The sequence below is a fragment of the Archangium minus genome (assembly GCF_044360475.1).
Taxonomy (GTDB): domain Bacteria; phylum Myxococcota; class Myxococcia; order Myxococcales; family Myxococcaceae; genus Archangium; species Archangium minus.
This window is the reverse complement of sequence record NZ_CP043494.1, coordinates 11,186,266-11,416,951: the sequence shown is the minus strand read 5'-3', so window position 1 is coordinate 11,416,951 and position 230,686 is coordinate 11,186,266. Positions and strand designations below refer to the sequence as shown.

Sequence of the window (230,686 nt, the reverse complement as noted above, 5' to 3'; positions counted from 1 at the left end):
TGGAACGGCAGCGTGAGGTGCTGGACTCGCTCTTCCAGGAGGAGCTGGCCTGCGTGGTGGTGACCAAGGGTCTGGCGCCGCCCCCCGCGCTGGTGGAGGCGTGCGAGAAGGCGGGGCTGGCCCTGATGCGCTCCCCGTTGCTCTCCAGCACCTTCATCCAGCAGGTGCAGGCCTTCATGGAGGATGCCCTGACCGAGTCCAGCAGCCTGCACGGCGTGCTCATGGACGTGTTCGGCGTGGGCGTCCTGCTGCTGGGCAAGAGCGGCATCGGCAAGAGCGAGATCGCCCTGGACATGGTGATGCGCGGCCACCGGTTGGTGGCGGACGACATCGTGGATGTGACGCGGCGGCGGCCCGGCGTGGTGTATGGCACGGGCAACCCCGTCATCCGCCACCACATGGAGATTCGCGGCCTGGGCATCATCAACATCAAGGATCTGTTCGGCGTGGCCTCGGTGCGCGAGCGCAAGAAGATCGAAATGGTCATCGAGCTGCACGAGTGGGATCCGCAGCAGGAGTATGATCGGCTGGGTGTGGAGGACCGGTTCATGAACATCGTGGGCGTGGACATCCCGCTCTCGGTGGTGCCGGTGCGCCCGGGGCGTAACATGACCACGATTATCGAGGTGGCCGCGCGCAACCAGCTTCTCAAGCAGCAGGGCCACCACTCGGCGAGGGAGTTCGCCGAGCGGCTCAACCGTGCCATCGCCGAGGGGGCGATGCGCCGTTCCATGGGTGAGGAAGTCGAGTGAGCAACGCCCCGGCCAAGCACATTGTTGTCATCACGGGCATGTCCGGCTCGGGCAAGTCCACCGCCATCCGCGCCTTGGAGGATGTCGGCTTCTTCTGCATCGACAACCTGCCGGTGTTGCTGCTGCCCAAGCTGACGGAGTTGGCGGGAGGCGGGCAGTTCTCGCACCTGGCGCTGGTGGTGGACGCGCGCGAGGGCATCTTCCTGAAGGAGGCGCCGCGGGTGCTGGACGAGGTGCGCCGAGCGGGGCACCAGGTGGAGGTGCTCTTCCTGGACGCGAGCGATGAGAGCCTCATCCGCCGCTTCAGCGAGACGCGCCGCCGCCACCCCCTGGCGCCCACGGGCAGCGTGGCCGAGGGGCTTCGTGCCGAGCGCGAGGCGCTCAAGGACCTGCGGGAGATGGCTGATCAGGTCATCGACTCGTCGGTGCTCAACGTGCATGACCTGAAGCGCATGGTGCAGGCGCGCTTCAGCCCGGAGCCGGCGAGCGGGCCGTCACTGTCCGTCATGTCCTTCGGCTTCCGGCACGGGGTGCCTCCGCAAGCGGACCTGGTCTTCGACGTGCGCTTCCTGCCCAACCCGTACTTCGTCCCGGAGCTCAAGGGGCTGACGGGGAAGGACCCGAAGGTGGCGGCGTACGTGCTGGACCGCGAGGAGACGCAGCAGTTCGTGGAGAAGGTGGTGGACCTGTGCCGCTTCCTCTTCCCTCGCTACCAGAAGGAGGGGAAGGCGTACCTGACGGTGGCGCTGGGGTGCACGGGTGGCAAGCACCGCTCGGTGGCCATCGCAGAGGAGCTGCGCAAGCGTCTCATCAGCGACCACCCGCGCGTGCAGCTCTGGGACCGCGACGTCGAGAAGGAGTAGGCCGACGCGAGGGCCCGTGAGGCGGTCTGCCCTTCGGACCGGAGGATGAGCCCTCGACGGGTGCAATGAAATGGGATCGTATCCGGGGCGCACGCGTGTTCCTTGGCCCCGAAATGCAATCCCTCCTCGCGCCTCCCCTGCTCGCCTCCCTGCTCCTCGTGGGACTCACCGCCCGGGCCCAGGCCCCCGCCGAGCGCGGCGAGCGACGGATGGAGGCCATCCGAGTGGAGCAGGGCCCCCGGGTGGATGGTGTGCTCGACGACGACGTCTGGCGGCGCATCCCCTTCACCAGCGACTTCATGCAGAAGGAGCCGGATCAGGGCAAGCCCGCCTCGCTGCGCACCGAGGTGGCGATTGTCTATGACGCGGAGGCCCTCTACGTGGGCGCGCGCATGGCCAGTGACAAGCCCGAGGACATCGAGACAGTGATGACCCGGCGCGACGAGAGCGGCTCTGCCGAGCGCTTCATCCTCTCACTGGATACGTACCGGGACCGGCGCACCGCCTATTCCTTCGCCGTCACCGCGGCGGGGGTGCGCGTGGACTGGTACCACCCGCAGGACGACGAGTACACCCGCGACTCCTCCTACAGCCCCGTCTGGCAGGCTCGCACCACGCAGACCGCCGAGGGCTGGGTGGCCGAGTTCCGCATCCCCTTCTCGCAGCTGCGCTTCAGCAAAGCCGCCGAGCAGGTGTGGGGCGTCAACTTCAACCGCTACATCCCCCGCCGCAACGAGGACGACTTCTGGGTGGTAGTGCCGCGCGATGTCACCGGCTGGTCCTCCCACTTTGGCGAGCTCACCGGCATCCGGGGCGTGGCTCCCTCGCGCCGTGTTGAGCTGGTGCCCTACGTGTCCGGGGACCTTCAGGCGAACTCGGGCGCCAACCCCCGCGCGGGCACGCCCTTCGAGAGCCGGCGTCCGTACTCGGGCCGCGCGGGCCTGGACGCCAAGGTGGGCCTGGGGCCCAACCTCACCCTGGACGCCACGGTGAATCCGGACTTCGGGCAGCTCGACGCGGACCCGGCCCAGGTGAACCTCACCGCCTTCGAGACCTTCCTCGAGGAGCGCCGTCCCTTCTTCTCCGAGGGCAGCCAGCTCTTCAGCAACGACGAGTACGGGCCCGTCTGGTTCTACTCGCGCCGCATCGGGGGGCCGCCGCGCCTCTCCGCGGAGGCGGACTTCGTCGAGTCCCCCCGGGCCAGCACCATCTGGGGCGCGGCGAAGCTGACGGGGCGCCTGTCCTCGGGGTTGTCGCTGGGGGCGCTGGGCGCCTTCACGGGTGACGCGTTCGCGGACACCTACGACTTCGCCACCGGGACGCAGGACCGAGTGAAGCTGGATTCGCGCACCGGCTTCGGCGTGCTGCGCGCGCAGCAGGAACTGGGCGATGGGGGCTCGGTGGTGGGCGCCACCCTCACCACGATGCAGCGGGGCATCGGCGAGGCTCGGCTCCTCACGCGAGAGCTGGCGCGCGAGGCGTACTCGGGGGGCGCGGACTTCCGGCTGCGCCTGCTCGGCGGCGAGTACTTCCTCTCCGGTTTCGCGGGCGGCAGCCTGGTGCGGGGAGACCCCGCCGCCATCCTCCGCCTCCAGGAGTCCAGCGCCCGCTACTTCCAGCGGCCGGACCAGCGGTACGTGCGCGTGAGTCCGGAGGCCACCGCGCTGTCCGGCTACACGCTGGGCGCGAAGATGGAGCGGGTGAGTGGTGAGCACTGGCTGTGGAGCATCAGCGCCGGCGCTGTCTCCCCCGGCTTCGAGCTCAACGACATGGGCCGGCTCAACACCGCGGACGACATCGACGTCGACGTGGGGCTGACCTACCGGGAGACGGACCCGGGCCGCTTCCTGCGCAACTGGGAGCTGACCCTGTCCGCCTTCACCAACTGGAACTATGGGCTCACGCGCCAGTCCAGCAGCCTGTCGCTGAATGGCTCCGTCACCTTCCCCAACTTCTGGGCGGGCGAATTCCGAGCGACCTACATGCCGCGCGCCCTCTCGGACTCGCTCACCCGGGGCGGGCCGCTGATGCAGTCAGCGCAGGGCCTGGATACGGAGTTCACCCTCACCAACAGCTACTCCGACACCACGCGCTGGACTGTGGGCGGAGGGGCGTGGACGTACGAGAGTGGCAGCCGTGGTGGCTTCGTGACGGCCTCTCTCACCCTGCAGCCGCACCGGCGCCTGCGCCTGGGCATCGAACCCAACGCCTCGCTCTACACCGATGGCATGCAGTACGTGGACACGCTGGAGGGCGGCCGCGCGGAGACGTACGGCCACCGCTACATCTTCGGCTCCGTGCAGCGTCGCGAGGTGGCCTTGCGGCTGCGCGCCAACCTCTTCCTCACCCCGGACCTGAGCCTCGAGGCCTACGCCGAGCCCTTCGCCTCCAGTGGCACCTTCGGAAGCTTCGGCGAGCTGGAGCGGGCGGGAGGCCGTTCCCTGCGCCGGTATGGCTCCTTCACGCGCCTGGCCGACGGGGGGCTGGAGGTGGCGGATGGTGACTCCTCCTTCCAGCTGTACGACCCGGACTTCAACATCCGCTCCTTCCGCAGCAACGTGGTGCTGCGCTGGGAGTGGCGGCCGGGCAGCACGCTCTTCCTCGTGTGGCAGCAGGACCGCTACATGGGCCTGGCCCGGGGCAACCCGCTCGCGCCGCGCTCCCTGGGCGATGCGCTGAGCTCTCCCGGTGGACACACCTTCGCCCTCAAGCTGAACTGGTGGTTCCCCGCAGGCTGAACACCTCCGCTTTTCAGGGCTTGAGTGAGGACTGTGCGCCTGCGTGCTCACATCCTCATCCCCTCTGCTCCTTCCCTGAAGAGTGGCAAGATGTCCTCGACCGCCGGGTCGACGCTTCCTCGTCTGGCAGCCGACAGCCCATTGTCCGTTCGTAGGTGAAATTTCGAGCGGAGAGCCCGGACCTGCCTTACCTTCCTTCAGGAAGGGAAGGTGGGCGAGGGTAGGGAGCGAGCTTGGGTGCCAGCGGAAACTTTCGGCGGGGGTTGCGCATCGCACCATTCAGGCGTAGTCAGGCAGCCCTGGGGGGCTGGTGAGAGGTGAGATCATGGTCGGCCTCGTAGTGGCATCGCACGGACGTCTGGCGGACGAGCTGGTGGCGACCGCCGAGCAGATCGTAGGCAAGCTGCCCGCGGTGGCGACCTGCAACATCGAGCCTGGGACCTCGGTGGAGGATCTCCGGGCGAAGATGCGGCAGGCGGTGACCGGCGTGGATCAGGGCGAGGGGGTCATCGTCATGGCCGACCTCTTCGGTGGAACTCCGTGTAAGGAGTCGCTGATGATGTGTTCGGAGCGCTGCGAGTCGGGCAAGTTGGAGGTGCTCGCAGGCGTGAACCTTCCCATGCTCTTGAAGGCGAACTCCCTGCGTTCCGAGGAGATGCCGCTTTCGGAGATGGCCAGCCAGTTGGCGTCCTATGGTCAGCGCAACATCACCTGTGCTTCAGCCCTGTTGCGCGAGGCCCAGCAGCGTCAGCAGGCCGTGCCGCGAACTTGACGGCCCCCCGAGGGTGGGCGATTCGAGACTGCCGTGATCACTCTGGTCCGCGTCGACAACCGCCTCATTCATGGACAGGTCGTCGAGGCCTGGCTGCCGCATCTGAAGGTCTCGCGCGTCGTCGTCGCTGACGATGAAGCCGCCTCGAGCCCGCTGGTGCGTGCCGCCATGGCCCTGGCGGTGCAGAGCGCCATTGAGGTGCAGATCCTCCCTCTGGCGCAGGTGGACTTCGCGGCCATCTCCAAGGACCCCGTGAAGACGCTGGTGCTGCTGCGGGACGTGGCGGCGGTGCCCTTCGCCCAGGCGCACGGGCTGAAGGTGGATCAGCTCAACCTGGGCAACGTGCACTTCGGGACGGGCCGGCGGCAGGTGTCGCCGTCCGTCTTCCTGGCCGAGTCGGAGCTGCAGGCGTTGCAGCGGCTGGCGGCCGAGGGCGGGCGGGTAGAGGCGCGAGCGGTCCCGTCGGAGAAGCCGGTGGAGCTGACGGAGCTGCAAGAGCGCTGGGGAAAGGCGGGGTGAGCCCGTGAGCGTGGGCTGGACCCAGGTGGCTCTTGCTGGCGTCTGGGGTGGCCTCGTCGCGGTGGAGCGCAAGGCCTTCCTCCAGGCCATGTTCTCCCGGCCGCTGGTGGCCGCCACGGCCATGGGGATGCTGCTCAACGACGTGCCCTCGGGGCTCTTCGTGGGCATGTTGCTGGAGCTCTTCCACCTGGGGACGGCCAACCTCGGCGCCTCGCTGCCGGATAACGATACGCTGTCGGCCACCGGCACCTCGGCGGCGGCGGCCACCATGGCGGCAGCCACTGGCGCGGGCTCCACACCGGCCCTCTGGTCACTGGCCGTGCTCCTCTTCGTGGGACTGGGCCGGGTGGGGCAGTTGGTGGACCGGGCGCTGGAGCGCTACTCGGCGCGGCTGGCTCGCAAGGCCATGAGCTCGGCCGAGTCAGGTCAGCTCACCCGAGCGATGCGGCAGAACCTGTGGGGCATGTGGCCGCACTTCGTCCTCTTCGGGACGATTACGTCCGCGTGCGCGCTGGCGGGCTTCTTCATCGGGCCGCTGTTGGAGCAGCTGCCGCTGCCGATGCTGCGGGGACTGGCCTGGGCCTACCCGGCCATGGCCTCGGTGGCAGCCTCCATCGCCGCGCGGGGCAGCCATGCCCGGCGCGCCCCCTTCTTCGCGGGCCTGGGGGCCGTGGCCGTCAGCCTGGCCGTGGTGCTGTTCACGTTGAAGGAGCGGCTGTGAGCCTCGCCACCCCGCCCCTCACCCGCGGAGTGCTGCTGCGCGTCTTCCTGCGCTCGCTCTTCCTGCAGGCCTCGTGGAATCCGCAGGGCATGCAGAACCTGGGGCTGGCCTACGCCATCTACCCGGCGCTGGAGAAGCTCTACCCAGAGAAGCAGGCGCTGGAGGAGGCGGTACGCCGGCACCTCGTCTTCTTCAACACCCACCCCTACGTAGCGGCGGCCATTGTGGGCGGCGTGCTCTACCACGAGCAGCGCGTGGCCCGGGGCGAGGAGCCGCCGGACAGGGTGGTGGCCTTCAAGGCTGCTCTCATGGGCCCCCTGGCGGCGCTGGGCGACGGCTTCTTCTGGCTGTCGCTCAAGCCGGCCACGGGCGCGGTGTGCGCGGCGCTGGTGCCCGTACTGGCCGCGTGGGCGGCGGTGCTCTTTCTTGTCCTCTACAACCTCGTCCACCTGACGCTCCGGGCCCGGCTGTACTTGCTGGGCCTGTCGTTGGGCGACAGGCTGGTGGAGGCAGTGGCGCGAGCCAACCTCCCCACTCGGGGAGCGAAGTTGCGGTCGGTGGCGGCGGCGTGTGCGGGCGGACTGGCGGCCTGGTTGGCCGCCACCTTCGGGTCCAACGCGGGGGGTCGGTATGCGCCCCTGTTGTCCCTGGGCTGTTTGGCCCTGGGGGTGGTGTCCTACCTCTTGGTCGCCCGTCGGGTTCCTAACTACGTGGTGCTCTATCTCGCCGCGGGACTGGCCTGTGCGGCGGGGGCCTTCTTGTAGAAGAAGAGGGGAGAACAGGGACTGGCAATGTCGAGCATGGCCGAAGGGACATTCGAGATCATCAACGCGCTCGGGCTGCATGCCCGGGCAGCGGCACAGCTGGTCCAGGTGGCCAATCGCTACAAGAGCGAGGTGTCGCTCATGTGCGAGGGCCAGAAGGCCAACGCCAAATCCATCATGGGTGTGCTGATGCTGGCGGCGGCGCAGGGCATGCAGGTGACGGTGACGTGCAAGGGCGAGGACGCCGAGGCGTGCCTCCAGGACATCCAGAAGCTCATCGCCAATAGGTTTGGCGAGTCGAAGTGAAGCCAAGCGCGCGGCGAGAGGCCGCGGAAGAAGAAGGAACCGTGAGCAGCCAGGCCACCCCCACGTTGAACCTCAAGGGCATCGGCGCCTCCCCCGGCGTGGCGGTGGGTCACGCCTACATCCTGGACCGCAAGCGGGTGCGGACTCCCAAGCTGCGGCTGGCGGAGGCCGAGGTCGATCCCGAGCGCATGCGGATGAAGACGGCGTTGGACCTGTCCGACCGCCAGCTCTCCGACCTGAAGGATCAGATTTCGAAGACGGAGGGCCCCGAGCACGCCCTCATCCTCGAGGCGCACCGGTTGATGCTCCACGACCCGATGTTCGTGGACGAGGTGAACCGGCTCATCGTGGAGGACCGCATCAACGCGGAGTGGGCGGTGCGGCGGGTGGCGCGCAAGCTCAAGCACCTCTTCGACAACATTCCGGACGAGTACTTCCGCGAGCGGCGCTCGGACGTGGAGTACGTGGCGGACCGGGTGGTGCGCAACCTGATGGGGCAGGTGGTGGACGAGGAGGTGGTGCTGCCGGACCACGCGGTGGTGGTGTCGCACGACCTGTCGCCGGCGGACGCGGCGCTGATGGCGCGCAGCGGGCGGGTGGCGGGCTTCGTCACGGACCTGGGAGGCCAGACGAGCCACACCGCCATTGTCGCACGCGCTCGCTCCACGCCGGCGGTGGTGGGGGCGGGGCGCGCCAGCGAGCAGATTTCTCCGGGAGACCTGGTGGCCCTGGACGGGACGCGGGGTCTTATCCTGGTGAACCCGACGGAGGACCAGCTGGCGCTCTTCCACGAGACGATGCGCCGGCACCAGGAGTTCGAGGCGAAGGCGCTGGAAGCCAAGGACCTGCCCGCGCAGAGCACGGACGGCTTCCGCATCCGCCTGGTGGGAAACATCGAGTTCCCGGAGGAGATTCAGTCGCTGCTGTCGCACGGAGCGGAGGGCATTGGCCTGTACCGCACCGAGTTCATGTTCCTGGACCGCAAGAGCCCGCCGGGTGAGGAGGAGCAGTACCGGGCGTACCGGCAGGTGCTGGAGGCCATGGGCAACCGGCCCGTGACCATCCGCACGCTGGACCTGGGCGGGGACAAGGTGCCGGGGAAGGGCAAGCACGAGAAGGAGCCCAACCCAGCGATGGGGCTGCGGGCCATCCGCTACTGCCTGGCCAACCGGGAGCTGTTCCGGGTGCAGCTGCGAGCGCTGCTGCGGGCGAGCGTGCACGGCAACATGCGGATGATGTTCCCGCTCATCTGCGGCATGAGCGAGCTGCGCGAGGCCCGGAGCGAGCTGGAGGCATGCCGCACGGAGCTGGGGCGCGCGGGCGTTCCGCTCGGCAAGCGCTTCCAAGTGGGCATCATGGTGGAGACGCCGAGCGCAGCCCTCATTGCCGACCGACTGGCACAGGAGGCCGACTTCTTCTCGGTGGGGACGAACGACCTCATCCAATACTCGCTGGCGATCGACCGGCAGAACCGGGACGTGGCGTACCTGTACAAGCCCCTCCACTTGTCGGTGCTGCGCTCGTTGAAGAACATCGTGACGGCGGCGAAGGAGGCGGGGATTCCCGTCGCCATGTGCGGAGAGATGGCGGGAGATCCCGTCTACGCGCTGGTGTTGTTGGCGTTGGGCTTCGACGAGCTGTCGATGACGGCGGGGCAGATTCCGACGGTGAAGAGCATCATCCGGCAATCGAGCCGGGAGGATGCGCAGCGGATGCTCGATGCGGCGATGGACCTGACGACGGCGGAGGAGATCGAGCGCTACATCCGCACGGAGATGGACCGGCGCCTCTCGGACCTGGCGTGAGCATCCACCCCTCTCCCTCTGGGAGAGGGACGGGGTGAGGGTCTACCTATTTCCGAGGCTTCTCCGCGTCCTCACTGTTCTCCGAGTGCCCCCGTGTGGAGAGGTCCCTATCTGGGACGACGCCATGTTGCTTGCGGTAGCGGCGGATGCCGTGCTCGAGCAGACGCAGTCCAGCGAGCGCCACCAGGGCGAGTCCCGTGGCAGCAGCGGCGAGCAGGGGAAAACCAATGCCGACGGCAAGGCCCACCGAGGCGGTGAGCCAGAGGTTGGCGGCAGTCGTAAGCCCCTTCACGGAGGCGCCGTGGCGGAGGATGGCGCCGCCGCCGAGGAAGCCAATGCCGACGACGACCTGGCTGGCGATGCGGGTGACGTCGGCGCGGACCTCCTGATGGTGCAGGTTGGCCTCGAGCGGCTGCTCGACGAGGAGGCTGCACAGCGTGAAGAGACAGGAGCCGAGGCAGACGAGGATATGGGTGCGCAGACCGGCATCCTGCCCTCGTAGCTCGCGCTCGAAGCCGAGTGCGAACCCCAGCCCGAAGGCGATGATGAGCCGGACGAGGGCAGTGCTCTGGTCCAACATGCGAGCCTACTCCCCGAGCTCGATCTTCTCCTCGACCTCGGCGTCATTGAGCGTCGGACGGGGGAGGGTGTCGAGGGTGGCGCTCAGCAGACGGAAGGAGGGCGCGACGTAGGGAGTGACCTCGGGGCCGAGCTCACTGGTGTACTGGACGTTGAGCTCCTTGTAGCGCTCGTCCTCGGAGGGCCAGCTGCCGGCGGACTCCGCGGCCCAGACTTCCTGACCATCGCGGCAGCGCAGCAGCTGGGCCTTCACGGAGGCCTCCACACCCTTGCCAGTGCGCTTCACATCGGGGGAGAGCCAGAGGACGCCCTCGAAGTTATCGACGCACAGGCCCTTGAAGGAGGTGTCCTCGGGGTTGCCGTCGATGGCGACGTTGGACCTGGCGATGAAGTCGCGGTTCTGGTTGACGTAGCGGCGGGCGATGAGACTCCACAGCTCGCCGACTTCCTTCTTGCCGTCGGGGAGGGGCTGGGTGACCACGACGAGCCGTTTGACCTGGGTCTTGTCCACGGTCTCGTAGTCAGGGCGGACGCGGCTGTGCTTCACAGCGGAGCAGCCGGCGAGCAGCACGAGTCCCAGGACGAGCGCGAGTCGATTCATGGTCGGGTTTCCTCTCCGGCCCTGCACCCGGCACGGGACAGGGGCGCCCGTTTCTACACCACGCGAGGGGGTGGAGCGCACTCCCTCGCGAGGACTGCTCACCCGACGGCCATCACCACCAGCTTGGACAGCCCGTAGACAAGCACCGCCATGAGCGCCGAGGCGGGGATGGTGAACACCCACGCCCAGATGATGCGGCCGGCCACGCCCCACTTCACCGCGCGCCAGCCCTTCGTGGAGCCCACGCCCACGATGGCGCCCGTGATGGTGTGCGTGGTGGACACGGGGATGCCCAGCTTCGCCAGCGCGATGATGGTGACACCTCCACCCGTCTCCGCCGCGAAGCCACCAATAGGCGCCAGCTTCGTGAGGCTGTGGCCCATCGTCTTCACGATGCGCCAGCCGCCGAAGAAGGTGCCCAGCGCGATGGCCGCGTGGCACGAGATGATCACCCACCAGTCGATGTGGAAGGGCCGGTCCCTCCAGATGGTGCCGAAGAGCACCACCGCGATGATGCCCATCACCTTCTGCGCATCATTGGTTCCGTGGCTGTAGGAGAAGATGGCGGACGACACGAGCTGCAGGCGCCGGAACCACGTGTCCACCTTCAGGGGCGTCTGCTTGTGCACCGTCCAGGTGCTCGCCAGCATCAACAACGTGCCGAACACCATGCCGATGAACGGCGAGAGCACGATGAAGGCGGCGATCTTCGCGATGCCCGAGCCCACCAGCCCCGCGAACCCAAGCACCGGCAGCGTGGCGCCAATCATTCCCCCGGCCAGCGCGTGCGAGGACGAGGAGGGCAGACCCCACCACCACGTCAGCAGGTTCCAGGCGATGGCGCCCATCAAGGCGGCGAAGATGACCATCAACACGGCCTGCGGACCCTCGGCCCGCAGCATCTCGAAGTCGATGATGCCCTTGCCCATGGTGTTGGCCACCTTCACCCCGCCCCCGAACGCGGCGACGAAGTTGAAGAAGGCGGCCCACGCGACGGCCAGGTTCGGCGACAGCACGCGCGTTCCCACCACCGTGGCGATGGAGTTGGCCGCATCGTGGAAGCCGTTGATGAAGTCAAAGACGAGCGCGACGGCGACAATCAGGATGACAGCGGCGAGCAGCATCAGGAGTGCTCCAGAACCACGCCTTCGATGACGTTCGCCACGTCCTGGCACTTGTCCGTGGCCGTCTCGATGAAGTCGTAGATCTCCTTCCACTTGATGATGGTCAGCGGATCCGCTCCGCTCTTGAAGAGCCGGCCCAGCCCCGAGCGCAGCGCCTCGTCCGCCTGCGACTCCAGCTTCTTGATGTCCTTGCAGCCGGCGAGGATCTGCTCGGGCTTCTTGATGAGCCGCAGCGCCGCCACCACCTCGCGCACCTTCTCGGTGCAGAGCACCAGCAGCCGCGCCAGCTCGGTGGCGTCCGGCAGGCTCTCCTGGATTTCGTAGTAGTGCAGCCGGGCCGCCGCGGCGTTGGTCAGGTCCAGCACGTCGTCGATGCGCGACAGCAGCGAGTGGATCTGCGCCCGGTCAAACGGGGTGATGAACTGCTTGTGCAGCCGGTTGAAGGCGGTGTGCGTCACCTCGTCGCCCTTGTGCTCCACCTCCTTGAGGGCCTGCACCTTGGTGGCCACGTCCCGGTAGTCACTCAGCAGGGCGTGCAGCATGCGCGCGCCCTCCACGGTGACGGCACACTGGGCATCAAAGTCGTCGAAGAACTCGTCCGACTTGGGCATCAGCTTCTCGAGCATCGTGCTTCTCCTGGCGGACGTGACACCGCCGTGACCCGTCCGTTTCCGGGGCGTGACTACAACACCTGGGGATAAGTGCCAGCACGAAAGATGGCCTGCTCGGGGGGGACAGCAGGGACCTGGACCAGGGCGCTTACCCTCGCGACCACTTCTTGTACCTTGAAAGGTTTGAGGAGGATCTCCACCCCACTGACCCGACTGTGGGCATCCGGACGGGCTGAGAGCACCAGGATGCGCAGGTGGCTCGTGGCCGGGTCCGCCCGGAGCTGACGGTACAGGTCGGCCCCATCGATGTCGGGCAACATCAGGTCGAGCAGGATGAGGTCTGGAGCGGAGGTGCGCACCCGCGCGAGGGCCTCCTCCCCAGTGTATGCCAGGGTGATGGCGAAGCCGGCCCTCCCGAGGTTGTATGCCAGTAGTTCCGCGAGGTCCGGTTCGTCGTCAACGATCAGGATGTGCGGCATGCGGCGCGGACTGTATGGCGCTTGTCGGGCGGGCTTGTGACACTTTCGTGACAAGCCCGCCCCGGATACGTCAGACCTTATAGAGCAGGTCCATGTACTTTTTGAGCAGGTCGCTGATCAGCCCCCGGAAGGGAACCGTGCCCGCCATACCGTAGACGGGTGCCATGGTGCCCTTCTCGCTCGGGTTGGCGCGTACGTGCTCGACGGCGGCCTTCAGGTCCTCGAGGAAGCGCTCGGCCACGCCGGGCTGCGTGTGACGCTGGGTGACGCACAGGTGCACCGCGGCGGGCTTGTGCAGACCGTTGAGGCTCCAGCCCTTCGCGCCCATCCGCTCCATGACCTTGTAGATGTCCACGTCGCTCGAGCCGAAGGCGATGACGAAGAGCGGGTCGCCGAGCACGTGCATGCCGGGAATGGAGCGGATGCCGCGCTTGATGGTGTCGGCCGCCTCCAGGATGCGGCGGGTGGCATCCAGGTAACCCTCCTCGCCGATGGAGACCAGCGACGCCCAGGCCGCGGCGATGAGGGCGCCGGGCCGGCTGCCGGAGAAGGTGGGCGAGAAGTAGATGCCGCCGGGCCACTCGGTGGCGGTGAAGTACTGGTGCGAGCGCAGCTCCGTGCCTCGGTACAGCACCACGGACGTGCCCTTGGCGGCATAGCCGAACTTGTGCGTGTCCGCGGACATGGACGTGACTCCGGGCAGCCGGAAGTCGAAGTCCGGCACCGAGTAGCCCAGCTTGCGCGCCCAGGGCAGCACGAAGCCACCCAGACACGCGTCGGTGTGGAAGCCGATGCCCCGCTTGCGCGCCAGCTCCGACAGCTCCGCGATGGGATCGATGACGCCGTGGGGGAACCCCGGCGCCGAGCCGATGAGCACAATGGTGTTGCGGTTGATGGCCTTGCGCGTGGCCTTCACGTCGGCGCGGTAGTCCGGCCCCACGGGCACGCGGACCATCTTGACGCCGAAGTAGTGCGCGGCCTTGTCAAAGGCGGGGTGCGCGCTGGAGGGCGCCACCATCTCCGGCCGGGTGATGCCCTTCGTCTCGCGCGCCCAATCCCGGTACGTCTTGATGGCGAGCATGATGCTCTCGGTGCCACCCGACGAGAGGGAGCCGCAGATGTGCTCGTCCGGGGCGCGGCCCGCGTTGGCCTCGGCGGCGCCGAGCATGTTCGCCGTCATGGCCACCACCTCGGCTTCGAACTTGGTGGCGCTCGGCCAGAGGTCCGCGTGCAGCGGGTTGCTCTGCGAGTTGATGGCATACACGCGGTTGAGGAAGTCGATGTGCTCGTCGGCACCGTGGTATACGGCCCCCGACACGAGGCCGTCCTTCCACCGGTCCTCTTCCTTGTCCTTCATCTGGTTCATCTCGCGCAGCACCTCCTCGCGCGAGAGCCCCTTGGCCGGCAGATGGTCGAAGGTGCGGGTCTGGCCCCGGTAGGGCTTCAGGTCACCCTCCAGCTCGGCCAGCATCGAATCCGTTTCCTTCTCCAGCCGGTTGCGCAGCAGGGGGATGTTCTTGAGGTAGCGCTCCGCCGTCGAGAGCAGCCGGGGCGGTACGCGGTTGAGGAGGCTCGTTCCGAGCTCGGGCAGGTCCATGGTGTTCTTTCGCTCCTGAGGCTGTCCTGGCGCATTCATTTCGTTCTTCATGTCAGGCGCTCCGGGCGCGGTTGAGCCGCGCGAAAATGGCCTTGTTGCACTTGTAGAGGTTCACGAACTCACGGAAGAGCTCGTCGTAGAGACCGCGGTTCTTCGGGTTGGGCTCAAAGGTGTTGGCGATGGGGACGAGCGAGGGAATCTCGTCCACGGTGAGGTGTCCGAGCGCCACCGCCGCCTGGAACGCCGCGCCTCGCGCGTTGGCCAGCACGGGCTCGTCCACCTGGAGGATGCGCCGGTCCAGCACGTCCGCCACGGTCTGGCACCACAGCTTCGAGCGGGCGCCTCCACCGATGATGCGGATGGAGTCCAGCCTGCGGCCGACGAACTTCTCCACGTAGGTGAAGAGCCAGCGCGAGTTGTAGGCCACGCCCTCCAGCACGGCGCGCACCATGTGTCCGCGCGTCGTCTTGAGGGACTGGTTGAAGAAGCCGCCGCGCAGCCGCTGGTCGTCCACCGGGCTGCGCTCGCCGTTGAGCCAGGGCATGAAGATGAGCCGGTCGCTCCCGGGGGGCACGCGCTCAGCCTCCTTCTCGAGGACCTTGTAGAGGTCCACCGACTCCTGGTCGGTGCTGTTGTTTGAGAGCTCCTCGTGGCCGAAGAGGATGTTGTCCTTGAGGAAGGACAGGCAGATGCCAGCGGACTCCTGCTCGTTGCTGAGCAGGTAGCGGCCTGGCAGCGCCGAGGGCAGGGTGCCCATCTGGTGCAGGACGTCCGTTTTCTTGTAGGGCACATGGCAGCTCAGCCAGGAGGACGTGCCGATGCACAGGTGGGGCTCGTGGTCGCGCACCGCGCCCGAGCCCACGGCGGCCGCGAGGATGTCCGGGGCGCCGGTGATGACCTGGACCTTGTCGCTCAACCCCAGAGCGCGGGCCGCCTCGGGTTGCAGGGGGCCGAGCACGGTCGCCGCGGGCACCAGGTCCGGCAGCTTCTCGCGCGGCATGCCCGTCATCTGCAGCAGGCGCTCGTCATAGGTGATGCGCTTGAGGTCCCGGTTGTCGGTGACCCAGTGCAGGGTGATGGAGTCGTAGGAGGACGCGAAGCGGCCACTGAGCCGCAGGTTGAGAAAGTCCTTGGGCTCGAGGAACTTGTAGGTGTTGCGGTAGATCTCGGGGTGCTCGCTCTGGAGGTAGAGGATGTGGCCGAGCGGGTCCTTCCCCGAGAGGGTGGGCGCCCCGCCGGTCAGCCGCACCCAGGTGAGCAGGCGGGCGAGGCCGTAGCCCTCGATGGGGATGAGGCCGTTGGCGACGCGCCGGACGTGGGGCGCCCCGCGCGAGTCCATCCAGATGATGGCAGGCCGCAGAGGCTTGCCGCGCTCGTCGACGGCGACGGTGCCGGACCACTGGGAGCTGACGTTGATGCCGATGATGTCCTCGGCGGAGATGACTCCCTTGTCCAGCATGCGGCGGGTGCCACGGATGATGGCGGTCCACCAGGATTCGGGATCCTGCTCGGCGCCGCCGTCGGGCAGCAGCTCGAGCTCAATGGGTTCGACATCGCCGCCGAGGATCTTCCCCCGAAGGGTGACGACCGCCAGCTTGACGGCCGAGGTTCCGAGATCGATCGCCAGGATGGACGCGTTGGCTGAAGTGGGCACCCCAGTACTGTAACGAGCCGGAGCCAGGAGTGGGCCAGTAGTGCGAGCCCACGAGCGTTGCCTATCGGAAGATGGCATCCATTCCACGTGTGCGGCAGTCTTGTGTTCCCATGATGATTCTTGGCGAGCACGGACAGCCCCTTGGAGTGGTTCGGGCCCACCGCGCAGGGGACGCGCGGCTCGCCTTCGAGCGCGTGGGTCCTCGCACCGTGGTGCGCACTGCGCGCGCGCACAGCCCGTTGAGGCTGCTGACGCCGCGCAACCACGGGCACGCCGCCTGGGTCTACACCAGCTCGCTCGGAGGGGGACTGGTGGATGGCGACCACCTCACCGTGGACATCGAGGTGGCCCCAGGCGCCACCGCGCTCCTGTCGAGTCAGGGCTCCACCCGGGTCTACCGCTCACCTCGTGGCTGTCGCAGCGAGCTGTCTGCTCGAGTGGAGGAGGGCGCGCTGCTCGTGCTCGCGCCAGACCCCACCATGTGCTTCACGGGCGCCCGGTTCGCGCAGCGCCAGGACGTCCAGCTCGCCCCAGGCGCCTCGCTCGTGCTCATGGACCTGGTCACCGCCGGCCGCAGCGCCAACGGCGAGCGGTGGGCCTTCACGCATTACACCTCCACGCTCCGCGTCCACCGCGAGGGCCGGGCCCTGCTCGATGAGCGCTGGCTGCTCGATCCCTCCCACGGGGCGCTCCCCGAGCGGCTGGGCCGCTTCGATGCGCTCGGCACCGTGCTCCTGGTGGGGCCCGCGCTGGATGCCGCCCGCGAGGCGCTCGCCGCGCACGTGGGGGCCCTGCCTGTCACCCCTCGGGCCGGGCTCGTCTGCTCCGCCAGCCCGCTCGGGCCGGATGGGCTGGTGCTCCGGGCCGCGGCCTCCTCCGCCGAGGCCCTCGTGCGCACCGCCCGCGAATGGCTGTCCTTCCTCCCCGGCCTGCTCGGGGATGACCCCTGGACCCGCAGGGGGTGAAGTCTGGCAGTTCTGGCAGTGGATGACGCATCGCGCTAGGGTGGTTCGAACCGCCCGGCTCCGGCTTGGACGGGGATCACCCGGAGGGTGCATGCATCTGTCGCCGCGGGATATCGACAAGCTGCTGCTTCACGGCGCGGGCTTCCTGGCCCAGAAGCGCCTGGCGAGGGGGTTGAGGCTCAACTACCCCGAGGCAGTGGCCCTCATCGCTACCCAACTGCTCGAGCTCATTCGCGACGGCCGGAGCGTGGCCGAGCTGATGGACCTGGGACGGAAGTTCCTGGGGCGCGCGCAGGTCATGGAAGGCGTGCCGGAGATGGTGGCGGAGGTGCAGGTGGAGGGCACCTTTCCGGACGGCTCGAAGCTGGTGACGGTGCATCACCCCATCGAGGCCGAGCACGGCGACCTGTCGCTGGCGCTCTACGGCAGCTTCCTCCCCGTGCCGCCGCTGGAGCGCTTCTCGCGGACCCCTCAACAAGAGGCGGTACGGCCGGGCGAGGTGCTCGTGCAGCCGGGCGAGCTGGTGCTCAACGAGGGCCGCGACGCCGTCACCGTGGAGGTCACCAACCGGGGAGACCGTCCGGTGCAGGTGGGCAGCCACTATCCCTTTTTCGAGACGAACCGCGCGCTCGTCTTCGACCGGGCCAAGGCGTACGGGCGGCGGCTGAACATCCCGGCGGGCACGGCGGTGCGCTTCGAGCCCGGGGAGAAGAAGACGGTGTCGCTGGTGGCCATCGCCGGGGCTCGGGTGGTTCAGGGCGGTAACGCATTGGGCTCCGGGCCGGTGTCTCCAGAGAACCAGCAACGTGCCCTGGCCCAGGCGGCCGCGCGGGGCTTCGGACACGAGGAGGGCGCATGAGCCGGAAGATGGATCGCCGTCACTACGCGGACATGTTCGGTCCCACCACGGGCGACCGCGTCCGGCTGGGGGACACGGGGCTGCTGGCCGAGGTGGAGAAGGACCTCACCGTCTACGGAGACGAGTGCAAGTTCGGCGGCGGCAAGGTGCTGCGCGAGGGCATGGGCCAGAAGGCCGGAGTGGGTGACGCCGAGGCCTTGGACTGCGTCATCACCAACGCGCTCATCGTCGACTGGACGGGCATCTACAAGGCGGACATCGGCATCAAGGGCGGGCGCATCGCCGGCATCGGCAAGGCGGGCAACCCGGACGTGATGGCGGGTGTGACGCCGGGCATGGTGGTGGGCGTCACCACCGAGGCCATCGCGGGCGAGGGGCTCATCGTCACGGCGGGCGGCATCGACTCGCACATCCACTTCATCTGCCCGCAGCAGGCGGACGAGGCGATCGCCAGCGGCATCACCAGCTGGGTGGGTGGAGGCACGGGGCCGGCCACGGGCACCAACGCCACCACCTGCACGCCGGGCGCGTGGAACATCCGGCGCATGCTGGAGGCCACGGACTCGCTGCCGCTCAACATCGGCCTCACCGGCAAGGGCAACACCTCGCGTCCCGAGGGCCTGCTGGAGCAGATCGCCGCGGGGGCCATCGGCCTGAAGCTGCACGAGGACTGGGGCACCACGCCGGCCGCCATCGACACCTGCTTGTCAGTGGCCGAGGGCGAGGACGTGCAGGTCACCATCCACACGGACACGCTGAACGAGTCCGGCTTCGTGGATGACTCCATGGCCGCCTTCAAGGGCCGCACCATCCACACCTACCACTCGGAGGGCGCAGGCGGTGGACATGCCCCGGACATCATCCGGGTGTGCGGCCAGCCCAACGTGCTGCCCAGCTCGACGAACCCCACGCGTCCGTACACGGTGAACACGCTGGATGAGCACCTGGACATGCTCATGGTGTGTCACCACCTGGACCGGGAGATTCCCGAGGACGTGGCCTTCGCCGAGAGCCGCATCCGCGGAAGCACCATTGCCGCGGAGGACATCCTGCACGACCTGGGCGCCATCAGCATGATGTCCTCGGACAGCCAGGCGATGGGTCGGGTGGGCGAGGTCATCACCCGCACGTGGCAGACGGCGCACAAGATGCGCGAGCAGCGCGGCCGGCTGCGCGAGGAGCGCGGGGACAACGACAACCTGCGCATCCGCCGCTACGTGGCCAAGTACACCATCAACCCGGCCATCGCCCACGGCCTGGTGCACGAGGTGGGCTCGGTGGAGGTGGGGAAGCTGGCGGACCTGGTGCTGTGGCGGCCCGCCTTCTTCGGCCTGCGTCCGGAGTTGGTGCTCAAGGGCGGCTTCATCGCCTGGGGACAGATGGGAGACCCGGGAGCGTCCATCCCCACGCCGCAGCCCTATTACATGCGGCCGATGTTCGGGGCGCGGGGGCGGGCGCTGGGTGCCACGAGCATCGCCTTCGTATCGGGGCGGGCGCTGGCGGATGGGATGGTGCGGAGCCTGGGGTTGTCCAAGCAGCTCTCCGGGGTGCGCCGGTGCCGGGGACTCGGCAAGCGCGACATGAAGCTCAACGACGCACTGCCCGCCCTCACGGTGGATCCCGAGACGTACGAGGTGCGCGCGGATGGCGAGCTGCTCGTCTGCGAGCCCGCCGTCCGGCTGCCGTTGGCGCAGCGCTACTCGCTGTTCTGAGGAACGGGCCCATGGGCTACCCGTGGAGGGTGCTGCAACTGGCCGATTCTGGCTTCCCCACCGGGGGCTTCGCGCACTCGGGGGGGTTGGAGGCGGCGGTGCAGCAGGGCGAGGTGCGTGGCCGCGAGGGGCTGGAGCGCTTCGTCCGGGAGCTGCTCTGGCAGGCGGGGCACGGCGCGCTGCCGCTGCTGAGCGAGGCCTGGCGCGAGCCCTCCTCGCTGGAGACGCTGGATGCTCGCGCGGAGGCGTTCCTCACCAACCACGTGGCCAACCGGGCGAGCCGCACTCAGGGGCGGGCCTTCCTGGACACGTGCGCGCGCATCTTCCCCGAGCCCGTGGGGCCGCTGCGGCAGTCCGCTCGGGCGGCGGGGTTGCGCTACCACCATTCACCGCTCTTCGGCGCGGTGCTGCGCGCGCTGGACGTGGGGCTGTCCGATGCGCAGCAGCTCCACCTGTCCCTCACCTTGAGGGGCGCGCTGTCCGCGGCGGTGCGGATGGGCATCGTGGGCACGCACGAGTCCCACCAGCTCCAGCACCAGTGTGCTCCGTTGCTGGACGAGGTGTTCGAGGCCTGCGCCGGGCTGGGCGTGGAGTCGCTGGCCCAGACATCACCGTTGATGGATCTGCTCGGCTCCACGCACGACCGGCTCTACTCGCGACTCTTTCTCTCTTGAGGTGAACCATGCACGACGACCACCGCGGCCACGGCCACGATGAAGACCACGACCACACGCATGAGGAGTGGGACCACCCGGGGCACTTCCACGAGCGTGAGGAGCCCAAGCGCCGCGACTTCAAGGAGCGCTCCTTCACCATCGGCATCGGCGGGCCCGTGGGGAGTGGGAAGACGGCGCTGGTGCTAGCGCTGTGCCGGGCGCTGAGGGACAACTACCGGCTGGGCGTGGTGACCAACGACATCTTCACCAAGGAGGACGCCGAGTTCCTGGTGCGCAACAAGGCGCTCTCGCCCGAGCGCATCAAGGCGGTGGAGACAGGCGGGTGCCCGCATGCGGCCATCCGCGAGGACATCAGCCACAACCTGGTGGCGCTCGAGGAGCTGATGGAGGAGCTCAAGCCGCAGCTGCTCATCGTGGAGAGCGGGGGCGACAACCTGGCGGCGCAGTACAGTCGCGAGCTGGCGGACTACACCGTCTACGTCATCGACGTGGCGGGTGGGGACAAGGTGCCGCGCAAGGGTGGGCCGGGCATCACCCAGTCGGACCTGCTGGTCATCAACAAGACGGACCTGGCGCCGCACGTGGGCGCGGACCTGTCGGTGATGGAGCGCGACGCGCGGAAGATGCGCGGCGACGGGCCCTTCGTCTTCACCCAGGTGACGAAGGGCGTGGGGTTGCAGGAGGTCGTCGACCACCTGCTCGGAGCCTGGCGCAAGGCCACGGGCTCGGCCTGACACACCGTCTCGAGGCGTGTCAGGCCGTTGTTGTTCAGGCCGCCTCGGACTTGGACTTGTCGGAGGGCTGCTGGGCAGGCGTGTGCACCACGCCGCTCTTCAGCTTGCTCGGCAGTCGGTCCCACATCACCTGCATCACCGCGGCGAGCACCGTGAAGGACACCACCAGCGTGGTGATGAGTCCGATGCACGCCATGATGCCCATGGACTTCAGGCCGTTGTGGCTGGCCACCAGCAGGGCGGCGAAGCCCGCGGCCGTCGTCAGCGTGGACGAGGCCACCGCGGCGCCCACGCTGCGCAGCGCCACCACGGGCGAGGTGCCCTCCAGGAAGCGGTGTAGCAGGTAGAGGCCGTGGCTCACCCCGAAGCCCAGCAGGATGGGCAGGATGATGATGTTCATGAAGTTCAGGTGCAGGTCCGACAGCGTCATGATGCCCAGCATCATCGCCAGACCCACCGTGAGCGGGATGACGGAGGCCAGCGCCAGCTTCACGTTGCGGAAGTCCAGGTAGTGCATCACCAGGATCCACAGCGTCACCAGGAGCACCGTCAGCTGACCATCGGAGAGCACGATGCGCGCCAGCCGCGCGAACAGGGGCGCGGCGCCAGCGGCCCGCCGCTCCATCGCGGGGGAGAGCACCTTGCCCGTGGCGTCCTTCACCTCGGGGGTGGGGATGCGGCTCGTCTGGTCCACGAAGGTGAGCATCTTCTTGCCGTCCCACAGGTCCACGGCCGGGTAGATGAACGTCAGGAAGCCGTGGTTCTCCGGCTTTGTCTCCGGCAGGTGGCGGAACTGCGAGGCGTAGATGTCCGGCACGCCGTGCACGTCGAAGGGCTTCGCCTCCAGCATCTTCATGAAGAGGGCCGCCTTGTCCTGGGCCTCCGGAGGCAGCGCCGCCACGTCGATGTCCTTCAGCTCTTCCTTCCAGTCGGCGAGGATCTTCGCGTTGGCCGTGGCCGTCTCCGCCGGTGGGACGAAGGTGTAGATGCTCACCACCTGGTCGATGGCGGAGTACTTCTCCTTGTTCTTCGGGTCGGTGAGCTCGTCGTAGACGGCCTTCGCCTCTTCCAGCGTCTTCGTGTAGACGGCGATGGGATCGCTGGAGATGTCGAAGCGCTCGGTGATCTCATCCTGCAGCTTCACCGACGGCTGGCCCTCGGGGATGAGGGCGCGGCTGTTGTAGTTGAAGCGGATGCCGGCCTTGATGCGCTCCGCCAGGGTCGCGGGGCGGTCCGTGGGCACGTCCACGTCGCTCCAGGGAATGGCGAAGGCGCACATGAAGCCCACGATGACGGTGCTCACCGCGAGCATCAGGCCGGGCCGCGGGATGCGCAGCTCCTTGCCCGTGTTGACGTTCTGCGTGGCGGGCGGCTTCATCTCGCCGATGAGCTTCTTGGGCAGCTCGGGGTTGATGCGGCCCAGCAGCGCCAGCAGCGCCGGGCTCCAGGCGAAGAGCAGCACGCCGATGATGAAGGTGCCGCAGCCGGCCAGGAAGCCGAACTGGCTGAACCCGCGGAACTCGCTGATCATCAGCACGAAGAACGAGCCCGACGTCACCACCGCGGACACCAGCGCCGGCCGGCCCGCGTTCACCACCGCGTCCTGGATGGCCTGGTCATAGGGCTTGCCCTGGCCCAGCTCCAGCCGCGTGCGGAAGATGAAGTGGATGCCGTAGTCGATGCCGAAGCCCAGCAGCAGGCCGCCGAGGATGCTGGTGATCATGTTGAGCTCGCCCACGGTGACGTAGGTGAAGCCCATGGTGACGACGGTGCCGATGACCGTGCCGATGGACACGATGATGGTGGGCACCCACTTACGGAAGGCCAGGATGGTGATGAAGAAGATGGCCGCGAAGGCGAGCAGGGACACCGGCTGGAGCGACTCCTCGATGGCGTACGAGTCATCCACCGCCGTCTTGTAGGAGCCGGTGAAGCCGTAGGCCACGAGCTTGTCGTTGCCCATCTTCTCGTAGTCCTCCACCACCTCCACGCCGCCGGACTGCTCGCTCTTGGAGTAGGCCGCGAGCTCCTTGCGCAGGTGCTCCACGAAGTCCTTCGTCTTGCCGAGCTGGTTGGAGTCCCACATCGGCTTGATGAGGATGAGCATCATCTTGCGGTCCTGGGAGATGTAGTAGTCGTCCCGGATGCTCTTCTTGCCGACGCTGCTGTACTTGTTGATGAGGTCCGTCAGCTCGAGCTTCACCGGCTCGGTCTTCTGAATCTCAATGAAGAAGGGATTGTTGCGGCGCAGCTGATCCTTGAGCCACGCCATGATGCGGGTCTTGCCCTCGAGCAGGTCCTCCGTCTTGATGAAGAGGGCCATGTTCTGCTGCACGAACTCGACCGGCACCTTGTAGGTGATGAAGCGGACGTGCTCCTTGTCCGCCAGCAGCTTCGCCGCGATGTCGTCGGCGACCTTCTTGAGCGTGGGCTCGCTGTCGGCGCGCAGCGCCAGCATGAGGTAGCCGCTGCCACCGACCATGTCGATGACGCGCTTGACCTCCTTCACCTCGGGCAGCTCCTGCGAGATGAGGTCGAGCTGGTTGGAGTTGATGGTCAGCTTCGTGGTTCCCCACAGCGACACGCCGAACAGCGCGAGCAGCGCGAGGAGGACAAGCCCGGGTCGGCGGACCAGCAGGCTGGCATAGGCGAGAGCAAGGCGCGGCGGCTTGTGGGTCGAGTCACTCATTCGGCGCGGACCCTATCGGAGAACCGCGCTCGCCTGAAGCGTGGCGCGAGCCCCCGCCTGCCCGGCTGCCCTGAGTTTCAGCCAGGTTGGATCCGACGCCTCACTCCCGAGGTGGGAGCAGGAAGGCGCGGGGCTCCCTCACGAACCGGGCGGCCATCAGTCGAATCAGGCGCACTGCGTCAGTCAGGGGCACGTCCCGGGCGCGCAGGGCCACCCCGAGGGCCAGGGAGAAGGACACCCCGAAGTTGATGGCCAGGGTGATGCCGATGCCTGCCAGCGCCGCGAGGAAGTCCGGGCGCAGCAGGGCCTCGGGGCCCAGCGCGTACCCAGCCAGGCACAGCTGCCCGAAGGACAGGGTCACGTGGCGCACGTCCAGCGGCAGCCCGAAGAAGGCCCCTACCAGGGGAGGCAGCGCCAGCAGCACGCCGATGCTCACGTTGCCCCCCAGGCCGGCGATGTGGTTCGCGAAGATGTCCGACAACTTCTTCGCCCCGGAGTCGCCCAGCACGCGACGCAGCGCCCGGTGATGGGCAAGCGCTTCGGGGATGCGACGGTAGACCGCCCAGTTCTCCAGCCACCCCGCCACCAGGCTGGACATCCACAGCAGCACGCCCGTCAGCGCGGCGTAGAAGACGGTGCCGCTGTGCCAGGGGTGCAGCGCGTCCACCACGTAGTGGGCCTGGGCCTGGTTGAGCAGGGGGCGTCCCTTCCACCAGGCGAAGGCCATGGAGAGCCCCACTGCCGCTGGAAGCACAGTGCCCATGTTCCCGAGCGCCGTGGCGAGCTGCGAGCGGGTGAGGCGGGGAATGAGCTCCAGGAGGCGTGAGAGCCGCCCGGCTGTGCCGCCCTGGCCGATGGCGCTCCCGAGCGTGGCCGCCGTCATGGAGGGCTGCTTGGTGGCCAGCGTGGAGCCCGTCACCTGCATCATCAGGAAGCTGACCACGTAGTTTCCCGCCAGTGCCAGCCCGTAGAAGAAGGGCGCCAGCGCGAGCGTGACCACGTACAGCTTGAGAATGGCGGTGAAGGCGATGATGAGCCCGCCTCCCGCCGCCGAGTGCACCAGGTGGTGGTACTCGGCTCGCGTGGTGGAGATGTAGTGCTCGCCCGAGTGGCCCGCGCGCTCGATGACCTTGCGCGCCAGCAGCCGCGCATTTCTCGCCACCAGCGCCCGTATCGATTGGTCTGCGTGGGTTTGGCGCACCAGATCCGCCACGAGCGCGACGCCCTCCCTCCAACACGCCTCGCCCGGTGTTGCGCCCAGCACCCGCGCGATAGCCTCCATACGCTCCAGGCTCCGGCGGATGCGCTCCAGCCGGTACACCAGGTCCACGCTCACTCCGTACTGCTCGAGGTGGCTGGAGACGATGGCCACCACCTGCCGGCACTCCTCCACCACGTCGCCCAGCTCCCGCAGCGAGTCCGGTGAGGCATCGCGGGCCTGCACGCCCTCGCACACCCGGCGCAGCTTCAGGAAGGGTGAGGCGCGGAAGGACACTTCCGGACATCGCTCCCGGATGTCCTCGGCGAGTCCCAGGGCCGCCGTCTGCACGGAGAGCTGGCCCAGGGCGTCCACCAGGTCGGTGCGCACCACCACCTCTGGCGCTCGCGTGGCGGGGGAGTCACTTCCCTCTATGAGCGCGGAGAGCCGGGCGAGCTGCTCCGGCGGCAGCGTCTCCAACCAGGCTGCGTCTCCGGGCTCGGGAAAGAGACGCAGCAATAGCTCCGAGAGCTGGTGGTTCTCAGGCGGCGAGGGCAGCAAGTGGCGGGCAAGCCGGTCCGATACCTCGCTGAAGAAGCCCTGTCTGGCGGGTAGGCCCACCTGGGAGAAGAGCCTCAACCCGCTCGTACCGGACATCACCTCGCGCACCAGCGCGGCCACGGGCTCACGGGCCGAGGCCCGGGCCTCTAGCACGCGTACCAACAGGGCCAGACGTGTGACGGAGGCGGGAGCCTCGGGTTCGACCGGCTCCACCAACCCCAACGCGGGCTTGGGATCGCGCAGCCAGGCGACACATCGCTCCACCCACTCCAGCCGGGCTTCGAGGCCCTCTTCGGGCACGTCGGCCAGGAGCCGCTGTAAATCCCTGACGGCGGGGTGGCCTGGGGCCCTCGGGGCGAACTCGACGCAGAAGGCGTCCACCTCTCGGGAGGAGCGCCCTTCTCGCAGGGGGGCTGACTGCAGGAGGGAGGCGGACATCGGTCGCAGTCTCCACCGATGTCCGCGCGTGTCCAACCGTCTTCGCCTGCCGACGCCTGGCCGCCTGCTTTCGGAGCCCGCTCCTCGGTTACTTCTTGGACAGCTCGGCGTCCTTCTGGCGCATCAGCGTCAGCAGGTGCTCCCAGCCACCCTGCTTCATGATGGGCCGGACCTGGTCATCGCGGATGCCGGTGAGCATCGAGTCGCCGAGCACCGCCACATCCAGCACCTTCCAGGCGCCCTGCGCCTTCACCAGGGAGTACAGGAGCTTCATCTCCTGCTTCTTCATCGGGTGCTCGATGACGATGACGGACTTCACCTTCGCCGTGTCACCCTCCACCACCGGATCCTCGTAGGTGATGGACGCGAGGTTCTTGAAGTTCTCGCGCACCTTCGGGAAGGCAATCTTCGCGAAGAGGCTGTTGAAGAGCTTGGTGAACTCCTTGCGCTGGGCCTCGGTGCCCTTCTCCCAGTCCTCGCCGAGGAGGAAGCGACCCTGCTCCTCGTTGGCCAGTTGCTTGAGGGCCAGGTCATCCTTGCTGTAGCGCACGGACTGGACGACGGTCTTCACCGGCTTGGCTACCGTTTCGTTGGGCGCGGCAAACGCCGGCAGGGCGAGCGCGAGGGTGGCCAGCAGAGCAAGAGGACGGAGGCGGGCGTTCATTCAAATCCTTCCTTGGGGAGAGGGCTGTTTCTGTAGCCCAGAGGAACGGACGGAGGCGCGTGAAATTCACGAGGTACCCAATGGGGAGCGCAGGGGGCGGGCTGCCTGCCAGGTGGGGCCCGGTGCAATTTTCTGGGGTACTTCCGGGTTTGACTCCTTTAGAGCCCAGCGTCTAGTGTGCCTGCGTTTCTAGCCACTGTGGTGCAAGTCACCCACACCCAAGAAGACATGCCGACCGACTACCTGTTCACCTCTGAATCCGTCACTGAAGGGCACCCGGACAAGATCGCCGATCAGATCTCCGACGGCGTGCTGGACGCCATCCTCGCCAAGGATCCCCAGGGCCGCGTGGCCGTGGAGACCCTGGTGAAGACGGGTCTGGCCATTGTCGCCGGCGAGGTGACCACCAACTGTTACGTCGACATCCCGAAGATCGTGCGCAGCACCATCTGCCGCATCGGGTACACCGACAGCTCCATGGGCTATGACGGCAACACCTGCGGCGTCATGGTGGCCATCGAGGGCCAGAGCCAGGACATCGCTCGTGGCGTGGACAACAAGAAGGAGCAGGGCGCCGGCGACCAGGGCATGATGTTCGGCTTCGCCTGCGACGAGACGCCGGAGTTCATGCCGGCCCCCATCCACTACGCCCACGCGCTCACCAAGCGCCTGGCGGACGTGCGCCGCAAGACGCACGACTGGCTGCGCCCGGACGGCAAGAGCCAGGTCACCGTCGAGTACCGCAACGGCCGCCCGGTCCGCATCGACGCGGTCGTCGTGTCCACGCAGCACTCGGACGAGGTGACCAACAAGAAGATCCACGAGGCGATCCGCGAGGACGTCATCGCCAAGGCGCTGCCCAAGAAGCTCATCGACGCCAAGACGAAGATCTACATCAACCCCACCGGCCGCTTCGTCATCGGTGGCCCTATGGGCGACTCGGGCGTCACGGGCCGGAAGATCATCGTGGACACCTACGGCGGCATGGGCCGTCACGGTGGCGGCGCCTTCTCGGGTAAGGACCCGTCCAAGGTGGACCGCTCGGCCGCGTACATGGGCCGGTACATCGCCAAGAACGTGGTGGCCGCCGGCCTCGCGCGTCGCTGCGAGGTGCAGGTGTCCTACGCCATCGGCGTGGCTGAGCCCGTGAGCGTGCTGGTGGAGACCTTCGGCACGGCCACCGTGCCCGAGGAGAAGATCGTCCAGGCCATCAAGCACACGTTCGGCCTCAAGCCGCGTGAGATCACCGAGCACCTGGACCTGCTGCGGCCCATCTACCAGAAGACCGCCGCGTACGGTCACTTCGGCCGCGCTGAGAAGGAGTTCACCTGGGAGCGCACCGACAAGAAGGACCTCCTGCGCGAGGCGGCGTCTGGCCCGGCCGGCTCCTCCCGGCTGAAGGCCGTCTGAGTCTGAGTTAGTTCCTGGTGTCGAAACGCGCGTGAGCCCCTGAAAGGCTCGCGCGCGTTTTCTTTTTCCACGCGCTCAACGGGCGGGAGGCGTCCTGACCTTGTCCATGGCGTCGTAGGTGGCCGTCTTATAGGCCTCGGAGAGGGTGGGGTAGTTGAAGCACGTCTCCACGAAGATGCGTGCGTTGGCGCCCGTCATCAGCGCCATCAGCCCCACGTGCACCAGCTCCGAGGCCTGCTCGCCCAGCACGTGTACGCCTAACAGTCGCAGATCCTCGCGGCGGAAGAGCAGCTTCAGCAGCCCGTGGGCCTCGCCGATGATCTGCCCGCGCGGGTTGGTGGAGAAGGCGGCGCGGCCCACCACGTAGGGGATGTCTCTGGCCCGGAGCGACTCCTCCGTCTCGCCCGCCATGGACACCTCGGGGATGGTGTAGATGCCGTAGGGCAGCACCGGCGCTATCCGGTTGGGCGCCCCGAGCTGGAAGGCATGCATCACCGCGATGCGCGCCTGCTCCATGGACGTGGACGCCAGCGCGGGGAACCCGATCACGTCTCCCACTGCGTAGATGCCGGGCACCGCCGTTTGATACTCGGGCCCCACCTCCACCTGTCCGCGAGTGCCCAGCTTCACGCCCACGGCCTCCAGGCCCAGCCCCGTCGTGTTCGCCGAGCGCCCCGAGGCGACCAACACCTGGTCCGTCTCCAGCCGCTCTCCATCCTTCAGTGTCAGCCGGATGGGCGCTCGTGGCTCCGGCGGAACCTCCACTGCCTCCACCGTCCGCCCCAGCCTCATCCGCACGCCGAGCTTCTCCATGCGCTGTTGGAGCAGCGCGGAGATCTCATCGTCCAGGAAGGACAGCAGCTCCGGCTTGGGCTCCACCAGCGTCACCTGAATGCCCAGCGCGGCGAACATGCACGCGTACTCGCAGCCGATGACGCCCGCGCCCACCACTACCAGCGTGTTGGGCAGCTCGGTGAGCTCCAGCAGCTCGTCCGAGTCGTGCACCCGCGGGTCCCCGAAGGGGTACATCGGCGGACGAAAGGGCGAGGAGCCGGTGGCCACCAGGATGACGTCCGCCGTCAGCCGCCGCTCCGGCTCGCCCTCGCGGCGCACCACCACCGTGCGCGCGTCCTCCAGCGCGCCCTTGCCGTACACCAACTCCACTCCGTGGCGCTTCAGGTCCTCGAGGATCCGCTGGCGCTCCATCCCCTTCACCCGGCGCTCGCGGTAGAGGAAGTCGGAGACGGTGGCCTCGCGGCGCAGCGTCGTCTCCACGCCGAACAGGCCTCGCTGGCGAAAGCCCGAGAGGTACAGCGCTGTCTCTCTCAAAGTCTTGGAAGGCAGGGTGCCTGTGTTGGCCGCCGTGCCTCCGGGCACCGGTTCACGCTCCACCACCGCCACCCGCTTGCCGTGCAGGGCCGCATGCAGCGCACCCTTCTCGCCCGCGGGGCCCGAGCCAATCACCACCAGGTCGAAGTCCGCCATATCGCGACGGTATGCGAGCCGTCCGGTGGGGTGGAAGAGGCCCTGGGTCTCAGCGCGGGCCCGATCACCTCGCTCCTTCTTGAAACCGTTGCTTGAAAGGGTCTCGTTTCCTGGGGCAAACGGGGCTCCCCCCCAACCCAGAGGTACCTATGAAGCGTCTTGTTCCTGTTCTCGCCGCGCTGGCCCTCATGCTCGGCTTCGCCGCTCCCGCTCAGGCCGTGGAGTTGGTGCAGGTTCCGCTCAGCTCGCAGCTCTCCTCCACGGTCTCCACCCTCCAGCCCCAGTGCTCCTACTGCACCGTGCTGTCGGTGACGGCCTTCAACGTCAGGTCCTCCGGTTTCATCTCCCAGAATGACGCCGCTCTGGCCGCCTTCGACTGGCTTGATGCTCAGTCGTACCATCATCTCTACGGAGATGCGGGTCAGACCATCACCCAGGCCCAGTTCAAGTTCGCTTTGGAGGGCAAGAACTACGAGGAGCTCAAGGGCGCCATCCAGAGCTACATCGGCGCCTACGGCAACGACTACACGGTCAGCGTGTCCTCGTGGAACTACATGAGCGCGCCCGACTACTACAACTTCGGTGACTTCTACACGCTCGTGTTCCACACGGCGCGCAAGGTCGTCACCGTCGAGGTTCTCTTCGAGCACGAGTACTAGGCCTCGCCGCCCCTCTCCGTAGGGGCGTGTGTCTTTGGCCGTGGGCCTGCTCCGCTTGCGTGGGGCAGGCCCGGTTTCACTCGACTCAAGGGGAGATCGGCGTGCAGAGCTCCACGAGCACTCCGTCGAGGTCCCTCACGTATGCCACCGTCTGCCCCCAGGGCTTCTGCTTGGGAGGCTGCGCGGCCCGGGCGCCCGACTTCACCGCGCGCTCGTAGGCCGCCTCGACGTCCGGCGTAACGAGCGCCACCTCCACCGCCGCCGCGTCCTCCTTCGGCCGGTTGAAGCGCACGGTGAGGCCATTGTCCTTCGCCATCTCCTCCGCGGCGAAGGCCAGCGCCGTCGCGCCTGTCTCCATCTCCGCGTACTGGCCACTCTCGTGAAGGAAGCGGCGTTGCAGGCCAAAGGCCTTCTCGTAGAAGTCGACGGTGGCGGGCACGTTCGCGACGTAGAGAATGACGTAGCCGAGCTTCATGGCGGAGGACTCCGGTTCAGAGGTGGAACAGCGTAGGGCGGTATTGGCATAGCGCGCCCCGGTCTGTCTTGAAGGAATCGGACAGGGCTCATCCCCCGAACTGGAGCGCCGTGGGCGTGAGGCCCGCCAGGTCCCGTACCTCTCGCGAGAGATGTGCCTGGTCGGCGTAACCGCACGCGAGTGCCACGGCGCTCAGGTCCTCCCCTCCGCCGCCGGAGCGCAGCAGTGCCACGGCTCGTTGGAAGCGCAGCACCCGGGCCAGCAGCTTCGGTGGCACCCCCGCCTCGTCCAGCACGTCCCGGTGCAGCGTGCGCTCGCTCACCCCCAGCGTCCGTGCCAGCGAGGACATGCGCACCTGACCTCCTGTGGACTGGAGCCAGCGCAGGGCCTGGGTGGCTCGGGGCCGCGGTGCCTGTTGGAAGGACGCCAGCCGCCGGGTGACGCTCTCCTGGAGGCGGGCCTGGGCCTCAGCGGGTGAGCGACAGTCCTCGAGTTGTCGCTGGAGCTGGGCGAGGGCTGGCGAGCAGTCCGCGACGGGGACACTGAGTCCCCGGAGCTCGCGGGGACTCACGCCGAGCAGTGGAATCGCCCACCCGGGCTTGAACCGGATGCCCAGGCTCACCGAGCCGGGCTCGATGGAGACGAGGGCGAAGCGCTCCATGGGGCCGACCACCACCAGGGCTGGGTCCGCCATCCACACCGGGCCTCTCGTGGCTCGGAACTGGAAGATGAGGTCGGTGCAGCCATCCGGCAGTATCCGGTGGAGCTCGGGCCCGGTTCCGGCGTCATGCGGTGGCGCGGAGTAGCGCCAGAACGCGTCCACCGCATCCGCCATGCTGGCGGGCGGCTTCTGCTCCTCATAGCCCTTCATCTCCGCGCCGGCTGTCATTGCGCACCTGTCTCCGGACCCAGGGGGCTTAGCAGGCCTTGCGCCTGGAGTTCGTCCACCGCCGCGTGGAGCGCAACAGGGCCCTCGAGGTGCTCCCCTGTCACCAGGCTCGCGAAGACGTACTCGCCCCGCGGCGAGCGCACGTGGCCCACCAGCCAGCTCACGTCTCCGTCCTCCTTCGTGCTCGTGGAGCCTGTCTTCCCGCTCACCACCGCCCCGGACGGCCACGGCCCTGCCAGCCGCTTCATCCGCTCCGGTGCCGTGTCTGGTGATTGCACCAGGGTTCGTTTCACCGTCTCGCGCGAGCGCTCGCTCACGGGCAGCTCTCCCCGGTACAGGCGGGCGAGGAAGCGCACCTGCTCCTCGGGAGAGATGCGCAGCGGGCCTCCGAGCCAGAAGCCCGTGAGCTCCCCGGACGTGTCCTCGTTGCCGTAGTTGAAGCGGTGCACCCACTCCTTCATTCGCTCACGGCCTATTTGCTTCGCCGTGCCTTGGAAGAACCACACCGCTGAGGCGGTGATGGCCGACTCCAACGAGTGGTCCCGATTCCAATCCGCTACGCTTCGTTTCTTTCCGTCCCACTTGCGCGTCGCCGCCGGGTCCGTCACCACGCCCGTTTCGAGCGCGATGAGCGCGTGCGGTATTTTGAAGGTCGACGCCGGTGGCAGCCGCTTCGCGCAGCGCTCGGGATCGTTGCGCTTCTGCTCCCCTGTTTTCAGGTCCAGCAGCACGAAGCAGCCAGGGTGTTTCTTGGCGGGTGCAGGGGGAGGGGGTGTTTGGGCTTGGGGGCTCGTCGGCAGGAGTGCGAGGGCTACGAGCAGTGTGAGCAGGGGCGTACGGTGAATAGGGGTGGGACGTGCGTGGATCATGTCGGCTCCTCGAGGGGTGGAACTCGGGCTCCCTGGAGCAAGGTGTGGGCCACGGGGTGGACATACCCTCACCCCGTCCCTCTCCCAGAGGGAGAGGGGTGGAGGCGCGGCTTCGAAACCGCATGACAGTGGTTTGTCGCCCTCACGGGGGGCAGGTGACTGCACTCAGGCGGTGACGCTACAACATGCAAATGCCCGTCTTTGGACTTTCCGCCTTGAGCGCACTCTGGCTCTCGGCGGTGGATGCTCCCGTCACCTCTGTCACTGTCTACAGCGACCGGGCCCGCGTGGTGCGCACGGCTCGGGTGGCCCTCTCCGGCTCCCAACGTGTCGAGCTCCCTCTGCTGTATGGCTCGGTGGACCCCTCCAGCATCCGTGTGGAAGCCCAGGGCGCCGAGGTGACCCGGGTGGACATCCGTCCCGTGCAGTCCGACGTCCTGCCCCCCACCGAGGCCCGTCGCCTTATCACCGAGCTGGAGCGGCTCGATGTGCAGATCGCCCAGGTCCGTGCCGAGCGCGAGGCCTATACCGCTCAGCTCTCCGCGCTCGACCAGGTGCGGCCTGCCGTCTCTCTGGAGGGGGAGGGTTCGGCTCCCCTTCCCGTGAAGGTCTCTCGGCAGGACTCTTCCCGGCTCGATGCCTCCGGCTGGCGTGCCGCCACCGACTTCGTGGTGGAGACCACCGCCCGTCTCCAGGCGAAGCTGCGCGAGGTGAATCAGCGTGAAGAGGCGCTCGATCGTGAGCTCACGCGGCGTGTCCAGGAAGCGAAGCAGCTTGGAGGGGAGCCGTCGCGCTCGGGCCTGGTGGTCGTCCCCACCCTCTCGGGCCAGGGCTCCGCGACGCTCACGCTCACCTACGTCACCACGGGCGCTCGCTGGTACCCCGCCTATGAGCTGCGGCTCGAGCCCGAGTCCAACCGTGTGCAGGTGGCCTTCTCCGGGCGCGTCAGCCAGCAGACCGGAGAGGACTGGGAGGACACGGCGCTCACGCTCAGTACCGCCCATCCCTCCACCGCCACCACTGTGCCCGAGCTCCCCACCTGGAAGATCGGCCAGCGCGAGCGCTTCATCCCCACGCCCGCTCCGGTCGCCGACTCCTGGCACCCTCCGCCTTCTGCTCCTCCTCCGCCACCCCAGGAACCGAGCGAGGACGCGCGGCTTCGCTCCCGTCTTCTCTCCCTCATCGGGGCGGCTCCCTCCGCGTCGGCTCAGCAGGCCCTGGCGGCCCCCCAGAGGACCAGCGTCATCATCGGCTCTGTTGTGAGCGCGGCGGACAATGCGCCCATCGCGGACGTGACCGTCACGGCGACCTCTCCCAATCTCTCCAATGAACAGGTCGTGGTGACGGACGCCAAGGGCGAGTACCGCTTCTCCCAGCTTCCGCCGGGCGTCTACATGCTGCGGTTCGACAAGGAGTCGTTCAAGCCGTTCACGCGCACCGACATCCAGCTGTTTCCGGAGCGCGTCATCCGCGTGAACCTGGAGCTGGTTCCCGATTCCTTCTCGGAGTTGAGCGAAATAGAGGTCGCGCCCCCCGCCATCGATGTCGGTTCGACCAGCGCGGGCGTCAGCGTGGATCAGGAATACATCAAGCGCATCGAGGTGAAGCGTCCCGGTGGGAGGGGGGGTGCATCGCGGTCCTTCTCGTCTGGGGTGTCGCTGTCCTCGGCGCCGCCGCCTCCGATCGATGTCCCCGTGGGCCTCGCGCCGCCGGAGGGTTGGCGGCCTCCGGTGCTGGACTCGGATCTGCCGGCCTCGCGCGCGGGCGGCTATGCCCTGGCCTTCCCCGCGCAGCGCCGCGAGACGGTGCGCAGCGGCAGGGCCGAACGGCGCGTGCCTCTCTTCACCGAGTCGTGGCCCGTGCAGGTGGAGCGCAAGCTGTATCCCGCCCTCACTCCCAATGCCTTCCTCGTGGCGGAGCTGCGCAGCCCGTCCAAGCAGGTGCTGCCCGGCGGTGAGGCACAGCTCTTCGTCGGGGCGGATCCGGCGGGCCAGGCCCAGCTCTCCCTGGTGTCCCCGGGTGAGCCCTTCACCCTGCCGCTCGGCATCGACTCCGCGGTGCGCCCAGTGCGCAACGTGAAGCTCATGACGTCCGAGAAGGGCCTCATCGGCAAGGACGAGCTCACCGAGTACCTCGTCACCATCGAGGTGGCCAACCCGTACCCCTTCGCCCTCCCGGTGCGCATCCACGACCAGTGGCCGCTGTCGCGCAGCCAGGATGTGGAGGTGAAGCTCGTGCGCACCGAGCCCTTCGCCGAACAAGACCTGGCCCAGGGCACGCTGATGTGGCGTCTGTCCGTGCCGCCCTCGGAGAAGAAGGTCGTGTCCTTCCTGTATACCGTCCGCCACCCCAAGGGCTGGCGTCTGCTGCAGAGCCAGTAACGAGGAGCTGCCATGCACACCCTGCCCTTGATGATGCTGGCGCTCGTCGCCCCCGCGAAGGTGTCCTCCGTCGTCGTCTATCCCGACCGTGCCCTGGTGACGCGGGTGGAGACGGTGGCGTGTTCCGGTCGCGCGCTCGCCGTCTTCGAGTCCGTGCCGCCCGCCGCGGAGCCGTCCAGCTTCCGCGCCCGCTCCGAGGACGCCACGGTGGAGAGCCTCGTGTCCGAGGAGCGTCCCCTGCGGAGTGAGTTTGCCCCCGAGCTCGAGGCGCTCCGAGGGAAGCGCGAGGCCCTGGATCGTGAAATCGCGGAGCTGGTGGACGCCCGCACGCGAGGCCAGACGCTGCAGCAGCTCGGTGAGAGCCTCTCCACCGTGGCCGTGGAGCGGGTGAAGCGCGAGCTCACGGAGCCCAAGCCGGACACCCGGGCGTGGGCCCAGGCTCTCGACGCTGCGTTGGATACGCGGTTGCGCGCCGCCGCCACCTTGTCGGACCAGACGGCCCGCCTGCGTGAGGCCCAGCGTGAGCTGGATGCACTGCAAGCGAAGCAGTCGTTCCTCACCTTCTCGGCCGAGCGCATGGAGCGGCGCGTGGAGGTGCGGCTGGCCTGTCCTTCCGAAGGCCGTGCCCGTGTGGAGCTGCAATACGTGGTGGGCGGCGCGGGCTGGGCTCCTGTCTACGAGGCGCGCGCCGACGAGGCCGCCGGCCAGGTGGAGCTCTCCACCTTTGCCACCGTGCGCCAGAGCACCGGCGAGGACTGGAGTGGGGTGCGGCTGGTGCTCTCCACCGCTCGGCCACGCGCCAACGCGACACCGCCGGAGCTTCGGCCCCTGGCGCTGGGGGCCCAGGAGCGGCGTGCCGAGCGCAAGGTGCTCGTCCGGCGCGACGAGCAGCAGCAGCATGCCCAGGCGGGAGGGCAGACGCCGGGAGAGACAGAGGGCTCGCTGCGCACGGCCTCGCAGGGCCTCTCCGTGCAGCTCCTGGTGCCCGAGCTGGCGCAGGTGCCCGGGGATGGCTCGGCCGTGCGGCTGCGCGTGGCGCGCACGAAGCTGAAGTCCTCCTTTGTCTGGCGCACCGTGCCCAAGCTGCACCCCGTGGTGTTCCGCGTGGCCCGGCTCGTCAACGGCGCACCCTTCCCGCTGCTGCCCGGCCCCGTGGACATGTTCCGCGCCTCGGGCTTCATCGGTCGTCAGTCGTTGGAGCAGGTGCCCCAGGGCGGCGCCTTCCAGCTCACCTTTGGCATCGAGGAGTCGCTGCGCGTGGAGCGCGTGGTGGTGCAGGAGATCGCCCGTGACGAGGGCCTCTTTGGCGGCCGGCGCCGCTTCCACTACGCCTACCGCTTCAACCTGGGCAACTACCGCGCGCGCCCCGAGACGGTGGAGGTGGCCGAGCACATCCCCGTCTCCGAGCTCGACGACGTGAAGGTGGAGCTGGACAACGAGAAGACCACCGGCGGCTATGCGCTCGAGGCGATGGATGGCATCGCCACCTGGAAGCTGACGCTCGCTCCTTCTGAACAGCGCTCCGTGGACCTCTCCTTCCACGTGGACGTGCCCTCCAGCTACGACATGGGCGGGCTGTAGGGCGGAGGCCGACACCCGGGAAAATGCAGGTGAAAATCCGTGTCCGCGGATTTTCGCCCGCGTGTCTTCTGGCTGTAGCCCATGACATCCGCTTCCCAGGCCGACATCTCCACGCTCTACCGGCGCCATGTGGCGCTGGTGCGCAACTGCGCGCTGCGCATCCTCGGGGAGCCCGCCGCCGCCGAGGACGTGGCGCAAGAAGTGTTCATCCGCTTCCTGCACCACCGGAACCGGAGCGGAGACGAGCGGGACACGGTCGCGTTCCTCTACCGGACGAGCAGCAACCTCGCCATCAACCGGCTGCGCGACGCGCGTCGCCGGAACACCCTCCAGGAGGAGCACCTGCCTCAGGGGGATCAGGAGAGTCCCCACTCGCCCGAGGACGGGCTGTTGCTGCGCAAGGTGCTGGCCGAGGCGGATGAGGAGCAGGCACAGATCGCCGCCTGCTACTTCATCCACGGCATGGAGCACGAGGAGATCGCCGGGTTGCTCGGCATTCCCCGCCGGACCGTGGGCAGGCGGCTCGAGAAGTTCCGCGAGCACGCTGAGCGGATGTTGCAGGGCATTCCCAGGAAAGAGGCACCCCATGCCGACTGAGCTGTTCCCCAGGTCGAAGCCCTCGAAGGACTGCCTGTCGGGGTGGAGCGTTTCCCAGCTCGCGCTCGGACTGCTGAGTCACGAAGCCCTCGCTCCGGCCGAAGCCCACCTGTCTGCCTGCTCGCACTGCCGCCAGCGGGTCGAGGATGAGCGGGCCCAGATCCGTGCCGCGGCGCTGGAGCGGGTCCCGGAGGAGCTCCTGCGTGCCGCCGCCACCACGGCTCCGGAGCGCCCGCGCTGGTGGACGTGGCGCTCCTGGGCGATGGGGCCCGCGTTCGCGGCTGTGGCCGCCACCGTGTTGTTCCTGCTCGTTCGTCCGACGGTGGGGGTGGACGCCCCCGACACGCTTCCGGGCGAGCGGCTCAAGGGGAGCACCTCGCTCGATGTGGCGGTGATGCGGGAGGGTACACTCGTCGTGGAGGGAGTCCCGGCGGAGGAGGTGGAAGACCTGCGCTCCGGAGACCAGCTCCGCCCACGCGTGACGGGTGCAACTCCGTCCGCCTGGCTCATCCTGCAAGGCGACGAGGAGGACCGATGGACGACGTACTTCGAGGGACCGCCCCCAGCCGATGGTTGGTTGCCGGTGGCCGTCCTCGTCACTCCGGACGGGAGGACGCGGCTGCGCCTGTTGGAGTGCCCGGCGCAACCTCCGTCCGGCACGGAGCAGGGCTGTCGGGAACGCGTCTACGCGTGGCGGGTGTCCGGCGGGCCGTGAGGCTCGGGGCTCGGTGGCTCGCCGCCGCCGGGATGTGGCTCGCGCTGCTGGCCGCCGCTCCTACGTGGGCCAGTGAGTCTCGCTATGCGTTGCTCATCGGCGCTCACCGGGGCAACGCGGATGAGCCCATGCTGCGCTACGCCAGCGACGATGCCGAGCGGCTGCGCGACGTGCTCGTCAGCCTCGGCGAGTTCCTGCCCGAGAACGTGCTGGTGCTGACGGATCCGAGCGCGGACCGGGTACGCACGGCGCTCGCACGCATGAACGCACGCATCCGCGAGGAGGTGTCACGTGATCGCTCCAGCGTGCTGCTCGTCTTCTACTCGGGCCATGCGGACGCCGAGTCGCTGCACCTCGGAGGCACGCTGCTGCCGTGGGAGGAGCTGCGCAACCTCACCTCCGGCTCGGCGGCGGCGGCGCGGTTGCTCGTCGTGGACGCGTGCCGCTCCGGCCAGGTGACGCGCGTGAAGGGTACCCGCGTGGCCGCGCCCTTCGCGCTACCGCCGGACGTCGAGTCACGCGGACTGCCCGAGGGCTTCGCCATCCTCTCCTCTTCGTCGGCCGGCGAGAACTCGCAGGAGTCGGATGCGCTGCAGGGCTCCTTCTTCACCCACCACCTGGTGGCCGCGCTGCGCGGCGTGGCGGACCTCGGCGGAGACGGGCTCGTCAGCCTGGCCGAGGCGTACCAGTACGCCTCGGACCGCACGGTGGCGAGCACCGTGGCCACGCTGGCTGGCGTCCAGCACCCCACCTACCTCTACGATTTGAAGGGACGCTCGGAGCTTGTCCTCACGCGGCCCGGGCGTGTGCGGGGGCTCGCGTCGGTGCGGCTGTCCGAGCCGGGGCAGTACTTCTTCCGCAAGGAGGGCCGCGAGGGCACGGTGGTGCTGGAGGTGAACATCTCCCGCGAGCCGCGGACGGCTCGCCTCATGCCCGGCCGCTACTTCGTCCAGCGCCGGTTGCCAGATCGTCTCTACGAGGCGCCGGTGTCGGCGGGCGGAGAGCAGTCGCTGGACCTGGCGAGGGCGTCGTGGAGCGTGGTGGAGCTGGACCAGCTCGTGCGCAAGGGCGGCGGTGGGCGCCCCACGTATGCGGTGAGCGTGTGGGGCGGTGGTGCCACCAGCGTGCTGACGGGCTTCCCCTTCACCCCGGCGGCTTCCGTGCAGGCCTCGCTGGACACGGCGGCCCTCTCGCTGGACGCGCAGGTGGAGCTGGCGCGGGCGGTGCTCACGAGTCCGCAGTTCGAGCGCCGCCTCACCGCGGTGTCGCTGCGGGCCGGAGCGCGCAAGGTGTTCGACCTGGGGCCTTTCTCGCTATCGGGCGGTGTTCGGCTGGGCGCTACGTCCTTTGACCAGCGCTTCTCTGGACGGGAGGCGCCACGGCGTTGGCAGCTCTCGCCTCATCTGGACACGCTGGTGCGCGCTGACGTGCGGCCGGTGCGCGGTTTCTTCCTGGGCGTGGAGGCGGGGTTGCGTGCCTCCTACGTGCGCGTCTCCTCCGTGAACGACGCGAGTGCGCGCACGCCCGTTACTCCTGTCATCGCGCTGGGGGGCGGCATGCGCTGGTGAATTTTCGCGGCGCGAATGTCCGCGGAAAACGGCTCGTGGGTCTCCTGGACAGAACACGGCGCGCGACCCCGAAGGGCACGCGCCTCACAACCCGGAGACAAAACGATGACCCGCTTCATGAAGAGCTTCGCCCTGATTTTCGCCCTCGGGGGTGCCACGGCTTGCGGCGAGGAGCTTGCTGATGGCACGTACACGGGCGAGGCCCGTTACACGGTGTCCGGCGAGGTGCAGTCGCTGACGCCCGTCGATGTGAAGGGAACGACGCGCGTCGCCCTCGTCTGGGACAATTGGGCCCGCAGTGGTGACATCCTCACCCTCCAGAGCGTGGAGGTTTCCAGCAAGAACCCGCCGTTCGATTACCAGCTCCGGCTCATGGAGGACCCGCCCACCTCAGCCCTCAACAACTTCAAGCCCGGCCTGATGGGCACGGCCTACGTCCTCATCTACGAGGACCTGAACGGCGACGCGACGTACACCGAGGAGGACGATGTGGCGCGGGGCATTGCTCCGGGGCACATCGTGCTCTTCGCGCCGGAGGTCACTCCCGAGCTCAAGGAGTCGCTGCGCCGGTGGCGCCGCATCGTCAACGTGGATGACCTGAAGCCCGGCTTCAACCTGGCGCGTGGTATCTGCAATCCCGGCGATTTCGACGATAACGGGTACACCGTCTTTGACGATCTGCAGATCGTCTCCACCGAGCCCGTGCCCGTGGAGGACATGGACGCGAAGGGCTGCCTCAACTTCCACTGACACTTCCCGCCTGGAAGGAGGGGGAGCAGACGGGCGAGGGCCCTGGCGCCCGTCTTCTCGCTTGGAGTGTGTGGTTGTCAGTCGACACGGGGTCCGCATCTTCCTTCCAGGGAGGATGCGCCTCGATGAAGTTCGCCCGCTCGGCCGTCTTGCAGAAGTTCGTCCTGTTCCAGGTCTTCATGCTGTCGGCTTCCACGGGATGTGAGGCCCGTACCCGGGAGCAGGGGCGCTCGCAGGCACCCTGGGAGCAGCGCGCGGCCCCCGCTCCAGCCGAGCAGGGCAGGCAGGCGGAGCAGGGCACGCCGCCTGCTCCGCCTTCGCAGGTTCAGGAACCCGGCACGGGCGGCTCCGCCCAGCAGCCGCAAGCCCAGCAACCCCAGACGCAGCAACCCCAGCAGGCCCCGCCGCAACTGGAGGCCGCGATGGGAGGCTCGGGCGCGTCGCCGTCCATCGCGGATCTGGTCGAGGCCGTGAATGACTCCGTCGTCAACGTGGAGGTCCAGGCCCGAGCGCCTTCCATGGGGGGGATGCCGAGCGATCTCTTTGAGCGCTTCTTCGGTGGGCCGGGTGGTCCAGGGGGACCGGGCATGCCGGGTATGCCTGAGGGTGGCCCCGAGGCGCGCGAGCGCGTTCAGCAGGGCGAGGGCTCGGGCTTCATCATCGATCCGAATGGGCTCATCCTCACCAACAACCACGTGGTGGAGAACGCCATCGACATCCGCATCCGCCTCAACGACGGTCGCGAGTTCGATGCGAAGGTGCTCGGGAGGGATCCGCTCACCGACATCGCCCTCCTCAAGCTCCAGGGCGACGTGAAGAACCTGCCGGTGGCGCGGCTCGGCAACTCGGACGACATCCGCGTGGGAGAGCCGGTGGTGGCCATCGGTAACCCATTTGGGCTCACCTCCAGCGTCAGTGCCGGCATCCTCTCGGCCCGAGCCCGTGACATCCAGGCGGGCCCCTACGACAACTTCCTGCAAACGGACGCCGCCATCAACCCGGGCAACTCGGGCGGGCCGCTCTTCAACATGAAGGGCGAGGTCATTGGCATCAACACGGCCATCGTCGGCGGTGGCACGGGCATCGGCTTCGCCGTTCCCTCCAACATGGCCAAGGCGCTCCTGCCGCAGTTGGAGAAGGGAGTGATTCGCCGCGGTTGGTTGGGCGTGTCGGTGCAGGACCTGACGCCGGAACTCGCCCAGGCGCTCAAGGTGTCAGTGCGCAAGGGCGCCATCGTCACCGACGTGCAGCCGGGCACGCCCTCCGCCCAGGCCGGGCTGAAGCAGGATGACGTCATCACCGCCATCAACGGCACGGCCGTCGAGTCCTCGCGCGGCCTCACCCGCGACATCGGCTTCCGCGCGCCCGGAGAGACCGTGCGGCTGACCGTCTTCCGCAACGGCAAGCAGCAGGAGGTGCAGGTGAAGCTCGGCGAGCGGCCTGACCTTGAAGGGCTCGCCTCCATCCCTGATGGAAACCGCGAGGAGGAGACCGGTCACAGGCTGGGGCTGCGGCTCCAAGATGTAGACCCGCGCATGGCTCCGGGTGTCCGACAGGGCGCGATGATCATCGACGTGGAGCCTGGCTCGCCCGCGGACCGTGCAGGACTCCAGCCCGGCATGGTCGTCGTCGAGGCCGGTGGCAAGCAGGTGCGCAACCCGCGTGAGTTCGCGCAGATCGTTCGGGCTCAAAAGCCTGGCGCCGTGTTGCTCCTGCGCATCCAGGTGGGCGAGAACCGGCTGCTGCGCGCCCTCACGATTCCAGAGCGGAAGTGACCTGCTCCCCTGCTCTCTCTTGAAGAATGAGAGAGGGCAGGGGAAAGTGGTCTTTAACGGACAGCTGTTCCAGGGGGCGATTCACCGAGCTCCTGGAACGCGGCACAAGCGTTCTCGGACGTGTGCGCCGGTGCGTGCTGGCACCCCCCTCGGAACGTCATGAGCCAGAACATTCTCCTCAGGAACAACGTCAAGGTCATGGGTCGAGGAACGCAGCCCATGCTGTTCGCGCACGGCTTCGGCTGCGATCAGAACATGTGGCGCTTCGTGGCCCCTTCGTTCGCGGAGGACTACCGGCTCATCTTGTTCGACTACGTCGGCTCGGGCCGGTCGGAGCTCCGCGCGTACAACCGTGAGCGCTACTCCAACCTGAACGGCTACGCGCAAGACATCCTCGACATCTGCGAGGCGCTCGAGCTCAAGGACGTCATCTTTGTCGGGCACTCCGTCAGCGGGATGATTGGGCTGCTGGCCGCCATCAAGGAGCCCAAGCGCTTCCAGCGCCTCATCTTCGTGAGCCCCTCGCCCCGCTACATCAACGATGCGCCCCACTACGTGGGCGGCTTCGAGCGGCGGGACATCGAGGAGCTGCTGGGGACGATGGACAAGAACTACATCGGCTGGGCGAACTTCCTGGGGCCCCTGGTCATGGGAAACCCGAACCGGCCGGAGCTCACCGCGGAGCTCACCGAGAGCTTCTGCTCCACGGATCCGATCATCGCTCGGCGGTTCGCGGAGGTGACGTTCTTCTCGGACAACCGCCAGGATCTCCCCAACCTGACCATTCCCTCACTCATTCTTCAGTGCTCGGAAGATCTGATCGCCCCGAGGGTTGTCGGCGATTATCTCCATCGGAACGTGCCTCGCAGCACGCTGCGGGTCCTGGAGGCCAAGGGCCATTGCCCGCACATGAGCGCACCTGACGAGACCAGCAGAGTCATCAAGGAATATCTGAGCCCCGCGTGAAGCCCATGCCAACGAGCCCCCTGGCGATAGCCATGGTTGACCCCATGGATGACCTGTTGAGTTCCGCGCCATGTGGGCTCTTCTCGTTCACTGACGATGGGAGCCTCGTCGCCGTCAACGAGACGCTGCTGGAGGTGTTGGGATACGCCCGTGACGAGCTGCTGGGTCATCACGTGGAGCTGCTCCTGTCCCTGGCGAGCCGCATGTTCTACGAGACTCACTTCTTCCCGATGATCCGGATGCACGGGAAGGCGCAGGAGTTCTCCCTCTCGTTGCGTGCGAAGACGGGCGAGTCCGTCCCCGTGCTCATCAACGCCGTCCGCAAGGCGCGCCCGGGAGGAGTCGTCAATCACTGCGCGTTCATGCTGGTCCGCGAGCGCGCGAAGTACGAGGACGAGCTGCTGAAGGCGAAGTGGGCGGCGGAAGAGGCGCTGCTGAGCAACGAGGAGCTCACCCGGGCCAAGCAGGAGCTGGAGCAGCAGACGCGGGAGTTGGATCAGAAGCTCCGCATGCTGGAGCGGAGGAATCAGCAGCTCACCCGCATGAGCACCATCCTGGCCCATGACTTGCGCGAGCCGGCCCGGAAGCTCTCCATGTTCGCGTGTCTCTTCACCCGGGAGGACAGGGAAGGGTTGTCGTTGACGGGCCAGCGCTCGCTCGACCGTATCAAAGCCGTCAGCATGAAGATGGAGCAGCTGGTCACGGCGCTCCACGAGCTCGTGACGCTGGACGTGTCCGACGAGCCGGTGGAGGAGGTGGATCTCCTCGAGGTGGTGGGCAACGCCCGGCAGCGAGTGTCCGAGGCGGCCATGACCGGTTCGGTGACGCTGCGGTGCGCGCCACTCCCCATGGTTCAGGGCCGGCGCCGACAGTTGATGATGCTGTTCTACGAGCTGCTCGACAACGCGGTGAAGTTCCGCAAGCCCGACACGCACCCGCAGATCGACATCGAGTGCCAGCTCATTCAGGACAACAGCTTTCGGGTGATGAAGGACAAGTACCGCTACACCGACTTCGCCCGGATCGTCGTCGCGGACAACGGGATGGGCTTCGACAACCGCTACAGCGAATACGTGTTCGAGGTGCTGAGGAAGTTGGACGCGAACACGCCGGGCCTGGGCATGGGCCTGGCCGTCTGCCACAAGGTGGTGGAGAACCACGGCGGGAGCATCTCGGTCGAAGCCGAGCTGGGCGTCGGCACCCGGTTCACGATCCTCCTGCCCCTGCGGCAGCAGTAGGGAAGTTCGCGAGGGTGAGGGACTCGGGAGGGACGGGGAGCGCACCAGGCGCGAGCGCTTCGCCGGACAGGTAGCGCCAGCCGGTGCCGTCGTGCCGGAACTCCGAGCGCTCGACGAAGGAGCGATCCTTTCCCTTCTCGAAGATGCGCGCGTGGAAGAGCACCACGGCGGTGCCCGTTGCGTCGGGCGGCTGCCTGTCCAGCACCTGCAACCGCGGGTACTTGTGCGCGCTGGCCACGGCGCGCAGCTCGCGCAAGACGTCCTCCTTGGGCCTGGCGCGGTCCGGGTGCTCCGGGTGCAGCGTGCGCCACAGGTACTCCACTTCACGCAGGGCGAAGGCGCTGTAGCGCGAGCGCATCAGGGCCTCGGCGTCCGGTGCCTCGGCCTGGCCTCGGTGGTAGCGGGCACAACACTCGCGGTAGCGCAGTCCGGAGGAGCAGGGACAGGGGGGGGCAGGGGGCATGGGCGTTCCCAGACGACAGGGCCGTGCGGATGGCTCTTGCTGCCCCGCAGGGTAGCGCATACATCCGGTTCCCCACACGTATGAGTCTTCTTCAAGCCATCATCCTCGGGCTGGTTCAGGGGCTGACCGAGTTCCTGCCCATCAGCTCCACCGCGCACCTGCGCATCGTCCCGGAGCTGCTCGGCTGGCCAGATCCTGGCGCGGCGTACTCGGCCGTCATCCAGCTGGGCACCGTGGCCGCCGTCCTCATCTACTTCCGCAAGGATCTCGTCACCCTCACCCGGGCCTTCTTCCAGGGCCTCGTGCGGCGCGAGCCCTTCGGCACCACCGAGTCGCGCCTCGCCTGGTTCGTGCTCATTGGCACCCTGCCCATCGGCATCTGCGGGCTGGCCTTCAAGAAGACCATCGAGACGTCGCTGCGCTCGCTCTACGTCATCTCCGCGAGCCTCATTGTCCTGGCCGTCATCCTCTTCGTCGTCGAGCGTCTGGCCTCCCACAAGCGCACCCTGGACGACATGCGCTGGCGGGATGGCCTCATCGTCGGGCTGTGGCAGGCGCTGGCTCTCATTCCGGGCTCCTCGCGCTCGGGCACCACCATCACCGGAGGCCTGTCGCTGGGCCTGCGGCGTGAGGACGCGGCGCGTTATTCCTTCCTGCTGTCCATCCCCGCCACCACCCTGGCCGGTATCTTCGAGCTGAAGCACCTGCTGGAGGCGACCGAGCGACCCTCGGCCGTGGCGCTCTGGGTGGGGACGCTGGTGGCCTTCGGCTCGGGCATGGCCGCCATTGCGTGGCTGTTGAGCTATCTGCGCAAGCGCTCCACCTTCATCTTCATCGTCTACCGGGTGGTGTTGGGGGTGGTGCTGCTCGCGTTGCTCCAGGGGGGCGTGCTGCGCCCGCAGTCGGGCCTGGAGAACACGGACACCACGAACAAACCCTTGAAGCTCCCCGTGGAGAAGCAACTGACGGAGTAGCCTTGAATCCCCTCTTCGACGCACTCGAGAACCATCTGGCCTCCCGGCCTCCCCGGTCCCTCAACCTGCCCGGGCTCGTGCTGCGCGAGGCCGCGGTGTTGGTGCCCCTGCTCCTGCGTGAGGGTTCTCCGCACATCCTCTTCACCAAGCGGCCCACCACGCTGCGACACCATGCCGGCCAGTACTCCTTTCCTGGCGGCTCGAGGGATGCGGAGGACACCACGCCCCTGCACACCGCGCTGCGCGAGACGCGGGAGGAGCTGGGCATCGACGTGTCCGGGGTACGGGTGCTCGGCGCCCTGGACGAGGTGCCCACCCTCACCGAGTTCCGCATCCAACCCTTCGTGGGCGTCATCCCCCAGGGGATGGAGTACCGCCCCAACCCGGACGAGGTGGAGTTCATCATCGAGGTGCCCCTGTCGCACCTGATGGACCCGGCCATCCGCCGCACCGAGCGTCGCACGGTACGGGGCGTGGAGTACGAGGTGGACTTCTATACCTACGGCTCCCACGTCATCTGGGGGGCCACGGGCCGCATCCTCCGCAACCTGCTGGGGCTGGCCTCGCAGCTGTCCGGCGCACTCTCTGTGAACTCGAAGTGAGCACGCGCCACTCGGCAAAGTCTCTGCTATGATTCCAGGTGTCTCCGAATTTTCTGGCCGGGCCTGGAATCACAGGGGGCCATACAAACTCCTGCTATCGAGATTTCCATGCTTTCGTGCACGCCGTTGTCGCCGTCGCTCGAGCCTGATCCCACGGGGAGAACAGCAGGCTGGAAGCTCGTTCCCCTGACGCGCGCCTGAGCGCTCGGTTGCCTGTCCCAGCGGTGCGCAGGCACGAGGAAGTCCAGCGGCTGGTGTAGCGTGTAGCCACGTGCCGGTGTGGCTCGGAGCCCCCCCATGGCCAGGATTCTCATCGTCGACGATGAAGTGCATGTTGTCGGAGCCCTTCGCCGCCTGTTGCGGCGCGAGGGCTTCTCCATCGAGGTGGCGCTCAATGGCGAGGAGGCCCTTGAGAAGCTCGCCACCTTTCCAGCGGATGTCGTCATCTCCGACTTCCGCATGCGGGGGATGAACGGCCTGGAGCTGCTGGCGCGGGTGTTGAGCATCGCGCCCAAGGCCGTCCGGGTGCTCATCTCCGGCCACGCGGACCTGTCCGGCGGGTCTCAGTCGGGGATCATCTCCCATTTCATCAGCAAGCCCTGGGACGATGACCGTCTCATCGCCGACGTCCGCGCCCTGCTGGACGGACAGGGCTCCGTCACCCCGGGGCCCTGAGCGGTCCGCATTCGTCATCAGATGCAAGCAGAAGCGAAGCAGGTGGGGTCATGGGAGGAGGCGGATCCGGAGCAGGTCCACCGGGGCATCCTGCCCATCGCGTCCCTGGGCCCGCTGGCGCTCAACATCGCGCTCGTCATCCGGTTCTGGGGGCAGTGGAGCGTGGTGCTCGGCGTCGTGGGCATCCTCGTGGGCAATACCCTGCTCCACGTGCTGGCCATCGAGTGGACCGCCAGGCGCTTCAGCCGCGCCGCGGCCGAGTCAGTGCGGACGCTGAACAACGTGGTGGGCATCTCGTTGGCGGGTGTCCTCACCCACTGGTCGCCGCTGGTGTGGGCCGTTGTCCCGTACAACATGGTCTGGTTCTACGGGATGGACCGCTGGGTCTACCCGCGCATGGCCTTCTACCTGGTGGCGATGAACGCGGTGGCCCTGAGCACCGGGAGCAGCGTGGAGCTGGCGCTGGCCTTCGATCTGTTCGGTATCTCCGCCTTCCTGGTGTCGCAGAAGCGGGCCGAGCTGCTGCGCCTGATGCTGGGCAATGCGCACCGGCAGCGCGTGGAGCTGGAGAAGGCCCACCAGGAGGTGCAGCAGATGCACCAGCGGGCCCTGGAGCGGGAGCGGCTCTCCAGCCTGGGCATGCTGGCGGCGGGGGTGGCGCATGAAATCAACAACCCGATGAGCTTCGTGACGAGCAACGTCAACTCGATGCTCCGGGACATGAAGGACGAGCCGCACCTGTCCGAGCTGATGAAGGAGTACCGGGACGACGTGCTCCCGGCCACGCTGGACGGCATCAAGCGGGTGAACTCCATCGTCGCGGACCTGCGCCGCTTCGCGCGCGGAGACCCCGAGGCGCATGTCGCGTTCGACTTCGACGCCGAGGTGCAGACGGCGCTGCGCATTGCGCAGGGGCAGCTCGGCCATGTGCGGGTGGAGAAGGAGTTGAGCGGGGTGGGGACGGTGGTGGGCCGTCCACGGCAGATCGTCCAGGTGCTGGTGAACCTGCTGGTGAACGCGGGACAGGCCACCGCGCCCGGCGGCCTGGTGCGTGTCACCACGAACCGCGACAGTCATTGGATTTTCGTGCAGGTGCGCGACACCGGCTCGGGCATGTCCGAGGAGACGAAGCGTCACCTCTTCGAGCCGTTCTTCACCACCAAGCCCGAGGGGCAGGGCACGGGGCTTGGGCTCTCCGTGGTGCACGGCATCGTGCGCTCCCACGGCGGTCGCATCGAGGTGGAGAGCGAGCTGGGGCGGGGCACCTGCTTCACTCTCCGTCTGCCGCTCGTGCCGCCGCTGCTCGAGTACGAGCCCTCGTCGGACGGGGGGATGCGGCGGCGCCCGGCTTGAGGCGGCCCAGAGGGGGTCATTCACTGGAAGTGGGTCGAAACAGACACCGCTGGCTGATATTTTCAGCCCCGCTGCTTGTATGAGAACTTGGAATTCCTGTATTGATTGTCCACCAGCGCACTGACGGCTGGTGTGGGTCGATTGCGACCCCCCCGGGAGAGGGGGACACATGACGAACAAGCGGATGAACCGCGGAGCACTCCGCGGTGGCACCCTGGCGCTGGCGTTGGCGCTGGCGGGCTGTGGAGAAGTGCACTCGGAGGCCAGCGAGGTCTCCGTGCAGCGCACGGAGTCACTCGAGGGGCGTTGTGAGGTGAAGCCGCCCTTCACGCCCAGCTTCGAGCCGGAGCTGGAGTGGGAGTGGACGGGCAGCACGGTGCTGCCCACTCACAACCAGGTGATGATGACACCGGCGGTGGTGGACGTGAGCGGGGATGGCGTGCCGGACGTCATCTTCAACACGTTCGCTGGCGGCGCGTACAGCGCGGACGGCGTCCTGCGGGCCATCAGCGGTGCCGATGGCCACGACCTGTGGACGGTGACGGACACGCGTTACCAGGTGCGCGGTGCGGCGAGCATCGCGGCCGGTGACATTGATGGCGACGGCAAGGTGGAGTTGTGCACCGTGCCGGAGACGGGCGTGGGCGTCATCTGCTTCGAGCATGACGGCACGTTCAAGTTCCGGACGACGGGGTCCAACAATAACTGGGGTGGCCCCTCGCTGGCGGACCTGGACGGCGATGGAACGGTGGAGATCCTCAACGGCAACGCCGTCTACAGCAACACGGGCGTGCTGAAGTGGACCGGGAGCGACGGGACGGGTGGCGCGAGCCAGGGCCCGCTGTCCTTCGCCGCGGACATCGACCAGGACGGGAAGCTCGAGGTGGTCAACGGCCGTGCCGTGTACCGGCATGATGGCACCCTCAAGTGCTCCAACCCGGCCATTGGGCACGGCCTGGCGGGCGTGGGCAACTTCGACGGTGACATCTACGGGGAGATCGCCATCGTGTGGTCCGGCAGGGTCACCCTGATGGACGACAACTGCCAGCTGCTGTGGACCACGCTCATCCCGGGTGGAGGCAACGGTGGCGCGCCGAACATCGCGGACTTCGACAACGATGGTCAGGCGGAGATCGGCGTGGCGGGGGCGAATGCCTACTCCGTCTTCGAGTCCAATGGCGCCGTGAAGTGGTCGAAGGCCACGCGTGACCACAGCTCCAACGTCACCGGCTCGTCGACCTTCGACTTCGAGGGCGATGGCAAGGCCGAGGTGGTCTACGGCGACGAAATCCGGTTGCGCATCTACGACGGTGCCACGGGCGCCGTGCGCTTTGAGGTGCCGCACAGCTCGGGCACCACCTACGAGAACCCGGTCATCGTGGATGTGGATGGCGACGACAACGCCGAGATCGTGATGATCGCCAACAACTACCACGGCTACGACAAGTTCACCGGCATCCGGGTGTTCCGCGACAAGAAGGACGGGTGGGTGAACACGCGGCGCATCTGGAACCAGCACGCGTACTCCGTCACCCACGTCAACGACGACGGCACCATCCCCGCGCACCCGGCCACCAACTGGCTGACGCCGGGCCTCAACACCTTCCGCTCCAACAGCCAGGGCGTGGGCTCCACCAGCCCCTTCGCGGCGTCGGACCTGCAGGTGGTGTCGGCGCCTGCCTCCTCGTGCAACTCCGAGACGCTGACGCTGACGTTGACGGCGCGGGTGCGCAACGACGGCGCGGCGGCGGCCTCGGCCGGCCTGAAGGTGGCCTTCTACCGGGGCAACCCGGCCTTGGGCGGTACGCTGCTGGGCGTGGCCACCGTGCCCTCCGTCATCCCCGCGGGCGGTGAGGCCAACGCCGTGCTGAAGCTCGCCACCGCTCCGGGTGGTACGGCCGAGGTGTGGGCCGTGGCTGATGACGATGGCACCGGCACCGGCCGCGAGGTTGAGTGCCGCGAGGACAACAACGCCGCCTCCTCCACCGTGAGCCTGGTCTGCGAGTCCGCGCCGACGGGCGGGTGGACGCTGACGGGCAGCCTGGCCCTGCCGCGCATGCTGCACACCGCCAACCTGCTGGATGATGGCCGGGTGCTGGTGGCGGGCGGCTTCAACGTCACCTCGGAGCTCTACGACCCCGTCACGGGCACCTGGAGCGCCACGGGCAACACCCTGGCCCCCCACCGCGGCCACACGGCCACGAAGCTGCTGGACGGCCGGGTGCTCATCGCGGGCGGCGGCCAGTGCCCCCTCACCAACGCCACCGCGGAGCTGTACGTCCCGGCGCTGGGCAAGTGGAGGCCGGCGGGCCAGCTCAACCAGCAGCGCTTCCACCACGCCGCGGTCCTGCTGCCCAACGGCAAGGTGCTGGTGATGGGTGGCAACGACTCCGAGCACAACGGCGGCGTGCTGGCCTCGGCCGAGCTGTATGACCCGGCCACTGGCACCTGGTCCTTCAGCGGCTCGCTGGGCACGGCGCGCAGCCACCACACGGCCACGCTGCTGCCGGACGGCAGGGTGCTCATCGCGGGCGGTATCGATGGCAGCGGGAACCTGCTCGCGTCGGCCGAGCTGTACGACCCGGCCACGGGGACCTTCTCGTCCGTGGAGGCGATGGGCCATGGCCGCGGCTTCCACACGGCGACCCTGCTGCCGACCGGGCGAGTGCTCGTCGCGGGCGGCGCCGGTATCGAGCCGGGCCTCAGCGTGTCGGCCGAGTTGTATGACCCTGCCACCGGCACCTGGTCGGCCACGGGCGGCATGACGACGCCGCGCGGTCGTCACACGGCCAACCTGCTGCCGGATGGCCGAGTGCTCGTCGCGGGCGGCTACCACGAGGCCACGGGCATTCTGACCTCGTCCGAGCTGTATGACCCGGTCACCGGCACCTGGAGCGACACGTGGTTCATGAACGTGGACCGCTACGGCCACACGGCCACGCTGCTCGGCAACGGCACGGTGCTCGCCGTGGGCGGAGCCAGCAACCACGACCCGTCCTCCGCCGAGTACTACACGCCGTAACGCGGCTGTAGGCCGATTCTCGGGTCAGTCCAGTGCACCGGGGGGCGAAGTGAGTGTCGCTCCCGGTGCACTCCTCAGGGGGGCATTGGCGGGGGGCGGGCGGGGAGGGGTATGCTCTCTCTGGCGCCCCCCGAGCGTTGCACCACCGACAAAAAGACGTGACTTGGATTGCCCCCCCAGGTCCAGGCAGTTTGGAGGGGAAATCGTCGAGAGGATTTTCGGCATGATCCTAGCCTCCCCCCGCAGCGTGCCCCACTCCGCGGCCTCCACCCTGGACGAGGGAGGTCCTGAGTTCGAAGCACGCTGGGCCTGGGAGGTGATGGCTCGGGCACTCTCCTGCTACATCAAGCTGCTGCGGACGCTGCGCTCACCGCGTTGGAAGCGGCTGCTGCGCGCGAACGCGGACCGGCTTCGGGAGGCGCGCGAGCTTGAGACTTCCGTCCAGGAGTTGCTGGCGCATGGTCAGCACTGCCCCCTCGGGTTGCTGCGGCTCAAGCGCAACCGGTTGGAGGCGCTCGCGCGTAAGCGGCTCTCCCACTTCACCCGGCAGGAGGGGGCGTCGATGGACGAGGTGCTCGGTCGATTGGAGAACCTGATGAACGAGCCGTTGCCCCAGCCTCCCGGTCGTGACGAGCCGGTGCTGCTCGAGGGCTCTCAGGGGTGGCGCAACTTCCTGTCCTGGCCCGGCTCGTGGGTGTTCGCGCTGTTCGTCATCACGAATCGCTATGGGCTGGAGCGTTACGGCAAGCCCGTGCCGCTGCTCCTCGCGGGGGGCGCCCTCGCGCTCTACTTCCACCTGCGGTGCACGGGGCGGTTCTGGCTCACCGCGAAGCGGCTGGTGTGGAAGCCGCGCTTCGGCGAGCCGGTGCAGGTGTCGCTGAAGTCCATTGGGCCTGGGGGTATCTCCGCGCTGCCGGCCTGGGGCGAGGTGCGTGTGGAGGGCGAGCGGACCCTCACCGTGCGCCACGCGGGCCACGCCGGCCTGCTGGCCGCGCTGTTGGACCTCTACCGTCGGTCTCCCTTCCTCGGCGAGGTGGATGGCACGTCGCGGGTGCAGGAGGTGTCCGTGCTCCCGGCCTCGCGCCTTCCGAAGGACGCCCGGTCCGGACAGCAGGTGGAGCCCGGTGTGGCGGTGCTTCGGCCCGGTTATGCCGCCTTCCTCCCGGAGGACAGCGCTGCCGAGGTCTTCCGCAGCCTTGCGGGCCCGGACGCTCGGAGCCCGGAGGCGGACGTGACCGTGGAGCTGCTGGTGGAGCAGATGCGGCTGCTGTCCGAGGCCGAGTTCGACGCGCACATGCGGCAGGCCGTGCTCTCCAGCGGTGGGGAGCTGTGGCTCGCGGACGAGGTGCGTTCGGGCTCGGTGCCCGAGGCCGGCCATGTGTACCGGGTCGGGGCCCACGGCGTGGGCATGGAGCTGCGGCCGGATGCGGCCCAGGCCGAGGCCACGGACCGCATCGTGCGCCGCTGGGCGGCGTAACTCAGAACTGGAAGTAGACGTACGGACGCGTCTCCACCGACGTCAGGTGGCGCACGCCCAGGCCCACCAGCACCAACACCACCGCTCGCACGGGCACCGGCATCTTCACGAACAGGTCGCCCGCCTTGTGGAAGAGGCCCAGCGGTGTCACGTGGCTCACCGCCGCCACCGCCAGCACCGACCACACGAGCGTGCTCACGTTGGCCAGACCCATGCTGCCCTCGAAGAGCCGCGCGTACATCTCCCCGGCGCGTCCCAGGTTCGGCGCGCGGAAGACGATGCGTGTGAGCACCACCACGAGGAACGTGGCTGCCCAGCCGAACCCCGCGCGCACCCGGGCCACGGGGCCTTCCTTCGGCGGCTTGCCCGTTACCCACCACCACACGCGGATGATGCACTCCATGGCTCCGTGCGCGAGGCCCCAGATGGCGAAGCGCCAGTCCGCGCCGTGCCACAGGCCGCCCAGTCCCATGGTGATCATCAGGTTGAGGAGCGCCCGAGGCTTGGAGACGCGGTTGCCGCCCAGCGGCCGGTAGAGGTAGTCGCGCAGCCAGTGGGACAGGCTGATGTGCCAGCGGCTCCAGAAGTCGAAGAGGTTCGTCGCCAGGTAGGGGCGATTGAAGTTCTCCTCGAACTTGAAGCCGAAGAGCGCCGCCGTGCCGATGGCGATGTCCGAGTACGCCGAGAAGTCGAAGTAGAGCTCGAAGCTGTAGGCCACCGCCGCGATGAAGCACTCGGCCGAGGTGTACGCCTCCGGCGAGGCGAAGACGGGGTCCACCAGGCCACTGCCGAGCACGTCCGCGATGACGAGCTTCTTCGCCAGGCCTATGGCGATGCGGTACAGGCCCTGGCCTCCCTCCTGGGCCGTCAGCGAGGGCGTGTCGTCGAAGCGCTCGATGAGGTGCGAGGCGCGCACGATGGGGCCCGCCACCAGGTGCGGGAAGAAGAGCAGGTAGAGCAGGTGCTCGAAGTACGTGCGCTCCTTCTGGATTTCCCCCCGGTAGCTGTCCACCACGTAGCTGATGGCCTGGAAGGTGAAGAAGGACAGGCCCACGGGCAGCAGCAGGCCGAAGCGCTCGGTGCGCACGTGGACGCCCAGCGGCCCGAGCAGCGCCACCGCCGTCTCACGGAACAGGTCCGCGTACTTGAAGACGACCAACACGCCGAGCGTGCTGACGATGGACACCGTCAACAGGGCCTTGCGCACTCCCGGCGACTCCGAGCGCCGGAAGCCCTTGATGCACAGGTGGTTGATGGCCGTGGCCCCGATGAAGAGCCGCAGCGGCCATGGCGTCCACATCGAGTAGAAGATGACGCTCGCCACCATCAACACGCCCAGCCGCGCCCACTTGTGGTGGTGCACCGACCAGTAGAGGGCGAAGGTGACGGTGAGGAAGAAGACGAACTGGAGGCTGTGGAAGTACACGTCAGCGTCCTTGGACTACTTCCGAAGCGAGCGCCGGCGGCTGGGCCTTGAAGGCTTCGTAGGCCGCGAGCAGATCAGTGAGGAACATGCCCGCGAGCTTCTCGTAGCCCTCGGGCGTCAGGTGGATGCCGTCGGTGTGGCCCAGGCCGTTCTGCTGCCAGCGCAGCATGGCATGGTCCCCACCCATGGACGCTCGAGCGGACCAGTAGGCGCAGCCCTGCGCGCGCGCCACCTCGGGCAGCACCGTCAGCACCTTGGCGAGCCCGGGTGCCGCCTCCCACGTGCCCTCCGAGCTCTGCTGCATCCGGTCGGTGGTGCCGAGCAGGAGGCACTCGGCGCCGCCCGCGTCCTTCTTGAGGCGGGCGATGAGCTCGCCGTACTCGGTGCGCAGCTTCTCCGCGTCCAGGTCCGCCTGGCCGCTCTCGTTGGTGCCGTACCAGAAGACGAGCAGCTGCGGCTTGCGCGAGGAGAGCTGTGCGGCGAGCGCCTGCGGGTCCTCGCTGGCCAGGGTGGAGGCGGTGGAGCCCGGCAGGCCCGCCGCGTCGTAGGCGACGCCGCGCTGCTCCAGGTCCAACGCCGCGCCCAGCACGGTGAGGGTACCCCCGCCCTTGTTGAGCACCTCCACCTCATGGGCGGGGCCGGTGACAGGGAAGGAGCGGATGCGGACCGTGGGCGTGGTGAAGGGCTCGGGCGGAGGCGGCTCGGGAGGCATGGCGCTGCCGTCCACCTTCACCTCCATCTGCCCGGCACCGGGCCCATCCAGCCAGTAGAGGGAGAGTCGCGCGGGAGGCGTGGGAGCGGCAGTGCAGCCCTCGCAGAAGCGGATGCGCAGCGCGGCCCCGGGAGCACCCACCGCGCGGATGCCACTGAGGCCCCAGGCCTGTCCCGGCGTGGTGGCCTGCAGCGCGTCCTCGATCGTCCACTCGCCCGTCAGCTCGCGTGAGACGCCCGCGGGCTTCAGCCGGTCCGACGCCTTGCCCGCGGCGATGAAGCCGCGCCCGGCGTCCCCGAAGCGCTTCGTCAGCGCGTTTCGCATCACGTCCGTGAAGTAGTGCGAGGCCGTGTGCGAGGCCCCGAGCTGGAGGATGCCCAGCCGGGCCTCTTCGCCCTTCTCCAGCGTGCTCAGCCGCTTGAAGGTGGCGGTGAGGGTCTTCTCGGTGTTCTGGAGGCCGGGGCGATCATTGGCCACCAGCGGGGGCGGGCGGCTCGCGGCATAGGCGCGCTGGATGGCCAGGTCGAAGAGGTGGCCCAGCAGGTCCGAGCCCTTCGAGCGCGGGTGGATGAGGTCCTCGTTGAGCATGCCGGCCGACAGCCAGCGGATGGAGGAGCCCTCGCCACCCATGGCGTTGAGCGCGTCCCAGTAGGCGCAGCCGCCTTCCTTGGCCACTTCGCGGAAGATGTCCGCCACCAGGCGCGAGCCCCGGCGCGGCACCAGCTCGCCACCCATGGTCCGTACGGCCGCGTCGATAGGCGACCAGACGAGGCACGCGGCGTCCGGCACGGACTCGCGCACCAGTTTCACGAGAGCCTGTGCCTCTTGCTTGATCTCCTCGGGCTTCGTCCAGTCGCGCGAGAGGCGGAAGGCCTCGTTGCCGCCGAACATGAGCACCACCAGCGATGGCTTGCGCTGGCGCATCTGCGCGCGGAAGAAGGGCTGATGCGTGCGCAGGAAGACGCCTGCGTAGGCCCCTGGCAGACCGATGGTGTCGTACACCACGCCCGGGTTGCCGTTCTCCAGCGAGACGCCGTGCAGCTCGACTTTGCCCCGCGTCTTGAGCGTCAGCGTCTTCGCGTCAGCCGGCAGCTTCACCCGGGCGTTGGCCACCTCCGCGGGCGTCCAGCGCGTCTGCACGCGCTGCAGCTGCTTGCCGTCCGCGAGCACCTGCACGGAGCCGCCGCCCGGCTGGGCGAGGAAGAAGATTTCCGCCGTGCGCGCGTCCTCAATGGCGAAGCGCACGTCCTGGGGGCCCGCGTTGCCCGCGGCGAAGGCCACGCCCGAGAAGGGCAGGCGGTCCTTCGGCGGGGCGCGGTCGATGATGCGGGTGAATACCCAGCCCTCGGAAGCCTGGCCGGCGCGCACGCCGCGGCCGGAGCGGGTGGGACGATCGATGTAGAGGAAGCCCTTGCCGCCCGAGCCATGGCGATCCTGCAGCCGCTCGCGTGCCACGTCGGTGATGTGGTCCGAGGCGATCAGCGAGTCGCCCAGGTGCTCCACGCGCACGGGCTGGGTGCGGCGGCCTTCATGCAGGGCGCGCAGTGCGTCAAAGAAGGGGGCCAGCCCACTCTCCTCGCACCCGGAGGCGCCCATGCGCCGGCAGCCGGGCTCGAGGTCCACGTGCTGGGCGCCCATCTTCTCGCGCAGGGCCTCCATGCGCTGGGCCTTGGCGCGCTGGGTGGGACCCAGGCCCGCCAGTCCCAAGGGGTCGGCTTCGGCCTCGGCGACGCCGGGCGAGGGCTCGGGGACGCCGGCATCGGAGCCACTGGCTTCGGCGACCTCGGTCTCCTCCTCAGGCTCATCCTCTTCGGGGAGGACGGGCACCTCGGGCGCATTCGTGTCGGTATCGGGCTCGACGCCCACGGCCTTGCGTTTGGAGGCGGCGCTGGAGGTGGTGACGAGCGCGACGAGCTGCGGCACCACCGGCCCCTTGGCGAGGCTAGGAATGGGCCGCAACGCCTCTGGCAGCTGCGGGACGAGGGACAACCCCACCGCGAGGGCCAGCGTGAGGGCGAGCGTCAATAAGACCGATGTGTGCTTGGACTCCAACGCGCCCGGCATGAGACTGGCTTTTCGCGGCGGGGTCAAAACTCCTGCCTGTGTTCGTTGGGCAACCGAGCAGACGTGCCCCTGGCGGTCGGCAGGCGAGGCGCTATGTTGCGCGCCCCATGACCCTCCATCCCGTCATCATGGCCGGTGGTTCCGGCACCCGTTTCTGGCCGCTGTCGCGCAAGGCGCGGCCCAAGCAGTTCCTCCCGTTGGCTTCGAAGAACCCGCTCATCACCGACACCGCCTCCCGTCTCAAGGGGCTGGCCTCGGTGAAGGACACCCTCATCGTCTGCGGTCCCCTGCACGCGAAGCAGGCTGCGAAGCTGGTGAAGGGCCTGTCGAAGAAGAACCTCCTGGTGGAGCCGGTGGCGCGCAACACGGCGCCGGCCATCGCCCTGGCGGCGGTGCAGGTGGCGGCGAAGGATCCCGAGGGCATCCTGGTCGTCCTGCCCTCGGACCACCACGTGGCGGACGTGGCCGGCTTCAAGAAGACCATCTCCGAGGCCGCGCAGGTGGCCGCCAAGGGGCACCTCGTCACGCTGGGCATCAAGCCGAACCGCCCGGAGACGGGCTACGGCTACATCCAGGTGGGTGACGCGCTGGAGGGTGGTAGCCGTCAGGTGAAGGCCTTCCGCGAGAAGCCGGACGTGGAGACGGCCCGGCGCTACGTGGAGTCGGGCGAGTACCTGTGGAACGCGGGCATCTTCGTCTTCCGGGCGGACGCCATCCTGGAGGCCTTCGACAAGCACATGCCGGAGATGAAGAAGGGGCTGGACGCGCTGCGCAAGGCGGCCGGCAAGCGCACCTTCGCGTCCGTGCTCAAGAAGGTGTTCCCGAAGTTGCCCTCCATCTCCATCGACTACGGCGTGATGGAGAAGGCCACCAACATCGCGGTGCTGCCGGGTGACTTCGGCTGGTCGGACGTGGGCTCCTTCGCGGCCATCCCCGAGGTGCGCCCCGCGGACGAGAATGGCAACGTCGTCTCGGGTCCCGAGGCAGTGGTGGTGGACTGCAAGGGCTGCGTGGTGATTGCCGACAAGCGCCCGCTGTCCGTGGTGGGCCTCACCGACATGGTGGTGGTGGACTCGGGCGACGCGGTGCTGGTGGTGCCCAAGGACAAGAGCCAGGACGTGCGCAAGGTGGTGGAGGCCCTCAAGGCCCGCAAGCGCGAGAAGTTCCTGTAGGCCAGACGCCTCTTCTGCCTCTGTCGAAAGAGGGGACTTCCTCCCTTTTTTTCAGGGTGGCGTTTGCAGGAATTACAGGGCAACTCCATCTTTCCAGGAGCCGCTCACGGTACTTCTGCCCCTTGCCCCGTTGGATTCTTGACGGAGCAAGAGTGCATGGAGGTTGCAAAGCTTCACCGGTGCGCCGCCTTCCAGGCAGGCGTGCTGGGGGGCGGCGATGGGTTGCAACCACTGCTTCACCGAACATCCAACGAATGTTCCATGCACCCGGTCCGAAGGTGCGCCATGTGACAGCGAGGTGCTGTCCGGCATGAGCTATGGGCCGTTGGTCCTCGTGCGCAAGCTGGGGACCGGGGCGCTCGGGACGGTGTACCTCGCCGAGCACTCGTCGAGCGGCGCGCACTTCGCCGTGAAGGTGCTCCACCCGCACCTGGCCGACAATCCGGCCGTGCTCGAGCGCTTCTACGCGGAGGCCCGCCACGCCCAGCACCTCGTCCACCCGAGCGTGGCCCGGGTGCTCGACGTGCGCCAGGCGCCCAGTGGTCACCACTGCCTCCTCATGGAGTACGTTGACGGCACCGCCCTGTCGCACCTGCCGCTGCCGCTGTCTCCCGCGGAGGCTGTGTTGCTGCTGTCGCAGGTGTTGGAGGGGCTCGAGGCCGCGCACGTCTGTGGCGTCATCCATCGCGACATCAAGCCGGAGAACCTCGTCCTCACCACGGACCGGGACGGCGAGCGGCGCGTGAAGCTGCTCGACTTCGGCATGGCGGCCACGCTGGCCGCGGGGTTCTCCGAGGAGGAGCTCGGCGCCGGCATGGTGGTGGGCAGTCCGGCCTACCTCGCGCCCGAGCTGTGGGTGCGCGCCGAGCCCGATGGCCGCACGGACCTGTATGCGCTCGCGGTGCTGGGCTATCGGCTCCTCACGGGGCGGCTGCCCTTCGGCGGAGGCGGGCGCATGGGCGAGATGCTCCTCGTGCACAAGCCCACCCGACCCCTGCCGCCTCACGTCATCCAGGAGCGCGTGCCACGGGCGCTCTCCGCGGTGCTGATGCAGGCCATGTCCCTGCGTCCCGATGACCGCTTCGCCAGCGCTCGGGCCTTCCGCTTCGCGCTGCACGAGGCCATGCGGAGGCCTGCCTTCGGCTGCATCGCGCCTCCGGCCTTCCGCGTGAGGCTCGAGGATCCGCAGGGCCTGGGGCTGCAACCCGTGTTCGTGAACGATCTGAGCGAGGAGGGCCTGCGCATTGCCTGTGACGGGCCGCTGCCACGGCTGGGCGCCCGCCTGCGAGCGGAGTTCTCCCTCAACGGCTGGGCGCTCGAGTGCACGTGCGACGTGGTGCGCCTGCTGCCCGCGGAGGAGGCGCGCACCTGGGGTGGTCGCCAGGGCTTCATCCTCCGCTTCTCCGAGCCCTCGGAAGACGTGCGCCGCATGATTGCTCAGGCGCTGGCGCCTCCTCCCACGGAGCCGACGCCGGATCCGGAGCTCGCTCAGCTCCTGTCGCGCGCCGCCGCGTGCAGTCAGGACCCGTACACCCTGCTGGCCATCCATCCGCATGCGGACTTCGCGGAGGTGATGCGGCGCGTGGCGCAGGCCGAGCGTCGGCTGGAGCCCTTCTGGCAGCGGCCCCTTCCCTCTGAGCAGCGCCAGGCGCTCGAGGCGCTCCGGGGGAAGCTGGAGGTTGCCAGACGGACGCTCGGTGAGCCGATGTCCCGCGCGCGCTTCGATGCCTCCCGAGGCAACTTCCATGGCGTGGCCCGCTGCCTCGCCGCCGGGGTGCCGGTGACAGCGGTGGAGCGGCTGCGTCAGGTGTTCCTCGCTACCCGGCCGGACGCGGAGGCCCGTGCGCGTGTACTCTTCGACGAGGGCATCGTCCTGGAGGCGCAGAACGTGCTCGACGCCGCCTTGGCGCGCTACACCGAGGCGCTTCGCGTGGATCCGCTCAACCTCATGCTGCACCGCTACTACCACCTGCTGACCCAGCGGATGCACACGGAAACGACCCGCCCGGCCGGGGCTTCAACCTACCCCTCCGCGCCGCACTGAGTGCTTCCCCAGGGCCTCGCTCCACCCGTCCTGGGAAGCTGGGTTCTCCACCTGCTCCCGCGGGTTGCCGCTTCGTGTCCCGGGAACAGCGCTCCGACCCTGGCGCATCACTTGCTCCGGGGTGGGATGCATGAGAACCGCACTTCTCACCGGATTTCTCCTCGTGCTGGGGGCGTGTGGCGGCCGCAACGACCCGTCCGACACGCGCAAGGATCCCACGAACATCATCGACGCCGGGACGCCACCGGATGCGGGGGGAGCCCCGGACGCTGGAGTGCCGGATGCGGGGACGCCCCCCGATGCAGGGACGCCTCCAGACGCGGGGACGCCTCCGGATGGTGGCACCCAGACGGGCTCGAGGCCCTCGCCCGCGAAGCCGGAATGGCCGCGGCTGCAGACGTCCATTCCCACCTATGAGCTGACGCTGTCGCAGCAGGACTACCAGGCCCTCTACGACCATCTCCAGGATCCTCCCTCGAAGAAGTTCCAGGTGATGGGCCGCTTCACCCACGAGGGCCGCACATACGAGACGGAGCTGAGCTTCCGCGGACGCTCCACGAAGACGGACGCGCGCATCGTGAAGAAGTCGTGGGACGTGCGCTTCAACAAGGAGAACCGCTTCGAGGGGAAGAAGAACATCGAGCTGCTGGCGGCGTGGAAGGACGCTGGCTACCTCACCGAGAAGCTCTGGTACGACCTGGCCGCGAGCATGGGTCTGCGGGTGCCGCGAGCCCGCTACGTCCACGTGAAGCTCCACCTCGTGCAGGCCGACGGCAGCGTCATCACGAAGTACGAGGGCGTCTTCACCGAGCTGGAGTCCATCAACAAGGACTTCCTCGATGCCCATGGCTTCGACGACGGGGACCTCTATCGCTGCGGCATGCACGACTGCGAGCTGCGCGAGCCACCCCAGGAGCGGTACATGGAGCCCTGGGACAAGAAGACGAACGAGAAGCAGCCCTGGGATGGGCTGTGGAGCTTCCTCGAGGGCGTCAACCGCACGCCGCCGCACCGGTTCGCCGCCTTCCTCGAGGAGCGGCTGGAGCTGGAGGACTACCTCACCTGGCTGGCCATGGAGACGTTCATCAACAACGACCTCCAGGGCGACTCGCGCAGCTATCTGGCCTACGACCCCGCCACGGGCAAGTGGACGTACGTGCCGTGGGATCTCAACAACGCGCTGTCTCTCTACAACCGCACCAATCCCGTCATCCAAGGTGTGAAGGAGAGCCATCCACTCTTCAGCTTCACCGCCTATGACCCGCACGTGTACGAGCTCGCCGAGTTCCGCGCCACCTTCCCAGGCATGGAGGACATGAAGCCCCTCTGGAGCACGCTCTCCACGCGCATCTACGACGACCCGGAGCTGCGCGCCCGGTACGTGGCTCGGCTGCGCCTGCTGCTCGACACGTGGTTCACCGAGGAGAACATCGGTCCGCGTGTCGAAGCCATGCACGCGCTGCTCGCTCCGTACATCCTGCCCGGCAAGGACGGCAAGACGGTGGACCCGTACGTCAGCCCCGCGCATGCCGCGCGCAGCACCGAGTTCCTCCACCGCTTCGTGCGCCAGCGCCGTGCGTGGTTGCTCCAACACCTGCATGACATCGATGCGCTCGGGAGCGGGGCGCTCGTCATTGACCGGGTGGGCCGTGAGGCCTCCGGCGCCTTCTGGGTGCAGCTCTACAACCGGGGTTCCACGCCGGTGTCCTTGGGAGGTCTCCACCTGTCGGGCTTCACGCGGTTGCCCAAGCAGTGGACGCTGCCCAACCTGACGGTGCCGCCCGGGGAGGTCATCACCTTCGGAGCCACGGGTTCGCAGGCACTGGGCGCGACGCTCGACCCGCTTCGCCCCGAGGTCTCCCTCTTCGCCGCGGACGGGAGGACGGCCATGGACTTGCTGTGGCTGGCGCCGCTGAAGCCGGGTGAGGCCTACGGGCGGCAGCCTCGCGGCGCTGAATCCTTTGGCGCCCAACCTGGGCCGTGAGACCCTCCAGCGAGATGTCAGAGGTCAAGTGCATGCTGGACACATGAGCGAGCACATGCACGGGCAGTGGGGGGAGCAGGTTGCGACGGCAGGGGCGGGACTGCATCCTGGGAGCATGAGCGACAAGGCGCCACGGCGCGAAGCCACGTACGAAGACCTGGAGCGCGTCCCGTCCAACTTCGTCGGGGAGCTCATTGGCGGCGAGCTGTACGTGAGCCCGCGTCCGAGGACGGTGCACGCCCGGGCCGCCTTCCGGTTGGGGCGGGCCCTGGGACCGTTCGATCGGAACCCGGTAGGGGAGGGCCCTGGAGGTTGGGTGCTCCTCTTCGAGCCCGAACTGCACCTGGGCGGCGAAGCGCTGGTGCCAGACCTCGCCGGATGGCGGCGTGAGCGCATGCCCGAGCTGCCCGATGTCACCGCACTGACGCTCGCCCCTGACTGGGTCTGCGAGGTGTTGTCCCCCTCCACGGAGGCGCTGGATCGCGTTCGGAAGATGGGCGCGTACGCGCGTGAGGGGGTGAGGCACTTGTGGCTTGTGGACCCGGGTCCGCGGATGCTGGAGGTGTACCGGCTGGAGGATGGGCGTTGGTCACGGCTCGGTGCGCACCTGGGGAACGTCACCGTCCACGCCGAGCCCTTTGAAGCGCTTGCCCTGGAGTTGGCTCCCCTGTGGGAGCGCTGACTTGATACGTTCGGTGGCCCATCTCGCTTCCGGAGGTCCGTTTGGTCGAGATTGAGAGTCTCGCGGCATTCGAGCAGCACCTGACGAGTGGCAGGAGCCTTGCCAACGTCATTCTCCAGGGCCTGGACCTGACGGGGCAGACGCGCGTGCTGTTGAGCGCTGACCTCTCCGGCACCGTCTTCCTGGGCTGCCAGCTTGAGAAGGATGCGCTGCAGGCTGTGCTCGCGCACGGGGCCATGGTCTTCCCGCCCTTCTCGGGGCTGCCCTACTCGCCCTACCGGGGGAGCCTCTACTCGCCCGAGGAGCTCTACGCGGGCTTCGACCCCACGCGCCCCGAGAGCTACGCGGACACGCCCGACGCTCGCATCTACGCCCATTGGAACTCGCGAGGCGCCGCCAATTCACCCTCGCTGCTGGAGACGTTGGCGCAGCGGCTCCATGACCACGCCGTCACCGATGCCATGGAGGAGGTGCTCGCCCAGCACAGCCAGGGTCAGCCGCGGCGGGTGGTGGCCATCATGGGCGGCCACTCCATGCTCCGGGGGCAGCCCGATTACCGCGCGGTGGCGGAGCTGGCCCGAGAGCTGGCGCGCCTCGGCTTCTTCCTGGTGAGCGGTGGGGGGCCGGGCGCGATGGAGGCCACGCACCTGGGCGCCTGGTTCGCGGGCCGGAGCGAGGCGGAGCTGACCGAGGCCCTCGCGCTCCTCGCTCAGGCGCCGAGCTACAAGAACAAGGAGTGGCTCTCACGTGCCTTCGAGGTACGCGCGGCCTGGCCCCTGCGGGACGAAGACCGTCCCTTCTGTGAGAGCCTGGGCATCCCCACCTGGCACTACGGCCACGAGCCGCCCAACCCCTTCGCCACCCACATCGCCAAGTACTTCGCCAACAGCGTCCGCGAGGACGGCCTGCTCACCATCGCGAAGGGCGGCGTCATCTACTCCCCGGGCAGTGCCGGCACCATCCAGGAGGTCTTCCAGGACGCCTGCCAGAACCACTACAACACGGTGGGTGTGGTCAGCCCCATGATCTTCCTGGGGCAGGACTTCTGGACGCGGACGCGGCCGGTCTACCCCCTGTTGGAGCAGCTCGCTCGGGGCCAGGACTACGCGCGCTACCTGCTGCTCACCGACTCCCGGGAGGCCATCGTCCGGGCGCTCGTGGACTTCGATCGCGAGCAGGATTCCCGAAGTCTCACGCGCTAGGATTTCCCTAAGGATTTCCAGGGCTCACGCCCACCTACATGCGGCTCAGTAGCCGGGCAGGGGGGCACCCCTTTGTTCGGGCTCCAAGGGATCGGCGGGGCCAGCGCCCGGCCCGACTCTACTTGGATACCCCCCGGGACCGCGCTTGTGTACAGTGCGCGGCCCTCGACCCAGCCCCCTTTTTTCGAGGGCTTCAGGAAATAGCCTCATGAACGCGCATATCTTCCGCGAGTACGACATCCGTGGCCTGGTGGACAAGGACCTCACCGTTGAGGTGGTGGAGCTACTGGGCAAGGGGCTCGGCACCGTGGTGCGGCGCAAGGGTGGACGCTCCATCGTGGTGGGCCGCGACTGCCGCGAGTCCTCCACGCGCTTCCGCGACGCCCTCTGCCGTGGCCTGACCTCTACCGGATTGAACGTGCTCGACGTGGGCGTGGTGCCCACGCCGCTGACCTACTTCGCCGCCAACACCCTGCCGGTGGATGGCCTGGCGATGATCACCGGCAGCCACAACCCGCCCGAGTACAACGGCTTCAAGATTGGCGCCGGCAAGACGACCTTCCACGGCCCTGAGATTCAGGCGCTGCGCAAGCTCATCGAGGCGCGCGACTTCGAGCAGTCCCCGCTGCCGGGCACCGTGACGCCCTACGACATCCACACGCCGTACTACCACTTCGTCCGTCAGACGGTGAAGGTGGGCCGCAAGGGGATGAAGATCGTCATCGACGCGGGCAACGGCACCGGCGGCGCGGTGGCGGTGCCGCTCTTCCAGAGCATGGGCTTCGATGTCGTCCCGCTCTTCTGCGACATGGACGCTACCTTCCCCAACCACCACCCGGACCCGACGGTGGTGGAGAACATGCAGGACCTGATCGCGGCGGTGAAGCGCGAGAAGGCCGAGGTGGGCATCGCCTATGACGGCGACAGCGACCGCATCGGCGTGGTGGACGACCAGGGCAACATCCTCTGGGGCGATCAGATCATGATCCTCTTCAGCCGCTACGTGCTGAAGGAGAGCCCGGGCGCGGCCATCGTGGGCGAGGTGAAGTGCTCCTACACGCTCTACGACGACATCGCGAAGCAGGGCGGCAAGCCGGTGATGTGGAAGGCGGGCCACTCGCTCATCAAGGCGAAGATGAAGGAGGAGCACGCGGAGCTGGCCGGCGAGATGAGCGGCCACATCTTCTTCAAGAACCGCTACTTCGGCTTCGACGACGCCATCTACTCCTCGGCGCGCCTGCTGGAGATTCTCACCCACGAGAAGGCGAAGCTGTCGGAGCTGCTCGCGGACGTGCCCAAGACGTTCGCCTCGCCCGAGCTGCGCGTGGACACGGTGGAGGAGAAGAAGTTTGAGATCGTCAAGCGCGCCACCGAGTGGTTGCGTCAGGCGGGCCACGCGCTGGTGGACGTGGACGGTGTGCGGGTGACCTTCCCGGACGGGTGGGGCCTCATCCGCGCCTCCAACACCCAGCCCATCCTGGTGCTGCGCTTCGAGGCCCGTACCCCCGAGCGGCTGGAGGAGATCCGCCAGCTCATCGAGGGCACGGTGGAGAAGATGCAGCGCGAGGTCGGCGCCTGAGGTAGAGAGGGGGCCTCGCAGGCCCCCGCTGATTGGAGGATACGGATGCCCACGCTCGGAATCGATCTCGGAGGCACGTTCGCTCGCGCGGCGGTGGTGGATGAGCAGGGGAAGATCGTCGCGGCGGCCAAGATGGCGCTCGGCGAGCGCAGCCCCTCCGCGGTGGTGGAGTCCATTGCCCACGCGGCCAAGGCGGCGGTGGAGTCGGCTGGCTCACCCGTGAAGTTCTGCGGCGTGGGCGCGGCCGGGCAGATCCACGGCGACTCGGGCGTGCTGGCGGTGGCGCCCAACCTCGGCTGGCGCAACGTGCCGCTGGGGGCGCTGCTGCAGACGCGGCTCGGCTACAAGGTCAAGGTGGTGAACGACCTGGCCGCCGCCGCCTGGGGCGAGCTCAACGCCGGTGCGGGACGCGGCAGCCACGACACGTACACCGTGTTCGTGGGCTCGGGCGTGGGCAGCGCCATCATCGCCGGTGGCAAGCTGGTGCACGGCTCGGGCGGAGTGGCCGGCGAGTTGGGCCACACCAAGGTGGTGCCCAACGGGCGCCGGTGCGGCTGCGGAGAGCTGGGCTGCCTGGAGGCCTACGTGGGCGGCCACAACCTCATCGCTCAGACGCGTGAGCTGCTGGCCACCGGGCGTTCGCACGTGCTGATGGAGCTGACGGGTGGGGACCCCGCCCGGGTGACGCCGGTGACGCTGGAGCAGGCGGCCGAGGCGGGCGACGCCGAGGCGCGTGAAATCTACGAGCGGGCGAGCCTCATGCTGGCCATCGCCGTGGCCAACCAGGTGACGGTGCTCAACCCGGCGCGGCTCATCCTGGGAGGCGGGGTGCTGTCGCACTGCCCGGGCATCCGGCGGCGGCTGGTGGAGGGCGTGCAGGCCTACGCTTCCATGACTGCCCGCGAGGGGTTGCTCATCACCGACGCCGAGCTGGGCGACGACAGCGGCCTGATCGGCGCGGCGCTCCTGGCCTGACCCGCAGCCTGACTTGATGGGGAGGGCGTGCCTCTGTTAGAGGCGCGTCATGCCCACTCCTCGTCCCTTCCTGCGACTGTCCCTGTTGTCTGCCCTGGTGCTCGTGTCCGCCTGCAAGAAGCAGGAGGAGGCGAAGCCGGAGGCCACCGCCGCGAAGCCCTCGGAGGGCACCACCGCTCCGGCCGCTGCTCCGAAGGAGAAGGGCCTGAAGGTGGGCCTGGTGACGGACGTGGGCGGGCGGGGTGACCACTCCTTCAACGACTCGGCGCTGCGCGGCCTGGAGCTGTGGGGGGCGGGCAAGAAGATGGAGGGAGGCAGCTACAAGGACGCCTCCCAGGAGGAGCTGAAGGTGACGCTCCAGCAGGACCTGGCCTCGCGCAACATCGCCCCGGTGGGCATTACCCCGGTGGTGCTGCAGAGCAAGGTGCCCGAGGACTACGAGCCCAACCTGCAGCTGCTGGTGGACCAGAACGTGGCCCTGTCCGTGGGCGTGGGCTTCATGCTTGAGAACGCCGTGGAGACGGTGGCCAAGCGCAACCCGGACGCGAAGTTCCTGCTCATCGACAGCCCGATCGTCTCCGCCGACAACAAGCCCTACACCCTGCCCAACGTGCGCACGGTGACGTTCCGCGAGGAGCAGGGCAGCTTCCTGGTGGGCGCGCTGGCCGGTCTGGTCACCCAGGGCAACAAGGTGGGCTTCGTGGGCGGCATGGAGGTGCCCCTCATCAAGCGCTTCGAGGCGGGCTTCCGCGCGGGCGTGGCCGCCACCAACCCCAAGGCCACCGTGCTGGTGAACTACACGGGCAGCTTCGACAACGTGGCCGCTGGCAAGCAGGTGGGCCAGGACCTGGTGAACAAGGGCGCGGACATCGTCTACCACGCGGCTGGCTCGGACGGCCTGGGCGTCATCCAGGCGGTGAAGGAGGCGCGCGCTGCCAACAAGAACGTGTTCGTCATTGGCGTGGACTCGGACCAGTCGCACCTGGCCCCGGAGGCGGTGCTGACCTCGATGCTCAAGCGCGTGGACCTGGGCGTCTACGAGGCCGTGCGTGACCTGTCCGCGGGCAAGCTGCAGGGTGGGGACGTGGTGCTGGGCCTGAAGGAGGGCGGCGTCACCTACGCCCCTGTGCGCGTGGAGATCCCCAACAAGGCCACCATCATCGAGCAGGTCGAGGAGCTGCGCGCGAAGGTCATCGCCGGGGAGCTCCAGGTCCCCACGGATCCCTCGCAGCTCACGGCCGCTCCCGCCAAGCCGTAACGCGGAGTCGGGTCGGCAGTCAGGCCCCGTTGCCTCTGGGAGGCAGCGGGGCCTTTTTCATTCACGGAGTCGGTGAGGGCTGGGACTCCGATTGGCCGGCGCCGCCGACACCGCGCTCGAGGACGATCTCCACCCGGCGGTTGTTCGCGCGTCCCTCGGCGGTCTTGTTCGAGGCGACGGGTTGCGACTCGCCCCGCCCGTCAATGCGGATGCGCGAGCTGTCCAGACCCCGTTCGACGAGGTAGTCCCTGACGGACTCGGCGCGCTGGTAGGAGAGATCCTCATTGAGCTCCTCGGGGCCCTGGCTGTCGGTGTGGCCCTCGATGACGAGCGGGTTCTGGGTCTTCTTCAGCGCTTCGGCGACCTCATCGAGCCTCCGCCGAGCTGTGGGCAACAGGTCCACGCTGCCTGAGCGGAAGAGCACGCTCCCAGAGAGCGTGAGCACCAGCCCTCGCTGCTCCTCCTTCACTTCGACCTGCCGAATGGAGCGCAGTTCGCTTGCCACCTGGGCTTGGGCTCGTGCTTCAGCCTCCGCCCGGGCAGCGCGTTGCTCGGCCTCGAGACGTGCCTGACGCTCCTGCTCGAGCTGAGCGTTGAGCTGATCCATGCGTGCCTGGGCCTCATCGAGCCGGGCCTGGCGCTCCTGCTCCTCGCGCCGTGCCTGCTCCAGCCGCTGCTGCTCGGCCTGCTGCTGCGCCGCCAACTCCTGCTGCCGCGCCGCCTCCTGCTGCTGCTGCGCGAGCTGGGCTTGTCGCTGCTCCGCCTCTGCGCGCAGACGTTGAGCCTCGGCGAGCTCGGCACGCGCCTTGTCGAGCTCCTGTCGCGTGCGGAGGCTCTCGGAGGCCTGGCTCATGGCGAGCTGCTGCTCCGCCTGTTGGCGCTCCTGCTCGGCGACGATGGTCCGAGCACGTGACTCAGCGATCTGTGCCTTGCGCAGCGCCACGTACGCCAGCGTGCGCGTGTGCTCCGAGTCCCTCTCTCGCTCGTAGGCCCGGTTGGCTTCATTGAGCGCATCGCGTGCCTCGGCGAGTGCGTCCGGGCTGTACTGGGCCGCGGGACCCGAGGAGGCTCGTTGATAGGCATAGCGCGCATCCAGCAGCTCGCGCGGCATGGTGCTCGCGCAGCCCGTAATCGTAGCGGCACCGAGCAGCCCCCAAGTGAGACGCTTCCATCCCCGCATAACCTTCTCCTCTGGCATCGAGTCCTCGACGCGCCTGAAGTGTGGTGGCTACTGCACCGTGCTCTGTTGGAGCTGTTGGACCTGTTGGAGCAGCCGATCGGCCTCGGCGCGGGCTGGGGCCTCGCGCGCCAGAGCCAGGGCCAGCTCCGCGTCCGCCTCGGCGCGCTTCAAGAAGAGCGCGGCCTCGTCTCGCCTCTGCCGCTCGAGCAGCCTGCGCGCCTCGTTCGTCTGCTCCCGCGCCCACTGCAGGTGCTGCGCCGCATCCGGGATGGACTCAGCACCGGCCGCCTCCGCCTGACGGATGCTGACCTGCGAGTCCACCAGCTCTTCAGTGGGTACCGCCCTCTGCACTCCCGCGCAGCCGGCCAACCCCAACAGCAGCCCTGCGCTCACGATTGCCGTTCGCATCGCTCGTCGCTCCCCCGAATGGGCCGCGAGCGGATCCTGGACCCGCCGTCCCCAAGCAGCCCTTCAACGACTCCGAGATGTGCACTGGGCTACAGGGCTACAAGCACGGGCCGCTGATCGCTCGTCTGCTCTGCGTGCGTGCGGGCATCATGAAAACGGGGGTTGGCGATGTGTCGGAAAAGGTGTTCTTCCCGGTGCTGTCTGTCAAATGTTGACCTGATAACAGTGGCATGAAATTGTTCTACCGCCGCCAGCGCCCTCTTCCTGTCGGCACCGCTCTGACCAAACCTAAGGAGATCGGCCCGTGAAGGTCTCGATGTTCCACCTGTGTCCCTATCGGGACCTGCCAGCGGATTTCGAGAAGCGCTACCAGTCCTCGGTGGTGGATCCGCCCTTCTTCGAGGTGGCAAACCCGGAGCAGGCCGGGCGCACGTACAACGAGACGCTGGATGAGCTGATCCACGCCGCGAAGGCGGGGCTCGACGGCATCTGCGTGAACGAGCATCACCAGGCCGCCTATGGCTTCATGGCCAGCCCCAACCTCATGGCGAGCGCGTTGGCCCGCGCCACCCGGGACCTGGAGGTGGCGATCGTCGTGCTCGGTGCGACGATGGTGAACGCGAGCCCGCCCCTGCGAGTCGCGGAGGAGTACGCGATGTTGGACTGCATCAGTGGGGGCCGCCTGGTGGCGGGCCTGCCGCTGGGCAGCTCGGCGGACTCCAACCTCTGCTATGGGATTACGCCCATCGAGCAGCGCGAGATGTTCCGGGAGGCGCATGAGCTGCTGCGCAAGGCCTGGTCCTCGCGCGAGAGCTTCGCCTGGAATGGCAAGTACACGCAGCTGCCCCTGGTGAACCTCTGGCCGAGGCCCATCCAGCAGCCCCCGCCCATCTGGGTGCCGGGAGCGGGCAGCCTGAGCACGTGGGAGTTCGTGGCCCGCAACAACTACAGCTACTCGTATCTCAGCTACTTCGGGCACCAGTTCGCCAAGTCGGTGATGGACGGGTTCTGGGAGTTCGTTGACCGCAACGGGTTGGAGCCCAACCCGTACCGTGCCGGCTTCCTCCAGCTGGTCGTCGTCTCCGAGACGGATGCCCAGGCCGCGGAGGATTACGAGAAGCACCTGCGCTACTTCTACGACAAGTGCCTGCACTTCCCGCCGCACTGGTACGCCGCGCCGGGCTACATGGACCACCCGTCGCTGGTGCGCGCCGTGCGCTCCCAGGGCGCCATCACGCAGAAGCCGTGGAAGGACTGGAAGTTCAAGGACTTCGTCGACAACCAGTTCGTCATCGGCGGGAGTCCAGCGACCGTGCGGCAGCAGCTGGAGGAGGCCGCCAAGAGCCTGCGCGTGGGCAACCTCATGGTGCTCCTGCAGATTGGCTCCATGCCGCATGAGCTGACGCTCAAGAACATCGACCTCTTCGCTCGGGAAGTGCTCCCCCACGTGCGCCACCTCTGGGATGACGAGTGGGAGAACCACTGGTGGCCGGAGAAGCTGCGCGGCAAGCGCAACGCGGGGCAGAAGGAGGCGGCGCGATGATGCCCAAGGATGTCGTCCTGACCCTGTGGCGCGGCCAGGTGGAGACGCATGTGAAGGTCGCGGGCAAGGGTCCGCCCCTGGTCTACTTCCACAGCGCCTCCGGCCTGAAGTGGGATGGCTGGCTGAGCCGCCTCGCGGAGCGCTTCACGGTGTACGCGCCGGAGCACCCCGGCACCTCGGCGGGCCTGCCCAATGCCATCCACGCCATCGACTCCCTCTGGGAGCTCGTCCTCTTCTATGACGAGCTGTTCGACGCGCTGAACCTGGAGCGGCCCTCTGTCATGGGTCACTCCTTCGGCGGCATGGTGGCCGCGGAGCTCGCCGCCACCAAGTCGGAGCGGGTGGGCAAGCTCGTTCTCGTCAGCCCCGTGGGCCTGTGGCGCGACGACGCCCCGGTGTTCAACTGGATGATCTCCTCGCCCGAGCAGGTGTTCCAGGCGAGCTTCCACGACCCTCGCAGCGAGAAGGCGCAGCAGGCCTTCGCCTTCCCCACGGACCCCGAGCAGATGAAGGAGGCCATTGTCCGGGCCACCTGGAGCCTTGCCTGCACCGGCAAGTTCACCTGGCCCATCCCGGACAAGGGGCTCAAGCGCCGGATGCACCGCATCAAGGCCCCCACGCTCCTCGTCTGGGGCCAGAGCGATCGCATCGTGCCGGTGGTGTACGCGGAGGAGTTCCGCCAGCGCATCCCCCAGGCCCAGGTGCGCCTCTTCGAGCGCTCCGGGCACCTGCCTCACATCGAGGAGGAGGAGGCCGTCACGGCGGCCATCGAGGAGTTCCTCCGCTAACCTTGCCGCTGGCCGTCGCGCCCTCCAAGCTGGGTGCATGAGCACCTCGCGCATCCAGCTACCCCCCGGTCCCCGGTCCCTGCCCGTGCTCGGGGCCGTGTTCGATTATGCGAAGGACCCGCTCGCCTTCCTCGAGCGGTGCGTCCGCGAGCACGGGGACGTGGTGTACGCCGACTTCCTGGGCCAGCCCACGTATGTGCTCCAGAATCCGGAGCACATCGAGTACGTCCTCGTCACCCGTCACCGGCACTACATCAAGGACAAGCTCCAGCAACGGATGTTGGGAGGCCGCCTGCTGGGCAATGGGCTGCTCACCAACGAGGGTGACTCCTGGCTGCGTCAGCGGCGGCTCATGCAGCCCGCCTTCCACCGCCAGCGCCTCACGGCCTATGGGCGGGTGATGGTCGAGCACGCCCGGCGCCAGCGCTCGTCCTGGGGAGACGGCGAGGTCCGCGACGTCTACGCGGACATGATGCAGCTCACGCTCGGCATCGTCATCAAGAGCCTGTTCGACCTGGAGGCCGTGGGAGAGGCGGAGGCCGTGGGCCCTGCGCTCGCCCGGGTGATGGAGCACTTCGCCCGAGTGCAGTCCGTGGTGTTCCCGGATTGGCTGCCCACGCCGGAGAACCGCGGCTACCGGGAGGCGGTGGAGCGGCTGAACACGTTCGTCTCCCACCTCATCCAGCGGAGGCGTGAGGCGGGGGGTGATGCGGGAGACCTGTTGTCGCTGCTGCTCCACGTCCAGGACGAGGAGGGGGGCCGGATGAGCGATCAGCAGATCCGCGACGAGGTGCTGACGTTGGCGCTCGCGGGCCACGAGACCACGTCCATCACCCTGGCGTTCTGCTTCCACCTGCTGGCCCGGAACCCGGAGGCCGAGGCCTCGCTGCACCAGGAGCTGGACGCGGTATTGGGCGGGCGGGAGCCCACGGTGGAGGACTTGCCCTCCCTGCCTTTCACAGAGCAGGTGGTGAAGGAGTCCCTGCGGCTCTATCCCCCCGCCTGGTCACTCAGTCGCGAGGCCTTGGAGGAGGACGAGGTGGGCGGGTGGCGCATCCCCGCGGGAGCGGTGGTGGTGATGAACCCCTGGACGGTGCACAGGGACGCGCGCTTCTACGAGGAGCCCGAGGCTTTTCGTCCCCAGCGTTGGGCGGACGGGTTGGAGCAGCGCCTGCCTCGCTTCGCGTGGTTCCCCTTCGGAGGCGGCCCGCGGCTGTGCATCGGCTTGGGCTTCGCGATGATGGAGGCGCGGCTGGTGCTGGCCATGTTGGCCCAGCGGTTCCGTTTTGAGCGGGTGCCTGACGACGCGGTGGAGTTGCTGCCATCCATCACCCTGCGTCCGAAGCATGGGGTGAAGGTGCGGCTGCGCGTGCGGTAGTATCGGAGCGCGGGCCGATATGCCTTTTGAGGGCCCGACGTTCTCCAGAATGTCACAGCCAGTCACTCGGAGGACTGCCATGTCGCGTCTGATGCTGCTGTCGTGTCTCATGCTCCTGGGGGTGGGGTGTGCGGGGACGAAGGCCCACACACGTGCCGGGGAGTCGGCATTGCCCCTGGGGTATCGAGGCGGCGAGCCGTTGGTGGTGGATGGCGCGTTCATCACCGGTCCCACGTCGTCGCTGATCATTGATGACAACGCCATGCGGGGCCGCTTCCGAGACATCCCCGTGTCCCTGGCGTGGACCTGGCAGGAGCTCACGGGCACGGTGGGTCCGAACACGACGAAGCTGGAGCTCGCGGAAGGGGATGACACCCGCGTCTGGGGCAGCTTCGCGGGCATGCCGGTGGACTTCATCCTGGAGGGGGACTGGCTGTACGGCCGCGTGGGGACCTGTCTCTACGTCCTGCAGCGCAATGAGGGCGGGTTCAAGGGCCGCTCCAACTGCGGCAACCCGTTGGAGGAGTACCTCCAGGTGGCCTTCCCGGCGCCCCTGCTGGAGCGGCCGCTCGGCGAGAAGGCGGCCTTGATGACGCTGATGCTGGCCAATGTCGCGACCATGAACTCGCCCACGGTCGGAATGGCCCGCTTCACCCGGCCGCGCCCCGTGATCGACGCGCCCGTGAAGAACCGTCGCTACTGAGCGCGAGCGCTCTCCAGGCGACCATTCCTCGGGTCCCCCGCCCGCGCGGTCACGAATGCCGCGTGGGTGGGATATTCGCCCTTGTTACGATGCGGGTTTCGACATCGGACAGGGAGAACATGGTCGACTTCCGCAACTTCATTGGGCGTGGCACGGCGGCGGGCACAAAGCTGAACATCTTCGCGCAGGTCATCTTCTTCGTGAACGTGGGCAGCGGCGAGTTCATCGACCTGGGCGCCACCCAGGCCGCCTTCAAGGGGAAGATCGACACGGTCTTCTACAAGGGCGAGCTCTCGCTCACGCTGAAGCTGCTCGAGGATGGCAAGGCCGAGGTGAGCCTCAATGGCTCCAGGTCGTCGCAGGCCACGTACTCCGCCAACGGCACCCAGCTGACCCTTGAGGCGAAGATCGGCTCGCGCTCGCAGGTCATCACTTTCGAGCAGGGCGGCAAGGGCAACGTGGAGACGTATCTGGGCGTGACGGGCACTCAGAGCATCAACGTGCACCTGGCGCCCGGCGCGAAGCCCGCGGTGGCCTGAGTCACGCGTCCACGGTGGCTCAGCCCTGCGGCGTCACGCCCAGCTTGGTGCTGATGCGCTCGAGCATGGCCTTCTCGCCTTCGGCCAGCTTGCCGTCGGAGACGCACATGGCGCGCGCGGCCTCCAGCACCTCGTCTGGGCGGGTGCGCAGCACTTCGAGATCTGGCTCGGGCATGGTTCCGCCGGCCTTGAAGCGATCCATCAAGGCGTGCAGCTCGCCCTCGGGCACGCTCCAGCTGCGGCCCAGCCCGAGGACAACCATGCGCTCGGCGGTGGTGATCTCCCGGTCCACCCATGCGACCTGGAGCAGCAGCTTGATCACCTCGATGTTGAAACGATCCTCGGCGGAGAGCGTCATCCGTCTTCCTCGGCGGTAGGTGGAGCGACTCTACACCGGAGGAGGGAGGGGCGAGGGAGGGGGGTGGAGCGGGCGTCCAGGTGTGGACGCCACACTCCAGGTACGAGGCGCTCAGTCCAGGAGGAAGGTGTACGAGTACTTCATCTCCGTGGACACGGCCTCGCCATTCTTGATGGCGGGCTTGAAGCGGAAGCGCAGCAGGGCGGTGCGCGCCGCCTCGTCACAGCCGTAGCCGATGCCCTTGACGACGACGGCTTTCACCACGCGCCCCTCGTGGTCGACGGTGATGGAGAGCGTCACCGTGCCCTCGACGCCCGCGCGCCGGGCCTCGTCGGGATAGGGAATCTTCACCTCGGAGGCCACGGTGGGCTCGGAGTCCACCTGGTACACCGGCACGTACTTGGGCGCCGAGTAGGCCTTCACCTCCTTGGGGTCCGTGGCCTTGTCGCCCGTCTTCCCATAGGCGGTGTTGCCCACCGGAGCGGCGAAGCCACCGGCGCTCGTGGTGGAGGACATGGAGATGCCCACCACCAGCGGCACGGGCTTGGAGGGCTGCTCGGGCGGAGGCGCGTCATTGGGAGGCGGGGGCGCCGCGTCCGGCGGAGGCGGGGGCGGCGGCTTCTCGGCCTGGGCCACCTTCACCGGAGGCGGCTTGGGCGCGGCCTTCGGCTTGGGCGGGGGCGGCTTGGGCTCCTCCTCGGGCGGCGGAGGTGGGGGAGGGGGTGGCTTCTGCACCTCCACCATCACCAGCTCCACGGGGCGCTGCACCACGGGCGAGGGACGCTCCGCCATGCGCGACAGCAGCACGAAGCCCACGCCGTGCACCGTGAGGGACACAAGCAGGAAGATGAGCACCGCCAGCGACGAGCGGTCGCGGCGGACGGACAGCGGGGAGTCGAGCGCGGCCTGGCTCATGGCCTTGAGACACCCTTCAGGGCGCCGCGGGTGCAGCCGCGGGCGCCACGTCCTTCTCGATGTTGAGCGCGAACTTGGCGATGCCCTCGCCCTTCACCACGTCGATGAGCCGCATCACCCGCCCGTACGGCAGGCTCTGGTCCGCGCTGATGATGGCACGCGTCTCCTTGTCCTTTGCCAGGGACTCGACCACCTTGCGCCGCAGCTCGTCCTCGCTCACCTCGGCTCCGTCGAAGAAGAGCTTGCCCTGCTTGTCGAGCACCACGTTGACGAGCCCCTGGACCGTCTCGCCTCCATTGGCGGCGCGGGGCAGGTCTACCTCCACCGTCTCGCGGACGATGAAGTTGGCCGTCACCATGAAGATGATGAGGAGCACCAGCACCACGTCCACCAGCGGGGTGACGTTGATGCCTGTGATCTCGTCGTCGTTGTCCTGCGCGCCGCCGGCCATGAGTTAACGCGCCTCCCCGGACGCCACGACGCGAGGAGCGTTCCCGGCGCGCTCGGCACGCAGGCTGCCCACCAGCGCATGACCCAGCGCATTGGTGCGCGAGGTGAGCGTCTTGAGCTGACGGTTGAAGATGTTGAAGGCCACCACGGCGGGGATGGCCACCGCGAGGCCCACGGCCGTGGCCACGAGCGCCTCGGAGATGCCCGCCATCACCGTCTGCTGGATGGCGGCGCCCTTGGCGCCCATGTTGCCCAGGTCGTGGAAGGCCTTGATGATGCCGAGCACCGTACCGAACAGGCCGATGAAGGGGGCGTTGTTGCCCAGCGTGCCCAGGAACGACAGGTAGCGCTCGTACTGGGGGCGCTCGCGCGCCACCGTGGAGGCGATGACCTGCTCCACCGTGTCCGCACCCTGGTCCACCGAGGCGAGGGCCTCGCGCAGCACAGCGGCCTCCATGCCCTTGTGGTTGCCCACGGCGGTACGCACCGCCTCAAGCTCACCCCGGGCCAGCCGCAGGGCCAGTTCCTCGGAGTTCGGCAGCCGGTGCGTGGCGAAGTACACGGCCCGCTCCAGCATCAGCGCGATGGAGAGAACGGAGAGGATGACGAGCACCCAGAGCACCCACTCGGCGCTGGTGAGCGTCACGCCGAGCAGCTTGCGGCTGAGCCAGCCAAGCTGCTCGTTGCCCATCTGGGCCAGGAGGACGAAGGACGTCATGGAGACCTGCGATGAAGTGAAGGGGTGTGCCCCGGAATAACGCTGACGCGACGCTTCCATTCTTCCGCATCGCCCACAAAGTCAAATGAACCGGCCAAACCGGCCCTTGTTCCCCTGTCCGCCGTTCCCCCTGGGGAGGCTCGGACGAGAACCCCCGGGTAGTCCATGACTCACCCGGTGCGGGTCCGATACTCGGTTCTCAAGAGCTGGGAGTATGGGGACGGAGGCCTGCTGCTGAAAGCGAGCAGCGGGTGAGGACACCGCCGGCCACGTCCTGGCGCCGGCGGCTTCACTTCTGGACAACGGGCCTACGGGGTTCCGCAAGTGCCGTCGGGCATGCACACCAGACTTGGGTCGCAGTCCTGGTCGCGCTTGCACCCGGTGCCCGCCTGGCAGTCATAGCCGCCGCCATTGGCCAACCCGTTGACCTTGAAGGAGGCGCTCCCGTTGACGTTCTCCTTCATGGCGCGGTTGCCGTACGAGCCCTCGTGCTGGTGCGTGACGGTCACGGTGTTTCCGTTGGCCGTCGCGGAGATATCGAAGGGAACGCTCACCTTCGTGTTGATGGCCTCCGCGACGTAGTTGGCGAGCTGGTTCGACGAATCGGAGTTCGCGAAGACGATCGGGATATTGCCCCCACTGACTCCACCTCCGAACCTGTCGAACTCGAAGGTGACCGGGGTGCCATTGAAGCCGTCGGTGATGGTGAACCTGTCGCCATCATCGAGGCTCGTGCCCCCGACGGTGGTGATGGTGCCGGTGGCCCTCGCGAGCTGGTTCTGCGTGCACGATGCATTGCAGGTGCCGCAGGTATTGGAGTTGCCGTCGTCGCACACCTCGGCGTTGGTGACGAGCCCATCACCGCAGTAGGCGCCGGTGAGGTTGAGGGAGGCCGAGCAGGTCGCGTCGCACCGGGTGCAGTTCAAGGTGCCGTAGGGGCAGGAGGTCTCGGTGACGGTGTTGCCGTCGTCGCAGACCTCGCTCGCGTCCTTCGTGCCGTCACCGCAGTGGGGGCCCGTGAGGTTGAGGACGGCGGAGCAGGTCGCATTGCAGCGGGTGCAGTTCTCCTGGCCGTAGGGGCAGGACGACTCGGTGGTGGTGTTGCCGTCGTCGCAGGTCTCGCTCGCGTCCTTCGTGCCGTCACCACAGTAGCGGCCCGTGAGCGCGAGGGTTTCCGTGCAGGTCGCGTTGCACAGCGTGCAGCTCTGCTGGCCATAAGGGCACTCGGTGTTGGTGAGCTTGTCGCCGTCGTCGCAGACCTCGCTCGCGTCATTCTTGATGCCATCACCGCAGTGGGGGCCCGTGAGGTTGAGGACGGAGGAGCAGGTCGCGTTGCAGCGGGTGCAGTTCTCCTGGCCGTAGGGGCAGGTGGTCTCGGTGACCTTGTTGCCGTCATCGCACGCCTCGCTCACGTCGTTCTTCGCGCCGTCGCCGCAGTAGCGGCCCGTGAGCGCGAGAGTGGCCGAGCAGCTCGCGTTGCACAGGGTGCAGGTCGCGTCGCCGTACTTGCACTCCGTCTCAGTGACCTTGTTGCCGTCGTCGCAGACCTCGCTTGCGTCGTTCTTCGAGCCGTCGCCGCAGTAGCGGCCCGAGAGGTTGAGCACCGTCGAGCAGGCCGCGTCACAGGCCGAGCAGGTGGCATTGCCGTACGCGCACTCGGTCTCGGTGGTGGTGTTGCCGTCGTCGCACTTCTCGCTCGGGTCGTTCTTCGAGCCGTCGCCGCAGTAGCGGCCCGTGAGGTTGAGGACGGCGGAGCAGGTGCCGTTGCAGTAGGTGCAGGTGCGGATGTTGTATGCGCACTCGGACTCGGTGGTGGTGTTGCCGTCGTCACAGGCCTCGGTGCGCGTCGGACCGGAGACGTTGACCCTGGCATCGCCGCAGATGTTGGGCTGGCACGAGCCGAGGCAGTCGTCTTCGTTGCTGGTGTTGCCGTCGTCGCACCGCTCGCCGGCCGCCGTGTTGAGGGTGCTGTCACCGCACAGGGGCGGCGTGCAGTCGTTATCGCAGTAGGGCGAGTTCGGGCCATCGTCGCACTGCTCGCCGGCCGCCGTGTTGAGGTACTTGTCGCCGCAGGCGGCTGGCTTGCAGTTGGCGTTGCACGTTGGCGTGTTGCCGCCCGTGTCGCAGACCTCGCCGAGGGTGCCGTTGACGTGGGTGTCGCCGCAGAAGGGGATGGTGCAGTCGTTGTCGCAGTTGGGGCTGTCCGCGGTGGTGCCGTTGTCGCACTGCTCCCCGGCTCTGGAGTTCACGATGCCGTCGCCGCACCGGCGCAGCGTGCAGTTGGCGTTGCAGTTGGGCGACTCGCCTCTGTCATCGCACTGCTCTCCCGCGGTGCGGTTGATGATGCCGTCGCCGCAGATGCGCAGCGTGCAGTTGGTGTTGCAGTTGGGCGACTCGCCCCCGTCGTCGCACTGCTCGTCGGAGTCGCGCACGCCGTTGCCGCAACCCTCGCCCGACTTGCAGTCGGCGCTGCACCCATCGCCGCTCACGTTGTTGCCGTCGTCGCAGAACTCGCCGACCGTGACGTCCTTGATACCGTTGCCGCACGTCTCGTTGGACTTGCAGTCGGAGCTGCAGCCATCGGTGTTCACGTTGTTGCCGTCGTCGCAGACCTCGCCCTTGGCAAGGTCCACGTAGCTGTTGCCGCAGCTCTCCTGGGAGCGGCAGTCCGCGCTGCAGCCGTCACCGCTGTCGGTGTTACCGTCGTCGCACTTCTCGTTCTTGGCGGTGTCCACGTAGCCGTTGCCGCACGTCTCGATGGACAGACAGTCGGCGCTGCAGCCGTCACCCGAGCGGGTGTTGTAGTCGTCGCAGACCTCGCCCACGGCCCGGTCCACGAGGCCGTTGCCGCACAGCTCGCTGGACTTGCAGTTGGCGCTGCAGCCGTCCTTGTCGCGGGTGTTGCCGTCGTCGCAGACCTCCTCTCGGGCCGTGTCGACGATCTGGTTGCCGCAGACTTCCGTGGACGTACAGGCGCGGCTACAGCCGTCGCCGTCGACGATGTTGCCGTCGTCGCAAGCCTCGCCCTCCTGGATGACGCCGTCACCACAGTCCGTCTTGATGCACACGTCCTGCTTGGCGGCGCACTTCTGGCCGGTAGGGCAGAACAGCCCGGAGGGGCACTCGACGCTCGTGGGTTCGAAGCAAGAGGAGAGGAACGGGAGGACCAGCAGCGCCAGCGCGAGCGTGGCGATGCGGCTGAGCATGGGGGGAGGCTGCTCACGTCTCATAAGGGGACCTCAGAAACGGAACGTCGTCAGGAGACCGCCCGTACCGCCACCCACCAGGGGGGTGACACCCACGACCTCCACCTTCTTCTGGGTGGGATCGATGCGGTGGGGCTGGGGTTGATTGAGATAGACGAGCACCACACCGGTGATGAGCGCGGCCCCGCCGACGGCATATCCACCGATGGCGAGGGTCTGGTAGGTGTTGGCGCGGGTGCGGTTGGCATCGAGGGTCGGATTGAGGAAGCAGCCTCCGCACTCCGTGACGCCTGCATCGAGGGCGCGGACGTTGTCGCGGGCTTGCAGGTGGAGCCAGCTGCTTCCTCCGCCCACGGCCATGCCCGCGCCGGCCACCAGCCAGGGCATCCACGCGGGCCACTTCCTCCGGTACTCAATGAGGTCCTCGGAGGTGAACATCTTCAGCTCGAGGGTCGTCGTCTCCCCGGGCAGCAGCGTGCGGCTCTGGTCGGTGGGGAGGAAGCCTTCCTTTGAGGCGACAATGCTGTGCGCGCCGGGGCGTACCAGCCCCGTGTAGCGCCCGGGGGCCACGAACAGTGTCTGGCCATCCATTGTCACAGCGGCGCCGGGGGTGTCGCAGGAGATGTCCACCCGGGCGAGCTGCCGCTCCATGAGCGTCTTGTAGTTGCGGGCGTACTCGAACTTCTCGTTCTCGAGGGGCGCTGGGCCATAGCGCAGCGCCGCCACCAGGTGCTCGTGGACCTCGATGGGCTGGTCGAGGTTCATCAGCGCCAGCGCCAGGTTGTAGTGGATGGCCGGGTGGTCCCAGGCCGCGAGCGCCTGGCGGTACTTCTCGGCGGCCTGGACGAAGACGGACTCCTTGAGCAGCGTGTTCGCCGCCTGGAAGAGCGCCATCGCGGTGTCCTGCTGCTCCTTCGACACGCCCTTGGCCCAGGGTCGCTCTCCGACCGACTCGAGCGAGGTGCCTGGCTCCTGAGAGGAGGGGGGCGGTGCCGCCAGCACGGGGGCATCCGCAGGCGCACCAGCACGGGCGGGGCGCTCGGAGACAGCCGAGTCGGGCTCGGGTGGCTGGGCGACGCCGGGCTGCTGGGGGCGGCCTCGCTGCCTGGCGCCGGACTGCTTCTTGCCGGACTTCTGCACACCGGCCTGCTGCTTGGCGCGGGGCTGCTGGGCCTCCGTGGGCTCCGCCCACAGCGCCAGGAGCGCCGCCGACATGGTGAGAGCGACCTTGGACCTGTTCATCACCCTTCTCACTTCAGGACCTCGATGACCGGACTGCCGAGCTGCGACTGCAGGCGTTGGGCGCGCTCCTGCTCGCGACGCAACAACGTGGCGAGGCTCTCCGCCGCCCTGATGGCTTCTTCCTTGGCTTCGCGTGCTTCCACCGCGCTCTTTTCGGCGCGTCTCTTGGCGCCCTTGGCGCGCAGCTGCGCTTCCTGGGCCCGCTCCAGCGCGGACAGCAGCTCGTCGTTCTTGCGCAGCAGCTCCTCGTTGGTGAGCTCCACCTGCGCGTTGGCCGCCTCCGCCGCCTGCTGCGCCTTCTGGCGCTCCAACTCCTTGGCTTGCACCTCGGCCAGGCGCTGCTTTGCCTCCGTCTCCGCACTGCGCGCCGTCGCCTCGGCGGTGCGCGCCACGGCCTCGGCCTTCAGGGCGACCTCTGCCTGGCGCTCGGCCTCCTGCTGCGCGTTGCGGATGACCACCAGCGCTACCGCTGCCGCGATGACCAGCAGGCCCAGGAAGGTCGTGGCGCCGATGAGCAGCGCGCGTCTCAGCTGCTTGCCCTTCTTCGCCTGCGAGAAGACGGCCTCGAGGTAGTCCTGGTGGAGCTGGGGGAGCTCCCCGCGGAAGCGGCGCTGGAAGCGCTGGGCCTCCTCCACCATCTCTCCGCGCCACAGCAGGTTGCTGTCGAAGTTCTTGGCCTGCCACTGCCGGGCCGCGTTGCGCAGCTGCTCCAGGAAGCCCGCGTCCTCCTGGCCCTCGTCCAACCAGCGCCGCAGCGTGGGCCAGCTGTGCAGGAGCGACTCGTGCACGATTTCCACCGTGGCCCCCGTGGCGCCGCTTCCCGTCTGCACGACGAGCAGACGCGCCTGGACGAGGTGGTCGATGAGCCGCTGCATCTCCCCCGAGTCCTTTGTCAGCTCGCGCAGCTCGTCCGCCGAGACGATGGCGCGCGTGCGATCCGGGGTGACGAGGCGCAGGAAGAGCGCGCGCACCAGCGTGCGCTCCGTGTTGGACATGCTCGCGAGCACGTTGTCCGCGTGGCTGGCGAGCGCTCCCGCGATGCCTCCAATCGACTGGTAGGCGCTCTCGGTGAGCAGCTTGCGCTTCGTATCCCGAGACTCCCAGAGCTGGGTGGCGGCGAACTGCAGCAGCGGCAGCGCGCCCTGGGTGGCGTCCAGGTGCTCCAGCATGTTGTCCACCATCGCTGGATTCTCGAACTGGTAGCCGGCCATCTCCGCCGGCTGCACCAGCGCGTCGCGCAGGCCCTCGCGGCTGGGCGAGGTGAGGAAGTAGAGCCCCTGGCTCAGCTCGGCCATGAAGCGCTCGTCCTCGGGCACCCGGTCCAGGAAGTCCGAGCGGATGGAGAGGATGACGCGGATGGGGGAGGTGGCGTCGTCCGCGATACCCGACAGGCACGCGGTGAAGGCCAGGCGCTCCCGGGCGTCTGGCACCAGCGTGTAGAGCTCCTCGAACTGGTCGATGAAGAGCAGGATCTTCCGGCGCTCACGCCGGGCCCGGCTGCGCAGCACGCTGCCCACGTACCCGGGCTCGGCGTGCAGCCGCTCGACGAGCTTCTGCTGCTCCTGGATGTCCTCCTCGACGGTGGTGGAGGAGCTCATCAGCGGCGCGATGATGTTTGCCAGGGCCGTCAGCGGGCTGCGGCCGGGGCGGATGACGAGCGACTCCCAGGCCGTTCCGGAGCGCTTGAGGACGGGCACGAGGCCCGCGCGCACGAACGAGGACTTGCCGGTACCCGAGGGGCCCACGACGGCCAGCAGCGGCCGGTCGCTGATGCGGTTCACCAGCGCGGCGATCTCCCGGGTGCGGCCGAAGAAGCGGTCCGCATCCGCTTCCTGGAAGGAGCTGAGGCCCGCGTAGGGACTCTCGTCGATGCGCAGCTCGCGGGTGTAGCGACCGGGCAGGAAGGGCTCCAGGGCGCGCAGCAGCGACTGCGCATCCGGGAAGCGCTCGTCCTTGGGCTTGAGCAGGCAGCGATCGATGACGGCGGCCAGGTCCGGCGGGGCGTCCGGTACCATGCTCTGCAGGCGCGGCATCGGCTCGTCCATCATCGCCGTGACCATGAGCTGCGGGCCGCGCAGCGGATCCAACGGGTGCTTGCCGGCGATCATCCGGAACAACATGATGCCCACGGCCCAGATGTCGGCCCGGTGGTCGATGGGGACGCCGATGCCCCACTGCTCCGGGGCCATGTACGCCATCGTTCCCATGATGGCGCCGCGGCGGGTGAGGTTGGACATGTCCTCGCCGAGCTCCTCGGCGGAGGGCAGGTGGGGCTTGCCGTGGACCTGAGTGAGGAGCCCTTCGTTGGGCTCGTCGCCCTGGAGCACCTTGGCGATGCCGAAGTCGAGCACCTTGATGCCGCCCGAGTCCGTCACGACGATGTTCTCGGGCTTGAGGTCGCGGTGGACGATGCCCTGCTCGTGGGCGCACGCCAGCGCGCGCACCACCGGCACCATCAGCTCCACGGCACGCGCGGGCGGCAGGCGCTGCTTGCCCATCACCTTCGTGAGCGGCTGGCCCTGGAGGAACTCGAGCACCATGAACGGGCCGGCGTGCGACTCGCCCACCTCGTAGATGATGACGATGTTCTCGTGGCTGCAGCGCGCGGTGGTCCGCGCCTCGAGGATGAAGCGCTTGGTGAGATCCGCGTCCTGGGTGTGCAGGAACTTGATGGCCACGCGGCGGCCGAGCCGGGTGTCACGGGCGAGGAAGACCGTTCCCATGCCGCCGCTGCCGAGCTCGCGGATGAGCTCGTAGTGCTGGATGCGCGTGCCGGGCCTGAGCGCGTTGCCCTGCTGCTCCCCATCACCCGTGATGCCGGAGCCTGAAATGCCGGAGCCGGAGATGCCCGAAGGGCCATCCCAGGTATTGGGCTGCGAGCGCTCATCTCGTGGGGGGGACGTGGAGGAGAAGAGCGACTCCACGTCCGCGGCTTGCGTGCGCTCGTCCAAAGCCGGGTCCACCACCACGGAGGCGGGGGTCCAGCTCACGGCACCTGCTTCGTTCTTATTCATCCGGCGGCGTCCCCTACGAAGCACTCACGCTCGGAGGGCGGTCCGGGGGACCCACGGGATGCTCCGGATGACGGATCTTCCCGCGTTGTCCCCTTTTTTCCCCACGAGTGAACGTAATCATACACGGGGGATGAAACTCGGATAGTCCGCGGCCCTACTAAGTTTCTGGTTCCTCGGAAAACAAGGTGCCCCGGTAGGAGGGCGGCCAGACAGGCAAAACGGGGGGGCGCTCAGCGGCTGGTGAAGACGAGGAGGCGGTTGTGGTTGGTGTCCGGCACCACCACGTGAGGCCACGCCAGGAGGAGACCCCCCGGCTGATGGAGGCCGCGGTCGCTCGGGGTCGAGGACGTCGTCGCGGAGGTGAGGTTGGGCTGTCCCAGGACGACCTCCGCCTCCGCCCCGCTCGTGGTGGGGAACTGGTTCCACACCAGCACGCGGTTGTTCTGGCTGTCGGCCACGAAGAGCTGCTGCCCGGTGGAGGTGACGTAGGAGGGGATTCTCAGCCCGGACGCGGTGGTGGCCATGCCGCGTGAGGTGAAGCCGGGCTGACCGAGGACGAGGTCCGCACCCTGTCCGTGCGAGGTGGGGAACTGGTTCCAGATGAGCACGCGGCTGTTCGCGGCATCCACCACCACGAGTCGGGTTCCATCCGTCCACACGCCCATGGGGTTCCAGAGCGTGGAGGCGGAAGGGGCGTCATCACTCACGCCGTCACCCGCCGCGTCATTGGCGGCACAGGTGGTGAGCGAGCGCTGACCGAGGACGAGGTCCGCTGGGGCCCCGTTCGTGGTGGGAATCGTGTTCCACACGAGGACACGGTTGTGGGCGCTGTCCGCCACGAGCAGCTTGCCGTGGCCGATGAACGCGCCTTCCGGGAAGTGAAAGGAGTGGGCGTCGCACGGGCCGGGTTCGATGTCGTCGTTGTCGAAGCCGGGCTGGCCGAGCACCAGCGTGGGCGTGGCCCCGGTGCTCGCGGGAAGCGCCGGGTAGAGGAGGACGCGGTTGTTGCCAGCGTCCACCACGGCCAGCCGGGTCCCATCACTGGCGAGGCCTTCGGGTCTCTCGAAGCCGTCCTGCCCACGTCCCGGCGTGTTGCCCGTGATGGCCGACTGTCCGAGCACGAAGGCCGCGGAGGCGTCGTTGGCCGTGGGCACTCCGTCGAAGCCGAGGACGCGGTGGGAGTTCCGGTCCGAGACGTAGAGCCGTCCGCCCGCGAGCACTGGGTTGCCCCAGGGCCCATTCAGGGTATTCGCTCCCGCGGTGTTGTTTCCCTGGTCCGGAATGCCGCTGGTGAAGTTCTTCTGGCCGATGACCACGCTGGCGGCCTGGAAGCTGTCGAGCGCGTACCAGTAGACGCACTGGACCGAGAGGTTCTCCACGTTGTCCGCCACCGTCCCGCTTCCGTTCGACACGGAGCAGCGCTGATTCGCGGGCTGCGAGGCCACGCCCACCCTGTACGTGCCGCCCTTGGGCAGCTTCGTCGGGAAGGTGAAGCGGCCATTCGTGGTCACCCGGAGCGTCTCGCCGCCGAGGCTCAGCTCGAGCGTCCCGTCCAGGCCCTCCACCGTGCCGCCAATCGAGTACGTCCTCGCGGCGCAGCGCACCTGGACAGAGTTCACGTCCGCGCCGGCCACCTTCCCCGTTCCCCCTTCAACGGTGCAGTCCTGCTCTGGAGGCTGCGTGGCCACCGTCACCGCGTAGTCACCCTCGTCCTCGACACGGGTCTCGAACGAGAAGGGTCCGTCCGCGTCCCGGGTGAGGTTCTCCTGCCCGTTGAGCTGGAGGGTGATGCCGCCGGAGAGCCCGCTGATCGTTCCTCCGATGCGGAACTCCTTCTCACCGCACGAGGCCACCAGCGTGGCCACACCCACAAGACCGAGACGTCCGATGCGCATGCACCGTTTTATGTCACGGGGCTCGACGCAGCGACAAGCAAGCGGGCCTCCGGCTCAGGGCATGTCCTGACCGCGCGTCTTCCACCAGTTCTCGCCGTAGCTGATGCACAGCTGCTCGCCCGGCTCGATGTCTCGCAGGGCGTAGAAGGTGAAGACGTCCTTGGGCGCCTCCCCCTTCTGGTAGCCCCGGTAGTACGACACGTTGGGCTCCTGCGCGTGGTTGTAGATCATCCCGAAGCCCATCACGATCGCCACCCACTCGCCGCCCCGGTCCTCCTCGTGTGGGCCCCACTCGATGTTGAACACGTAGTCCGAGACAATCGAGCTGCGCACCGAGCGGAAGGGCACCTTGAGGTAGTGGCACTCCTCGATGACAGTGCCCTCGGGGATGGCCTGGTCCGTGAAGACGCCGTAACCCCACTCGCACGGCCGTACCGTCAGCCCCGGATGAACGAAGAGCGCTTCACCTGCCTGCATCCTTGAAACCTTGTCGCCGTGCCGGGGAAGGGGAAGTCCTCCGCGCGGACCGGCCGCCGCCTTGCTACCACGAATGCCCCAGTGCCTGGGGTGCATGCTCCTGGTGGAGGTCGATGCACCGGGGCTCGGCGGGGCCCCAGGGAGGCATCGTTTGTATTTCTACATTCAATGCTATTTCCTTACCTCCCCTGGGCGCAATAAGTTCTGGTGTTGGCGGATAAGACCGCCTTTCACGCGAACCAGAGCTCTCTGGTTCGCGCAAGCCCCCCACGAAGAAGCACCAGTACCGAGGAGACTCCCATGGGTACGAGGAAGTTCGGACCGATCGCCATGTGGCTCGCGTGTGCCACGCCCGCGTTCGCTGAAGCCCCCCAGCAGGACAAGGACGTGTGGATCACCATCGGGACGGACGCACTGCCCACCGTGCGTGCTTCATTCAAGGCGCAGGGCGTGGCGCTGTCGGCGCCGCTGCGCGAGAAGAAGGGCGTGGCGGCGTTGCGCATTCGCGAGTCGCAGATCGACAAGCTCGCGGGCGTGATTCACGACAAGCTCCACCGGTGCGCGGGCTTCATCGCCCATGACTCGGAGGAGAAGGCGCTGGCGGAGGTGGAGAACGCCAGCGCTCCGCAGCAGTCGCTGGCGGCGTTGATCAGCTACACCCTCAACAACGCGCCCTCGGTGAACGCGATGATGGCGGGGGTGCAGGAACTCAACATCCGCAACACCATCAACTCGCTGTCAACGAACTGGACGTCGCGCCGCTACAACCAGCAGTCGGGCAAGGACGCGGCCACGTGGCTGAAGGACCAGTGGACCACCATCGCCAACGGGCGTTCCGACGTCTCGGTGGAGTTCTTCACGCACGCCAGCACCACCTCTCCGCAGCCGTCCGTCATCGCCACCATCACCGGCACCACGCTGCCCAACGAGGTGGTGGTGATTGGCGGGCACCTGGACTCCATCAATGGCAGCGGCTCCTCCTACGCCGCGCCGGGTGCGGATGACGATGCCTCGGGCGTGGCCTCGCTCACGGAGGCCTTCCGGGTGGCGATCGCCAATGGCTACAAGCCGGCACGGACGGTGAAGTTCATGGCCTATGCCGCCGAGGAGATCGGCCTGAAGGGCTCGGCGGACATCGCCGCCTGGCACCTGAACAACAAGGTGAACGTGGTGGGCGTGCTGCAGCTGGACATGACCAACTACAAGGGCTCGTCCTACGACTTCGGCATGGTGACGGACAACACCAACGCCGCCCAGAACACCTTCGTCACCAACCTCATCTCCACGTACCAGCCGGGGCTGTCCTACACCAACATCGCGTGCGGCTACGGCTGCTCGGACCACGCCTCGTGGCACGCCAAGGGCTTCCCGACCTCGATGCCCTTCGAGGCGACGATGAGCACGGACAACCCGAACATCCACACCGCGAGAGACACGCTCACGGAGATGGGCGGCACCGCGAACAACTCGGTGAAGTTCGCCAAGCTGGCCGTGTCCTTCATGGGTGAGCTGGCCAAGGGCGCGACGACGGGCAACACGCCGCCTCCGACGGGTGAAGACCCGGGAGGGGGCGGCACCGTCAACACCGCTACCTATGACGCGACGCTGAAGGCACCCAAGTGCGCGGCTGCGGGAACGGGGTGCGACTCGGGCACGCTGCTCAACGGGCGCGGCGGGGTGGGCCCCGAGGTGAACAGGCCCAACACCATCAACGCGTCGTGCACGGATGGCATCTCAGGTAGCTACCACTCGGACGAGTCGAACGACCGCCTCAAGGTGACCACGACGGACGGGACGAACCTGGCGGCCGGCAAGCAGGTGAAGGTGGAGGCCACGGTGTGGGCCTACTCCACCACGGCGGACACGCTGGACCTGTACTACTCGGCGAGCGCCAGCAGCCCGTCGTGGAAGCTCATCGGTTCGTACAAGCCGAGCAGCACGGGAGCGACGACGATCTCCGCCACGTACACGCTGCCCACGGGAAGCCTGCAGGCCATCCGCGCGAACTTCCGTTACCAGGGCTCCATGGCGTCCACGTGCAGCACGGGCGCGTACGACGACCATGACGACCTGATCTTCACGGTGCAGTGACCACCCCTCTCCCTCTGGGAGAGGGACGGGGTGAGGGTATGCGTCACCCCGGGTTGAACCCCCGCCCCGGAGCCGTGGCCCCTCAGGAGGCCGCGGTCCGGGGCGCTCTCATTTGAGGCCTGGCATCCGCGATGGGGGCGGGGAAGAGGCGGCCGTCGGGCGCGACGAGGAAGGCCTTGAGCACGAAGTCCTGCCCCATGTGCAGCTCGAGCCGGGGAGGGCCGCCGCGGCCGGTGCGCCACTCGGGGCCCACTTGAAGGGTGCCGAGAATCTCGCGTTCCACGCTGGTGGTGTCCAGCGACTCAAAGACGAGCACGGGGACGGGCGTGGTGCCCGGGGGGAGGCCCGCGAGGGACACAGCCTTGCGGCAGGGCACGGGGGTGTTGGCGGGGATGACCTCGTGCGTGGCGCCGCCGGGGAGCATGACACTCAAGGGCATGGGCACCACGTCCATCAGTCCGGTGCCGCCAGGCCGCGACAGGTTGCGACCGAGGATGGCGGCGCCCACGGCCACACCCAACTCCGGGTGCACGTCCTTCTCCGAGGCGAAGCGGCGGAAGTGCGAAAGACGCTCGCGCAGGGCGGGCATGCGCGTCTGACCGCCCACCAGCACCAACTCATCCACCTGGGCCGCCTTCAGGCCCGCGCGCTCCAGCACGTCGTCGCACGCGGACACGGCGCGCTCAATCAGCCTGAAGGTCATCTCCTCCAGCCGCTTGCGGGTGACGCGGAACTGGAAGTCCAGGAAGCCACCGTCCGGCCCCTGCGCGATGCAGGGCACGCGCATGTCCGCCACCTCGGCTCGGGAGAGCTGGATCTTCAAAGACTCCGCGGCGAAGACGAGCCGCTGCATGACGACCTTGTTGCCACGCAGGTCCACGCCGTGCTGCTGGCGGAAGTCCTCCACCAGGTGCTCGACAATGCACTCGTCGAAGTTGGCGCCACCGAGGAAGGCGTCGCCGCCCGTGGCCATCACCTTCACCACCCGGTTGCGCACGGACATGAGCGTGGCGTCGAAGGTGCCGCCGCCCAGGTCGAACACCATCACCGTCTGCTCGGGGCTGCGCAGGTTGGCGTAGTAGAGCGCCGCGGCGGTGGGCTCGTTGATGATGGCGCGAACCTTCAAGCCGGTGCGCTCGGCCGCGTGGCGCACTGCCTCACGCTGGCGGATGCTCGCGTGGGCCGGCATGGTGAGGACGCACTCGGTGAAGGGCTCGCCCGCGGTGTGGGTGGCCAGCGTGAGCACCTGCCGGAGGATGAAGTAGGCCACCTCGTTGAGCGGCACCACCCGGCCATACACCTTCACGGCGCAGTAACCGTCCGGGCCCTCCATCAAGTTGAAGGCGAAGCGCTCGCGGTGCCGCTGGACGAACTCGGACTGGTAGCGCCGGCCGAGGAAGCGCTTGGTGCCGAAGAGGGTGTGGCGCGGGTCGTCGATGATCTGCCGACGCGCGGCGAGGCCCACGATGGCTTTGTCCGCGGAGTGGTACCAGGCCACGGACGGGAGGATGAAGTTCTTCTCCGAGACGGGGACGAGCTTGAGCTTGCCCTGACGGTCGAAGAACGCCGCAGCCGTGTTGGTCGTGCCGAAGTCGATGCCGAGGATGGGGCCGCTCATGGGGGTCCCAGTGTACCCCGGCCCGGAGTGCGGGAGCGGAACCCGGGATGGCTCCGCTCCCGTCACCGGGAACTACCTGGGGACTACTGACGCGCGTCCATCTCCGCGATGGGGATGGGGAAGCGCTCGTGGACGCGGTGCCCCGCCACGTCGATGGGCAGCTGGTTCAGCCGCTCGTAGCGACGCATGTCGATCCACCGGTGCCCGCCCTCGAAGAGCAGCGAGTAGCGGCGCTGCTCGAGCAGCTCGTCGAGGAGGGTCGCCGCGGTCTGCTCTCCCGCGAGCGGGGCCAGCTTGCCCGAGGTCACGCGGATCGCGTTGATGTCCTCGGCGGCGGGGCCGATGTTGCCCAGCGCGAGGTTGGCCTCGGCGCGCAGGAGGATGAGCTCCTCGTTGCGGATGATGGGCAGCTTCGAGGTGGCCGCCGGGTAGTGGTTGAAGGTGTAGCTGGAGCCAACGCCCTGCCACTTCCGAGGCTCCTTGGCGAGCTTCACCTTGCGCAGCACCCGGTCATCCTTCTTCGTCGGGTCGGCCTCCTGCGCCTCCGCCTCATCGATGACGGCGGGGTGCACGAAGATGTCGGTGTCGTTGAGCTCGTTCACCGTGTCGCCCGAGCCGGTGCCGAAGGCGTGGTACACGCCCTTGTCGTACGAGCCGGTGGGGTCGATGAACGACTCGGACAGGTCGAGCAGCGCCTGGTTCCAGTCCTTGCGGTACACGTCCACCCTCGCCTTGATGGCGCGGTTGAACTGGATGAAGCTCGGGATGGACATCTTGTCGCCGGTGTCGAAGTCGACGAACCCGGTGCTCAGCGGGAAGGGGAACGCCTCCCCGCCGGCCTTCAGGTGAGCCTGGGCCTCGTCCAGCAGTTGGGCGATGTGCGCCAGCACCCGCTCCTTGCTCTCGATGGGCGCCAGGTCACTGCCGATCGGACGGTTCACGTCGATGGGCGCGCCGCTGGTGTCACGGGTGTTGATGATGACCAGGAAGTCCAGGGCCTGGATCGTCTTGGCGAAGCCCCGGAAGGCCTGCTTCTCGGCCTCGCTGATGCCGGGCACCTTGTCGAGCGCGTTGAGCAGGGTGTTGGCGTTGCGGATGTTGGCGTAGGGGCCGGTCCAGAAGTTCCCGCCGAACGCCGGGCTGCCCGGGTCCAACGAGTTGCCGGCCAGCATCTCGCCGACGTAGCGCGGATCCGCCGTGTCCAGCACGTACGACTCGCGGCCAATCACGCCGAGCATGGACACGTACCCGTTCTGGGTGGCCATACCCGTGCGATGCCCGATGAGCAGACCGGAGGCGGCGCTGATGGCGGTCGCGCGCGTCGGGCTCTGCTCGAACGTGTCGGCGCTCAAGCGGTTGAGGTCCTCCACGTCCATGCTGCAACCACCGAGTCCCAGTGTGGCGCAGAGCGCCAGGACCACCTTCGTCGTCTTCTTCATGTTGCGAATCCTCATGGTCCTCAGAACCCCACGTCGAGAGACGTCCAGAAGCTACGGCTGGGCGGGAAGGGGGCCACGTCGATGTTGCGGGCGATGGCCTGGTTACCGAAGTTGCTCACCTCGGGATCCAACCCCGAGTAGTTGGTGAAGGTGAGCAGGTTGCGGCCGCTGATGCTGAGCCGGGCGGACTTCACCCCGGGAATGCTCGACACGGCGGACTGGGGCAGGGTGTAGGTGAACGTCACTTCGCGCAGCTTCAGGAACGTGGCGTCCTCCAGGTAAGCGGCGGCGTGCGTCTTGATCAGCTCCTGGCGCGCCTTGCCCCCCGTCAGGTAGTCCGGGGAGTTGGAGGCGGCGTCGTAGAGGTAGCGGGTGAGGTTGATGATGTCGCTGCCCTGCTGCCAGTCGAGCAGGAAGGACAGGCCGAAGTCGCCGTACTTGAGGGTGTTGGAGAAGCCCACGCGGAAGTCCGGCTCGGTGTCGCCAATCTTCTTCACCACGCAGCACTCGCCGTTCTCATCCAGACCGGCGTTGCCGACGATCTGCGTGGCGCTGGCGCCCTCCTCGATGCGGAAGGAGCCCAGGCTGGTGCCGAAGCCGCCCACGATGAAGTCGGGCACGGGCATGTCGGTGATCTTGCTGCGGTTGAGGGTGAAGGTGGCCGTGGAGGTCCACTCGAACCCGTTGTCCTGGCGCACCGGGGTGACCTGGAGCATCGCCTCGACGCCGCGGTTGCGCATCTCACCGCCGTTGAAGAGCTCGGTGGTGTAGCCCGTGGAGGGCGCCAGGGCGCGCTGCAGCAGCAGGTCGCTGATGGTGCGCTGGTAGACGGTCAGCTCCACCACGGCGTTGCCGTTGAAGAGCAGGGTGTCCACGCCGAGCTCGATTTCGCGCTGCCGCTCGGGACGGATGTCCTTGCTGCCGACCACGCCGGTGGTGACGAAGCCGCCCTGACCCTCGATGTTGGAGTTGGTGGCCAGGCCGATGAACTTGTACCCGTAGAGCGGCTGGTTGCCCGTCTCGCCGTAGGCCGCGCGAATCTTGAACTCGTTGATCGCCGGGTGGAAGGGCGTGAGGCGGTAGGCGGTGGCGACCTTCGGATAGAAGAAGAACTTGTTCGGGTCGCCGTTGTTGCTGCTCTGCTCGCCGCGCACGGCGCCCACCAGGGTGAGCTTCTCATCGAGCAGCAGCATCTCCTCCTGGAGGTAGAGGCCGCGGTCGCGCACGAGCTGCCGGTTCTGGAGCACGCCCACCTGGGTGCCGGAGCTCACGTTGGGCTGGCCGCCGGTGAGGCCCCTGCTGTTGACGTACACCGAGTCCATGCTGCGCTGCTCGAACTGGAAGCCCGCCGAGGTGGTGGCGCTCAGGCCGCCGCCCACGGGCTTGTAGTTGTGCACCACGTTGACGCCGGTGTTGAGGTTGAGGACGTCACTGGTGCCGTAGAGCGAAACGCCCGGTCGCTCCAGCACCTGCTGGAAGGCGAGGTCAGGCGGGAAGAGCAGCGAGTTCTTCTGCTGGAAGCGGTCCACGCCCACGTTGGCGAGCACCCGGAAGTTCTGGGACTCGCTCTTGTACGCGTTCCACACCGCGTCCGCCGAGCCCATCAGGCGCCACACGTCCTCGTCGTTGGTCACCAGGGCCGCCGTCTGCAGCGGGTTGGAGCCGTTGGAGAGGAAGGGGTTGCTGGGGTAGAGGCCGTCGCTGGCGGAGGTCAGGTCCACGAAGCTGGGCGTGCCCGCCAGCACCATGAGGTAGGTGACGTTGGCGTTGTCGTTGTTGGTGAGGCCGCGGCTGCCCAGCGAGTGCACGAGGTTGGCCGAGGTGTTCACCTCGATGTCGCTGCCAATCTTCTGCCCCAGGTTGAGGCGGAAGGACTGCTTCTGGTAGCCGGTGTTGGCGATGATGCCCTTGTCATCCTTCACCATGGCCGAGGCGAAGTAGCGGGTGTCCCCCGCGGAGCCGCTCACGCTGGCGAGCGTCTCGTAGGACAGGTCACGCCGGCCGGCGAGCTGCCGCTCGTGGTCGTAGAAGGTGGGGGTGTAGAACTGCTCGCCCTTGGGACCGAAGGCCTCCCGGGCCTCCTCGGCGGAGGAGAAGCGGCGCGCGCCCAGCGTGTTGGACAGCGAGTACATGCCCAGGCGCTGGGTGACGTCCACGCGGGGACCGGCGCCCGCCTTGCCGCGCTTGGTGGTGATGATGACCACGCCGTTGCTGGCCTTGGAGCCGTAGATGGCGGCCGCGGACGCGCCCTTGAGGACCTCGATGCTCTCGATGTCGTTGGGGTTGAGGTCCGCGATGCGGTTGACCTGGTTGTCCTGGGTCGGGGAGGGGTTGGAGCCGCGCACCGACTCGGTCACCTGGTACACGCCCGAGGCAATGGCCACGTCGCTGACGATGATGCCGTCGATGACGTAGAGCGGGGCGGTGGTGCCGTTGATGGTGGAGACGCCGCGCAGCTTCAGCTGCATGCCGCCACCGGGCGCGCCCGAGTTGCTCTGGATGTTGGCGCCGGCCACCTTGCCCTGCAGTGCCTGGTCCACCGTGGAGGCGGGAGCGCGGTTGAGCTCCTCGGAGTTCACGGAGGCCACCGAGTTGGCCAGGTTCTTACGCGCCACCTCACTGGCGCGGCCCACCACCACCATCTCCTCGACGAAGGTGGCGTCCAGCGACACCGTCACCTCGTTGCGGTTGGCGCCGACGGTGACCTCGCGGTCCTTGTGGTCCTGGCTGGAGAAGAGCAGCGTCACCGGGCCCTTGGGGACATCCAGCGTGAAGCTGCCGTCGAGCTCCGTCTCGACGCCCTTGGTGGTGCCCTTGATGATGACGCGCGTGAGCGGCAGCCCGTCATTCGTCAGGGCGTCCAAGACCTTGCCGGAGATCTTGCGCGTGTTGGCTGGCGCGGGAATCACCGTGGCCGCTGGCTGTTCAGCGGCCGGGGGCGTGGTGGGCTGTGGCGCTGCGGCGGGCTGTGGCGCCGCCGTGCCCTGATCTTGCGCCTGGGCTTCCACGGAAAGGAGCGCGAGTGCGCACCCCGAAATCAACGCCTGTTTCAGCGTCATTCGCTCTTCACCTCGGTATTGCGGATGGAGCGGCCCCCTGATCTGGCCGCTGGTTGCCGCAGATCGTGTGTGGGGCCGGGGCGTACAGTCAATCGCGCTAACTGTTTGAAAAAGTGTGTATACTGGGGTCGGTCTTTACGCCCGGGCGGCAATTTTGGAGTGCGAGTCGCTAGATGTGGCGACGGAGCCTGCTCCCGAGTCAGTTGCTGAGCCAAGCGATAGGGCAGGCGAGCGACAGACCGCGGCCGGGACGGAGTCCCCTTCCAGGAAACAATCTTTGCTTTTCCAGGCTGGAGGGCGGGCTGGCGGAGCAGCGAGACCTGAGGGCGCACCGGGTTGGCGTCGCGCGGTCTGACTCCATCTTTGGCCTGTCTCATATCCGACTAGGAGGGGCAGATGCCCAAGGGCTCGTGGTGGTTGACCGCCGGAGCGGCCGCGTTGCTATTGGCCACCGGTTGCAAGCAGCAGGGACAGCAGCAGGGACAACAGAGCGTCCAGGGAGAGGTCCGCTCTGAGGTGGAGACCGCGCAGGAGCGCTCGCAGCAGGCGCTGGAGCAGGCCAAGGACGCTCAGGCGCGTGCGACCGACGAGCAGAAGGACGTGGCCGACGCGCGTACGGACGTGCAGGAGGCCCAGCAGAACCTCCAGGAAGCCCAGGCCAAGGCGCAGCAGGAGTTCCAGGAGGCCCAGCGCGCCCAGCAGCAGGCGAGCAATCAGGCGCAGCAGGCCCAGGCGGACGTCCAGCAGTCCCAGCAGCAGGCCGCCGAGGCGCAGCGTCAGCAGCAGGAGCAACTGGCGCAGACGCAGCAGCAGGCCGCTCAGCAGCAGGAGCAGACGGCGCGGACCCAGCAGCAGACGGCGCAGCAGCAGACGCAGCAGCGGCAGCAGCTGGTGACGGGCCAGGTGGTGAGCTCGAGCCCGGATGAGTTGCTGCTCAGCAGCTCGGGGGCTCCGGGGCAGCCGCAGATCCGCCTGCAGGTCAACGAGCAGACCCAAGTAATGGTGAACGGCCGTCAGGGGTCGATCGCCGACATCGCCGAGGGGAGCCAGGTGCGCGCCTCGTACCAGGACGTTGGTGGCGAGCCGACGGCGCTGCGCGTGGACGTGACGAGCAGTGGTCAGGGCACGGGCACGGGCGGCAGTCAGGACCTGGGCGGCAGTCAGGGCGGAGAGCTCCAGCAGTAGCGGTAGCGACGTCGCGACAGAACGTGGGTTCCACAAGGCTCCGGTCTCTTGATGACCGGGGCCTTCGTTTTTCGGGGGTGGAATCCTAGGCTGCGGCTCCCCCACATCCGTGCGCACTCGCGCGGGAGGAACCATGTTCGCAGCCCGGAGCTCCGGGCGGGCCGCCCTCGGCCTGCTGCTCGTGTTCGTCCTCGTCCTTCCCCTCCGCCTTCAGGCCCAACAGACAGCGAAGCCCGTGCTCCATGGCAAGCACTGGATGGCCATCACGGGCAAGCCGCTCGCGGCCACCGCTGGCGCCATGGTCTTCCAGAAGGGCGGCAACGCCGTGGACGCCGCGTGCGCGATGCTCGCCGCCACCGCCACCATGTGGGACGTGCTGAGCTGGGGCGGCGAGACGCAGGCCCTCATCTACAATCCGCGCACCGGCAAGGTCATCGGCATCAACGCCCTGGGCGTGGCTCCCTCCGGCGCCACCGTGGACTTCTTCAAGAGCCAGGGCATGCAGTACCCGCCCGAGTTCGGCCCCCTCGCCGCCGTGACTCCCGGGACGCCCGGCGGCTTGATGACGATGCTCGCCGAGTACGGGAAGCTCTCGCTGGCCGACGTGCTCGCCCCCGCCATCCAGATGGCCGAGGAGGGCTATCCCATCGAGGCCCAGGCGGCCAACGCCATCGAGAAGAACAAGAAGCGCATCAAGGAGTGGCGCTACTCCCGCCAGGTGCTGCTGCCGCACGCGGGGGAGGCCCGCGAGGCCCCTCGGCCCGGCGAGGTGTTCCGTCAGCCGGACCTCGCGGCCACGTTGAAGAAGCTCGTGGCGGCGGAGAAGGCGGCGCTCGCTCGGGGGAAGAGCCGCAAGGAGGCCATCCAGGCCGCCTATGACCGGTTCTACAAGGGCGACATCGCCCAAGAGTTGGTGCGCGGCGTGCGCGAGGAGGGCGGGCTCTTCACGCTGGAGGACCTGGCGCGCTGGAAGGTCCGCATCGAAGAGCCGGTGAAGACGAGCTACAAGGGCATCGACGTCTACAAGCTCACCACGTGGGTGCAGGGCCCGGTGCTGCTCCAGGCGCTCAACATCCTGGAGAACGTCGACCTGAAGTCCATGGGCTACAACAGCGCCCGCTACATCCACGCGCTCTACCAGGCGATGAATCTCTCCTTCGCCGACCGCGACTTCTATTACGGCGACCCGTACTTCCCTCCCGCCGAGCCCATCCGCGGCCTGCTCTCCAAGGAGTACGCGAAGGAGCGCGCGAAGCGTATCAACTGGGAGAAGAACGACCCATCCGTGGGCCCCGGCGACCCGTACCCCTTTCAGGGCGAGTCCAATCCCTTCCAGGCCCAACTGGAGCAGTGGAACCGCCAGACGCCCGAGAAGAAGGTGGCCGACGACGCGCAGGCCCTGCGCGACTTCGAGCGGACCTTCTACGCGGGCACCACCTCCGTGCAGGCCGCGGACGCTGAGGGCTGGGTGGTCTCCATCACTCCCAGTGGTGGGTGGATTCCGGCCGTCATCGCTGGGCGTACGGGCGTCGGGCTGAGCCAGCGCATGCAGAGCTTCGTGCTGGACCCGGCCGAGGGTCCCTTCAACGTGCTCGAGCCCGGCAAGCGCCCTCGCGCGACGCTCACCCCGAGCCTCGCGCTCAAGGACGGCAAGCCCTTCCTCTCCTTCGCCGTGCAGGGTGGGGACAGCCAGGACCAGAACCTGCTGCAGTTCTTCCTCAACGTGGTGGAGTTCGGGATGAACGTGCAGGAGGCCACCGAGGCGGCCAACATCAACAGCTTCCAGATGCGCGCCTCGTTTGGCAAGCACGAGTCCAAGCCCGGCAAGGTGCTGCTCAGCGAGCAGATGCCCCCCTGGGTCCGCTCCGAGCTCAAGCGCATGGGCTATGAGCTCACCTACGAGGAGCGCACCTCCGGCCCCATCAACGCCATTGCCTTCGACCGCGAGCACGGCACCTTCTGGGGCGGCTCCAGCCACCACGGCGAGGACTACGGCATCGCCTGGTAGTGGCCCGGGCATCCCCGGCTTGTGGAGAGGCGTCCGAGTGTCCGAGACTCGGGGCGTCCATGCCCGCAAGTGACGAACGCCGTCTGCAGGCCCTTATCCTCGCGCCTGTCCGGCGCGTGCAGCGGCGCCTCAATGCCGTCCGCTGGGTCGAGGCAGGTGTTGCCCCCGTGTGGGCCGCGGCTACCGGGTGCGTGCTCATCCGGCTGTTGCCGACAGACATCGCCCCCTGGGTGCTCCCGTTGCCGCTGCTCGCCGCGGGGGCCTGGTGGTTCGTCCGGGCCGGTGCCCGGAGCGTGTCCCTGATGCATGCGGCGGTGCTGGCGGACCGCTCGGCCGGCGCGGGTGGCCTGCTGCTCACCCGGCTGGAGCGCTCCGTGGGGGAGTGGGAGCTCTCCGCCAACCAATACGCTCGTGCCGTGACGCCACCTCCGGTGCAGTGGAAACGCCCGGTGGGGGCGCTGCTCGCGGCGCTCGCCTTCCTCGTGGCGGGCTTCCTTCTGCCGCTGCCCGCACGACAGGTGCGCCCCGCCAACGCGGCCGCCGCGACGAAGGTGGCCGCCGTGCAGGCCAAGGCCGAGGCGCTCGCCCGTGAGGAGCCGCTGGGCTCTCCCCTGGAAGAGGAGCTGCGTCGGCTGTCTGAGGAGGTGGCCGAGGGCCGCTTCGACGCCGCCGATTGGGAGGCCGCTGACAGCCTGGAGAAGTCGCTCGAGGCCCGCGCCGCGAAGGCCGCCGCCGAGCTGGCCTCGGCGTCCGAGGCCGCGCGGGAGCTGGAGGAGTCGCTGGACGCCGCCGCGGGAGCCGAGGCCGCGGCACGGGAGCGCGAGGAGCTCGAGCGCGCGCTGATGGCGCTGGGTCACGACAACGCCACCTCTCAGTCCCAGCAAGGCCAGGACGGCGACAACCCGTCGGGCACCGGAAGTGGTGGCGCGGGCGCGGGGGACGGCGGCACCGGCTCTGGACAGGCGAAGCAAGGTGGCTCCGGCCGGAGTGGCTCGCGCTCTCGTGACGAGGTGGCCCAGCTGCGCGAGACGCTCGAGCGACGCCAGCGGGAGCTGGAGCAGCGCTTCGGCCAGGGCGCCGGACGCAACGGCTCGCGCAATGGCCAGGGACAGGGTCAGCAGGGGGGCCATGCGAGCCGTCGGGTGGGGAAGGGCGCAGGAGTCGGACGCGGAGGGGAGAGTCAGCCGCTCGTCTTTGGCGACAAAGCGGAGATGGACCCGGAGCGGCTCGCCTTCAAACCATTGCCCGAGGGCCAGGGCGGCGAGGCGCAGGGGCTCTGGGGCCTGAAGTCCGCGGAGCCGGACGCGCGCGAAGGCGGTGGAGGTGGCGGCGGGCAGGGGACGAGCGCCCAGGGCGACGCGGAGGCGGGACATTCGTCGGGGCCGCTGCTGCCCCGCAACCGGGAGCTGGTGAAGCGGTATTTCGGGGGGGAACCCTAGGAGAGGAGTCGGCTGTGTCGGAACTGTTGAGCCCCGCCGAGGTACAGGGGGCGGCGGAGAAGGTGGCTCAGCTCCAGAAGGGGCTGAATCAGGTGCTGCTCGACCAGACGCAGGTGGTGGAGCAGGTGGCGGCGGCGGTGCTCGCGCGAGGCCACGTGCTGCTCGAGGGCCTGCCGGGTCTCGGCAAGACGGAGTTGTGCAAGGCGCTCGCGCGGTTGCTCGGGCTGCCCTTCCGCCGCATCCAATTCACCCCGGACCTGCTGCCTGGCGACATCACTGGCACCTACGTCCTCGAGGGCGAGGGCCGCCGCGACTTCACCTTCCGTGAGGGGCCCCTCTTCGCCAACGTGGTGCTCGCGGATGAAATCAATCGCTCCAGCCCCAAGACGCAGGCCGCGCTGCTGGAGGCCATGCAGGAGCGCAGCGTCACGGTGCTCGGCCAGACGCGCCCGCTGCCCGAGCCCTTCTTCGTGCTCGCCACCCAGAACCCCATCGAGCTGGAGGGCACCTACCCTCTGCCCGAGGCGCAGCTCGACCGCTTCCTCTTCCGCGTCCAGGTGCCGCCCGTGGGCGCGAAGACGCTCACCACCCTGCTCACCACGCGCGTGCGCGGCACTCCGCCCGTGCTGCCGCCCGCCACGGACGCCGAGGGGCTCGCCTCCCTCTTCGCCGCGGTGGACCGGGTGCACCTGCCCGTGCCGGTGGCGGACTTCATCGGCCGCCTGGTGGAAGCGAGTGATCCGCGCAGCCCAGGCGCGCCGGAGTCGGTGCGCCGCTTCGTGCGTTACGGGGCCAGCCCTCGCGCGGCACTGGCACTGGCCTCCGCTGGACGTGCGCTCGCGCTGATGCGGGGCAAGCCCAACGTGGGCTTCGACGAGGTGGTGGCCGCGGCCCCCGCCGTCCTCAACCACCGGCTGGTGCTCGCCTATGAGGCCTCGCTCGAGAAGGTGGGCGCGATGGACGTGGTGCGCGCCCTGCTCCAGGCCGTCCCCGAGGTGCCCCGTGCGTGAGCGCCTCACCCCCGTGCTCCTCGCGCTCCTCCTGCTCGCGGCGAGTCCCGCGCGGGCGGAAGCCCCGCTCCCCCCGCCTCCCGCGCCCGCCCAGGAGGTGGCTCCGTCGGAGGCGCCCGCGGCGGAGGCGGAGCTCGAGGAGACCGAGGCGGACAGCGAAGCGCGCACCGAGCTCGACGAGGAGAAGAAGGCCCCCGGTTACCTGGAGTTGCAGAGTCAGGCGGAGAACGTGACCGAGGGAGACCTGCGTGTCTCCGTGACCACCACCGTGCTGCGCCCCTTGCGTGACTACGCGCCGTTTGAGGTGGTGCTCCACAACCTGGGCTCCACGCCTCGCGTCGCGCGCATTGAGGCCGAGTCCGCCGGGAGGAGCCGCGGCGACATCGTCTCGCGGCAGGTGGAGGTGGGCGCCCACCAGCGGCTCTCCGTCTGGCTGCCCGTTCCGGTCGCCGCTCGCGGCGGCATCATTCGCGTGCACAGTCCGGGGCTCTCCTTGCGCGCCTTCTCCTTCTACATGGCGGAGACCGATGGGACTCCGGTGTTGGTGTTGGGTTCGGAGCGAGCCTTCCAGTCCGGCACCCGTCTCCCCCGCTTGGAGAAGGAGGCGCAGTTGGTGGCCCGATTCATCGAGCCAGAGACCGCGCCTCGCGAGCTCGCTTTGTACGTGGGCTACCCCCTGGTGGTGGTTGCCGGGGACGTCACCTCTCTCCCGGCGGATACCTGGAGCGCGCTCGAGGCCTATGCCTCCACCGGTGGCTTCCTGGTCCTCCTCCACCCGCCGCGAGACGTGGGCATGCGCTTGCCGCTGCTCGCCAGCACCACCTCGGGCGGCGTGCACCCCTATGGTTTTGGCCAGGTACGGCTGTGCGGCGCGGCGGATGCGTGCGGCTCCGCGTTGTTCTCCGATGCGGAAGCCAGGAGCAGTCCGACCCAGGACAAGTATTCCGGTGGCCACCCCACCCAGGGCATTGTCCTCCCCGCTACGCCGGCGCCGAGCTGGCAGCGCAGCACCTCGATGCTGGCCGGTGGCGAGCAGCCGCTGCTCCCTGGAGTTCAAGCGCCCGTGGGCCGCTTCCTCTTCCTCATCACCCTCTTCGTCCTGGCGGTGGGGCCTGGGGGGCTCGCCCTCGCCCGGCGCAAGGGGCCGGTGGCGCTGCTCATCGCCGTGCCCTCCGTGGCGTTCGTCACGTGTCTGTCCCTCGTCGCCTGGTCGGTGATCGTGGAAGGCTTCTCCCTCCATGCCTCCCGCTACAGCCTCACCTGGCTGGATAGAGACCGGGATCGGGCTGTGATGGTGGGCCTGGGGAGCTACTACGCCAACCTGGAGCCGGAGGGCTTCCGTATGCCCGCCCTGGCCGCGCTCATGGGGCCGGACGTGGCCTGGGAGTCACAAGTCGTGGAGGCGGACTGGACGAACGGCATGGCGGTGACGGGTGGCTTCCTGCCCTCGCGCACCTATCGGGAGTGGGGTGAGCTGGCGGTGCTTCCCTCGCGGGCCCGGCTCACCGTGCGGCGCGAGGGCCAGGAGCTGCGGGTACAGAACGCACTCGGTGCGCCGCTCGCGGAGGGGTACGTGCAGCTCGACGGCAAGGTGTGGTTGCTGCCGGCGCTCGCCGATGGCGCGGAGGGGGTGCTCACTCCCGGGCCCGATTCCGCCTCTCGGAAGACGGCCCTGCAGCTCTCGCTCTTCTCCTCGCATGTGCAGAGCCGCTTCAAGAACGTGCCCTGGTCCGAGCTCGACAAGCCGCTGCCAGAGGGCGGTTTCCTCGCGAGGCTGGAGGGTTCGGGCTCGATGCCCACGGCGGTGCTCCCGATGGAGCTGCACGAGGGCCTTCATCTCATGAAGGGAAGGGTGGACGGACCATGAGCTTGTTGGAGGTGAAGGGGCTGCGGCGCGACTACGGCGCTCTGCGCGCGGTGGACGGCGTGTCCTTCGAGCTGGAGGCGGGCACCATCCTGGGCTTCATCGGGCCCAACGGCGCCGGCAAGAGCACCACCATGCGCATCATCGCCACCCTGGACTCGCCCACAGAGGGGCAGGTGATGCTGGACGGGCACTCGCTCGTGGACGCCCCGGACAAGGCCCGGCCGCTCATCGGCTACATGCCGGACCGCTATGGCACCTACGACGATGTCACCGTGCTCGAGTTCCTCGACTTCTTCGCGCGCGCCTATGGCCTCCAGGGCCAGGCCCGGGCAAAGCGCGTGGCTTCGGTCATGGAGTTCACCGGGCTGCTCCCACTCCAGGACAAGCTCACCAGCGCGCTCTCCAAGGGCATGAAGCAGCGCGTGGCGCTCGGGCGCACGCTGCTGCACGATCCGAAGCTGCTCATCCTCGACGAGCCAGCGGACGGTCTGGACCCGCGTGCCCGGATTGAGTTGCGCGAGCTGCTGCGCGCGCTCGCGGACCAGGGCAAGGCGGTGCTCATCTCCAGCCACATCCTCACCGAGCTGGCCGAAATCTGTGACACCTGCGCCATCATCGAGCAGGGCCGGCTGTTGGCCACGGGCAAGGTGGCGGACCTGCTCGCCCAGGCTGCTGGCGCGTCGGTGGTGGAGTTGATGGTGCGCCTCTTCCCGGGCGAGGAGGGAGAGGCGGTGTGGGCCCGTGCCGAGCGGCTGTTGTTGGAGCAGCCCCAGGTGAAGCAGGTGGTGCGCGAGGGTGAAGCGTTGCGTGTCCGGCTGGAGCCCGAGGGGGGAACTGCCTCCGGCAACTGGGTGGACGCAGTGGCGGCGCGGCTGCTGGCGGTGCTGGTGGGGGCGGGCGTGCCCGTATGCGCCTTCAGCCACCGCGAGCGCAACCTGGAGGATGCCTTCATGCAGGTGACGAAGGGGAGGGTGGCGTGAGCGCGACGGTGACGGAGACCGCGGGCACCGCTCCGCGCGAGGAGGCCCGGCCCGGGTTGTTGGAGCGGCTGGGAGACAGGCTCAACCCGCTCGTGGTGAAGGAGGTTCGCCAGGGCATCCGCTCCCGCGTCTTCTGGGTGAGCTTCGGGTTGATGCTGCTGGCCTGCTTCGTCCTCTCGATGGTGGCCTATGCCACCTCTCGGGACTCGGGCCTGAAGCCCCAGGGACATGGCTTCTTCTTCGCTTACTTCGTCTGCCTGGGCGTGGTGCACTTCTTCATCATCCCCTACAGCGCCTACCGCTCCCTGGCCCGCGAGCGCGAGGACGAGACGTGGGTGCTCCTCCTCCTCACCGGCCTGGGGCCCCGGCGGATTCTTCGCGGCAAGGTGTTCTCCTTCCTGGTGCAGGCCGGGCTCTACGCCTCCGCCGTGGGGCCCTTCCTGCTCTTCAGCTACTACCTCAACGGCATCGACCTGCCGACCATCCTCATGGTGCTCGGGCTGGGAGCCTCCTGGCTCGTCTTCCTCACCGTGGCGGCGGTGGGCGCGGCCACGCTCGCCGACACACGCATGGGACGTGCCCTGGTGCACCTCGTCCTGCTGGGCCTGCTGGGCCTGTCGCTGGTGTACGCGCTGGTGGCGGCCTACGTCCTCGGCGAGCAGGGCTACCGTGCCCTCACCAGCGACGACGACTTCATCACCTTCGTCGGTTTCTGCCTGTGGCTCATGCTCACCTATGGGTGGCTGCTCTTCGAGACGGCCGCCGCCCGGCTGTCGCTGTCCACGGAGAACTACTCCCGGGGCCCACGGCTGGCGTTTGCCCTCCAGATGCTGCTCACCGGACTCATCCTGGTGGGGATGTGGACAGTGAATGATCCCTCCACGAAGGATGTCATGCCGGTGAGCATCCTGGGGTTCCTGTGCCTGGTCTTCACCGGCATCTTCGTGGCCTCGGACGTGGATGGTCAGGCCCGCGCGCTGCGCGCCGACACGCGGCCCTGGTCGCTCCTTCGCCCGGGCGCGGTGCGAGGGTTTCGTTTCGTCGTGCTGCTGCTGCTCTTCTGGGCGGGCCTGTGCATCGCGCTCTTCTTCCTGTCGAATACCCGCCACAACTCCGACGCCCTCCGGCTCGCGGTGTTCGTCGCGCCGGCCTATGCGCTCCTCTACCTCTCGCTGCCGCTGCTGGTGGGGCGCCTGCCGCGCTCGGACCGGCTCGCCTCCCCGGCGCTGGTGCGTGTCCTCTTCTTCGTGCTGGTGGGATTGGCCGGAGCGCTGCCTCCGTTGCTGGCCGTTCTCTTCGGCCAGAAGGCGGATGAGCCTCTCTTCAACCTGCTCAACCCCTTCATCGGCTTGGATAACTTCAGCGATTACGACTACTCGACGGACGAGCCGAAGATGACCCTGGGGATGCTCGCCTGTGTGTGGTTGGTGGCCGTGCTCACCGCCTTCGCCGCGGACCGGGCCCTCGTCGAGCGCGAGCGCCGGGCCCACGCTTCATGAGCGCTCCCCTGGACTTCGACGAGGCGGAGGTGGCCCGGCTGGCCCCGAGCCTCGCCCTGGCTCTGCCTCGCACACCGCAGCGGGGCCGGACGGGCGAGGTGCGCGCGGCCTCGGCCGGAGCCTCGCTGGAGCTGCACGACTTCCGCACCTACCAGCCGGGAGATGACCTGCGGCAGATGGACTGGAACGCGGTGGCGCGCACCGGCGAGCTGATTCTGCGCGTGCGCCAGGACGAGGTATCCCCACGCCTGGAGGTGTTGCTGGACGGCTCGCGCAGCATGGCGCTGTCACCGCGCAAGGCCGGGTGCGCGCGCGAGCTGGCGCTGCTGGCCGCGGAGGTGGGTGCGCAGCAGGGCCTCAGCCCCACGTTGCTGGTGGGCGGCTCGCGCCCGGAGCGAGTGCAGGGCCTGGTGTGCCGCTCCGCCCTGCGTGCTGTCTCCTTTGATGCGAAGGATGACCTGTACGCGGCCCTCGGACGCCTGCCGCCGCTGCGCCCGTGCGGCCTGCGCGTGGTGGTGAGTGACTTCCTCTTCGAAGCCCCGCTGCCGGCGCTCGTGTCGCGGCTGGCGCAGGGGGCTTCGGCCCTCTTCCTGGTGCAGGTGTTGGACGCGGAGGACCTCGAGCCCACGGGCGGCGAGGGGGCGCGGCTGGTGGACGCGGAGAGCGGCGCGGCGCTGGAGGAGCTCCTCACCGAGGACGTGTTGGCCGCGTACACGCGACGCTTTGCCGAGCACCAGAAGTCCCTCTCGGCCGCGGCGGCCAGGGCTCGTGCCGCCCACCTGGTGGCCCCCGCGTCCCAGGCCCTGTGCGCGCTGGTGGGAGGCCCGCTGCGGCCCCTCTTCCTCCCGGCGGGGGTGGCATGAGCTTCGGCTTTCCCTGGGGCTGCGCGGCTTAGAAGGGACCGCTTCCGTCCAACTCCCGGCGGAGGATCTGCCCGTACACATTGATGGCGTAGGTGGCCCCGGCATCGAGCATTCCCAGGGTTCTCCCGCAGTTCTCGGGCTTGAAATCAATCCGGACGAAGATGATGTCACCCTGGCGCACGGCCTTGTATTGGTGTGAGACCTGTTTGTCCTCGCACGGGAGGCCCGTGGGGTCCACGCTCAAGAAGTCATCGGCGGCGATTCGAATGGCTTGGAGCGTGTAGCCATCGAGGTTCGTATCGAGCGATAGCTTGGAGTCGAACTCCGGGAGCTGAACGCTCATGTCCTGGTACCTGGGTTGCTCTCTCTTCCCGATACACTCACAGCCCAGTAGCGAACCGAGGGTCCGACAGGGTCCATGGACACAACCGGTGGAGGCCAGGCAAGACACCAGCAGCAGGAGCTTCAACTTCATGGCAGCCTCTCCACGTCGAAGTCCGAGGCGTTCTTCCAGGTGACCTTGCCGTAGTGCTTCTTCTTCCACTCCCCGTTCTCGTCCGTGGTCCATTTCAGGATCTCACCCGTCACGGGCATGTAGAGAAAGAAGCCAGCACAGGTGGGTCTATCCTGGTCGGTTCTCGCGAAGTACGCCACGATGCCAAGGGGCACCTCGCGCTCGTGGGTCTTGACCACGAACCCGTGAATCGAGCCCTGATTCACGATGAACCGGATGTCATCACGTGAGGGTTCATTGCCCACCGGATGATTGTGGACCACGAACACGTAACCCAGGCTGTCATCCGCATAGCGGGAGTCCCGGACGAAGGAGGGAAGATCGCACTGCCTCCTCCGGGGATCATCCTGGAAGGGACGGGTCGTGAGCATGCTCATCTCATACAGGCCGTCCGGTGTGTAATAGATCCAGGCGCAGTACTCCTTGGAGAGCCTCCAGCGCAGCTCGAAGTTGAAATCGCTCGGGTGGGAGGCCACCGCATGGGGCAAGGAGAGGATTTTCGGACATGCCGCCAGCAGCGCATCCGAGTAGGTCTGGAACGAGCCGAGGTTGGGCATCGGGCCTGGAATATGGGTGAGGGTTTCACCAGGTCGGCGCTCGACCACTCCTGGAATCGGTCTGGCTCCGCATCCCAGGGCGAGGAGCAGCGTCATCGTCAAGAGAGGTCGCACCTGGCACCTGCTTGAGACCCGAGCAGATGCTCCGAGTCGGAAGATATCGATACACCGAGCCTAATGGATCGCTTCATGCCCCGGCAACGGACTGGCAATCCTCCGTATACTCGCCGAGAGGACGCCTGCATGCGCGAGACAACAAGGAAGTGGGGGCGAATCATCGTCCCCGTCCCGGCGGGGGTTGCATGAGCTTCGGTTTCCCCTGGGGACTGCTGGCGCTGGGCGCGCTCGTGCCGCTGGTGGCGGCGTACTTCCTGCGGCGCAAGCAGAAGCCGGTGGTGGTGAGCGCCCTCTTCCTCTGGCGCACGCCCCGTCCCCGCGCTGAGGCTGGCCCGCGCTTCGAGCGCTTCACCCGCGAGGCCTCGCTGCTGCTGGAGGTGCTGGCGGTGGTGGCCGCGGCCCTCTTCCTCGCGGACGTGCGCCTGGGCGAGGACGCCCGGACGCGGCACCTGGTGCTGGTGGTGGATGGCAGCCTCTCGATGTCCGCGCGGGGCCCGGATGGACGCTCCGTGCTGGAGAAGGTGCGAGCGGAGGCAGCCCGGCGCGTGGAAGAGGAGAAGGCCACGCGCGTGACGGTGCTGGTCAGCGGCACGGTGCCGCGCGTGCTGGCGGGGCCAGAGGCGGAGCCCTCGAGTGCCCTGGCTTCGCTGGAGTCCTTCCGCGCGCTGGGGGCGGACCACGACGTGGCGCCCACCTTGCTGTGGGCTCAGGAACTGGCGGGCCCAGGCAAGCGCGTGCACTTCTTCACCGATGCCTCGCCTTCGGAAGGACAGGCCGTGCCCCCAGCGGTGCGGTGGACAGCCCTGGGCATGCCTCGGGACAACGTGGCGCTGCTGTCCGCGTGGCGCCGAGACGAGGGCACCACGGCCACGGTGACGCTGCGGGTAGCGCGCTTCGGCGCGGGGCCCGAGGAGACGGAGGTGCGCGCGGTGGCGCGGCCGGGCCCGGGTGCGAAGGAAGGCACCGAGCGGCGCGAGCGGGTGCGGCTGCCCGAGGAGGGCGCGGCCACGCTGCGCTTCACCTTCGAGAACGCGGGCGACGTGGAGGTGTCCTTGCCCCCAGACGCGCTGCCCGAGGACGGCGAGGCCCGCCTCCCGCCCGCCCCGGAGCGCCGGGTGCGCGTGGCGCTGGCCGAGGGACTGGATGCGCAGGCGCGCTCGGCGCTGGAGCGCTTCCTCTCGGTGGCACCTGGGCTGGAGCTGGGGCCCGGCGAGGGGGCGCTCCTCGTGGGCCCTCGGGGCTCGGACGCGCGGGTGACGGTGGGCGCGGGCGGCACTGTACGCACCTTCGTGGGTCCCTTCTTCGCGGAGAAGGGCCACCCGCTGCTGGATGACGTGCAGCTTGGCGGCGTGCGCTGGGCGGCTGGCGGCGAGGCTCCCCCGGGCCGGCCCCTCATGACGGCGGGGGACGTGGTGCTCCTCTCCGAGGAGGAGGGCCGCCTGCACCTCAACGTGGACCTCTCGCGCTCCAACGTCCAGCGCACGCCCGCGTGGCCGGTGCTGCTGGGCAACCTGCTGCGTGAGGTGCGACGCTCGCAGGAGGGCTTCCCCCGGCGACAGCTCTCGCTCGGTGAGCCTCTGTCCGTGGTGACGCGCTCGGGGGCGCGCTACACGCTGGAGGGCCCCGAAGGAGAACGTCCCCTCTTCGGCGCGGGCTCTCTGAGCCTGCCGCCTCCCGCGGTGCCGGGCCGCTACACGCTCGAGCGGGACGGCGAACCGGTGGACGCGGTGGTGGTGCTGCCGTTGGATGCTCGCGAGTCGGACCTGCGCAGTCGCGGTGAGGGCGACAGGCCCGCTCAGGCTGGAGCCAGTGACGACGAAGGGGGCGCCCCTTCCGGCCGGGCTCGCTGGCCCTTGCTCGTGTTGCTGGCGGCGCTGCTGGCGGACTTCCACCTCACTCGGCGCACGGAGGTGAAGTGAGCTTCCCCAGGAAGCCCCACCCCGCCCTGGGACTTCTTCAACGAAGCCATCCCACGTAGGCGTGGACATGCTCACTTGTTCCCCAGTGCTGGAATCCTCCTAGCGCTGTGCCCTGGCGCTGCAATTCCTTCCAGGAGGCGTCTTCCAGGAGGAGCCCGGAAGGAACGAGGTAGAGCTTCTCCTGCCAACCCCGCGCGCCAATGGGGGAGGGCTTGGGATTCTCCTGAATCGCCAGACCCACCAGCGCCTGGGTGTCGTCCGGGGAGAATGCGAGCACGTGGATGTGGTCTGCCTCCGCGCGTACCAGCACGACCTGCTGTGTGGCGATGTCGACCCGGTACATCTTTCTCGGACGCAAGGCGTCATGGCACTGGCCTTCCGCCGGGTATCTGCAATCCAGGGCGGTGAACACCCCCCCCGGGGCCCGGTGGAACCAGTGAAGGAAGCCCGGCTTCGGCGGAGCCAATTGCAGCGCGGGGGAAAGACCGGTGCCGGTGATACGGAAGAGGCCGGGAGGAGTTGGGTTGGGAGGTGGTTGCGGGGGCAGATAGACGAAGGCGCCATCAGGCGAGGGCGCCGGCCCCGATGCGCTCGTGCTCCTGGCTTTTCCTCCCACCACTGGGAGCACCCGGAGGAACTGTCAGGCGACAGGAATTTTTGACCCCCTTACGTCACTAAAACTGACCCCCTCCCAGGGCCCGGTGCTCTACGTCGAGATGCTACGTCGTTCTGCGTCCTGCGTCCGCCGGAGCTCGCCCTCGCTGCTTCTTGAGCGAGGGCGAGCGGAGGCGACCGCCGAGGCTCAGCGCTCGGGTTCAGCCGCGCTGCTGGTGGCCTGCGGCACGCCCCGGCTCAGCAGTCCGGCCTTCTTCTTCTGCCGCAGCCGGTAGCTGTCGCCCTGGATGAGCAGCGTGTGGCTGTGGTGCAGCAGCCGGTCGAGGATGGCCGCGGCCAGCACGTCATCGCCGAAGACGCCGCCCCACTGCCCCACCATCTGATTGGTTGTGAGAAGCATGCTGCCCTTCTCGTAGCGACGCGCCACCAGCTGGAAGAAGAGATGGGCGCTGCGCTTCTCGAAGGGCAGGTAGCCCAGCTCGTCCACCACCAGCAGCTTCGGCTTGGCGAAGTAGTTGAGCTTGTCCTTGAGGATGCCTTCACTCTCGGCCTTGGCCAGCGCCGCCAGCAGCGCCGTGGCGCTGGTGAAGAGCACGGAGTGCCCGGTCTCCACCGCCGCGCGGCCCAGTCCAATCGCCAGGTGCGTCTTGCCCACGCCCGGCGGACCGAAGAGCAGGACGTTCTCGGCCTGGGCGATGAATCGCCCCGTGGCCAGCTCCCGCACCAGCTTCTGGTCCACCGAGGGCTGTGCCTTGAAGTCGAAGTCCTCCAGCGTCTTCACCGCCGGGAAGTGCGCGATTGTTATCCCCATGCTCACGCGCTTGCGCTGCTTGGCCCCCATCTCCTCGCGCAGCAGCGCGTCCAGGAAGTCCAGGTACGTGGGCTCGCCCCGCGCGGCCTCCGCCAGCAGCGCGTCCAGCCGCTCAGCCAGGTGTCCCAGACGCAGCCGCTCCAGGTGCTCGAGCACGCGCGCGTGTACCAGCTCGTGGCTCATGCGGCACCTCGCTTCGCGCCCTGCTCCACCACGGCGGCGTAGTCCTCCAGCGAGCGCCCGAGCACGGCCAGCTTGGAGCCGTCCCCGGCGGGCTCCACCGCGCGTGCTCGCCACAGCCCTTCCCAGTGTGCTGGGTCGACGACTCGCCCGTGCGGCTCCTTGCCACGTGCGTGCGTGGCCACCAGCTTGCCCGCGTGGAAGATGCGCACCTCGGCCTCCCCCACCTGCACCTCGACGCTCTCGCGCACCAGCCGGTGCGGCACGCTGTAGCGCACCGTGTCCACGTCCACCAGCGCGTCGTTGGCCACCTTGCGCTTGAGCCGCTGCTGCCGTCGCGGCAGCGCACGCGAGGGCAGCGGGCGCAGCGCGCTCTTCTCCTCACGCTCGAATCTGTCCAGGGGGCGCTCGTGCGTAGTGCCGTGCTCGCGCGCATCCGCCTCGGCCATCCACTCCACCAGGTGCTTCTCCAGCGCGGCGAAGGACTCGAAGTCCCTGCCCGCCAGCGCGTTGCGTTTGACGTACTTGACGCCCGACTCCGTCTTGCCCTTGGTGCGCGCGCGGTACGGCCCGCACGCCTTGGGCGTGACGTCCCAGTCCTTGCAGAACTCCACCCAGGCCGGGTGGAAGCGCACGGTGCCGGCCTGCCTGTCGTGCTCGTCCACCAGTGGCCGGGCATTGTCTCCGAGCACCTCCAGCGGCACTCCTCCGAAGTGCACGAAGGCCGCCGCCACGCCCTCGCGCCAGTCGTCTCCACGTTGATTGAGGAAGGCGCGCACGAACAGCCGGCGCGAGAAGCTCAGCACTGCCACCAGCAGGAACACCTTCACCAGCTGCCCGCCCAGCCGCACCTTCTTCTCGCCGAAGTCCACCTGCATCTGCTGCCCCGGCTTCGTCTCGAAGCGCACCGTGGCCACCTGCGCCGCGTGCACCTGCCGCCGTCTCTCTTCCACCGCTCGTTGCACGGTGCGCACGCTGGCCTCCACGCCCTCTTGCGCCAGCAGCGCCTTGACGACGACGGCATTGCCCTCCGCCGCTCCACTCCACAGTTCCACCGCTCGCTGCTGCTCTTGCCCGGTGAGCCGCCGCGCCTTGGGCCGCACCTGCTTGTCAGCCGCGCTCCCCTCGCGCAGGTAGCGCCGCACCGTATTGCGTGCCACGCCCACCTCGCGCGCTATCCGCTTGTGGCCCCAGCCCGCCTCCGCCAGCACGCGGATGCGTCGCACCACTTCCTGCTCGACCATCGGCACCTCCGCCGCGCGGGGTGCCACAACTGCTGCCGTCTCTCCTATCGAGGTTACCTCCCTGGTGTGGAGGCCCCGGGATGGGGGTCAGTTTTAGTGTCGCGAGGGGGTCAATTTTGCTGTCGCTCTACAGGAACTCCTGGAACTCCCCAGGTGCTCCTATTCGCAACCCACAGCGGCTGAACAGCAGCAACTCCTCCCGCTCGGATGCCCAGCTCAGGAGCTCCGTATAGCCGAGCTCCTGTTCGAGCAAGATGGGCGTCACCTTGCCCGATTCCACCTCCACCTTGTGGATGGACACCCTGGGGCAGACTTCGCGGCCTGGGGGAGGGGTGAAGTGCTCGCGCAGGAAGGCGAGGTATCTGCCATCCGGAGACCAGACGAACGAGCCTGTTCGGACGGTGCCTTTCGGGCCCGGTGACGTGCCGGGGACCTCCAACAGCTTGCGGCGTTCCTTTCCATCCGAGCTCACGAGCCAGAGCGAATCCCACGCGCCGGTGAGGGTCTGCCCGTCATCCCCTCCCCGTGCCCCCATGCGGGGTCCCCGTTCGACATAGGCAACGCTCTTTCCATCCGGGGAGATCTCCGCGCCATTCATCGGCGCGGGTTGGAGGAGGGGCTCGAGGACCACGACTCGTCCGGTGGAGGTCAGCCTCCGGTGGTGCCTCCCATCGAGCGATTGCACCCAGAGATCGGTACGTCCGGTGCCTCCGCTCTTGAAATACAGCAGCCCACCGCGGGCCCGCTCCGCTCGGGAAGGTCCGGCTCCCGCGGGCAGGCCCCAGGCACAGAGCAGGATGACGAGCAGAGAGGCCATGAACCCTTCGCGAAACAGAATGGTGATGTGCCTGTGAATGCTGGAGCTGAATGTTCTCACGCCTATCACCATGACTGGCAACTATCAGCTCGTCGCGCAGAACGGCACGTTCAATGGGAGCTCCCTGACCTCCCTTGCTGGCTTTCCCTCCATCAGCGCGGATGGCTCGCGTGTGGCCTTCGTGGGTGATCAACAATCCCCCTGGACAACTGTCCCTTCGCGGCGAATCCGTCCCAGCTGGACGAGACCTCGCACTCAGCTACAGTCGAATTCTACATGGGAAGTGGAATCATGTTGCAGTTGCCACTGCGACAAAGCTCATTGGGGATATTCCATATATCCGTGGAGTGGAGGTTTGTTTTGGATTCCGGCTTTGCTTAAGGAATGCTTAAGAAAGGCCTTCTACCTTCCTCGTGTTTCAACCCACGGGGGACACAATGATTGAAAATGATCACGATCACGACAAGGGCCTCGAGCACGATCTGAAGGTCCTGGCGCAGAGGACGGGCCGCAGACAAATCTTGCAGTTGATGGCTGGGGCCTCGCTCATGCCCTTGGTGGGCTGCGGGGTCGGCACGGAGGGCCTTGGTGGCGAGGGCCTCATCGCCGAGGACGGGCTGGCGAGCTGTGCGGTTATTCCGGAGGAGACCCAGGGGCCGTATCCGGGTGATGGGTCCAACGGACCCAACGCGCTCACGCTGTCGGGCATCGTGCGCAGTGACATCCGCACCAGCATCGCCGGTGCGACCGGTACCGCGGCGGGCATCGTGCTCACGCTCAAGCTCACCCTGGTCAACACCAGGCAGAGCTGCGCTCCCCTGTCGGGCTACGCCATCTACCTCTGGCAGTGTGACCGTGACGGCAAGTACTCGATGTATAACATTCCCAACCAGAACTATCTGAGAGGCGTACAGGCAACGGGCAGCGACGGGACGGTGACCTTCACGACCATCTTCCCGGGTTGCTATGCCGGCCGGGTGCCGCATCTGCACTTCGAGATCTATCCCAGCCTCGCGAAGGCCACGTCCGCCAGCAACAAGCTCAAGACCTCGCAGCTCGCCTTCCCGTTGGATGTCTGCAAGACGGTGTACTCCTCCACGGGGTACAGCGTGAGCCAGACCAACCTGTCCAGGGTCAGCTTTGCCACGGACATGGTGTTCCGGGACGGGACGTCACTCCAGATGGCGAGCGTCACGGGCAGCAACACGGCGGGTTACCTCGCCACCCTGCCGGTGGGCATCTCGGTGTAGTGGGCGATCATTCAGCCAACTCCCTCTCCGCATGTTCCCGCGGAGAGGGAGGCGTGGCCACGGGGGGGCCTCGCAACTCAATACAACAGGGAGCGAACGGCGGTGGTGGCGTACACGGGCGCTCCATTGCCCAACTGGCCGTAGGTCGAGTCTCGGTTTCAACACTGGTTCCGGAAATCTACCTGCACGCCAAATCTCCAGCTCACGCGCCAGACGTCGCTCGGGCCGTGCGCAGAATCCGGGTGAGCTCGATCCGAGCCTGGGTCCGTGCCTCCCGCTCCTTCTCGTCCAGGCCCTGCTGCTCCAACCAGGCCGTCACCATGGCTACCGCCGCGGCCTTCGCCCGTGCCCAGGGCTCGGTTTCCGCATCCTGTTCACCCGTTGCCACGGCCGCCCATACCTCGCAGAGGTGGTTGGCTGCGTCCGCGAAGGCCGCAGCAGCGGGCTTGCGTGCCAGGATGAGCTCATTGCGGAGGTCCACGAGTCCGCCCGCGACGACGTGGGCCTGTCTGGGGGAGTCGGACCGGGCCCGGGCGAACAACGTGGGGACCGCCTCACTGCCCTCGACGCGGGAGGAGCAGAGCCGCAACCATTCCACGCACGTCTGGAAGGCGCGCTCCTCGGGAAAACTGGCCGTCAACCACCCCAGGAGGGGAGAGAGATGCTCGGCACGCCGCCAGGCGTCCTCGGCGGACTCGAAATGGATTCCCGCCTCGTGAAACATGGCGAGCAGGCGCGCACTGGGAGATTCGCTCATCGCGATTCCTTGGGAGAGACTCGACTTTCGGAGAAGAGCGGCTCACCACTCGAGGGTCTTCAACATGTGGCGCCCGTCGCGGAGCTTGCTCAGCTCGGCCTCGAGCAACTCCCGCGCTTCGGTGTCGCTCGCGGCGGTCTCGGCCCATTGCTTGCCGTTGATGAAGGTCGAGACCTCGCGTCCGGAGAGCTTCACCGAGAAGTACGACACCCCTCGCTTCTCGATGCGGTAGAACTCGCGCACGAGGGGTTTGGCGCCACGGCCCATCGGGGCCGGCTTGAAGCTGCTCCGGTAGCGAGCCTCGAATGCCTCGGCGGCCTGCTTCGCGGCTTCCGGGGAGTCGAAGGTTCGGGTCTCCTCGTGGATCCATCCATTGTTCCACCCCCGCGCCACGGTGACCTGGCGGCCCACCGCCTCGAGCGCGACGAACAGCCCGCCGTCACGGCGCAAGAGCACCTGCCGATGCGACGCGGTCTTGAATCCCCGGGTGAGTGCGCGGTCCTTCTCCGCGAGCTTCTTCAGTCCCTCGTAACCCTGGTCCTGGCGGCGGTCGGGCACGAGCTGCTCCCCGTCGTAGACGAGGAACCTGTTGGCGCCGTGGATGTGCGCCCAGACCTCGCTCGTTGCCTTGTCCCGGAAGAACTCGGCGAGCTCCGCCTCACCCGCCCTGGCCGCGAGCGTCTTGAGGGAGAGGGGCTTGCCTCCTGCCTTCGCGCGGGCGCTCGTCTCGCGCTCCCGCGCGATCTCCGCCTGCTCCTGGGCGTACGCCTTCAGCTTGGGGCGGAGTGCTCGGACCTGGCGATTGACCTCCTGTTCCAGCCAGGCGCCGAAGCTCGATGTTCGCGGCTTCTTCTTCCCGAGCTGCCGGGTGACAGGCAGGCCCTGGAGCGGCTCGTCGATGGAGAAAGGGTAGATGGGATGCTCGCCGTGCCCGAAGGTCACGCGCCCGTCCATGATGTATCCCTGGTGGCCCCAGCCCCCGTGGAACACGAGCGCGTGCTCGAGGCCATACTCGGCGAATTCGGGGGCCTCGGCGAGGGCGTCGAGCCCCGCGTCCTCGTTGAAGCTCGGGCCGATCTCGAGGACGCCCCAACCGCCGCCCGAGACGTTGCCGCAGTAGAACCCGTCGACATCCCCGAGCTCGTGGCTCACCACCCAGGTGAGTGTTCCGTAGCGCTGAAGGAAGTAGTCGAATGAGCTCCCCTTTCCCGGAGCGCGGCGGGGAGGGGGCTTGTTCCAGCGCCCGCTCCGGGCTTTGTGCATGCGCACGAAGAAGGCCCCTTCACCGATGCGCTTCGCCTCTGTCTTGAGGTGCTCGGGAGTGACCGCCTCGACGACGAGCTGCCCGGCGGGGAGCTCCTCGATGAAGGCACGTACCTTCGCAACCGCGCGGTCGACCGCCGCGTATTCGGGATTCGTTCGGGTCATTGGCATCAGAGTGTACCCACCTTGCAGTCCGGGAGCGCCCGTCGCAGCTTTTCTATCTCCTCTGGAGGAATGGGAGTCCAGTAGAGGTCCAGCGTCTTGAGGCTCTTCATCTGGAAGAGGCAGGCCGGGAGGGATTTCAGCTCCGTGGCCTGCAAGTCGAGGAACGTCAGTCGCTCGAGCTGACCCAGCTCCTCGGGGAGCGAGGTGAGCCCCGTGTTCTTCAGATTGAGCGATTCGAGGTTCTGGAGCTGGCCCACCTCTGGAGGCAGGGATTGCAACTCTCGATTGAAGGACAGATCGAGCTTCGTCAGCTTCCCGAGCAGTCCCAGCTCCTTGGGGAGCTGCTTGAGCCCCGTCGAGCCCAGCCACAATCTCTCCAGCTCCGCGAACTCCCCAATCAAGGCGGGCAGCTCTCCCAGTTTCCGCCCGTTCAGCGTGAGCTCCTTCTCCGTCCTGGGAAACGCGGCCAGCAGCTCCTCGGGGCCCTTCTTCTTGCTCGCCTTCACCGCGACGGGGAGGGATTCACCCTCCAACCCCAGCGGCTCTCCGAGCTCCCGCTCTTCCTCGTTCTCTTCGTCCAGCTCCGAGAGTGCTTCGCTCAGTGCCCCCAACTCCTGCTCAAGCCAGGTGGAAAACGACCCCAGCTCGCTTTCGGGCAGGCTGTCCTCCACATTCCAGACCACCAGCTCGTCGCTCTCCTCGCTCTTTCCGAAGCAGTACCCGTTGACGTCGTTGATGTCGCTGGAGGCGAACATCACGAAGCGGTAGTTGTGTGTGCCAGCCTCCCGCTCCTCGCGAACCGCTTCCCACTTGTGTCCTGGCACTCCCATCTGCTGGGAGAGCGACAGCATCCAACGAGGCGGAAGAAAGGCCAGCTTCACGTCCCCGGTGGAGACCCACCGGTAGCCAAGCTCCTTCACGAACTGGAGGTACTCCGAGGGGAGGAGGGGCGTGAGGTCAAACTCGTGCTGAAAGGCCAGCACGCGTGGCTCGAGCTCCGCTGGATGGTGACCGGCGGCGTCCTTGCCCAGCGTCTTGACGTACTGCTTCTCCAGACGCTTCCACTCCTTCGCGAGCGAGGTGTCACCGGGCTTCTTCGTCTTCTTCGTCGCCATCATCTCCTCGGTCATGCGGCCGGACGCCAACCGTGGGCCGGACATCCGTCTCTACCATCCCGGAAACGTTTCTTGCCAATACGACCGCTCGGTCATATGACTGACCGGTCACATGCCTACGAGCACCTTCTTCCGACTCCCAGACGAGCGCAGGGATCGCCTCGTGAACGAGGCCATCATCGAGTTCTCCGAGCGGAGCTACACCGAAGCCTCGCTCTCGCAGATCGCGAGCCGCGCGAGCATCCCCAAGGGCAGCGTCTACCAGTACTTCGAGGACAAGCTCGACCTATACCGCTGGCTCCTCACCGAGGAGGCCCCACGCCGCAAGCGTGAGTTCATCGGCGCGGCGCCCCGAGAGGGTGACTTCTGGGCTCGCCTCGAGACATTCATTGAGCGCGGCATGGCGTTCCTCGTCGAGCACCCGCGCCTGGCCCGGCTCTCCGCGTCCGCCGCTGCTCCGACGGCGGTGGTGGAGGTCCGCGGCCTCTACAAGGCCATCTGCGAGGCCGGCATCGAGGAGCTTCGCGCCGTCCTGGAGGAGGGGACCCGCGACGGTGCCCTCGATGCGCCGGATCTCGATATCGCCACCCGCTTTGTCTCCACCGTCATTGGCCCTGGCCTGACAGATGTGATCCTCCACGAGCTGGGTGCCGAGCTCCACGAGGTCCTCGCCTCGGACTCTCTGCGCAAGCGACTGAACCTCAAGCGCCGGCGGGCCCTCGCTCACCAGGCCATCCTCTTCATCCGCAACGGGCTGGGCTCGGAAAGGAAGACACGATGATTCGTTATGACTTCACTGGACGTGTCGCATTCGTCATCGGAGGCACCTCGGGAATCGGCCTCGCCACGGCGCGAGCCTTCGCTCGGGCGGGCGCCAGCGTCGCACTCGCCGCCCGGGGCGAAGAGGCGGGGCGTGAAGCCCGAGCGGCTCTGGAAGCCGAAGGCGCCCGCGTCCTCTTCTTCTCCACCGACGTGCGCGACGAAGCCTCCGTGGCGAAGGCCGTGGAAGGCACCGTGAAGCACTTCGGCCGGCTCGACTTCGCCGTCAACAGCGCGGGCGCCGGTGACATGGCCTCGCTGGAGAAGACGAACCAGGGTGTCTGGGACGACGTCATGGCCGTTAATGCCCGAGGTGTCTGGCTGGCCATGCGCCACGAAATCCCGGCGATGCTGGCCACGGGTGGAGGCTCCATCGTCAACATCAGCTCCATCTTCGGCCTCGCCGGACGGGCGGAGTACCACGCCTACGTCGCCTCGAAGCACGCGGTGGTCGGAATGACGCGGTCCGTGGCGCTCGAGTTCGCGACGCGTGGCATTCGCGTGAATGCCCTCTGCGCTGGCGCCACCCGGACCGACGGCATGCGCAAGGCGGAGACGTTCATGCCCGACATCGTCCGGGGGCTCGTCTCCCAGCACCCGATGGGGCGGATGGCGACGGAAGAGGAGATCGCCAGCTCCGTGCTCTGGCTGTGCTCCGACGGCGCGGGCTTCGTCACCGGCACGCCGCTGGCCGTTGACGGTGGCTTCCTCGCCGCATAGCTACATGTCGCGGGAGCCGTCTCATCACAGCGCTCGCACCATTGGAGGTCGGGCGCCGGGATTCTGGCGCTGTGCCTCCAGCCGTCGCTCATACAAGCGGAACCAGAGCGCGATGCCCGCGTCGGCTCTCACCAGGTGGAAGTCCTGCCGGACGGGGTGTCTGGGCTCACTGGCACGCAGCAGCGCGTAGTCCTCCGGTTGGATGAGCCGCACCTCCATCTGGACGAGGAACCACGCCACCAACCCTCCCACGAGCGGGAGCTGGCTGCGGTAGCGGAAGACTATCCAGGTGTTCTCCTCGTCGATGGGCGTGGCCGCCGCCATGGTTTGGGTGAGGCTGCCGAAGCGGGCGAGCAGCAGATGCGGAAAGAGCACCCTGATTTCCGCCGCGAAGCCGCTTCGGCCGTCCCAGGGCTTGCCATCGTCCTCGCGCAGGACGCCATGGGTGTGGATGATGTCGCCCTCGAGGCGCGCCGTGTATGGGTCCAGCCGAGTCCCCATCCCCGGAGCCCACCGGCGGTGCGCGAAGGGAAAGTGGTGCAGGTCCAGGTTTCCCTCCATCACCCGGGCGAAGGGGACATTCCAGGTCAACGTGGCGGTGCACGTGCCCGTGCCCGCCCCAAGAAGCTCGTGGTTCCACGGCAGCGGCGGAAGCTCCTCCCGTTGCTCGCCCCACCACAGCCACACCAGGCCGAGGCTCTCTCGCACCGCGTACCCCATCACCCGCAAGTCGGCTCGGATGGGTCGCGCCTTTCCCTCGCACGGCACGCGCACGCACGTGCCATCCGCCGCGAAGCGCATGCCGTGGTAGGGGCACTCCAGGCACCCGCCCACCACTCGGCCCTGGGAGAGGTCGGCGCCTCGGTGGGGGCAGGCTGCCTCCTGAGCTACCGGCTGGCCCTGGGCATCTCGCCACAGCACGAGCTCGCGGCCGAGCCGGGTGACTCGCACCGGCCGGCGGCCCAGCCGCTTTGATTCCAGCACCGGGTACCACGTGTCGCGCACGAAATCCTCTCGTGCCTCCACTCCCCGTGTCCGCCTATCCTCATCCGTTATCATCCACCCTGGGCTTTCCATATCTCCAACGTAGAGAAGCCCCATCGGACGTGAGTGATGCCACGCGCCAGAAGGAGTGCTCCCACGCGCCAACCGCGCCCGGCACCGGCGGGCCCCTCTGTCTGGGCTGGACTGGTGCTGCGCGTGCTCGACTCCGCCGAGGCCAGGGGCCTTCCGCGGCGTGTCCTGCTGGAGGCCTCCGGGCTCGAGCGCGTGCGACTCACCGAACCGGAGGCACGGGTGCCTCTGCTCTCCGTCTACACGCTTTTGGAGGAAGCGGCGGCTCGGTTGGGGGACGGATGTCTCGGGTTGCACGTGGGCGAGGCCCTCCGGGCGGAGGATCTCGATGCGCTCGGTTTCCTCATGGTGAGCAGCCGCACGTTTGGTGAGGCGCTCGAGCACGTGTTGCGTTACCAGCGCTTGTGGAGCGAAGGGGAGCGCTTCGCGCTGGAGCGAGGAGCCGAGCGCGTGACGGTGACGTACCACCCATATGGGCCCGAGCGCCCCGCGCACCGCTTGATGGCCCAGCTCGTCTTCGCGGATCTCATTGTGAATGGGGGACGGCTGGTAGGAGGACTGCCGGGGGCTCGCCTCCAGTTGCGCGGGCCTCGCCCCAGAGATGCCTCGGTGTATGCGCGCGTGCTCGGTGTGCCGGTCTCCTTTCGTGCGCCCCAGGACGTATTGGTGTTTCCCGTTGCCCTTCTCTCGAGCCCGTTGCCAGGAGGAGATGCTGGCTTGTCGGGTGTGCTTGAGCGGGCCGCGGATCGGATGCTGGCGGGCCTTCCCTCCTCGTCCCGCACGGTGGACCGGGTCCGAGCACTGCTGCCCGAGCTGTTGCCGGAATCGGGCGCGGAGCTCACGCTGCTGGCGGCCCGTTTGCGGATGAGCCCCCGTACGCTTCAGCGACGTCTTCGTGATGAGGGCACATCACTGGAGGCCGAGCGCGAGGCCTTCCGGCGGCAACAGGCGTGCGTGCTCCTCGAAGCGGGTACCCCTATCGCCGAGGTCGCGTGGCGGCTCGGCTATTCCGCGCCGAGCGCCTTCCACCACGCCTTCCGTCGTTGGACGGGCCTGTCTCCGCGGGCGTGGCGCCTGGACGGAGAGCCGAGCGGCGGTACGCCGTGACACCCATGCGTCAGATCTGCGCCGCGCCGCCGTCGACGAAGAGCTCGACTCCGTTGACGAAGCTGCTGTCGTCCGAGCCGAGGAACACCGCGGCCTTGGCCACTTCGTCGGGGTCACCCAACCGGCCCAGCGGAATGGTGCTCGCCATCTGGTCGAAGAGCGCCCGTGCCTCTTCCTCGCTCTTGGCGAGGCCGTGCAGGCCGGGCGTCTTGATGGGGCCCGGGCTGATGGCGTTGACGCGGATGCGGCGGTCCTTCAAATCGAGGATCCAGCTACGGGCGAAGTTCCGGACGGCGGCCTTGGTCGCGCTATAGACGCTGAACGCCGGAGTGCCCTGGATGCTCGTCGTCGAGCTGTTGAGGATGATGGAGGCGCCGTCACGCAGCAGCGGTAGCGCCTTCTGGACCGTGAACAGGACACCCTTGACGTTGGTCGCGAAGGTGTCGTCGAAGTGCTTCTCGGTGATGGAGCCCAGGGGAGCGAACTCGCCGCCGCCCGCGTTGGCGAAGAGGATGTCGATGGTCGCCTGCTTCTGCTTCACCGCCTCATAGAGGCGGTCGATATCGGCCAGGTTCGAGACGTCACCCCGAACACCCGTGGCGTTGGGGCCAATCGTCTTCACCGCGGCGTCCAGCTCCGCCTGGCGGCGGCCCGTGATGAAGACGGTGGCGCCCTCGGCCGCGAAACGCTTGGCCGTGGCCAGCCCAATCCCCGTCGTACCGCCCGTCACCACCGCCACCTTGCCCTGAAGTTTGTTGCTCATCGCGTGCGTCCTTGTCGTGTGGCGGAGGAGTTCGCCGCCAACGAGATGAACCCTGAAACCGGAACGATGAGGCCGGTAGACGGCCTTTGTGGCACCTTGCGTTCAGGTTTTGGAACGATGAGGGCACGATGCAGGATCTGAACGACTTGTTCTTCTTCACCGAGGTCGTCGCGAATGGGGGCTTCGCACCGGCCGGCCGGGCGCTGCGGCAGCCCAAATCGAAGCTCAGCCGCCGGGTCTCGCGGCTCGAGGAGCAGCTGGGTGTACGGCTGATCGAACGGTCCTCGCGCCGGTTCCGTGTCACCGACGTGGGGCAGGCCTTCTACGAGCACTGCCAGAACGTGATGACGGAGGTGAAGCGGGCCGAGGCGGCGGTGGCCGCGACCCAGGGCGAGCCCCATGGGACGGTCCGGTTCAGCTGTCCCCTGGGGCTGATGGATCCCGTGGCGGGCATCCTGGCCCACTTCATGGAGCGATATCCGCGGGTGAATCTTCAGGTGGTGGCCACCAACCGGCGGGTTGATCTCATCGGCGAGCGCATCGACGTCGCGCTCCGGGTGCGCACCTCGCTCGACACCGACGCGGCGCTCACCGTGCGCACGCTCGCCAGGAGCCGCCGCATCCTCGTCGCGAGCCCCACGTGGGCCGACCGCCTCGCCGATGCGGAGGACGCGGAAGTGCTGGCCTCAGTGCCGACACTGAGTGCGACCGAACAGGTGGGCCAGGACGTCTGGGAGCTTGTTGGTCCCGAGCAGCGGACAATCTCCGTCCGCCATCAGCCGCGGTTGGCGTGTGGGGATTTCCATGCCCTCCGGGAGGCGGCGATCGCCGGGCTGGGCGTGTCGTTGTTGCCTGACCACTCCTGTGCACCCGCCCTGCGCTCCGGTCGGCTCGTCCACGTATTGCCAGACTGGCACGCCCCGGAGGGAATGGTGCACCTCGTCTTCACCAGCCGCCGGGGTCTGCCGCCCCCCGTGGGCGCGTTGATCGATCACCTCGCCGAACACGTTCGCGACCAGTTGATGCTGGGGACGGAGACGTGATGGGGACCGACTACCGGGATGTGGCGGGAAGCTTGCGCTCGAGGAAGTCACGCATCAGCGGGATGAGCTCGTCGCCCTTGTCCTCGAGGGCGAAGTGCCCGGTATCGAAGAGATGCAGCTCGGCATTCGGAAGATCGCGCTGGTAGGCCTTGGCGCCCTCGACAGGGAAGAACGGGTCGTTCACTCCCCAGACGATCAGGGTTGGCGGCTGGTACTCGCGGAAGAAGGCCTGGAAGCGTGGGTAGAGCGCGACGTTGGTGCGGTAGTCGTAGAACAGGTCGAGCTGGAGCTCCGCATTGCCAGGCCGATCCAGCAGGGCCTGGTCGTGCACCCAGTTGGCTGGGTCGATGCGTGAGGTGTCCTTGACGCCATGGAGGTACTGGAACTTCGTGGCCTCCAGCCCCAGGTTCGGGCGCAGCGCCTCTCGGTGGGTAGCCGAGCCGTCCGCCCAGTAGGCCCTCAGCGGATCCCAAAAGGTTTGAAGCCCCTCTTCATAGGCATTGCCGTTCTGCGCGATGAGCGCGGTCACCCGCTCCGGGTGCTTCAATGCCAACCGGAAGCCGACCGGCGCACCGTAATCCATCACATACAGCGCGTAGCGTGTGGCGCCGAGCTGGCTCAGGAGCCCATCCATGAGATCCGCGAACTTCGCGAAGCTGTAGCTGAACTCCTTCCGATCCGGCATCGCGCTCAGGCCGAAGCCGGGGTAGTCGGGCGCGATGACGTGATAGCGATCCGCCAGCGCGGGGATGAGGTTGCGATACATGTGAGATGAGGTTGGGAAGCCATGCAGCAACACGACGACCGGCGCGTTCGCGGGACCGGCTTCACGGTAGAAGAGCTCAACGCCATCGACTTGAGTGGTGCGGTGATGCGTGACGGTGGACCTGGCACGAGCAGTGGAGACTGACATGGACGGACTCCTCGGTTCAGACGCCGGATGGCGTCCGCGACGCGGCATTGCGTCGACGTCAGGAGAGATAATCCGTGGCGTGGTGCGTCTGAACCTCTAGGCTCCACAAGTCACTATTTCGTGAAGAGGAAGAATGGATCGGTTCGACGCGATGCGGGTGTTCATCACGGCGGTGGACGAGGGGAGCCTGGCAGGGGCCGGTCGGCGCCTGGGCCGCTCCCCGGCCGCTGTCACTCGAGCCATCGCCTTCCTGGAGGACCATGTCGGGGTGCAGCTCCTGCACCGCACCACGCGCTCGATCAGGCTGAGCGACGCGGGTCAGCGTTACGCCGCGGCGTGCCGGCGCGTGCTGGCGGAGCTCGAGGAAGCGGAGCTGCTCGCCTCGGATGACCGCTCGGCACCGCGCGGCACGCTGACAATCACGGCCCCCGTCGTCAGCGGGAGGCGGATCTTGCGGCCAATCCTCGACGCCTTTCTCGACACCCAACCCGCGGTCAAGGCCAGGCTGCTGCTGTTCGACAAGACCGTGAGCCTGATCGACGAGGGCATCGACGTGGCGCTGCGGATCGCCCATCTGCCGGACTCGAGTCTGACCGCGATCCGTGTGGGCGAAGTCCGGAGGATCGTCTGTGCGGCGCCGTCTTATCTGGCTGGCCGGCCACCCGTTGTCGAGCCGGGTGACCTCGCGACTCATCAATGTGTCGCGATGGCCCAGTTCGGGCAGGATACGTGGAGCTTTCCGCCCGCCAAGGGCTCTGCCGCTCCGCGCTCCATCCCTATCTCGCCCAGATTGGTCATGAACAGTGTCGACGCCATTGTCGCCTCGGTGGTCGAGGGCCACGGCGTGGCGAGGGTCTTTTCCTACCAGGTGGCGGACGAGGTGCGGAAGGGACAGCTCACCCTCCTGCTGGAGGATGCCGAGCCGCCGCCGCTACCCGTCCACCTGATTACACCAGAGGGACGACTGTCGATTGCCAGGGTCCGCGCGTTCGTCGACTTCGCCGTGCCGCGACTCAAAGCCGAGTTCGCGCGGATGGGCCGTCTCTGAGCGAGACACGGCGCTGTCTCAGGTTGTGCGCCGCCTCGGGGAACGTCGCCACACGGTTGCGGTCAGGAGCAGCGCCCAGGGGAGTGCTCCTGGGGCGGCGTGGCAGCCACCAGCAGGTTCCTCTTCCTCGTCCGGAGACACGGCTGGGGACACGGAGGAGATGCGCAGCCGTCCATACCGGCCTTCTCCCTCCGGGCGCCCGTTCACCACCGCCACCACCACGTGTGTGGCATCCCCGGCAGACACCTGGGTGGACAGGCTTCCTGGCCCGTCCGCACGGGCGACCCGTAGCACCTCGTGCTCGTTCACCGCCGCGACCAGCAGGTGGACCGCCGCGCTGTCCGTGCCCTCCCTGGGTTCAAAGGACGCCGAGACGCTCTCCGCCCCGCCCGCCACTTCGAAGTAGCGGGTCGACGCGGCTGCCACCCGCACCGAGGGCTCGTCCACCGGGAGCTCCCTGGCCGCGAGAACGAGACCGGAGTAGTCCGCGCCTCGTGCGTACCCACTCCCTTCTCCTGCGCGTGCGCCCGTGGCCAGGTTCCACTGCGCGAACTCGCTGAACGCGGTGTCGAAGTCCATTCCCCAATCGCGCCGCAGGACCGTCTCCAGCAGCGCCGGCCAGCGGGCAGAGAGCGCGTTCACGCTCTCCTCCCACATCGACAACACCACGCCCTCTCCCAGGCGCTCACTCAAGAACTGGAAGAAGATTGACGCCCCATAACTGAAGGACTGTGCCGGTCCGTCTGGATCCACCACCAGGCTGCGATCCGCGAGCGACAGGTACGCCGGGGCGGCGCGCTCCAGGTCATCCAGCTCGGGCGCGAAGCGCTCGGAGGCCCACACCGCCGTGCCTTCCTCCGCCACGCGCCCCAGTCCGGTGCGGTAGGCTGCCTGCACGGCGTGAAAGAACTCATGGCTCGCCAGCGTCGCCACGGCTTGCTCGTAGGAGGCATAGCCATAGCCGGCGAAGTCGTTCTCCTGGAGCATGTAGCCGCTACAGCTCATGTCTGTCGTGAGGCATCCTTCCACCCGGAAGGCCCCATCCGCCCGTCCGGCGAAGTCCACCAGGTAGACGTCGAAGCGTCCGTCTCCGCCGTGCTCGTCAGTCCCTCCGGAGTCCTCGGGAGGCAGGCGGTAGCCCAGCCCCGAGTAGAAGACAGCCACGGCGTCATAGGTGCGTGCCACGGTGTCGACGGAGTCCGGAACGCCGTTTCCATCCGCGTCCGCCGCCGAGACCGCGTTGGGCCCACTTCGGGAGAAGTGGAGCCGGAAGAGGCCTCCGGGAGACACCACCGACTCCACCTGCTCGCCGGGCTCAAAGCGCGGCTGCTCCGCCGAGGCCTCCGTGGGCCGGCCTCCCTGGAGCAATGCACCTGGCTCCCTCCCGAGCACCTCATGCAAGGGATTGCTGTCCGGGCCTCCGCACCCGGCGCTCAGGAGGAGCAGCAACAGGGCGCGCTTCACGGCAGGAAGGCCCACCTGACGCGAATCTGGGCCGCCCCGCTGGGCTGAGGCACCTCGCCTGTCTGATTGCACGTCTGCTGGGGTGCCGGGTCGTAGTAGTGCGTGACTTCCAGCTTCACATGTCGCCCATCCGCCAGACGCACCACGAAGACGTCGCCCGTCATGGCCAGACAGGCCTGGTATGTCCAGAAGCCGCCCAGCAGCGTCTCGGGTGAGCCGAGGGACGCCTCTCCAGAGATGACCTCGCAGCTGTCGGTGAAGTAGTTCTCGGTGCGGAACTCCCAGGTGGAATCCACCGCCTTCACCGAGTCGAAGGTCGTGCCCTCCGGGGTCTGAGCCACCGCGATGCACGACGGGCCGGACACACCGCTGTTCACCCGGATGTTGTAGCGGCGGAAGGCAATGTCCCAATCCGTCGAGGCCAGGGCCGCCTGATCATCCACCTCCACCCGGCCCAGTCCTTGGGGGGTGAAGCGGGCGTAGGTATAGGATTGTTTGGGAGAGGTCCCTCCCGCCCGTGCATCCACATAGGTGTGGAACTCGCCCGGGGTGGTTCCTTCCTCACGAAGCTCCCCCGTGGACACCGTGGTGAGCAGGTTCAACGCGTCGATGCCCTGCTCCGCGCAGCGCACCGGACTCGCCTCGCACCGCGGAGCCTCGGCCGGGGGCTGCTGGGGCTCGGGCTCGGGCTCCGATGTGTCACAAGCCGCCAACGTCAGGGAGAGCGTCAGGAGGGTGGTCTTCCAGAGACAGTTCTTCATGGAGGGTGTCCTTTCTCAGGGCGTCAGGGATTGGGCCGGCGGCTCCACCTGCTTCCACCGGAAAGAGAGCATGGCGGGGGAGCCTGCCTGGTCGTAGTAGCTCTGCAGTTGAAGCTTGAAGTACCGGCCCGCATCGCTCCGAATGACATAGGTCTGGGCACGCGGAGTGAGCGTGTGGGTGGTCACGTCATAGCTGTACCAACCCCCCTCTGTTTCGAAGACGTTGTCCGGTTCGCTGTCGGTGTCCGCACCGTCCGCGACATCCTCCCGGTAGCCCGAGGCGGGCGCCGTGGAGATTGACTCGAAGGGGTCTGTGACCACGGCCACCACGACGCCTCCCGTGCCGTTGACTCCCCCTCGCGTCCGGATGTGGAAGCGCTGGAAGGACAGATCCCAGTTGGCCTGCGAGGAGGCCTCCACGGTCTGGCGTGTGTCGAGGTCGAGAGCCCTCCACGCCGCGCCATCGGTTGCATCGACAACCGTCGTGACCGTTCCGTCCTCCTGCGAGGTGTGGCGGAACCTGTCGGTCGGCGTGCCGTCGATGGGCGTTTCTATGCTGGGGCCCGGCTCCGGTTGGATGTCTCCACCGCACGCGGCGAGGCAGAGCACCAGGGCAATGCGTTTCATCATGCTTCCTCCCTCACAATTCGAGGATGAGCCCCGCGTGGAAGGCGCGAGGCTGAATGGGCAGGTACTGCGAGTCCCCCGCGTTCAGCAGGTTGCGGCCGGCGACGAACGCCCGGACACTCTCCATCACGCCGTAGGCGAGCCGTGCATCCAGGGTCGCGTAGGCGGGGGCCATGACCGTTCGAGCCGTCCCATCGGGAGCCTGGTAGTAGGGGCGGGGGCCGACCAGCGAGCCCTGGAGGGAGGCCTCGAGCTTCCAGGGCCGGTATCGCATTCCGAGCTGGGTGGTGAGCCGGTGCGTGCTCTGCCCTTCGAGCGGTCTGTCCTCCTCGAGGTCTCGCGCGCTGATGAGCGTGTAGCCCACGTCCAGCCAGGCCCCGAGGGGCAGCCGCTGCTTCCACCCCACCTCCGCCCCCTGCACGGTCGCGCGCGAGATGTTGGCGTAGGTGAAGCGCAGGGTAGGGGAGCGCTCGTCCTGCACCACGGAGATCATGTCGGAGAGGTCGTTGCGGAACAGGTTCGTCCACAGCAGGCCGCGGCTCGTGACTCGCCACTCCGCGGACAGGGTCGCGCCCCGGGAGTGCTCGGGTCGCAGCGTGGGATTGCCCGCGACCACGTACCCCACGCTCGGGTTCTCGAAATCAATGAGCTGCTCCTGGAAGCTCGGTGCCCGGAACGCATGGCCGTAGCTGGCGCGCACTGTGAGCGCCTCCACCGGCTCCAGCCTCACGGCGAGCCGGGGCGTCAGCACTGTTCCGAACTCGGAGTCCACATCCAGCCGCAAGCCGGGCACGACATGGAGCGCTACGGGCAGGGGCGTCTTCCACGAGTCCTGTCCGTAAAGCGAGACTCGGCCGCGCCGGCCCGCGCCCGCCAGACGGTCGGAGTCGAGCGTCTCTCCAATCGCCTCGACGCCCACCACGAGCTGATGCACCTGCGCCAGGCTCTGGTCGAGCTGGACGCCTACCCGAGCCATCTGCTCGTGCGTCTCTTCCACCTGATCCAGGACGGAGGCATTGCGTTGATCCAACACATAGCGATGGCGGAAGCGCGAGTAGCGGCCGGAGAACTGGAGCGTGCCGGTGGGGGAGAGGACCAGCGAGGGTGACAGCGTCGCCTCGTAGCTCTCGTTCTGACTCGCGCGGTCGAACAGCGCGCTGGCCGCGCCCTCGTCGACGCCTCGCTGCACTCGCCGAGTGGCCCCGGCACTTGCCTCGAGCCGGAACGACTCGGTGGCCCGCAGGTCTCCGCGCCAGGAGACCTGGTAGCCCTCGAGCGAGCTGCCCGTGGTCGCGGGAGTGCCGGGCGTCAGGTCATAGCCATTGCGGCGTTGGAAGCCGCCACTGAGTCGCATTCCCGCCCGCTCGCCTCGCGTCTCCGCGGTGCCGTCCACCTCCAACTGCCACAGGCTGCCGAGCGAGACCTGCGCCGTGGCACCCAGGGGGCGCTGTGCCTTCCGGGTGATGATGTTGACCACGCCCGCCACGGCGTCGCTGCCATACAGGACCGAGGAGGGGCCTCGGATGATCTCCACCTGCTCGATGTCCTCCGTGGAGAACCGGGAGAAATCCAAGGCGTCCCCCAGTCGCCCCGTCACGCGCTCGCCGTCCACCAGGACGAGGGTGTACTCGGGGGACATCCCCTGCACGCGCAGCTCCGTTCCCGCGAAGCTGCGCCGCAGCTCCAGGCCAGGACGTGCGCCCAGCGCCTCGGCCAGGTCGCGCGCTCCTGTCGCCTCAATGTCCTTACGGGTGATGACCTCGACGGCCACCGGCGTGTCCTGGAGCCGCTCCACGGAGCGGGACGCCGTCACCACGGTCTGTTGTGCCGCGGGTTCTTCCGCGGTCCCTTCCTCCACGGCTACGGACGGCTCATTCCCCTGTGCCAGCGCGGGCGCACCCACGAGCCAGACGAGAACCCAGACATGCCAGCGCATCGCGTTCCCTTTCACGGCTGTCTACTCGCCAGCGGGAGTTGCTCTGGCACTCACCGCGGTTTCGACGAAGCGCTCGAGCGTCGCGCGGATCCGCTCACGCCGCTCGGAGGCCGCCGTGTTCTCGAGCGCGAAGAGGTGCTCGTAGCGTGGCTTGCCATCGACACTGTCCCGCAGGGTGAGGCGCGGGTGAGACTGGAACAGGGCTTGCCACTCGTCACGGACCTCGCTCCAGAAGCCCTGGGTCTCCTTCCAGGCGGTGCTCGTCGCGGTGGAGGCCGCGTCCGTCGGCTGGCGAGTGTAGAGGTTGAGTCCGTGCTCCTGTGCCAGCGCATGCGGAGCCGGGCCCAGCACCACCTTGAGGCTGTCCTGCTCATGCACCCATCCCCTGGGCGTCAGGGCATGCCGGTTGGTGGTGACGAGCACGTCATAGTCACTGCGCTTCGTGTACTCGCGGCGGGGCAGGGGCCGCCACGTCTCCTCGGACTGCCAGGCGGAGACGCCGTGGGCGTGGGTCCACCGTCCGTAGCCCTCGTACCGAGGACCATCGTCTACTTCGTACACGGCCTGGCTCCACGTGCACGTCACCTCGTGCGGCGCCAGCTCGCGGCGCTCCCACGTCCGGTGCCCGCGAAACTCCAGCAGCGTGGTGTCTTCGAAGGTCCAGTCCTGCCGCCAGTGTTTCAGGGTCGTGCGCTTGCCATCCCGCTCCGCCATCAGGACATGCTGGAGCGACACCTTCCGGGGCGTGTCTTCCAACACCTCCACCCACTCCGTCGCGTTCGCGCGGTAGGGCGCGTGGGGTGTGTAGCCCTCGCTGAATCCCACCGTCTCGTCGAAGGCGAAGCCGACCCGGTAGTTGCCCGCCATCTGAAGGATGGCGGCCCGGTCCCGCTCCGGATCGCACGCGGAGGACACGGGGCGCTCCTCGTTCCCAGCGGAGACTCCGGGCCGTGAGGCACAGGCCAGGGTCAAGGCCAACGTGGACAGGGCGAGGACACGCCAGGGCCTTTCCTGGAGCGGCCACGAAGGGGAGGCGGACGGAGGCATGCGCGGTCTCCTGGGTCGAAGTGACGGTCTCCTCCTAGTTGAGATCGATTATCAAAGTCAATTTCATGTTGTGACTCCCCGTTAAGTGGGCAGCTGAGCCGCCACTCCCGCCGGAAGTGCAGAGGCCTGCGTGGCATGGCACTCACTGTGCGACCCTCGGTGGTGGAGGTGTGTAGCTCGACGACCCGCTCTCTCAGATGCCTGACTGGGTCGCGGAGCTGACGGACGAGGGGCGCCAGGACGAGTTCGCGATGTCCCTCGACGACCTCACGTAGCCAGTTTGTCGACTTCTCGACTGATACAGAGATTTCACAGTCAGCTCATGTTTGAGCTCTCGTATAGGGGGCGCGCCGTATTGATACCGAATTCTTGTTTGGTCTTGCATCTCAGAGAAGGAGCAAACATGAAGCGTATGTCGATTGGCGTGGGCGTTGTTGGCGCGTTGATGCTGGTGGGTTGTGGCGTCGAGCAGCCTGGCGAGGAGCAGGAGCTCTCCAGCCTCCAGGCTCCCATTGAGACGATGGCGACGGGGACGATTGCCTTCTACGAGGGCAATGGCGGAACCCAGACCCTGCTGGGGACCATCTCCGACGAGCCCGGTCAGGCTTACAACCTGACGAGGAGCAACCCGACGGGCATCCCCAATGACGAGGCCCGCTCTCTGGTGCTCTACAACGTTCGGGCCGGTGCGGAGATCCGGGTCTACGACAGCTCGAGCGGCGCCACGGATGATGACTATGCAATCATCACCGTGAAGGCGGCGGGGCTGAACGGGTACGTCGTTCAGACCTTCCAGCAGAGCTACGAGGATGCCTCGGTCCGGGTTTCCTACATCCGTGACAACGGATTGGACGGGAAGGTCTCCCGGATCGTGGTCAACTGACCCTCGGTGAGAGAGCCCGCGGGCTCTCTCGGGAGAGCCCCTGGCTACGTCGCTGGAAGCATTTCTCCACAGGGTTTTGTGCGGAGGTGTCCAGGGAGTATCGTCGGTGACCCTGTCTCTCGACGAATGAGCTTCTCCCTCCCCCAGGCTCTGGTGCTCCTCATCCCGCTGGGCCTCTTCCTGTGGAAGCTCGGCCGGCGCCCGGGCCCTCCCATGGTCCTGCGGTGGGTGTTGTTGCTGCTCGCGGTGGGGGCGCTCGCCGGCCCCGAGTGGCTGCTGCGTCACGCGGGCAGTGACGTGGTGGTGGTGGTGGATCGCTCGCGCTCCATGCCGACTGAAGCGGGACGTGTGGCCTCGGAGCTGGTGGGCCTGCTGGAGTCGCAGCGGCGCACCGGTGACCGGGTGGGGGTCATCTCCTTCGGGCGCGAGGCCCGGGTGGAGCAGTCGCTGTCGGAGCTGGGCCGCTTCGGCGGCTTCACCCGGTCCCTGGACGCGGAGGCGTCGGACCTGTCGGCGGCGCTGGATGCGGCGGGAGCGCTCATTCCTCCGGGCCGCACCGGCCGCGTGCTGGTGGTGTCCGACGGGCGGGCCACGGGCGCGGACGCTCGAGGCGCGGCGCGCAGGCTGGCGGCCCGAGGCATTCCCGTGGACTTCCGTCACGTGGCCCGCGAGGACTCGCCATTGGACCTGGCCGTGCTCTCGCTGGATGTGCCGGCCGCGGTGAAGGTGCAGGAGCCCTTCCAGATGACGGGGGTGGTGCAGGCCACGGCGCCTGTCACCGGCACGGTGCGTTTGGAGCGCAATGGCCGCCTGCTGGTGAAGGGGCCTTTCGAGTTCCACGCCGGGCCCAACCTGCTGCCCTTTCGGGACCTGGTGGACGAGCCGGGCCTCGTGGCCTACCGGCTGACGGTGGAGGCCTCGGGGGACGGGGTGGTGGAGAACGACGTGGGGCAGGCGGTGCTGCGCGTGGAGGGCCCACCCTGGGTGATGCTGCTCACGGACCAGCCCGAGGGCACGCTCGCCAAGGCTCTGCGCGCCGCCGGGCTGACGCTGGAGGTGCGCGCTCCCTTCCCCGTGACGTTGGATGCGCTGGATGGCGTGGGCTCGGTGGTGCTGGAGAACGTGGACGCGAACCGGCTCGGCGAGCCGGGGCTGCTCGCGCTGGCTTCATATGTGGAGCAGGCCGGTGGCGGACTGGTGATGACGGGTGGACGCTCCAGCTTTGGCCAGGGGGGTTACCGACGCTCGCCGGTGGAGCCGCTGCTGCCAGTGTCGTTGGAGATGCGCGAGGAGCAGCGCCGCACGTCCCTGGCCATGAGCGTGCTGATGGACTGCAGTTGCTCCATGGGCGTCCAGGTGCCGGACGGGCGCACGAAGATGGAGCTGGCCGCCGAGGGCGTGATGGGGGCGCTCACGCTGCTCAACGAGAAGGACGAGGTGTCCGTGCACATGGTGGACACCTCCGTGCACGAAATCTTCCCGATGAGCCCCGTGGAGGAGGGGCTACCGCTGGATGCGGTGGCGCGGGGCTTCAGCGGTGGGGGTGGCATCTACGTGGGCGAGGCGCTGCGCGAGGGCAAGTCGCAGATTCTGAGCAGCGATAAGGCCACGCGGCACGTGCTGCTCTTCTCGGACGCGGCGGACTCGGAGGAGCCGGATGACTACCTGCAGACGCTGACGCAGCTGCAGCACGAGAAGGTGACGGTGTCCGTCATTGGCCTGGGCTCGGAGAAGGACTCGGACGCGGCGCTGCTGAAGGAGATCGCCGCGAAGGGGGGAGGTCGCGTCTACTTCGCGGAGGACGCAACGAGCCTGCCGCGCATCTTCAGCCAGGAGACGCTCGCTGTGGCGCGGGCCACCTTCGTGGATGAGCCCGCAACGCTGGAGGCGGCGCCGGACCTGCCGTTGCTCGGCAAGCTGCCGGCCTTGGGGCTGCCGCAGGTGGGCGGCTACAACCTCACGTACCTGAAGCCGCATGCGAGCGTGGCCCTGCGCACGCTGGACGACAACGCGGCGCCGGTGCTGGCGCTGTGGCCGCGCGGCTCGGGGCGGGTGGTGGCCCTCATGGCGGAGGTGGACGGCGAGTACACGGGCGAGCTGCGCTCCTGGAGCGGCCTGCGTGCGGCGCTGGAAGGCATGGTGCGCTGGACGATGGGCGGCGCGGGCGAGGCGGGCGAGGTGGTGGCGCGCTCGGAGCGGCGGGGCAACCTGCTGCGGGTGACGCTGGACTTCGCGCCGGGAGAGGCGCTGCCGGGCGCGCTGCCCTCGGTGGTGTTGCTGCCGGGAGACGGCCGGAGCGCGCCCGTGGAGCTGCCGATGCGCTGGGAGGACGAAGACCGGGTGACGGCCGAGTACACGCTGCCGGGCAGCGGCACGTGGCACCCGGTGGTGAAGCTGGGCTCGCGGGTGCTGCGTGCCCCTCCGGTGACGTTGCCCTATGCGCCCGAGTTCGAGCCCGGCAGCGCGAAGGAAGGCCTGGCGGTGCTGCACGGGGTGGCGGCCGTAGGCGGCGGAGTGGAGCGGCTGTCCATGGCGGGCCTCTTCTCCGAGGCCCCCGAGTCCGAGGGCCGCGTGGCGCTGGCGCCGGGGTTGGTGGCATTGGCGGTGGCGGCGCTGCTGGCGGAGGTGGCGGTGCGTCGCTTCCTGTCGGCACCGAGACCCCGGCGCGCGGTGGCTCCCTCCCCGATGGCAGCCGTGGCCGTGCCGGGGAGTCCATCACACGCCCAGGCCCCACTTCCCGAGGGCCCTTCTCCCGAGCCTCCGGGAGACGCGAAGCCCCCCGAGGCGCGCACGACGGAGCGCGGTGTGGACTCGGCGCTCGAGGCTGCTCGCGAGCGGGCCCGCCGTCGGATGGGGCGCTGAGGTCTCCTCTGGACGAATGTAGATTTTTCTAATTTTCATGAAAAACGAGAAATAGGACCTTTCTGGGTGCTAAGACGTGCCTTTCCCCCCCCGCCGAGGGGTCGGGCTTCCCCCCGCCCGTCTCCTCTGCCAAACCCGAGGCACGTGATGAAGCTCCGTTGCACGCTGTTGCTGTTACCGGTGCTGTACCTGGTGGGTTGCGGTCCGTCCGAGAACGAGGTCGTGGTGGATGAGCTCACGGGCCAGGTGCTCGAGCCGGTGACCACCGAGTACGACATGCACCGGTTGCTCGAGGACTCGGACATCACCGGTGGGCAGTGGATTACGACGGCCCAGGTGCAGGCCTTCCTGCAGCAGAAGGGCTCGTACCTGGCCACCTATAAGGATCCGGCGTGGAGCAACAAGACGGCGGCGGCGCTCATCGTGGAGCGCTCCAAGGCGTACACCATCAGCCCGCTGTACATGCTGGCGCGCATCCAGACGGAGTCGAGCCTCATCACCAGCGGCACCTCGACGAACCTGGCGAAGGCCACCGGCTGTGGCTGCCCGGACAGCGGCGGGTGCACCATCTCCTACGCGGGCTTCGGCAACCAGATTGAGTGCTCGGCGAAGAAGCTGCGCGGCTACCTGACCGACCTGGACGCGGGTCGGGCCACCATCTCCGGGTGGAAGCCGGGCGTGACGAAGAGCACCTCGGACCCGTGCTCGGTGAAGCCCGCCAACAAGGCCACCGCGGCGCTCTACACGTACACGCCGTGGGTGGGCGCGTACGCCATCCAGTGCGGTCGCAGTGACATCGGCGGCTCGTCGCTGGTGGCGGTGAAGTACAACCAGTTCAAGAGCGAGTACGCCTGGGGCACAGGCTCCACTGTCACGTGCTACTCGGGCACGGTGGACGGCAACGTGGCCGTGGGCGTGTGCGTGCAGAGCTCCTCGGATGGCATCTGGCGGCAGTGCCTGAGCGACGGCACCTTCACGGCGGGCACCACCACGAAGCCGACGACCTGCACGGCCTCCTGGCCGTGGTGCAGCTCCGCCACGCTGGGCAAGTCCGTGCCGGCGCGCACGTGCGTGCAGTCGAGCGGAGATCTGCAGTGGCACCAGTGCGGCGCCGAGGGGCTGTGGCAGTCCGCGCCCAACGCGGCGAGCACGGGCAGCGGCCCGGTGGGTACCTGCTTCGCCACCTACGCCCTCTGAGGTCAGTTGCCGCCAAACTGGCTCACGAAGAACATGACGGCGGCGATGTAGCTTCCGCCGCACAGGCAGCAGAGGAGGCCCGGGCCGAGCAGCGCCCCGGCCACCGCCACGCCCCAGGTCGTCCGGTGCAGTCCGCGGTAGGCGAAGACGCGGGCCACCAGGGCCCAGAAAGGAGCCACCTGCGTGCCGATGAAGGGCACCACGCCGAGCACCCAGGGGGCCTGGGAGAGCGCGTGGGCCCGGAGCGTCACCTGGAATCCCCGGGTGACGTTCCCCATCCGCAGCACGAGGTGGTCGAGGCCCGCGCCGAGGACAGTGGTGGCTACGGCCATCACGGGACCGAGGAGGATGCTGGCCACGAACGCGGCCACCCCGATCCACTCGAATGGCACGTTGGGTTGATCCTCCGCCCGCGGGATGGGGAACATCGCGGGCATGAAGGAGAACATGCCCAGGTAGGTGAGGCCCGTCACGAAGCAGGGAGGCAGTGAACACAGCAGGACGAAGAGCAGTGAGCTGCTCGCGCTTCCCTCGGCCCGTGCCCTGGAGAAGAACTCTGGGCGCAGCAGCACGTTGACGCAGGTCTTCCAGAATGCCTTGAAGGTGCCCAGCTCCTCGCGCTCATCCCACGGCACCGGGAGGTTGGGCTCACGTGCCAGGCAGGCCTCGCAGACCGCCTCGCCGCGGGCACCGGAGCGCAGGCATCGGGCGCAGGCGAACGCGCCGCAGCGCTCGCAGGTGGCCAGGCTGCGCAGGGTGGGGTGGACGGCGCACGTGGGCTCCGTGCCCCCAGGGACGGCCTCGAGCAGCAGGGAGGAGCCACAGCCCGGACAGGACGTGGCTCCAGGGGTGAAGGGAGTCTGGCAGCGGGGGCACGGGATGGACATGCGCCGTCCATCCTGGCACGAATGCGTGGCCCGGTGCTCAGAAGGCCACGGGCAGGCGCTGCAGGCCGTGCACGAGGATGCCGTCACGCCAACGCAGCTGGGACGGCTCCACCGCGAGTCTCAGCCGGGGCATGCGCTCCAGCAGCAGGTTGATGGCGATAGCGCCCTCGAGCCGAGCCAGGGGCGCGCCCAGGCAGAAGTGGATGCCGAAGCCGAAGGCGACGTGGCGGTTGGGCTCGCGGGCGATGTCGAACTTCTCCGGCTCGGGGAACTGCTCGGGGTCGTGGTTGGCCGCCAGCAGCGAGCCCTGCACGCTCTCGCCCGCGGGAATCACCTGGCCGCGGAACTCGATGTCCTGCGTGGCCCAGCGCTGGGTGGTGGTCTCCACCGGGCTGCGGTAGCGCAGCATCTCCTCCACGGCCGACTCGATGAGCGCCGGGTTCGCGCGCAGCCGCTCCATCTGCTCCGGGTTCTGCAGCAGCGCCCAGACACCGTTGCCAATGAGGTTCACCGTCGTCTCGTGGCCGGCCACCAGCAGCAGGAACAGCATGCTGATGAGCTCCTGGGGCGAGAGCCTGTCACCCTGCTCCTCCGCGGCCATCAGGGCGGTGAGCAAGTCGTCCCGGGGCTCGGCCCGGCGCCGCGCCAGCAGGCCCTGGAAGTACTGGATGAACTGCATGCCCGCCTGCTGGATGGGACCGAGGTCCCCGTTGACGGGCGGGTTGATGATGGTGGTCGTCCAGTCGCGGAACTGCTCCCGGTCCTCCACCGGCACGCCCAGCAGCTCGGCGATGACGGTGATGGGCAGCGGGAAGGCGAAGGCGTCGAGCAGGTCCACCTCTCCGCGGGCCTTGGCGGCGTCCAGCAACTCGTAGGTGATGGCGGTGACGCGCGGGCGCAGCTCCTCCACGCGGCGCGGGGTGAAGGCCTTGGAGACGATCGTGCGCAGGCGCGTGTGGTCCGGCGGGTCCGACGACAGCATGTGTCGGTTGATCACCTCCATGGAGTCGATCCGCCGCAGCTTCGACGGCGAGCCGTCGGGGATCTTGCGCATGTCCTTGGTAAAGCGAGGGTCACGCACCAGGTCGACCACGTCCTTGTAGCGGGTGGCCACCCATACAGGGATGTTGAGGTTGGGGTCGAACAGCCGGACCAGGGGCGCCTCCTGCCGCATGCGCGCATAGACGGGCAGGGGGTTTGCGCGCGTCTCGGGCGCCCACAGGTCATAGCGGGGGGGATTTGTACTCACGGTGTATCTCCAGGATGAGGCGAAGGCGGACGGCTCCGCCCTCGCTCTGGCACCTTGGGCACCTTGCGTGGCGACTACAAGCGCGTTCCGCGCAGGATGATGCTGGCTGCGGTGAAGGTGAAATAGATAACGCACCCGGACATATCCACCCGCCCTGGCCACGGCTGCCTCGACGCTCGCTCCGGCTCGCAGGCCCTGCGGCCATCCGTTCATCCTTGCGGTCGCCTTCCCCCTCATCGAGGCCGCGGGGGCACTCATGACTGGAGTGCCACGCCACCCGCCTCAACACGCCTGTGGCGCGGATTTTACTCTCAGTTGAAGGGGAGCCGCGTGGTATGGGGAGCGCCCAAGGGGGGCATCACGTTCTTGATGCGATCAGCCATGAGCTTCTGGGGTGCAGTGCTATTGACTGTGACGGTGGGCGCCTCGGGCGGCGGTGTGCCCGTGCTCCGCGTTATCGAGACAGAGGAGGCCGTGTACTTCGAGCCTTCCGAGCCCAACCTGTCAAACATCGTGTGGGTCTATCCAAAGGCCCAGACGGTGATGTTCCGCCCGGTGGGGAGCGAGGAGTATCTGCAGGTGGAACGGGTGCTTCGGGATGTGCAGCTCCCGGCGGATCCGGGCACGTTCGAGCCCTCCTGGAAGGGCAAACAGGCCTTGTTCTACCAGGTGAAATCCGAGGACGAGTGTGTCCTCAAGACCCGGCCCGAGATGCGGTTCGTCCAGCAGTGGGGGCGGGCCAAGGGCATGACGATCTCCGGAACACAGCGGCACGCCATCTGCTCCTTCTCCTTCACGCTGCGTAACGAGACGCCGGAGATGGTGCAACAACTGGAGGCGGAGGCCGCGGCGGGAACGCTGATTCAACACACGTTCGAGCTCCCGCTGAGCATTGCCTCCGCTGCGCCGCTGAGCTGGTCGACGCTCCGTGACGGGCTGGTGAGCGACGGCGTGCAGGTGGGCAGTCCTCGGAGCCTCGAAATGGCGGCCTTTGATCTGGGATTGGTAGACGAGGCGAAGGTCCTGCGGAGCCAGCCTTCCGAGGTGCAGCAGTCCTTCCTGGACGCTGCTTTGCAGAGCCTGTTTGGCTGGGACCAGGTCTCTCCCGAGGTCGAGCTGAGCGACGTCACGCCCGTTGGCCAGTACGTGTTTCCCAGTGTAACGAAAATCATTCCTCTGTAGGCACTCCTCCCTATGAGTCAGAAAGCACGAAGTACGCTGGTGGTTGCCGCTGTTCTCCTGGGAGTGGGGGGGCTCGCCTGTTCGGGTCCGGAGCCGAGTCCGAGTCCACAGCCCCCTCCAGAGAAGCCGAAGCTGAAAGTTCATCCTCAAGACAGCCGGACCCTGGCTTGTCATGGCTTCGACCTGAGAATCCCAGCCCTCAATGAATCCATGACGCCGGCGTGGGCCAGCTTTCAAATCGCCCAGTTGAACCAAGAAGCGCTCGCGCCGCTGGCGCCGGACGCACGCAAGGCCCTCTTCGAGGACTGTGTCATCCCGGCCATCCAGGGGGAAAAGTAACATATTTCTCGATCCGTGAGTCTCTTTTTCTGAGACAAATAGGTGCCCAAAGTGCTCTCCTTGGAAGAACGGACTAGCCAGTAGGTCCTTTCTTCCAAGGGGTCAGGCATGCGTTCGAAGCTGCGGTCGACGTTCATGACGGTGATGCTGGGAGTCTCGCTGACGGGAGGCGCGGCGCTCGCGGAGAGCGCTCAGGAGCCCGCCTTGGAGGCGTTCCGGGCCTCTCCGCCGGGGAGCGCCAGCGCCCTGCGGTGGACGGAGGAACTCGCCACAGGAGAAGGCACGGGCGAGCTCGTGCGCACCCGGGACGGTCTGCAGTTCGAGCCCTACGCCGTCATGCGCAGAGCTGAAGGGCAGCGCACCCTCACGGGTCTCTACACCTTCCCGGTGCGGAGGCTGGAGCAACCCGTGGACACCCTCCGGCCACTGCTCCGGACGAAGAGCTCCCTGGGGATGGGGGTGGAGGTGGATATCCGAGTGCGCTCAGCCAGCGGCGGCTGGAGCGAGTGGAGCACCTCGAGCGCGGGAGAGGCCGTGCGCCTACCCTGGGCCGGCACGGAGGTGCAGGTGCGGCTCGCGCTCGTGGCGGACGAGCATGGCCGCGGTCCTCTGGTGCAGGAGGTGACGCTGGAGGGCTCGCTGGAGGGGGGCACTGCCCAGGAGTTCGCGACGCTGGCGACGCCACTGACCTATCGCATCTACGCCACGCGCGAGGGGCTGGTGGGCGGTACGACGGCCAACGGCCATGTCATCAAGAGCTATGACCGCTTCGTGGCGCTGCCCTCGCGCCGGGCGCTCGCGAGCAATGGCGGCTCCGAGTACCAGGTGAAGGTGTGCTACTCGAAGACGGGCAAGTGCACGACCACATCGGTCTGGGACGTGGGGCCGTGGAACACGAAGGATGACTATTGGAATCCCTCGAGTGTCCGCGAGATGTGGAAGGATTTGCCGCAGGGCAAGCCCGAGGCCCAGGCCGCGTACCAGGACGGCTACAACGGTGGGTATGATCAATTCGGGCGCCGGCCAGCCAATCCCGCGGGTATCGACATCGCGGATGGGTCGTTCTGGACGGACCTGGGGATGAGCAACAACGACTGGGTCGACGTGACGTACCTGTGGACGTCAGGCGGAGGATCGACCACGGGGTTGGTCATCGACAACAACAACGCCAACAACGACACCACCAAGGGCTATAGCCAGATTTCGGCCAACTGGGCCACGGGCACCAGCGCGGGCTTCTACGGCAACAACTACAACTACGCCTCCACGCAGGCCATCTCCGACCCTGCCGTGTTCTTCTTCTACCTGCCGGCGGCGGCGACGAAGACGATCGACGCCTGGTGGGTGGCGGGCACCAACCGCTCGCCGACCGCGCCCTTCATCATCACGAACGCGAGCGGCACCAACCTGGCCACAGTGAGCGTGAACCAGCAGCTCAACGGCGGCAAGTGGAACACGCTCGGCACGTGGAGCTTCCCGGCTGGCTGGAACAAGGTGCAGGTGAGCCGCTGGACCACGGCGGGCTACGTCGTCATGGCCGACGGCATCCGGGTGCGGTGACGGTGGTCCGCTAAAGCTTGCACGCCGCGTCGGGCACTCCGGGTACGCGCTTCCCCGGCACGGGTGCACCGCGCGGCGTGTAGCGGATGCGGAGCGGCTGACCGTCCCGCTCGACGGTGAGCGCCATGCTGCGCGGCCAGAGGGATGGGTGTCATAGCGAGACGCGTTGTCGCTGATGGTCGAGAGAAACCGGGCTTGGTCGAACACGCAATGGCGCGACAAGATTGGTCACCCCACTTACAAAATTCGTCACTCTGTCGAGTGGTGGCCAGGCAGATGGCAGTGATTCCGGCGGGTTGGGTGCTCCCAGACAGCGGCACGCGGGGTGCTATGCGGCTTTCGCTGCATTCACCCCCAACGTGGTTTGAGAGGTCTCAATGCAGAGACGTGTGAAATCACCCCTGTGGTCGTTGCTAATGATCTGGGTTGCACTCTGGGCTGGCCAGTCCAGTGCGAAGGGTCACCCCGTGAGGGCAGGACATTCGTCCGGGCCCAAGAGGGAGGTGTTGTCGCTCTCGTCCCATTCTCTGGCCGTGGCGCCGGACGGCACTGTGTGGGCCTGGGGCTCCAATGCTGGCGGCTTGCTCGGTGACGGAACGACGCTCACCCGGTCCTTGCCGGTGCAGGTGCCAGGGTTGACGGACGTGGTGTCTGTCTCGGCCGGAGAGGGCCACTCCCTGGCGCTGCGCGAGGACGGCACCGTATGGGCCTGGGGCTCCAATAACTACGGCCAGCTCGGGGATGGGACGACGGTCGCTCGGTACTCCCCTACGCAGGTGCTGGGGCTGCCGGATGTGGTAGCCGTCTCGGCGGGCTCCGGCTTCTCCCTGGTGCTGCGAGCGGACGGTACCGTGTGGGCCTGGGGTGCCAACTCCCTTGGTCAGCTCGGGGATGGGACGACAACCTATCGGCGAATCTCTCCGGCACAGGTGTCAGGCCTGACGGATGTGGTCGCCATCTCGGCGGGCACGAACCACTCCCTGGCGCTGCGCGAGGACGGCACCGTGTGGGCTTGGGGCTACAACGCGTCGGGCAAACTGGGGGACGGGACGACGAGCCAGCGACTCACTCCGGTGCGAGTCGTGGGCCTGATGGACGTGGTGTCGCTGTCCGCCAATACGAACCACTCGATGGCGCTACGCGCGGATGGCACCGTGTGGGCCTGGGGTGGCAACAGCTATGGCCAGCTCGGGGATGGGACTCAGCAGTCGCGGTCCTCGCCTGTGCAGGCGGTGGGCCTGACGGACGTGGTGGCCGTCTCGGCGGGGGTCCTTCATTCCCTGGCGCTGCGCGAGGATGGCTCCGTGTGGGCCTGGGGCGGCAACAGCTATGGCCAGCTCGGGGATGGGACAACTCTTCGGCGGCTCTCCCCAGCGCGGGTGGAGGGCGTTGCGCAGGTCGTGGCTCTGGCCGCACACCTTGACTCCCTGGTGTTGCGGAAGGATGGCACCGTGTGGGCCTGGGGCACCAACGACGGCGGCGAGCTTGGCACGGGGACGGATGAGTCGAGGCCTCCGAAGCCGGTGGTGCAGCTCACGAGCGCGGTGAGCCTCGCGGCGGGCGGGGGCTACTCCCTGGCGCTGAGAGCGGATGGCTCCGTGTGGTCCTGGGGGGTCGGCCATCTCGGCTTGCGTGAGGAGGGCGAGGAGGTGGACCCGTACACGCCGGCTCCGGTGGCGGGCCTGACAGAGGTGAAGGCTCTCTCCGCCTACCATCACGCCCTGGCGCTGCGCGAGGATGGCACCGTGTGGGCCTGGGGTCAGAATACGTTCGGCGAGCTCGGGGATGGGACGCGCAGCCCCTTTCGCTCTTCTCCGGTGCTCGTGCCCGGCGTGACGGAGGTAAAGGCTCTCGCGGCGGGCTTCGGCTTCTCCCTGGTGCTGCGCGAGGACGGCACGGTGATGAGCTGGGGGAGCAACGTCTATAGGCAGCTTGGGCATGGCGATCCGGGGAACGACAACGTCCCTCCGGCCCTGGTGGAGGACCTGACGGGTGTGGTGGCCTTGTCCGCGGGTGGCGAGCACTCCCTGGCGCTGCGCGAGGACGGCACCGTGTGGGCCTGGGGCTCCAACGCCTATGGCCAGGTCGCGGGCGAGTTCGATTGGCTGCTCCAGTTCGTGCCGGGGCAGGTGCCCGGCCTCTCAGGGGTGACGGCTGTCGCCGCCGGTTACTCGCACTCCCTGGCGCTGCGTGAGGACGGCACCGTGTGGGCCTGGGGTGACAACTCCTACGGCCAGCTCGGGAATGGGACGACGGGCTGGTTCCAGAACATTCCGGAGCAGGTGCCGGGCCTGACGGACGTCGTGGCCATCTCGAGCCTTGGCTGGCACTCCCTAGCGCTGCGTGCGGACGGCACCGTTTGGACCTGGGGCTATGACGTCCTCTCCCAGGCTGGCACGAGGGCGCTCCACCTCGCTCCGGTCCAGGTGCCAGGACTGACGGGAGTGGTGGCCCTCTCGGCCGGTAGCGCCCATTCTCTGGTGCTGCGCGGGGACGGCACTGCGGTGGGTTGGGGACACAACTCGCAAGGCGAGCTCGGCAACGGCGAGTCGAATCGGCACCTCACTCCGGCCCGCACGCTGCTGCCCTGCCGCTTTACGGGAATGCCTTCGTGGGAGCACCGCGCTTCCGCGCAGGGGCGGTGCCAGGCGTCGCCCTGATGCGAGCGCCGTGGACGGCAGTTGATTGAGCGTTGAAAGCGAGGGGAGGGTGGCGTGATAGACATTCACGCCACCCTCCCTTCTGTCTTTCGAGCCTTCTCGGTACCAGGCGAAGGACCCTGGAAAAGCCCTAATTCCTTTCCCAGATTCTTGGATGGTGAGTCTAAATGATGCAGCTTTGCTGCATAATAACGCCTTCCTTGTTTTTGTGGGTGGTCAAATCTAGAAAATGATGTAAACCACGTGCCTGCCTTATTCCCTGTAAAGAAAGAGAGGCCGGACGTTGCGCCACAGCTCTATTCAACGATTGTTTCTCACCGCGATTCTTCTTCTGCTGTGCGCTCCACTGACCGCGAGTGCGCTCACGTTCGTGAACCGTGGGGCCTTCACCGGCCCGCAGCAGGTGTCCTCGGGGCAGACCGTTTATTTGACGCTCGCCGTCGAGTCCCCTGAAGCGGTCTCGAATGTCACGTTCTCCCTCCAGGTTCGAAAGTTCTCGGCTTCAGGCGAGATCTCTCCGTCCGCCGTCCATTCTCAGTCCGTGACGGGGCAGAGCTTTGCCGCCGGAGTCGCGAAGCAATACTCCTGGGGCTTCACGATTCCGAACGACCTCGTCACTGGTGACTACGTCTGGGTCATCAAGGCGACCAACGCGACGGGCTCCCTCGTCTACCTGGACATCGCGAAGACGGTCTCCAACTACACTTTCCATGTGAACGGCGTGCCCGCCAAGCGCTATGTGCGAGGCATCAACGTCATGGATCTGGTCATCGGGAGCTCGGTCCTGCCGGGTGTCTATGGGACGAACTACACGATGCCCAGCCAGGAGTCGCTGCGCAACCTGAAGAGCCGCGGCCACAACGTCATTCGCGTCCCGTTCAACTGGGAGCGAATCCAACCGGTGCTCAATGGCGGTCTGAATACGAGCTACCTGGGCTACCTGCTGCAGACGCTCGAGAATGCGAACGCGGTGGGGCTCGGCGTCATCGTCGACATGCACAACTACGGGCGCTACACGTCCAACGGGCAGACCTCCACTTTTGGGAGCGCGGCCCTCAAGAAGGAGTCCTACGCGGATGCCTGGCGTCGGATTGCCTCCGCCATCAAGAGCAATCCCAAGGCCTACGCGGCGGTCTACGCCTACGACATCATGAACGAGCCGCATGATCTCCCCTACCTCGAGGGCAACTTCTTGAATCCCGTCGGCGTGTCGAGCTTCGAGTCCAGCGTCGAGGGCTGGTTGCCGCGGGACGCCTCGAACACCTCCCTGAGCAAGGTGAGCCGCAACAACCAGGGCTCGTTGAAGATCACCGCCAGCGCGCCGGTGAAGAATGGCGTGGTGCTCGGCGCGTCGCTCTGGGCGTCCACGAAGAGCACCTCCATCACGAGTGGCAAGACCTTCCAGGCGAAGGTCTTCGTGCCCACGACGACTCCGGGCGCCGTCATCAAGGCGCGTATGGTGATGTTCGACAGCGGTTCCAAGAGCCATTTCAGCAAGCTCTTCACCGTGACGAAGGGGGTCGATACCCGGGTGTACTACGCTCCCCCCGACGCCGTGTGGCAGGGCAATCGTGGCATCTCCATCGAGTTCATCGTCGATGGGACCGAGATCGGTGCCTCGCACGTCTTCTACGTCGACAACGTGAGCCAGGGCACGCAGACGGATTGGTATTGGCCCGAGCAGGTCTGGGAGAACTACTCCCAGGCCGCGGTGGATGCCATTCGCGCCCTGCCGGAGAACAAGCTCATCATGGTGGAGGGTTACTCCTACAGCTCGGCGGAGCGGTGGCCTGAGAACCACCCGCAGAAGTGGATCAAGGACCCCCTCAACAACATCATGTACCACGCCCACCTCTACATGGATGGCAACAGCGGCGGGAAGTATGAGGAGTGCCACTCGGCGTTCCTCGCGGGCGCCAGGAGCCAGGGCTACGACTCGGTCGGGAAGCTCACGATCGCTCGGGCGAAGAACTTCACCGACTGGGTGACGGCGCAGGGGACGTATGGGTTTATCGGTGAGTACGGCTGGCCCAACGAGAAGAAGGCCTGCGCAGGCGAGAGCGCGGCCTGGAATGCGGATGGCGAGGAGTTCCTCTCCTTCCTGGACAGCATCGGCATGGGCGCGACGATGTGGACGACAGGCAGCTGGGAGCAGCAGGACAGCCCTTACTTCAATGAGCTCTCCGCCTACCAGCTGCTGCCTACGTTCGTCCCGCTGTCCTCGGCGAAGGTGATTGAGCGGCACCCAGGCCAGCCCTGAGTCGCTGCCTTCTCCGAGGGTGGATGCTGCCCGTTCTCAGTCGAGCATCGCCTGCAGGGCCTTCAGGTCCATGTCCTGCAGGGCGGCGCGCACGACCTTCCCCAGGGCGTTGGGCATCCGGTCGTCCTTCGGAAGCACGCCCCAGGTGGTGGTGATGGTCAGGAACTGCAGCGAGCCCTTGGGCGAGGGGCGGGTGAAGATGTCCTGGTTGGCCACCATCAGGGGCGTGGAGCCAGAGGCGCAGGTGAGCTCCAACCCCGTCAGGTCGCCGCGCTTGGGTCTGGCGCTCTGACAGGCCCCCGACTGGCGCTGAGCAGGCGAGAGCTGGGCGAGCTCCTTCTTGAGGGCGTCGATGCGGGCCTGGCGCTCGGCGTTCATCTTCTCGAGCTCCGTCCGCTCGGCGCCCTTGGCGGAGGGCAGCTGCTTCTGGAAGACGGAGTGCGTCTCCTGCTCCTGGGCGATGAGCATCTGGTAGTAGCTCTCCACGGAGAAGGGCCGCCAGGGCAGGGCGTCCCGCTTGCTGATGAGCAGCACCTCTTTGCCCTCCACGCCATAAACAGGGAAGCCCTGGACCTCGCCCACCTTCTGGGGCGCGGAGAAGAACTGGGCGGGCTTGGAGAGGTCCAGCGCGTCGCTGGCCAGGAAGACGCCGAGGTCGTTCCAGTGGAGGCGCAGTGTCGGCCCCTCTCCCCTGCCTTTCCAGGCACCGGTCTTCTTGTCCTGGACCGAGCGCTTATTCTCCACCTCGATGGGCCGAGCCAGGACAATGGAGCGCACGAGCGCTGGGTGGTGCTTTGCCGCGTGAGCCGGGGGCGCATCCACGGAGATAGAGGGGTGGAGGCTCATCCCCTGCGGCTTGTGGAGCAGCGGCGCCTGCAGGGCCACCTCCAGCATCTTCGTCGCGCGGGTGGTGACCTGCTGACCCTCGGCCGCGCTGAGGAAGCCCTTGCTCAGGGTGATGGCGGGTTTGTCCACCACGCCGGGGGCATGGCAGGACGCCTGACTGCGCCCTGCACAGGCATCCAGGTTGGACGGACCGCCGGCCCAGGCGGCCGGTACCAGGCAGAGGGAGGTGGCGGCGGCGAGCAGGCGAAGACGTGACGTCATGGTGAGGTCCTCCGAGGTGAAAGGCCCTCTATATACGTCTCACCTCCCGGTTCATTCTCGCGGCGTACGTCCCGCCCCCCTCTTGGCGTGAAGGCGGAAAGCGGTGAAAATATCGCGTCAGCCCGCAATCCTCCAGCACACTGGGCGTGGGCGTAGGGCACTGTGCGTCCACTTGACCGATGGTTGCGCTGGCGGGAGTCGATTCTGATGGGGTGCATGAAAGGTGTGCGCCAACAGAAACCCGGAGGGCGTGAATCGGGGCAGGCCGCGGTCGAATCTGCCATCGTCCTGCCCCTCTTCGTGTTCCTGATCCTCGGCACCTTGCAGCTGGGGCTGATGCATCAGGCCCGCCTGGTGACGAAATACGCCGCCTACAAGGCGGTGCGTGCCGGTGCGTTGCACAACGCCCAGACGAAGGTGATGGAGCGCGCGGCCCTCGCGGTGCTGCTGCCGCTCGTCAGCCGGGACGCAGGGGGCGGCGAGTTCATCAAGACCATCAACAACGCCACCGACTTCCAGGAGAAGTGGGGGTGGTCGGCCGTGAAGGCCAACATGATGGCGGACGCCGGCATCCCCTACGTGGAGGTCACCACCTGCGGCCCCAGCACCAAGGAGGTGAGTGGGACGGAGCTGGACTTCGATGATCCGCGTCAGGCGGCCAGTAAGGGGTGGAAGGAAAGCCACCGCACCAAGCTGCGCATCCAGCTGACGTTCAACTACCGGATGCCCATTCCCTTCGCCAACTGGGTCATCCACGCCGCGGCCTTCAACCGGGAGATTCCCTTGTTGATGCGCATGGGTGAGAAGGAGTCCACGGGCACGCCGAACTTCGGGACCCATCAGTCCAAGTACACCGCCGCCGCCAACAAGGGCCTCTATGTCCTCCCCATCCGCGCGGCCTACACCATGCGGATGCAGTCCAACGTCTTCGTCAAAGAACTGCCGAGCTCGAACACATGCCGCACCACCAACCGCTTCTGAAGCGCTCCCGCCGTGGGGCCCCGCGCGGACAGGCGCTGGTCCTGGCAGCCCTCTCCCTGCTCCTGCTGGGGTTGATGGTGGCGTTGAGCTTTAGCGTGAGTCACGCCCTGCGGGGCAAGACGCGCCTGCAGCAGCACAGCGATGCCATGGCCTACTCCATGGCCGTCGTCGAGGCGCGCTCGCTCAACTACTTCGCCGTCAGCAACCGCGCCATCGCCGCCTCCTTCGTGGCGATGAACAGTCTGCACGCCTACATGGCCGCGGGCACCGTCACCTCCGCGATGCTCGACCAGGGCAAGACGAACTTCGAGTGGATCACCGCCCAGGAGGCGCTCCTGTGCCTTCCCTGCCCCTGGAAGTCCTCTGCCTGCAAGCACTGCAAGCATGCCGTCAAGGCCTACAAGATTTCCAAGAAGTTCAACAACAAGCGCAAGGAGTACGACAAGGAAATCAAGAGCGTGGAGAAGTCCTTCGACAACGCGGTGCAGGCGTTGGACGCGATGATCGACATCATCCACATGTCGCAGCAGACCGTCTTCGCGCAGACGTCGTCGCTGTTGAGCAATGGCACGGCCAACCAGATGAGTCTCATCAAGGAGATCAATGCCAAGGAGGCCAGCAATGTGTCCTCGGCCGTGGGCGGGCTCAACGTGGCGGAGTTCTCCTGCGCCATTGACGGCATGCCCTGCTCGGTGAGCGGCAAGCCCGGGAACACGGCGCGGACCGCTCGGGCCAAGGTGATGACCGAGGTGGCCAACGCCACGCGGCCGGAGTGGCCGGCCACTCGCGGCCGTGGCGTTGCCGAGTACCTCCACCCGGACTTCCTCGAGGACCTGATGCACGGCATCCAGGGCTCGGGGGAAAGCCTGGTCACCGGGCATGACGGAACCGCCAAGACGGTCCAGAGCGCCAGCACGAGCGCCGTGGAGCAGGGCCAGGTCTCCAACAACGAGGGCAAGGTGAGTGGGGCGGATGAGCACGGCCGGCTCAGCAGCACCTGGGAGGATGGCTTTTGGACCGGGAGGTATGAAGCCAGCATCTTCTCCGGCAAGGACTCCAACGGCCATTCGCCCGGCAGCGCGCACTCGGGTGGCAAGCACAACAAGTTCGAGGGGGTCTACTCCAAGGACCTGATGGCCTGCGCGGCGGGCGGCAACTGCTTCATGAAGTTCCGCGCGGACCCGGATAACACTCGCGACTTCGGGCAGCCCCACGTCTACAGCTACGTCACCATGAAGATGCGCAAGGGCGACTGGAAGAATGAGACGCCGTGGGAGCTCAACAGCCAGTCGGAGTTGAAGTTCACACACGGGCAGATGGGGACCGCGCAGATCAAGATGGCGCCGGATGAGGGCGCGGCGATCTCCAACGCCCTGGTCTACTACCACCGGCTGGGGGACTGGCAGGAGCAGCCCAACATGTTCAACCCCTTCTGGCGGGCCAAGCTCCACCCCTTCACCGGAAATCAGGCCGCGACGGTGCTGTCCGCGGCGGGCAACACGGACGCGGCGCAGCTGGCCAAGAGCGCCTCCGACCTGCCGCTGTAGCGGCCCTTCCCAGGAAGACATCTCATGCGCACCGCACGCCATTCCAGACAGCGCGGCGCCGCCTCGGTGGAGGCGGCCATCAGCATGCTCATCATCATCCCCGCGTTCATGTACGCCCTGTTCTTGGATGATCTGCTTCGCTACGCGGGCGATCTCCAGGAGGCCGTGGTGAGCACGCCCTGGGACTTCGCGGGGCAGAACTACACGCAGCCGGGCAGCCGGGGACTGGGGAGTCACAAACCCAAGAGCGAGCCGAATGGTGGGATGACCCTGACGCAGCATCAGGCCCGCCTGATGTACTGCGACCACGAGTCCAGCGGTGATTCCTACGACGGCAACGCCGACTACGTGAACGACTGCGACTCGGAAGACCACCACAAGGGCAAGGCGCTCAGCGGCCATGTGTGCTGGCTCAACGATGGCGCCAAGCAGGTGACGTGTGATCCCGTCAAGCCGCAGGTGGGGCTGCTCGGGGCGAACCTCTACCAGAACTACATGAATGAGTTCTCCAAGGCCGGTGGCCTCTATGAGTGCTACGGGCGGGAGGTGGTGGAGAACTACCTGCTGCCCAAGAGCTTCCTCCAGGAGTTCGCTGGCAATCAGGGGCTGTCCAAGGAGAACTGGAACAACAACGGCAGCAGCATCCACGACAACGCCCAGGAGGGTGATGTAGACACCGCCTACTACCTGGCCGAGCAGCACTTTGCCGTGCTCATGGACTCCTGGGCCGTCAACGAGACCCCCGACAAGACCGAGGGGGAGGGCGAGGAGAAGTTGACCCTGGAGGTGGCGCCCGGGACCAAGAGCGGACACCTGTACGACCGGGTGAATCACGTCTACTCGGGCAACACGGGTCACAAGGTCTTCAGTCCGCTCGTGACGACCTTCATCGCGCAGGCCAGCTCGAAGCTGTTGAGCCCCAAGGTGATCACGGATGTCGAGGGCGACACGCTGGACAACCCCAGCAAGCCCAACGTCTCCCTGACAAAGGTGGGCACGAGCCCGCCCGAGCAGGAGATCGAGCAGGATGAGGACTCCGCGAAGTATTACTCCACCCCCTGGAAGGATTGGGCGAGCAACCCCTACGAGAAGACCCACGGCAAGCGTGGCAAGTACTACATGGGCTGCAAGACCGCGCAGAAGGACAAATGCTGACGTCGCAAAGCCCTTCACCGCTGCTGCGGGCCTTCCTGCTGGCCTTCTCCATCATGACGGTGGGGTCTCTCATCGGCTTTGGTTGGGAGATGGGGGTGCATGGGGATGTGCTGGAGGAGGAGCAGGCCCTGGAGGAGTTGATGGAGGCCGAGGGCCGTGCGGAGTCCCTCTCGCCGGATTGGCGCAAGGGGCCCTCGGAGGAGGAGCGGGAGATCATCCAGCGCGCCACCAGCGGGCTGCCGCCCTACAAGGACGCGGTGCCCCAGGCGCTGGCGGCGGACTACTTGGATCCAAGCTCGAAGCTGGCCGCGGCCTGGTTCATGACGCCTGACTCGCCGCAGGAGGTGGTGGGTTTCTACCGCGAGGCGCTGGCGAAGGCGGGGCTGCCGACCGTGGAGCACTTCTACAACAGCAACGCGGGCTACGTGGCCTACATGGAGCCCAGGTCGAGGCGGGTGCACACCGTGTCGGTGCTGGCCCAGGGCGGAGAGACGGCGGTGTTTGTCTCCGCGGGGCAGGTGGCCTCCTTCCTCGAGGGCGGCAACGCGGTCCCCGCCGGGCTGCCCATGCCGCCGGAGGTCGAGGCGCCGGTGGTGCTCACCTTCCGTCGGGAGGGTCGCATCCAGTACTCGGTGATGGCGGAGCTTCCCGAGGGGCAGGTGAAGGCCGTGAGCGACTTCTACCGCGAGTCCTTCGCGGTGGAGGGGTGGCGGCTGGAGTCCGCGTCGGAGGAGTCCGTCGGGGAGACGCACCTGCAGGTGAGCCGTGGGGACTCCCGGGCCACCGCCCTGGTGCAACAGCAGGGCGCTGGGGTGAAGCTGTACGTCACGTTGGATCAGCCTTTGTAAGAGGACGAGATGAAGCGGATGTGGAGCAAGACCCTGGTGGTGATGGGCGCCGTCGTCCTGGCGGGAGGCCTCGCGCTCGCTGAGGGCAAGCGTCAGTCGAAGCCTCGTGAGGAGGAGGTGCAGTCACCGCAGGCCTGTGAGGCCGAGTGCAAGTCGGACGTGCAGGGCTGCACCACCCTCTGCAAGAAGCGCATGAAGGTGGGGGATGCCGAGTGCGCCCGGGTCTGCGGCATCATGGCGCAGGAGTGTGCGAAGGACTGCCGGCAGGGCGGCGGGAAGGAGGAGTGACATGAAGTCCCGGCTGCTCGCGCTGCGCCGTCGCGGCCAGGCCACGGTTGAGTACGCGATCATCACCGCGGCCCTGCTGGGGTTTGGCACCTTCGGCTGGCCCTTCCTGGTGCAGATGCTCAACGCCTTGGGGAAGTACTTCCTGTCGATTTATTACATCATCCAGTCGCCCGTGCCCTGAGGACCGCGAGCGGTAGCGGCCCCGGCGTCTGGGCGGCCTTGTCCGGCCGGACCGTGAGCACCTTGAACACCATGCGCGGGGAGAACATGGCGGTGGGTGACTCAATCATGTGCTGCACCCGCGCGAAGGTTCTCATCGCCTCCTCGTCGTAGCCCGCGAGCTGCTGGAACCGGTTGCCGTACCAGCTCATCAGGCCGAACCCCGGCGGGCGCTTGCCCTGGACCTCGGGGAAGCCCAGGTCGCCGGTCGTCGCGAGGGCCCAGGGTCCCTCGAGGATCTCCCCCGCCCGCCGCCGGTAGCGCTCGGAGGCCCCGCGCACGCCCTGGTGCAGGCACTCGCCCAGCGCCTCGGCCTGCATCGCGCCCGTGCTCATGCCCTGGCCGTAGATGGGGTTGAACGAGCAGAAGGCATCCCCCACCACCGCCAGCCCCTCGGGGAAGCGGGACATGCGCTCGTAGTGGCGGCGCTGGCTGTGCGGGAAGCGGTAGAGGTGGATGGGCCCGAGCGGCTCGGCGTTCTTGATGGCCTCGTACAGGTGTGGTTGGGGCAGGCCGCGAGCGAACTCGAGGAACGCCGCGTCGTCCGCTGTCGAGAGAGAGTCGCCCAGCCAGCCTCCCACCAGCACCAGCCAGCGGTTGTCCTCGATGTCCTGGAGGATGCCGATGCGCCTTTCCCTCGGCAGCTGGGGCGAGAGCGCCAGGGACCGCCACCCCGGCTCGAAGCCTGACGGTTTGCGGTAGGTGCGACTGGCGTAGCCCACGTCCACGTGGATGCGCGTCTCCTCGACGCGCGGGTAACCCAGCGCCTCCAGCCACTGGGGCGTGCGCGAGCCTCGGCCGCTGGTGTCCACCACCAGCTCGGCCTCGAGCGTTTCCTCCTGCCCGCCGCCCGGTACCTGGAGCTGAAGCCCGGTGACGCGTGTCCGGTCCCCGCTCGTCTTCAAGCCCATCGCCTCCCGGCCATCGAGGATGCGCACGTTCGCGAGCGCTTGGAGACGCTGGCGCACCACCCACTCGAGCACCAACCGGCTCACGGAGGCGGCGCTCACGCCACTGTGAAACCGAGGGCGCCAGCTGCCAGCCCCGAACATGGCGGTGGTCTCGACCACGTCGAGGAACTCGGCTCCGGCGGACTCCAGGTCCTCCCGGATGCCCGGGAAGATGCCGGCGAGGATGTCCATTCCCCGCGTGAGCAAGCCATGGACGTGCTGCGCCTGGGGGACGCCCTTGCGCGGCATGGGCCCGTTCGGGAAGCGATCTCGCTCCACCAGGGTGACGCGCTCGAAGTGGCGGGACAGCACTCCCGCGGCCATCAACCCGGCCATGCTGCCGCCATACACGATGGCGCGCGCACCGGCGGGCGTAGAGGGTGGGGGATTTGAAAGAGTCATGCGGAGATCGTAGGCGACCTCCTTGTCTGGAGTAAAACGGGCCATGTTTGTAAAAAAAGGAATGCAGGAAGGTCCTTCCTTTCGTTCACCCTCGGCTCGAGGAGTTCCTTTGAGCCCGACCTCACCCCTTCGTATCCACTCGAGCCGTATCTCCTCGCTGCTCTGGCCGTGCTGGCGGTCCTGCCTTCCGCCGCGAGGGCCGCGGACCTCTACGTCAGCCCGAGTGGTTTGGACAGCAACGCAGGCACCTCCTCCTCGGCTCCGCTGAAGACGATCCAGGCCGCATTGGACAAGGCGACGGCGGGCACGACGATTCATCTTGCTGGACGGGTTCACCATTGATGGGCAGGAGAAGCTCGTTAACAAGACCTATCCCACGAGCCTGTCGAGCGTGCGGAGCTTCAAGGACGCGAACCAGGGCCTCATCGCTGACGGTCGGCTCATCTACATTGGCTCGTCGGACACGTCGCGCGACATCACCGGGGTGGTGATTCGCAACATGTTCCTCAACGGCGCCGGCGGGGAGTGCATCCGCATGCGAAACAGAGCGACTGGCAATGAGGTCGCCGACTCGGTCATCCAGTGGTGCGGGATGTATGGAAAGGGCGACGACGATGTATGCCAATGACTCCAGCTCGTACAACAACATCCACGACAACACGATTCACACGTATGGGTCGGAGTGCTTCAACGTCAAGGAGAACGCGCACAGCAACACGTTCGCGAGGAACGACTGCCGCTACAACGACGAGCCGCTGGAGTTCACCGGAAGCCTCATCGAGCTGCGTGGTCACAACAACGTGCTGGACGCCAATGTCATCTCCGGCAGCAGGAGCTACGCGCTCAAGCTCAAGTCCGACTCCGGCGGCTATGACAAGGGCGGCAACTCGGTCACCCGCAGTACCTTCCACGAGGCGACCGGCGCGTTCATCCGCAACGATCACAGCGCGCCGCAGGGGACGTTCTGCGGCAATACGTTCGACTCTTCGCTGCGGCTTCTGGAGGGCAATCCGGTTGGCACTCCGACCGCGCCGTGCGCCGGGAATGGGGACACGGTGCCTCCAGTGGCTCCAACGGGGCTGACCGCGACGGCGGCCTCCAGCACCGAGGTCGACCTGTCCTGGAATGCGAGCTCGGACAACGTCGGGGTGACGGGGTATTCCGTGTACCGTGAAGGAGTCCGCGTGTGCTCGGTGACCGCTCCCGCGTGGAGCGACTACACCTATTTGGCCCGGGTGAAGGTCGGCTCGACGGGCGTTCGCAATGGCCTCGTCGCCCGGTACGGGAATAGCAACAACTTCTACTTCTTCGTCCTCCACAACGGGAACGTGGTGCTGAACAAAAAGGTCTCTGGCTCCACGACGACCCTCCAGTCGGTGCCGTTCACCGCGAGCACGTCAGCGTTCCACACGCTCTCCCTGGTGATTCGCGACACGTCCATCCAGGGCTACGTGGACGGAGTGCTCCGCGTCCAGGGAACGGACTCGAGCCTGACTGCGGGGAAGGTGGGCTTCTACGCGAACGGCATCGCGACCTACGACGATGTGCTCGTGACCGCGCCGTAGAGCCTTCCGAGCCAGGTCTTCTGGAGCCGCCTGGAAGGCCGCCTCGACGGACGGGGCGTTGCGCTCGGTGGACCCGGAGTCGGGAGGGCGACGGGTAACCATGAGGGAAGATTTCCGCATGACCCTCGTGCTGTGCAATGCCGGGGCCGTTGAGTGGCAGGTACGGAATAGATGCGGAAACCGCAGGGCGCGTGGGTGCTACTCATCGGAGGGCAGGAGGCTTCGGAGCGCCTCTGGATCCGAGCTCGCCTCTACGGTGAAACGCGCGCGCATGCTGCGGGCGCGCAATTCGTCCATCCAACGGAGTGCCCGTGCAGAAGGAACACGACGTCGTAGCAGCGCGAAATAGAGATACGTGTATTCGTCAGCGAGTCGTGTGGCGAAGGTAATCGGATCGTCCGAATTGATGGAGACCAGCAACTCCGAATGGTCGTTCTCTTCTGCTGCGATACCCTCCTCGGTACTGCTCGGCATCAACCACTGCTCCGCGAGTTGGAGTATGGGGTGTTCCTCCACTCCGAGGAGATCTCCGATGAGGAGATTGCTGGATGGATTTGTTTCTACCGTGACTTCCAGTCTGGCCAGTTCGCTTCGGAGCCAGCGCTGCACGTCCTGGAGGAAGAGCACCTCGGCATCATCCACCCGGACCTCCACTGGTTGCTGCCCCCGGCGGAACACGTTGTGATCCGTGAGGTACGAAAACAGCACAGGAGCATTTCCTGGGCTTTGTGCCAGGCGGTCTGGGAATCCCAGCCGCGAGAGCTCACCAGGTTGATGCCGGCGAAGGCGTGCGGACGACAAATCGGCCAAACTCGGTGTGGGCTCTCCATATATGAGCCGCGCCAGTTTCTCTGCTTCCGCACGAACTCGTTCTACCCTCCCCGGATGGGCAGGGACATCCCCGCTCCCATACCGATCCAGCTCCCAGAGCAGATCGTCCAGGCGATCCTCGGCTGTCTGTACGACGACGGTGCTCGAGTCCGCCCAGCGTCTAGGGACGATGCCCAGCGCCAACCCGTGGCCAATACGGTCACCGTTCCGGAGCAGGCCGGATTCATGGAGCTCGTGCACCCTGCGCACACCTTCGACGAGCCGAGAGAACTCCTCTCCTACGTGACAGGTCAACCGCATGGGCGGGACATTCCAAGAAGGTCTGGCCTGACGCAGGGCTTCCGAGGCCGCCACGGAGGCGCGGCGAACCGACGCGAGCAGGTTCACCGTGGCCCAGGTGGGCACCGCCAACTCAGAACTCGCGACGTCGATCCCCCGAATCAAGAGAAGCAACTCCGGGTGATATGCAAACGCATGCTGGAGTGCCGATACCTCCAGCATGCGGTCTCTTACCCATGAGCCATAGCGAAAGCCGGTATCGTCCTGGCTGGGGTCCGCGTACAGCCGGTTCGTTCCACGTGCCTGACGCCTCTTGATGAGATGGAACACGAGGCCCAGCTCGGGTCTCTTCGCCTCCCCCCCCGCACCTGGCTGCCACTGGCGCCCTGCTCGAGCAAGCAGTCGCGCTTCGTCGCGGATTCTTGTCCAGTGCGAGGGCGGAGCGGTGCGAACCTCCAGCGCTCCAAGCCTCAGGTCCACGGACTGGTGCTGCATGGCCGCCACATACTTCTGTTCATCCAGCGGCCCGCGCAGCGCGGAGAGCCGGTCGTAGAAGCGCCGGAACCAGTCCAGGCCAGAGGTTCCGGGCTCCTGGGTGAGGTAGGTATGCGCCATGCAGCGGATGCGCTGGTACTGCCAGAAAAGCTCGGCGAACCCCACGTCCGAGGCGCCGTCCTGGAGGAGGTAACGGAGCGCACGCGATGCGAAGAGCGTTTCGCAGGTCGCTCCGCCCTGGCGCGGTTGAAGCCAACTGCCGAGGGGATCAGCTCGGAAGAGGTCCTCGTACTGCTGAAGCGTTATCCTTCCGACGTCACCGCAGAGCAGTGAATAGAGCCGCTGCGCGTCCGTGAATGAAGGTGCCGGACCCGTCCCCGCCAGATCCGCCAGCACCCTGTGGCACAGCTGGAGCGCCAGCTTCTCGCCTTCCGGCCAGTCGAGCCGCTCACACATCTGTCGCAGCCCTGAATACGAGAATGCGCCGAAGTCACTGGTATGAGCGCCTATCTCTCGGGCGCGAAGGAATGACGCGAGGAAGAGGCGGGAGATGGCGGCCGCAAGCAGCTTCCTTCGAAAGGACTCGCCATCGCCGAAGGGGATGTGCTCATCAGAAAGTTCAGACGGTGTGGGGCCACTGCGGGCCAACCAGACCATCCACGAGCTCCAGAGCACCGGGAAGCTGAAGGCCGCTCCGACGTGCAGGTGGTTATCTGCTACGGGCTGATCCTGGAGCACCCGCCGGAGGTGCTCCGTCGCAAGTGAAACGTGATCCCCGGGTGGGAGCGCCGAGCCAGTCGCATACAAGGCCGAGACGAGCAGATCACAGGGCAGCCGGAAGGAAAGCCAGCGCCAGTGGGCCGCTCGCTCGGCGGCGTCCCTTCCTGGCTCAGTGGTGTCGGTGTTGAGGACGGTGCGAATTCCGCCACGCTCGAGATACCGCGTCACACGTTGGACCAGGTAGTGCGCCAGCGGCACCGTGCGTGGACCCGTGACCGCGTCATCGGCCATCCGAAACCAGGCGCTGTCCCGGAGCACCGCGAGGTTGGTCAGGCTCATCCCGTTCGCGCGCACGCGCAGGTGCTCGTCCAGTCCTGCTGCGAGCCGCGCGGTGGCCGGATTCAGCACCGCCATATCTGTGCGCACCAACTGGGTGGTGCGCTCCTTATAGGCGAGCGCCGAGTTGATCGGCCATGCTTCGGCCTCGGCGAGCAATCTGCCGTGCGGAACCTGGGCCATGAGCGGGGTCCCCTGGATGGATTCTGCTTCAGATTACTTGTTCGAGACCACCTTGCGCTTGCCGGGGCGAGGTGGTCGGGGCTTCTTCATCAACAGGACCCACGGATGGTCTTTTCGCTTATCATCTAGCTTGCGTAGGAGTCCCTTCACCTCGGCCTTGGGAACCCCTGCCAGTTCCAGTCTCTCCTCGCGTAGATTATTCCACCTGTCCCTCGCACGAGATTCCCTAGCAATCTCGTCCCTGATAGGCGCCAGGAGCACATCCACAGCCACTCGGGATAGCCCACATTCGGGAGCAGCCATCAAGGGCAACTGAGCGAGAAAAGATTCGAGGAGCGAGTCCCGGTATATGTGGGGTGGGTCCCGCCGATTGAAGAACGGTTTGGTCACCTGTTCCCAATCATACTGCCTGGGCTCGATCTGTAGCTCGTCCTGGGGTGGCTCCCTCATAGAGAGCATCTGAGTGGAATGGAGCAACCAGTAGGCGATCGCGTCCACGTACTTTCCCCCTTCCCCGCGCGCGCCAGAAGGATTGGTACGCCGCACGTTCGTCACCATGTCATTCCAGGCTGGCTCAAACAGTTCCATTTCCATTAGGGTCGGCCAGGCTGGGATCGTCCACGGGTAGTACCCATGGCGATCGTACCGGAATCTCGTGCCCGGCCAATGCTTGGACTTGGGTATGGGCATCAGTGTGTTCCGGCCCTGTTGGTCCTGGCTGTAGTCGTATGCTATGCGGAGGAGCAGTTCGAGCAGTGGGTTCAGGTTGTGCACCTTGAGCGGCGACGTCCATACGCGAAGGCCGCTCAGAGTGGTTCGGAGATCCTCGGCTGCCCACAGCGGCACGGGTTCCTTGCTCGATTTGAGGAACCACTCCCTCACGGGAATCCGCTCACCTCTGGTGAGTGCTCTCAGGAGAAGTGGATCTATCACCAACGATCCTTTTTCTTCCCGGACTGCTTTCTGCATGCGTTCCCCGGCGTTACTCCAACTCACCGCGAAGCGCCAGAGTTCCACCAATGCTGGTGCTCCTTCTCCCGAGATGTTCCGGAAAGGAATCAGGCGTCGAGTAGCCTGAAGCAGGACGTCAGAAGGGACTTCCTCCAGCAACTTCGCTCGATAAGGGGTGAGGAGATAGTTTCGCAGCGATGGAGAGCTTGCGTTGATAAAGATAGACCGCAGCCAGGGGATACGGATTCTGTCAAGTGCTGCATGGAAATTATCCAGCACTTTGCCCAGCGCGAGTTGCACACCCCGATTTTCGACCATGCCTCCGAACTCATGCTCGGGGAACTGTTGGTCGATTCGCTCGAGCCATGCGTTCTTGGTTGAGGCGCCGTCTTCCTGCTCCTGGGTCAATCGAAGACGTACACGACGCATTTCCCGGAGCTTCGCTCTTGCCCGTTCCCAGTCATGTCCAAATGCCTTGCGCAGAATCCGCAGGAACGTATTGGCGACATCCGCCGGAAGCCCTGATTCGGGTGCTGCCAGCAGGCCTGCCCGAGAGAGGGCCCAGTCCGACAAAGCAGACGCTCGTCCTGATTCATCAATTTCTCGGGCAAATGCTACCAGGTTTTCCGCCAATGCCTCCCATTCGAGGAGCACGTCGTCCTGCTCTTCCGCCTCTGTCTCTGGAGCTACATCGGGCTCCAGCTCCGGCCTGGCGCTGGCGCGGTGTCCAAATCGAGGGTGCTTCCCCACCTTAAGTACAGAGGATAGGAAGCAGCGTGCGAGATAATCGGATCTCGTGGGTCTTTCAGCCACAAACCTCAATCTGAATTCCCAGAGTTCCTTCAGCTCGAAGAGATCCTCGAACGATTCCCAATCCGGAGTGGGCCAGGGCGCCACGATCTGGCCTACCTGGTCCAGCAAACCAACGCCATGGGCAAAGACATGTACGCGCGGATCCATGACCGCAGGTGAACGGGCGCTGAATGCACCACGAACATCATCCGCGGCGAAATTGACCGCAAGCATGAGGGCTGCTGTTGTCCGCGAATCGAGCTCTTTCCCTCTCAGAGTCAGGCGGAACCGCTCTGGGCTTTCGATAACCAGCTGCCACCCATTGCCAGCAGAGTAGGAGCCCCACTTCCTGAGGACTGGGGTCGCGGCGAGCTCCGCTTCTACCCATAGTCGCATTTGCCTGCGGTGGATCGCCCCCTGTAGAGCGTCCTCCATCCTGGGTTCCACTAGACCGGAGCTCAGTACGGACTTCCACAAGGTCTCTATGACCACAGCAGCCCGGTCTTCTTCGAATTCTCTCTGCTTGAGTTCCTCTACAGCGTACGCGAGCTCTCCATAGAGGTCCCACAAGGACCTGAGCCGCTCGGGCAGTGCTCCCCCCATCTGCGAGCCATAGGCGAGATAATCTCGGAGTGATAGCCGAGCTGGGCTCAACCCCTTGCGCGTCTGGACTGGAGTGTGCGTCAAAAGCTCCTCAAGTTCCGGGATCGCGGAGAGTCGCTCTTCCTCCCGCAGGGCGGGCAATGAGCACCTGTGGCCCTGTGGAATCACCTTCGCGTAGATTTCTAGCGCGAGCGTTTCAAGGTCCGACTCGTCTGGCTCCGCCAGAGGCCCCATGCCCCGTCGCGCATCCCGGAGCAGGTCCAGTTTCAGCATCTTGATGAAGAGCGAACTGTCGCCTGTGAAGAGGAATGCGAGCCGCGGGTGGTACAGCTTCCGGAGCACCTCCAACAGGTGCGCGGAAAGCCGCGGGTTCATGTCGGCATCGTCGATGGCGAGCAGGAACAACGGCAGTGGGCCGGAGCACTGGTGGGTGAGCTCGAGGTAGTCCTTCACCAGTGCATCCATGAAGTCGCGGAACACCGTCTGCAGATCGAGACGCCGAATGTCCTCGTTCATCTGCTCGCGGGCGAACGCCTCGGGATCCAGCTCCTTCTTGCGATCCTGCACATTGCCGCCTTCGCTGCTCGCGGCGACACGAACGAAGTTGCGCCAGAGTCGGAGCGAGCAGGGCTCCTCTGGCGCGGGGACGTGCCACGGCATTGCCCCGGGTTTGCCGTGCTCTCGTTGTGGCCAGAGCGTGTGGACCACTCGCTCCAGGTTCCCCATCAAGAGGAACAGGAGGTTCGTGGTCGAGGGCTGGGGCTGGAGGTCCACCAATCCCACCGGGACAATCCGGTCCGAAGGATCGAACCAGTCCGCGAACTCTGGGGGAGGTCGTCCCTTTTGCAGCGTTTCCGAGTACCCCTCGAGCAGGGTCAGCAGGAGCGCGGACTTTCCCGAGCCGCGGTTCCCGTCGAGCAGGATGACTTGATTCCAGCGCTCTTCATCAATGACGGGAAGGAACCGGCGTGCCGCTGGAGGGACGCGCCGCGGTGGAGGGCTTGCCTTGGCCATGGCGTGAAGGAGTGCCGCGGCCTGAGCACCAGCGGAGCGTTGCTCCGCGGTGAGTTGCTTCATTGTCCGGAGTGGGCCCGCCTCACGGCGAGGCTTGAGCTCCGTCATCCCTCGCTGCTGAGCCATCAACATCCCCCTTGTTCGAGCTCTGCTGGTTCACACCGCGTCATGACTTGCGCCGATGGGACAGCCCTCCGACGTCATTACTCCAGCCGAACGCTGACGTATAGGACGGAGGGGGAGCTCTATAGATAACTGGGAGACGGGCAGTTGCAGAAATCCAAGGGCCGTGCGCCTGGCTGGTGTAGCGGCCGTGCAACGTATTCACCGCAACTGCTTCATTCCCTCCATGACATGAGGCAGACAGAGGGGCAGCCGAGTGAACGGAGGCGAGAGGTGTCGGGGCGTCAGTAGTCGTTGCTCCAGATGAAGTCCGCGCCGCCCTGCTGAGCATCGCCGTACTCCACCTGGACGCCCCAGCGCGGGCCGAACTGGTACTCGAGCCGTACCGCGTTGGTGTTCTCCCGCCGCGTGGTGGACTGGTTCTGCGGCGTGCCCAGTCGGCCTGTGTAGCCCAGGTACAGCTCGTCCGTGATGTACTTGCCTACCTCTAGCCGCGCTCCCGCGAGGCCCTCCTCGCCGGCCTCGATGGTGAGCACGTCCAGCGGGAGCTTCGCGGCCAGTGCCTTGCGCGCTTGCGAGGCCAGCACCGAGCCCAGCACCGACGCCACCTGCCCCTGGTTCATCGACGCGCCCGAGCCCGCTCGCAGCGTGCGCCTGCCCGTGGCCAGCAGCGTGTAGATTTCCGTCTCCGGCAGGGGCGGCTCGCTGGTGGGCTTGATGGTGAAGTCCTTGCCCTGTCCGCGCACGGCGACGAACACCGTCACGTTCGCGCGCTCGTTGTTGTACTCGGCCGTGGCGTTGATGTACGGCGTCATCGCCGGGCCGGTGAAGCGCACCTGGCTGGAGTTCTGGACGTTGAAGCGCCGGCCGAGCACTTCCACCTCACCGCGGATCACCCGCACCTCGCCGTAGATGGAGGTGGTGTTCGCGGACTCGATACGGAAGTTCTCTGACAGGCCCACCTCTGCGTTGACGTCCGAGCCGTGCACCCAGAGGTTCTTGGGCGCGTTGATGGTCACCCAGTACTGGCGTTGAGGCTCCTCCTTCTCCTCCGTCGGGCCAGCGCCTCCCGTGCCAGTGCCCGGGCGGCCTGGCTCGGCCGTGGGTGCTTTGCTCTTGGAGCCGTTCATCGGCGTCCCGTTGCACACGAGGACGATGCCCTCCGGCCGCTCCATCGTCTGCAAGTCCTTGCGCTTGATGTCCGGCAGGTTGATGTGGGCCTCGGGAATCGTGAGGTTGCGGATGTTGACGAGCTGCGCGGACACCTCGCCTTCGAACTCGGTGCGCAGGCGGATGAGGGCCAGGAGCTGGTCTTCCAAGACGAGCGGGAAGTCGTTCAGGTCCCCCTCGCCGGTCAGGAGGAACTGGCCCGACTTCGTGCGGTTCGCCTTCGCCTTGAAGTTCAAGGAGCCGCCGCCGCTGGTCGCGGAGAAGTCGGACAGCTCCAGGTTCTGCTCGGTGACGTTGAGCGCCACGTGCACGTTCTGGTAGTCGCCCATGCCGTCCAGGGCGAGCCGGCCGTTCTTCCACTCGACCTTACCCCGGATGTTGGGCGCCCCCATGGTGCCATCCACGTGCACCTTGTCCATCTGCAGCATTCCGCCAATGGAGCGCACCATGGGCAGCTGGGAGCCGGAGAGGAAGGACAGGTCGAACTGGTGCGAGTCTACGTCCACCTCGAGGGGTGTCCGGGAGTAGTCCACGCCCCGGCGGAGCGCTGACAGGGACAGGTCCTGCGTGGCGTGGCCCCTTGCCACCAACGTGCCGCCGTTGGGCGAGGTGAGGTTCGCCGTGAACGTGGAGCGCGCGTTGTCATAGGTGTAGTGCAAGCGCGCCTGGCCGAGGCCAATCTGGCTCACGCCGATGTTCTGTACCCCGGCGGTGAGATCGACCTGGGGCTCCTCCAGCGTGCCGCGCGCCCGCAGGCTCAGCGAGAGGACGTTCTGGTTCCCGCCGACGGTCTGTTGGGGGAGCGCGTCCGGGGCCCTGCACTGCGCACCCAGGCCGGCCCGGGGCGAGGTGGTCTCGGCCAGTCCCATCAGCTCGCGCTGCGAGATGGGGCCAGCGCGGACCGCGAGCGTGAAGGGCACTCGGCCCACGACCTCCTGGTCCTGCAGCGCGGAGATGGGGGCCTCGATGTTGGCGTCCATCTCCGCCAGCAGCGTGTCCTCACGTCGCGCCGCGAGTTGGATCTTCACGGAGGAGTCATTCGTGCGCAGTGAGAGGTTGCCATCGAGCGGCTGGAGGCCGTTCATCGTTGCCCGCCGAGCCTCCAGCTTCACCTCGCCCACGGGCGCCAGCAACGGGCCGGTGAGGTCGGCCGTCATCGACACCGCGCCGCCCGCCCGGTCCGCCAGCCCGAATTGCGACAGCAGCCCGAGTGGCGCATCGGTCACCTCGGCACGCAGCTGCCGCATGGGCGTCTCCAGCGCCTGGGCCGCCGTGGGAGGGTTCTCCATCAACTGGCCCAGGGTGAAGGGCGTCTCGAGCGAGGCGGTGGCCTTCGAGCCGATGCCCTTCAGGTCCAGGGTCGCGCTGAGCGTGCCGTCCTGCTCGTCGGTGCGGGCGGTGAGCTCGAAGCCGAGCGGCTTCCCGTTCAGCTCGGGCGGGAGCGCGCCGGGGGCGAGCACCACGGGCGGTGGCTGCCGGGGCGTGGTTCCCCAGTAGCGCAGGTTGTCACCCTTCAGCACGAGCTCCATGCGGGGATCATTCGCCTGCCCCTTCATCGTCAGGGTGCCGGAGAGGATTCCCGTGGCGGACTCCGGTTGCCCGGCCATGCGCAGCGCGGGGCCGATGTCCACTCGGTCCACGGTCAGCTCCAGGCTCACGGGCTCGCGGCGGCGCTTCATCAGCCCCTGCACGGGCATGTCGAAGTTGGCGGAGACGTGGCCGGCAGGCGCGTTGGCAGCGAAGGAGCCGGTGGCTCGGTCACGCACGTAGCTGCCCTTCAGGTCGAAGGCCAGGTCCGCGTACTGCTGGTAGCGGCCACCCCGGAGCGAGAGGTCCATGTTGGCGTCCGGCCGAGACATCCGTCCGCTCACCTCCAGGTGACCGGAGAGCTGGCCCGCCACGTCAAGGTCGGGCGGCAGGAAGGCCTTGGGCAGCAGCCCGAGGTCGAAGGCTCGCAGCTCCGTGCGCGCGTCGAGCCGCTCGCCCTGCTTCTTCAGGGAGAGCGAGAGGGCCTGCGGGCCGGACGTGAGCGTGAGGGGTGCGACCTCCACGCGACCGTTGCCCCAGCCCACGTGGGTGGGTTGCTGGAGCGTCCAGCCGGCCTCGGGGTAGCGCAGGGTGAGGGTGTCGAGCCCCAGGCCCTGGTTGTCCTTGTCCACGGTGCCACGCAGCGAGACGAGGAGCTCCGCTGCGCCACCGGCGCGGACGTAGGCCTCGAGGGCCCGGTCCTGGGTGATGAACGAGGCGTTCAGGTTCTCGAAGGTGCGGCCCCCGGCGCTCAGCTTCGTGGCCTTCAGCGTGGCATCCGTGGAGAGCGGCTGGGTGACGTCCGGCACGCGGGCGTCGAGCGTGAGTCCCTGCACGGAGGTATCCGCCCAGGCGAGCGTCTCGAAGCCGCCCGAGAGGTAGACGGCGAGATGGCGCGCGGGGCCGGACACGGTGAAGTCCAGGGCGCCGTGGCCCGAGAGGGGCAGGGGCTCGCCGCTGCCCAGCCGGCCCACGGTGTTGGCGAAGTTGCCCAGGTTGGAGGCCACGAGCCGGCCCTTGAGCCGCACGTCCTGCTCGGTGCCTCCTCCGTTCGCGGTGAGGCTGACGCCCGGGGCCTGAGCCTGAAGTTGGGAGAGCTCGAAGCGGCCATTCTTCGCGCTCGCGTGCAGCTCCATCGGTCCGAGGGGCTGGCCGCCGATGCTGGAGGGCGGCATGGTGAGGTCCACGGTGCCATCGAGCGTCTCCAGGCTCTTGCCGCCGCCGCGTACGCGCAGGTCCGCTGCGAGCACGGTGCTTGGTCCACCGCCCAGCAGCTTCGCCAGGTCCAACTCGCGCACACGGGCGGTGAGGCCGTCCGTGCGCAGCTGCACCATGTCGAACGAGCCCTCCACCTCGGCGGTGCCTCCCGCGGCCCGTCCGTCCAGGTCCACCTTCACGGTGTCTCCGGCCTGGTTCAGGGTGCCCGAGAGGGTGACGGGCGCAGCCACCGGGTACGAGGGGAGGAAGGCGCGCGCCAGTTCCGGGCCGACGGTGAGCTGCTTTACCTCGGCACGGGCCTGGTTCTCGCCCTCGAGCCCACCGGTTGCCCGCAGAGCGAGCCCTGGGGCGTCGAAGTCCACATCCGCGTTGAGCTTGCCTTCCTCGCCTCCAGCCTTCAGCGACAGGCGGACCGGGCCCGCGATGGGCCGGGCGAGGCTGGCAGTGGCGTCGAGCTTCGCGTCGAGTCCCTCGGTGGCCGCGGTCCAGGAGGCCGTGCCCGTGGCATCGAGGTCCTCCAGGCGCAGCTCGCGGTTACCCTCGGCCGCTTCCGCCACGTAGTCGACAGAGCCATCCGTGAGCTGGAAGTCCTCGAGGGTGAAACGCAGGGTGCCGCGAGCCTGGTTGGGCGGCTCCTCCGGCTTGGGCTCCCGCGGCTCGATGGCGCGCGAGAGGTTGAGGCCGCGCTCATCCTGGTGGAGGTAGAGGTGGGGCTGCTCCACGCGCGCGTCGCTCAGCACGATGTGCTTGCGCAGCAGCGGGGCGAGCGCCACGCGTGCCTCTACCCGGTCCACCGCCGCCACCAACTCGCCCTCGGGGTCGTACAGCTTCACGTCGGTGAGGTCGACGGAGAGCAGGCCGATATCCAGCCCACCTATCTCCACGCGGCCTGCGAGCTGCTTGTTCGCCTGTTCAACGGCCAGGGCCCGGATGCGGGCTTCCCCGGCGGGTCCTGTCGCATAGATGAGCGCGCCGGCCACGAGCACCAGCACCAGCCCGAGCAACCCGAGCAGACCCCAGAGCACCCATCGGCCCGGGTGCCGTCGTCGGCGGGGCGGAGTGGGGGAGGTCGTCTCAGGAGGGGGTGGGTTGCTGGTGCTCAAAATGCCTCTCCAATCGAGAGGAAGAAGGTGCAGAAGCCCTCAGGGGCCCCCGCGTATTCCCTCGCATCCGCGACCTCCGTCCCTCCCAGCCCGAAACAGTCACCCAAGCCGGCGATGGGGTCTGTTGCCTTGCCGGACGGGTCGAAGATGGGGAGGGGCCTGCCGATATTCAACCTCCGGGCGAGATCCAACCGTACGGGCCCCACGATGGTCTGGTAGCGCAGGCCAAATCCCACGGCCTGGTAGTGGTAGTCCCCGAAGATACGGCCGCTCTCCCTGCGGACGTCGTCCTGACGGGGCCCGAAGTTCAGCGGGCCGGCGCCGACGAGGCCGGAGTCGTGGAAGGCCGCGAGGGACAGGCCCCCGAACAGCTTGAAGCGCAGCTCCACGGAGGTCTCCATGAGGCTGTTGCCGCCGACGGGGACCACCTGGTCCGAGGGCTGCTCCGCGTCCGGGTTGCTGAGGCTCATGGGGGACAGCCGCCGGCTGTTGAAGCCGCGCATGGAGCCTCCGCCGCCCGCGAAGAAGCGGTTGACGACGGCGCTCTCCTGCCGGATGCGCTCGCCTGTCTCGTTGGTGATGACGGGGGTGAGGAGCGTGCCCATCCGCAGCCGCGCCGCGAGCGTGATGCTGTCCTTCGGACCGAACGTGATGTACCCCCGCACATCCGGTAGCACGCGCAGGAAGGTGAAGTCTCCCTGGAGCGGCCCGCCGCCCTCTTGTAGCGACAGCCCGGCGTAGTAGCCACGAGTCGGCGCGATGGGGTCGTCCCGGCGGTCCCACTCGGCCGTCTGCTCCAGGTAGCTCACCGAGATGTTGCAGGTTTCCTGTTCCCCACCCGCCGGGCAACCCAGCACGAGGGTGGGCACGGTCGTCTGATCCCCAACACCTCGTTGGCCTTGCAGCCGGTAGAGCTCCAGGTTGTAGGTGGGCGAGAAGGAGAAGTTCGGGTGGGGTTGCCAGACGACGCCGCCTCGCGCGCGTCCGCCGATGAAGTTGTACGCCTGCTCCAGTCCTCGCTCTCCGGTGAGAGACGCCTGCAACCGGAGATCTCTCGTGAGGAAGCGCGGCTGCTCGAACTGGGTGGAGAGCTGGAAGACGAGCCCGTGCGGGGTGCTGAGGTTGGGCGTGTCCCCGTTCCCATCTCCATCCGTGTCGATCCGGTCGAAGGCGGCGGTGATGGTGGGGATGAACGCGTAGCCTACCCGGCCGCCCACGGTGAGCCGGCGCAGGCCGCCGAAGAAGTTGCGGTGGGTCCACTCGCCCAGGAGGCGCACCTCCTGCCGGGCCGCGTCCAGGCCCACGCCTCCACCCAGCCGGACGGAGCGGAAGGGGGCCTCGCGCACGTCCACCACCACAGGCACCGTGCGGGCCTCGCGGTCCGGGGCGCCCCGGTTGACCTTCACCGCGCCGAAGACGCCCATGCGGAAGACGCGTGCCTGGGCCTCGGCCAGCGCTGATTCGCTGTACCAGTCGCCCTTGTTCACCGCGCCCTGCGCCTGCTCGATGATGCGCCGCGGGTTCACCTGGGGGTTGGCATCCGTGGCCACGAAGATGTTGCCGAAGCGGTAGCGTGGGCCCGCCTGGACCTGCAGGTCCACCTGTGCGCTGTGCGTGGCCAGGTCCACCCGCACCTCGCCGCCCACCTCCGCCTCGGCGTAGCCCAGCTCGCGCAGGCGTTGCTGCACCAGCTCCTTGGTTGCCTCCCACTCCTCCTCGCGGAACACCTCGCCCTGCACGATGGGCAGCTCCGCCAGGGCCTTCTGCCGGTGCTCCTCAGACAGCGCCTCCAGGCCCTTCACGTTGATGGCGGCCACCTGGGTGGGGAGGCCCTCGTTCACCGTGACTTCCAGTGCGATGCCGTCCTTCCCCTTGGGCTGCTCGTTCGAGGAGTCGATGCGGGCCTCGTAGAAGCCCTGGGCCTGGTAGAAGCGCACGATGCGCCGCAGGTCCGCCTGCCACGTGTTGGGATCGAAGTAGTTCGGCCCGACAAAGGGGTTGAAGGGCTCCCACCACGGCGTCTTGCTGGTGACGATCTTGTCCTTGATGTCGGACGCGCTGACCTGGTCGGTGCCCTTGATGTCGAGTCCCACGACCTTGGGTTGTTCCGGCTGTTGGGCGCCTGAGGTGGTGGCGCACCCGGCCGCAAGGACGAGGAGGAGCAGGGCGGAAAGGAGCGGGCGATGGTGCAAGGCGGCGTCCACGGTGAGTTCATAACTTGGAAGTCGCCCGGTTGACTCGCAAGGTGTGTCGGGACTCGTCCATCGGACAGTCGACTCAGGCCGGAAGCCCACGCTCTGTCCGCTGGCACGCGCCGGGGAGCCTCAGGACGTGCATCTCGGGCGCATCTGCCCCAGAGTGGAGCCGTATGCCATGGCGAATGAGAGGACTCCTGGGAGCGGCGGCACTGGTGGTGCTCGCCTCCTGTGGTGTGAGCGAGGACGAGGCGGTGCGGCTCAAGGAGGGCGAGACCCTGGGAGAGCCGGAGCTGGGCCTCGATTACTGCACCACCTTGGGCTGCCGATACGATGGGCAGTACTGCCTGGAGGTGTTCTTCGAGTACGGCCGTTCGCCCGCGCTGTGCCTCTTCACGGACGTGTGCGACAAGCTCGAGTGCGTGAAGCAAGGCCAGGAGTGCGCCATCTTTGATGGCTTCCCCGGCCAGGTGAAGTGCATCGACCCTCGCTAGGGAGGCGTGCCTCCGTCGGAGAGCGCCTTCTCGCACGCGTAGGTGGCGTCCCAGGCGTCCCGGCACGTGTCGAACTGGGTGAGGGTCCGTCCCTCGCCTTCGCCTTCCTGGGGGACGCAGAACCAGCTGTGGTCCGCGCCGCAGCCGTAGGCCTGCACCAGCGAGGTGCGGCAGGTCTCGGCGATGGCGTCGATGTCTCGCGTGCAGGTGCGCACGCAGTTGTCCCAATAGGAGTCGTCGGAGGAGGCGCAGGACGTCGCGCCCTGGGTGGGGACGGCGCTGAGCTGCCCGTAACAGTAGCGTTGGCAGAGCCGCTCCTCGGGAGCGGGCGTCTCCATGCACCCGGTCATCAGCGAGCCGAGGCCCACCAGCAGCACCGGCATGAGGCGGCGGTTCGTCATACGTCCCCCGAGGTGGGCGCGGCGCCGAGCCACCCGTGGGGGCGTGGCTCGGGCCGTCGTGGAGAGGACCTCAGCGGCGGGCCGAGGCGGTGAGGAGCCCCAGCCGCTCGGCGGCCGTGCGCGTCTCCTCGAGCGTGAGGAGATCCTCGACGTTCTGGCTGATGCGATAGGACCAGTTGGCGTCGCTCATGGAGCCCGGCAGGTTGATGCGGTCGCGCGTGCCGAGCACGTCCTGCCAGGGCAGCACGCACAGGTCGCTGCCCGCGTTGAGCGCCGCGGCCAGCGTGGCCCGGTGAACGGCCGGGGTGAACTCGCGCGTGGCGGTGATGCTCTGGAACTCGGGGTAGACGCGCGCGATGGCCTGACGCTCGTCCTCCGAGGCCGCCTCCCACCACTCGGCCGCGGGCTCGGTGTCATGCGTACCGGTGGTGACGAGCGACACGGCCGGGAAGTCGTGCGGGTTGCGGTAGACGTTGTCGTCCCGCTCCCAGCGCAGCACCCGGTAGCCGGGCAGGCCCAGGTCCTTGAGGATGGTGCGCACGAAGGGCGGAATCACGCCCAGGTCCTCGGCGACGATGCCCGCGTCCTTCGACAGCAGACGGAAGTGCAGCTCGCCGTAGCGCCTCCATGCCTCCTCGTTGTCGGGGACGAAGCGGCCGGTGGGCGTCTGCTCGTCGCGGATCCACTGGCGGAAGTAGCCCACCGCGTGGTCCACCCGGCGCAGGTCGTAGTAGCTGGCCGCCTTGACCGCGCGCGACTTGAGCCAGCGGTAGCCGTCCTTCTCCATCTGCGCGAAGTCGAAGTAGGGCAGGCCCCAGTCCTGGCCCGTGGCGGAGAAGGCGTCCGGGGGCACGCCCAGGCGCGCATCGCGGCGCAGCACGTCCCGGTGCGCCCATACGTCCGAGCTGTCCTGGCCGATGATGAAGGGCTCGTCGCCGCACAGCAGGACACCGCGCGCCTTGGCCAGCCCGCGCACCGCGTTCCACTGCACCTCGGCCACCCACTGCAGCCAGGCGTGGTAGCGCACCTCGCGCTCCAGTCGCTCCGCCTCGGCCTTGAGGGCCGCGGCGTGCCGGTCCCGCAGGGGCTCCGGCCACTCCCACCAGGGGGTCTGGTTCCGCTCCTGGGAGATGGCGGTGTAGAGCGCGTAGCTCTCCAGCCACTCGCCCTGCTGCTGGCGCCAGTCACTGAACTCCCGGGCGCGCGGGCCGTTGGGCCACTCGTTGCGCTCGAAGTGCTCGAAGGAGCGCCGGAAGGCCGCCCCCTTGAGGCGGAAGACCAGGTCGTAGCGGATGCGGGGCGCCGCGCGCGCCTCGGCCAGCATGCGCTTCTCTTCGTCAGAGAGCGCCGCCTCGCCACCGGTGGCGTGGAACTCGGGCAGCATCTCCAGGTTGATGAAGAGCGCGTTGAGGCCAAACGCCGAGCGCGTGGAGTAGGGGCTGGGATCGCCCGGGGCCGTGGGAAGCAGCGGCAGCAGCATCAGCAGGCGCTGGCGCGCCGCCTCCATCCAGTGGAAGAGGCCGTCGAGCCCGCCGAAGTCGCCGATACCGAAGTCAGTCTTCGAGCGGAGGGAGAAGAGGGGAAGCAGGAGACCGGAAATTCGGCCGGTGGAAGCCATGGTGGGCGCACAATGCACCACGCGCCCCCCGCTGTGAACTGTCCTTGCGACCGGACGTGCCGCGCCATGTTCGCCCGCCATCCCGGGGAGACTTCCGGCCTCCCGGCTCCTCCTCGGAGGTTGACGGCAGGAGGGACAGGCGGCATCCGTTCTCCCTCTGTGCGCCTTCCCGTCTCCTTCTATGCGCGCCCCGCGCTCACCGTCGCCCGCGAACTGTTAGGCACTCACCTCATCGTCGACGAGGGGGGCTGGCGGCGGGTGGGTCGCATCGTGGAGACGGAGGCCTACGTGGGGGAGCACGACCTGGCCTGCCACGCAGCCAAGGGGCGCACCCCCCGTACGGAGGTGCTGTTCGGACCGCCGGGGCGGGCCTACGTCTACCTCATCTATGGCATGTACCACTGCTTCAACGTGGTGACGGACGTGGACGGGGTGGCGTCGGCGGTGCTGGTGCGGGCGGTGGAGCCGGTGGAGGGGTTGCCTGCCCGAGCCCGGACAGACGGACCGGGCCGGCTGTGCCGAGCCCTGGGGCTGACGCTGGCCCACAACCGGGAGGACCTGCAGGGTGCTCGGCTCTACCTTGAGGCGGGGACACCCGTCCCAGAGGACCAGGTGGCTCGCGGTCCGCGCATTGGGGTGGACTATGCCGGGGAGTGGGCCTTGGAGCCTTACCGGCTTTGGCTCCGGGGCAGTCAACACGTAAGCCGTCCCCCGTCCAGCAGGCGTCGCGAGCGTGCTTGACGTCGGACGGCGTGACTGGAAGGGTGCGCCCCACATGTCCGACGAGGCCGTGAAGGAAGAGGACCGGCAGCTCGTGGCGCGGGCCCAGGCCGGCGACATCAGCGCCTTTGAGGCGTTGGTGGATGCCCACAGGGACAAGGTGTACGGCCTGGCGCTGCGGATGACCCGCTCCGAAGCGGATGCCGCGGAAATCACCCAGGACACCTTCTTGTCCGCCTACCAACACCTTAAGGACTTCCGTGGGGACGCGGCCTTCAGCTCCTGGGTGCACCGCATCGCGGCGAACAACTCGCTGATGCGGCTGCGGCACCGGCGGGTGGTGCAGGCAGCCGAGGAAGAGCTCCAGGGCCCGGACTTCACCGAGCGGGGGAGCCTGTCCGAGTACCCTGCCCAGGATTGGAGCCGCAACGCCGAGGGCAAAATCCTGGACGCGGAGCTGGGGCGGGCCATTCAGGATGCGACCGACCGGCTGCCTGAGGGGTACCGGGAGGTCTTTCTCTTGAAAGACCTGGAGGGGCTCAGTTACGAACAAATCGCCGAGGTGACGGGGGATACCATCCCCGCCATCAAGAGTCGGTTGCACCGGGCTCGTCTTGCGCTTCGCGACGCCATCGATCGATTCTATAATCAAAATGATGCGATCGGGTGAAACCCATCAGGGGGCTGGGCATCTCGTGAGTAACGGGGCAAGCCACGGCCGAGGTTCGGATGTACACGTGTAAAGACGCCATCAACCTCCTGTTGGACTTCATCGATGGCGAGTTGTCGCCCGAGGAAGCACAACACTTGCGCGAGCACCTATCCGGTTGCGCGCCGTGCATTGATTTCCTGCGGACCTACAAGGCCACGCCGGGGCTGTGTAAGCGTGCGCTGGCCCAGCAGATGCCGCAGGAAGTCTCGACGAAGCTCACCGAATACCTGCGCGCGCGCATCAAGTCCGCCTCGTGAAGCTCAACCTGAAGTCGCTGTCGCTGCTGGAGTTGCAGCAGGCCCTGGCCCCCGCGGAGCCCTCGCCCGTTGCGGTGCGCAAGGTGTTCGCCGCCATCTTCGCCCATGGTGCCTCCTCCGTTGAGGAGGTGTGCCAGGCACCTCAAGTGCCGCGGCGGGTGGCGGAGTTCCTACGGGAAAACACGGAGATGACCCGGCTGGAGGTGGTGGAGCGCCGCCAGGCCGAGGACGGCTTCGTGAAGTACCTCTTCGCCTCGCCCCTCGGGGGCCGGGTGGAGGCGGTGCGCATCCCCATCTTCGATGAGAAGTACGTGGTGTGCGTCTCCAGCCAGGTGGGCTGTGCGCTGGCCTGCGACTTCTGCATGACGGGCAAGCTGGGCTTCAAGCGCAACCTGCGCACCTGGGAGATTTTGGAGCAGGTGATGCAGATCCGCGCCGAGGCGGACCGGCCGGTGCGCGGCGTGGTGTTCATGGGGATGGGGGAGCCGCTGCTCAACTACACGGAGACACTGCGCGCGGCGCAGATCCTCTCCCACCCGGCGGGCTTTGCCATCTCCGGCCCGTCCATCACCTTCTCCACCGCGGGCCATGTGCCGGCCATCCGGCGCTACGTGCGCGAGGGGCACCCGTACCGGCTGGCCTTCTCGGTGACGAGCGCCATCCCGGAGAAGCGGGTGAAGGTGCTGCCCATCGAGAAGACGCACCCGCTGCCGGAGCTGGTGGAGGCCATCCGCGAGTACGCCACCGTGCGGCGCGAGCGGGCGATGATTGCCTACGTGGCCATCAGCGGCTTCAACCTGGAGCGTGAAGATGCGCTGGCGTTGAAGCAGGCGTTCGAGGGCATCCCCATCAAGGTGGACCTCATCGACGTGACGGACCCGACGGGGAAGTACCTGCCGCCCTCGGCCGAGGAGCTGAAGGCGTTCCGGGACCACCTGCAAATCCTGGGGGCGCCCATCGCCCGGCGCTACTCGGGAGGCAAGGACATCGGGGCGGCGTGTGGGACGCTGGAAGCTTCACAATATGGGGGCGTGGTGCTGCCCCCGCCCGTCAACGCTGGTTAGTTTGGCGGGGCATGGTCGAGTACCTCGACAACCTCATCGCGCACATTGGACTGTTGGGACTGCTGGTGCTCGGACTGGCGGCGGCGCTGGAGTACGTGGTGCCGCCGTTCCCCGGAGACACCATCACGCTGCTGGGCGGGGTGTACGCCGTGCGGGGCGAGCACCCGTGGCCTCTGGTGTTCCTGGTGGTGGTGGCCGGGAGCGTGGCGGGAGCGTTCATCAACTATCAGGTCGGGCGGTGGTTGGTGGGGCGCTTCGAGCGGCGGCCAGGAGACGCCTTCTTCGGCATCACCCATGCGCGGCTGGAGGCGGTGCAGGGGCAGATGCGGCACAGGGGGCCGTGGCTGCTGCTGGCCAACCGCTTCATCCCGGGCGTGCGCGGGTTGATCTTCGTGGCGGCGGGTGCGGCGCACATGCCGCGCAGCAATGCCCTCATCCTCGGAGCGCTGTCGGCGATGGCTCACACGGGGTTGGTGCTGGCGCTCGGGGCGGCGGTGGGCGGCAACCTGGAGCGGCTGGAAGCGCTGATGTGGCGCTACCAGCGAGCCGTCCTGGGGCTGGTGGTGGTGGGCGTGATGGCGGTGGTGGTGCGCGCCTTGGCGAAGCGCAAGTCGCCCGCCACCTGAGGGGCGAGCGCTGAAGCCCGTCGACGTCACCCGAATGACAGGGCAAGGGTTGTTCATCCACCCATTGCCGGAGGGGACGTTGAGCGTGCGATCGGGCCCACGGTTTAGTGACGCCCATGCTCCGCTCTTGCCCCTGGTTCCTCCTCCTCGTGGCGCTCGTGCTCGCCGGTGGGTGTCGGCGTGACGAACCGCCCGTGGGCGGGACTCGGGAGGACTTCCGGGTGGAGCAACAGGTGCTCGACTTCGGCCGGGTGCTCGAGGGCGACACGGCGCGCCGCTCGGTGACGGTGTCGGGCACGGGCCGCGCCAGCGTGACGGTGTCTGCTTCGGTGCGCGGTGGACCCTTCACCCTGGCCACCACCGAGGTCTCCGTTCCGGGTGCTGGCTCGGCTTCGCTGGAGGTCCTGTTCTCGGCGGAGAATGGCTCGGCGGAGGGCTCGCTGGTGCTTTCCTCGGGAGGACGCACGCAGGAGGTGGCCTTGAGCGGTGAGGGCGTGCGGCCGTTGCCGTGCAGGCCCTCGGTGCCGTGCCGCCAGTCCCACTTCGAGCTGGAGCCAGGCGTGTGTGTGGAGTCAGTGGCTCCGGACGGAACGGCGTGCATCCCCGAGAGTCGCTGTCAGGAGAATGGACGCTGCGAGTCCGGCGTCTGCGTGGGCTCGCCGCGCTCCTGCGACGACGACAACCCCTGCACCCGGGACGCCTGCTCACCGGACCAGGGTTGTGTCACGGCACCGGTGGCTTGTCCCGCGCCCACCAATCCTTGTCGCGCGGGCGTGTGTGAGCGCGAGCGGGGTTGCACCGAGGTGGATGTCCGGGACAGCACCGTCTGCGGCAAGGTGGACTGCGTCACCGCCCGGTTGTGTTTCTCTGGCACCTGCCAGGAGGTGCCCACGCCCGAGGGCTCCCTCTGCGCTCCGGCCACGCCGTGCCAGGGCGCGGGCCTCTGTAGGGGCGGCACATGCGTGCGTCCGGAACCGGAAGAGCTTGTTCCCGCCTTCTCCCAGGAGCTTGGAGGGCAGCCGTCTTCCGAGCCGGGCGGACCGGTGCTGCTCTCACACGGCGAGGCCCTGTTCGCTTCGGTATGTGGTGGCGATGCGGGGTGCCGGCTGGTGTCGTACACGAGCAATGGCTTCCTGCGCTTCGAGATGCCCTACCCAGATGGGGAGGCGCGTGCGCTGCTCGCTGTCTCGGACGCGGGCGTGGTGCTGCACGAGCCAGGGGGCCTCGCGTCCCATGCGCTCACGGGGACGGGTACCTCTCTGTGGCGTGTTCCTCTCGGGGGCCTCGAACCACCACCAGGAGCTGGGAGCCTCGTTCCCAGCGTAGGAGCGGGGCGCATTGCGCTCGGCCTCGAGGGGGAAGTGGTGTCGCTCGTGTCGTGGGCGCCGCCGGACGCGGGGGAGGCGCTCGGCGCGACGCTCGTGGTGCTCGCTCCCGATGGTGGCGTGTTGCGCTCGGGAGCCGTGGAGGGCTTCGCGGGAGATTCCCGGGTGGCGCTGGACTCGAGCGGAGAGGTGTTCCTCTTCTCGCCGGGTGGGTCGCTGGCTCGTGCCGAGCCGGAAGATGGCGGCGTGGGCTTTCGGACCGTCCCCTTGCTCGCGGAAGTACCGGAGTCGGGAGCCTCGCTCGCCGTGGCGGGGGAGCGGCTCTTCGCGGGGACGCGAGCCTTCGTGGATACGGATGGGGGATTGCCCGTCACGGTAGGCAGGGACTCGGGGGTCGATGGGGGACAGCCACTCGACGCGCCCGCGCTGTTGCTGGATGACACCGGGTACGCCTTTGCTCGGGAGGAGGAGGGGCTCGTGCTCCGAGCGATTGATGCGCGTGGCGGCGCGGTGCGCTGGGAGACCGCTGTGTTGCCCGAACGCTCCGGAGTGCTGCACGAGGCCTCGCTGGTCCAGGGCGGCGCGGTGAGCACGGTCACGAGTGTCCTGCGCGGTGGGGAGACGCGGGCCCACGTGCAGGTCTTCGCCGAGGGCCAACGGCTCATGATGTGCCCGCTGAGGGGTACGCCTCGCGTGGCCGGTGCCACCTACGTGGGGCGCTTCGTGTACATCGCGCTCGAGCGCAGCGGTACCTGGTGGCTGGAGGCGTTCGATCTGGGCGCGCTCGTTACGACGGAGACGCGCGGGTGGCCTCAGGGAGCCGGCGTCTCCGGCTCGCGGCGCGCACGCCCCTGAGGCCCAAGCCCGTCGAAGAGAGGCCCTTCAGGAGCCTGAACGAATCAAGCTCTTTTGCTGCTCCTGCTGCTCCTGCTGCTCCTGCTTGTCCAACCACAGGTCCTCGAAGCGCACCTGTGGAGGGGTTTGGTGCAGCCGCAGTCCCTGCACCCGGCCGCTCGCCGCCGCGTGCACGCGGTGGTGGAAGAGGGGGATGATGGGACAGTCCTCGTGCGCAACTCGCTCCGCGAGCCGGTAGAGCTGCTTGCGCCGCTCGGGGTCGATGGTGACGCGGGCCTCCGTCGTGAGCTTGTCCAACTCCTCGCTGCGGTAGCCCAGCGAGTAGACCGTCTGCGCCTTCGAGTTGAGGTGGAAGTAGAGGAAGTTGTCCGGGTCCGGGTAGTCGGCGATCCACCCCACCCGGAAGGCGGGGAGCCGCCCCTCGCGCCGCCGCTCCGCGAACTCCTCTGCGCTCAGCTGGACGTGCTTGAGCTCCACCAGCCCCGCCTCCATCAGGGGCCGGAAGAGGACGGCGTCCTCGGCCGAGGTGTCGCGCCCCACCGCGTGGTAGATGGCGAGCTGCAGTCTCCGCACCCCGGCCTCGCGCAGCAGCCGCTCGGCCAGGTTGATGTCCGGGCGCGGCTCGGTGGGCAGCACGCCCTCGTCATCCAGCAGCTCGGGCGGCGTCACCGTGCGGGCGACACGTGCTCCCTTGTGGAAGCGATCCACCAGTCCCTGGAAGTCAATTCCCGCCCGGAGGGCCTTGCGGACGCGCACGTCGTTGTACGGCGGCTCGCGCAGGTTGAAGCCGAGGAACGAGGTGGACGGCGTGGTGCTGGTGACCACCTGCTGTCCGTCCTGCTCGAGCGATTCCACGTGCCTGGCGAACAGGTGCGAGACGATGTCCACTGCTCCTTCTCGCAGCTCGCTCACGGCCTGCTCGCGTGACTCCAGCAGGTGGAACTCGAGCCGATCCAACAAGGGCTGTCCCCTGCGCCAGTAGGCAGGGTTGCGCTCGAGCACGATGCGCTCCGAGCCGAACTCCACCTGCCGGAAGGGTCCGGTACCCAGGGCCTGGCCGCTCGGGTTCAGCCGGGCCACCGCTGTGCGAGGCAAGGCCATGAGATGGAGGAAGAAGGCCTTGGGCTCCACCAGCCGAATCTCGAGCGTCAGGTCATCCAACACCTCGATGCCTGACACCTCGCGCGCCTGACCCGCCGCGAAGTCCTTGGCGCCTTCCACGTCCTCCAACAGGCCCCGGTCCGGTGACTTCACCGCGGGGTCCAGCAGCCGCTCGAAGTGGCGCTTCACGTCGCGTGCGTTCAGGGGCGTCCCGTCATGGAAGGTGACGCCCTGGCGCAGATGGAAGCGGTAGCGGCGTGCCGAGGGGTCCGCCTCCCAGCGATCGGCCAGGTCCGGCACCAGCACGCCATCGTCCAGCCGCAGCAGGCTGGAGAAGACGCAGCAGCTCATCTCCAGCAGCTGGTTGTCCACCGCGAAGAGCGGATCCAACCCGCCCAGGGCTCGGACAAAGGCCGTCTGGTGGATGCCGGCGCGCAGCGTGCCGCCCGGGTGCGGAGCTGGGAGTCGGAAGCGGAACACCTCGCTGTCCAGACTCGCCGCCTCGTGCGCCAACTGGTCCACCGTGCGGCTCAGCCCATCGCCGATGCGGATGACCTGGAGCGCGTCCTCGCGCACTCGCGCCACTTCCTCGCCAATGGCCGAGTCCCCCGCATCAGCACCACGTGTGCCGCGCGGATTTCCTCGATGGCCGTGCTCAGCCGCACCACCGCGCTGGACAGGTCCCTTCCGGTGCGCGCCTGGCCTTCCGCCTTCTGCGAGGCCTCTTGCGCCAGCCGCGCCATCTGCTGCGTCTGGTGCACCAGCTCGCGCCCGTGCGCCGCCTGCTCCATGGCCGCCCGGGTCACGTCGTCCACGCGCCGTGCCACCCGCCGGCTGGCCTCCACCACCGTGGAGCCCTGGGCCTCCAGCCGCTTCGTCTCCGCCAGCGTGGCCTCCACCGCCGAGAAGGTGCGCTGGGTGATGGTGCGAATCTCCATGAGCGCCTCGGCGGCCCGGTCTCCCAGCAGCACGCCCGCGCCCGCCTGCTCTCGGCCTTCCTTCACCAGCGACACCGCCGTGTCCACCTCTCGGCGCACCCCGCCCACCATGCTGGCGATTTCGCGCGTGGAGCGCGCGGTGCGCTCGGCCAGGCTGCGGATTTCGTCCGCCACCACGCCGAAGGGGCGTCCCTGCTCTCCGGCCTGCGCGGCGATGATGGCCGCGTTGAGTGCCAGCAGGTTCGTCTGGTCCGCAATCTCCTGGATGACGTCCACGATGCGGCCAATCTGCGTGGAGCGCACCCCGAGTGAGTCCACCAGCTCCGCGGCCTTGCGGACCGTCTCCTCCACTCGGTACATGCCCTGGACGCAGTCGTTGACGAGCACCTCGCCGCGCTCGGCGGTGGCGGTCACCGCGTGGGCGAGCTGGTTGGTCTCCGAGGCGCGGTGGCGCACCGCATCGATGCCCGTCTGCACCACCTGGACGAAGGCCTCGGCCTCGCTGGCGAAGCGCGCCAGCTCGTCACCTGAGGAGGCGATGTGGTGCAGTCGCTCGCTCATGGCCTGCACCTGCTGGGTGGTGCGGTGGGAGAAGTCATCCAGCGCGAGCAGGGCCTCGGCCACCTGTCCGAGCCGATCGCTCATCTCCACCAGCGAGCCGTTGGTCTCCTGGGCGAAGCTCTCCAGCTGCGTCACGCGCTTGCCCGCGGCATGGAGGCTCTGGCCCATGCTGTTGACGGACTCCTGCGAGCGCTCCACGGCGCCGCCTTGCCGGCGTGCGGCCTCCAGCAGCACACGCACCTCTTCGGACACGCCCTGGCAGGTGCGGCGCACGTTGCCCGTGACTCGCTGCACCTGGCCGAGCGCGCGGCGCAGGGAGAAAAGGAGCCGGCGCACTTCGCGCTCGTCCGCCATGCCCGTTTGGGCGGTGTGGGTGAGGTCTCCTTCCGCCAGCCGGGTAAGCAGGCTGGTGCGCTCCTGGGCTGGCTTCGCCTCCCACATGAGCCAGAAGGCATAGTTCGTCAGCGACAGCACCAGCGGTGAGCCGAGGACCAGCACGGACCAGCCCCGCCAGTCATTGGGTTGGCCGGTGGTGAGGTGGAGCAGCACGCCGATGACGAGGGCGACGGCGAGCCCTCCGACAACCACGAACGCGAGGAGGTACTTTTTGGCGGCCATGAGAGAACGAGGATGCAGGGTATCCCGCATTCTCGCCCGGGTCCTCAAATCGGCGCAGACTGGGGGCGTGCTCGCTTTCGTCCCCGTGCTCCTGCTCGCCTTGTCGGCAGGGGGCGCTCCGCCTGCCCCCTCTCCCGAGGAGACGGCTCGCTTCGTCTTCGCCTGGAGGGGCGTGCCGGTGGGCACCGTCTCCCTCACCTTCTCACCCCAGGAGAAACGCTTCCATTACACCTCGCGACACCTGCACACCCGCGGGAGTCACAGGGGGGAGCGCGTGCGGGAGGTCTCCCTCGAGCTTGGCCCTGGAGAAACCGTGGTAGGGCGCCCGAGCATCCCGCAGGCGTTGTGGTTGTGGCGGGCCCCCCCTGCCCTCGGGTGTGTGACGGGCCGCGAGGAGCTGTCTGGCCGTGAGGGTCCCCACTGCGTCACCGCGGTCCGGGGCGAGACGGTGGAGGGGACGATGTTCGGCCAGCCCTTCACCGCACGCTATGACACGCGCGGACGGATGGCGGTGCTGGAGGTGGGCGAGTCGCGCTTCACCTCGGTGCCTTCGGGCGTGCAGTTGAAGCCACCGCCGGATCTCTTCTCTCGGGGGGTGCCCGTGGAGGGAGAGGCGGGTCCGCTCTCCTTCTCGCCCCCGTGGCCGCTCGACGTGCGTCCTGCGTGGCTGACGACCTGGCGGGTCGGAGAGGCGAGGGCGCTCGCGGAGGCGGTCCACGCGGCCTTCGCGGAGAAGGGCCCCGGTGCCGCGGACTGGAATGAGAAGGGCGAGGGTGAGGCCGGTGGATGCCTGGCCCATGCGTTGCGCTTCGCAGCCCGAGCGGCGGCGCGGGGGCAGCGGGTGGCGCTGGTGCACGGGCTGCTCGTCGTGGACGGAGGCCCCGCCCTGCCTCATGCCTGGGTGCGCGTGGGCCTCGAGGGCGGCAGAACGTTGGACCTGGACCCCACCTCGTTGGATGCCGTTACCCTCGAGACCCACCTTCCCCTCGCGGTGGCCGAGCCTGGAGGTCCCTCGGTGGAAGCGGGGGAGCGGTGGTTGGCGCTGCTGCGCGGCGAGCACCGCGTGGTGCGTCGGCCTCGCGCGCGGTAGCGGGGCTCTTCCTCACTCGAAGGGGATGATGGACACCTTCGCGCCTGGGGGCACGTCCAGCAGCTCCTTGGCCCGTGCCGGCAGGTAGGCGTTCTTGTCGTCCAGCCGGGCCATGGTGCGCACCGCACGGAAGCGGTTGCGCCCCGACTCGCGCTCGAAGGCCACGAGCACGTCGTCGCCTTCCATGTCGAAGTCCTCCTCGGCCACCTTCACCGAGCGGTAGCGGCGCACCACGGTGATGTCCGCGAGGTTGGCCTCGAAGTGGGGGCCTCCGTCGAACGGATCGATGCGCTCCACGTAGCGGAAGCCGACGCGCTCCAGCATCCGCTGCACGCCCTTGGTGTTGGGCCCCACCTCGCCGAGCACCTTCTGCACGCGCTCGGGGAAGAGCGACGCGTAGACGTCCGAGGAGGGGAAGAGCTCCTTGATGAACTCCTTGTTCTGCCGGCTGAGGCGATCCGCCTCCAGGTAGGTGAGGCCGGTGAACTTCTTGCCGCACGCCTCCCACAGGAGGCTGCGCCCATCAGGCAGCAGCGGCGGCAGCAGCTCGGCGAGCACGCGCGGGCGGAAGAGCCGCTTGTGCATGGCCATGAAGAGGAAGCGTACGAAGGACAGCTGCTTGCCGGGCTTGTCCGGCGTGGCGCGGTAGGGCGGATCCACCACCAGGCCGCCGATCTCCGTGGGGCCCTCGTAGTTGTAGCCGATGGACAGCACCTTGTGCCGGAAGTGCCGGCCGATGGTGGCCGAGTAGTGCTCGCGCTCGGAGACGTCGTAGTAGATGTGCGGCGACTCGTAGGTGCCGTGCTGCGCGATGATCATCGACGTGCCGATGATCAGCTCGTTGCGCACGTCCTCGAGGACGAAGAGGTATTCGCGCTCAAAGGGGTTCTTGACCTTGCCCGCGAAGCTCTTCACGGACTTGTCGATGATGGCCTCGAGCGTCTCCTCGTTGTTGGGCAGGTTGACGGTGTTGAGCACCGCGGCGAGCCGCTTCAGGCCGGGTAGGTCGGTCTTCTGGACATCGCGCAGGACGAGCATGGGTGTACCCGGATTCCCCCCCTCATACGGGGGGAACCGCAGAGAGCGCGCACCATACACCACCCATCCACGCCGTCAGCCGGTTGCATGCCCGTTCGCTCCAACGCGCCGCGTTGAGAACAGGGCTCGTCCGCTTGACTGCCCGGTTCGCGCCAATTCCTTCCACTTCTCACAAGGCTTCTCAGAGGGAACAGCCGCTCCTCTGGTTGTCTGCTGGGCTGTCAAGGTGAAAGAAATAACAGCCGCTTGAAATAAAGAAGGAACGTGGGAGCGTGGCCCTCGTCGTTGAGTGTCAAACATCTGTGAGGGCGCGCCTTGAGAAGACTCCTGGTTCCACTGCTCGCCATGCTGCTGTCGGGGCCGTCGTGGGCCGGCATCGTCTGGAAGGGGGACTTCGAAACGGGGAACACCTCCCAGTACTCGAGTGCCCAGCAAGTCAGCGCGGATCGGCTCCAGGTGGTCTCGTCACCGGTGTCTCAGGGCCGCTACGCGCTCAAGGCCACGGTGAGGCAGGGGGATGACCCCATCAACTCCAGCGGCAACCGCAACGAGCTCGTCTACCAGGGCCGTGAGAAGGAGGGCTCGGAGTACTACTACCGCTGGCAGGTGATGTTCCCGGCGGACTACCCCAGTGTGAAGACGTGGCAGGTCTTCACCCAGTGGCACCACAATGGCTGCTGCGGCTCTCCTCCGGTGGAGTTCTTCGTCTACGGCGAGGAGCTCCGCCTCACGCTCACCGACAGCGACACGCCGTGGAAGACGACGCTGCAGCGCGGCGTGTGGCACGACTTCATCTTCCACGTGAAGTGGTCACCGGATGCGAGCGTGGGCTTCGTCGAGCTGTGGCACAACGGCCAGCTCGTGCTGCCCCGTTACGCTCACGCGACGATGTACCCAGGGGATGGCATCTACCTGAAGCTGGGTCTTTACCGAAGTGACACCGTGCAGCCCGTGGGCGTCGTGTACCACGATGGTTTCGTGCAGGCGACGCAGCTACAGGACGTGCTGCCGCCCGCTCCTTCGCCAGACGCGGGGACGCCCGATGCGGGTGCTCCCGTGCCGGATGGGGGCGTCACCTCCACCTCCCCGCATCCGGATGGCGGCTCCGAAGGCTCGCCGCTCCCCGAGGAGCCAACCCGCGTCGGGTGCTCGAGCGCGGGCGGGCCGCTTTGGGCGATAGGGCTGCTGGGATTAGGCGGTCTGCTGCGACGCGCCCGGCGGCGGGAGAGGTAGCGCTACCCGTCCTCCATGAGGCGTCGTATGAGACGCCTCATTGACGAGGAGAACCGGGATGAGCGACGCACGTGAAGGAGCGGTGCCCCACTTGAGCCCCGAGGAATTCCGGCGGCTGGGCCATCGGATGGTGGATTGGATCGCGGACTACTGGTCCCGCCTGGAGTCCTTCCCGGTTCGCTCGGCGGCGGCTCCGGGCGAGGTGATGGCGAAGCTCCCCATGCACCCGCCCGAGGAGGGACTCGGCGGTGAAGCGGGCTGGGAGGCCGTCTTCCGCGATCTGGAGCAGGTGGTGCTGCCCGGCATCACCCACTGGCAGTCTCCCTCCTTCTTCGCCTACTTCCCCTCGAATGCCACGGGGCCCGCGGTGCTCGGCGAGTTGCTGTCCGCGGGCCTGGGCGTGCAGGGCATGCTCTGGTCCACCAGCCCCGCCGCCACCGAGATGGAGACGCGCGTGCTGGACTGGCTGGCCGAGCTGACGGGGCTGCCGGCCTCCTTCCGCTCGGACTCGGGCACCGGGGGGGGCGTCATCCAGGGCACCGCCAGCGAGGCCTCCCTGGTCGCCATGGTGGCGGCACGTGAGCGGGTGCGGCGCACGCTCGGCCGGGAGGCGGAGCTGGTGGCCTATACCTCCACGCAGACGCACTCGTCCGTGTTGAAGGCGGCCATGCTGTCCGGCGTGGTGAGCGGCGTTGCGGATGACGTGCACCTGCGCCAGCTCGGGACGGACGCGGGGTACGCCCTGCGCCCGGACGTGCTGGAGAAGGCCATTCGCGAGGACCTGGCCGCCGGCCGCCAGCCCTTCTTCGTGTGCGCGTCGCTGGGCACCACCTCCTCGGGCGCGATGGATCCCGTGCGCGCCATCGGCGAGGTGATGGAGCGCACGGGCGTACGCGCCGCGGGCGGCTGGCTGCACGTGGACGCGGCGTGGGCGGGCTCCGCGCTCGTCTGTGACGAGCACCGCGCGATGTTGGACGGCCTGGAGGGCGTGGACTCCTTCGCCTTCAACCCGCACAAGTGGCTGCTCACCAACTTCGACTGCAACGCCTTCTACACGCGCGACCGCAAGGCGCTGTTGGATGCGATGAGCGTGATGCCCGAGTACCTGCGCAACGCGGCCACCGCGAGCGGCGCGGTCATCGACTACCGGGACTGGCAGGTGCCGCTCGGCCGCCGCTTCCGCGCGCTGAAGCTGTGGTTCGTGCTGCGTCACTATGGCGCGAAGGGGCTGCGGGCCTACATCCGCGAGCACGTGCGGCAGGCGGAGCTGTTCGCCTCGTGGGTGAAGGCCGATGAGCGCTTCGAGCTGGCCGTGCCGCGCTCGCTGGCCCTGGTGTGCTTCCGGCTGCGACCGAGGCCGGGCGAGGAGCCCTCCGCCACGGACGCGCGCAACCGCCAGCTGCTGGAGCGGTTGAACGCGAGCGGCAAGGCCTTCCTCACCCACACGGTGTTGCCTGGGGTGGAGGGAGCGCCCGCGCGCTACGTGCTGCGCATGGCCATTGGTGCCGCGCGCACCGAGGAGCGGCACGTGCGCGCGGTGTGGGAGCAGCTCACCGCGCTCGCGCCTATTGATTGATGGGCGGCTGCAGCACACCGAGGCGCTCGAGGTCATGGCGCATGGCCGAGCGCACCGCGTCGAGGATGGCCTCGTCGGAGAAGTGCTTCACGACGAGCATCCCGGGGGAGACAAAGGAGAGCGCCTGATCCAGCTGGCGCCTCAGGTGCTCGAGCGTGAAGAGGGTGAAGCCGAAGCGCCGGCCGTCCTGCAGGCGGACCACGACGTCCAGGCTGCCGTCCTGGTTCGAGGCGAGCTCATCGGCAACGAGGACAGAGGCAATCGTCCCGTCCTTGATATCGAGGGTGCGCATGGTGGCTCGACTGTAGCCGCCCGCCAGGCAGGGAGGAGGGCCGGGGCGCGGCTCCCGTCCTGTGTTGCACCATCCCCCGGGGGATGCCGACGCGAGGGAGACGGTATAGGTTCAGGACTCGGGAGGAACGCCTGAAGTCACCTCGCAGACCCACGAAGGAGGAACTCCTCGCCGCGGTGGGGAGGACGATGCCGGACCTGATCGCGCCCGAGCTGCGCGTCCTCTTCTGTGGCATCAACCCCAGCGTGTACTCAGCCGTTGTGGGCTACCACTTCGCGCGGCCCGGCAATCGCTTCTGGCCGGCGCTGTACGCCTCGGGTTTCACGGACCGTCTGTTGGCACCACACGAGCAGGACGAGTTGCTGGTGCGCGGCTGCGGCATCACCAACGTGGTGGACCGGGCCACGGTGTCGGCGGATGTGTTGACGGCCGAGGAGCTCGCTGAAGGCGGGCGACGCCTGGAAGTGAAAGTGCGGCGCTATCGTCCTCAGTGCCTCGCGGTGCTGGGTATTGGTGCATGGCGCACTGCGTTCAAACGCCCCAAGGCCTCACTGGGTCCACAGTCAGAAATGTTGGGCAGCACGCGCGTATGGGTTCTCCCCAATCCGAGTGGGCTCAATGCTCACTATCGTCCCGAGGCGCTCGCGCGGTTGTTCCAAGAACTAAGACTCGCGATGGCGTTGCGCTAATGGAGTGCTCGCACAGGGCTGATCCGTGACCGGCTCGCGCCCGTCTTCAGACAGTCTGAGAAGTCGTGTGTCGTGATTCGTCACTCGACAGCGAAGCGTCCGACCGGGTACATCCCTGTCATTCCATCTCTTCAGATCCTTCCGGACGATCGGGTTTCACTGCTCGTGCGGAGGGTGTGTGTCCTTCTGATTTCGCAACCATGAGCCCGTCCATCCACGCGCTGGAGCGCCTGTTTTTCCCCGAGGGCAGTACCCCGGAGCAGCAGCGGCGGTTGTTGGGGCTGCTCAATCAGTTTGTCACGTCTGCGGATGCGGCGCGGGAGTCCTGCAAGCGCGACGAGACGTGGGAGCGCGCGAGCACGCTCGATGATGGGCGCCGTGTGGATCCACGCGAGCTGCCCGCGCGGGGCGAGAGCCTGGAAGCGGTGGTGGCGCAGTTGCTGCATCTCATGAAGGGCTCCTCACCCGGCCTGAACCTGCCCGGGCTGATGGGCGCCGTGGCCACGGTGCTTGCGAGCGGCGGCGAGCTGCGAAGCGAGGAGGGGCTTCGGCTGGACGAGGCGGAGTTGCGCGTCGTCGCCATGATGTCGCGGGTGGTGGGCTACGACGAGGAGCGGAGCGGAGGCCTCGCCACTTGGAGCGCGCGTGCGGCGGTGCTCGCGGGGCTGCGCGTGGCCCTCGCGAAGCATGCGCCGGAAGCCCGGAGGAGGGGTGTGCCGCGCGACCTCTACTGCTTCGCGGTGGAGTCGGGAGATGATGCCCTGCTGGAGGCGGTGGAGACCACGGGCCTGGGTGGCTACCACCTCATCCGCGTGAGGAAGCGCGAGGACGGGACGATGGAGCCCGCGGATCTGCGCGCGAAGATGCTGGCGGTGACGTCGGGAGGGGATGTGCCCCTCTATGTGGTGGCGGGCACGGGGGCCGAGGGCTCCTCCGCCATCGATGACTTGAGAGAGCTGCGCGAGGTGGTGGACTCCATCACCACGCTGTACGGACTGCGGCCCGTGCACATCCATGCGGATGCGGCGTGGGGTGGCCTCTATGGCGTCTTCAACAGCTACGACTTCCACGGCAACCCGCTGGACTTCGAGCCTCGGGTGCTGGAGGCGCTCGCGCTCATTCAGACGCGGATGCGGCACCTGCACCTGGCGGACTCGGTGGGAATGGATTTCCGGTGGCTGGGACGGGCCTCGTTTCCGGCGGGCCTCTTCCTGCTCAGGAATGGCGTGGAGTTGCGCACGGTGAGCCTGCGCTCGCTGGGGGCGCAGAACGCGTTGGCCCTGCTCGCGCAGCTGCGTGCCTTCGGGCTGGAGGGGTACCGGCGTGTCTTGGCCGAGGTGCTCCTGGACGAGCGCGCCGCTTACGGCGGCGTGGGACACGACCTGTCTGGAGTTTCCACCGGGGTCGGGACGTCGCACCTGAGTGGTTCGGAGGTCGCCTCGGGCCTTGCCCCGGAGGTGATGGCGCTGCCCGGACTGCGCTCGCTGCTCGCCCGGCCGAGGAACTGAGCGAGCCGTCCCCGGCGGACTTCCCGTGTTAATTTCCGGGGAGATGTCGTCCAAGAACAAGGTCGCGCTCGTTCTGAGCTACCAGTACCCGGGCAAGTACGCGCTCACCGTCCTCGCGGGGGCGGTGGAGGCGGACGCCGTGGGGCAAGACGTGGCCCTGCGCTTCCCGAGGGACCGGGAGGCGTTGCTGGCCGCGGTGCGCGAGTGCCTCGACGAGGGGTACCGGGTGGTGGTGGCGTGGTCGTTCTACTCGGCGAGCTTTCCCGGGGCGGCCGAGGAACTGGCGTGGCTGCGTGAGCGGCTGGAGGGCCGCGAGGTGTTGTGCATCGCGGGTGGGGTGCACGCCACGGCGGAGACGGAGCAGACGCTGCGGGCGGGCTTCGACCTGGTGGCGGTGGGAGAGGGCGAGCCCGTGCTGCTGGAGCTGCTCGGCCGGCTGGTGCGGGGGGAGGACCCGAAACAGACGCGCGGAATGTCCCGGCTGGTGGACGGGCGGATGGTGTCGCAGGGGCGGGGCGAGGGCGTGGTGCTGGACACGTACCCGCCGTTCGCGGCGAAGCACTCGAAGTTCGGGGCTCTGGAGATTACGCGCGGCTGCATCTACGCGTGCCGGTTCTGCCAGACGCCGTTCATGAACAAGGCACGCTTCCGGCATCGGAGCGTGGAGAACATCGCGCACTGGACGCGGGTGTTGCGCGGGGCGGGGAAGCGAGACGTGCGCTTCATCACGCCGACGTCGATGTCCTACGGATCGCCGGACGAGTCGGTGAACCTGGAGGCGCTCGAGCGGTTGCTGGCGGCGGTGCGCGAGGCGATGGGCCCAGACGGGCGGGTGTTCTACGGGACATTCCCCTCGGAGGTGCGGCCCGAGCACGTGACGCCCGAGTCGCTGGCGCTGCTCAAGCGCTACGTGGACAACGACAACCTGATCATCGGGGGCCAGTCGGGGAGCGAGCGGATTCTCCAGGCGAGCCACCGAGGACACGACGTGGAGACGGTGGTGAGGGCAGCGAGCCTGGCAGTGGAGGCGGGCTTCGTGCCGAACGTGGACTTCATCCTGGGATTGCCGGGAGAGGCGCCGGAGGACGTGAGGGCGACGCTGGAGTTGATGAAGCGGCTGTCGGAGCTGGGGGCGAAGGTGCACGGGCACACGTTCATGCCGCTACCAGGAACGCCCTACCGCGATGCACCACCGGGAGCGGTGGACGCGGAGACACAGCGGGAGCTGGACCGACTTGCGTCACAGGGCCGGCTCTATGGCCACTGGAAGCAGCAAGTAGCGTTGGCGAACGGAATCGCGGCAAGACGCCAACCCAGACGCTGAATCCCCAATCCTCCCTCTCCCCCTGGGAGAGGGTCGGGGTGAGGGTATCCGTCACAGTGCTCCACTCCGCCGCCCGGGATTCGTGGCGCGGAGCCAAGGGGGCTACTGTGCGGGGCCGAGATGCGCTTCAAGTTCGTCCACGCCGCCGACCTGCACCTGGATACTCCCTTCCGAGGAGTCCCCGCCGACACGGGGCTGCTGAGTACGTTCCAGCAGGCCACCTTCCGGGCCTTCTCCCGCATCGTGGACCTGTGCCTGCGCGAGCACGTGACCTTCCTGCTGCTGGCCGGAGACCTCTTCGACGCGAAGGACCGCTCGGTGCGAGCGCGGCTGGCGCTGCGGCGCGAGCTGGACCGACTGCACGTCGCCGGCATCCAGACCTTCATTGTGCACGGCAACCATGATCCGCTGAGCGGTGACACAGGCGCCCTCGGGTTACCGAACTCAGTCAAGGTCTTCGGTGCGGACTGGGAGGAGGTAGAGGTCCGCCGCGAGGGTCGGCTCCTGTGCAGGGTGCAAGGCATCTCCTACCCGGAGGTGGAGGTGCGCGAGAACCTCTCGGCGCGCTTTCGCCGGACAGCATCAGACTTCACGGTAGGCCTGCTGCACGCGAACGTGGGCGGAGTGGAGGGCCACGGCAACTACGCGCCCTGCACGGTGGAGGACCTGTCCGCGCGAGGCCTGGACTACTGGGCACTGGGCCACGTGCACACCCGTGCCGAGTACGCGCTCGCGGGGGGCGCGGTGGCGGTGTACCCGGGCAACCCGCAGGGGCGGCACGTCAACGAGCCGGGCGAGCGCGGCTGCGTGCTGGTGGAGGTCGAGGACGGGAGAACGCGGAGGCGCTTCGTCCCAGTGGACCGGGTGCGCTGGCACCGGCTGGAGGTGTCGCTCTCTGCGCTCGGGTCGCTCGACGCGCTCGTGGCCGCGGTGACGGAGCAGGTGGACGCAAGCTGCGCGGATGAGCTGGAGGGCCACGCAGTTCGCCTCACGCTCACGGGCCGAGGACCACTGCACCGCGAGCTGTCCCGGCCGGAGGCGCTCACCCAGCTCGAAGCGGACCTGCGCGAGCAGCTCGCCCAGCGTCACCCGCCGGTGCTGGTGGAGTCCCTGCGTGACGCGAGCCGACCCGAGCTGGACCTCGAGACGGTGCGCCTGGCAGGAGGCTTCTCCGGAACGTTGCTGGCCGAGGCCGAGTCCCTGACGAAGGACCCCAAGGCCCTCGAAGCACTGTGGGCGGAGGACGCGGAGCTGCGCTCGTTGAGCCAGCGCTTGCGGAGGCTGGGCGTGGACGCACTGGAGAAGCCCCAGCCGGAGTGGGTGGAGCAGGCGGGAGTGCAGGTCGTGGAGCAGTTGCACGAGGAGGACGCGGCGTGAGGGGGGGACTGCGAATCGACGTGCTGCGCGTCCACGGCTTCGGCCACTTCTCCGGCTACGAGCTGGAGCTGGGGCCGAGGCTCAACCTGCTGTACGGGCCGAACGAGGCGGGCAAGAGCACGCTGCTCGCGTTCATCCGGGGCATGCTGTTCGGACTCGAGAAGCGGGGCCGCTCGGAGTCCCGGTACGAGCCCGAGGCGGGGACGTTCGGGGGCGAGCTGTGCGTGAGCTCGGGCGTAGGCCCGCTGGTGGTGCGCCGCGTGGCGGACAAGCGCGGCAGGGCGCCGGTGACGGTGCTCAGCCCGGAGGGGCACGAGCTGCTTCCCTCGCGACTGGACGAGGCGCTGGCGCACGTCTCTCGCGAACTCTTCTGCGAGGTCTTCGCCTTCAGCCTGGACGAGCTGTCCAGCTTCGAGATGCTGGCCGAGGAGGACGGAGTCTCCCGAGCGCTCTTCGCCGCCGGGCTTCGAGGTGCACGCAGGCTGCCAGAGGTGGAGAAGCACCTGGAGAAGCGGGCTGGAGAGCTGTTCAAGGTGAGCGGGAAGAACCCCGAGCTCAACCAGCTCCTGCGCCAACTGGAGGAGGTCCGGGGGCAGCTCGACAAGCTGAAGGACCGCCCGGAGAAGTACTTCGAGGAGCGCGAGCGGCTGGCGTCCCTGGGGAGGCAGCAGGAGGAGGCGGCGGCGCTCCAGGACACCCTCGCGCGTGAGCTGGAGCGGCTGTCCCGGCTGGAGGCGGCGCTCGGGGACCTGGGGGAGCTGGCGCGCCTGCGAGGGGAGTTGGCAGCGCTGCCGGACCTGTCGACCTTCCCGATGGGAGGAGAGGCCCGGTTGGAGGAGCTGCTCCACCGCTCGAGGGATACCCATGCCGAGCTGGCTCGCGTCGAACAACTGCTGTCCGGGGCCAGAGCCGAGCTGACCCGGTTGTCCGCAGCCTCGGCGGTGCGAGAGCGGGAGGAAGGGCTGCGCTCGGCGCTGGTGGCCTTGACCGCGCGGGCCGAGCTCCTGAGAGCACTGCCAGGCCGCCGCGCGGCGCTCGAGGCAAGGCGCCGGGAGGTGGAGCAGGCCCTGGGCGGGTTGGGACTTCGCGTCGACGCGGCGGGTCTGCTGGCACTGGAGCTGGGCGCCGCGGCACGAGGGGCGCTGGAGTCCCTCGCGGACCGGCTGGCGAAGGCGGAGGCCGAGCGACGCGAGGCGGAGGTGGCACTTGGGCGGGCGCGTGCGGAGCGGGAGCGCATCGAGGCTTCCTTGGCGAGACTCGGAGCGGAGCGCGCGAAGCTCCCGGACGTCTCCGCGGCGGAGCTCCGCCAGCGGCTGGCAGCCCTGGGGCGAACGAAGTTGCTACGCGTGGAGCGGGACCAGGTTGCGGCGCAGCGGGCCGAGATGCAGCAGCGACTCCAGGCCCTACGTGCCCAGGCCGAGCCCGAGCCCGGAGCGGCCCCCGCGCCCTGGTCGGTGCTGCTGGGAGTGGTGGTGGTGGTCATCTGGGTGGGCGCACTGTGGCTCCACTCGGGAGTCATGGAGGCAGCCATCGCCCTGCTGGGGGCACTGCTGCTCGTCGTACCGCTGGCGCTCGGCTACCGGCGCGCGGTGAAGAGCCACCAGCAGGCGGTGGATGCCTACGCCGCGCGACAGCACCAGCGTGCCCAGGAAGTGGCCCGGCAGCAGTCGGCGCTGGACACCCTGACGGGGCGGCTGGTGGGGCTGGAGCGGGAGCTGGCGGCGGCCGCGAGCGAGGCGGGCGTATCGGCCCAGGCGACGGTGGCCGGGCTCGCCGGGGCGGACGCGGCGCTGTCGGAGACGCTGCGGCAGGCGGAGCGCGTGGAGCACCTCGGGCGCGAGCGCGAGGCACGCGAGGCGGAGCGTGACGGCGTGGTGCGCGAGGCCCAAGCCGCGGAGCTGTCGGGACGACGGGCCGACATGCAGGCGAGGACGCTCCGGGCCGAGCTGGCCACGTTGCTGGAAGCGCGGGGCTTCCCCACGGACCTCACTCCCCAGCGGGCGCTGGCGCTGTGGCGCGACGCAGCCGAGCAGCGGCAGCGGCTGGCGGACCTGGAGGCCGACGCACGAGCCCTGGCGGTGGACGAGGCCGCCTGTGAAGCGGTCGTCGCACGGTTGCTCGAGGAGGCTCGAGCCGCGGGGCTCCCAGAGGGGCCGGCTGAGTCGGTGGCCGCGCGGGTGGCCTCGGAGCTGGAGGAGCTGAAGGCTCGGGACGCCCAGGCGAGGACCCTGCGGGCACGCGGAGACGAGTGGGCCGCGGACAGGGCCCGGCTCACGCGCCTGCGGGAGTCCGAGGAGCAGTCCTTGACGGCGCTGCTGGCCCAGGGCGGTGGCGACACCGAGGAGGCCTTCCGGCAGCGGGCTCGGCAGGCGGAGCACTTCGACGCACTCACCCGCCGCGCACGGGAGCTGACCTGGCGCATCGAGGCCGCCACGGGCCTGGAGGAAGCGGCGGCGCGGGAGTCCATCCAAGCAGTGGGTGGAGAGGATCGACTGAAGGAGAAGCTGGCACAGCTGCGGATGCAGGAGCCCGCCTGCGCCGAGCGCCTGAAGGCGCTGCACACCGAGTACGGCGAGGCCCGGAACCAGCTCGCGCAGTGGGAGAGCGACGAGCAGATCGCCGCGCTGCGCATCCAGGAGGAGCGGCTGCGGGCCCGGGCCGCGGAGCTGGCCACGCGCTTCGCTCAGGACAGACTGGCGCTGGCTCTGCTGGCCCGAGCACGGAGGCGCTTCGAGGAGGAGCAACAGCCGCGCGTCATCCAGCTCGCCTCGGAGCACTTCGCGACGCTCACGGGAGGCCGGTACCGGCGCGTATTCGTCCCCGCGGGCGGTAAGCGCGAGCTACGGGTGAGCGATGCACGCAGGGACTGGAGCGCCGAGCAGCTCTCGCGAGGTACCAGGGAGCAGCTCTACCTGGCGTTCCGGCTGGCGGTCATCCAGGACTTCGGGGAGACGCGCGGGGCGCTGCCGCTCATCGTGGACGACATCCTGGTCAACTTCGACCTGGAGCGGACGCGCGGCACGCTCCGGCTGCTGTCCCGCCTGTCCGAGCACCACCAGGTCATCGCCTTCACCTGCCACCCATGGATGCGCGAGTGCTTCGAGGCCGAGGGCGCGCGGGTGCTGGAGCTGACGTCCGGTGGGTCCGGAAAGCTCGAGGCCGCGAGCCCCCGGGGACAAGCCTCGGGAGTCGCGGCCTCGACGGGGCGGGCGAGGTGAGGGAAGAGAGAGGAAAGACCCTCACCCCGCCTGCGTGTCTCAGAACTGGTGGGCCTCGGTGGAGTCGTTCAGGGCCAGGGTGCTGGCGCAGCCACCGGAGATGACCTCGGCGACCTTGTCGAAGTAGCCAGTGCCGACCTCACGCTGGTGACGCGTGGCCGTGTACCCATCCTTCTCCGAGGCGAACTCCTTCTGCTGCAGCTCGGAGTAGGCGGCCATGCCGCGGTCCTTGTAGTTCCGGGCCAGCTCGTACATGGCGTAGTTGAGCGCGTGGAAGCCGGCCAGGGTGACGAACTGGAACTTGTAGCCCATGGCGCCCAGCTCGCGCTGGAACTTGGCGATGGTCTTGTCGTCCAGGTTCTTCTTCCAGTTGAAGGACGGCGAGCAGTTGTAGGCCAGCAGCTTGTTGGGGAACTTCGCGCGGATGCCCTCGGCGAACTTCTTGGCCTGGTCGAGGTCCGGCGTGCTGGTCTCGCACCAGATGAGGTCCGCGTACGGCGCGTACGCCAGGCCGCGGGCGATGGCGCACTCCAGGCCGCCCTTGAGGCGGTAGAAGCCCTCGGCCGAGCGACCCGCCTTGCGGTCGATGAAGGCGTGGTCGTACTCGTCCGCGTCGCTCATCAGCAGCTTGGCGCTGTCGGCGTCCGTGCGGGCCACGAGGATGGTGGGCACGCCCATCACGTCCGCGGCGAGGCGCGCGGCCGTCAGCGTGCGGATGAAGTTGTTGGTGGGCACCAGCACCTTGCCGCCCATGTGGCCGCACTTCTTCTCGCTGGCCAGCTGGTCCTCGAAGTGCACGCCCGCGGCGCCCGCCTCAATCATCGACTTCATCAGCTCATAGGCGTTGAGCGGCCCGCCGAAGCCCGCCTCCGCGTCCGCCATGATGGGGGCGAACCAGTAGCGGTCGTTCTTGCCCTCGGCGTGGTCAATCTGATCCGCGCGGCGCAGGGCGGAGTTGATACGGCGCACCACGTTGGGGACGCTGTCCACCGGGTAGAGGCTCTGGTCCGGGTACATCTGCCCGGCGGTGTTGGCGTCGGCCGCCACCTGCCAGCCGGAGAGGTAGATGGCCTCGAGGCCCGCGCGCACCATCTGCACGGCCTGGTTGCCGGTGAGGGCGCCGAGCGCGTGGACATAGTCCTTGGTGTTCAAGAGCTCCCACAGCCGCTTCGAGCCCATCTCCGCCAGCGTGTAGCTGATGCGGATGGAGCCGCGAAGCTTCTCGACATCCGCCTCCGAGTAGTTGCGGGTGATTCCCTCGAAGCGCTGGGAGTGGAGCTTGGCGTGGGGAGAGGCGTCATTCTTCATCGTCACGGCGTCGTACATGTCTCGGCTCCTCACTGAAATTCGTAGCTACGGTGTGGAAGAGAAGGAACTGCGGTTCGTTGAAGACGGCCTCTCAGCCGTGGGTCATCAGTGCTTCGTAGGCAGGCAGGGTGAGGAAGTCCTCGAACCTGTCCGCGGTGGAGAGCTTCTCGAAGAGGGCGGTGGCCTCCTTCAGACGCTCGGTGCCGTAGCGCTCGCTGGCGCCTTCGGATTCGATGCGCTTCACCTCCTCGGCGAGCACCTGCCGGAAGCGCTCCGGGGTGACAGGCTTGCCGTCGGCGAGCGGCACGCGGTGGTGCATCCACTGCCACACCTGCGCGCGAGAGATTTCAGCGGTGGCCGCGTCCTCCATGAGGTTGTAGAGCGGCACGCAGCCCAGGCCCCCGAGCCAGGCGGCCATGTACTGCACGCCCACGCGGATGTTGTGGCGCAGGCCCTCCTCGGTGCGCGTGCCCTCGGGCAGGGCGAGCAGGTCCGCCTCGGAGATGCGCACGTCCGGGCGCTGCTTGGAGAGCTGGTTGGGCCCCGGCATGTGCTTGTCGAAGATTTCGCGTGCCACCGGCACGAGGCCCGGGTGGGCCACCCAGGTGCCGTCGTGGCCGTCGCGCACCTCGCGCTCCTTGTCCGCACGCACCTTGGCGAGCGCCGCCTCGTTGGCGGTCGGGTCGCTCTTGATGGGGATGAAGGCCGCCATGCCGCCCATGGCGTGCACGCCGCGGCGGTGGCACACCTGGATGAGGCGCAGCGAGTAGTTGTGCAGGAAGGCCTTGTCCATGGTCACCTGCCCGCGGTCGGGCAGGACGAACTTCGGGTCGGCCTGGAGCTTCTTGATGAAGCTGAAGATGTAGTCCCAGCGGCCGCAGTTGAGCCCCGCCGAGTGCTCGCGCAGCTCGTAGAGGATTTCGTCCATCTCAAAGGCGGCGGGCAGCGTCTCGATGAGGACGGTGGCCTTGATGGAGCCGTGGGGAATGCCCAGCTCGCTCTGGGCCAGGTGGAACACGTCGTTCCACAGCCGGGCCTCCAGGTGGCTCTCCATCTTGGGCAGGTAGAAGTAGGGGCCGCTGCCCTTCTCCAGCAGGGCGCGCGCGTTGTGGAAGAAGTAGAGGCCGAAGTCGAAGAGCGAGGCGGAGACGGGCTTGCCGTCCACCTCCAGATGGCGCTCCAGCAGGTGCCAGCCGCGCGGCCGGGCGAAGAGGACGGCCGTCTTCTCGTGGAGCGCGTAGTGCTTACCGTTCTCGGCGGTGTAGCTGATGGTGCCGCGCACCGCGTCGCGCAGGTTGAGCTGCCCGCGCACCACGTTGTCCCAGGTGGGGCTGTTGGCGTCCTCGAAGTCCGCCATGAAGACGTTGGCCCCCGAGTTGAGCGCGTTGATGATCATCTTGCGCTCCACCGGGCCGGTGATTTCGACGCGGCGGTCCAGCAAGTCCTTGGGGAGCGGGGCAACGGTCCACTCCGACTCACGGAGCTGCTTCGTCTCGGCGAGGAAGGTCGGCCGCTCGCCCTTGTCATAGGCGGCCTGCACGGCCTTGCGCCGCTCGAGGAGGGACTCGCGCCGCGAGCCGAAGGTGCGCGCCAGCTTGGCCACGAACTCAATGGCCTCGGGCGTAAGGATCGTCTCGTACTCGGGCAACCAGGCCCCACGAAGGGTGACACCCTGTCCCAGGGTCCGATGTCCCTCGGTACGTTGCGCGGGAGAGGAAGCGGGAACGGCCGTGTCCATGCAAAGCTCCTTGACGGAGTGCGTTGTAAAAGTCACCAACGGGCTCCAATCTGTGTCCGTCCCGAGGCAGTGTGAACCCCCTATGATCGAAAGTCGACAGGTTTGTAAGGCTGTCAACACGGTCGGGATTAAATTTGTAAATTGACCGACCTGAAAAAAACGAAAAAGGGGGGGCTGCAATAGGGGGAGACATGGCTCGTAGGGAGGAAAGAGGCCGGGGAGGGTGGGCCTTCATGAGGAGCGGAGCCATGGAAGAGACGAAGCAGTGCGTGGCGTGCAGGATGGACATCCGGGCGGATGCCGCGAAGTGCCCGCACTGCCGGGAGCGGCAGGCGGCGCCGGGGCCGATGCACCGAGGGGGAGAGGGGCGGGTGGTGGCGGGGGTGTGCCTCGCGTTGGCGAGACAGTTGGGCCTGGACGTGGGGCTGGTGCGGGTGGCGTTCGTGCTGGCGCTGGTCGTGACGGGCGGGTCAGCGCTGGGGGTCTACCTGCTGCTGTGGATGCTCACGCCGCCGACGGCGATAGGGCGTGCGCCGGTGCAGCGAGTGATGAGCTGGGTGGGGAAGGCCGCGGGCGCGCCCGTGGAGGAGCCCCGGATGGAGCGCAGGGTCTGAAGCCCGCCTGCCCCCGGTAATTTTGTAAAAGCCGGGCGAGGGCCCCCTCCCCCCTCGGGGGAGGGCGGGGGGTGAGGGTAACGGGCATCCCGGGTTCTTCTCCTGTAGCGCGGCAGGACGTCAGAGGTCAGGTACATACTGGGCGAATGAGTCAGAAAACCCAGTTGTCCCACCCGACTTCAAAGGTGCCACATGGCCGACGAACCGCCCCGGCGCGAAGCCGCATACGCGGACTTGAAGGCGCTCCCGCCCCATCAGGTGGGCGAAATTATTGGCGGCGAGCTGTACGTCAGCCCGAGGCCGAGACCGATACAGAGTCGGGCGACCGTTCGCCTCATCAGGGCACTGAGCCCGTTTGACCGGGACGCGGGAGAGGAGGGGCCCGGGGGTTGGGTGCTTCTCGTCGAGCCCGAGTTGCACCTGGGCGGCGAAGTGCTGGTGCCAGACCTGGCTGCGTGGCATCGCGAGCGGATGCCCGAGATTCCCGAGCAGGTGGGTATCGAGTTCGCGCCAGACTGGGTCTGCGAGGTGCTCTCTCCTTCGACGGTGACGATCGACAAGGGCCGGAAGATGGGCTCGTACGCACGCGAAGGCGTGAAGAACCTGTGGCTCGTGGATCCAGCGATAAGGACGCTGGAAGTGTTCCGGCTGGAGAACAGCCGCTGGTCGGTGCTGGGCACGCACGAGGGCGAGGTGACGGTGAACGCCGAGCCCTTCGAAGTGCTCGCCCTGGACTTGGGCCGCCTCTGGGGGCGTTGATCAGGGCAGCTTCGGGCGAATGGGGCGGGGCGCGTCGGGGTTGACGTCGAGCAGGCGCACGCCATCCCCCTCCCGCACCGTGCCTCCGCGAAGTACCTGGGCGAGCTGACCCCGCCGGCCCCAGGACTCCTTCAGCAACCCCTGGCGGATGCGCTCGAGCTTCGAGCAGGGCGCGCAGGGCTCGGTCAGTTCCACCACCACCTTGCTACCCAGGAGCACGCGTTATGGCCCGGGCGGGGACACCAGCCCGCCCGGGTATTCGACCTCTCCGGCGAGCACCTCGAGGGTGCTCGCCGTCGGGTTCTACTGGGGCGCGGGCAGCGGCGTCGCGGGCCACTTGCCTTTCAATGAGGGGAACTGGTCGTGATACTTCCGGATGGGTTCCGGAGGCAGCAACCGCTCCGCGTCCTCTTGCGCGACGCGCTGCCAGGAGCCCGAGGGGGTGGCCGCCCAGACGCTCACCCCCACATCGCTCGAGAGGACCCATGCCCGGTCCTGCTCATCCCAGTGGAAGTCCGTCCGGTGTCCGCTGAGCCAGCGCTCGGGGCACGTGAAGACCTTGTTTCCCGTCGCGGCGTCATTGATGTGGAAGCTCATCCAACGGGTCCCCCGGCCATCCACTTCCTGGAAGGGTTGGAGTTGGTAACGCCCCGAAGGAGAGGGGATGGGGGCGGGGCTCTTGGCAGGACAACCCACCCATGTCCCAGCCAGGACGACGAGCAGCAATCCTCCTAGAAAGCGCCGCGTCATTTGCTCGGCCATCCAATGGCTCCTGTCTGAGTTCCCCTGGGATCGAATGAATAGACCGGATTCGACTGCCAGGAGATGGATAGGTTGTAGGGCTCGGCATTGCCAAGAGTAATCATGTTCGCGAAGGCATCCTTGATCTGATCGGAAGTATATTTGGCGTTCTTGTCAATGATGTCGTTCCATTTGTACGTCGCGTTGAACGAGACCGAGTACGTGGGGCCGCCAGGTTTGTTGTTGAGCTGGATGTCCATGGTTCCAGTGATCTGGAAGTCTCCCACGGCGGGATTCGAGCCATGCAGGTACTCATAGCCGATGATCCCTTCTCCGTTATTGATGTCGACATGGAACTGCTCCTGGATTGCGACCTGCCCTCCCCCTGGATTGTTCTTGATGCCGTGGAGCGCGATGCTGACGAGACGGGTATCGGTGGCCTGGCGGAGCTTGTCGTTCTGCATCATGTAAACGGACCACTGGGAGTCGTTGACAATCTCCCAGTCACCTCCACCCCGGAGGTAATGTAGCAGGATGGCGCGTCCGGCCCAATCATTCGCGAAGTTGCTTTTGTTTGGGTTTTCGCCAGGTTTGGTGCCCCTTTCATTGTCCCGCTCGAACTCCCGATTCACACGATCCCCGGTTCGCCGGGTCGTGGGCTCCATTCCGGAGGGATCCGTGAAGGACAGGGGATTATTGCGTGCGTAGCCGTACAGGTTGCAGTCTAGCGGACTGGCCGGGCATTTCTCGGGCGTCTCGAGGTAGAGCGGATCCGGCGTGGTGAAGCGGTTGATGAAGGCATCGTAATCGCGCACCCCCATGCGGATGAGACCGAGGTCGGCATCGAAACCCTTTTCCACGTAATCGAGTGCCGCGGAGGAGTCCGGATGGATGGTGCGCTGGCCATAGGGTGAGGCCATGCGCGGTGTCCCGTCGGTGTCTGCCATCACGGTGCCCCGCATGTCGGTGGCAAGCGGTTGGTAGGAGTTGTTCCGAAGGGTGCCGATCAGACGGCCTCCCACGCGGAGGGGTTGCGTAAGACCGGTGGCATCGAGGTAGGCACCGCCCGGCAGGTAGGCCGCGAGGATGACGCCTCCCTCGCGCTTCAACAGCCGTTGCCCCTTCTCGTCATAGCTGTACTCCCAGCTGCGCTCGCCGCGGGTGGCGCGGCTCAGGTGCCCGTTGGGACCGTAGGCGAGGGTGAGATCGTCCTTGCTCACGGTGCGGCCGAGACCGTCGAAGGTGTACGTGACGCCACCCACCTGGAGGGTGTTACCCACCTGGGTGATCGTGCGCGTGACACCATCCTCCGTGATGGTCCTGGGGAGCCCCGAGGCGTCATGGTCATAGCCGTACGAGCCCTGTGCGTCGGTGGTGGTGGCGAGGAAGCGCTGGGCGGAGTAGCCGTGGAGGCGTTGCAGGCTGAGCGTGCCCACCGAGAGTGTCTCGCTGCCGATGAGGCCCCGGGAGTCATGGCGCCAGGATGTGGAGGACCTCAGGGAAGAGGTGGCCAGGCTGAAGCCCACGGGCGCACGGGTGAGGCTGTCATAGGAGAAGGTCACCTGGCCGCTGCCGTTGAGGCTGACGGTGGCGAGTTGTCCCTGTCCGTTGTAGGCGAGCGAGGCCAGCAGGTTGCCGTTGAGGTACATGAACCCGGTTCGCCCGAACGCGTCCGGCGTGTTGCGTTGTGTCGTGCATTGAAGGATGGCGCCTGACGTGTCACGCAGGCACACCACCTCCTCGCGGACGCTTCCGTTTTCCCGGTAGCTCAACGCGGAGTCCACCGTGCGCCAGTTGGACAGGCGCAGGGAGTGGTAGGTGACCTTGCCATCCGCGCGGTAGGAGAAGCGCTTCTGGAAGTCGTCGCCCTCCACCGCGGTGAGCAATCCGGGCATGTCCCTGCGAAGGGGCTCCTCGGGAGTCGCACCGTCGTAGTAGTAACGGTGGGTCTGGGTGGCTCCGCTGACCACGTCGGTGTGGAGGTCGCTGAGCTTGCGACCAATGGCGTCGTACGCATACGACTCCTCGCGGATCGGCTGGCCCTGGGTCGTGCGGAAGATCTTCTTCGACTGCAACATCGTGCCCGGCACGTAGGTATAGGTCACGGAGGCCACGCCATCTCGCACCACGCACGTCGCGCGCCCATGTCCGTCGAAGGAGACGTGGTGGGTCTTTCCACCTGGCAGTTGGACCTGCCGCAGTCGTCCGAGGGCGTCATAGGTGTACGTGTACCGGGCACGGGCCTCGTCCTCGTAGGCCACCAGGAGTTTGCTGGCGTCCAGGTAGCGCCGCTGGCTGTGGGTATTATTCTCGATGGCCTCCTGCCGCAGCAGTCCATCCTCCAGGGACCACTGGGTGCGCTGCTGGCGCGTGACGTCCGCGTGCAGCCGGGTGATGGATTCGGCTTCCTCACCCAGGCCAGACGTGCGCAGGGTGCTCACCACATCCGTGTTCGCGAGCAGACGTGCATAGTCCAGGGTCGTCACGTCCGTCTGGGCATCAAGCGCGGGCCTCACGTGCGTCTTGACTTCCAGCAGGTTGCGGCTGCGTGTGGTGAGCCCATCCACCACCCATCCGTCGGGAGTGCGCACCGCTTGCGCCACGCCTTCTCCGGCACCGGTCTGCCACTCCACGGACGTGTTGAAGACGCCCAGGGACGCGTCCACCAGGGTCTTTATCGCCACGTTTCCAGGCTGGGTGGCGGTGGCGTAGCGGTAGGCGAGCAGGAGGTTGGGTGTCGTCTCGCTGGCACCGCCCAGATCGTCCCACTGCTTCACCAGACGCTCCTGTCCGTCGTAGCGGAAGTTCTGCGTCACGCTGTTCAGGCCTCGCGAGGTGGTGAGTCCGAGGAGCGCATCCGTCATCGGATGGAAGGACGTGGCTCGTACCACCACGCCGTCCGGTGCCTCCACGCGCTGCAGTCGCGAGGTGCCGGGTTGCCAGTCGAACCAGGTGGTGCCCCGGCCCGGTACCGTGATGTGATCCACCAGATGATCCGAGCGGTAGATCACCTCCTGGAGTGTCATCACCTCGGACCCATCCAGGCTCTCCACCCGCTCCACCTGACCCACCGTGTTGCGTGACAGGCGCGCCTGGTGGAGGAAGTTCAGGGGCTTGGACGAATGGGTTCCCCTCAAGGAGATGCCTTCGTCCAGGCAGTGCAGGTGCTGGGAGAGCGCGGGCAACCAGGCGCGGGTCCTCGTCGTGGTGAGCGTGCCATGCCGGGTGGTTCGCACCATCTCCGAGGGGCACACGTCCGCCTGGTAGACGAGGTACTCGGTGCGTTCGTCGACCTCGATGCCGGGACTCGACGCGCCGTCGCGGTAGCCCGTGCGCTCCTCCTTGAGCCGGCGCCAGGGCAGCCCCTGGAAGGTGACGGCGTCATAGTCGAACGCGGAGAAGCGCAGCACGTCCGGCGTGAGCACGTCGCGCTCGGATTGATCCAGGAGCAGTCCCGAGGTGGTGTCGTCCTGGAGGAAGTGGGCGGTGTGGGTCTGGGACGGCGCGGTGCGCGTCACCGTTGTGAAGCCCAGCAGGTGGTGCCCGACCGTGTGGACCGTGGCTCCCTCATAGTCATACGTGTAGCGCACCGGATCATAGCCTGACGTCTCGACGTCCAGGGCCGACAACACCACCGCGCGCTGGGCCACCCCGGGTCGCGCGGGCGCCCGGCCATAGGAGAAGCGCAGCAGCGAGCCCATGCCGTCATTCGCCGTGGCCATCAATCCGGTACTCGCCTCCGCGAAGGCGAGCGAGAGCGCGCTGCCTTCCGTGGGAACGGCCACCAACTCCGTGTTGCCGCTGCCGGCGATATCCGCCACGACGGGCCTGGCGTGAGGGGTGCTCGCCAGGGTCCGCAGGGCGGGCATCCGCACATAGGAGAAACGGCGTCCGTCGTTGACGAACATGTAGTTGACGTCATTCTGGGAGAGCAGGACGTCGGTGGTGCCATCCTTGTTGGCGTCGAGGAAGGTGAAGGAATAGGCGTCCAGACCTCCCATCAAGGCGAGGTCCGCGTAGAAGGGGAGGGTGCGGCCCGCGGTCTCGAATGCGCCCTGGCCCTTGCCAAACCAGACGACCAGGCCCCCGTCGAAGCGGCCCACGATGTCGGCGAGGCCATCGCCATTCATGTCGTGGAGCCAGGACATGGACGGGAGGAAGGACGGCGTGAGGCTGTGGTGCTGGGGCGCCGCGAAGGCATAGGTGCTGGAGGTACTGACGTTGCGCGCCAACAGGTAGCCGCCATCCTGGAGCTGGATGAGGTCCGGACGTTGATCTCCCGTGACGTCGGCCAGACGGGTGTTGGTGGCCAGGGGGTTGGTTTCGTCGAACTGCCAGTTGCCTGGAATGAAGGACTGGTGGACAGGCACTCCATCACGGCCACACAACGTCATCTGTGTCTTCCCGGGATCGAGGCCAAAGCGCATGTCCAGCACCCGGGGCGTTTTGTCCTCGGGACGCATCTTCACCAGCAACCGGGGTGGATTGGCGCTGCTGGGTGCCAGACGGCAACGGGTGTGGACCGTGCCAGAGGCGGGCGCGAGTGATTCAAAGGTGAAGCCCGTGTTGTCCTGGCGCGCCACGGTCAAGGAGGCGCTGTCCTCCAGGTCGATGCGGCCGTCCTCGTCCAGATCCACCAGAGCGGAGCGCGTGGGGAAGAGGGTGTCGCGCCGGAAGCGTTTGAGGACGGAGTCGAATTGGGTCACGGGCCGGAACTGCACTGCGGACAGACGCTGGCTCCCCGTGTTGTATGTGTAGCTCGTGGCGGGAGCCTGCTCTCCCGACGCGAAGGTGCGCGTCACCTGGGCCAGGTAGAAGGCGGGGCTGTTGGCCTCCTCGGCATAGGTGAGGGTGTGACGCCAGCGTTCCTGGAGCGTCCCCGTGGAGGTGTTGACCGCGCGGACGATGACGTTTCGCACGCGCCGATCCAACACACGCTCCTCGGAGGAGTTCCAATCGGAGAGGGGCACGCGAATGTTTTCGTATTCGAGCTCCACCTGGTACTGGAAGTCCTCGCCCAGTCCGCCGTAGCGAACCGTCTTGAGAAAGCGGCGGCCAGAGGCATTGATGTCATAGGTGAAGCGGGTGAGGCGGCCCTGAGGGTTCTGGGTTTCGGTGAGCCACCATGCGTAGGTCCCCTGGGCGGTCGTCTCGCGGGCGGTGCCCCCGAAAGTGGAACGGCTGCCGTCGGGCAGATAGGCGATGAGCGTGTCGGGAAGTTGTTCCACGCGGACGTGCGCGGACAATCCCTTGGGGTACCAAAATCCATCCGAGCCCCGATGCATCTCCCCCCACGGGCCCGTGAGGGTGTCAGTGCTGTAGTCGAGGTGGCCCAGGGCATGGCGGGTGATGGCGAGCGCGTTCCTCCAGCCCGCGCCCCACTCGGACAGCCCGCTGTCGGGCGAGTACTGGGGGAAGGGATTGGACAGCAGCGGCCCCCGTTCCGTGGGTGCGGAGAAGGGAGAAGGTAGGGTGAAGGCTCCCCGGCTGACATCCGAAACCCCGAAGGCGACGGATGCCAATTGGCCCTTGAGCGAGCCACGCTGCGGTGCCGCCAGCGAGGGGGGTTGGACGAGAGCGTCCGAGAACGTCTGACTCTGGGCGGAGGCCCCGGCCGCTGTCATCAACGCGGCAAGGCCCCCCCAAATGCTTAACAAGTGAGAACGCACAGCATCTCCTTAATAGGGGCGCGCTCCCTAAAGATTTGCGGATCGCACCCTTATGAATCGGTTTACACATTCCAGATGGGCTGTCACTGTAATCTGGTTCACAGCGAGGCCGCTGGTAGTCAGGTACACGGCGCGCTGGGGAATCGGACATGCCGATGAGCGGCGACTTTTCCCACGATCCGAGGAGCCTTCTTGTTTAGAAATTCAATCTATTTTTTCTGTGCGTACCTGCTGGTGCTCGCCGGATGTGGAGGTCTTCCTCCCGACGACGTCAGACCGAGCCAGGTAGCGACCACCGCACAGGCGCTCGATACCTGTACACTTGCGTCCTTGGACTGGAATGGGGGGACGGTTGCTCCCTCAACGGATGCCCAGAAGATCTGCGCCGGACCCATCTATTACGAAACCCAGTGCTATGAGGGAAGGACCGACTCGCTCTGCGGGAGCACTGGCTACATCCAGAAGAGCTGCTACACGGAATGCGATGTCGAGGAGTACGTAACCGTCGAAAAGAGCGTCCAGGTCTACCCGGTTGTCACGTATACCGAAGTGGTGTGCGAGCCCGGGACGTGCTCGGGGGGCTGGTGTGACAAGCCTGAATGCCATGACCGGAACACGTACAGCTACGAGCGGCCGTGTAAGGACGCGGTTCAAAGGCTGATCAACGCGGAGACCGATGCGGCCCATCGTGGTCAGGTGCAGTCGAGTCAGACCTATCCCGCCAGCTACACCGTCGACGCCGGAGGGGCCCAGCCGGGGACGTGTTCGATCACCCTCAAGAACGTCTGGAAGAGAAACCACTACGCCGCCACGGACCCCCACTGTGCATTCACCCGGAAGGACTGTGACGACACGGAAAAGCCCCTCTACAATTACTGCCGTGACGTCTCGTTCGGCAACGCCCCCGTGGATGCGTGTGGTACCCGCTTGCGCCGCACGGAGTTTGGTCTGAGCCTCCAGGCGGCCCGGGACGAGGCCGCCAAGGAGTGGAAGGATCTGGGTTATCGCACGGCCACCGCGGACTTCAAGACCGCGCCCACCTGCATGACGTGCGAGCAGGAGACGACGGTGTCCGGTCGCTTCACGTGCCTCGACAAGAGCCTGGCCCTCGCCAATCTGATGACGGTGGGTACGGACAGGACCCTTCTGCAACAGCAGGTGGTCCGCCGGATGAAGCTCCTCTTCGAGCTCGAGGGAGAGCAGCTCTCCGAGGAGCAGCGCACCTTCGCGCGCTCCCTCTACAAGGACTTTCCCGACCATCAGTTGACGTGTGAGGCCGGCATGGGTTTCACGGCCCTGACCACCGACTCCTCTTGTGGCGATATGGCCACGCTCAACGCCAACCTGAATATGTGCGCGCGGCTCACGGGCAACCATGTCTCGGCGGAATCCGCCGATCAATCGCATGCCCTCTGCTCGAGCCTGCTCACGGCCGTGGCCAACGTGCCCGTCACTCCCGCTTGCAAGGGCTCGGAGTACCGCACCGCCTACGCCGCCATCATGTACAAGCTGACCCAGCGCCAGGCCACCTCGATCGCCCTCGAGCCGAGCACGGGGGCGTTGAAGACCAGCGACGTGCGCCGTGCCCTGCGCTACATCGACAACTGGTATGCCCAGGGCCGGTCGAGGCTGAGCGACGAGGCGGAGTTCAGGTCCCAGCTCTCCCGGTTGCTCGCGGACTTCTGGACCGCCGCCTATGCGACCAAGGTCGTCTACGCGCGAACGATCGATTCCTCCTCCTCCGAGGCGCAGATCAATGCGTACCTCAAGGATGTGGGCTCGAAGTCCCTGGAGGTGGAGCGCGAGGTATTGACCCAGCTCTTCACGGACGACAGCGAGGGTCATCTCATGAAGCACGAGCCGATGTTGCTGGTGATGGGCGACGGCTTCAAGGGACTGCAGTCGCGTCTCACCGAGCTCATCCCCCTTCATGATTTCGCCTGCCGCTTCAAGCAGTGCGCACTCCCGGAAGATCGTTCGGAGATGAGCCTGATGTGGGCGCTGCTTGGCGCCATGCACGATTCCTCCCTGCTGACCCAGGTGAACACCCAGCGGGCGCCCTTGGGCTCGAAGACCGTTTCCCAGGAGGCCACCGCCTGGCGGACTGTCTTCTCCCTGCTGGCCAGCAACCACTCCGCGCTCCGGATGGCGATGGAGGATGCCCTGCTCCACATGCCCACGCCCGGAGAGCCCGATGACTGGCAGCGCATCCTCTCCAGTGGTATGTCCATGGAGACTCCTGGCAGCGCCGCGGCCCTGTCGCTGATCATCCAGGACGCCTCGTTCCGCACGAACAGCTACGAGAAGACCGTCTACCTGACTCCGGGGTTGAGCCGTGTCCTGCACTCGGGCATTTCCGAGGGAGGACGTGCCGCGCTCATCAGTGCCCTCAGGTCGAACAACAACGCCCTCACCGCCGCGATCGACAAATACAAGACGGGCCGCTATTCGCTCATCAGCAACCTGCAGCAGGAGTTGAGCGGCACGGCCAGTAGCCTCCGCCTCCTCAATCAGATGTATACCCGCGCGCTGAGCATGAGCCAGCTCAGCCAGGACCTGCAGGGACTTCGATACTCCCTGGAAGTCCAGGAGGGCCGGTTCGCCGACTTCTCCAGCGCCTTCAACGAGCTGCTGGAGTCGGAGAAGCTGGATGGTGGCCTGTTGCAATACAATCGCTCCGACATCCCGCTGTCCATCAGTGGCGCCGACAGCGAGCTCTCGACCAGCTACACCAATGAGCAGGGCGCTCCCGTCGCGCTCACGGGTGTCCAGCAGCTTGCGATGAAGGACAAGCTCAAGGCGACAGGCGAGCCGTGGAAGCTCACGGTGAGTCCGGGCGACCTGCTCAACATCCAGACGACGGGCTCGTGGACGCCCACCTGCTCCCTTTCACTGGCGCATACGATCACGGGTGAGACGGTCTTCTCCTCTCAGGTCAAGCTGACCAGTAACTCGGGTGGCGTGGAAGAGCTCATCACGACGGGTCCCGAGGGTTTCTCCGTGGAGTGGTCGAGCACAGGGTACACGTCCTTCTCCACCGCCAGCGTCAGACAGGACGGCTCCTATTATGAAAACAGCGACTCCCACCAGGAGTGCGAAGGGACGCAGTTCTCGGCGAACCTCGGGCTGCCTCCGGCCGTGCCCTCACCTGTTCAGCTCAGCCTCGGGTACTCGAGATCCGTACAGGACTGTGACTCCTACTCCCATGGCACGCAAGGCAGTCGGACTTACTCCCACAGCTACTCCAGTGGCGGGGACAACCGCACTTCCGCGAGCTTCAGCCGCGGCCTGCGGTTGAGCAATACGCCTCTGCCGAGCCTGCCCGTGGGCAGCCTGGTCCTCGTGGAGATGCCTCAGGGCGTCACGGACCTCGCGCAAGCGAAGGATCTCCACATCATCAAGTCGGGTATGGACTCCTTCATTCCCAAGGGTACGGGGAACTCGGATCTCTACCTCGTCGTCAATGACGCCAGCAGATGCTCTTCCGTCTCCTCCGCGAAGACCCTCACGGTGGCGCTCAAGCGCCTCGAGCCCATCAATGGCAGGCGCTCCCAGCAGCTCAAGGACGCGATGCTCCAGACCCTGGCCAAGCTCCGCGCGAAAGAGGCTGAAATCCTCAAGCAGGGCCGGCTGCTGCCGGGTGACAGGAGCTCCCTGCGTGCCGACGCGCTCCTCGCGCTGGGCAGCCTCACCGTCGAGCCCATCGAGTTCCGTCAGCTCTTCGAGGCCTGGATCGACAAGGAGATCGCCATCTTGGAGAAGAAGGTGGAGATCCTCACCATCGAGCGGTCCATGAACCAGCTCGTGTTGGAGATGAAGGGGTTGAAGGATGAAATCGCCAACGCCGAGGCCTCCTCACGGCTCTACCGACTGTCCACCACCTGGACCTTGCGCGACGTGGACGCCCGCCAGCTGCGGGACGCCGGCGATATCGCCAACGTCTCCATCAAGAAGATGGTCAATGACTTCTTCCCCCTGCTGGAGCTGCGCTACCCCAGCGTCCTCAAGGAGATGAACAACGCGGATGCTCCCTACTACCGCAACCAGCTCAATGCCATCATCGACACCAAACTGAGCGACGGAGTGCTCACCCAAGTGAGCAATACGAGCGCCGCCATGGCCGCCATCTTGACGGCTTACGAAAACCAGTCGAGTGACTCGCTCATCAAGCCCCCCTTCATCGTGGCCCTGCGTTTCAAGCGGCCGAGCGCCACCGCGCTCGCGAGCCCCTGGAGAATCGCGGATGACCAGATGCGTGCGAAGGAGATCTGGGACGCGGTGGACACGGGCGGGCGGGTCTCCCTGCACCTCACGCCGTGGGATCTGTTCTCCAACCCGACGGCGCCAGCGCAGCTCGGCTGCTCCGAGGCGTCGGCCGTCATCGAGGCCATGGGCTTGCACTTCGCCTGGTACCACCCCTGGGCTTCGAACCTGAATGGCCTTCGCCTCGACGTGGAGTTCGACGAGCAGCAGCTCTTCGTGGCGGAGCAGGGGCCGATCAGCTACTCGCTGAACAACAACACCTGGAGGAAGCAGATCGTGCCTGTCACCGCCTACAGCACCTATGCCAACGCGGTTGACTCCTTCAACACCGTCTCGTTGCCCATGCGAGTGGGTGAGGGCCTGTCACCCTTCACCAAGATGTCCATCAACTTCAAATCGCTGTACAACACCCTGCATGCCCAGGGCTTGAACATGGATGAGGCCGATGAAGTGGCGGTGCTGTTCAAGCTGTCACCGCGTGCCGCGGGCAACGTCAAGTGGCCGGGTGTGTGTAACTGAGAGTCATCCGTGATTGCGTGAAGGTCAGCCGGGGAAGTCTTCCCGGCTGGTCTCCCTTCCTTTTTCTGCTTCCAAGGGATTCCGGTTCAGCGCCGAGCAAGTCCGGTGTCGCCGAGAGAACTCCCATGAGGTCGTTCATGTTTCTCAAGTCGCTCATCCGTTCCGCTGTCGCGTTCACACTCGCCGCCAGTCCTGGCGCTTTCGCGTGGAATTACAGCTCGAGCCCCGACAACACGGTCATCGCTTCGACGGACAAGTCGCGGTGGCTGATCGTTGGAGGCGCCCGCTTCTATATCCATCCCGCTCAGTGGGCGAACTACGCCGCGCCGTCCGCCACGCTCACCTCGAGCGCCATCAATGACATCACCCCCATTCCCAGGGATGGCACGGTGCTCGGGCAGACGGGGCGACACGAGATCTTCACTGTGGTGGGCGGCATGTACTTCCACGTCCCGGATCCCACCGAGCTGCAGTACTTCAATCCCAACCAGGTTCGCGCGCTGCCGTCAAACAACCAGCACTTTCCCTTCTACTCGGGCTCGGGTGAGGGCAAGTTGGTGAGGGAGCGCATTGGCACCCAGACGTACCTGTTGCAGGGCAATGCGAAGTTCCTGGTGCCCCCGGCGGAGCTCGCCTATTTCACCGCTCCCGTGCAGACCGTTCCCAACACGTCGCTGGCGAAGATCTCCAACACGCCTAACTGTGGCGTCCTGCTGCGTGAGCGCGCCACGGAGGACAACTACCTCTACACCGGTAATGGCAAATACAAGCTGAACCAGCGGGAGCTCGATGCTCTCGGCGGGGCATCGGTGGTGAGGGAGGTTCCCCGGGGAGGCCTGGCCGCCTTCCCCACCGTGAACACGGGACTGTCCGGCGGTGGATGCATGAAGGGCAATGGCGGGCGTTATGTGACCCTGAAGGTGGCTGCCAGCGGCAAGTGTGCCCAGCCCCTGGGCAACAGCCCCGAGAACGGTGTCATCATCGCTCAGGGCACGTGTGCCGCCGGAAACGTGGCGCAGGGCTTCCAGCTCCTGCCCTATCCGGATGGCTCGTACATGATTCGCGGCCGGGAGAGCGGCCGGTGCCTGGACGTTTATAATAGTCAGACCGATGACGGGGCGACTGTGCAACAGTGGAACTGTCACAGTGGAGCGAACCAGCGGGTCGATCTCCGGCCGCTGTCCGGGGGCGGGTACAACCTTATCTTCAAGCACAGCGGCAAGTGCCTGAACCTCTCCAACGCCAACCCCGCGGACGGCGCCGTCATTCATCAGTCCCTGTGTATCGACACTCCCGCACAGGCGTTCTTCATCAACTGAGCGGCGTCAGGAGACGAACCGAAACTCCACCTTGGAGCTCCGCGCGTAGCCCGAGCCTCTCGAGGCGCTCGCCCTGGAGTTGGGGCGTCTCTGGGGGCGTTGATCAGGGCAGCTTCGGGCGGATGGGGCGGGGCGCGTCGGGGTTGACGTCGAGCAGGCGCACGCCATCCCCCTCCCGCACCGTGCCTCCGCGAAGCACCTTCGCGAGCTGACCCCGCCGGCCCCAGGACTCCTTCAGCAGGCCTGGGCGAATGCGCTCGAGCTTCGAGCAGGGCACGCAGGGCTCGGTCAGCTCCACCACCACCTCGGCGCCGAGGGCCAGGCGTTGCCCGGGCGGCAGGGACTCCAGTGGCAGCCCGTGGATGACCACGTTCTCCTTCAGCGCTCCGGGCCCAAGCCTCAGCGAGTCATGGGAGGCCTCATCCAGTAGCAGGAGTTGCCGCTTGCCGTTGGGCTTCTTCTTTCCATGACGGTCGCCCACGAAACCTCGGCCCTCGAGTGCCTGGGCCTCTGGGACGCGCTTCATGGGGGTGCCTCGCTCCTGGGCGAGCAGCAATGCGCGGATGGTGCCGGTGGGAGTGTCCACTTCCGGAATCCTGTGCGTGACCTCGTCCCACCGCAAGACGGATGCAGGGACTCGCGAGAGCGAGGGCTTCTGGCCCGTGTTATCGCACCGACTCCCGGAGAGGAGTCAGCCACGTGAGCAACCAGAACGTTCGCATCGAAAAGGACACGTTCGGCCCCATCGAGGTGCCGGCCGATCGCCTGTGGGGCGCGCAGACGCAGCGCAGCCGGCAGAACTTCGCCATCTCCACCGAGCGCATGCCGTTGGCCCTCATCCGCGCCCTGGTGCTGGTGAAGAAGGCGGCGGCGATCGTCAACATGGAGAACGGTACGCTGGCCAAGGACAAGGGCGAGGCCATCGTGAAGGCCGCGAACGAGGTGCTCGACGGCCAGCATGACGAGGAGTTCCCGCTGCTGGTGTGGCAGACGGGCAGCGGCACGCAGACGAACATGAACGTCAACGAGGTGCTGGCCAACCGGGCCTCGGAGCTGATGGGCGGCGAGCGCGGCGAGGGGCGCAAGGTGCACCCCAACGACGACGTCAACAAGGGCCAGAGCTCCAACGACGTCTTCCCCACCGCTATGAGCGTGGCCGCGGCGGAGGCCGTGGTGCGCAACGTGCTCCCCGAGCTGATTGCGCTGCGGGACGTGCTCGCGGAGCGGTCGGAGAAATTCCGGGACATCGTGAAGATTGGCCGCACGCACCTGCAGGACGCCACGCCGCTGACGCTGGGCCAGGAGTTCAGCGGCTACGTGGCGCAGCTGGAGCACGCGCGCAAGCACCTGGAGCTCTCGCTGCCGCACCTGTCCGAGCTGGCGCTCGGAGGCACCGCGGTGGGCACGGGCCTCAACGCGCCCAAGGGGTTCGCCGAGCGCGTGGCCCAGGAGATTGCGCGTCTCACGGGCCATCCCTTCGTCACCGCACCCAACAAGTTCGAGGCGCTCGCGGCCAACGACGCGCTGGTGCACGCCCACGGCGCGCTCAAGGGTCTGGCCGCCGCGCTCTTCAAGATAGCGAACGACGTGCGCTGGCTGGCGTCGGGACCGCGCTCGGGCATTGGCGAAATCACCATCCCCGAGAACGAGCCGGGCAGCTCCATCATGCCGGGCAAGGTGAACCCCACGCAGTCCGAGGCGCTCACCATGCTGTGCGCGCAGGTGATGGGCAACGACGTGGCGGTGTCGCTGGGCGGCGCGTCCGGCAACTTCGAGCTGAACGTCTTCAAGCCGCTCATCATCCACAACTTCCTGCAGAGCTGCCGGCTGCTGGCGGACGGCATGCGCAGCTTCCGGCTCCACGCCGCGGTGGGAATCGAGCCGAACCACGGGCGCCTGAAGGAGAACCTGGATCGCTCGCTGATGCTCGTCACCGCGCTCAACCCGCACATCGGCTACGACAACGCGGCGAAGATCGCCAAGAAGGCGCACAAGGAGGGCAAGACGCTCAAGGAGGCCGCCGTGGAGCTGGGCCTCCTCACGCCCGAGCAGTTCGACCAGTGGGTGCGCCCGGAGAAGATGATCGGCAACCTGTAAGGACAGGGCCGTTCAGCGGACGTGCGTCCGGGCTCTCGGGCGGAGCGGGTGCGTCTATGTCCCGACGTTTCAGGTCGGCACGTGCGCCCCTGCGGATTACCTTCACGGCCACATATGAGCTTCCCCTCCCTGAACGATATCGAGACCCCGGCGGCGCTCGTGGACGAGGACCGCCTGGAGCGCAACCTGGCGAAGGCCGCTGCGTACATGCGCGAGCATGGACTGCGGTGGCGGCCACACACGAAGACGCACAAGGTGCCGCAGGTGGCGGCGATGCAGCTCGACGCGGGCGCGGTAGGCGTGACGGTGGCCACGCCCCGCGAGGCGGAGGTGATGGGCGCAGTGGCGGACGACGTGCTCCTGGCCTATTCGCCCGTGGGTGCTTCGAAGCTGGAGCGGCTGATGGCGCTGCCCCAGCGCGTGCGGCTCTCGGTGGGGCTGGACTCATGGACGGTGATGGCGGGGCTGCTCGACGCCGCGCGCAAGGCGAAGCGCACCGTGGGCGTGCTGGTGGAGCTGGACCTGGGGATGCGGCGGGTGGGCGTGCAGACGCCGGAGAAGGCCGTGGAGCTGGCCCGAGAGGCCGCGAGGGTGGAGTGCCTCGAGTACCAGGGCGTGATGTTCTACCCGGGGCACATCCGCATGCCGCTGGCCGAGCAGGGCCCGGCGCTCGCGGAGGTGTCGAATCGGCTGGGCACGTTCCTGGACGCGCTGGGGGCGGCGGGGCTGAAGCCAGGAATCGTGAGTGGCGGCTCCACGCCCACCCTGTGGCGCTCACACGAGGTGGTGGGGATGAACGAAGTCCGCCCGGGCATCACGCCCTTCTTCGATCGGGCGAGCGCGTGGATGGGCGCGTGTGATTGGGAGGAGGTGGCCTATTCGGTGCTAGCGACGGTGGTAAGTACGGAGGTGCCGGGGCAGGCCGTCATCGACGCGGGCTCCAAGGCGCTGGCCAAGGAGGAGCTGCCGATAGGGGGCTATGGCGCGCTGTTGGACCGGCCCGAGGTGGTGGTGCACTCGCTCTCCGAGGAGCACGGGCTTCTGGACCTGTCGCGCACGACGTGGAAGCCGCGCGTGGGCGAGCGGGTCCGCGTGGTGCCCAACCACGTCTGTGTCTCGGTGAATCTGCAGGACGAGCTGTGGGCCGTGCGCGGCAGTGAGGTGGTGAAGCACTGGGGCGTGGAGGGGCGGCTGCGGGGACAGGGGCGGCTGTTGCTGTAGCGCGCATACGCGTTGCCTGCATGTCCCGAGGGCGGCATGGTGGGGCCATGAGTGATGTCGCCTTAAAGGAGTCGGGTTCCACGACCTCGCGTGCGGCGCTGTCCGACGCCGCGCTCGGTCATCTCGTGCTGCGCCTGGTGCTGGGAATCAATATCGCCATGCATGGCCTCACGCGGGTGGGCGATCCGGCCGGGTTCGCGCAGGGCATCGTGAACGGGTTTGCCCAGACGCCCCTGCCCGAGTGGAGCGTGCGCCTCTTCGGGCTCGTCCTCCCGTTCCTCGAACTCGTGACGGGAGTGGGAATGCTGCTCGGGTGGCGCCTGCGGTGGTTCCTCTTGTTGGGCGGCCTGACGATCGCGGCCCTCACGTTCGGAACGTGCCTGCGGCAGCAGTGGGAGACGGCGGGGCTCCAGCTCTTCTATGCCCTCGCATACGCTTGGCTCTTGCACCATGCCTCCGAGGCGCGTTTCACCGTCGACGCATGGCTGGCCAGGCGCCGCTGAAGCGCCGCTCAGTGCACGGTGCGGCCCTCTTGGCTCTGCCGGTAGACGGGGAGCCGTAGGGCGTGGAGGAAGCCTCGGGGGCGGATGCCTCGCCCGGCGTGGAAGGGATTGAAGCGCAGGCGCTCCGGATCCAGCCGCACTTCCTCGCGCAGGAGGATGTCCGCGACGGGAGTCCAGGTATGGGGCAGCCCGTCGTCCAGGGGATAGACCTCGAAGGTGAGGAGCGCGGTGCCCGCGTGCATGGCGTCCTTCAACCGTTGCACCCGAGTGCCGGAGCGCTGGGAAGCGCCGCGCGGCGAGGTGAGCCGCAGCTTCACCTTCCCCAGCCCGTCCACCGAGAAGGGCGCGATGCCGAAATAGTCGTTCTGGAGCCAGTCATGGACCTGGGTGGTGAGGAGCGCGGGGGCCAACGACCAGAAGTGGCGCGCGGTGGCGAAGAGGACATCCTGGTCCCCGGGTGAGACCTCCTCGGTGATGCGCGCGTCGCGCCGGAAGCGCACCGAGGCCCCGAGGATGTCGGGCCACTCGCGCCCGCCTCGCCAGGTGGCGGTGGACAGCCGCACGATGGCCGGGCCGGCGAGGCGCTCGGCCACGGTCGAGAAGGGCGGGTCGGTCCGGATGGGCACGACCTCGGCCTGGAGGCAGATGCCCTCGGGATGGAGGGAGCGGGCGTGGCGCAGCTCCGAGACCACGCGAAAGGGTGGCCCCCACAGGGTTCCTACAACCCGTCCGACCGTTTCTCCCAACACGCCCATGTGCACCTCCTCCGGGAGGACAGGGTGGGGGGTGGTGGGGCCACCGGCAATGCGGGCGCCTCGCTAGGAAGGAGGGCGGGCGGGGGAGCTACTCCAGGGCCGTCCAGAGGTCGTCAAAGGCTCGGCAGAAGGGGAGCACCAGGCGTGGGTCATCCGACACGAGCACGTTCTCGTGGTTCTCGTCCGCCGCCGCGCGCGTCCAGTTGTAGCTGCCGGTGAGCAGGCGCATCCGGTCGAACACGGCGAACTTGTGGTGCATGTGGGCCTGCGTGCGGTCCACCCGGACGGGCACGCCCGCCTCGCGCAGCCGGTGGATGTCCGAGCCGAGATCCAACGCCTTGTCCCCGTCCGACACCACCCGCAGCCGCACGCCCTTCTCATGGGCCTCCATCAAGGCCCGGGTGATGCGGTCGTCCGTCAGGGTGAAGACACAGACGTCCGCGCTGCCCCGCGCCTCGCCGATAAGCCGCACGATGGCATTCAAGGGGGCTTCCCCGGGGCTGAAGTGGGCCTCTACCCGGCTCGTCTCCCGCAGCTCCCGGGAGGGCAACAGGGCCTTCACCGTGTCCTCCAGCCAGGAGATGACCTCGCGGGCGCGGGGGTCGGTGACGGAGGTGCGTGCCAGCTCGAAGGCCCGCGAGCGGAACAGGGCCAGCACCGCCTCGCCCGCCTTGCGGTCATCCAGGACGGCCTGGAGCGCTTGACGTTCGGTACGGGTGAGGGTCCTGTCCTCCAGGGTGGAGGCGAGGATGGCGTCGATGTCGGAGGCGTTCATGGAAACACCCAGAATGGGCCCCGAGCGTAGCCTGGAGTACGATCTGGAAAGAACGGGGGGGCGCCCGGGGCCAAGGCGCATTAGTGTTGGGGGGCCATGAACATCCCTTTCGTCATCGAGACCACGCACCGGGGCGAGCGCGCATACGACCTCTACAGCCGGCTCCTCAAGGACCGGATCGTCATGCTGGGCACGCCGGTGACCGATGAGGTGGCCAACGTCATCGTCGCCCAGCTGCTCTTCCTCGAGTCCGAGGACCCGGACAAGGGCATCAACCTCTACATCAACTCGCCGGGTGGCTCGGTGACGGCGGGTCTGGCCATCTACGACACAATGCAGTACGTCAAGAGCCCCGTGTCGACCATCTGCGTCGGGCAGGCGTCCTCCATGGGCGCGCTGCTGTTGCTCGCCGGGGCGACGGGCAAGCGCTACGCCCTTCCCAACGCGCGCATCATGATTCACCAGCCCCTGGGTGGCGCGCAGGGTCAGGCCTCGGACATCGACATCCAGGCGAAGGAGATCCTCCGCCTGCGCTCGTACATCAACGGCCTCATCGTGAAGCACACGGGCCACTCCATCGAGCGCATCGAGAAGGACACCGAGCGCGACTACTTCATGAGCGCCGAGGAGGCCCGGCAGTACGGCATCATCGACGAGGTGGTCACCAAGCAGCTGCTGACGCCCAGCGCGCCCTCCACGCCCACCAAGGGCTAGTCGTCCACGAAGGACTTTGTCCCGCGCAAGCGCTGCGGCCCGTCATTCCCGGGGGTGCAACGCTTGCGTGCCGGGCATCGAGGCTCTCGTCGCGTCGCGAGGGAGCCCCCCGTGGCACGGACCATGCTCACTTTTGAGCTGTCATGGTCCCTCTTCGCCCTGCCATTGCTTTCGTCTTCTCCTGCTCGCTCCTCGGCATCGGCTGTGCTGGCCCGACGCAGGAGCGTCGCATGTACCCGGAGCCGCCCAACTCCGTGCAGCAGGAGCTCGGCTACCGCGACATTGTTCGGATTGGCCAGGAATACGCCGTCTCCTCGGGCTATGAGGTGACGGAGGTGGCCGAGGCCGTGCAGGTCCGCCCCAACTACTGGCGGATCCGCTTCGGTCTGGCTCCCCGAGGCTCGGGGCGGCTGCTGGATGTCGAGTTCGACCAGGCCCAGCGTCAGGTCGTGGGCTCCACCGAGGTGGGTGGCGCCGCGGGCCGTGTGACGCCGGGTCCGTGAATGGGCGCTGTCAGGGCAGGGTCGACAGGAATTGCGTCACGTCCTGCTCAAAGCGGTCCGCCTCTTCCAGGTACGGGAAGTGCCCGCTCTTCTCGTACTCGAGCAGGGTGGCGTTGGGCAGCGTCTTCACGAGCGCCTGGATGCTCTCCATGCCGACGGAGTTGTCGTACCGGCCGCCGATAGCGAGCACTGGCACGGTGACCTGCGCGGAGCCCTTGAAGCGGTAGTTCGTCAGCTCGGTGGAGAAGAGGGCGCGAGACATCTCACCCGTGTTGATCAGGCCGCTCTCCGCGTCGATCGACTCCTGCATCTGGCGGTACGTGGTGTCATGGAACTGCAGCTGATTGAAGAAGGACTGCGCGTCCACGCCTCGCAGCGCCCGCATGACCTGCGTGTAGTCCGACGTGTCCTCCTGCGAGGCCTGAGTGGTCAGCCGGCCGGGGTACAGGCGCTCGAGCTCTCGCTTCCAGGTGGCGAAGGAGCTCGCCGCGTCCGAGAAGCCGCTCACGTACACCACGCCCGCCACGTGCTGGGGATAACGCACCGAGTACTCCAGCGCGAGCGTCCCGCCGAAGGAGTGGCCCATCAGCACCCAGCGCTCCACGCCCAGCTCCTGACGCAGCGCCTCCAGGTCCGACACCAGCACCTCCAGCGAGTAGCGGCCGTCCCAGGGGCGCTCGGAGCGACCACAGCCTCGCTGGTCCAGGTACACCATGCGCCGGGACTTCTCGAGGCGCTGACCCATGAGCCGCGAGAAGCTGTAGCTGTTGTAGCCGGGGCCCCCGTGGAGGAAGAGCACCGGGGCTCGCTCCGCCGGAGCCTGGCCGGCGATGCGGTAGTACAGCCTCACCCCGTTGATGACGCGCTGGTGCTCGCCAGCGGTCATCGGTGGCTCAGAGCTGGAGCGGGGCGCGTGGTGCGTACAGGCGGCTACCAGCGCGCACAGGACGGCACAACCCAAGAGTCCAAGTCTCGAGAAACGCATGCCCCGTATGTGTCACCTGTGGTCGCGGTGCGCCCGTGCCACCGGTGGGAAATGTCGACCGCTGTCCGCCGCGACTGTTGGCTGGTGGCTACTCCACCCGGGTAATGCGGTTCGTCTCCGGCGGAGCGCGTGGCGAGCGGGCCTTCAGCCACGCCTCCAGCGCATCCAGGTCCACCACGCCGCCGCGCCGCTCGGTGCCCTCGGCGAGCACGCGGAAGCCGTCTCCGCCGCCCGCAAGGAAGCTGTTCACCGTCACGCGGTAGCGGCCCGCGGGTTTCACGGGCGCGCCGTTGAGTCGGATGCTGGCGGGGTCCACCTTCTGGCCCACGGGCGCCGAGGCCTTCCACGTATAGGAGAAGCCCCGCGAGGGCTGGAGGATGCGGACGTAGCTTCCCTCCCATTGCTGCTCCAGCAGGGTGTGGAGCTGCGCACCGGTGAGTGTCAGCGTCACCAGGGTGTTGCCGAAGGGCTGGAGGGTGTAGGCCTCGCCATAGGTGACATCGCCCGCGTCGAGGTCCCCGCGGATGCCGCCCGGGTTCATGAAGGCCACCTGGGCTCCCGCGTCCTTCGTCGCCTCGAGCTGCACATCCGCCAGGGTGTTGCCCAGGGTGGACTCGCCCGAGGGCCAGCGCTTGTCGTCCGGCTGTTCGAGCGGCGCTGTCACCTGGCCCAGGATGCGATCCCTCAAGGGCGCGGCCAGCCTGTCGTAGCGGTCGATGAGCGCCTGCAGCTCGGGGGAGCCCTCTCCGTCTCGGGTGACGAGGACGGTGCGCGCGGTGCTCTCCACCACGTCGCCTGTGGCTGCGTCCAGCACAAGGTCCAGGTCCGTGATGAGCCGCCCGTAAGACGCCGCGCTGGTGACGCGCTTGCCGTTGATGACGCAGTTGTAGGACTGGTGGGTGTGGCCGCTCAGGACGGCGTCCACCTCCGGGTCCAGGCGATGGACGATGTCCACGATGGGGCCGGAGATGCCCTCGCAGCCGTCATACGCGCCCGTCTGGACGCCGCCCTCGTGGACCAGCACCAGGAGGGTTCGCACGCCCTGCTTACGCAGCTCGGGGACCAGGGCGTTGACGGTGTCGGCCTCGTCCCGGAACTGGAGCCCTTGGATGCCGGCGGAGTCGACGATCTCCGCGGTGCCCTCGAGCGTCATGCCGATGACGGCCACCTTCACGCCCTCGAACTCGCGGATGGCGTAGGGAGGGAAGAGCGTGTGGCCCTGCGGGTCGACCACGTTGGCGGCGAGGAACTGGAACTTTGCGCCCTCGAAGGGCGTGCCGTCCTGGCAGCCATCCACCGGGTGACAGCCTCCGGTCTGCATGCGCTTGAGCTCGGTGGCCCCTTCGTCGAGCTCGTGGTTGCCCACGGCGTTGAGCGTCAGCCCCGCGAGGTTCATCGCCTCGATGGTGGGCTCGTCGTGGAAGAGAGAGGAGACGACCGGGCTGGCACCAATGAGGTCTCCCGCGGACACCACCAGGGTGTTCTCCGGCTGGCTCGCGCGAAGCTCGGCCAGGTGACGAGCGAGGAAGCTGGCTCCTCCTGTCTTCACCTTGAGGGGGCTGCCATCGGGGTTCTTCCCGGTGCGGATTTCTCCCGCCGAGCCCGGAGGCGGCGCGAGGTTTCCGTGGAAGTCATTGATGGCCAGCACCTGCACATGCACCTGACGGGGGCTGGGGACAGGTTGCGTATGGGCGCAGGAGAGCAGGAGTGCGGCGGTGAGCAGGAGAGGGCGCATGCGTTGGCTCCTATCTCTCACAACCCGTGGGTTACCGCATGTCTCTGGATTGGCCCTAGACTCGACTGACCGGAAGGGGAACGTCATGTGGGCCCGTTCGTACACAGTCCGCGCGATGTTGGCCGTGGGGTTCCTGCTCCTCTATTACACGGCGACGCTGGGCGTGGCTGTCGTCCTGCTGGTCCTGCCGTTTCGCGTCGACACAACGCACCGCTTCCATGCGCTGTTCGCTGCGCTGTGCCTGGCGGGCGCGGGCGCCATCCTGTGGAGCCTGTTGCCGCAGCGCGAGCGCTTCGTACCTTCTGGTCCCCGACTCACCGAGGACGAGCACCCAAGGCTGTTCGCCGCTCTCAAGGACGTGGCGCGGCGCATGGAGGTGGAGCTGCCCTCGGAGGTGTTCCTCGTCGAGGACGTCAACGCCTACGTGACCCAGGTGGGCGGCTTCCTTGGCTTCGGCGGCCGGCGCATCCTGTGTATCGGCCTGGGGCTGCTGGCGGTGGACAACCTCTCTCAATTCCGTGCCGCCGTGGCCCATGAGCTGGGCCACTTCAAGGGGGGAGAGACGAAGCTGGCCTCGCTCATCTACTCCACGCGCTCGTCCATGAGTCGTGCCCTGGTGTTCCTGGGCGAAGACGACCGGATGCCGCTGCGCAAGCCCTTCACATGGGTGCCGAAGCTGTTCCTGCGCATCACCCAGGCCATCAGCCGGCAGCAGGAGTTGGTGGCGGACGAGTGGAGCATTCGCATCGCCGGCAAGCGGGCGCACATCTCCGGCCTGCGGCGCGAGGTGCTGCACGCGGTGGCCTATCGCCGCTTCCTGGAGCACGAGGTGTACCCGCTGGTGGACAAGGACGTGGTGCCGGACAACCTCTTTGAGGGGTTCCGGCGCTACCTGGTGAGCTCCGCCTGGGCGGAGGCGCAGCAGGAGTTGGCCGGGGCCGTGCCCGAGCGGGAGGCGGGGTCGTACGACTCCCATCCGAGCATCGAGGAGCGTATCGCCTTCGCCGAGCAGATGGAGGTACCGGAGCAACCGCTGGACGAGACGCCCGCGTACACGCTGCTGTCGGACGCGGAGACGCTGGAGCGGCGCTTCACGGCGGAGTTGTGGCCGAACGCGGTGGAGTTCATCCCCTGGGCCGAGGCCGGAGCGCGCTGGAGCAAGTTGTGGAACGAGACGGCCAGCCGGGTGCAGGCGCGGGTGCCGGAGTTCTCCTGGGCCCGGGTGCCGTCGTTGCTGAAGGACACCGCTGCGCAGGAGTCCTTCGCCGAAGCGGTGGATCCGCGGCTGGTGGGTTACCGAGTGTCGGACCGTGCCGAGCGAGTGCAGGAGGTGGTGAGCCACGCCGTCAGCGCGTACCTGGCGAGCATCCTCGCACAGCACGGCATGACGTGGACGACGTCCCCCGGCGAGTCGCTGAAGTTGGAGTGGAACGGGGAGCGGGTGGACCCCTCGGCCCTGGTGGAGCAGTGGCTGGCGGGGAAGCGTGGGCCGGCCGAGGAACTGGAGCGCCTGCGGACGCGGCTCGGCGTGGCGGAGGATGCCGCCTGGAGCGTGCCGGAGGAGGCGCGTGCGAAGGCGCTCGCGCCCCTGGCGCCGGTGACGGTGCTGCGTATCGGAGACGCGGTGACGGTGCGCGCCCCCCTCTCGCGGATGGGCCTGCCCCACTGTTGCGCGCTGTGCGGTGGGGCGCTTGCCCACCACGTGGAGACGCGCTTCCACGTGGGCGGCATGATGCGGGATGACGGAGACGTCACCATCCAGGTGCCCACCTGTGAGGCCCATGCGCGCCAGTCGCACAAGGCCTTCAAGGTGCGGCGCTATGAGGAGGACTCGGGCTTCATCACGCTCGAGGTGCCTGGCCTCGCGTACGCGGAGCTCATCCAGCGCAGCAACGCGTGAGCGCGATCAGTGCACCGGCTGCGAGCCCGAGTGCTCCGGCGTTGGGACCGAGAGCTGCTCGCGCGACACGGTCTCGTGTCCCGTGGCCTTGCCCGTCTCGATCAGCGACTTGAAGCGCAGCAGATCGTCATCCATCTGCTTCTTGGGAGAGACCCCGAGCAGCCGTGCGAAAGCATGGCCCAGTGCGCCCGCGGGCGGGTTGTAGCTCATGCGGATGTCCAGCCGCGTGGAGCGGCCTTCGTTGAGGGACTCGAAGTGGATGATGCCGGCGTGCTCCACCGTGGAGCCCTCCACGCTCTTCCAGGCGAGGACCTGATGAGGGATGAGCCGGGTGATGAGGGCATCCCACTCGAAGACGATGCCGGCCGGGCCCTTGACCCGCCAGTGAGAGCGGTCCGCGCCGCTGGTGCGCACCTCCTCCACGTGGCTCATGAAGCGGGAGAAGTTCTCCATGGCCCGCCAGAAGCGGAACACCTCCTCCACCGGTGCGTGGACGGTGATGTCCTTGTGGATTTCGATGCCCAGCCGCCCGCCCCCCACGCCGGTGAGGCGTTTGAGCTCGATGTTGGTGATGCTGCGCAGGGTGAGCAGCGAGCCGAGCAGGGTGGAGGCCATGCCCGGCACGCCTCGGTGAGACAGCCCCCACGTCAGCAGGCTCGCGCCCCCGAGGCCCGCCACGAAGCGCGCGGCAGGAGACCAGTTGCGCTGGAGGAACTCGGGACGGTCCCCCGGCCGCTGCGCGCCGCCTTGGAGCTCCGGGTGGCTTCCGGGTTGCTTGAAGACCCTTAGGTTGTCCGCCACGTCCACCACGCCAGGCACGTGCGTGGCGCGGGAGAGGAGCTTCGAGTGCTCGACCTTGAGGACGACCCCCTCGAGCCGCACCCGGCCCCCCTCGACGTTCACGTGGATGGCATGCGGGTGCGAGCACACGCGGCCGAGCGCTGAGCGGATACGGGCCTCGATGGTCCTGTCGTCGACATCCTCACGGCGTATCCGGCCGAGGGAGTTGAAGAAGAAGCCGCGTGTGCGGTGGACGAGGTCGCGTGTCACCACGCCTACCGCGTTCTCGGCCTCGTGTACGGCGTGAAGTGCCTTGTCGTGCGCCACGGCGCGGCGACGCCGGCCACTGCGAGGATCCGCGAGGTACATCAGCCCTGCGCCCAACCCCACTCCGCCCCCCACCAGCCACCAGGTAGCTCTCATTTCCCCGCCCTCCTTGGAACTCCAGTGCTCCCCCCCAAGCTGGGGTTGCGCGAGCGGCTCGGCAGCAGGCGAGCGAGGGCCTCTCTCCTTGGCTGTCTCGTACCTGGACTCACCTGGATGCGCAGATTGAAGGGACAGGAGGGGAACACATGCCAGAGCAGCCGCCCAGGACACCCGGCTCACCGGTGAAGGAGCCGGAGCCGCAGAAGACACCCCAGAGGGATCCGGGGCCCGTGGGTCCACCGGAGATTGAGCCCCCTACGCGGCGGCACGCACCGGAGATTGAGCCGCCCTCGCGTCAGCCGCCGGAGATTGCACCTCCGCGGCGCGAGCCGGACGACAATGAGCCGGGCCGTCATTATGAGCCGGAGATCCAACCTCCGGGCATCCACGAGGCGCCCAACCCGGACACTCAGCCGCCGGGAGCGCCGACCATCATCGCGTGAGTGGAGGACGGCTCGAGGCTCGCCGTGCCTGGCCCGCTGGGGCTGGAGCACGGCGGGCCACTTCAGTCGCCACCGCCAGCGCGCTCGTACAGGTGCTCGATGACCTGGGCGTAGTGCTGGCTGACGACGTGGCGCCGCACCTTGAGCGAGGGCGTCAGCTCGTTGCGCTCGATGGTGAAGTCGTGCGGGAGGATGACGAACTTGCGGATGGACTCCGCGCGCGACACCGAGCGGTTGGCGGAGTCGATGGCCTGGCTCACCTCGTTGCGCAGCGCCTTGTCCTCCACCAGGGACTCCAGTGGCTGCCCGTCCTTGCCGTTCTTCCGAGCCCAGTTGGAGAAGGCGCCGACATCGATCGTGACGAGCGCCGATACGAAGGGTTTGCCCTCGCCCACCACCATGGCCTGGCTGACCAGCGGGTGCTCGCGGATGCGATCCTCCAGAGGACCCGGCGCCACGTTCTTGCCGGCCGCGGTGACGAGGATCTCCTTCTTGCGGCCGGTGATGCGCAGGAAGCCCTGCTCATCCAGGCTCCCGAGGTCTCCCGTCTGCAGCCACCCGTCCGGGGTGAACGCGCGCTGGGTGGCCTCCGGGTTGTTCCAGTAGCCGACGAAGACCTGAGGCCCCTTCACGAGGATTTCGCCATCATCCGCGATGCGCACGGTGGTGCCTGCCAGGGGCTGACCCACCGTTCCAATGCGGTTGGCGGTGTCGGCGTTGAGGGTGAGCACCGGGCTCGTCTCGGTCATGCCGTAGCCCTCGAGCACCGTCACGCCCACGCCGTTGTAGAAGTGGTTCAGCCGCTCGGGGAGGGGCCCGCCGCCGGACACGACGAAGCGGAGCTGCCCACCGAGGACCTGGCGGAGCGTGCGGAACACGAGCCGGTCGAACACGGCGTGCTGGAGCCTCGTGAGCAGACCGGTGCGGCCCTGGGAGCGCTCGCGCGAGTACTGGATGGCTGCATTCGTGGCGAGGTCGAACACGCGGCCTTTGCCAGCACTCTCGGCCTTCTGTTGGGCCGTCTGGAACACCTTCTCCAGCACCCGAGGCACCGTACCGAACCACGTGGGCCGGACCATGGCCAGCTCCTCGGTGATCTTGCCGGGGCTGGTGGCGAAGGCGACCGTGTTGCCCTTCTCCACGGCGGCGAGGAAGAGAATCTTGGCCAGCGCGTGGGCGAGCGGCAGGAAGAGGAACGTCCGGTCCTGCTCGGTGATGACATTGCCCGCGTGGGCCAGCACCTGGAGGGTGTTCACGCGGATGTTGGCGTGCGTGAGCTCGCAGCCACGGGGGCGCCCCGTGGTGCCCGAGGTGTAGATGAGGGTGGCGAGCTTATCGGTCCGCAGCCCTGACAGCCGCTCCTCGAGGCGAGCCTCGTCGACCTCGTCTCCACGCTGCTGGAGGTGGTCGAGCGCGGCCTGGTCGATGACGAAGGTATGGCGACAGGCCGGGAGCCGGTCCGCGGACTGACGGTAGAGGCTGTGCAGGGTGTCCGTCTCGAAGAACGCGACCACCGCCCCGCTGTCCTTGAGGATCCACTCCACCTGGTCGGCGGAGGAGGTCTCGTAGATGGGGACCGTGGTGGCTCCGGTGGCGAGGATGGCGTAGTCGAGCAGGACCCACTCGACACGCGTCTTCGACATCAGGGCGACGCGCTGGCCGGGCTCGACGCCGAGCGCCATCAATCCCCGGGCGAGCCGACGCACCGTGCGCGCGATGTCTCCTGCGGTGAGGGGCTCGAAACGGTCACCGACACGACGCGAGAACAGGGGCTTGTCCGGGTTCTTGCGTGCGTGCTCGAACAAGGGTTGGAGCAGGTGTGCATACGGTGCGAGCGTGACCTGTCCCTGACCCACCATCTCCTTCGTCTGAGTGCTGCCGCTCATAGTGGGGGCGCACCATAGGGCCTCCAGCGGGTCGCGACCACGGATTCGCAGCCCGTGATGTTCGAGAGCGCGCACCCCGACTTTTCTTGGAAGCTGGGACGCGGGCTAACGCTTCGAGAGGATGCGGCCCTGTCCGTCGATCGCGTACTCCGCCCCCGCGTCAGGCACGATGAACCCGGGAGCGCACTTCGACAGGTCGGGGGAGAGCAGGACGAAGAAGAGATCCTCATGGGCCTGCATTACGACCGTCCGATACGTGTCCCAGCGGGCGAGGCATTGATACTCGGGCCCCTTCTGGTCCTCGGCCTTGATGTGGGAGGGCAGGTAGTCATTCATGGCGACCGAAAGGGCTTTCATCATGGCCCCTTCGATGCGAACGCCACTCTCGTATGAGTCCGGGAACTTGATCCTTGCTGCCTCCTCGGGAGGTGCCAGCTCGGCCTTCTGGTATTTGTGATACCCGAGGCGTTCGAACAGCACACAGCCCGACAGCGTGCAGGCACAGAGAAGGATGGAGAGGGTGAGGGATCTCATGTGTGGAGCTCGAAATGCTCAGGGGAGCCAGTCCTTGCCTTCATACAAGCGGAAATCGCCCAGATCATTGTAGACCTCCCCAATGGGAACCCATGCTTCATCGCGTAGGGCCGAGACGATGCGCGTGGAGTTGTTGTAATTGTAGGCCCTGCATTCGCCGGTCTTCTCTCGAAAGAAGATCATGAGCTGGCGGTCCCAGACCTTTCCGGTACCGCTATCGAAGAATCTCACGGGCAGCCAGGCGACGCTCAGGTCTCGCCGGGAGAACTCCCGATTGTTGGGATGGGTGTGTGCACCTCCGAGAAGGATGGGGTCCGCATGGCTCGGATCATGGAGGCGATTGGGCAGGGTGCAGGTTTTGGCCACAGGATCCAACTGGCCTCGGATGTCTGAGAGGTAGCTGAGGAAGTACGCGTTTTCTTCCCGTGCGTAGTAGTACAGGGCGCAATACTCGAAGCCGTAGGGCCCATTGGACGCACCGGGTTGGCTGGTCATGATGTCGCAAGCCCGCGTGGCCAGTTGCTCCAGTGAGTTGAAAGGCCCCGCCAACGGGCCATCGACTTGAAGGTGTCCAGTTGGCAAGCGGCGCACCCGGACGTTGGGATTGGGGCTTGAGCAGCCCAGGGTGTTTCCCAGCAGGGACAGCAGGAGCAGCCAGCAGCACTTGTTAGGCACACCCCCTCCTCGGGTCGTCAATGCCTTGGAGTGAAATCATCTTGTTCGGGTTGTGCTGGCGTCAAGGCGAATCAGAGCCGCGACTTCTCGGCGAAGCGGCTGGGGCGGCTTCCGTGGTGTCAGTGCCCCGGACTACTCTGTACGTACTGCGTTGATAGGGGGACCTGAGAATGGCCGAGGAACGGACGTACCTGGAGCTGTCGGAAGAAGGAGGCGGCTCGCACAAGTTCTACGAGGTGAAGGTGGAGGGGAATTCCCTCACCGTTCGCTATGGCCGCATCGGTGACAAGGGCCAGATGCAGGTTTCCCAGTTTCCGTCTCCGGAGAAGGCGCTCGCGGAGGCTCGCAAGAAGATCAATGAGAAGGTTCGCAAGGGTTATGCCCCCGCCGTCATGGGCCAGCGTAAAAAACGCTCGGTCACCCGCCGGGAAATCACCAGCGGCCGCTCCAACGCGAACCAGGCTCCGCTCCTCTGGAAGTTCAACTCGGGCGATCGCGCTTTCGGCATCTTCGTGGACGACGCGCGCTGCTGGGTGGGCAATGAGAGCGGCTCCATCTACTCGGTGGACCACGAAGGCCGGACGCTCTCCCAGTTCCGCCTCGCCGATGGTGTGAAGTGCATCGTCGCTGATGACCGCTGGCTCTACGCCGGGTGCGACGATGGCCGCGTCTACGACCTCGGGGGCAAGGTGCCGCGCGTCGCGTACAACATCTCGGACGACGTGGACATCTACTGGCTGGACATCAAGGACGGTGTCCTCGGCGTGTCCGACGCGGGCGGCAAGCTCACCGCCATCAACCACGAGGACGAGTCCCAGTGGGAGAAGCAGAGCGTCGGCACCCAGGGGTGGATGGTCCGCTGCGACGAGCTGGGCATGTACCACGGCCACGGGCGTGGCCTGACCATGTACGACTGGGAGGACGGCCGCGAAATCTGGCATCGCCCCACCCAGGGCAACGTACTCTTCGGCTGGCAGGAGGACTCCTCCCTCTACGCCTGCACCAACCTGGGCTTCGTGCACCGCTTCACCAAGAAGGGCGATGCGGGGCCCGTCATGCAGTGCGACGCGGCGGTGTTCTCCTGCGCCGCGGTGGATGACGGCCGGTACGTCTTCGCTGGCGACAACATGTCCAGCGTCTACTGCTTCAACGACAAGGGCCAGCGGCTGTGGAAGCTGTCCACCGGCTGCGGCTCGGCGTTCTCCATGCAGTTCTTCCAGGATCGGCTCTACCTCGTCACCACCGAGGGCGTGCTCGCCTGTGTCGACGCGAGCGAGAAGGCCATCCAGGCCGCGCAGTCAGGCTCGCTGCCCAAGGCCCGTGACATCAAGGCGCCCGCGCCCGTGGCCGCCGTGCCCGCGGGCACCGTGGAGACGACGCGCGAGGCGGGCAGTGGCGTCATCGTGGAGTGCTACCAGGATGGCCCGCACCTGCGCGTGCGCGTGGTTTCGCCTGGCTACCGCCCTGACTTCCACGTGCAATTCCCCAAGGACATCCGCCAGGCGGGTAGCCGTTACGTGGTAGAGGGAGTCCACGAGTCCGCGCGCGGTGGCTTCTACCGTGCCTATGGCGACATCCGCAGGCTGGTGAGCTGACGTGAAACTGCTCGAGCAGGTGAGCCTGCTCTTCCAAGAGGGGAAGAGCGACAAGGTGTACGAGGTGGACCTCCTGGAGGTCTCCCCGGGCCAATGCGTGGTGAACTTCCGCTACGGGCGGAGGGGCACTGCGTTGAAGGACGGCTCGAAGACGCCCGTGCCCGTGCCCCAGGCCGAGGCGAAGCGCGTCTTCGACAAGCTCGTCCAGTCCAAGCTGGACTCGGGCTACGTGCGTGGGGGCGCGCCCGGTACTCCGGTCTCGCCGCCCGCATCTCGCACTCCCGTGCCGCCGCCTCCTGCGGTGGAGGCTCCGTCGGGCTTGTCTCCCCGGGAGCGCGCCCTCCTGGAGCAGCTCCAGCAGGAGGCTCAGGCCCGGCGGTGGTTCCGCCGCGCCGCTGTGCGTGCCCAACCTCGGGACCTCGAGCGTGTCATCTGGCGCGTGGGGGAGTTGCGCGTGCGCTCCGCCGAGCCCCTGCTGCTGCCCATGTTGGAGCGGGCCACGCCCCTGCGTGCGTATTGCGTCGCCGCTGCTCTGGGTCGCCTGGGCTCGGAGGCCTCCGTGTCCGCGCTCGGGCGACTCTACGGAGATGCCTCCACGCCGGACATGGTGCGCCGCATGGCCACCGAGGCGTTGATGCAGCTCTCCGATGAGACCACCCGCGCCGATTTTCGCAAGGACGTGGAGGGGAAGCTGCCCCCCGCGCTGCGTGAGCCAGCCCGGGGAGGGGACGCGGAAGCCTTTGGCAAGGCACTCGATGCCTGGCTCGCCTCCGGGAAGGAGGAGGCGGTCGATGTCCTCGAGTCCCTGTACCTGGTGGACTCGGAGACGGTGCGGCCCGCGCTCCTGCGGGTGCTCCGCTCGGTGCCCTTCACCCTGCGAGCGGTGCGGGTGCTGCGTCACCTCTTCAAGGCTGCCGAGTACCGGTACGACGGCGAGGTGTTCGGCCTTATCGCCTGGCGCTACGAGAAGGAGCGCCACTTCAGGCTCAGCCACCCTCGCGGCTACACCCGCGAGACACGTACGTACCTCCGGCGCAGGGTGTGGCGCACGCTGCGCAGGTTGGGAGAGTTGGAGAGCCCGGAGTTCGTGAAGATGGCGGTGGGCGTGCTGCTCGCCTTCAGCGACGCGGACGCCGTCCCCGTGCGCACGACTGGCTGGGGTCGTGACCAGAAGCAGTGGGACGTCTGGTGGCCCTACTGGGCCTTCAACCATCTGCTCTACCACGGGAGCTCGCGCTACGAGCCCATGGAGGACTCGCTCTCCTTCCGCTGCCTGAGCGCGTATCGGCCCGGAGACAAGGCGCCCGAGCTCCGCGAAGAGGCCTTCCCCAAGCTGTGGGAGCGCACCCCGGCGGGTCTGCTGCACCTCCTGGACGAGAGTGGCTGCGCTCCGGTGCACGACTTCGCCTCCCGCGCGCTGCGGGCCTGCCCGGACTTCCTCGCGCGGCTGGACGTGGACGCGGTGGCCATGTTGCTGGAGCGCCCCTACGTGTCCACTGCGCGCCTCGGCTTCGAGCTGGCCTCACAGCGGCTGGACGCGCGGCGCGAGCCCCGGGCGCTGCTGCTCGCGGTGGCGCGTTCCTCGTACCTGCCTGCCCGTCAGCAGGCGTTCCGCTGGATGGACGAGGTGCGCCACGCCCTCATCGAGGACACCGGCTTCATCACGGGGCTGGCCACCGCGCGGCACGCGGAGACCCGTGCGTATGCCGCCAACCTGGTGCGCGGCTCCGTGCTCTCCGAGCAGGCTGTGCGCACGCTCGTGGGCCGGTTGGTGGCGGCGCTGCTGTCCCTGAAGGAGAAGGAGGACGGCCCTATTGCCACGGACGTGGCCCGCGTGGTGCTCGCCGCGCTGGGGCCTGTGTCCCGCGCGGTGGGGTTGGAGGTGGTGCGCGACCTGCTCGCCCACCCGATGCCCGAGGTGCAGGAGCTGGGCGGCGAGCTGTTGCTGCGCAGGGATTTGCGCACCGAGCCCGTGCCGGAGGACCTGCTCCTCCTTCTGGTGCAGTCCGAGCACGCGCCGCTCCGGGCCCTGGGCCTGCGGCTGCTCGCGCTCCTCTCGGAGTCCGAGGCCACGCTGCTGGCCCAGGAGGAGCTCCTCACGCATCTGGCCACCAGCCGCGTGGCGGATGTGCGCGCCGCCGTGCGCCCGCTGCTCGGGCGGCTCCTGGCCGCGAGCCCCTCTGCCGGAGCACGGGTGGTGGAGGCCTTGTTGGCCGCGCTGCTGCGCCGTCGCCTGCCGGAGGGCGTGCCGGCACACGTGGCCGCGCTCCTCTCGGGAGAGCTGGCGCCCGCGCTGGCCGCGCTGCCGGTGGAGACGGCGTGGCGGCTGCTCGATTCCGAGGACGCCGACGCGCAGACGGTGGGTGCGGAGTTGCTCGCCCGCCATGGCGCGGTGTTGACGGTGGATGTGCCGCGCGCGGTGAAGCTCGCCGGGCATGACGTGCTGGCGGTGCGCGAGTGGGCGTGGCGTTGGCTGGAGGCACACGTCTCAGAGGTGCGCGCGGAGCTGTCCACAGCGGTGGGCCTGCTGGACTCGCGCTGGGACGACGCCCGCGCCTTCGGCTTCCGTTACTTTCGCGAGCGCTTCGCCCCGGAGGACTTCTCCCTGGAGGTGCTCGTCTCCGTGGCGGACAGCGTGCGCAAGGACGTGCAGGCCTTCGGGCGGGACATGCTCACGCGCTCCTTCCGCGAGGTGGACGGGCCCGCGCTGCTCCTGCGTCTGTCCGAGCACCCCGCGCCCGCGGTGCAGCTCTTCGCCACCAACTACCTGGACCGTTTCGCCAGTGGCAACCCAGCCCTGGTGGAGCAGCTGACGCCCTACTTCACCCGGGTGCTGAGCCAGGTGAACAAGGGCCGCGTCGCGCGACAGCGTGTGCTGGGCTTCCTCCAGCGCGAGGGCCGGAGCACCGAGGCCAGCGGCCGTGTCGCCATGGAGGTGCTGCACCGGATGTCAGCCACCATCGCTATAGAGCATCGGGCCGCGGCGCTGGAGGCGATGCTCTCCATCGCCAAGGCACAGCCGTCCATTCCCGTTCCCTTCCACGTTCGCCCGGTGGAGGTCCGCCGTGCAGTTTGAGTACTCCTACGCGGGCAACACCGCGGTGCAGCACCGGGGAGACAGCACCCAGCTGTCCTTCGCACCGGACCTCAAGCGCCAGCCCACCTTCTTCTCCGGCGAGCTGCGCCAGAACGTGGCCTTCCGCGAGGCCATCTCCGCCCTGCACGACGTGGTGGTGTCGGACTTGCGCTTCAAGCCCAAGGACAAGACGGCCTACAAGCAGTGGGCCGCGCAGCAGGAGCAGGTGGACCTGGCGTCCATTGCCTCCCAGCGCCAGTCCGTGGCCAGCCGCCTCAAGGCCCTGCGCGAGGAGCTCGCCGCGCTGGAGTCGGAGAGCTCCCGCCGCATGAGCGCCTTCTACACGGCGCGCTCGCGCTACTTCCAATACCTCTACGAGAAGAACCGGGACATGTGGTTCGTGTTCGACCCGGTCATCACCGTCCACCCGGACGAGTGCTTCTTCGAGTGCTTCAGCCAGGATGAGTCCAGCTACGGCCGGCTCGGCGCCAGCTACGAGGTCTTCCAGAACATCGGCGAGTTCTCCTGCGGCACCACCAACATCGACTACTCAACGCCGCTCTACGACGAGTTCCAGAAGATCCGCTCCTACAAGCGCACGCGCTTCGAGGTGGACCCGAGCGGCTTCACCACGCAGACGGGCACGGACACGGCGTACAAGGAGGTGAAGATCGACCTCCCGGACTCGTGGGTGCGCGGCTTTCTGCAGGTGAACTCGGCGATGGCCCTGTCGGCGGTGCGCTTCACGCTGCACCCCATGGACGTGCACAACTTCCTCTTCGTGCTCGCGAGGCACAAGGAGAAGAAGGGGCCGCGCTCCATGCGCTACAAGCTGGCGCCAGGGAAGCCGGTGAAGGTGGTGTTCGAGCCGTGGGGGACGGAGGTGGAGTGTCCGCGCTCGGTGTTCGAGGGCGA

The 230,686-nt window shown here is 67.6% G+C and carries 181 protein-coding genes (2 of these 181 running past the window's edge); 105 read left to right on the top strand and 76 right to left on the bottom strand.

Features of this window, described 5'->3' with window-relative positions:
• The 9 genes from hprK to ptsP all read left to right on the top strand — a co-directional run.
• On the top strand, positions 1–752 hold the 3' portion of the coding sequence (gene hprK, locus F0U60_RS46690) for an HPr(Ser) kinase/phosphatase (RefSeq protein WP_203411901.1). 214 nt of this gene lie to the left of the window's left edge; only the last 752 of its 966 coding nucleotides appear in the window; the start codon falls outside the window, past its left edge; its stop codon occupies positions 750–752.
• Positions 749–1,615 (top strand): RNase adapter RapZ, encoded by an 867-nt coding sequence (gene rapZ / locus F0U60_RS46685; protein ID WP_395810277.1) that lies wholly within the window; start codon positions 749–751, stop codon positions 1,613–1,615. The genes hprK and rapZ overlap by 4 nt, the downstream gene beginning before the upstream one ends.
• Positions 1,616–1,680: 65 nt before the next feature.
• Entirely contained in the window at positions 1,681–4,353 is a 2,673-nt protein-coding gene (locus F0U60_RS46680) for a DUF5916 domain-containing protein (protein ID WP_395810275.1), read from the top strand.
• Between the two features lie 325 nt (positions 4,354–4,678).
• Positions 4,679–5,125 carry a PTS sugar transporter subunit IIA gene (locus F0U60_RS46675; protein ID WP_395810273.1) on the top strand — a complete coding sequence of 149 codons (447 nt, stop codon included), beginning with the start codon at positions 4,679–4,681 and terminating at the stop codon, positions 5,123–5,125.
• Between the two features lie 33 nt (positions 5,126–5,158).
• Entirely contained in the window at positions 5,159–5,644 is a 486-nt protein-coding gene (locus F0U60_RS46670; RefSeq protein WP_395810271.1) for a PTS system mannose/fructose/N-acetylgalactosamine-transporter subunit IIB, read from the top strand.
• A 4-nt stretch (positions 5,645–5,648) separates the two neighbouring features.
• On the top strand, positions 5,649–6,365 hold the full coding sequence (locus F0U60_RS46665) for a PTS sugar transporter subunit IIC (protein WP_395810269.1): 717 nt from the start codon (positions 5,649–5,651) through the stop codon (positions 6,363–6,365).
• Positions 6,362–7,129 carry a PTS system mannose/fructose/sorbose family transporter subunit IID gene (locus F0U60_RS46660; protein ID WP_395810267.1) on the top strand — a complete coding sequence of 256 codons (768 nt, stop codon included), beginning with the start codon at positions 6,362–6,364 and terminating at the stop codon, positions 7,127–7,129. The genes F0U60_RS46665 and F0U60_RS46660 overlap by 4 nt, the downstream gene beginning before the upstream one ends.
• A gap of 27 nt (positions 7,130–7,156) precedes the next feature.
• Positions 7,157–7,435 (top strand): HPr family phosphocarrier protein, encoded by a 279-nt coding sequence (locus tag F0U60_RS46655; RefSeq protein WP_395810265.1) that lies wholly within the window; start codon positions 7,157–7,159, stop codon positions 7,433–7,435.
• A 41-nt stretch (positions 7,436–7,476) separates the two neighbouring features.
• Positions 7,477–9,240, top strand: a complete 1,764-nt coding sequence (gene ptsP / locus F0U60_RS46650) for a phosphoenolpyruvate--protein phosphotransferase (RefSeq protein ID WP_395810263.1) — start codon at positions 7,477–7,479, stop codon at positions 9,238–9,240.
• A gap of 46 nt (positions 9,241–9,286) precedes the next feature.
• On the opposite strand, the gene F0U60_RS46645 is transcribed toward ptsP, so the two are convergent.
• The 7 genes from F0U60_RS46645 to F0U60_RS46615 all read right to left on the bottom strand — a co-directional run bounded on the left by F0U60_RS46645 (position 9,287) and on the right by F0U60_RS46615 (position 15,885).
• A complete protein-coding gene (locus F0U60_RS46645) occupies positions 9,287–9,820 on the bottom strand; it encodes an MgtC/SapB family protein (RefSeq protein ID WP_395810261.1) in 534 nt (177 codons plus the stop codon).
• A gap of 6 nt (positions 9,821–9,826) precedes the next feature.
• The gene (locus F0U60_RS46640; protein ID WP_395810259.1) at positions 9,827–10,420 is read right to left on the bottom strand and encodes an MXAN_6521/LA_1396 family lipoprotein; all 594 of its coding nucleotides are present in this window, start codon (positions 10,418–10,420) and stop codon (positions 9,827–9,829) included.
• A gap of 98 nt (positions 10,421–10,518) precedes the next feature.
• Complete coding sequence (locus tag F0U60_RS46635) at positions 10,519–11,544, bottom strand: anion permease (protein WP_395810257.1); 1,026 nt, start codon at positions 11,542–11,544, stop codon at positions 10,519–10,521.
• Positions 11,544–12,170, bottom strand: coding sequence for a DUF47 domain-containing protein (locus tag F0U60_RS46630; RefSeq protein WP_395810255.1), 627 nt, complete (start codon positions 12,168–12,170; stop codon positions 11,544–11,546). The genes F0U60_RS46635 and F0U60_RS46630 overlap by 1 nt, the downstream gene beginning before the upstream one ends.
• 56 nt (positions 12,171–12,226) lie before the next feature.
• Complete coding sequence (locus tag F0U60_RS46625; protein WP_395810253.1) at positions 12,227–12,634, bottom strand: response regulator transcription factor; 408 nt, start codon at positions 12,632–12,634, stop codon at positions 12,227–12,229.
• A 70-nt stretch (positions 12,635–12,704) separates the two neighbouring features.
• Positions 12,705–14,231, bottom strand: a complete 1,527-nt coding sequence (locus tag F0U60_RS46620; protein WP_395825741.1) for a pyridoxal phosphate-dependent decarboxylase family protein — start codon at positions 14,229–14,231, stop codon at positions 12,705–12,707.
• A 52-nt stretch (positions 14,232–14,283) separates the two neighbouring features.
• On the bottom strand, positions 14,284–15,885 hold the full coding sequence (locus F0U60_RS46615) for an FGGY-family carbohydrate kinase (RefSeq protein WP_395810251.1): 1,602 nt from the start codon (positions 15,883–15,885) through the stop codon (positions 14,284–14,286).
• Positions 15,886–15,995: 110 nt separating this feature from the next.
• Here F0U60_RS46615 and F0U60_RS46610 point away from each other — a divergent pair, with 110 nt between their 5' ends.
• The 5 genes from F0U60_RS46610 to ureG all read left to right on the top strand — a co-directional run bounded on the left by F0U60_RS46610 (position 15,996) and on the right by ureG (position 20,832).
• Entirely contained in the window at positions 15,996–16,850 is an 855-nt protein-coding gene (locus F0U60_RS46610) for an urease accessory protein UreD (RefSeq protein WP_395810249.1), read from the top strand.
• Positions 16,851–16,941: 91 nt separating this feature from the next.
• Entirely contained in the window at positions 16,942–17,709 is a 768-nt protein-coding gene (ureA, locus tag F0U60_RS46605) for an urease subunit gamma (protein ID WP_395810247.1), read from the top strand.
• Positions 17,706–19,421, top strand: coding sequence for an urease subunit alpha (gene ureC / locus F0U60_RS46600; protein WP_395810245.1), 1,716 nt, complete (start codon positions 17,706–17,708; stop codon positions 19,419–19,421). Before ureA ends, ureC begins: the two co-directional genes overlap by 4 nt.
• Before the next feature lie 11 nt (positions 19,422–19,432).
• The gene (locus F0U60_RS46595; RefSeq protein WP_395810243.1) at positions 19,433–20,095 is read left to right on the top strand and encodes an urease accessory protein UreF; all 663 of its coding nucleotides are present in this window, start codon (positions 19,433–19,435) and stop codon (positions 20,093–20,095) included.
• 8 nt (positions 20,096–20,103) lie between these two features.
• Positions 20,104–20,832: an urease accessory protein UreG gene (gene ureG, locus F0U60_RS46590; RefSeq protein ID WP_395810241.1), complete on the top strand. Its 729-nt coding sequence runs from the start codon at positions 20,104–20,106 to the stop codon at positions 20,830–20,832.
• A 34-nt stretch (positions 20,833–20,866) separates the two neighbouring features.
• Here ureG and F0U60_RS46585 read toward each other — a convergent pair whose 3' ends face one another.
• From F0U60_RS46585 to F0U60_RS46575, 3 genes are all read right to left on the bottom strand, one after another.
• Positions 20,867–23,521, bottom strand: coding sequence for an RND family transporter (locus tag F0U60_RS46585; RefSeq protein WP_395810239.1), 2,655 nt, complete (start codon positions 23,519–23,521; stop codon positions 20,867–20,869).
• A gap of 100 nt (positions 23,522–23,621) precedes the next feature.
• Positions 23,622–25,718: a site-specific recombinase gene (locus tag F0U60_RS46580; protein ID WP_395810237.1), complete on the bottom strand. Its 2,097-nt coding sequence runs from the start codon at positions 25,716–25,718 to the stop codon at positions 23,622–23,624.
• Between the two features lie 88 nt (positions 25,719–25,806).
• Positions 25,807–26,382 (bottom strand): ABC transporter substrate-binding protein, encoded by a 576-nt coding sequence (locus F0U60_RS46575; RefSeq protein WP_395810235.1) that lies wholly within the window; start codon positions 26,380–26,382, stop codon positions 25,807–25,809.
• 228 nt (positions 26,383–26,610) lie between these two features.
• On the opposite strand from F0U60_RS46575, the gene metK reads away from it, so the two are divergent.
• Positions 26,611–27,792 carry a methionine adenosyltransferase gene (metK, locus tag F0U60_RS46570; RefSeq protein WP_395810233.1) on the top strand — a complete coding sequence of 394 codons (1,182 nt, stop codon included), beginning with the start codon at positions 26,611–26,613 and terminating at the stop codon, positions 27,790–27,792.
• A 75-nt stretch (positions 27,793–27,867) separates the two neighbouring features.
• On the opposite strand, the gene sthA is transcribed toward metK, so the two are convergent.
• Positions 27,868–29,277, bottom strand: coding sequence for a Si-specific NAD(P)(+) transhydrogenase (sthA, locus tag F0U60_RS46565; protein WP_395810231.1), 1,410 nt, complete (start codon positions 29,275–29,277; stop codon positions 27,868–27,870).
• Between the two features lie 149 nt (positions 29,278–29,426).
• Here sthA and F0U60_RS46560 point away from each other — a divergent pair, with 149 nt between their 5' ends.
• Positions 29,427–29,936, top strand: a complete 510-nt coding sequence (locus tag F0U60_RS46560; protein ID WP_395810229.1) for a hypothetical protein — start codon at positions 29,427–29,429, stop codon at positions 29,934–29,936.
• 85 nt (positions 29,937–30,021) lie between these two features.
• Here the strand turns inward: F0U60_RS46560 and F0U60_RS46555 are convergent, their stop codons facing one another.
• From F0U60_RS46555 to F0U60_RS46545, 3 genes are all read right to left on the bottom strand, one after another.
• Complete coding sequence (locus tag F0U60_RS46555; protein WP_395810227.1) at positions 30,022–30,411, bottom strand: VOC family protein; 390 nt, start codon at positions 30,409–30,411, stop codon at positions 30,022–30,024.
• An 88-nt stretch (positions 30,412–30,499) separates the two neighbouring features.
• Positions 30,500–31,300, bottom strand: coding sequence for a helix-turn-helix domain-containing protein (locus F0U60_RS46550; RefSeq protein WP_395810225.1), 801 nt, complete (start codon positions 31,298–31,300; stop codon positions 30,500–30,502).
• Positions 31,297–32,169 carry a penicillin-binding transpeptidase domain-containing protein gene (locus tag F0U60_RS46545; RefSeq protein WP_395810223.1) on the bottom strand — a complete coding sequence of 291 codons (873 nt, stop codon included), beginning with the start codon at positions 32,167–32,169 and terminating at the stop codon, positions 31,297–31,299. Before F0U60_RS46545 ends, F0U60_RS46550 begins: the two co-directional genes overlap by 4 nt.
• 215 nt (positions 32,170–32,384) lie before the next feature.
• On the opposite strand from F0U60_RS46545, the gene F0U60_RS46540 reads away from it, so the two are divergent.
• The 9 genes from F0U60_RS46540 to F0U60_RS46500 all read left to right on the top strand — a co-directional run bounded on the left by F0U60_RS46540 (position 32,385) and on the right by F0U60_RS46500 (position 43,740).
• The gene (locus F0U60_RS46540) at positions 32,385–34,550 is read left to right on the top strand and encodes a mucoidy inhibitor MuiA family protein (protein ID WP_395810221.1); all 2,166 of its coding nucleotides are present in this window, start codon (positions 32,385–32,387) and stop codon (positions 34,548–34,550) included.
• A gap of 12 nt (positions 34,551–34,562) precedes the next feature.
• Positions 34,563–36,131 (top strand): mucoidy inhibitor MuiA family protein, encoded by a 1,569-nt coding sequence (locus F0U60_RS46535; RefSeq protein ID WP_395810219.1) that lies wholly within the window; start codon positions 34,563–34,565, stop codon positions 36,129–36,131.
• Positions 36,132–36,212: 81 nt separating this feature from the next.
• Positions 36,213–36,728, top strand: a complete 516-nt coding sequence (locus F0U60_RS46530) for an RNA polymerase sigma factor (RefSeq protein ID WP_395810217.1) — start codon at positions 36,213–36,215, stop codon at positions 36,726–36,728.
• On the top strand, positions 36,718–37,443 hold the full coding sequence (locus F0U60_RS46525) for an anti-sigma factor family protein (protein ID WP_395810215.1): 726 nt from the start codon (positions 36,718–36,720) through the stop codon (positions 37,441–37,443). Before F0U60_RS46530 ends, F0U60_RS46525 begins: the two co-directional genes overlap by 11 nt.
• Complete coding sequence (locus F0U60_RS46520; protein WP_395810213.1) at positions 37,440–39,011, top strand: caspase domain-containing protein; 1,572 nt, start codon at positions 37,440–37,442, stop codon at positions 39,009–39,011. Before F0U60_RS46525 ends, F0U60_RS46520 begins: the two co-directional genes overlap by 4 nt.
• Before the next feature lie 105 nt (positions 39,012–39,116).
• Positions 39,117–39,761 carry a hypothetical protein gene (locus tag F0U60_RS46515; RefSeq protein ID WP_395810211.1) on the top strand — a complete coding sequence of 215 codons (645 nt, stop codon included), beginning with the start codon at positions 39,117–39,119 and terminating at the stop codon, positions 39,759–39,761.
• Positions 39,762–39,886: 125 nt separating this feature from the next.
• Positions 39,887–41,536, top strand: coding sequence for a Do family serine endopeptidase (locus F0U60_RS46510; RefSeq protein ID WP_395810209.1), 1,650 nt, complete (start codon positions 39,887–39,889; stop codon positions 41,534–41,536).
• 159 nt (positions 41,537–41,695) lie between these two features.
• A complete protein-coding gene (locus tag F0U60_RS46505) occupies positions 41,696–42,502 on the top strand; it encodes an alpha/beta fold hydrolase (RefSeq protein WP_395810207.1) in 807 nt (268 codons plus the stop codon).
• 32 nt (positions 42,503–42,534) lie between these two features.
• Positions 42,535–43,740, top strand: coding sequence for an ATP-binding protein (locus tag F0U60_RS46500; protein WP_395810205.1), 1,206 nt, complete (start codon positions 42,535–42,537; stop codon positions 43,738–43,740).
• Here F0U60_RS46500 and F0U60_RS46495 read toward each other — a convergent pair.
• Entirely contained in the window at positions 43,709–44,203 is a 495-nt protein-coding gene (locus F0U60_RS46495) for a YchJ family protein (protein WP_395810203.1), read from the bottom strand. The two genes, F0U60_RS46500 and F0U60_RS46495, sit on opposite strands and share 32 nt — an antisense overlap.
• A gap of 80 nt (positions 44,204–44,283) precedes the next feature.
• Between F0U60_RS46495 and F0U60_RS46490 the strand changes: the two genes are divergently transcribed.
• From F0U60_RS46490 to F0U60_RS46465, 6 genes are all read left to right on the top strand, one after another.
• Positions 44,284–45,177, top strand: coding sequence for an undecaprenyl-diphosphate phosphatase (locus F0U60_RS46490; RefSeq protein ID WP_395810201.1), 894 nt, complete (start codon positions 44,284–44,286; stop codon positions 45,175–45,177).
• 2 nt (positions 45,178–45,179) lie between these two features.
• Entirely contained in the window at positions 45,180–45,779 is a 600-nt protein-coding gene (locus F0U60_RS46485; RefSeq protein ID WP_395810199.1) for a CoA pyrophosphatase, read from the top strand.
• A 297-nt stretch (positions 45,780–46,076) separates the two neighbouring features.
• Positions 46,077–46,454 carry a response regulator gene (locus F0U60_RS46480; RefSeq protein ID WP_395810197.1) on the top strand — a complete coding sequence of 126 codons (378 nt, stop codon included), beginning with the start codon at positions 46,077–46,079 and terminating at the stop codon, positions 46,452–46,454.
• Between the two features lie 42 nt (positions 46,455–46,496).
• On the top strand, positions 46,497–47,807 hold the full coding sequence (locus F0U60_RS46475; RefSeq protein WP_395810195.1) for a sensor histidine kinase: 1,311 nt from the start codon (positions 46,497–46,499) through the stop codon (positions 47,805–47,807).
• A 169-nt stretch (positions 47,808–47,976) separates the two neighbouring features.
• Positions 47,977–50,829: a kelch repeat-containing protein gene (locus tag F0U60_RS46470; protein WP_395810193.1), complete on the top strand. Its 2,853-nt coding sequence runs from the start codon at positions 47,977–47,979 to the stop codon at positions 50,827–50,829.
• Between the two features lie 223 nt (positions 50,830–51,052).
• Positions 51,053–52,306 carry a hypothetical protein gene (locus F0U60_RS46465; protein ID WP_395810191.1) on the top strand — a complete coding sequence of 418 codons (1,254 nt, stop codon included), beginning with the start codon at positions 51,053–51,055 and terminating at the stop codon, positions 52,304–52,306.
• A 1-nt stretch (position 52,307) separates the two neighbouring features.
• Here F0U60_RS46465 and F0U60_RS46460 read toward each other — a convergent pair whose 3' ends face one another.
• Together F0U60_RS46460 and F0U60_RS46455 are read right to left on the bottom strand one after the other, a co-directional pair.
• Positions 52,308–53,732, bottom strand: a complete 1,425-nt coding sequence (locus F0U60_RS46460) for an MBOAT family O-acyltransferase (protein WP_395810189.1) — start codon at positions 53,730–53,732, stop codon at positions 52,308–52,310.
• Position 53,733: 1 nt separating this feature from the next.
• Positions 53,734–56,508: a GDSL-type esterase/lipase family protein gene (locus tag F0U60_RS46455; protein WP_395810187.1), complete on the bottom strand. Its 2,775-nt coding sequence runs from the start codon at positions 56,506–56,508 to the stop codon at positions 53,734–53,736.
• Positions 56,509–56,615: 107 nt separating this feature from the next.
• On the opposite strand from F0U60_RS46455, the gene F0U60_RS46450 reads away from it, so the two are divergent.
• From F0U60_RS46450 to F0U60_RS46415, 8 genes are all read left to right on the top strand, one after another.
• On the top strand, positions 56,616–57,680 hold the full coding sequence (locus tag F0U60_RS46450; RefSeq protein ID WP_395810185.1) for a mannose-1-phosphate guanylyltransferase: 1,065 nt from the start codon (positions 56,616–56,618) through the stop codon (positions 57,678–57,680).
• Positions 57,681–57,990: 310 nt separating this feature from the next.
• Positions 57,991–59,724, top strand: a complete 1,734-nt coding sequence (locus F0U60_RS46445; RefSeq protein WP_395810183.1) for a serine/threonine-protein kinase — start codon at positions 57,991–57,993, stop codon at positions 59,722–59,724.
• A gap of 130 nt (positions 59,725–59,854) precedes the next feature.
• Positions 59,855–61,708 (top strand): CotH kinase family protein, encoded by a 1,854-nt coding sequence (locus F0U60_RS46440; RefSeq protein WP_395810181.1) that lies wholly within the window; start codon positions 59,855–59,857, stop codon positions 61,706–61,708.
• 115 nt (positions 61,709–61,823) lie between these two features.
• Positions 61,824–62,390, top strand: a complete 567-nt coding sequence (locus F0U60_RS46435; protein WP_395810179.1) for a Uma2 family endonuclease — start codon at positions 61,824–61,826, stop codon at positions 62,388–62,390.
• 41 nt (positions 62,391–62,431) lie between these two features.
• Positions 62,432–63,592 carry an LOG family protein gene (locus F0U60_RS46430; protein ID WP_395810177.1) on the top strand — a complete coding sequence of 387 codons (1,161 nt, stop codon included), beginning with the start codon at positions 62,432–62,434 and terminating at the stop codon, positions 63,590–63,592.
• 208 nt (positions 63,593–63,800) lie between these two features.
• Positions 63,801–65,171, top strand: coding sequence for a phosphomannomutase/phosphoglucomutase (locus tag F0U60_RS46425; protein ID WP_395810175.1), 1,371 nt, complete (start codon positions 63,801–63,803; stop codon positions 65,169–65,171).
• Between the two features lie 45 nt (positions 65,172–65,216).
• On the top strand, positions 65,217–66,146 hold the full coding sequence (locus F0U60_RS46420) for an ROK family protein (RefSeq protein ID WP_395810173.1): 930 nt from the start codon (positions 65,217–65,219) through the stop codon (positions 66,144–66,146).
• Between the two features lie 49 nt (positions 66,147–66,195).
• Entirely contained in the window at positions 66,196–67,404 is a 1,209-nt protein-coding gene (locus F0U60_RS46415) for a BMP family protein (RefSeq protein WP_395810171.1), read from the top strand.
• A 61-nt stretch (positions 67,405–67,465) separates the two neighbouring features.
• Here the strand turns inward: F0U60_RS46415 and F0U60_RS46410 are convergent, their stop codons facing one another.
• Positions 67,466–68,584, bottom strand: coding sequence for an OmpA family protein (locus F0U60_RS46410; RefSeq protein WP_395810169.1), 1,119 nt, complete (start codon positions 68,582–68,584; stop codon positions 67,466–67,468).
• A gap of 48 nt (positions 68,585–68,632) precedes the next feature.
• Positions 68,633–68,992 carry a hypothetical protein gene (locus tag F0U60_RS46405; protein WP_395810167.1) on the bottom strand — a complete coding sequence of 120 codons (360 nt, stop codon included), beginning with the start codon at positions 68,990–68,992 and terminating at the stop codon, positions 68,633–68,635.
• 304 nt (positions 68,993–69,296) lie between these two features.
• Here F0U60_RS46405 and F0U60_RS46400 point away from each other — a divergent pair, with 304 nt between their 5' ends.
• The 5 genes from F0U60_RS46400 to F0U60_RS46380 all read left to right on the top strand — a co-directional run bounded on the left by F0U60_RS46400 (position 69,297) and on the right by F0U60_RS46380 (position 73,943).
• Positions 69,297–70,535: an LLM class flavin-dependent oxidoreductase gene (locus F0U60_RS46400; protein WP_395810165.1), complete on the top strand. Its 1,239-nt coding sequence runs from the start codon at positions 69,297–69,299 to the stop codon at positions 70,533–70,535.
• Entirely contained in the window at positions 70,532–71,323 is a 792-nt protein-coding gene (locus tag F0U60_RS46395) for an alpha/beta fold hydrolase (RefSeq protein ID WP_395810163.1), read from the top strand. The genes F0U60_RS46400 and F0U60_RS46395 overlap by 4 nt, the downstream gene beginning before the upstream one ends.
• A gap of 37 nt (positions 71,324–71,360) precedes the next feature.
• The gene (locus F0U60_RS46390) at positions 71,361–72,701 is read left to right on the top strand and encodes a cytochrome P450 (RefSeq protein ID WP_395810161.1); all 1,341 of its coding nucleotides are present in this window, start codon (positions 71,361–71,363) and stop codon (positions 72,699–72,701) included.
• A gap of 79 nt (positions 72,702–72,780) precedes the next feature.
• On the top strand, positions 72,781–73,404 hold the full coding sequence (locus tag F0U60_RS46385) for a hypothetical protein (protein WP_395810159.1): 624 nt from the start codon (positions 72,781–72,783) through the stop codon (positions 73,402–73,404).
• A gap of 119 nt (positions 73,405–73,523) precedes the next feature.
• On the top strand, positions 73,524–73,943 hold the full coding sequence (locus tag F0U60_RS46380) for a hypothetical protein (protein WP_395810157.1): 420 nt from the start codon (positions 73,524–73,526) through the stop codon (positions 73,941–73,943).
• A 19-nt stretch (positions 73,944–73,962) separates the two neighbouring features.
• Here F0U60_RS46380 and F0U60_RS46375 read toward each other — a convergent pair whose 3' ends face one another.
• From F0U60_RS46375 to F0U60_RS46335, 9 genes are all read right to left on the bottom strand, one after another.
• Positions 73,963–74,301: a TerB family tellurite resistance protein gene (locus F0U60_RS46375; RefSeq protein ID WP_395810155.1), complete on the bottom strand. Its 339-nt coding sequence runs from the start codon at positions 74,299–74,301 to the stop codon at positions 73,963–73,965.
• Positions 74,302–74,412: 111 nt separating this feature from the next.
• Positions 74,413–75,216, bottom strand: a complete 804-nt coding sequence (locus F0U60_RS46370; protein WP_395810152.1) for an energy transducer TonB — start codon at positions 75,214–75,216, stop codon at positions 74,413–74,415.
• A gap of 16 nt (positions 75,217–75,232) precedes the next feature.
• Complete coding sequence (locus F0U60_RS46365; RefSeq protein ID WP_395810150.1) at positions 75,233–75,667, bottom strand: ExbD/TolR family protein; 435 nt, start codon at positions 75,665–75,667, stop codon at positions 75,233–75,235.
• Between the two features lie 3 nt (positions 75,668–75,670).
• Entirely contained in the window at positions 75,671–76,384 is a 714-nt protein-coding gene (locus F0U60_RS46360) for a MotA/TolQ/ExbB proton channel family protein (RefSeq protein ID WP_395810148.1), read from the bottom strand.
• A 308-nt stretch (positions 76,385–76,692) separates the two neighbouring features.
• Positions 76,693–79,590 carry a DUF4215 domain-containing protein gene (locus F0U60_RS46355; protein WP_395810145.1) on the bottom strand — a complete coding sequence of 966 codons (2,898 nt, stop codon included), beginning with the start codon at positions 79,588–79,590 and terminating at the stop codon, positions 76,693–76,695.
• 33 nt (positions 79,591–79,623) lie between these two features.
• A complete protein-coding gene (locus tag F0U60_RS46350) occupies positions 79,624–80,832 on the bottom strand; it encodes a hypothetical protein (protein WP_395810143.1) in 1,209 nt (402 codons plus the stop codon).
• An 8-nt stretch (positions 80,833–80,840) separates the two neighbouring features.
• On the bottom strand, positions 80,841–83,846 hold the full coding sequence (locus F0U60_RS46345) for a protein kinase (RefSeq protein WP_395810141.1): 3,006 nt from the start codon (positions 83,844–83,846) through the stop codon (positions 80,841–80,843).
• Positions 83,847–84,076: 230 nt separating this feature from the next.
• Positions 84,077–85,741 carry a hypothetical protein gene (locus F0U60_RS46340; RefSeq protein WP_395810139.1) on the bottom strand — a complete coding sequence of 555 codons (1,665 nt, stop codon included), beginning with the start codon at positions 85,739–85,741 and terminating at the stop codon, positions 84,077–84,079.
• 54 nt (positions 85,742–85,795) lie between these two features.
• The gene (locus F0U60_RS46335) at positions 85,796–86,218 is read right to left on the bottom strand and encodes an SET domain-containing protein-lysine N-methyltransferase (protein WP_395810137.1); all 423 of its coding nucleotides are present in this window, start codon (positions 86,216–86,218) and stop codon (positions 85,796–85,798) included.
• 300 nt (positions 86,219–86,518) lie between these two features.
• Here F0U60_RS46335 and F0U60_RS46330 point away from each other — a divergent pair, with 300 nt between their 5' ends.
• Positions 86,519–88,309 (top strand): M20/M25/M40 family metallo-hydrolase, encoded by a 1,791-nt coding sequence (locus tag F0U60_RS46330; RefSeq protein WP_395810135.1) that lies wholly within the window; start codon positions 86,519–86,521, stop codon positions 88,307–88,309.
• A gap of 82 nt (positions 88,310–88,391) precedes the next feature.
• Here the strand turns inward: F0U60_RS46330 and F0U60_RS46325 are convergent, their stop codons facing one another.
• From F0U60_RS46325 to F0U60_RS46315, 3 genes are all read right to left on the bottom strand, one after another.
• Positions 88,392–89,927 (bottom strand): Hsp70 family protein, encoded by a 1,536-nt coding sequence (locus tag F0U60_RS46325; protein ID WP_395810133.1) that lies wholly within the window; start codon positions 89,925–89,927, stop codon positions 88,392–88,394.
• 83 nt (positions 89,928–90,010) lie between these two features.
• Entirely contained in the window at positions 90,011–91,366 is a 1,356-nt protein-coding gene (locus tag F0U60_RS46320; protein ID WP_395810131.1) for a RagB/SusD family nutrient uptake outer membrane protein, read from the bottom strand.
• Between the two features lie 20 nt (positions 91,367–91,386).
• On the bottom strand, positions 91,387–94,425 hold the full coding sequence (locus tag F0U60_RS46315) for a SusC/RagA family TonB-linked outer membrane protein (protein ID WP_395810129.1): 3,039 nt from the start codon (positions 94,423–94,425) through the stop codon (positions 91,387–91,389).
• 396 nt (positions 94,426–94,821) lie between these two features.
• On the opposite strand from F0U60_RS46315, the gene F0U60_RS46310 reads away from it, so the two are divergent.
• From F0U60_RS46310 to F0U60_RS46275, 8 genes are all read left to right on the top strand, one after another.
• Complete coding sequence (locus tag F0U60_RS46310; protein WP_395810127.1) at positions 94,822–95,610, top strand: hypothetical protein; 789 nt, start codon at positions 94,822–94,824, stop codon at positions 95,608–95,610.
• 133 nt (positions 95,611–95,743) lie between these two features.
• Positions 95,744–97,618, top strand: coding sequence for a gamma-glutamyltransferase family protein (locus F0U60_RS46305; protein ID WP_395810125.1), 1,875 nt, complete (start codon positions 95,744–95,746; stop codon positions 97,616–97,618).
• Positions 97,619–97,677: 59 nt separating this feature from the next.
• A complete protein-coding gene (locus F0U60_RS46300; protein WP_395810123.1) occupies positions 97,678–99,057 on the top strand; it encodes a hypothetical protein in 1,380 nt (459 codons plus the stop codon).
• 14 nt (positions 99,058–99,071) lie between these two features.
• Positions 99,072–100,067, top strand: a complete 996-nt coding sequence (locus F0U60_RS46295) for an AAA family ATPase (protein WP_395810121.1) — start codon at positions 99,072–99,074, stop codon at positions 100,065–100,067.
• Positions 100,060–101,934, top strand: a complete 1,875-nt coding sequence (locus F0U60_RS46290; protein ID WP_395810119.1) for a hypothetical protein — start codon at positions 100,060–100,062, stop codon at positions 101,932–101,934. The genes F0U60_RS46295 and F0U60_RS46290 overlap by 8 nt, the downstream gene beginning before the upstream one ends.
• Positions 101,931–102,914, top strand: coding sequence for an ATP-binding cassette domain-containing protein (locus F0U60_RS46285; protein WP_395810117.1), 984 nt, complete (start codon positions 101,931–101,933; stop codon positions 102,912–102,914). The genes F0U60_RS46290 and F0U60_RS46285 overlap by 4 nt, the downstream gene beginning before the upstream one ends.
• Positions 102,911–104,413, top strand: coding sequence for an ABC transporter permease (locus F0U60_RS46280; RefSeq protein WP_395810115.1), 1,503 nt, complete (start codon positions 102,911–102,913; stop codon positions 104,411–104,413). The genes F0U60_RS46285 and F0U60_RS46280 overlap by 4 nt, the downstream gene beginning before the upstream one ends.
• On the top strand, positions 104,410–105,276 hold the full coding sequence (locus tag F0U60_RS46275) for a DUF58 domain-containing protein (RefSeq protein WP_395810113.1): 867 nt from the start codon (positions 104,410–104,412) through the stop codon (positions 105,274–105,276). Before F0U60_RS46280 ends, F0U60_RS46275 begins: the two co-directional genes overlap by 4 nt.
• Before the next feature lie 28 nt (positions 105,277–105,304).
• Here the strand turns inward: F0U60_RS46275 and F0U60_RS46270 are convergent, their stop codons facing one another.
• Both F0U60_RS46270 and F0U60_RS46265 read right to left on the bottom strand, forming a co-directional pair.
• Positions 105,305–105,619: a hypothetical protein gene (locus F0U60_RS46270; RefSeq protein WP_395810111.1), complete on the bottom strand. Its 315-nt coding sequence runs from the start codon at positions 105,617–105,619 to the stop codon at positions 105,305–105,307.
• Positions 105,620–105,747: 128 nt separating this feature from the next.
• Entirely contained in the window at positions 105,748–106,461 is a 714-nt protein-coding gene (locus tag F0U60_RS46265; RefSeq protein WP_395810109.1) for a hypothetical protein, read from the bottom strand.
• Between the two features lie 188 nt (positions 106,462–106,649).
• Between F0U60_RS46265 and F0U60_RS46260 the strand changes: the two genes are divergently transcribed.
• Positions 106,650–108,383 (top strand): BatA domain-containing protein, encoded by a 1,734-nt coding sequence (locus tag F0U60_RS46260; protein WP_395810107.1) that lies wholly within the window; start codon positions 106,650–106,652, stop codon positions 108,381–108,383.
• A gap of 37 nt (positions 108,384–108,420) precedes the next feature.
• Here the strand turns inward: F0U60_RS46260 and F0U60_RS46255 are convergent, their stop codons facing one another.
• The 4 genes from F0U60_RS46255 to F0U60_RS46240 all read right to left on the bottom strand — a co-directional run bounded on the left by F0U60_RS46255 (position 108,421) and on the right by F0U60_RS46240 (position 112,050).
• A complete protein-coding gene (locus tag F0U60_RS46255; RefSeq protein ID WP_395810105.1) occupies positions 108,421–108,741 on the bottom strand; it encodes a hypothetical protein in 321 nt (106 codons plus the stop codon).
• 444 nt (positions 108,742–109,185) lie between these two features.
• Positions 109,186–109,992: an IS21-like element helper ATPase IstB gene (istB, locus tag F0U60_RS46250; RefSeq protein WP_395810103.1), complete on the bottom strand. Its 807-nt coding sequence runs from the start codon at positions 109,990–109,992 to the stop codon at positions 109,186–109,188.
• Positions 109,989–111,233: an IS21 family transposase gene (istA, locus tag F0U60_RS46245; RefSeq protein ID WP_395810101.1), complete on the bottom strand. Its 1,245-nt coding sequence runs from the start codon at positions 111,231–111,233 to the stop codon at positions 109,989–109,991. Before istA ends, istB begins: the two co-directional genes overlap by 4 nt.
• Positions 111,234–111,360: 127 nt before the next feature.
• The gene (locus tag F0U60_RS46240) at positions 111,361–112,050 is read right to left on the bottom strand and encodes a TolB family protein (RefSeq protein WP_395810099.1); all 690 of its coding nucleotides are present in this window, start codon (positions 112,048–112,050) and stop codon (positions 111,361–111,363) included.
• A gap of 437 nt (positions 112,051–112,487) precedes the next feature.
• On the opposite strand from F0U60_RS46240, the gene F0U60_RS46235 reads away from it, so the two are divergent.
• Positions 112,488–113,300: a dioxygenase gene (locus F0U60_RS46235; RefSeq protein WP_395810097.1), complete on the top strand. Its 813-nt coding sequence runs from the start codon at positions 112,488–112,490 to the stop codon at positions 113,298–113,300.
• A gap of 202 nt (positions 113,301–113,502) precedes the next feature.
• Here F0U60_RS46235 and F0U60_RS46230 read toward each other — a convergent pair whose 3' ends face one another.
• From F0U60_RS46230 to F0U60_RS46220, 3 genes are read right to left on the bottom strand one after another with little or no spacing between them, the layout of a single operon-like run.
• On the bottom strand, positions 113,503–114,057 hold the full coding sequence (locus F0U60_RS46230) for a hypothetical protein (RefSeq protein WP_395810095.1): 555 nt from the start codon (positions 114,055–114,057) through the stop codon (positions 113,503–113,505).
• Between the two features lie 42 nt (positions 114,058–114,099).
• Positions 114,100–115,491, bottom strand: coding sequence for a hypothetical protein (locus tag F0U60_RS46225; protein WP_395810093.1), 1,392 nt, complete (start codon positions 115,489–115,491; stop codon positions 114,100–114,102).
• Entirely contained in the window at positions 115,491–116,645 is a 1,155-nt protein-coding gene (locus F0U60_RS46220) for a leucine-rich repeat domain-containing protein (protein WP_395810091.1), read from the bottom strand. The genes F0U60_RS46225 and F0U60_RS46220 overlap by 1 nt, the downstream gene beginning before the upstream one ends.
• 67 nt (positions 116,646–116,712) lie before the next feature.
• Between F0U60_RS46220 and F0U60_RS46215 the strand changes: the two genes are divergently transcribed.
• Entirely contained in the window at positions 116,713–117,381 is a 669-nt protein-coding gene (locus F0U60_RS46215) for a TetR/AcrR family transcriptional regulator (protein ID WP_395810089.1), read from the top strand.
• On the top strand, positions 117,378–118,139 hold the full coding sequence (locus F0U60_RS46210) for an SDR family NAD(P)-dependent oxidoreductase (RefSeq protein WP_395810087.1): 762 nt from the start codon (positions 117,378–117,380) through the stop codon (positions 118,137–118,139). The genes F0U60_RS46215 and F0U60_RS46210 overlap by 4 nt, the downstream gene beginning before the upstream one ends.
• A 24-nt stretch (positions 118,140–118,163) precedes the next feature.
• Here F0U60_RS46210 and F0U60_RS46205 read toward each other — a convergent pair whose 3' ends face one another.
• Positions 118,164–119,144: a Rieske 2Fe-2S domain-containing protein gene (locus tag F0U60_RS46205; protein ID WP_395810085.1), complete on the bottom strand. Its 981-nt coding sequence runs from the start codon at positions 119,142–119,144 to the stop codon at positions 118,164–118,166.
• A gap of 108 nt (positions 119,145–119,252) precedes the next feature.
• Here F0U60_RS46205 and F0U60_RS46200 point away from each other — a divergent pair, with 108 nt between their 5' ends.
• Positions 119,253–120,320 (top strand): AraC family transcriptional regulator, encoded by a 1,068-nt coding sequence (locus F0U60_RS46200; RefSeq protein ID WP_395810083.1) that lies wholly within the window; start codon positions 119,253–119,255, stop codon positions 120,318–120,320.
• A 10-nt stretch (positions 120,321–120,330) separates the two neighbouring features.
• On the opposite strand, the gene F0U60_RS46195 is transcribed toward F0U60_RS46200, so the two are convergent.
• Positions 120,331–121,083, bottom strand: a complete 753-nt coding sequence (locus tag F0U60_RS46195) for an SDR family NAD(P)-dependent oxidoreductase (protein ID WP_395810081.1) — start codon at positions 121,081–121,083, stop codon at positions 120,331–120,333.
• A 128-nt stretch (positions 121,084–121,211) separates the two neighbouring features.
• Here F0U60_RS46195 and F0U60_RS46190 point away from each other — a divergent pair, with 128 nt between their 5' ends.
• Positions 121,212–122,126, top strand: coding sequence for a LysR substrate-binding domain-containing protein (locus F0U60_RS46190; protein WP_395810079.1), 915 nt, complete (start codon positions 121,212–121,214; stop codon positions 122,124–122,126).
• Positions 122,127–122,136: 10 nt separating this feature from the next.
• On the opposite strand, the gene F0U60_RS46185 is transcribed toward F0U60_RS46190, so the two are convergent.
• Positions 122,137–123,039, bottom strand: a complete 903-nt coding sequence (locus F0U60_RS46185; RefSeq protein ID WP_395810077.1) for an alpha/beta fold hydrolase — start codon at positions 123,037–123,039, stop codon at positions 122,137–122,139.
• 133 nt (positions 123,040–123,172) lie between these two features.
• On the opposite strand from F0U60_RS46185, the gene F0U60_RS46180 reads away from it, so the two are divergent.
• Positions 123,173–124,087, top strand: coding sequence for a LysR family transcriptional regulator (locus tag F0U60_RS46180; protein WP_395810075.1), 915 nt, complete (start codon positions 123,173–123,175; stop codon positions 124,085–124,087).
• 18 nt (positions 124,088–124,105) lie between these two features.
• Here F0U60_RS46180 and F0U60_RS46175 read toward each other — a convergent pair whose 3' ends face one another.
• Genes F0U60_RS46175 through F0U60_RS46155 form a run of 5 tightly spaced genes read right to left on the bottom strand, consistent with a single transcriptional unit; the run spans position 124,106 to position 129,922 of the window.
• Positions 124,106–125,551, bottom strand: a complete 1,446-nt coding sequence (locus F0U60_RS46175) for an MXAN_6640 family putative metalloprotease (RefSeq protein ID WP_395810073.1) — start codon at positions 125,549–125,551, stop codon at positions 124,106–124,108.
• The gene (locus F0U60_RS46170) at positions 125,548–126,312 is read right to left on the bottom strand and encodes an HmuY family protein (RefSeq protein WP_395810071.1); all 765 of its coding nucleotides are present in this window, start codon (positions 126,310–126,312) and stop codon (positions 125,548–125,550) included. The genes F0U60_RS46175 and F0U60_RS46170 overlap by 4 nt, the downstream gene beginning before the upstream one ends.
• Positions 126,313–126,327: 15 nt before the next feature.
• The gene (locus F0U60_RS46165; protein WP_395810069.1) at positions 126,328–126,942 is read right to left on the bottom strand and encodes an HmuY family protein; all 615 of its coding nucleotides are present in this window, start codon (positions 126,940–126,942) and stop codon (positions 126,328–126,330) included.
• Between the two features lie 10 nt (positions 126,943–126,952).
• Positions 126,953–128,890: a TonB-dependent receptor plug domain-containing protein gene (locus tag F0U60_RS46160; RefSeq protein WP_395810067.1), complete on the bottom strand. Its 1,938-nt coding sequence runs from the start codon at positions 128,888–128,890 to the stop codon at positions 126,953–126,955.
• Positions 128,891–128,896: 6 nt separating this feature from the next.
• Entirely contained in the window at positions 128,897–129,922 is a 1,026-nt protein-coding gene (locus F0U60_RS46155) for a DUF6607 family protein (RefSeq protein WP_395810065.1), read from the bottom strand.
• 403 nt (positions 129,923–130,325) lie between these two features.
• On the opposite strand from F0U60_RS46155, the gene F0U60_RS46150 reads away from it, so the two are divergent.
• The 3 genes from F0U60_RS46150 (at position 130,326) to F0U60_RS46140 (ending at position 134,864) form a co-directional block, all read left to right on the top strand.
• Complete coding sequence (locus F0U60_RS46150; RefSeq protein WP_395810063.1) at positions 130,326–130,805, top strand: hypothetical protein; 480 nt, start codon at positions 130,326–130,328, stop codon at positions 130,803–130,805.
• A 126-nt stretch (positions 130,806–130,931) separates the two neighbouring features.
• Positions 130,932–133,667: a VWA domain-containing protein gene (locus F0U60_RS46145; RefSeq protein ID WP_395810061.1), complete on the top strand. Its 2,736-nt coding sequence runs from the start codon at positions 130,932–130,934 to the stop codon at positions 133,665–133,667.
• A 147-nt stretch (positions 133,668–133,814) separates the two neighbouring features.
• Positions 133,815–134,864 (top strand): hypothetical protein, encoded by a 1,050-nt coding sequence (locus F0U60_RS46140; RefSeq protein ID WP_395810059.1) that lies wholly within the window; start codon positions 133,815–133,817, stop codon positions 134,862–134,864.
• A 2-nt stretch (positions 134,865–134,866) separates the two neighbouring features.
• Here the strand turns inward: F0U60_RS46140 and F0U60_RS46135 are convergent, their stop codons facing one another.
• A complete protein-coding gene (locus tag F0U60_RS46135) occupies positions 134,867–135,751 on the bottom strand; it encodes a YIP1 family protein (RefSeq protein WP_395810057.1) in 885 nt (294 codons plus the stop codon).
• A gap of 37 nt (positions 135,752–135,788) precedes the next feature.
• The gene (locus tag F0U60_RS46130) at positions 135,789–137,000 is read right to left on the bottom strand and encodes a cytochrome P450 (protein ID WP_395810055.1); all 1,212 of its coding nucleotides are present in this window, start codon (positions 136,998–137,000) and stop codon (positions 135,789–135,791) included.
• Between the two features lie 381 nt (positions 137,001–137,381).
• On the opposite strand from F0U60_RS46130, the gene F0U60_RS46125 reads away from it, so the two are divergent.
• The 5 genes from F0U60_RS46125 to F0U60_RS46105 all read left to right on the top strand — a co-directional run bounded on the left by F0U60_RS46125 (position 137,382) and on the right by F0U60_RS46105 (position 145,001).
• Complete coding sequence (locus F0U60_RS46125; RefSeq protein ID WP_395810053.1) at positions 137,382–138,182, top strand: hypothetical protein; 801 nt, start codon at positions 137,382–137,384, stop codon at positions 138,180–138,182.
• Positions 138,183–138,392: 210 nt separating this feature from the next.
• Complete coding sequence (locus F0U60_RS46120; RefSeq protein ID WP_395810051.1) at positions 138,393–138,521, top strand: hypothetical protein; 129 nt, start codon at positions 138,393–138,395, stop codon at positions 138,519–138,521.
• A 108-nt stretch (positions 138,522–138,629) separates the two neighbouring features.
• Positions 138,630–140,081 carry a hypothetical protein gene (locus F0U60_RS46115; RefSeq protein ID WP_395810049.1) on the top strand — a complete coding sequence of 484 codons (1,452 nt, stop codon included), beginning with the start codon at positions 138,630–138,632 and terminating at the stop codon, positions 140,079–140,081.
• 503 nt (positions 140,082–140,584) lie between these two features.
• Positions 140,585–142,741 (top strand): RCC1 domain-containing protein, encoded by a 2,157-nt coding sequence (locus F0U60_RS46110; RefSeq protein WP_395825738.1) that lies wholly within the window; start codon positions 140,585–140,587, stop codon positions 142,739–142,741.
• Positions 142,742–143,024: 283 nt separating this feature from the next.
• Positions 143,025–145,001 (top strand): glycoside hydrolase family 5 protein, encoded by a 1,977-nt coding sequence (locus F0U60_RS46105; protein ID WP_395810047.1) that lies wholly within the window; start codon positions 143,025–143,027, stop codon positions 144,999–145,001.
• Positions 145,002–145,037: 36 nt separating this feature from the next.
• Here F0U60_RS46105 and F0U60_RS46100 read toward each other — a convergent pair whose 3' ends face one another.
• Positions 145,038–146,108: a hypothetical protein gene (locus tag F0U60_RS46100; protein ID WP_395810045.1), complete on the bottom strand. Its 1,071-nt coding sequence runs from the start codon at positions 146,106–146,108 to the stop codon at positions 145,038–145,040.
• A 207-nt stretch (positions 146,109–146,315) separates the two neighbouring features.
• Between F0U60_RS46100 and F0U60_RS46095 the strand changes: the two genes are divergently transcribed.
• From F0U60_RS46095 to F0U60_RS46070, 6 genes are read left to right on the top strand one after another with little or no spacing between them, the layout of a single operon-like run.
• Positions 146,316–147,089 carry a TadE/TadG family type IV pilus assembly protein gene (locus tag F0U60_RS46095; protein ID WP_395810043.1) on the top strand — a complete coding sequence of 258 codons (774 nt, stop codon included), beginning with the start codon at positions 146,316–146,318 and terminating at the stop codon, positions 147,087–147,089.
• Positions 147,065–148,636, top strand: coding sequence for a hypothetical protein (locus F0U60_RS46090; RefSeq protein ID WP_395810041.1), 1,572 nt, complete (start codon positions 147,065–147,067; stop codon positions 148,634–148,636). Before F0U60_RS46095 ends, F0U60_RS46090 begins: the two co-directional genes overlap by 25 nt.
• A gap of 24 nt (positions 148,637–148,660) precedes the next feature.
• Positions 148,661–149,791, top strand: coding sequence for a hypothetical protein (locus F0U60_RS46085; protein ID WP_395810039.1), 1,131 nt, complete (start codon positions 148,661–148,663; stop codon positions 149,789–149,791).
• Positions 149,785–150,639, top strand: coding sequence for a hypothetical protein (locus tag F0U60_RS46080; RefSeq protein ID WP_395810038.1), 855 nt, complete (start codon positions 149,785–149,787; stop codon positions 150,637–150,639). Before F0U60_RS46085 ends, F0U60_RS46080 begins: the two co-directional genes overlap by 7 nt.
• Before the next feature lie 9 nt (positions 150,640–150,648).
• Entirely contained in the window at positions 150,649–150,927 is a 279-nt protein-coding gene (locus tag F0U60_RS46075; RefSeq protein WP_395810036.1) for a hypothetical protein, read from the top strand.
• Between the two features lies 1 nt (position 150,928).
• Positions 150,929–151,108, top strand: coding sequence for a hypothetical protein (locus F0U60_RS46070; RefSeq protein WP_395810034.1), 180 nt, complete (start codon positions 150,929–150,931; stop codon positions 151,106–151,108).
• Here the strand turns inward: F0U60_RS46070 and F0U60_RS46065 are convergent.
• Positions 151,086–152,498: an FAD-dependent oxidoreductase gene (locus F0U60_RS46065; protein ID WP_395810032.1), complete on the bottom strand. Its 1,413-nt coding sequence runs from the start codon at positions 152,496–152,498 to the stop codon at positions 151,086–151,088. The genes F0U60_RS46070 and F0U60_RS46065 overlap by 23 nt on opposite strands.
• A gap of 319 nt (positions 152,499–152,817) precedes the next feature.
• On the opposite strand from F0U60_RS46065, the gene F0U60_RS46060 reads away from it, so the two are divergent.
• Together F0U60_RS46060 and F0U60_RS46055 are read left to right on the top strand one after the other, a co-directional pair.
• Complete coding sequence (locus tag F0U60_RS46060) at positions 152,818–153,126, top strand: hypothetical protein (RefSeq protein WP_395810030.1); 309 nt, start codon at positions 152,818–152,820, stop codon at positions 153,124–153,126.
• Positions 153,095–154,063, top strand: a complete 969-nt coding sequence (locus F0U60_RS46055; RefSeq protein WP_395810028.1) for a hypothetical protein — start codon at positions 153,095–153,097, stop codon at positions 154,061–154,063. Before F0U60_RS46060 ends, F0U60_RS46055 begins: the two co-directional genes overlap by 32 nt.
• 198 nt (positions 154,064–154,261) lie before the next feature.
• Here the strand turns inward: F0U60_RS46055 and F0U60_RS46050 are convergent, their stop codons facing one another.
• The 4 genes from F0U60_RS46050 to F0U60_RS46035 all read right to left on the bottom strand — a co-directional run bounded on the left by F0U60_RS46050 (position 154,262) and on the right by F0U60_RS46035 (position 167,612).
• Complete coding sequence (locus F0U60_RS46050; RefSeq protein WP_395810026.1) at positions 154,262–156,907, bottom strand: hypothetical protein; 2,646 nt, start codon at positions 156,905–156,907, stop codon at positions 154,262–154,264.
• A gap of 33 nt (positions 156,908–156,940) precedes the next feature.
• Positions 156,941–160,375: a hypothetical protein gene (locus F0U60_RS46045; protein ID WP_395810024.1), complete on the bottom strand. Its 3,435-nt coding sequence runs from the start codon at positions 160,373–160,375 to the stop codon at positions 156,941–156,943.
• Positions 160,376–160,674: 299 nt separating this feature from the next.
• Positions 160,675–165,408 carry a translocation/assembly module TamB domain-containing protein gene (locus F0U60_RS46040; RefSeq protein ID WP_395810022.1) on the bottom strand — a complete coding sequence of 1,578 codons (4,734 nt, stop codon included), beginning with the start codon at positions 165,406–165,408 and terminating at the stop codon, positions 160,675–160,677.
• Entirely contained in the window at positions 165,405–167,612 is a 2,208-nt protein-coding gene (locus F0U60_RS46035; protein ID WP_395810020.1) for an outer membrane protein assembly factor, read from the bottom strand. Before F0U60_RS46035 ends, F0U60_RS46040 begins: the two co-directional genes overlap by 4 nt.
• A 176-nt stretch (positions 167,613–167,788) precedes the next feature.
• Here F0U60_RS46035 and F0U60_RS46030 point away from each other — a divergent pair, with 176 nt between their 5' ends.
• On the top strand, positions 167,789–168,097 hold the full coding sequence (locus tag F0U60_RS46030; RefSeq protein WP_395810018.1) for a hypothetical protein: 309 nt from the start codon (positions 167,789–167,791) through the stop codon (positions 168,095–168,097).
• Here the strand turns inward: F0U60_RS46030 and F0U60_RS46025 are convergent.
• Together F0U60_RS46025 and F0U60_RS46020 are read right to left on the bottom strand one after the other, a co-directional pair.
• Entirely contained in the window at positions 168,094–168,498 is a 405-nt protein-coding gene (locus F0U60_RS46025) for a hypothetical protein (RefSeq protein WP_395810016.1), read from the bottom strand. The genes F0U60_RS46030 and F0U60_RS46025 overlap by 4 nt on opposite strands.
• Positions 168,499–168,568: 70 nt before the next feature.
• On the bottom strand, positions 168,569–170,116 hold the full coding sequence (locus tag F0U60_RS46020; RefSeq protein WP_395810014.1) for a 4-alpha-glucanotransferase: 1,548 nt from the start codon (positions 170,114–170,116) through the stop codon (positions 168,569–168,571).
• 159 nt (positions 170,117–170,275) lie between these two features.
• Here F0U60_RS46020 and F0U60_RS46015 point away from each other — a divergent pair, with 159 nt between their 5' ends.
• The 6 genes from F0U60_RS46015 to F0U60_RS45990 all read left to right on the top strand — a co-directional run bounded on the left by F0U60_RS46015 (position 170,276) and on the right by F0U60_RS45990 (position 175,675).
• Entirely contained in the window at positions 170,276–170,857 is a 582-nt protein-coding gene (locus tag F0U60_RS46015; protein WP_395810012.1) for a DNA-3-methyladenine glycosylase, read from the top strand.
• Positions 170,858–170,891: 34 nt separating this feature from the next.
• Positions 170,892–171,506, top strand: a complete 615-nt coding sequence (locus F0U60_RS46010; protein WP_395810010.1) for an RNA polymerase sigma factor — start codon at positions 170,892–170,894, stop codon at positions 171,504–171,506.
• A 59-nt stretch (positions 171,507–171,565) separates the two neighbouring features.
• Positions 171,566–171,805, top strand: coding sequence for an anti-sigma factor family protein (locus F0U60_RS46005; protein WP_395810008.1), 240 nt, complete (start codon positions 171,566–171,568; stop codon positions 171,803–171,805).
• Positions 171,802–172,869: a radical SAM protein gene (locus tag F0U60_RS46000; RefSeq protein WP_395810006.1), complete on the top strand. Its 1,068-nt coding sequence runs from the start codon at positions 171,802–171,804 to the stop codon at positions 172,867–172,869. Before F0U60_RS46005 ends, F0U60_RS46000 begins: the two co-directional genes overlap by 4 nt.
• Positions 172,870–172,880: 11 nt before the next feature.
• The gene (locus F0U60_RS45995) at positions 172,881–173,495 is read left to right on the top strand and encodes a DedA family protein (RefSeq protein ID WP_395810004.1); all 615 of its coding nucleotides are present in this window, start codon (positions 172,881–172,883) and stop codon (positions 173,493–173,495) included.
• A 116-nt stretch (positions 173,496–173,611) separates the two neighbouring features.
• Positions 173,612–175,675, top strand: a complete 2,064-nt coding sequence (locus F0U60_RS45990; RefSeq protein ID WP_395810002.1) for a hypothetical protein — start codon at positions 173,612–173,614, stop codon at positions 175,673–175,675.
• A gap of 27 nt (positions 175,676–175,702) precedes the next feature.
• Here the strand turns inward: F0U60_RS45990 and F0U60_RS45985 are convergent, their stop codons facing one another.
• The gene (locus tag F0U60_RS45985; RefSeq protein WP_395810000.1) at positions 175,703–177,352 is read right to left on the bottom strand and encodes an ABC transporter substrate-binding protein; all 1,650 of its coding nucleotides are present in this window, start codon (positions 177,350–177,352) and stop codon (positions 175,703–175,705) included.
• Positions 177,307–178,893 carry a methyl-accepting chemotaxis protein gene (locus F0U60_RS45980; protein ID WP_395809998.1) on the bottom strand — a complete coding sequence of 529 codons (1,587 nt, stop codon included), beginning with the start codon at positions 178,891–178,893 and terminating at the stop codon, positions 177,307–177,309. Before F0U60_RS45980 ends, F0U60_RS45985 begins: the two co-directional genes overlap by 46 nt.
• Before the next feature lie 67 nt (positions 178,894–178,960).
• Between F0U60_RS45980 and F0U60_RS45975 the strand changes: the two genes are divergently transcribed.
• The gene (locus tag F0U60_RS45975; protein WP_395809996.1) at positions 178,961–179,983 is read left to right on the top strand and encodes a transglutaminase domain-containing protein; all 1,023 of its coding nucleotides are present in this window, start codon (positions 178,961–178,963) and stop codon (positions 179,981–179,983) included.
• A 12-nt stretch (positions 179,984–179,995) separates the two neighbouring features.
• On the opposite strand, the gene F0U60_RS45970 is transcribed toward F0U60_RS45975, so the two are convergent.
• Positions 179,996–181,021, bottom strand: coding sequence for an arginine N-succinyltransferase (locus F0U60_RS45970; RefSeq protein WP_395809994.1), 1,026 nt, complete (start codon positions 181,019–181,021; stop codon positions 179,996–179,998).
• A gap of 315 nt (positions 181,022–181,336) precedes the next feature.
• Between F0U60_RS45970 and F0U60_RS45965 the strand changes: the two genes are divergently transcribed.
• Together F0U60_RS45965 and F0U60_RS45960 are read left to right on the top strand one after the other, a co-directional pair.
• The gene (locus tag F0U60_RS45965) at positions 181,337–182,254 is read left to right on the top strand and encodes a polysaccharide lyase (RefSeq protein ID WP_395809992.1); all 918 of its coding nucleotides are present in this window, start codon (positions 181,337–181,339) and stop codon (positions 182,252–182,254) included.
• 58 nt (positions 182,255–182,312) lie between these two features.
• On the top strand, positions 182,313–183,830 hold the full coding sequence (locus F0U60_RS45960) for a pyridoxal-dependent decarboxylase (RefSeq protein ID WP_395809989.1): 1,518 nt from the start codon (positions 182,313–182,315) through the stop codon (positions 183,828–183,830).
• Here F0U60_RS45960 and F0U60_RS45955 read toward each other — a convergent pair.
• Positions 183,820–184,122, bottom strand: a complete 303-nt coding sequence (locus F0U60_RS45955) for a hypothetical protein (protein WP_395809987.1) — start codon at positions 184,120–184,122, stop codon at positions 183,820–183,822. The genes F0U60_RS45960 and F0U60_RS45955 overlap by 11 nt on opposite strands.
• Positions 184,123–184,310: 188 nt before the next feature.
• Between F0U60_RS45955 and mug the strand changes: the two genes are divergently transcribed.
• The 5 genes from mug to F0U60_RS45930 all read left to right on the top strand — a co-directional run bounded on the left by mug (position 184,311) and on the right by F0U60_RS45930 (position 192,238).
• Positions 184,311–184,811, top strand: coding sequence for a G/U mismatch-specific DNA glycosylase (mug, locus tag F0U60_RS45950; RefSeq protein WP_395825735.1), 501 nt, complete (start codon positions 184,311–184,313; stop codon positions 184,809–184,811).
• A gap of 200 nt (positions 184,812–185,011) precedes the next feature.
• A complete protein-coding gene (locus F0U60_RS45945; protein WP_395809985.1) occupies positions 185,012–186,319 on the top strand; it encodes a pyridoxal-dependent decarboxylase in 1,308 nt (435 codons plus the stop codon).
• A 43-nt stretch (positions 186,320–186,362) separates the two neighbouring features.
• Entirely contained in the window at positions 186,363–187,643 is a 1,281-nt protein-coding gene (locus F0U60_RS45940) for a TIGR04013 family B12-binding domain/radical SAM domain-containing protein (RefSeq protein ID WP_395809983.1), read from the top strand.
• A 120-nt stretch (positions 187,644–187,763) separates the two neighbouring features.
• On the top strand, positions 187,764–189,020 hold the full coding sequence (locus F0U60_RS45935; RefSeq protein WP_395809981.1) for an exonuclease SbcCD subunit D: 1,257 nt from the start codon (positions 187,764–187,766) through the stop codon (positions 189,018–189,020).
• On the top strand, positions 189,017–192,238 hold the full coding sequence (locus F0U60_RS45930; RefSeq protein WP_395809979.1) for an AAA family ATPase: 3,222 nt from the start codon (positions 189,017–189,019) through the stop codon (positions 192,236–192,238). Before F0U60_RS45935 ends, F0U60_RS45930 begins: the two co-directional genes overlap by 4 nt.
• A gap of 39 nt (positions 192,239–192,277) precedes the next feature.
• On the opposite strand, the gene aceA is transcribed toward F0U60_RS45930, so the two are convergent.
• Positions 192,278–193,564: an isocitrate lyase gene (gene aceA, locus F0U60_RS45925; RefSeq protein WP_395809977.1), complete on the bottom strand. Its 1,287-nt coding sequence runs from the start codon at positions 193,562–193,564 to the stop codon at positions 192,278–192,280.
• 73 nt (positions 193,565–193,637) lie between these two features.
• On the bottom strand, positions 193,638–195,284 hold the full coding sequence (gene aceB, locus F0U60_RS45920) for a malate synthase A (RefSeq protein WP_395809975.1): 1,647 nt from the start codon (positions 195,282–195,284) through the stop codon (positions 193,638–193,640).
• A gap of 248 nt (positions 195,285–195,532) precedes the next feature.
• Between aceB and F0U60_RS45915 the strand changes: the two genes are divergently transcribed.
• Positions 195,533–195,898, top strand: coding sequence for a PspC domain-containing protein (locus F0U60_RS45915; RefSeq protein WP_395809973.1), 366 nt, complete (start codon positions 195,533–195,535; stop codon positions 195,896–195,898).
• Between the two features lie 192 nt (positions 195,899–196,090).
• Positions 196,091–196,657 (top strand): Uma2 family endonuclease, encoded by a 567-nt coding sequence (locus F0U60_RS45910; RefSeq protein ID WP_395809971.1) that lies wholly within the window; start codon positions 196,091–196,093, stop codon positions 196,655–196,657.
• Here F0U60_RS45910 and F0U60_RS45905 read toward each other — a convergent pair whose 3' ends face one another.
• From F0U60_RS45905 to F0U60_RS45895, 3 genes are all read right to left on the bottom strand, one after another.
• Positions 196,658–196,876: an MOSC domain-containing protein gene (locus F0U60_RS45905; protein WP_395809969.1), complete on the bottom strand. Its 219-nt coding sequence runs from the start codon at positions 196,874–196,876 to the stop codon at positions 196,658–196,660.
• An 84-nt stretch (positions 196,877–196,960) separates the two neighbouring features.
• Complete coding sequence (locus tag F0U60_RS45900; RefSeq protein ID WP_395809967.1) at positions 196,961–197,419, bottom strand: hypothetical protein; 459 nt, start codon at positions 197,417–197,419, stop codon at positions 196,961–196,963.
• Positions 197,404–203,022, bottom strand: a complete 5,619-nt coding sequence (locus F0U60_RS45895) for an RHS repeat-associated core domain-containing protein (protein ID WP_395809965.1) — start codon at positions 203,020–203,022, stop codon at positions 197,404–197,406. Before F0U60_RS45895 ends, F0U60_RS45900 begins: the two co-directional genes overlap by 16 nt.
• A gap of 237 nt (positions 203,023–203,259) precedes the next feature.
• Here F0U60_RS45895 and F0U60_RS45890 point away from each other — a divergent pair, with 237 nt between their 5' ends.
• Entirely contained in the window at positions 203,260–207,849 is a 4,590-nt protein-coding gene (locus tag F0U60_RS45890) for a hypothetical protein (RefSeq protein ID WP_395809963.1), read from the top strand.
• A 137-nt stretch (positions 207,850–207,986) separates the two neighbouring features.
• Positions 207,987–209,168, top strand: coding sequence for an RICIN domain-containing protein (locus tag F0U60_RS45885; protein WP_395809961.1), 1,182 nt, complete (start codon positions 207,987–207,989; stop codon positions 209,166–209,168).
• 103 nt (positions 209,169–209,271) lie between these two features.
• On the opposite strand, the gene F0U60_RS45880 is transcribed toward F0U60_RS45885, so the two are convergent.
• Entirely contained in the window at positions 209,272–209,754 is a 483-nt protein-coding gene (locus tag F0U60_RS45880) for an MOSC domain-containing protein (protein WP_395809959.1), read from the bottom strand.
• Between the two features lie 113 nt (positions 209,755–209,867).
• On the opposite strand from F0U60_RS45880, the gene fumC reads away from it, so the two are divergent.
• The 3 genes from fumC (at position 209,868) to F0U60_RS45865 (ending at position 212,989) form a co-directional block, all read left to right on the top strand.
• Positions 209,868–211,265 carry a class II fumarate hydratase gene (gene fumC / locus F0U60_RS45875; RefSeq protein ID WP_395809957.1) on the top strand — a complete coding sequence of 466 codons (1,398 nt, stop codon included), beginning with the start codon at positions 209,868–209,870 and terminating at the stop codon, positions 211,263–211,265.
• A 114-nt stretch (positions 211,266–211,379) separates the two neighbouring features.
• Positions 211,380–212,486, top strand: coding sequence for a D-TA family PLP-dependent enzyme (locus tag F0U60_RS45870; RefSeq protein ID WP_395809955.1), 1,107 nt, complete (start codon positions 211,380–211,382; stop codon positions 212,484–212,486).
• Positions 212,487–212,533: 47 nt separating this feature from the next.
• Complete coding sequence (locus F0U60_RS45865) at positions 212,534–212,989, top strand: DoxX family protein (protein WP_395809953.1); 456 nt, start codon at positions 212,534–212,536, stop codon at positions 212,987–212,989.
• 8 nt (positions 212,990–212,997) lie between these two features.
• On the opposite strand, the gene F0U60_RS45860 is transcribed toward F0U60_RS45865, so the two are convergent.
• Complete coding sequence (locus tag F0U60_RS45860) at positions 212,998–213,744, bottom strand: hypothetical protein (RefSeq protein ID WP_395809951.1); 747 nt, start codon at positions 213,742–213,744, stop codon at positions 212,998–213,000.
• Between the two features lie 88 nt (positions 213,745–213,832).
• Positions 213,833–214,519, bottom strand: a complete 687-nt coding sequence (locus F0U60_RS45855; RefSeq protein ID WP_395809949.1) for a phospholipase D-like domain-containing protein — start codon at positions 214,517–214,519, stop codon at positions 213,833–213,835.
• 96 nt (positions 214,520–214,615) lie between these two features.
• Here F0U60_RS45855 and clpP point away from each other — a divergent pair, with 96 nt between their 5' ends.
• On the top strand, positions 214,616–215,233 hold the full coding sequence (clpP, locus tag F0U60_RS45850) for an ATP-dependent Clp endopeptidase proteolytic subunit ClpP (protein WP_395809947.1): 618 nt from the start codon (positions 214,616–214,618) through the stop codon (positions 215,231–215,233).
• 143 nt (positions 215,234–215,376) lie between these two features.
• A complete protein-coding gene (locus F0U60_RS45845) occupies positions 215,377–215,736 on the top strand; it encodes a hypothetical protein (RefSeq protein ID WP_395809945.1) in 360 nt (119 codons plus the stop codon).
• A gap of 10 nt (positions 215,737–215,746) precedes the next feature.
• Here F0U60_RS45845 and F0U60_RS45840 read toward each other — a convergent pair whose 3' ends face one another.
• Together F0U60_RS45840 and F0U60_RS45835 are read right to left on the bottom strand one after the other, a co-directional pair.
• Positions 215,747–216,622, bottom strand: coding sequence for an alpha/beta fold hydrolase (locus tag F0U60_RS45840; protein WP_395809943.1), 876 nt, complete (start codon positions 216,620–216,622; stop codon positions 215,747–215,749).
• Positions 216,623–216,809: 187 nt separating this feature from the next.
• Entirely contained in the window at positions 216,810–218,456 is a 1,647-nt protein-coding gene (locus F0U60_RS45835) for a bifunctional metallophosphatase/5'-nucleotidase (protein ID WP_395809941.1), read from the bottom strand.
• Positions 218,457–218,541: 85 nt separating this feature from the next.
• On the opposite strand from F0U60_RS45835, the gene F0U60_RS45830 reads away from it, so the two are divergent.
• On the top strand, positions 218,542–220,356 hold the full coding sequence (locus F0U60_RS45830) for a M48 family metalloprotease (RefSeq protein WP_395809939.1): 1,815 nt from the start codon (positions 218,542–218,544) through the stop codon (positions 220,354–220,356).
• 6 nt (positions 220,357–220,362) lie between these two features.
• Here F0U60_RS45830 and F0U60_RS45825 read toward each other — a convergent pair whose 3' ends face one another.
• The gene (locus F0U60_RS45825) at positions 220,363–221,559 is read right to left on the bottom strand and encodes an SRPBCC family protein (protein WP_395809937.1); all 1,197 of its coding nucleotides are present in this window, start codon (positions 221,557–221,559) and stop codon (positions 220,363–220,365) included.
• A gap of 149 nt (positions 221,560–221,708) precedes the next feature.
• Here F0U60_RS45825 and F0U60_RS45820 point away from each other — a divergent pair, with 149 nt between their 5' ends.
• The gene (locus F0U60_RS45820; RefSeq protein WP_395809935.1) at positions 221,709–222,005 is read left to right on the top strand and encodes a hypothetical protein; all 297 of its coding nucleotides are present in this window, start codon (positions 221,709–221,711) and stop codon (positions 222,003–222,005) included.
• Between the two features lie 62 nt (positions 222,006–222,067).
• On the opposite strand, the gene F0U60_RS45815 is transcribed toward F0U60_RS45820, so the two are convergent.
• From F0U60_RS45815 to F0U60_RS45805, 3 genes are all read right to left on the bottom strand, one after another.
• Positions 222,068–223,891, bottom strand: a complete 1,824-nt coding sequence (locus tag F0U60_RS45815; protein ID WP_395809933.1) for an AMP-dependent synthetase/ligase — start codon at positions 223,889–223,891, stop codon at positions 222,068–222,070.
• A gap of 105 nt (positions 223,892–223,996) precedes the next feature.
• Entirely contained in the window at positions 223,997–224,425 is a 429-nt protein-coding gene (locus F0U60_RS45810; RefSeq protein WP_395809931.1) for a hypothetical protein, read from the bottom strand.
• An 18-nt stretch (positions 224,426–224,443) separates the two neighbouring features.
• Complete coding sequence (locus tag F0U60_RS45805) at positions 224,444–225,100, bottom strand: hypothetical protein (protein ID WP_395809929.1); 657 nt, start codon at positions 225,098–225,100, stop codon at positions 224,444–224,446.
• A gap of 170 nt (positions 225,101–225,270) precedes the next feature.
• Here F0U60_RS45805 and F0U60_RS45800 point away from each other — a divergent pair, with 170 nt between their 5' ends.
• The 3 genes in view from F0U60_RS45800 to F0U60_RS45790 are tightly spaced (at most 1 nt apart) and all read left to right on the top strand, a layout consistent with a single transcriptional unit that may run on beyond the window.
• Positions 225,271–226,695 (top strand): WGR domain-containing protein, encoded by a 1,425-nt coding sequence (locus F0U60_RS45800; RefSeq protein WP_395809927.1) that lies wholly within the window; start codon positions 225,271–225,273, stop codon positions 226,693–226,695.
• 1 nt (position 226,696) lies between these two features.
• Positions 226,697–229,771 carry a hypothetical protein gene (locus F0U60_RS45795; protein ID WP_395809925.1) on the top strand — a complete coding sequence of 1,025 codons (3,075 nt, stop codon included), beginning with the start codon at positions 226,697–226,699 and terminating at the stop codon, positions 229,769–229,771.
• Positions 229,761–230,686: the 5' portion of an SWIM zinc finger family protein gene (locus tag F0U60_RS45790; RefSeq protein WP_395809923.1), read on the top strand. Its footprint extends 721 nt past the window's final position; only the first 926 of its 1,647 coding nucleotides appear in the window; it begins with the start codon at positions 229,761–229,763; the stop codon falls past the right edge of the window. Before F0U60_RS45795 ends, F0U60_RS45790 begins: the two co-directional genes overlap by 11 nt.

Coding starts and splice junctions, on each gene's coding strand:
- F0U60_RS46680 (WP_395810275.1), top strand. CDS start 1,681: ATGAAATGGGATCGTATCCGGGGCGCACGCGTGTTCCTTGGCCCCGAA.
- F0U60_RS46675 (WP_395810273.1), top strand. CDS start 4,679: ATGGTCGGCCTCGTAGTGGCATCGCACGGACGTCTGGCGGACGAGCTG.
- F0U60_RS46655 (WP_395810265.1), top strand. CDS start 7,157: ATGTCGAGCATGGCCGAAGGGACATTCGAGATCATCAACGCGCTCGGG.
- F0U60_RS46645 (WP_395810261.1), bottom strand. CDS start 9,820: ATGTTGGACCAGAGCACTGCCCTCGTCCGGCTCATCATCGCCTTCGGG.
- F0U60_RS46640 (WP_395810259.1), bottom strand. CDS start 10,420: ATGAATCGACTCGCGCTCGTCCTGGGACTCGTGCTGCTCGCCGGCTGC.
- F0U60_RS46635 (WP_395810257.1), bottom strand. CDS start 11,544: ATGCTGCTCGCCGCTGTCATCCTGATTGTCGCCGTCGCGCTCGTCTTT.
- F0U60_RS46630 (WP_395810255.1), bottom strand. CDS start 12,170: ATGCTCGAGAAGCTGATGCCCAAGTCGGACGAGTTCTTCGACGACTTT.
- F0U60_RS46625 (WP_395810253.1), bottom strand. CDS start 12,634: ATGCCGCACATCCTGATCGTTGACGACGAACCGGACCTCGCGGAACTA.
- F0U60_RS46620 (WP_395825741.1), bottom strand. CDS start 14,231: ATGGACCTGCCCGAGCTCGGAACGAGCCTCCTCAACCGCGTACCGCCC.
- F0U60_RS46610 (WP_395810249.1), top strand. CDS start 15,996: ATGATGATTCTTGGCGAGCACGGACAGCCCCTTGGAGTGGTTCGGGCC.
- ureA (WP_395810247.1), top strand. CDS start 16,942: ATGCATCTGTCGCCGCGGGATATCGACAAGCTGCTGCTTCACGGCGCG.
- ureC (WP_395810245.1), top strand. CDS start 17,706: ATGAGCCGGAAGATGGATCGCCGTCACTACGCGGACATGTTCGGTCCC.
- F0U60_RS46595 (WP_395810243.1), top strand. CDS start 19,433: ATGGGCTACCCGTGGAGGGTGCTGCAACTGGCCGATTCTGGCTTCCCC.
- ureG (WP_395810241.1), top strand. CDS start 20,104: ATGCACGACGACCACCGCGGCCACGGCCACGATGAAGACCACGACCAC.
- F0U60_RS46585 (WP_395810239.1), bottom strand. CDS start 23,521: ATGAGTGACTCGACCCACAAGCCGCCGCGCCTTGCTCTCGCCTATGCC.
- F0U60_RS46580 (WP_395810237.1), bottom strand. CDS start 25,718: ATGTCCGCCTCCCTCCTGCAGTCAGCCCCCCTGCGAGAAGGGCGCTCC.
- F0U60_RS46575 (WP_395810235.1), bottom strand. CDS start 26,382: ATGAACGCCCGCCTCCGTCCTCTTGCTCTGCTGGCCACCCTCGCGCTC.
- metK (WP_395810233.1), top strand. CDS start 26,611: ATGCCGACCGACTACCTGTTCACCTCTGAATCCGTCACTGAAGGGCAC.
- sthA (WP_395810231.1), bottom strand. CDS start 29,277: ATGGCGGACTTCGACCTGGTGGTGATTGGCTCGGGCCCCGCGGGCGAG.
- F0U60_RS46560 (WP_395810229.1), top strand. CDS start 29,427: ATGAAGCGTCTTGTTCCTGTTCTCGCCGCGCTGGCCCTCATGCTCGGC.
- F0U60_RS46555 (WP_395810227.1), bottom strand. CDS start 30,411: ATGAAGCTCGGCTACGTCATTCTCTACGTCGCGAACGTGCCCGCCACC.
- F0U60_RS46550 (WP_395810225.1), bottom strand. CDS start 31,300: ATGACAGCCGGCGCGGAGATGAAGGGCTATGAGGAGCAGAAGCCGCCC.
- F0U60_RS46545 (WP_395810223.1), bottom strand. CDS start 32,169: ATGATCCACGCACGTCCCACCCCTATTCACCGTACGCCCCTGCTCACA.
- F0U60_RS46535 (WP_395810219.1), top strand. CDS start 34,563: ATGCACACCCTGCCCTTGATGATGCTGGCGCTCGTCGCCCCCGCGAAG.
- F0U60_RS46530 (WP_395810217.1), top strand. CDS start 36,213: ATGACATCCGCTTCCCAGGCCGACATCTCCACGCTCTACCGGCGCCAT.
- F0U60_RS46525 (WP_395810215.1), top strand. CDS start 36,718: ATGCCGACTGAGCTGTTCCCCAGGTCGAAGCCCTCGAAGGACTGCCTG.
- F0U60_RS46515 (WP_395810211.1), top strand. CDS start 39,117: ATGACCCGCTTCATGAAGAGCTTCGCCCTGATTTTCGCCCTCGGGGGT.
- F0U60_RS46510 (WP_395810209.1), top strand. CDS start 39,887: ATGAAGTTCGCCCGCTCGGCCGTCTTGCAGAAGTTCGTCCTGTTCCAG.
- F0U60_RS46505 (WP_395810207.1), top strand. CDS start 41,696: ATGAGCCAGAACATTCTCCTCAGGAACAACGTCAAGGTCATGGGTCGA.
- F0U60_RS46500 (WP_395810205.1), top strand. CDS start 42,535: ATGGTTGACCCCATGGATGACCTGTTGAGTTCCGCGCCATGTGGGCTC.
- F0U60_RS46495 (WP_395810203.1), bottom strand. CDS start 44,203: ATGCCCCCTGCCCCCCCCTGTCCCTGCTCCTCCGGACTGCGCTACCGC.
- F0U60_RS46490 (WP_395810201.1), top strand. CDS start 44,284: ATGAGTCTTCTTCAAGCCATCATCCTCGGGCTGGTTCAGGGGCTGACC.
- F0U60_RS46480 (WP_395810197.1), top strand. CDS start 46,077: ATGGCCAGGATTCTCATCGTCGACGATGAAGTGCATGTTGTCGGAGCC.
- F0U60_RS46470 (WP_395810193.1), top strand. CDS start 47,977: ATGACGAACAAGCGGATGAACCGCGGAGCACTCCGCGGTGGCACCCTG.
- F0U60_RS46465 (WP_395810191.1), top strand. CDS start 51,053: ATGATCCTAGCCTCCCCCCGCAGCGTGCCCCACTCCGCGGCCTCCACC.
- F0U60_RS46455 (WP_395810187.1), bottom strand. CDS start 56,508: ATGCCGGGCGCGTTGGAGTCCAAGCACACATCGGTCTTATTGACGCTC.
- F0U60_RS46450 (WP_395810185.1), top strand. CDS start 56,616: ATGACCCTCCATCCCGTCATCATGGCCGGTGGTTCCGGCACCCGTTTC.
- F0U60_RS46445 (WP_395810183.1), top strand. CDS start 57,991: ATGAGCTATGGGCCGTTGGTCCTCGTGCGCAAGCTGGGGACCGGGGCG.
- F0U60_RS46440 (WP_395810181.1), top strand. CDS start 59,855: ATGAGAACCGCACTTCTCACCGGATTTCTCCTCGTGCTGGGGGCGTGT.
- F0U60_RS46435 (WP_395810179.1), top strand. CDS start 61,824: ATGAGCGACAAGGCGCCACGGCGCGAAGCCACGTACGAAGACCTGGAG.
- F0U60_RS46425 (WP_395810175.1), top strand. CDS start 63,801: ATGAACGCGCATATCTTCCGCGAGTACGACATCCGTGGCCTGGTGGAC.
- F0U60_RS46420 (WP_395810173.1), top strand. CDS start 65,217: ATGCCCACGCTCGGAATCGATCTCGGAGGCACGTTCGCTCGCGCGGCG.
- F0U60_RS46415 (WP_395810171.1), top strand. CDS start 66,196: ATGCCCACTCCTCGTCCCTTCCTGCGACTGTCCCTGTTGTCTGCCCTG.
- F0U60_RS46410 (WP_395810169.1), bottom strand. CDS start 68,584: ATGCGGGGATGGAAGCGTCTCACTTGGGGGCTGCTCGGTGCCGCTACG.
- F0U60_RS46405 (WP_395810167.1), bottom strand. CDS start 68,992: ATGCGAACGGCAATCGTGAGCGCAGGGCTGCTGTTGGGGTTGGCCGGC.
- F0U60_RS46395 (WP_395810163.1), top strand. CDS start 70,532: ATGATGCCCAAGGATGTCGTCCTGACCCTGTGGCGCGGCCAGGTGGAG.
- F0U60_RS46390 (WP_395810161.1), top strand. CDS start 71,361: ATGAGCACCTCGCGCATCCAGCTACCCCCCGGTCCCCGGTCCCTGCCC.
- F0U60_RS46385 (WP_395810159.1), top strand. CDS start 72,781: ATGTCGCGTCTGATGCTGCTGTCGTGTCTCATGCTCCTGGGGGTGGGG.
- F0U60_RS46380 (WP_395810157.1), top strand. CDS start 73,524: ATGGTCGACTTCCGCAACTTCATTGGGCGTGGCACGGCGGCGGGCACA.
- F0U60_RS46375 (WP_395810155.1), bottom strand. CDS start 74,301: ATGACGCTCTCCGCCGAGGATCGTTTCAACATCGAGGTGATCAAGCTG.
- F0U60_RS46370 (WP_395810152.1), bottom strand. CDS start 75,216: ATGAGCCAGGCCGCGCTCGACTCCCCGCTGTCCGTCCGCCGCGACCGC.
- F0U60_RS46365 (WP_395810150.1), bottom strand. CDS start 75,667: ATGGCCGGCGGCGCGCAGGACAACGACGACGAGATCACAGGCATCAAC.
- F0U60_RS46360 (WP_395810148.1), bottom strand. CDS start 76,384: ATGACGTCCTTCGTCCTCCTGGCCCAGATGGGCAACGAGCAGCTTGGC.
- F0U60_RS46355 (WP_395810145.1), bottom strand. CDS start 79,590: ATGCTCAGCCGCATCGCCACGCTCGCGCTGGCGCTGCTGGTCCTCCCG.
- F0U60_RS46350 (WP_395810143.1), bottom strand. CDS start 80,832: ATGAACAGGTCCAAGGTCGCTCTCACCATGTCGGCGGCGCTCCTGGCG.
- F0U60_RS46345 (WP_395810141.1), bottom strand. CDS start 83,846: ATGAATAAGAACGAAGCAGGTGCCGTGAGCTGGACCCCCGCCTCCGTG.
- F0U60_RS46340 (WP_395810139.1), bottom strand. CDS start 85,741: ATGCGCATCGGACGTCTCGGTCTTGTGGGTGTGGCCACGCTGGTGGCC.
- F0U60_RS46335 (WP_395810137.1), bottom strand. CDS start 86,218: ATGCAGGCAGGTGAAGCGCTCTTCGTTCATCCGGGGCTGACGGTACGG.
- F0U60_RS46330 (WP_395810135.1), top strand. CDS start 86,519: ATGGGTACGAGGAAGTTCGGACCGATCGCCATGTGGCTCGCGTGTGCC.
- F0U60_RS46325 (WP_395810133.1), bottom strand. CDS start 89,927: ATGAGCGGCCCCATCCTCGGCATCGACTTCGGCACGACCAACACGGCT.
- F0U60_RS46320 (WP_395810131.1), bottom strand. CDS start 91,366: ATGAAGAAGACGACGAAGGTGGTCCTGGCGCTCTGCGCCACACTGGGA.
- F0U60_RS46315 (WP_395810129.1), bottom strand. CDS start 94,425: ATGACGCTGAAACAGGCGTTGATTTCGGGGTGCGCACTCGCGCTCCTT.
- F0U60_RS46310 (WP_395810127.1), top strand. CDS start 94,822: ATGCCCAAGGGCTCGTGGTGGTTGACCGCCGGAGCGGCCGCGTTGCTA.
- F0U60_RS46305 (WP_395810125.1), top strand. CDS start 95,744: ATGTTCGCAGCCCGGAGCTCCGGGCGGGCCGCCCTCGGCCTGCTGCTC.
- F0U60_RS46300 (WP_395810123.1), top strand. CDS start 97,678: ATGCCCGCAAGTGACGAACGCCGTCTGCAGGCCCTTATCCTCGCGCCT.
- F0U60_RS46285 (WP_395810117.1), top strand. CDS start 101,931: ATGAGCTTGTTGGAGGTGAAGGGGCTGCGGCGCGACTACGGCGCTCTG.
- F0U60_RS46275 (WP_395810113.1), top strand. CDS start 104,410: ATGAGCGCTCCCCTGGACTTCGACGAGGCGGAGGTGGCCCGGCTGGCC.
- F0U60_RS46270 (WP_395810111.1), bottom strand. CDS start 105,619: ATGAGCGTTCAGCTCCCGGAGTTCGACTCCAAGCTATCGCTCGATACG.
- F0U60_RS46260 (WP_395810107.1), top strand. CDS start 106,650: ATGAGCTTCGGTTTCCCCTGGGGACTGCTGGCGCTGGGCGCGCTCGTG.
- istB (WP_395810103.1), bottom strand. CDS start 109,992: ATGAGCCACGAGCTGGTACACGCGCGCGTGCTCGAGCACCTGGAGCGG.
- istA (WP_395810101.1), bottom strand. CDS start 111,233: ATGGTCGAGCAGGAAGTGGTGCGACGCATCCGCGTGCTGGCGGAGGCG.
- F0U60_RS46240 (WP_395810099.1), bottom strand. CDS start 112,050: ATGGCCTCTCTGCTCGTCATCCTGCTCTGTGCCTGGGGCCTGCCCGCG.
- F0U60_RS46235 (WP_395810097.1), top strand. CDS start 112,488: ATGATTGAAAATGATCACGATCACGACAAGGGCCTCGAGCACGATCTG.
- F0U60_RS46230 (WP_395810095.1), bottom strand. CDS start 114,057: ATGAGCGAATCTCCCAGTGCGCGCCTGCTCGCCATGTTTCACGAGGCG.
- F0U60_RS46225 (WP_395810093.1), bottom strand. CDS start 115,491: ATGCCAATGACCCGAACGAATCCCGAATACGCGGCGGTCGACCGCGCG.
- F0U60_RS46220 (WP_395810091.1), bottom strand. CDS start 116,645: ATGTCCGGCCCACGGTTGGCGTCCGGCCGCATGACCGAGGAGATGATG.
- F0U60_RS46215 (WP_395810089.1), top strand. CDS start 116,713: ATGCCTACGAGCACCTTCTTCCGACTCCCAGACGAGCGCAGGGATCGC.
- F0U60_RS46210 (WP_395810087.1), top strand. CDS start 117,378: ATGATTCGTTATGACTTCACTGGACGTGTCGCATTCGTCATCGGAGGC.
- F0U60_RS46200 (WP_395810083.1), top strand. CDS start 119,253: ATGCCACGCGCCAGAAGGAGTGCTCCCACGCGCCAACCGCGCCCGGCA.
- F0U60_RS46195 (WP_395810081.1), bottom strand. CDS start 121,083: ATGAGCAACAAACTTCAGGGCAAGGTGGCGGTGGTGACGGGCGGTACG.
- F0U60_RS46190 (WP_395810079.1), top strand. CDS start 121,212: ATGCAGGATCTGAACGACTTGTTCTTCTTCACCGAGGTCGTCGCGAAT.
- F0U60_RS46185 (WP_395810077.1), bottom strand. CDS start 123,039: ATGTCAGTCTCCACTGCTCGTGCCAGGTCCACCGTCACGCATCACCGC.
- F0U60_RS46180 (WP_395810075.1), top strand. CDS start 123,173: ATGGATCGGTTCGACGCGATGCGGGTGTTCATCACGGCGGTGGACGAG.
- F0U60_RS46170 (WP_395810071.1), bottom strand. CDS start 126,312: ATGAAGAACTGTCTCTGGAAGACCACCCTCCTGACGCTCTCCCTGACG.
- F0U60_RS46165 (WP_395810069.1), bottom strand. CDS start 126,942: ATGATGAAACGCATTGCCCTGGTGCTCTGCCTCGCCGCGTGCGGTGGA.
- F0U60_RS46155 (WP_395810065.1), bottom strand. CDS start 129,922: ATGCCTCCGTCCGCCTCCCCTTCGTGGCCGCTCCAGGAAAGGCCCTGG.
- F0U60_RS46150 (WP_395810063.1), top strand. CDS start 130,326: ATGAAGCGTATGTCGATTGGCGTGGGCGTTGTTGGCGCGTTGATGCTG.
- F0U60_RS46145 (WP_395810061.1), top strand. CDS start 130,932: ATGAGCTTCTCCCTCCCCCAGGCTCTGGTGCTCCTCATCCCGCTGGGC.
- F0U60_RS46140 (WP_395810059.1), top strand. CDS start 133,815: ATGAAGCTCCGTTGCACGCTGTTGCTGTTACCGGTGCTGTACCTGGTG.
- F0U60_RS46135 (WP_395810057.1), bottom strand. CDS start 135,751: ATGTCCATCCCGTGCCCCCGCTGCCAGACTCCCTTCACCCCTGGAGCC.
- F0U60_RS46125 (WP_395810053.1), top strand. CDS start 137,382: ATGAGCTTCTGGGGTGCAGTGCTATTGACTGTGACGGTGGGCGCCTCG.
- F0U60_RS46120 (WP_395810051.1), top strand. CDS start 138,393: ATGACGCCGGCGTGGGCCAGCTTTCAAATCGCCCAGTTGAACCAAGAA.
- F0U60_RS46115 (WP_395810049.1), top strand. CDS start 138,630: ATGCGTTCGAAGCTGCGGTCGACGTTCATGACGGTGATGCTGGGAGTC.
- F0U60_RS46100 (WP_395810045.1), bottom strand. CDS start 146,108: ATGACGTCACGTCTTCGCCTGCTCGCCGCCGCCACCTCCCTCTGCCTG.
- F0U60_RS46095 (WP_395810043.1), top strand. CDS start 146,316: ATGGGGTGCATGAAAGGTGTGCGCCAACAGAAACCCGGAGGGCGTGAA.
- F0U60_RS46090 (WP_395810041.1), top strand. CDS start 147,065: ATGCCGCACCACCAACCGCTTCTGAAGCGCTCCCGCCGTGGGGCCCCG.
- F0U60_RS46085 (WP_395810039.1), top strand. CDS start 148,661: ATGCGCACCGCACGCCATTCCAGACAGCGCGGCGCCGCCTCGGTGGAG.
- F0U60_RS46080 (WP_395810038.1), top strand. CDS start 149,785: ATGCTGACGTCGCAAAGCCCTTCACCGCTGCTGCGGGCCTTCCTGCTG.
- F0U60_RS46075 (WP_395810036.1), top strand. CDS start 150,649: ATGAAGCGGATGTGGAGCAAGACCCTGGTGGTGATGGGCGCCGTCGTC.
- F0U60_RS46070 (WP_395810034.1), top strand. CDS start 150,929: ATGAAGTCCCGGCTGCTCGCGCTGCGCCGTCGCGGCCAGGCCACGGTT.
- F0U60_RS46065 (WP_395810032.1), bottom strand. CDS start 152,498: ATGACTCTTTCAAATCCCCCACCCTCTACGCCCGCCGGTGCGCGCGCC.
- F0U60_RS46055 (WP_395810028.1), top strand. CDS start 153,095: ATGGAAAGGGCGACGACGATGTATGCCAATGACTCCAGCTCGTACAAC.
- F0U60_RS46050 (WP_395810026.1), bottom strand. CDS start 156,907: ATGGCCCAGGTTCCGCACGGCAGATTGCTCGCCGAGGCCGAAGCATGG.
- F0U60_RS46045 (WP_395810024.1), bottom strand. CDS start 160,375: ATGACGGAGCTCAAGCCTCGCCGTGAGGCGGGCCCACTCCGGACAATG.
- F0U60_RS46030 (WP_395810018.1), top strand. CDS start 167,789: ATGAGAGGACTCCTGGGAGCGGCGGCACTGGTGGTGCTCGCCTCCTGT.
- F0U60_RS46025 (WP_395810016.1), bottom strand. CDS start 168,498: ATGACGAACCGCCGCCTCATGCCGGTGCTGCTGGTGGGCCTCGGCTCG.
- F0U60_RS46020 (WP_395810014.1), bottom strand. CDS start 170,116: ATGGCTTCCACCGGCCGAATTTCCGGTCTCCTGCTTCCCCTCTTCTCC.
- F0U60_RS46010 (WP_395810010.1), top strand. CDS start 170,892: ATGTCCGACGAGGCCGTGAAGGAAGAGGACCGGCAGCTCGTGGCGCGG.
- F0U60_RS46005 (WP_395810008.1), top strand. CDS start 171,566: ATGTACACGTGTAAAGACGCCATCAACCTCCTGTTGGACTTCATCGAT.
- F0U60_RS45995 (WP_395810004.1), top strand. CDS start 172,881: ATGGTCGAGTACCTCGACAACCTCATCGCGCACATTGGACTGTTGGGA.
- F0U60_RS45990 (WP_395810002.1), top strand. CDS start 173,612: ATGCTCCGCTCTTGCCCCTGGTTCCTCCTCCTCGTGGCGCTCGTGCTC.
- F0U60_RS45980 (WP_395809998.1), bottom strand. CDS start 178,893: ATGGCCGCCAAAAAGTACCTCCTCGCGTTCGTGGTTGTCGGAGGGCTC.
- F0U60_RS45970 (WP_395809994.1), bottom strand. CDS start 181,021: ATGCTCGTCCTGCGCGATGTCCAGAAGACCGACCTACCCGGCCTGAAG.
- F0U60_RS45960 (WP_395809989.1), top strand. CDS start 182,313: ATGAGCGACGCACGTGAAGGAGCGGTGCCCCACTTGAGCCCCGAGGAA.
- F0U60_RS45955 (WP_395809987.1), bottom strand. CDS start 184,122: ATGCGCACCCTCGATATCAAGGACGGGACGATTGCCTCTGTCCTCGTT.
- mug (WP_395825735.1), top strand. CDS start 184,311: ATGCCGGACCTGATCGCGCCCGAGCTGCGCGTCCTCTTCTGTGGCATC.
- F0U60_RS45945 (WP_395809985.1), top strand. CDS start 185,012: ATGAGCCCGTCCATCCACGCGCTGGAGCGCCTGTTTTTCCCCGAGGGC.
- F0U60_RS45940 (WP_395809983.1), top strand. CDS start 186,363: ATGTCGTCCAAGAACAAGGTCGCGCTCGTTCTGAGCTACCAGTACCCG.
- F0U60_RS45935 (WP_395809981.1), top strand. CDS start 187,764: ATGCGCTTCAAGTTCGTCCACGCCGCCGACCTGCACCTGGATACTCCC.
- aceA (WP_395809977.1), bottom strand. CDS start 193,564: ATGTACGACGCCGTGACGATGAAGAATGACGCCTCTCCCCACGCCAAG.
- aceB (WP_395809975.1), bottom strand. CDS start 195,284: ATGGACACGGCCGTTCCCGCTTCCTCTCCCGCGCAACGTACCGAGGGA.
- F0U60_RS45915 (WP_395809973.1), top strand. CDS start 195,533: ATGGAAGAGACGAAGCAGTGCGTGGCGTGCAGGATGGACATCCGGGCG.
- F0U60_RS45910 (WP_395809971.1), top strand. CDS start 196,091: ATGGCCGACGAACCGCCCCGGCGCGAAGCCGCATACGCGGACTTGAAG.
- F0U60_RS45900 (WP_395809967.1), bottom strand. CDS start 197,419: ATGGCCGAGCAAATGACGCGGCGCTTTCTAGGAGGATTGCTGCTCGTC.
- F0U60_RS45895 (WP_395809965.1), bottom strand. CDS start 203,022: ATGACAGCGGCCGGGGCCTCCGCCCAGAGTCAGACGTTCTCGGACGCT.
- F0U60_RS45885 (WP_395809961.1), top strand. CDS start 207,987: ATGTTTCTCAAGTCGCTCATCCGTTCCGCTGTCGCGTTCACACTCGCC.
- F0U60_RS45870 (WP_395809955.1), top strand. CDS start 211,380: ATGAGCTTCCCCTCCCTGAACGATATCGAGACCCCGGCGGCGCTCGTG.
- F0U60_RS45865 (WP_395809953.1), top strand. CDS start 212,534: ATGAGTGATGTCGCCTTAAAGGAGTCGGGTTCCACGACCTCGCGTGCG.
- F0U60_RS45860 (WP_395809951.1), bottom strand. CDS start 213,744: ATGGGCGTGTTGGGAGAAACGGTCGGACGGGTTGTAGGAACCCTGTGG.
- F0U60_RS45855 (WP_395809949.1), bottom strand. CDS start 214,519: ATGAACGCCTCCGACATCGACGCCATCCTCGCCTCCACCCTGGAGGAC.
- clpP (WP_395809947.1), top strand. CDS start 214,616: ATGAACATCCCTTTCGTCATCGAGACCACGCACCGGGGCGAGCGCGCA.
- F0U60_RS45845 (WP_395809945.1), top strand. CDS start 215,377: ATGGTCCCTCTTCGCCCTGCCATTGCTTTCGTCTTCTCCTGCTCGCTC.
- F0U60_RS45840 (WP_395809943.1), bottom strand. CDS start 216,622: ATGACCGCTGGCGAGCACCAGCGCGTCATCAACGGGGTGAGGCTGTAC.
- F0U60_RS45835 (WP_395809941.1), bottom strand. CDS start 218,456: ATGCGCCCTCTCCTGCTCACCGCCGCACTCCTGCTCTCCTGCGCCCAT.
- F0U60_RS45830 (WP_395809939.1), top strand. CDS start 218,542: ATGTGGGCCCGTTCGTACACAGTCCGCGCGATGTTGGCCGTGGGGTTC.
- F0U60_RS45825 (WP_395809937.1), bottom strand. CDS start 221,559: ATGAGAGCTACCTGGTGGCTGGTGGGGGGCGGAGTGGGGTTGGGCGCA.
- F0U60_RS45820 (WP_395809935.1), top strand. CDS start 221,709: ATGCCAGAGCAGCCGCCCAGGACACCCGGCTCACCGGTGAAGGAGCCG.
- F0U60_RS45815 (WP_395809933.1), bottom strand. CDS start 223,891: ATGAGCGGCAGCACTCAGACGAAGGAGATGGTGGGTCAGGGACAGGTC.
- F0U60_RS45810 (WP_395809931.1), bottom strand. CDS start 224,425: ATGAGATCCCTCACCCTCTCCATCCTTCTCTGTGCCTGCACGCTGTCG.
- F0U60_RS45800 (WP_395809927.1), top strand. CDS start 225,271: ATGGCCGAGGAACGGACGTACCTGGAGCTGTCGGAAGAAGGAGGCGGC.